General features: G+C 62.3%; 218 protein-coding genes, 3 tRNA genes and 4 pseudogenes (2 of these 225 running past the window's edge). 124 read left to right on the top strand and 101 right to left on the bottom strand.

Features of this window, described 5'->3' with window-relative positions:
• Positions 1-783 carry the final stretch of a TM0106 family RecB-like putative nuclease gene (locus QY049_RS28900; RefSeq protein ID WP_301270343.1) on the top strand. The gene continues 2,616 nt to the left of window position 1, outside the view, so 783 of the gene's 3,399 nt are visible here — the last part of the coding sequence; the start codon falls outside the window, past its left edge; its stop codon occupies positions 781-783.
• 97 nt (positions 784-880) lie between these two features.
• On the opposite strand, the gene QY049_RS28895 is transcribed toward QY049_RS28900, so the two are convergent.
• From QY049_RS28895 to QY049_RS28875, 5 genes are all read right to left on the bottom strand, one after another.
• Positions 881-1,420, bottom strand: a complete 540-nt coding sequence (locus QY049_RS28895) for a hypothetical protein (protein WP_301270342.1) — start codon at positions 1,418-1,420, stop codon at positions 881-883.
• Between the two features lie 153 nt (positions 1,421-1,573).
• Positions 1,574-1,900, bottom strand: coding sequence for a hypothetical protein (locus QY049_RS28890; RefSeq protein ID WP_301270341.1), 327 nt, complete (start codon positions 1,898-1,900; stop codon positions 1,574-1,576).
• Positions 1,897-2,226, bottom strand: coding sequence for a hypothetical protein (locus tag QY049_RS28885; protein ID WP_301270340.1), 330 nt, complete (start codon positions 2,224-2,226; stop codon positions 1,897-1,899). The genes QY049_RS28890 and QY049_RS28885 overlap by 4 nt, the downstream gene beginning before the upstream one ends.
• A complete protein-coding gene (locus QY049_RS28880; RefSeq protein WP_301270339.1) occupies positions 2,223-3,011 on the bottom strand; it encodes a hypothetical protein in 789 nt (262 codons plus the stop codon). The genes QY049_RS28885 and QY049_RS28880 overlap by 4 nt, the downstream gene beginning before the upstream one ends.
• The gene (locus QY049_RS28875) at positions 3,008-3,721 is read right to left on the bottom strand and encodes a hypothetical protein (RefSeq protein WP_301270338.1); all 714 of its coding nucleotides are present in this window, start codon (positions 3,719-3,721) and stop codon (positions 3,008-3,010) included. The genes QY049_RS28880 and QY049_RS28875 overlap by 4 nt, the downstream gene beginning before the upstream one ends.
• Positions 3,722-4,747: 1,026 nt before the next feature.
• Between QY049_RS28875 and QY049_RS28870 the strand changes: the two genes are divergently transcribed.
• Complete coding sequence (locus tag QY049_RS28870) at positions 4,748-5,548, top strand: hypothetical protein (protein ID WP_301270337.1); 801 nt, start codon at positions 4,748-4,750, stop codon at positions 5,546-5,548.
• Between the two features lie 5 nt (positions 5,549-5,553).
• Here QY049_RS28870 and QY049_RS28865 read toward each other — a convergent pair whose 3' ends face one another.
• Entirely contained in the window at positions 5,554-7,200 is a 1,647-nt protein-coding gene (locus tag QY049_RS28865; protein ID WP_301270336.1) for a hypothetical protein, read from the bottom strand.
• Between the two features lie 614 nt (positions 7,201-7,814).
• Here QY049_RS28865 and QY049_RS28860 point away from each other — a divergent pair.
• Positions 7,815-9,149, top strand: a complete 1,335-nt coding sequence (locus tag QY049_RS28860) for a hypothetical protein (RefSeq protein ID WP_301270335.1) — start codon at positions 7,815-7,817, stop codon at positions 9,147-9,149.
• Positions 9,150-9,340: 191 nt separating this feature from the next.
• Positions 9,341-9,925, top strand: a complete 585-nt coding sequence (locus QY049_RS28855; RefSeq protein ID WP_301270369.1) for a DNA-binding protein — start codon at positions 9,341-9,343, stop codon at positions 9,923-9,925.
• A gap of 382 nt (positions 9,926-10,307) precedes the next feature.
• Here the strand turns inward: QY049_RS28855 and QY049_RS28850 are convergent, their stop codons facing one another.
• Positions 10,308-10,877 (bottom strand): alpha-ketoglutarate-dependent dioxygenase AlkB, encoded by a 570-nt coding sequence (locus QY049_RS28850; RefSeq protein WP_301270334.1) that lies wholly within the window; start codon positions 10,875-10,877, stop codon positions 10,308-10,310.
• Between the two features lie 216 nt (positions 10,878-11,093).
• The gene (locus tag QY049_RS28845) at positions 11,094-12,032 is read right to left on the bottom strand and encodes a LysR family transcriptional regulator (protein WP_301270368.1); all 939 of its coding nucleotides are present in this window, start codon (positions 12,030-12,032) and stop codon (positions 11,094-11,096) included.
• A gap of 202 nt (positions 12,033-12,234) precedes the next feature.
• On the opposite strand from QY049_RS28845, the gene QY049_RS28840 reads away from it, so the two are divergent.
• From QY049_RS28840 to QY049_RS28825, 4 genes are all read left to right on the top strand, one after another.
• Entirely contained in the window at positions 12,235-12,945 is a 711-nt protein-coding gene (locus QY049_RS28840) for an SDR family NAD(P)-dependent oxidoreductase (RefSeq protein WP_301270333.1), read from the top strand.
• 16 nt (positions 12,946-12,961) lie between these two features.
• A complete protein-coding gene (locus QY049_RS28835; RefSeq protein ID WP_301270332.1) occupies positions 12,962-13,195 on the top strand; it encodes a 4-oxalocrotonate tautomerase family protein in 234 nt (77 codons plus the stop codon).
• Between the two features lie 32 nt (positions 13,196-13,227).
• Complete coding sequence (locus tag QY049_RS28830) at positions 13,228-14,475, top strand: YbfB/YjiJ family MFS transporter (protein WP_301270331.1); 1,248 nt, start codon at positions 13,228-13,230, stop codon at positions 14,473-14,475.
• 543 nt (positions 14,476-15,018) lie between these two features.
• Positions 15,019-16,653, top strand: coding sequence for an MASE4 domain-containing protein (locus tag QY049_RS28825; protein WP_301270330.1), 1,635 nt, complete (start codon positions 15,019-15,021; stop codon positions 16,651-16,653).
• 129 nt (positions 16,654-16,782) lie between these two features.
• Here QY049_RS28825 and QY049_RS28820 read toward each other — a convergent pair whose 3' ends face one another.
• From QY049_RS28820 to QY049_RS28795, 6 genes are all read right to left on the bottom strand, one after another.
• Entirely contained in the window at positions 16,783-17,619 is an 837-nt protein-coding gene (locus tag QY049_RS28820; protein ID WP_301270329.1) for a haloacid dehalogenase type II, read from the bottom strand.
• 103 nt (positions 17,620-17,722) lie between these two features.
• Positions 17,723-18,526 (bottom strand): SDR family oxidoreductase, encoded by an 804-nt coding sequence (locus QY049_RS28815; protein ID WP_301270328.1) that lies wholly within the window; start codon positions 18,524-18,526, stop codon positions 17,723-17,725.
• Positions 18,527-18,569: 43 nt separating this feature from the next.
• The gene (locus QY049_RS28810; RefSeq protein WP_301270327.1) at positions 18,570-19,559 is read right to left on the bottom strand and encodes an AEC family transporter; all 990 of its coding nucleotides are present in this window, start codon (positions 19,557-19,559) and stop codon (positions 18,570-18,572) included.
• 1,087 nt (positions 19,560-20,646) lie between these two features.
• Entirely contained in the window at positions 20,647-21,552 is a 906-nt protein-coding gene (locus QY049_RS28805; protein WP_301270326.1) for an alpha/beta fold hydrolase, read from the bottom strand.
• Between the two features lie 218 nt (positions 21,553-21,770).
• Positions 21,771-22,334 carry a VOC family protein gene (locus QY049_RS28800; protein WP_301270325.1) on the bottom strand — a complete coding sequence of 188 codons (564 nt, stop codon included), beginning with the start codon at positions 22,332-22,334 and terminating at the stop codon, positions 21,771-21,773.
• 70 nt (positions 22,335-22,404) lie between these two features.
• Positions 22,405-23,118: a type 1 glutamine amidotransferase domain-containing protein gene (locus QY049_RS28795; RefSeq protein ID WP_301270324.1), complete on the bottom strand. Its 714-nt coding sequence runs from the start codon at positions 23,116-23,118 to the stop codon at positions 22,405-22,407.
• Between the two features lie 298 nt (positions 23,119-23,416).
• On the opposite strand from QY049_RS28795, the gene QY049_RS28790 reads away from it, so the two are divergent.
• The 10 genes from QY049_RS28790 (at position 23,417) to QY049_RS28745 (ending at position 33,706) form a co-directional block, all read left to right on the top strand.
• Positions 23,417-24,466 (top strand): alpha/beta fold hydrolase, encoded by a 1,050-nt coding sequence (locus tag QY049_RS28790; protein ID WP_301270323.1) that lies wholly within the window; start codon positions 23,417-23,419, stop codon positions 24,464-24,466.
• Between the two features lie 31 nt (positions 24,467-24,497).
• A complete protein-coding gene (locus tag QY049_RS28785) occupies positions 24,498-25,841 on the top strand; it encodes an epoxide hydrolase family protein (RefSeq protein ID WP_301270322.1) in 1,344 nt (447 codons plus the stop codon).
• 54 nt (positions 25,842-25,895) lie between these two features.
• On the top strand, positions 25,896-26,744 hold the full coding sequence (locus QY049_RS28780) for an enoyl-CoA hydratase/isomerase family protein (protein WP_301270321.1): 849 nt from the start codon (positions 25,896-25,898) through the stop codon (positions 26,742-26,744).
• Positions 26,745-26,853: 109 nt separating this feature from the next.
• Positions 26,854-27,324, top strand: coding sequence for a (2Fe-2S)-binding protein (locus QY049_RS28775; protein WP_301270320.1), 471 nt, complete (start codon positions 26,854-26,856; stop codon positions 27,322-27,324).
• 2 nt (positions 27,325-27,326) lie between these two features.
• Positions 27,327-29,504: a xanthine dehydrogenase family protein molybdopterin-binding subunit gene (locus QY049_RS28770; protein ID WP_301270319.1), complete on the top strand. Its 2,178-nt coding sequence runs from the start codon at positions 27,327-27,329 to the stop codon at positions 29,502-29,504.
• Between the two features lie 37 nt (positions 29,505-29,541).
• Positions 29,542-29,967 carry an OsmC family protein gene (locus tag QY049_RS28765; RefSeq protein WP_301270318.1) on the top strand — a complete coding sequence of 142 codons (426 nt, stop codon included), beginning with the start codon at positions 29,542-29,544 and terminating at the stop codon, positions 29,965-29,967.
• Positions 29,968-30,002: 35 nt separating this feature from the next.
• Positions 30,003-30,431, top strand: a complete 429-nt coding sequence (locus QY049_RS28760; RefSeq protein WP_301270317.1) for a cupin domain-containing protein — start codon at positions 30,003-30,005, stop codon at positions 30,429-30,431.
• 32 nt (positions 30,432-30,463) lie between these two features.
• Positions 30,464-31,564, top strand: coding sequence for a mandelate racemase/muconate lactonizing enzyme family protein (locus tag QY049_RS28755; RefSeq protein ID WP_301270316.1), 1,101 nt, complete (start codon positions 30,464-30,466; stop codon positions 31,562-31,564).
• 3 nt (positions 31,565-31,567) lie between these two features.
• Positions 31,568-33,364, top strand: coding sequence for a succinate dehydrogenase flavoprotein subunit (gene sdhA, locus QY049_RS28750; RefSeq protein ID WP_301270315.1), 1,797 nt, complete (start codon positions 31,568-31,570; stop codon positions 33,362-33,364).
• 48 nt (positions 33,365-33,412) lie between these two features.
• The gene (locus QY049_RS28745) at positions 33,413-33,706 is read left to right on the top strand and encodes a DUF1330 domain-containing protein (protein ID WP_301270314.1); all 294 of its coding nucleotides are present in this window, start codon (positions 33,413-33,415) and stop codon (positions 33,704-33,706) included.
• Positions 33,707-33,713: 7 nt separating this feature from the next.
• Here QY049_RS28745 and QY049_RS28740 read toward each other — a convergent pair whose 3' ends face one another.
• Together QY049_RS28740 and QY049_RS28735 are read right to left on the bottom strand one after the other, a co-directional pair.
• Positions 33,714-34,355 carry a response regulator transcription factor gene (locus tag QY049_RS28740; RefSeq protein ID WP_301270313.1) on the bottom strand — a complete coding sequence of 214 codons (642 nt, stop codon included), beginning with the start codon at positions 34,353-34,355 and terminating at the stop codon, positions 33,714-33,716.
• 142 nt (positions 34,356-34,497) lie between these two features.
• Entirely contained in the window at positions 34,498-35,232 is a 735-nt protein-coding gene (locus QY049_RS28735) for a HAMP domain-containing sensor histidine kinase (protein ID WP_301270312.1), read from the bottom strand.
• 848 nt (positions 35,233-36,080) lie between these two features.
• On the opposite strand from QY049_RS28735, the gene QY049_RS28730 reads away from it, so the two are divergent.
• The gene (locus QY049_RS28730; RefSeq protein WP_301270311.1) at positions 36,081-36,461 is read left to right on the top strand and encodes a response regulator transcription factor; all 381 of its coding nucleotides are present in this window, start codon (positions 36,081-36,083) and stop codon (positions 36,459-36,461) included.
• A 273-nt stretch (positions 36,462-36,734) separates the two neighbouring features.
• On the opposite strand, the gene QY049_RS28725 is transcribed toward QY049_RS28730, so the two are convergent.
• Together QY049_RS28725 and QY049_RS28720 are read right to left on the bottom strand one after the other, a co-directional pair.
• A complete protein-coding gene (locus QY049_RS28725) occupies positions 36,735-42,335 on the bottom strand; it encodes an AAA family ATPase (protein WP_301270310.1) in 5,601 nt (1,866 codons plus the stop codon).
• Between the two features lie 186 nt (positions 42,336-42,521).
• Positions 42,522-42,821: a hypothetical protein gene (locus QY049_RS28720; RefSeq protein WP_301270309.1), complete on the bottom strand. Its 300-nt coding sequence runs from the start codon at positions 42,819-42,821 to the stop codon at positions 42,522-42,524.
• A gap of 514 nt (positions 42,822-43,335) precedes the next feature.
• Here QY049_RS28720 and QY049_RS28715 point away from each other — a divergent pair.
• Both QY049_RS28715 and QY049_RS28710 read left to right on the top strand, forming a co-directional pair.
• Positions 43,336-44,925, top strand: coding sequence for a PAS domain-containing sensor histidine kinase (locus tag QY049_RS28715; protein WP_301270308.1), 1,590 nt, complete (start codon positions 43,336-43,338; stop codon positions 44,923-44,925).
• Positions 44,926-45,642: 717 nt separating this feature from the next.
• Entirely contained in the window at positions 45,643-45,933 is a 291-nt protein-coding gene (locus QY049_RS28710; RefSeq protein WP_301270307.1) for a helix-turn-helix transcriptional regulator, read from the top strand.
• 304 nt (positions 45,934-46,237) lie between these two features.
• Here the strand turns inward: QY049_RS28710 and QY049_RS28705 are convergent.
• Together QY049_RS28705 and QY049_RS28700 are read right to left on the bottom strand one after the other, a co-directional pair.
• A pseudogene (locus QY049_RS28705) lies at positions 46,238-46,801 on the bottom strand (transporter); the annotation flags it as partial.
• Between the two features lie 539 nt (positions 46,802-47,340).
• A complete protein-coding gene (locus QY049_RS28700; RefSeq protein ID WP_301270306.1) occupies positions 47,341-47,541 on the bottom strand; it encodes a hypothetical protein in 201 nt (66 codons plus the stop codon).
• 307 nt (positions 47,542-47,848) lie between these two features.
• Between QY049_RS28700 and QY049_RS28695 the strand changes: the two genes are divergently transcribed.
• The 3 genes from QY049_RS28695 (at position 47,849) to QY049_RS28685 (ending at position 49,660) form a co-directional block, all read left to right on the top strand.
• Positions 47,849-48,049 carry a hypothetical protein gene (locus QY049_RS28695; protein ID WP_301270305.1) on the top strand — a complete coding sequence of 67 codons (201 nt, stop codon included), beginning with the start codon at positions 47,849-47,851 and terminating at the stop codon, positions 48,047-48,049.
• Positions 48,050-48,064: 15 nt separating this feature from the next.
• Entirely contained in the window at positions 48,065-48,484 is a 420-nt protein-coding gene (locus QY049_RS28690) for a hypothetical protein (protein ID WP_301270304.1), read from the top strand.
• Between the two features lie 351 nt (positions 48,485-48,835).
• A complete protein-coding gene (locus QY049_RS28685; RefSeq protein WP_301270303.1) occupies positions 48,836-49,660 on the top strand; it encodes a ribonuclease HII in 825 nt (274 codons plus the stop codon).
• Between the two features lie 26 nt (positions 49,661-49,686).
• Here the strand turns inward: QY049_RS28685 and ligD (QY049_RS28680) are convergent, their stop codons facing one another.
• Genes ligD (QY049_RS28680) through QY049_RS28665 form a run of 4 tightly spaced genes read right to left on the bottom strand, consistent with a single transcriptional unit; the run spans position 49,687 to position 53,107 of the window.
• Positions 49,687-50,634, bottom strand: a complete 948-nt coding sequence (gene ligD, locus QY049_RS28680; RefSeq protein WP_301270302.1) for a non-homologous end-joining DNA ligase — start codon at positions 50,632-50,634, stop codon at positions 49,687-49,689.
• 14 nt (positions 50,635-50,648) lie between these two features.
• Positions 50,649-51,212, bottom strand: a complete 564-nt coding sequence (locus QY049_RS28675) for an MOSC domain-containing protein (RefSeq protein WP_301270301.1) — start codon at positions 51,210-51,212, stop codon at positions 50,649-50,651.
• Positions 51,212-52,891: a DNA polymerase/3'-5' exonuclease PolX gene (locus QY049_RS28670; RefSeq protein ID WP_301270300.1), complete on the bottom strand. Its 1,680-nt coding sequence runs from the start codon at positions 52,889-52,891 to the stop codon at positions 51,212-51,214. The genes QY049_RS28675 and QY049_RS28670 overlap by 1 nt, the downstream gene beginning before the upstream one ends.
• Complete coding sequence (locus QY049_RS28665) at positions 52,892-53,107, bottom strand: hypothetical protein (RefSeq protein WP_301270299.1); 216 nt, start codon at positions 53,105-53,107, stop codon at positions 52,892-52,894.
• Positions 53,108-53,376: 269 nt separating this feature from the next.
• On the opposite strand from QY049_RS28665, the gene ligD (QY049_RS28660) reads away from it, so the two are divergent.
• Entirely contained in the window at positions 53,377-54,318 is a 942-nt protein-coding gene (gene ligD, locus QY049_RS28660) for a non-homologous end-joining DNA ligase (RefSeq protein ID WP_301270298.1), read from the top strand.
• A gap of 35 nt (positions 54,319-54,353) precedes the next feature.
• Entirely contained in the window at positions 54,354-54,659 is a 306-nt protein-coding gene (locus tag QY049_RS28655; RefSeq protein WP_301270297.1) for a hypothetical protein, read from the top strand.
• Positions 54,660-54,812: 153 nt separating this feature from the next.
• Here the strand turns inward: QY049_RS28655 and QY049_RS28650 are convergent, their stop codons facing one another.
• Positions 54,813-55,400, bottom strand: coding sequence for a TetR/AcrR family transcriptional regulator (locus QY049_RS28650; protein WP_301270296.1), 588 nt, complete (start codon positions 55,398-55,400; stop codon positions 54,813-54,815).
• A gap of 28 nt (positions 55,401-55,428) precedes the next feature.
• Positions 55,429-56,880: an amidase family protein gene (locus QY049_RS28645; RefSeq protein ID WP_301270295.1), complete on the bottom strand. Its 1,452-nt coding sequence runs from the start codon at positions 56,878-56,880 to the stop codon at positions 55,429-55,431.
• Between QY049_RS28645 and QY049_RS28640 the strand changes: the two genes are divergently transcribed.
• The 4 genes from QY049_RS28640 (at position 56,879) to QY049_RS28625 (ending at position 59,365) form a co-directional block, all read left to right on the top strand.
• Entirely contained in the window at positions 56,879-57,166 is a 288-nt protein-coding gene (locus tag QY049_RS28640) for a hypothetical protein (RefSeq protein ID WP_301270294.1), read from the top strand. The two genes, QY049_RS28645 and QY049_RS28640, sit on opposite strands and share 2 nt — an antisense overlap.
• A 163-nt stretch (positions 57,167-57,329) precedes the next feature.
• Entirely contained in the window at positions 57,330-57,515 is a 186-nt protein-coding gene (locus QY049_RS28635; protein WP_028133503.1) for a DUF3606 domain-containing protein, read from the top strand.
• 165 nt (positions 57,516-57,680) lie between these two features.
• Entirely contained in the window at positions 57,681-58,499 is an 819-nt protein-coding gene (locus QY049_RS28630) for a class I SAM-dependent methyltransferase (RefSeq protein ID WP_301270293.1), read from the top strand.
• Positions 58,500-58,576: 77 nt separating this feature from the next.
• A complete protein-coding gene (locus tag QY049_RS28625) occupies positions 58,577-59,365 on the top strand; it encodes a hypothetical protein (protein WP_301270292.1) in 789 nt (262 codons plus the stop codon).
• Positions 59,366-59,374: 9 nt separating this feature from the next.
• On the opposite strand, the gene QY049_RS28620 is transcribed toward QY049_RS28625, so the two are convergent.
• A complete protein-coding gene (locus QY049_RS28620) occupies positions 59,375-60,139 on the bottom strand; it encodes a 3'-5' exonuclease (protein WP_301270367.1) in 765 nt (254 codons plus the stop codon).
• Positions 60,140-60,493: 354 nt separating this feature from the next.
• Between QY049_RS28620 and QY049_RS28615 the strand changes: the two genes are divergently transcribed.
• From QY049_RS28615 to QY049_RS28590, 6 genes are all read left to right on the top strand, one after another.
• Entirely contained in the window at positions 60,494-61,420 is a 927-nt protein-coding gene (locus tag QY049_RS28615) for a Ku protein (RefSeq protein ID WP_301270291.1), read from the top strand.
• Between the two features lie 119 nt (positions 61,421-61,539).
• Positions 61,540-62,883, top strand: coding sequence for an adenylate/guanylate cyclase domain-containing protein (locus QY049_RS28610; protein WP_301270290.1), 1,344 nt, complete (start codon positions 61,540-61,542; stop codon positions 62,881-62,883).
• 191 nt (positions 62,884-63,074) lie between these two features.
• Positions 63,075-63,527, top strand: coding sequence for an Hsp20 family protein (locus QY049_RS28605; RefSeq protein WP_301270289.1), 453 nt, complete (start codon positions 63,075-63,077; stop codon positions 63,525-63,527).
• Positions 63,528-63,615: 88 nt separating this feature from the next.
• Positions 63,616-63,903: a hypothetical protein gene (locus QY049_RS28600; RefSeq protein ID WP_301270288.1), complete on the top strand. Its 288-nt coding sequence runs from the start codon at positions 63,616-63,618 to the stop codon at positions 63,901-63,903.
• Between the two features lie 55 nt (positions 63,904-63,958).
• Complete coding sequence (locus QY049_RS28595) at positions 63,959-64,255, top strand: hypothetical protein (RefSeq protein WP_301270287.1); 297 nt, start codon at positions 63,959-63,961, stop codon at positions 64,253-64,255.
• A gap of 78 nt (positions 64,256-64,333) precedes the next feature.
• Entirely contained in the window at positions 64,334-64,636 is a 303-nt protein-coding gene (locus QY049_RS28590; protein ID WP_367401204.1) for a hypothetical protein, read from the top strand.
• A gap of 34 nt (positions 64,637-64,670) precedes the next feature.
• Here the strand turns inward: QY049_RS28590 and QY049_RS28585 are convergent, their stop codons facing one another.
• Entirely contained in the window at positions 64,671-64,937 is a 267-nt protein-coding gene (locus QY049_RS28585) for a hypothetical protein (RefSeq protein WP_301270285.1), read from the bottom strand.
• 246 nt (positions 64,938-65,183) lie between these two features.
• Between QY049_RS28585 and QY049_RS28580 the strand changes: the two genes are divergently transcribed.
• From QY049_RS28580 to QY049_RS28540, 9 genes and pseudogenes are all read left to right on the top strand, one after another.
• The gene (locus QY049_RS28580; protein ID WP_301270284.1) at positions 65,184-66,872 is read left to right on the top strand and encodes a recombinase family protein; all 1,689 of its coding nucleotides are present in this window, start codon (positions 65,184-65,186) and stop codon (positions 66,870-66,872) included.
• 616 nt (positions 66,873-67,488) lie between these two features.
• Positions 67,489-68,478 (top strand): NADP-dependent oxidoreductase, encoded by a 990-nt coding sequence (locus QY049_RS28575; protein WP_301270283.1) that lies wholly within the window; start codon positions 67,489-67,491, stop codon positions 68,476-68,478.
• A 71-nt stretch (positions 68,479-68,549) separates the two neighbouring features.
• Positions 68,550-69,221, top strand: coding sequence for an HD domain-containing protein (locus tag QY049_RS28570; RefSeq protein WP_301270282.1), 672 nt, complete (start codon positions 68,550-68,552; stop codon positions 69,219-69,221).
• A 358-nt stretch (positions 69,222-69,579) separates the two neighbouring features.
• The gene (locus QY049_RS28565; RefSeq protein WP_301270366.1) at positions 69,580-70,002 is read left to right on the top strand and encodes a cupin domain-containing protein; all 423 of its coding nucleotides are present in this window, start codon (positions 69,580-69,582) and stop codon (positions 70,000-70,002) included.
• Positions 70,003-70,217: 215 nt separating this feature from the next.
• Positions 70,218-71,192 (top strand): GlxA family transcriptional regulator, encoded by a 975-nt coding sequence (locus QY049_RS28560; protein ID WP_279376746.1) that lies wholly within the window; start codon positions 70,218-70,220, stop codon positions 71,190-71,192.
• Between the two features lie 102 nt (positions 71,193-71,294).
• A protein-coding gene (locus tag QY049_RS28555) for an IS630 family transposase (protein ID WP_301270281.1) occupies positions 71,295-72,234 on the top strand; the annotation gives its coding sequence in 2 pieces (ribosomal slippage) (positions 71,295-71,641 and positions 71,640-72,234; 942 coding nt in all).
• A gap of 188 nt (positions 72,235-72,422) precedes the next feature.
• Positions 72,423-73,064, top strand: a complete 642-nt coding sequence (locus QY049_RS28550) for an HD domain-containing protein (protein WP_301270280.1) — start codon at positions 72,423-72,425, stop codon at positions 73,062-73,064.
• A gap of 31 nt (positions 73,065-73,095) precedes the next feature.
• Positions 73,096-73,845 (top strand): annotated as a pseudogene (locus tag QY049_RS28545) (nitroreductase).
• A 22-nt stretch (positions 73,846-73,867) separates the two neighbouring features.
• Entirely contained in the window at positions 73,868-74,410 is a 543-nt protein-coding gene (locus QY049_RS28540) for a DUF4863 family protein (protein ID WP_301270279.1), read from the top strand.
• Positions 74,411-74,587: 177 nt separating this feature from the next.
• Here the strand turns inward: QY049_RS28540 and QY049_RS28535 are convergent, their stop codons facing one another.
• On the bottom strand, positions 74,588-75,352 hold the full coding sequence (locus QY049_RS28535) for a hypothetical protein (protein WP_301270278.1): 765 nt from the start codon (positions 75,350-75,352) through the stop codon (positions 74,588-74,590).
• Between the two features lie 246 nt (positions 75,353-75,598).
• Here QY049_RS28535 and QY049_RS28530 point away from each other — a divergent pair, with 246 nt between their 5' ends.
• The 4 genes and pseudogenes from QY049_RS28530 (at position 75,599) to QY049_RS28515 (ending at position 78,909) form a co-directional block, all read left to right on the top strand.
• Entirely contained in the window at positions 75,599-76,555 is a 957-nt protein-coding gene (locus QY049_RS28530; RefSeq protein WP_301270277.1) for an AraC family transcriptional regulator, read from the top strand.
• Between the two features lie 121 nt (positions 76,556-76,676).
• A complete protein-coding gene (locus QY049_RS28525; protein ID WP_301270276.1) occupies positions 76,677-77,357 on the top strand; it encodes a nitroreductase family protein in 681 nt (226 codons plus the stop codon).
• 35 nt (positions 77,358-77,392) lie between these two features.
• Positions 77,393-77,938 carry a carboxymuconolactone decarboxylase family protein gene (locus tag QY049_RS28520; RefSeq protein WP_301270275.1) on the top strand — a complete coding sequence of 182 codons (546 nt, stop codon included), beginning with the start codon at positions 77,393-77,395 and terminating at the stop codon, positions 77,936-77,938.
• Positions 77,939-77,990: 52 nt separating this feature from the next.
• A pseudogene (locus QY049_RS28515) lies at positions 77,991-78,909 on the top strand (NADP-dependent oxidoreductase).
• Positions 78,910-79,157: 248 nt separating this feature from the next.
• Here QY049_RS28515 and QY049_RS28510 read toward each other — a convergent pair.
• From QY049_RS28510 to QY049_RS28460, 11 genes and pseudogenes are all read right to left on the bottom strand, one after another.
• Positions 79,158-79,420 (bottom strand): annotated as a pseudogene (locus tag QY049_RS28510) (hypothetical protein).
• A 127-nt stretch (positions 79,421-79,547) separates the two neighbouring features.
• Positions 79,548-80,270: an SOS response-associated peptidase gene (locus QY049_RS28505; protein WP_301270274.1), complete on the bottom strand. Its 723-nt coding sequence runs from the start codon at positions 80,268-80,270 to the stop codon at positions 79,548-79,550.
• Positions 80,271-80,720, bottom strand: a complete 450-nt coding sequence (locus tag QY049_RS28500; protein ID WP_301270273.1) for a hypothetical protein — start codon at positions 80,718-80,720, stop codon at positions 80,271-80,273.
• Between the two features lie 13 nt (positions 80,721-80,733).
• Positions 80,734-81,108, bottom strand: a complete 375-nt coding sequence (locus tag QY049_RS28495; protein ID WP_301270272.1) for a hypothetical protein — start codon at positions 81,106-81,108, stop codon at positions 80,734-80,736.
• 155 nt (positions 81,109-81,263) lie between these two features.
• Complete coding sequence (locus tag QY049_RS28490) at positions 81,264-82,172, bottom strand: 3'-5' exonuclease (protein WP_301270271.1); 909 nt, start codon at positions 82,170-82,172, stop codon at positions 81,264-81,266.
• Positions 82,172-84,277 carry an AAA family ATPase gene (locus QY049_RS28485; RefSeq protein ID WP_301270270.1) on the bottom strand — a complete coding sequence of 702 codons (2,106 nt, stop codon included), beginning with the start codon at positions 84,275-84,277 and terminating at the stop codon, positions 82,172-82,174. Before QY049_RS28485 ends, QY049_RS28490 begins: the two co-directional genes overlap by 1 nt.
• 47 nt (positions 84,278-84,324) lie before the next feature.
• Complete coding sequence (locus QY049_RS28480; RefSeq protein WP_301270269.1) at positions 84,325-85,107, bottom strand: metallophosphoesterase; 783 nt, start codon at positions 85,105-85,107, stop codon at positions 84,325-84,327.
• Position 85,108: 1 nt separating this feature from the next.
• Positions 85,109-85,558, bottom strand: coding sequence for a hypothetical protein (locus QY049_RS28475; RefSeq protein ID WP_301270268.1), 450 nt, complete (start codon positions 85,556-85,558; stop codon positions 85,109-85,111).
• A 171-nt stretch (positions 85,559-85,729) separates the two neighbouring features.
• Positions 85,730-86,176 (bottom strand): hypothetical protein, encoded by a 447-nt coding sequence (locus QY049_RS28470; RefSeq protein ID WP_301270267.1) that lies wholly within the window; start codon positions 86,174-86,176, stop codon positions 85,730-85,732.
• 179 nt (positions 86,177-86,355) lie between these two features.
• The gene (locus tag QY049_RS28465) at positions 86,356-86,928 is read right to left on the bottom strand and encodes a hypothetical protein (RefSeq protein WP_301270266.1); all 573 of its coding nucleotides are present in this window, start codon (positions 86,926-86,928) and stop codon (positions 86,356-86,358) included.
• 13 nt (positions 86,929-86,941) lie between these two features.
• Positions 86,942-87,262 carry a hypothetical protein gene (locus QY049_RS28460; RefSeq protein WP_301270265.1) on the bottom strand — a complete coding sequence of 107 codons (321 nt, stop codon included), beginning with the start codon at positions 87,260-87,262 and terminating at the stop codon, positions 86,942-86,944.
• Positions 87,263-87,345: 83 nt separating this feature from the next.
• Between QY049_RS28460 and QY049_RS28455 the strand changes: the two genes are divergently transcribed.
• A complete protein-coding gene (locus QY049_RS28455) occupies positions 87,346-87,633 on the top strand; it encodes a helix-turn-helix domain-containing protein (protein ID WP_301270264.1) in 288 nt (95 codons plus the stop codon).
• Positions 87,634-87,687: 54 nt separating this feature from the next.
• Here the strand turns inward: QY049_RS28455 and QY049_RS28450 are convergent, their stop codons facing one another.
• The 5 genes from QY049_RS28450 to QY049_RS28430 all read right to left on the bottom strand — a co-directional run bounded on the left by QY049_RS28450 (position 87,688) and on the right by QY049_RS28430 (position 92,214).
• Positions 87,688-88,611: a hypothetical protein gene (locus tag QY049_RS28450; RefSeq protein WP_301270263.1), complete on the bottom strand. Its 924-nt coding sequence runs from the start codon at positions 88,609-88,611 to the stop codon at positions 87,688-87,690.
• Between the two features lie 95 nt (positions 88,612-88,706).
• Entirely contained in the window at positions 88,707-88,922 is a 216-nt protein-coding gene (locus QY049_RS28445; protein ID WP_301270262.1) for a hypothetical protein, read from the bottom strand.
• A 22-nt stretch (positions 88,923-88,944) separates the two neighbouring features.
• On the bottom strand, positions 88,945-89,310 hold the full coding sequence (locus QY049_RS28440; RefSeq protein ID WP_301270261.1) for a hypothetical protein: 366 nt from the start codon (positions 89,308-89,310) through the stop codon (positions 88,945-88,947).
• A 265-nt stretch (positions 89,311-89,575) separates the two neighbouring features.
• A complete protein-coding gene (locus QY049_RS28435; protein WP_301270260.1) occupies positions 89,576-90,430 on the bottom strand; it encodes a hypothetical protein in 855 nt (284 codons plus the stop codon).
• A gap of 707 nt (positions 90,431-91,137) precedes the next feature.
• On the bottom strand, positions 91,138-92,214 hold the full coding sequence (locus QY049_RS28430) for an OpgC domain-containing protein (protein ID WP_301270259.1): 1,077 nt from the start codon (positions 92,212-92,214) through the stop codon (positions 91,138-91,140).
• A 351-nt stretch (positions 92,215-92,565) separates the two neighbouring features.
• Between QY049_RS28430 and QY049_RS28425 the strand changes: the two genes are divergently transcribed.
• The gene (locus QY049_RS28425) at positions 92,566-93,132 is read left to right on the top strand and encodes a cytochrome b (RefSeq protein ID WP_301270258.1); all 567 of its coding nucleotides are present in this window, start codon (positions 92,566-92,568) and stop codon (positions 93,130-93,132) included.
• A 60-nt stretch (positions 93,133-93,192) separates the two neighbouring features.
• Positions 93,193-93,681: a CDP-archaeol synthase gene (locus QY049_RS28420; RefSeq protein WP_301270257.1), complete on the top strand. Its 489-nt coding sequence runs from the start codon at positions 93,193-93,195 to the stop codon at positions 93,679-93,681.
• Here the strand turns inward: QY049_RS28420 and QY049_RS28415 are convergent.
• The 5 genes from QY049_RS28415 to QY049_RS28395 are packed head-to-tail and all read right to left on the bottom strand — an operon-like array spanning position 93,662 to position 99,019.
• The gene (locus tag QY049_RS28415) at positions 93,662-94,627 is read right to left on the bottom strand and encodes a metallophosphoesterase (RefSeq protein ID WP_301270256.1); all 966 of its coding nucleotides are present in this window, start codon (positions 94,625-94,627) and stop codon (positions 93,662-93,664) included. The two genes, QY049_RS28420 and QY049_RS28415, sit on opposite strands and share 20 nt — an antisense overlap.
• Positions 94,628-94,653: 26 nt before the next feature.
• Positions 94,654-95,766, bottom strand: a complete 1,113-nt coding sequence (locus QY049_RS28410) for an SbmA/BacA-like family transporter (RefSeq protein WP_301270255.1) — start codon at positions 95,764-95,766, stop codon at positions 94,654-94,656.
• Positions 95,759-96,709, bottom strand: coding sequence for a 1-phosphofructokinase family hexose kinase (locus QY049_RS28405; protein ID WP_301270254.1), 951 nt, complete (start codon positions 96,707-96,709; stop codon positions 95,759-95,761). Before QY049_RS28405 ends, QY049_RS28410 begins: the two co-directional genes overlap by 8 nt.
• A gap of 1 nt (position 96,710) precedes the next feature.
• Entirely contained in the window at positions 96,711-97,688 is a 978-nt protein-coding gene (gene glk, locus QY049_RS28400; RefSeq protein WP_301270253.1) for a glucokinase, read from the bottom strand.
• Complete coding sequence (locus QY049_RS28395) at positions 97,685-99,019, bottom strand: GH1 family beta-glucosidase (protein ID WP_301270252.1); 1,335 nt, start codon at positions 99,017-99,019, stop codon at positions 97,685-97,687. The genes glk and QY049_RS28395 overlap by 4 nt, the downstream gene beginning before the upstream one ends.
• On the opposite strand from QY049_RS28395, the gene QY049_RS28390 reads away from it, so the two are divergent.
• Positions 99,018-100,532 carry an agarase gene (locus tag QY049_RS28390; RefSeq protein ID WP_301270251.1) on the top strand — a complete coding sequence of 505 codons (1,515 nt, stop codon included), beginning with the start codon at positions 99,018-99,020 and terminating at the stop codon, positions 100,530-100,532. The two genes, QY049_RS28395 and QY049_RS28390, sit on opposite strands and share 2 nt — an antisense overlap.
• Positions 100,533-100,553: 21 nt before the next feature.
• Here the strand turns inward: QY049_RS28390 and ppsA are convergent, their stop codons facing one another.
• Both ppsA and QY049_RS28380 read right to left on the bottom strand, forming a co-directional pair.
• Positions 100,554-102,965, bottom strand: a complete 2,412-nt coding sequence (gene ppsA / locus QY049_RS28385; protein ID WP_301270250.1) for a phosphoenolpyruvate synthase — start codon at positions 102,963-102,965, stop codon at positions 100,554-100,556.
• 119 nt (positions 102,966-103,084) lie between these two features.
• Complete coding sequence (locus QY049_RS28380; protein WP_301270249.1) at positions 103,085-103,771, bottom strand: CBS domain-containing protein; 687 nt, start codon at positions 103,769-103,771, stop codon at positions 103,085-103,087.
• A 130-nt stretch (positions 103,772-103,901) separates the two neighbouring features.
• Here QY049_RS28380 and QY049_RS28375 point away from each other — a divergent pair, with 130 nt between their 5' ends.
• From QY049_RS28375 to QY049_RS28365, 3 genes are all read left to right on the top strand, one after another.
• The gene (locus QY049_RS28375; protein ID WP_301270248.1) at positions 103,902-104,351 is read left to right on the top strand and encodes a host attachment family protein; all 450 of its coding nucleotides are present in this window, start codon (positions 103,902-103,904) and stop codon (positions 104,349-104,351) included.
• Between the two features lie 110 nt (positions 104,352-104,461).
• Positions 104,462-105,283, top strand: a complete 822-nt coding sequence (locus QY049_RS28370; protein ID WP_301270247.1) for a universal stress protein — start codon at positions 104,462-104,464, stop codon at positions 105,281-105,283.
• A 25-nt stretch (positions 105,284-105,308) separates the two neighbouring features.
• Positions 105,309-105,491 carry a hypothetical protein gene (locus QY049_RS28365; protein ID WP_301270246.1) on the top strand — a complete coding sequence of 61 codons (183 nt, stop codon included), beginning with the start codon at positions 105,309-105,311 and terminating at the stop codon, positions 105,489-105,491.
• 108 nt (positions 105,492-105,599) lie between these two features.
• Here the strand turns inward: QY049_RS28365 and QY049_RS28360 are convergent, their stop codons facing one another.
• Together QY049_RS28360 and groL are read right to left on the bottom strand one after the other, a co-directional pair.
• A complete protein-coding gene (locus QY049_RS28360; protein WP_301270245.1) occupies positions 105,600-106,118 on the bottom strand; it encodes an Hsp20/alpha crystallin family protein in 519 nt (172 codons plus the stop codon).
• A gap of 180 nt (positions 106,119-106,298) precedes the next feature.
• The gene (gene groL, locus QY049_RS28355) at positions 106,299-107,921 is read right to left on the bottom strand and encodes a chaperonin GroEL (RefSeq protein ID WP_301270365.1); all 1,623 of its coding nucleotides are present in this window, start codon (positions 107,919-107,921) and stop codon (positions 106,299-106,301) included.
• 249 nt (positions 107,922-108,170) lie between these two features.
• Between groL and ftsH the strand changes: the two genes are divergently transcribed.
• Positions 108,171-109,973: an ATP-dependent zinc metalloprotease FtsH gene (ftsH, locus tag QY049_RS28350; protein WP_301270244.1), complete on the top strand. Its 1,803-nt coding sequence runs from the start codon at positions 108,171-108,173 to the stop codon at positions 109,971-109,973.
• Between the two features lie 76 nt (positions 109,974-110,049).
• Here ftsH and QY049_RS28345 read toward each other — a convergent pair whose 3' ends face one another.
• Entirely contained in the window at positions 110,050-110,388 is a 339-nt protein-coding gene (locus QY049_RS28345) for a hypothetical protein (RefSeq protein WP_301270243.1), read from the bottom strand.
• Between the two features lie 536 nt (positions 110,389-110,924).
• Here QY049_RS28345 and QY049_RS28340 point away from each other — a divergent pair.
• The gene (locus QY049_RS28340; protein WP_301270242.1) at positions 110,925-111,137 is read left to right on the top strand and encodes a hypothetical protein; all 213 of its coding nucleotides are present in this window, start codon (positions 110,925-110,927) and stop codon (positions 111,135-111,137) included.
• Positions 111,138-111,489: 352 nt separating this feature from the next.
• Here the strand turns inward: QY049_RS28340 and QY049_RS28335 are convergent, their stop codons facing one another.
• Positions 111,490-112,578: an AI-2E family transporter gene (locus QY049_RS28335; protein ID WP_301270364.1), complete on the bottom strand. Its 1,089-nt coding sequence runs from the start codon at positions 112,576-112,578 to the stop codon at positions 111,490-111,492.
• A gap of 476 nt (positions 112,579-113,054) precedes the next feature.
• Between QY049_RS28335 and QY049_RS28330 the strand changes: the two genes are divergently transcribed.
• The 7 genes from QY049_RS28330 to QY049_RS28300 all read left to right on the top strand — a co-directional run bounded on the left by QY049_RS28330 (position 113,055) and on the right by QY049_RS28300 (position 124,709).
• A complete protein-coding gene (locus QY049_RS28330; RefSeq protein WP_301270241.1) occupies positions 113,055-113,891 on the top strand; it encodes a universal stress protein in 837 nt (278 codons plus the stop codon).
• A 54-nt stretch (positions 113,892-113,945) separates the two neighbouring features.
• Positions 113,946-114,683, top strand: coding sequence for an ABC transporter ATP-binding protein (locus QY049_RS28325; protein ID WP_301270240.1), 738 nt, complete (start codon positions 113,946-113,948; stop codon positions 114,681-114,683).
• A complete protein-coding gene (locus tag QY049_RS28320) occupies positions 114,680-117,043 on the top strand; it encodes an ABC transporter permease (RefSeq protein ID WP_301270239.1) in 2,364 nt (787 codons plus the stop codon). Before QY049_RS28325 ends, QY049_RS28320 begins: the two co-directional genes overlap by 4 nt.
• The gene (locus QY049_RS28315; protein WP_301270238.1) at positions 117,040-118,245 is read left to right on the top strand and encodes an efflux RND transporter periplasmic adaptor subunit; all 1,206 of its coding nucleotides are present in this window, start codon (positions 117,040-117,042) and stop codon (positions 118,243-118,245) included. The genes QY049_RS28320 and QY049_RS28315 overlap by 4 nt, the downstream gene beginning before the upstream one ends.
• Before the next feature lie 373 nt (positions 118,246-118,618).
• Positions 118,619-119,194 (top strand): hypothetical protein, encoded by a 576-nt coding sequence (locus QY049_RS28310; RefSeq protein WP_301270237.1) that lies wholly within the window; start codon positions 118,619-118,621, stop codon positions 119,192-119,194.
• A gap of 500 nt (positions 119,195-119,694) precedes the next feature.
• On the top strand, positions 119,695-121,980 hold the full coding sequence (locus QY049_RS28305) for a heavy metal translocating P-type ATPase (protein WP_301270236.1): 2,286 nt from the start codon (positions 119,695-119,697) through the stop codon (positions 121,978-121,980).
• 110 nt (positions 121,981-122,090) lie between these two features.
• Positions 122,091-124,709, top strand: a complete 2,619-nt coding sequence (locus QY049_RS28300; protein ID WP_367401203.1) for a cation-translocating P-type ATPase — start codon at positions 122,091-122,093, stop codon at positions 124,707-124,709.
• Positions 124,710-125,024: 315 nt separating this feature from the next.
• Here QY049_RS28300 and QY049_RS28295 read toward each other — a convergent pair whose 3' ends face one another.
• Genes QY049_RS28295 through QY049_RS28285 form a run of 3 tightly spaced genes read right to left on the bottom strand, consistent with a single transcriptional unit; the run spans position 125,025 to position 126,611 of the window.
• Positions 125,025-125,720 carry a VIT1/CCC1 transporter family protein gene (locus QY049_RS28295; RefSeq protein ID WP_301270235.1) on the bottom strand — a complete coding sequence of 232 codons (696 nt, stop codon included), beginning with the start codon at positions 125,718-125,720 and terminating at the stop codon, positions 125,025-125,027.
• 41 nt (positions 125,721-125,761) lie between these two features.
• Positions 125,762-126,328: a cytochrome b/b6 domain-containing protein gene (locus QY049_RS28290; RefSeq protein WP_301270234.1), complete on the bottom strand. Its 567-nt coding sequence runs from the start codon at positions 126,326-126,328 to the stop codon at positions 125,762-125,764.
• Between the two features lie 10 nt (positions 126,329-126,338).
• Entirely contained in the window at positions 126,339-126,611 is a 273-nt protein-coding gene (locus QY049_RS28285; protein ID WP_301270233.1) for a PepSY domain-containing protein, read from the bottom strand.
• 149 nt (positions 126,612-126,760) lie between these two features.
• On the opposite strand from QY049_RS28285, the gene QY049_RS28280 reads away from it, so the two are divergent.
• From QY049_RS28280 to QY049_RS28255, 6 genes are all read left to right on the top strand, one after another.
• Complete coding sequence (locus QY049_RS28280; protein ID WP_301270362.1) at positions 126,761-127,075, top strand: PepSY domain-containing protein; 315 nt, start codon at positions 126,761-126,763, stop codon at positions 127,073-127,075.
• Positions 127,075-127,740: a response regulator transcription factor gene (locus tag QY049_RS28275; RefSeq protein ID WP_301270232.1), complete on the top strand. Its 666-nt coding sequence runs from the start codon at positions 127,075-127,077 to the stop codon at positions 127,738-127,740. The genes QY049_RS28280 and QY049_RS28275 overlap by 1 nt, the downstream gene beginning before the upstream one ends.
• Positions 127,737-129,311, top strand: a complete 1,575-nt coding sequence (locus tag QY049_RS28270; protein WP_301270231.1) for a sensor histidine kinase — start codon at positions 127,737-127,739, stop codon at positions 129,309-129,311. The genes QY049_RS28275 and QY049_RS28270 overlap by 4 nt, the downstream gene beginning before the upstream one ends.
• A gap of 330 nt (positions 129,312-129,641) precedes the next feature.
• Positions 129,642-130,715 carry an efflux RND transporter periplasmic adaptor subunit gene (locus QY049_RS28265; protein WP_301270361.1) on the top strand — a complete coding sequence of 358 codons (1,074 nt, stop codon included), beginning with the start codon at positions 129,642-129,644 and terminating at the stop codon, positions 130,713-130,715.
• Entirely contained in the window at positions 130,715-133,792 is a 3,078-nt protein-coding gene (locus QY049_RS28260; RefSeq protein ID WP_301270230.1) for an efflux RND transporter permease subunit, read from the top strand. Before QY049_RS28265 ends, QY049_RS28260 begins: the two co-directional genes overlap by 1 nt.
• Positions 133,789-134,112, top strand: coding sequence for a DUF3240 family protein (locus tag QY049_RS28255; RefSeq protein WP_301270229.1), 324 nt, complete (start codon positions 133,789-133,791; stop codon positions 134,110-134,112). The genes QY049_RS28260 and QY049_RS28255 overlap by 4 nt, the downstream gene beginning before the upstream one ends.
• A 44-nt stretch (positions 134,113-134,156) precedes the next feature.
• Here QY049_RS28255 and QY049_RS28250 read toward each other — a convergent pair whose 3' ends face one another.
• The 3 genes from QY049_RS28250 to QY049_RS28240 form a co-directional block, all read right to left on the bottom strand.
• Positions 134,157-134,810: a tetratricopeptide repeat protein gene (locus tag QY049_RS28250; RefSeq protein WP_301270228.1), complete on the bottom strand. Its 654-nt coding sequence runs from the start codon at positions 134,808-134,810 to the stop codon at positions 134,157-134,159.
• A 408-nt stretch (positions 134,811-135,218) separates the two neighbouring features.
• Complete coding sequence (locus QY049_RS28245; protein ID WP_301270227.1) at positions 135,219-136,340, bottom strand: tyrosine-type recombinase/integrase; 1,122 nt, start codon at positions 136,338-136,340, stop codon at positions 135,219-135,221.
• 265 nt (positions 136,341-136,605) lie between these two features.
• Positions 136,606-136,899 (bottom strand): hypothetical protein, encoded by a 294-nt coding sequence (locus QY049_RS28240; RefSeq protein ID WP_301270226.1) that lies wholly within the window; start codon positions 136,897-136,899, stop codon positions 136,606-136,608.
• Between the two features lie 258 nt (positions 136,900-137,157).
• Here QY049_RS28240 and QY049_RS28235 point away from each other — a divergent pair, with 258 nt between their 5' ends.
• Entirely contained in the window at positions 137,158-137,904 is a 747-nt protein-coding gene (locus tag QY049_RS28235) for a hypothetical protein (protein ID WP_301270225.1), read from the top strand.
• Between the two features lie 150 nt (positions 137,905-138,054).
• Positions 138,055-138,194: transfer RNA gene (locus QY049_RS28230), tRNA-Ser, on the top strand.
• Positions 138,195-138,205: 11 nt separating this feature from the next.
• Here QY049_RS28230 and QY049_RS28225 read toward each other — a convergent pair.
• The 5 genes from QY049_RS28225 to QY049_RS28205 form a co-directional block, all read right to left on the bottom strand.
• Positions 138,206-139,147, bottom strand: a complete 942-nt coding sequence (locus tag QY049_RS28225; protein ID WP_258764865.1) for a sensor domain-containing diguanylate cyclase — start codon at positions 139,145-139,147, stop codon at positions 138,206-138,208.
• A 130-nt stretch (positions 139,148-139,277) separates the two neighbouring features.
• On the bottom strand, positions 139,278-140,375 hold the full coding sequence (locus QY049_RS28220; protein WP_258764866.1) for a glycoside hydrolase family 3 N-terminal domain-containing protein: 1,098 nt from the start codon (positions 140,373-140,375) through the stop codon (positions 139,278-139,280).
• Between the two features lie 173 nt (positions 140,376-140,548).
• Complete coding sequence (locus QY049_RS28215) at positions 140,549-140,830, bottom strand: helix-turn-helix domain-containing protein (RefSeq protein ID WP_194479308.1); 282 nt, start codon at positions 140,828-140,830, stop codon at positions 140,549-140,551.
• A 55-nt stretch (positions 140,831-140,885) separates the two neighbouring features.
• Positions 140,886-141,095, bottom strand: coding sequence for a type II toxin-antitoxin system RelE/ParE family toxin (locus QY049_RS28210; RefSeq protein ID WP_258764867.1), 210 nt, complete (start codon positions 141,093-141,095; stop codon positions 140,886-140,888).
• 202 nt (positions 141,096-141,297) lie between these two features.
• Entirely contained in the window at positions 141,298-142,593 is a 1,296-nt protein-coding gene (locus QY049_RS28205; protein WP_258764868.1) for an MFS transporter, read from the bottom strand.
• Between the two features lie 88 nt (positions 142,594-142,681).
• Here QY049_RS28205 and QY049_RS28200 point away from each other — a divergent pair, with 88 nt between their 5' ends.
• From QY049_RS28200 to mddA, 4 genes are all read left to right on the top strand, one after another.
• A complete protein-coding gene (locus tag QY049_RS28200; RefSeq protein ID WP_194479311.1) occupies positions 142,682-143,278 on the top strand; it encodes a TetR/AcrR family transcriptional regulator in 597 nt (198 codons plus the stop codon).
• Between the two features lie 77 nt (positions 143,279-143,355).
• Positions 143,356-143,997 carry a TetR/AcrR family transcriptional regulator gene (locus tag QY049_RS28195; RefSeq protein WP_258764869.1) on the top strand — a complete coding sequence of 214 codons (642 nt, stop codon included), beginning with the start codon at positions 143,356-143,358 and terminating at the stop codon, positions 143,995-143,997.
• 33 nt (positions 143,998-144,030) lie between these two features.
• Positions 144,031-146,136: an alpha/beta hydrolase gene (locus QY049_RS28190; protein WP_258764870.1), complete on the top strand. Its 2,106-nt coding sequence runs from the start codon at positions 144,031-144,033 to the stop codon at positions 146,134-146,136.
• A 20-nt stretch (positions 146,137-146,156) separates the two neighbouring features.
• Positions 146,157-146,885 (top strand): methanethiol S-methyltransferase, encoded by a 729-nt coding sequence (gene mddA / locus QY049_RS28185; RefSeq protein ID WP_258764871.1) that lies wholly within the window; start codon positions 146,157-146,159, stop codon positions 146,883-146,885.
• A gap of 24 nt (positions 146,886-146,909) precedes the next feature.
• Here mddA and QY049_RS28180 read toward each other — a convergent pair whose 3' ends face one another.
• Complete coding sequence (locus tag QY049_RS28180; RefSeq protein WP_258764874.1) at positions 146,910-147,932, bottom strand: LLM class flavin-dependent oxidoreductase; 1,023 nt, start codon at positions 147,930-147,932, stop codon at positions 146,910-146,912.
• Positions 147,933-148,280: 348 nt separating this feature from the next.
• On the opposite strand from QY049_RS28180, the gene QY049_RS28175 reads away from it, so the two are divergent.
• Positions 148,281-148,574: a DUF718 domain-containing protein gene (locus QY049_RS28175; protein WP_258764875.1), complete on the top strand. Its 294-nt coding sequence runs from the start codon at positions 148,281-148,283 to the stop codon at positions 148,572-148,574.
• Positions 148,575-148,589: 15 nt separating this feature from the next.
• On the opposite strand, the gene QY049_RS28170 is transcribed toward QY049_RS28175, so the two are convergent.
• The gene (locus tag QY049_RS28170) at positions 148,590-150,611 is read right to left on the bottom strand and encodes a YgiQ family radical SAM protein (protein WP_258764876.1); all 2,022 of its coding nucleotides are present in this window, start codon (positions 150,609-150,611) and stop codon (positions 148,590-148,592) included.
• 280 nt (positions 150,612-150,891) lie between these two features.
• Here QY049_RS28170 and QY049_RS28165 point away from each other — a divergent pair, with 280 nt between their 5' ends.
• Complete coding sequence (locus tag QY049_RS28165; protein ID WP_194479315.1) at positions 150,892-151,056, top strand: hypothetical protein; 165 nt, start codon at positions 150,892-150,894, stop codon at positions 151,054-151,056.
• 5 nt (positions 151,057-151,061) lie between these two features.
• On the opposite strand, the gene QY049_RS28160 is transcribed toward QY049_RS28165, so the two are convergent.
• Entirely contained in the window at positions 151,062-151,742 is a 681-nt protein-coding gene (locus tag QY049_RS28160) for a GntR family transcriptional regulator (protein ID WP_194479316.1), read from the bottom strand.
• A gap of 8 nt (positions 151,743-151,750) precedes the next feature.
• Positions 151,751-153,163, bottom strand: a complete 1,413-nt coding sequence (locus tag QY049_RS28155; RefSeq protein ID WP_258764877.1) for an FAD-binding oxidoreductase — start codon at positions 153,161-153,163, stop codon at positions 151,751-151,753.
• Positions 153,164-153,340: 177 nt separating this feature from the next.
• Between QY049_RS28155 and QY049_RS28150 the strand changes: the two genes are divergently transcribed.
• Positions 153,341-154,225 carry a dihydrodipicolinate synthase family protein gene (locus tag QY049_RS28150; protein WP_194479318.1) on the top strand — a complete coding sequence of 295 codons (885 nt, stop codon included), beginning with the start codon at positions 153,341-153,343 and terminating at the stop codon, positions 154,223-154,225.
• 7 nt (positions 154,226-154,232) lie between these two features.
• Here QY049_RS28150 and QY049_RS28145 read toward each other — a convergent pair whose 3' ends face one another.
• The 3 genes from QY049_RS28145 to QY049_RS28135 are packed head-to-tail and all read right to left on the bottom strand — an operon-like array spanning position 154,233 to position 156,284.
• Positions 154,233-155,462: an MFS transporter gene (locus QY049_RS28145; RefSeq protein ID WP_194479319.1), complete on the bottom strand. Its 1,230-nt coding sequence runs from the start codon at positions 155,460-155,462 to the stop codon at positions 154,233-154,235.
• Complete coding sequence (locus tag QY049_RS28140; RefSeq protein WP_258764878.1) at positions 155,459-155,788, bottom strand: hypothetical protein; 330 nt, start codon at positions 155,786-155,788, stop codon at positions 155,459-155,461. Before QY049_RS28140 ends, QY049_RS28145 begins: the two co-directional genes overlap by 4 nt.
• A gap of 43 nt (positions 155,789-155,831) precedes the next feature.
• Positions 155,832-156,284, bottom strand: coding sequence for a MarR family winged helix-turn-helix transcriptional regulator (locus tag QY049_RS28135; protein WP_194479321.1), 453 nt, complete (start codon positions 156,282-156,284; stop codon positions 155,832-155,834).
• Between the two features lie 363 nt (positions 156,285-156,647).
• On the opposite strand from QY049_RS28135, the gene QY049_RS28130 reads away from it, so the two are divergent.
• The 4 genes from QY049_RS28130 (at position 156,648) to QY049_RS28115 (ending at position 162,761) form a co-directional block, all read left to right on the top strand.
• Complete coding sequence (locus tag QY049_RS28130; protein ID WP_258764881.1) at positions 156,648-158,972, top strand: TonB-dependent siderophore receptor; 2,325 nt, start codon at positions 156,648-156,650, stop codon at positions 158,970-158,972.
• Entirely contained in the window at positions 158,972-160,147 is a 1,176-nt protein-coding gene (locus QY049_RS28125) for a PepSY domain-containing protein (RefSeq protein ID WP_258764882.1), read from the top strand. The genes QY049_RS28130 and QY049_RS28125 overlap by 1 nt, the downstream gene beginning before the upstream one ends.
• Positions 160,148-160,224: 77 nt before the next feature.
• Positions 160,225-161,457 carry a rhodanese-like domain-containing protein gene (locus tag QY049_RS28120; protein ID WP_258764883.1) on the top strand — a complete coding sequence of 411 codons (1,233 nt, stop codon included), beginning with the start codon at positions 160,225-160,227 and terminating at the stop codon, positions 161,455-161,457.
• 245 nt (positions 161,458-161,702) lie between these two features.
• Positions 161,703-162,761, top strand: coding sequence for a radical SAM protein (locus tag QY049_RS28115; protein ID WP_258764884.1), 1,059 nt, complete (start codon positions 161,703-161,705; stop codon positions 162,759-162,761).
• Here QY049_RS28115 and QY049_RS28110 read toward each other — a convergent pair.
• The 11 genes from QY049_RS28110 to QY049_RS28060 all read right to left on the bottom strand — a co-directional run bounded on the left by QY049_RS28110 (position 162,758) and on the right by QY049_RS28060 (position 173,363).
• Positions 162,758-163,636, bottom strand: coding sequence for an NAD(P)-dependent oxidoreductase (locus QY049_RS28110; RefSeq protein WP_301270224.1), 879 nt, complete (start codon positions 163,634-163,636; stop codon positions 162,758-162,760). The genes QY049_RS28115 and QY049_RS28110 overlap by 4 nt on opposite strands.
• Positions 163,637-163,645: 9 nt before the next feature.
• Positions 163,646-164,557, bottom strand: a complete 912-nt coding sequence (locus tag QY049_RS28105) for a transketolase family protein (RefSeq protein WP_258764887.1) — start codon at positions 164,555-164,557, stop codon at positions 163,646-163,648.
• Positions 164,554-165,369 carry a transketolase gene (locus tag QY049_RS28100; RefSeq protein WP_194479328.1) on the bottom strand — a complete coding sequence of 272 codons (816 nt, stop codon included), beginning with the start codon at positions 165,367-165,369 and terminating at the stop codon, positions 164,554-164,556. Before QY049_RS28100 ends, QY049_RS28105 begins: the two co-directional genes overlap by 4 nt.
• A 15-nt stretch (positions 165,370-165,384) precedes the next feature.
• Complete coding sequence (locus QY049_RS28095) at positions 165,385-166,041, bottom strand: class I SAM-dependent methyltransferase (protein WP_258764889.1); 657 nt, start codon at positions 166,039-166,041, stop codon at positions 165,385-165,387.
• 19 nt (positions 166,042-166,060) lie between these two features.
• Positions 166,061-167,335, bottom strand: coding sequence for a nucleotide sugar dehydrogenase (locus QY049_RS28090; RefSeq protein ID WP_258764893.1), 1,275 nt, complete (start codon positions 167,333-167,335; stop codon positions 166,061-166,063).
• On the bottom strand, positions 167,332-168,261 hold the full coding sequence (locus QY049_RS28085; protein WP_258764894.1) for a Gfo/Idh/MocA family protein: 930 nt from the start codon (positions 168,259-168,261) through the stop codon (positions 167,332-167,334). The genes QY049_RS28090 and QY049_RS28085 overlap by 4 nt, the downstream gene beginning before the upstream one ends.
• A gap of 7 nt (positions 168,262-168,268) precedes the next feature.
• Positions 168,269-169,828, bottom strand: a complete 1,560-nt coding sequence (locus QY049_RS28080; RefSeq protein ID WP_194479332.1) for a PfkB family carbohydrate kinase — start codon at positions 169,826-169,828, stop codon at positions 168,269-168,271.
• The gene (locus tag QY049_RS28075; RefSeq protein ID WP_258764895.1) at positions 169,825-170,835 is read right to left on the bottom strand and encodes an NAD-dependent epimerase/dehydratase family protein; all 1,011 of its coding nucleotides are present in this window, start codon (positions 170,833-170,835) and stop codon (positions 169,825-169,827) included. The genes QY049_RS28080 and QY049_RS28075 overlap by 4 nt, the downstream gene beginning before the upstream one ends.
• Positions 170,832-171,824, bottom strand: a complete 993-nt coding sequence (locus QY049_RS28070; protein WP_194479334.1) for an NAD(P)-dependent oxidoreductase — start codon at positions 171,822-171,824, stop codon at positions 170,832-170,834. The genes QY049_RS28075 and QY049_RS28070 overlap by 4 nt, the downstream gene beginning before the upstream one ends.
• A 15-nt stretch (positions 171,825-171,839) precedes the next feature.
• Entirely contained in the window at positions 171,840-172,610 is a 771-nt protein-coding gene (locus QY049_RS28065; RefSeq protein ID WP_194479335.1) for a transaldolase, read from the bottom strand.
• Positions 172,611-172,778: 168 nt separating this feature from the next.
• Positions 172,779-173,363, bottom strand: coding sequence for an SIS domain-containing protein (locus QY049_RS28060; RefSeq protein ID WP_258764897.1), 585 nt, complete (start codon positions 173,361-173,363; stop codon positions 172,779-172,781).
• 381 nt (positions 173,364-173,744) lie between these two features.
• On the opposite strand from QY049_RS28060, the gene QY049_RS28055 reads away from it, so the two are divergent.
• Entirely contained in the window at positions 173,745-174,527 is a 783-nt protein-coding gene (locus QY049_RS28055; RefSeq protein ID WP_258764898.1) for a TylF/MycF family methyltransferase, read from the top strand.
• A 6-nt stretch (positions 174,528-174,533) separates the two neighbouring features.
• Here the strand turns inward: QY049_RS28055 and QY049_RS28050 are convergent, their stop codons facing one another.
• From QY049_RS28050 to QY049_RS28040, 3 genes are all read right to left on the bottom strand, one after another.
• A complete protein-coding gene (locus QY049_RS28050) occupies positions 174,534-175,745 on the bottom strand; it encodes a class I SAM-dependent methyltransferase (RefSeq protein WP_258764900.1) in 1,212 nt (403 codons plus the stop codon).
• Complete coding sequence (locus QY049_RS28045; RefSeq protein ID WP_194479338.1) at positions 175,746-176,897, bottom strand: UDP-galactopyranose mutase; 1,152 nt, start codon at positions 176,895-176,897, stop codon at positions 175,746-175,748. It lies immediately after the preceding gene.
• 78 nt (positions 176,898-176,975) lie between these two features.
• Positions 176,976-177,590, bottom strand: a complete 615-nt coding sequence (locus tag QY049_RS28040; protein WP_258764901.1) for an HAD-IIIA family hydrolase — start codon at positions 177,588-177,590, stop codon at positions 176,976-176,978.
• Positions 177,591-177,727: 137 nt separating this feature from the next.
• Between QY049_RS28040 and serA the strand changes: the two genes are divergently transcribed.
• Positions 177,728-178,972, top strand: a complete 1,245-nt coding sequence (gene serA, locus QY049_RS28035; RefSeq protein ID WP_194479340.1) for a phosphoglycerate dehydrogenase — start codon at positions 177,728-177,730, stop codon at positions 178,970-178,972.
• A gap of 1 nt (position 178,973) precedes the next feature.
• Here the strand turns inward: serA and QY049_RS28030 are convergent, their stop codons facing one another.
• The gene (locus QY049_RS28030) at positions 178,974-180,590 is read right to left on the bottom strand and encodes an MDR family MFS transporter (RefSeq protein WP_258764902.1); all 1,617 of its coding nucleotides are present in this window, start codon (positions 180,588-180,590) and stop codon (positions 178,974-178,976) included.
• On the bottom strand, positions 180,538-181,785 hold the full coding sequence (locus tag QY049_RS28025; RefSeq protein ID WP_258764903.1) for an HlyD family secretion protein: 1,248 nt from the start codon (positions 181,783-181,785) through the stop codon (positions 180,538-180,540). The genes QY049_RS28030 and QY049_RS28025 overlap by 53 nt, the downstream gene beginning before the upstream one ends.
• Before the next feature lie 91 nt (positions 181,786-181,876).
• Between QY049_RS28025 and QY049_RS28020 the strand changes: the two genes are divergently transcribed.
• The 5 genes from QY049_RS28020 to QY049_RS28000 all read left to right on the top strand — a co-directional run bounded on the left by QY049_RS28020 (position 181,877) and on the right by QY049_RS28000 (position 187,106).
• The gene (locus QY049_RS28020) at positions 181,877-182,548 is read left to right on the top strand and encodes a TetR/AcrR family transcriptional regulator (RefSeq protein WP_258764904.1); all 672 of its coding nucleotides are present in this window, start codon (positions 181,877-181,879) and stop codon (positions 182,546-182,548) included.
• 31 nt (positions 182,549-182,579) lie between these two features.
• On the top strand, positions 182,580-183,041 hold the full coding sequence (locus QY049_RS28015; RefSeq protein ID WP_258764905.1) for a MarR family winged helix-turn-helix transcriptional regulator: 462 nt from the start codon (positions 182,580-182,582) through the stop codon (positions 183,039-183,041).
• A 12-nt stretch (positions 183,042-183,053) separates the two neighbouring features.
• On the top strand, positions 183,054-183,824 hold the full coding sequence (locus QY049_RS28010) for an enoyl-CoA hydratase (protein WP_258764906.1): 771 nt from the start codon (positions 183,054-183,056) through the stop codon (positions 183,822-183,824).
• A gap of 123 nt (positions 183,825-183,947) precedes the next feature.
• Positions 183,948-186,029 carry a methyl-accepting chemotaxis protein gene (locus QY049_RS28005; protein ID WP_258764907.1) on the top strand — a complete coding sequence of 694 codons (2,082 nt, stop codon included), beginning with the start codon at positions 183,948-183,950 and terminating at the stop codon, positions 186,027-186,029.
• 138 nt (positions 186,030-186,167) lie between these two features.
• Positions 186,168-187,106 (top strand): dihydrodipicolinate synthase family protein, encoded by a 939-nt coding sequence (locus QY049_RS28000; RefSeq protein WP_258764908.1) that lies wholly within the window; start codon positions 186,168-186,170, stop codon positions 187,104-187,106.
• 79 nt (positions 187,107-187,185) lie between these two features.
• On the opposite strand, the gene QY049_RS27995 is transcribed toward QY049_RS28000, so the two are convergent.
• The 3 genes from QY049_RS27995 to QY049_RS27985 are packed head-to-tail and all read right to left on the bottom strand — an operon-like array spanning position 187,186 to position 189,749.
• Complete coding sequence (locus QY049_RS27995; protein WP_258764909.1) at positions 187,186-187,884, bottom strand: DUF1045 domain-containing protein; 699 nt, start codon at positions 187,882-187,884, stop codon at positions 187,186-187,188.
• An 18-nt stretch (positions 187,885-187,902) separates the two neighbouring features.
• The gene (locus QY049_RS27990; protein WP_258764910.1) at positions 187,903-189,096 is read right to left on the bottom strand and encodes an alpha-D-ribose 1-methylphosphonate 5-triphosphate diphosphatase; all 1,194 of its coding nucleotides are present in this window, start codon (positions 189,094-189,096) and stop codon (positions 187,903-187,905) included.
• Positions 189,093-189,749: a chloramphenicol acetyltransferase gene (locus QY049_RS27985; RefSeq protein ID WP_258764911.1), complete on the bottom strand. Its 657-nt coding sequence runs from the start codon at positions 189,747-189,749 to the stop codon at positions 189,093-189,095. The genes QY049_RS27990 and QY049_RS27985 overlap by 4 nt, the downstream gene beginning before the upstream one ends.
• A 174-nt stretch (positions 189,750-189,923) precedes the next feature.
• Here QY049_RS27985 and phnC point away from each other — a divergent pair, with 174 nt between their 5' ends.
• The 4 genes from phnC to phnE (QY049_RS27965) all read left to right on the top strand — a co-directional run bounded on the left by phnC (position 189,924) and on the right by phnE (QY049_RS27965) (position 193,527).
• Entirely contained in the window at positions 189,924-190,733 is an 810-nt protein-coding gene (phnC, locus tag QY049_RS27980; protein ID WP_194479350.1) for a phosphonate ABC transporter ATP-binding protein, read from the top strand.
• Positions 190,734-190,797: 64 nt separating this feature from the next.
• Positions 190,798-191,727 carry a phosphonate ABC transporter substrate-binding protein gene (phnD, locus tag QY049_RS27975; protein WP_258764912.1) on the top strand — a complete coding sequence of 310 codons (930 nt, stop codon included), beginning with the start codon at positions 190,798-190,800 and terminating at the stop codon, positions 191,725-191,727.
• 70 nt (positions 191,728-191,797) lie between these two features.
• Positions 191,798-192,682, top strand: a complete 885-nt coding sequence (phnE, locus tag QY049_RS27970) for a phosphonate ABC transporter, permease protein PhnE (protein ID WP_194479352.1) — start codon at positions 191,798-191,800, stop codon at positions 192,680-192,682.
• Positions 192,679-193,527, top strand: a complete 849-nt coding sequence (gene phnE / locus QY049_RS27965; protein ID WP_258764914.1) for a phosphonate ABC transporter, permease protein PhnE — start codon at positions 192,679-192,681, stop codon at positions 193,525-193,527. Before phnE (QY049_RS27970) ends, phnE (QY049_RS27965) begins: the two co-directional genes overlap by 4 nt.
• 79 nt (positions 193,528-193,606) lie before the next feature.
• Here the strand turns inward: phnE (QY049_RS27965) and phnF are convergent, their stop codons facing one another.
• Entirely contained in the window at positions 193,607-194,335 is a 729-nt protein-coding gene (gene phnF / locus QY049_RS27960; protein WP_258764916.1) for a phosphonate metabolism transcriptional regulator PhnF, read from the bottom strand.
• 107 nt (positions 194,336-194,442) lie between these two features.
• Here phnF and phnG point away from each other — a divergent pair, with 107 nt between their 5' ends.
• The 9 genes from phnG to QY049_RS27915 are packed head-to-tail and all read left to right on the top strand — an operon-like array spanning position 194,443 to position 201,422.
• Entirely contained in the window at positions 194,443-194,907 is a 465-nt protein-coding gene (gene phnG / locus QY049_RS27955) for a phosphonate C-P lyase system protein PhnG (RefSeq protein WP_258764918.1), read from the top strand.
• A gap of 4 nt (positions 194,908-194,911) precedes the next feature.
• Complete coding sequence (phnH, locus tag QY049_RS27950) at positions 194,912-195,520, top strand: phosphonate C-P lyase system protein PhnH (RefSeq protein WP_258764920.1); 609 nt, start codon at positions 194,912-194,914, stop codon at positions 195,518-195,520.
• 3 nt (positions 195,521-195,523) lie between these two features.
• Positions 195,524-196,639, top strand: a complete 1,116-nt coding sequence (locus tag QY049_RS27945) for a carbon-phosphorus lyase complex subunit PhnI (RefSeq protein WP_194479357.1) — start codon at positions 195,524-195,526, stop codon at positions 196,637-196,639.
• Positions 196,636-197,532: an alpha-D-ribose 1-methylphosphonate 5-phosphate C-P-lyase PhnJ gene (locus tag QY049_RS27940; RefSeq protein WP_258764921.1), complete on the top strand. Its 897-nt coding sequence runs from the start codon at positions 196,636-196,638 to the stop codon at positions 197,530-197,532. The genes QY049_RS27945 and QY049_RS27940 overlap by 4 nt, the downstream gene beginning before the upstream one ends.
• Entirely contained in the window at positions 197,525-198,316 is a 792-nt protein-coding gene (gene phnK / locus QY049_RS27935; protein WP_258764922.1) for a phosphonate C-P lyase system protein PhnK, read from the top strand. The genes QY049_RS27940 and phnK overlap by 8 nt, the downstream gene beginning before the upstream one ends.
• A gap of 8 nt (positions 198,317-198,324) precedes the next feature.
• Positions 198,325-199,023, top strand: coding sequence for a phosphonate C-P lyase system protein PhnL (gene phnL / locus QY049_RS27930; RefSeq protein WP_258764924.1), 699 nt, complete (start codon positions 198,325-198,327; stop codon positions 199,021-199,023).
• 11 nt (positions 199,024-199,034) lie between these two features.
• Complete coding sequence (locus QY049_RS27925; protein WP_301270223.1) at positions 199,035-200,192, top strand: alpha-D-ribose 1-methylphosphonate 5-triphosphate diphosphatase; 1,158 nt, start codon at positions 199,035-199,037, stop codon at positions 200,190-200,192.
• Complete coding sequence (phnN, locus tag QY049_RS27920; RefSeq protein WP_258764926.1) at positions 200,189-200,800, top strand: phosphonate metabolism protein/1,5-bisphosphokinase (PRPP-forming) PhnN; 612 nt, start codon at positions 200,189-200,191, stop codon at positions 200,798-200,800. The genes QY049_RS27925 and phnN overlap by 4 nt, the downstream gene beginning before the upstream one ends.
• A gap of 10 nt (positions 200,801-200,810) precedes the next feature.
• Positions 200,811-201,422 carry a pyridoxamine 5'-phosphate oxidase family protein gene (locus QY049_RS27915; protein WP_258764928.1) on the top strand — a complete coding sequence of 204 codons (612 nt, stop codon included), beginning with the start codon at positions 200,811-200,813 and terminating at the stop codon, positions 201,420-201,422.
• Between the two features lie 30 nt (positions 201,423-201,452).
• Here QY049_RS27915 and QY049_RS27910 read toward each other — a convergent pair whose 3' ends face one another.
• The 3 genes from QY049_RS27910 to QY049_RS27900 all read right to left on the bottom strand — a co-directional run bounded on the left by QY049_RS27910 (position 201,453) and on the right by QY049_RS27900 (position 204,675).
• The gene (locus tag QY049_RS27910; protein ID WP_258764930.1) at positions 201,453-202,235 is read right to left on the bottom strand and encodes an alpha/beta fold hydrolase; all 783 of its coding nucleotides are present in this window, start codon (positions 202,233-202,235) and stop codon (positions 201,453-201,455) included.
• A 4-nt stretch (positions 202,236-202,239) separates the two neighbouring features.
• Positions 202,240-203,535 (bottom strand): O-acetylhomoserine aminocarboxypropyltransferase, encoded by a 1,296-nt coding sequence (locus tag QY049_RS27905; RefSeq protein ID WP_258764932.1) that lies wholly within the window; start codon positions 203,533-203,535, stop codon positions 202,240-202,242.
• A 132-nt stretch (positions 203,536-203,667) separates the two neighbouring features.
• A complete protein-coding gene (locus tag QY049_RS27900; protein WP_258764933.1) occupies positions 203,668-204,675 on the bottom strand; it encodes an LLM class flavin-dependent oxidoreductase in 1,008 nt (335 codons plus the stop codon).
• Positions 204,676-204,860: 185 nt separating this feature from the next.
• On the opposite strand from QY049_RS27900, the gene QY049_RS27895 reads away from it, so the two are divergent.
• The 3 genes from QY049_RS27895 (at position 204,861) to QY049_RS27885 (ending at position 206,652) form a co-directional block, all read left to right on the top strand.
• Complete coding sequence (locus tag QY049_RS27895; protein ID WP_258764934.1) at positions 204,861-205,364, top strand: Twin-arginine translocation pathway signal; 504 nt, start codon at positions 204,861-204,863, stop codon at positions 205,362-205,364.
• A gap of 23 nt (positions 205,365-205,387) precedes the next feature.
• Entirely contained in the window at positions 205,388-206,035 is a 648-nt protein-coding gene (locus tag QY049_RS27890; RefSeq protein WP_258764942.1) for a ferric reductase-like transmembrane domain-containing protein, read from the top strand.
• Between the two features lie 137 nt (positions 206,036-206,172).
• On the top strand, positions 206,173-206,652 hold the full coding sequence (locus QY049_RS27885; protein ID WP_194479368.1) for a cyclic nucleotide-binding domain-containing protein: 480 nt from the start codon (positions 206,173-206,175) through the stop codon (positions 206,650-206,652).
• Between the two features lie 446 nt (positions 206,653-207,098).
• Here QY049_RS27885 and QY049_RS27880 read toward each other — a convergent pair whose 3' ends face one another.
• Together QY049_RS27880 and QY049_RS27875 are read right to left on the bottom strand one after the other, a co-directional pair.
• On the bottom strand, positions 207,099-208,046 hold the full coding sequence (locus tag QY049_RS27880) for a helix-turn-helix domain-containing protein (RefSeq protein ID WP_194479369.1): 948 nt from the start codon (positions 208,044-208,046) through the stop codon (positions 207,099-207,101).
• Between the two features lie 97 nt (positions 208,047-208,143).
• A complete protein-coding gene (locus QY049_RS27875) occupies positions 208,144-210,120 on the bottom strand; it encodes a cache domain-containing protein (RefSeq protein WP_258764943.1) in 1,977 nt (658 codons plus the stop codon).
• A 385-nt stretch (positions 210,121-210,505) separates the two neighbouring features.
• Here QY049_RS27875 and QY049_RS27870 point away from each other — a divergent pair, with 385 nt between their 5' ends.
• Complete coding sequence (locus QY049_RS27870) at positions 210,506-210,862, top strand: hypothetical protein (RefSeq protein ID WP_194479371.1); 357 nt, start codon at positions 210,506-210,508, stop codon at positions 210,860-210,862.
• Positions 210,863-211,518: 656 nt separating this feature from the next.
• On the opposite strand, the gene QY049_RS27865 is transcribed toward QY049_RS27870, so the two are convergent.
• Positions 211,519-211,593 (bottom strand) — tRNA-Thr (locus QY049_RS27865).
• Positions 211,594-211,908: 315 nt separating this feature from the next.
• On the opposite strand from QY049_RS27865, the gene QY049_RS27860 reads away from it, so the two are divergent.
• From QY049_RS27860 to QY049_RS27800, 13 genes are all read left to right on the top strand, one after another.
• Positions 211,909-212,097, top strand: a complete 189-nt coding sequence (locus tag QY049_RS27860; RefSeq protein ID WP_258764945.1) for a hypothetical protein — start codon at positions 211,909-211,911, stop codon at positions 212,095-212,097.
• Positions 212,066-213,829, top strand: a complete 1,764-nt coding sequence (locus QY049_RS27855; RefSeq protein ID WP_258764954.1) for an FAD-dependent oxidoreductase — start codon at positions 212,066-212,068, stop codon at positions 213,827-213,829. The genes QY049_RS27860 and QY049_RS27855 overlap by 32 nt, the downstream gene beginning before the upstream one ends.
• 181 nt (positions 213,830-214,010) lie before the next feature.
• Positions 214,011-214,319, top strand: a complete 309-nt coding sequence (locus QY049_RS27850) for an EthD family reductase (RefSeq protein WP_194479374.1) — start codon at positions 214,011-214,013, stop codon at positions 214,317-214,319.
• Positions 214,320-214,515: 196 nt separating this feature from the next.
• Positions 214,516-215,025 carry a hypothetical protein gene (locus tag QY049_RS27845; RefSeq protein WP_258764956.1) on the top strand — a complete coding sequence of 170 codons (510 nt, stop codon included), beginning with the start codon at positions 214,516-214,518 and terminating at the stop codon, positions 215,023-215,025.
• Positions 215,026-215,057: 32 nt separating this feature from the next.
• Positions 215,058-215,882: an alpha/beta fold hydrolase gene (locus QY049_RS27840; RefSeq protein ID WP_258764958.1), complete on the top strand. Its 825-nt coding sequence runs from the start codon at positions 215,058-215,060 to the stop codon at positions 215,880-215,882.
• Between the two features lie 71 nt (positions 215,883-215,953).
• The gene (locus QY049_RS27835; RefSeq protein ID WP_246755692.1) at positions 215,954-216,100 is read left to right on the top strand and encodes a hypothetical protein; all 147 of its coding nucleotides are present in this window, start codon (positions 215,954-215,956) and stop codon (positions 216,098-216,100) included.
• Positions 216,101-216,189: 89 nt separating this feature from the next.
• On the top strand, positions 216,190-216,639 hold the full coding sequence (locus QY049_RS27830; protein WP_194482586.1) for a DUF2948 family protein: 450 nt from the start codon (positions 216,190-216,192) through the stop codon (positions 216,637-216,639).
• A gap of 147 nt (positions 216,640-216,786) precedes the next feature.
• Positions 216,787-218,082, top strand: coding sequence for a histidinol dehydrogenase (gene hisD, locus QY049_RS27825; RefSeq protein WP_258764959.1), 1,296 nt, complete (start codon positions 216,787-216,789; stop codon positions 218,080-218,082).
• The gene (locus QY049_RS27820; protein ID WP_194479378.1) at positions 218,079-218,576 is read left to right on the top strand and encodes a UPF0262 family protein; all 498 of its coding nucleotides are present in this window, start codon (positions 218,079-218,081) and stop codon (positions 218,574-218,576) included. Before hisD ends, QY049_RS27820 begins: the two co-directional genes overlap by 4 nt.
• A 6-nt stretch (positions 218,577-218,582) precedes the next feature.
• Positions 218,583-219,050 carry a low molecular weight phosphatase family protein gene (locus tag QY049_RS27815; RefSeq protein ID WP_301270222.1) on the top strand — a complete coding sequence of 156 codons (468 nt, stop codon included), beginning with the start codon at positions 218,583-218,585 and terminating at the stop codon, positions 219,048-219,050.
• A 158-nt stretch (positions 219,051-219,208) separates the two neighbouring features.
• Complete coding sequence (locus QY049_RS27810; protein WP_194479380.1) at positions 219,209-219,838, top strand: Maf-like protein; 630 nt, start codon at positions 219,209-219,211, stop codon at positions 219,836-219,838.
• Positions 219,839-219,963: 125 nt separating this feature from the next.
• Entirely contained in the window at positions 219,964-220,146 is a 183-nt protein-coding gene (gene yacG / locus QY049_RS27805) for a DNA gyrase inhibitor YacG (RefSeq protein WP_258764960.1), read from the top strand.
• Positions 220,147-220,318: 172 nt separating this feature from the next.
• Positions 220,319-220,394: transfer RNA gene (locus QY049_RS27800), tRNA-Phe, on the top strand.
• A gap of 116 nt (positions 220,395-220,510) precedes the next feature.
• On the opposite strand, the gene QY049_RS27795 is transcribed toward QY049_RS27800, so the two are convergent.
• Positions 220,511-221,407 (bottom strand): LysR substrate-binding domain-containing protein, encoded by an 897-nt coding sequence (locus tag QY049_RS27795; RefSeq protein ID WP_258765004.1) that lies wholly within the window; start codon positions 221,405-221,407, stop codon positions 220,511-220,513.
• A 219-nt stretch (positions 221,408-221,626) separates the two neighbouring features.
• On the opposite strand from QY049_RS27795, the gene QY049_RS27790 reads away from it, so the two are divergent.
• The 3 genes in view from QY049_RS27790 to QY049_RS27780 are tightly spaced (at most 24 nt apart) and all read left to right on the top strand, a layout consistent with a single transcriptional unit that may run on beyond the window.
• Positions 221,627-222,961, top strand: a complete 1,335-nt coding sequence (locus QY049_RS27790) for a C4-dicarboxylate transporter DctA (protein WP_258766872.1) — start codon at positions 221,627-221,629, stop codon at positions 222,959-222,961.
• A 24-nt stretch (positions 222,962-222,985) separates the two neighbouring features.
• A complete protein-coding gene (locus QY049_RS27785) occupies positions 222,986-223,492 on the top strand; it encodes an ureidoglycolate lyase (protein WP_258765005.1) in 507 nt (168 codons plus the stop codon).
• A gap of 2 nt (positions 223,493-223,494) precedes the next feature.
• On the top strand, positions 223,495-223,591 hold the start of the coding sequence (locus QY049_RS27780; RefSeq protein WP_258765006.1) for a bifunctional allantoicase/(S)-ureidoglycine aminohydrolase. 743 nt of this gene lie beyond the right edge of the window; 97 of the gene's 840 nt are visible here — the first part of the coding sequence; the start codon lies at positions 223,495-223,497; its stop codon lies off the right edge, out of view.

Below are 223,591 nucleotides of genomic sequence, written 5' to 3'. Positions count from 1 at the left end.
CTCGCGAACGTGTTGGCCGTTGCGCAAGCCGCGCAAAGCGTAGTCTTACTGGGTGATCCGAGACAATTGGAGCAGCCAATTCAAGGGAGCCACCCGGATGGCGTTGGCGTGTCAGCTCTTGACCATGTCCTCGGGTCTCATGCGACCATTCCGGTCGATCGGGGTTTGTTCCTCGACGAGACGTGGCGGCTGCATCCGCTCATCTGCGCCTTCAATTCGGAACTATTCTATGAAGGTCGCCTGAGGTCGCGGCGGGGACTTGAGCGGCAGGAAATCAGAACCAAGTCCGGACTCAACGGTTCTGGCCTTCGCTACCTTCCGGTCCAGCACGACGGAAATCAGAGTTCGTCGCCGGAAGAAGCCGATGCGATCCGCGACCTAATTGCGGACATCCTGGGATCCGGTACGACCTGGGTCGATCGAAAAGGTAGTGAGTCCCCGATTTCGCTCGAAGATGTCCTGATCATCGCGCCATACAATGCGCAAGTCTTCGAACTTCAGGAGCGACTTCCCGGCGCTCGAATTGGCACCGTGGACAAATTTCAGGGCCAGGAGGCGCCCATCGTCATCTATTCCATGGCGACCTCAAGTCATGGGGATGCCCCGCGTGGAATGGAGTTTCTGTACAGCGCCAACCGGCTGAACGTCGCGGTTTCGCGAGCGAAGTGCGTTTGCATGGTAGTCGCTTCGCCGCGTTTGTTTGAAGCAGAGTGCCGCACGCCTCGCCAAATGCAATTGGCTAATGCGTTTTGTCGGTATGCCGAAATGGCGTCGGTATTGTAGGTGGTGTCCTCGATATGGACTGAGCAAATACTCCAATCATCAAATTGAAATGAACTTTCGTGCTCGAACGAAAAGCCTGTAGATTAAGGACGAGGTCCTACCGAGCCAAACCGCACGGCTCGGAATGCATCGAATGTTCGGCGCCGAGGCGGGATCTTTCGATTAGACTGCGTGCTTCCGTCAGAAGCACATTCCACAGCTTGCCCGTGTCTCGATTGAGCAACTCAAAGACCTGCTCCATCGCATCCCAGAATTGTTCGGATACCTCGCCAGGAGAACAGCCGGACATCTCCCAATCTGATTGCGACATCTGTTCAGGAGAATCCTCCAGCGTAGTGTACAGTTCGTCGAAGATCTCGTTGTGCCAGCAGGCCTCAGCCACCGCTCCTGCAACGGCCACCATGATGCGCGTGCTCGCATCGACGTCTAGCATCAGGCATCGGGTCGACCCCACCCACTCCTTGTCCGTGTAGTCTTGGGGGTCAATCTTTCGAATTTCCGCCTGAACGCCAAATAGCCCGAGATACCTCGCAACGACCACGTGCCCAGCCTCATGAACGGCCGCATAACGGCGGTCCTTTGCGGCGATCTTGGCGCGCCGCGCAGGAGAAAGCTGATCCAAGGAATGGTCGGTCATAACGATCCCTCTTTGATAGGCATTTGGACAAAACCTCACCGAGTTGATCCGCGGCCAGCGGTCCGCCTAGCGGTTCGTCTTGAGCGAGCCATCATTTGCGATTTTAGTCAGCGCAGAAATGCCTATCGAACGCCGATCCTGCTGAAATCTGCGTTAGTAGGCGCCGCGTTCCTGGAGAACGACGACAAGGACGCTGGCATAGGGCTCGGCCCTTGCCGGATCCGGATCGGCCGCTCCGTCCCAGCCTTCCTCGACCAGGGGAAATTCGACGACTTCGCATCCCGCCTCTCTCGCCACCATGTCGAACTCGACATACCCGCCGCCTTCGGTGCGGCAGGTATGCTCGATCGTACGATGGCTGCCGAGCGCGGGCTCGACGATGCGCCCCGAAACTTCCGGCATACGGACGGTGAATTTCTCGCCGACGTGCGCCCTAATGTAAGTCCCGGCGCAAGTGTTGGTGATGTCGTACTGCTTCATGAGCTGTCCTTTGCTTTTGCGGGTCCTCCGTGACGGGAGGGCCGCTTTCGGCTGCTGTGATCCTGACGCGCGCTAGACGTCCGGACGATGCCCTTTACGATGAGCACGTCGTCCCTGATCGCCTGGTCGGCGAGGAGACGGAGAACCTGGGCCGGAAGCCGCGGCGAGTGCGCCAGATCGTCCCGGCCGTTGGCGAAGCCGTGGCGGTAGGAGTGCGATCGGTTGGTCGATGGCTCCGGATTGTCTGGCTTGAGCCCGTCGAGATAACCCTCGGTCATTTCTTGATGGAAGCGCTCTTCCAGTCGCGCGTCGGCGTCGTCGGTCATTTCAGCATCTTCTCGATCTTGAGAACGTCGTCCGGCGAGTTCAGCGCGATCACGCGAATGCCATGGTCCCGGATGTCGGCGTCCGGCTGGTTCCACGGCAGGTACGGTTCGCAGATCGGTTCGATGATGCGCTCGAGGTCGACGGAGTAGTCGGCAACCACGTCCCAGCCGGCCTCGTCGAAGATCAGGTTGATCCAGCGGCGATCCTTGCCTTTATGGACATCCAGTTGCGCCGTCTCCACCTGCCTGAGGTAGGCCAAGATTCCGTCGCGGTCTGTCGACCGTTGGAATTCCGGCTCGTCCTCTAGCAGGTCGCAGGTGATGGTGTAGCCGTCGGCCAGCAGGGCGTCGACGAGCTTGGTCGTGATCTCGCCGTCGATCCGCCGCACCTCGCGCGCCTTCGCCACGCGGCTCAGCCGCTTGTCGAAGGCCTCGTCGCTTTCGACCCGGCCACCCCAATAGAGATGGTTGAAGCGGATGCACTGAGCGGCGATCATCTCCATCGCGGCCGCCTCGTCTTTCTCCGCATCGCCGCTACGGATCACCGTGGCGTGCAGGCGTTCGTTAAAAGTGTGCTCGGGCGGGCGCCTGTTTGGCCAGGCCGCGAGCACGTAGTGCGTGAAGGCGTCATAACCGTTTTCCTGCAGGCAGGTCGTCCAGCCGCTGCCGTGGCTGAAGACGACCTTCATGGCTTCGGTGGCCGACAGCCGCCGCGCGACTACCGTGTCGTCCTTGTCGATGTGATTTTCGGGAAAGTAAAGGGTGTATGTCTGCGTCTTGTTCATGATGCCTCGCCTTCGAAGTCGAAGCTCTGCAGAAACGCCTTCGTCTTCCTGTGGCGTAGGGCGGCCGCCTTCTCTTCGAACCGCTTCCAGTTGACCGAGTCCTCGAACGCGCTGCACGCGTCGTAGTCGGCGACGGCTTGATAGACCTCCTCGTCGATGTCGGTATCCACGAAGGCGGCGAGCAGGACGCAGAGCTCGTTCTTGTCCCACTTCTGGACGGGCTTCGCGAGCCAGTCGCTGACTTTGTCGCTGTAATAGGGAACGAAGCCGGGATAGGGCGTGAAGCAGTCGCTGATCTCGTCGGCGAGGCGTTCGTACTGGTCCCGCATGCTAAGACTGAACAGCCGCTTCGTCGCCCGCATGGGCATCGTGGCGATGATGCGGTCGGTCGTGAAATTGTACTCGTTCGGGCTCTTGAGCTTGACGAACTTCAGGTTCAGCCGGAAGCCGAGCCTCTCCGACATCTCCTCGTCGAAACGCTCGCAGAAGCACCTCGCGAGAGCGTTGCAGAGACGGGAAGCGCTCCTCGTCTCGGAAAAGATTGCGGCGAGATCCTCCCTCGACAGTCCGCCCTGCGCCCTCTCCGACTCGGCGTGCATAGTCGTATACATCTCTTCGACGTCGGTGAGCAGCTGCTCCCAGTGGGTCTGATAGAATCCGCCGAAGCTCGGGAGGTAGGTCTCGAGCGTCTTGTTGGTATTCCTCGTCATGCCTTTACACTGCAGCGTTGGTCTTCATGTTGGACGTTCTCGAAGCGGCTGCTGGCCTCTTGATCTCGATGCGAAAAGTATTCGGGGCGCCGAGGCAAATTTCAAACGAAATCAATTTTGTCAAAATGACAAAATGTGGAGAGCCGATTTTCGATTGTCGTCCATAGTGTTAGTTGTACCGAGATGCCATCATTGAAACCCGCGCGGGCTAGGCTTTCGTGCGATCGGGAGATAGCTCAGCGGCGATGTCACATTTGGCACGAGCGACGGCACTCACGGGCGATTGGAAACAAAGCGATCGACCGCATCTTTTAGCCAGACAACCTCCGTTCGTTTGCCGATAAGGCGTGCGGCAGTTGGCAGAGGAGCGTCTCCGCTGGTGATCGCTCGGCATAGTTCCTTCGTGTCCCGCAGGTCCAGATATGCGGCAACCATGTCCGCGCGCATCTGGAGAGGCCAAGTCGGTCCCTGGGGATAGCGAGCCTGTTCGTTCCGGATCCGCACAAGCTTATCGGAGCCTGCCGCGCTCAACTGGCGCCTGCTGGCAGTTGTGATGGGGGACGATACCTTTGCCATCATCGATGGCTGGGAAGTTTTCCCCGCGCGCGAGGCCCGCGTGAACACGTACATGGGCCGCCTCTTTTCATGAGAGGTGCCGGGCTTAGAATCGCTCTGGTCCATGTCGAGATCTAGCTGCAGAGTAGGAGGAGAAACGTGTCATGTGATAAATCACATACCACTTTGCGGCTGATTTCGGTAGCGTAAAGTTACCGACCTCGCCTGCCAATTCTCTGCATGGTTAAGAGACAGTTGAGAGATAGTGGCTATTCGTCAAAATTGGCCGCAAATCTAGCCACCATGGGAGGCACACCAGTGGGTCGTTGCCATGCCTCCATGTGGAGTGACTTAGCGAACTTCGATCCACGCTGGGGTGGTCGACCTAACCAAAGTAGCCAGGCAAAAATGGCGTTAGCGCCAGAGAAGAATTAAGAAGACCGTTCCAAACTCTGTACACGAGCAGCATGATTGCTCGAGGAGATGTTCACAGCGATGGCCTCTTCAGGCTCACTCATGAGCGTGATTGCGACCTCACTTGGTCTGCCCCAGGGAATGGGCGTCGCCACTCTGCAATCTTTGCGGAAAGCCGACATGATTACGAAGAAGGGGCGCGGAAGCAGCGCGGCGGATATGCTGCCGGAGGATGCCGCCACGATCCTCACTGCGCTTGTGAGCGGAGCGACCGTCGCTCAGGTCGCGCAAGTTACGACCCTACTTCTGGGCATGCCTCATGTCCTTTCCTTCAAGCAGGGAACGATCGCGAAAGGGTTCAATTCAGTGCGGACACCACCAAGTCCGTTCTACGGAACCTCGAACACATCGACGCTTCACAAAGGTCTAACGGCAGTACTCAAGGCGTCGTGGCACCAGGACGCGGAATTCGATGAGCATGGCGACGTGTGGTACCCGGGGTACAACACACTTCTTGATCTTGACTCTCTTAGCTTCACATTGGGTATGGATGGAGGGCGCTCGGGCGGCTTCGCATTAATTCGGGCTCGGGTGACCAAGGAAGTCGTCATGACGCGCTTCTACAGCACGTGGCCGCTTCGTAGCCGCATTGGCGCTGCGCTTGCAGAAGGTGATGCTCAGAAGCGCAGCGACCTCTTAGCGGATGTCGCATATGACCCGTGGCTTGTTTTCGAAAGCCAAGCCAAGTTGATGAACGCTTCAAGGGTTGAAGGTGCAGTTTTCCAAGAGGCGTTGGACTGTCTAAAGGACGAGGCGCCTAAGTCACGCCAGCGTGTCAAGCGCTTTGCGCAGTACTAGGCCTTTCATACGAGAACTGGATTGTATCGGTAGCGCCCCTCATCGATGCGCTCGAGTTCAGTAGACGACTTTTGCCTTTGGTTCATCGCCTTGCGAAAGGCATCGCGTTCAATGCCGCAGTTCGGCTCATATAGGTCGTCCAAATGAAGAGTCCTTCGCTGTTTCTCGAGGCGGTCGATGGCGGCATCAACAATTGCGGACGTTCGGGCCAATTTCCCGAGCCAGACACGTCGCTTTGCACGACCGTTGGGCGGCGTTTTGAGCCAAAGGGAGAGGGTGCCGTCGACGTCTCGGGCGAGGCCTCTACTGACCTTTTCGATATGCTCTTCAATGTTTGCTTCAGTGAAGTGCCTGGCAATCCACTCAGGAAGCTCGCGGAAAATTTTCCGTGGATGTAGCTTATACGTGCTTTTGGTCAGAATTTTTATGAGCTCCCTTCGGAGGGGGGCGTACATTTTTGTCGGACGGCGCTTGAATGGGTCACGATCACCATGCTGCGCTAGAAACCATCGGCCGTTATCGTTTTGCCTCAGGTCGCCCAATTCGAGATCGGCAGTCTTTAATGCTACGTCGAAGTACCCGAGTGTGATGTGGTATCGGATCTGTTCCGGCAGGCTAGAGTAAAGATCCTTGATGCCGACTGGACGCTTACGTTCGTTCAACTGCTTGACTGCCTCTTTGACCGCAGCGATCCGTATAGACATTGGCTGATCGTTTTCAGTCTGGATAGTCTGCGGAACGTTTGCCCAAAATTTCCCGCTGGCTGCTTCGTAGTCGAAATGCGTGGGACAGGCGCTCAAAAGTACCTCTTTGAGGCGCTTCATCGGAAACTTTAATTCTCCGCGCTTGCGCAACTCTTCACCGATAGCGAAGGCACCCAATGGCCCACCGGCGTCGCAAAGAATGTGAGCAGACGAGGCGGCGGTAGATCGGGCGTTCTCGTCCGATGTATCGGATTCAGTTTGAAGTAAATCCGACGCCATCGACGCCAAGTCTACCGCTTCGAGAGAGATTGATGAGACATTTTCGCCCGTCGAATGAAGCGCTGCTTGATCGGCCGATGGTGTGGTCGCGGGACCGTTAGGCGGCCATTCGAAGCCAAGCATCAACTGGCTTGGGTCCCCACTGCGTTTTCCGCGTCCCTTTCTTGGAGTTTGGGGGGTCGATAGAGCGTGGACAGCGGTCGCCAGGGGAGCCTCCACCGTGTCGACGAATGGGACCGGATTCTGTGGTGACGCTCCGTCGGCTTCATTCATTCGAGTCTCGGCGAGCGCGGCTTCCGCGCCGCCCGCAGCATCGGCAGTCAAGGGCTGCAAAGACATGCCGTTTCGTTGAGATACGGCGCCGTCCAGAATCTGGATAAGCTGCCCAACCTGGCCTTGAGCCACCGAGGCCAACTTTAGAAGTGCGGTTTGGAAACCATCGCGACCTTCCAATACCGGCGCGGTCGGTGCGCTGCTGGCAGGGATGGACGTCTGTTTACGACCCCTCTTGGTCACGCCCAGTTTCATGCGCCGGAACGGAGCGGCGTACGTGAGCGAACAAGCTGCCGCTTTCGCCAGCGCCGCGGTCGTGACTTTGGTGCCAGGATGGCTGGAGAGCGACGACCACGCTTGTTCAAGACGAGCGTCTCTATCCTCGTTGGCGGCCATTATATCGCGCTCCCTTTTTGGGGAGAGCTTCCCAGCAAAGCCTCTCAAATGTGGTAACGAACCAAAATTCTGGTGGGGTAGTATCGGTATTACCGCGCGTAATACTCAACGGATTACTACGTTCGGTGTGGCGCGCGGAGCGGTCTAAGACCGCGTTCACATCGAATGTTGAGTTCTTGGGTTCGTTCCGACAGCAAAGAACTCATTGGCGCCATTAAACGCGGTTCTGCCGCTTTCCAGTCGGAACGGATTTCGAGAATCGCCGAGATTTATAGGGTATTTTGCGCAGGGGGAGGGCCGCGAAAAAGGCCTACTTTACCTGTGCGCACGCGGATTCCTCGGGGATTTTGCAATCCTATTCCGACTGCGCCGCTTTCGTTCCGACGATTTCAGGGTCGAACGTCGGCTGAGATTTCGACTCAATTCGACGTGGTCCGCTCCGGTGTGAAGCGGTAATGCCGCTACCGGTACACGACCGATAATCAACCCTTAATTAACCATCGGCTCACTTAAGAAGCCGGGAGGGATTGCGAACAAATAACTACCATCAATATTATTATTCGATGATAGCGGCTGGTTGTCAGTCGCTGCTTTGGTGTGAAGGAGTTTTCTCCGTGAGTGTTTTGAGTGTCGCTCTGCCCCCCTACACCCGGGTCCACCTGTCGCGGACCGGGAAGCCCTACCTCCGGTGGGAGGTCTCTACCGCGATCAAGAGGGCCGGCTTCAGGCCGTCCTGCGTGGCGCTCGGGTCCGACATCCCGAAGGCCATCGCCAAGGTCAACAACGACCTGCTGCTGCGGCTGCGTGCGTTCCAGGACGGGGCCAGCGCGATCGACGTGCAGGTCGGGCCCGTCCCCGGCACCGTCGACGAGCTGGTGCACGTCTACAAGACTGACGAGACGTCGCTCTATCAGAACTGCAGCGACAAAACGAAGGCCGAGAACTCGGACCTGTTGTCTAAGGCCTGCGACCACGTGTACCGCGACGGCGAATTCAAGGGCATGCGCGTGGGGTCCGTGCCGGTCGCCATGCTGGAAGCCACCCACGCGCGCCGGCTGAAGATCGAGTACGAAAAGGTCGAGAAGACCGAAACTGATCCGGCTACCGGCGAGACCAATGTCACCTTGAAGACTCGCCCCCGCCGCGCCGAGAAGGTGTTCGGCGCGCTCAGGGCGGCATTCAACGGTGCGAGGGGCATCTACAAGCTCGCTCCGGCGAACAATCCGTTCGACAAACAGCGCTTCGCGACGCGGATGAAGCAGGTCAGGCACGCCGTCACCTTCGAAGATCTGATCGAGACCCTGATCGCGGCCGACAAGGTTGGGCTCTCCAACATGGCGACTATGGCCTTCGTTGCCTACGATCTGGAGATGCGGGTGCTGTCGATCCCCTCCAAGCTCCTGGTAGAGCACTACAAGCCCGCGGACCGCCCGCACCAGATGCTGATCGTGCACTGGAAGACCAAGCTCCAGACGTGGATCGATCTCTATGACGAGGACGGGTCGCCGCTCTATCCCGCTCTCGAGAAGCGTCTCGACGCCTGCAAGGGCGACCGGACGAGCGGGATCCTGATCCCCATGGACGGCACCGCGGACCAGGCCTGGAGCGAGGACGACCACAATTTGCCGACCTCCTTTCGTCAGGTCTTCCGCTCCCTCATGCAAATGGTCGGGCTCCCGGAGGTTTGCAAGTTCACCTCGTTCCGCCACGGCGGCATCACCGGCACGGCGGAGGCCGGCTGCACTGAGAACGAGATGATGATCCTCAGCGGCCATGCCACCGCCGCGACGGTCCAGCTCTACGTCAAGCGCAGCCGCCGCGCGCGCGCCACGGCGCGCAAGAAGGTCATGGCGTACCAGGCCGAGATCCTCGCCAAGATGGCGAAAGCTAGGGCCGAGGTGGCGACCTCGGCCCTGCAGACTCCGGCGCCGGCGATCAACAAGGCCTGACGTTACCCCGACGCACTCTGCCCGGTGCGTCGGGACCGACCTCAATCTGCTACGACGCTCGCCTAGAGCCGAACCGTCTATCAGACCTTATTCAAAACGGTGTTCGCCAATGCTTGGCCTTTCGCGTCCAGCTTTAGGCCCGGGTAACAGCCGAGCTGTTACGTAACATAACAAGGAGCAAGTAGGTGACGATGATCGAAAAAGTGCGGGCAGCCATGGAAAGGCTAGAGGCGAGCGGAAAGCACCCCTCGGTGCGCGCCGTGCGCGACGCGATCGGGGGTGGGTCCTTGACCGACGTCGGCAACGCGATCCGGCAGGTCAAGCAAGAGCGCGACCGGCTCAAGGCGGTGCACTCCGAACTGCCCCAGACCCTGAAGGACAAGGTGAGCCTCCTGGCGCTGGATCTCTGGTCGGAGGCGCAGGAGCGGGCCAGCCGGGCCATCGAAGACGTTCGTCTGGGTTGCGAATTGAGGGCCGTCGCCGCTGAGGATCAGGCTCGCGACGTTCTCCGCGACATCGACGAGGCCGAAAGGCGCATCACCGAACTGGTTGCCGATCTGGAGCGGGCGCGCCGCCACCACGCCGATCTCGAAGCTTCCGAAAAGGCCGCTTCGAACCGCGCGGCGGCGGCGGAGGCACGCGCCGCCGCGCTCGGAGCGGAGATCAAGCGCATGACCCATCTCCTCGTCGGCGCGAAGAAGCCCAAGGGGGCTGCGAAGCCCGCCGTAAACGATAAAACGGCGGCCAATCCGAAGCCGGCGGAGGCGACAGCATAGGCCCTCGCCAAGGGGCAGCGCGGCCTTCGCAATGGCTCCAGCCCGCGTTCAGTCTTGAACACCAAGAACTGTTGGGGTTCTTGCTTTACGGCGCGAAAACGGCCCAAGCAGTTACTAAGCTGTCACCTAGATGGTCGGAGGCGAACGGAGACAAGCCTCAGCGGACTTTCAAGCGGCTCCGGACGGGGCCGCCGGACCGCAAACGGGACCGATATTCCGGCAAATCTCAAAAGAGATGGCAATGCGAGAAGATCATCTAGATGTCTGGCACTACTTTGGCAGATTGCGCGCGGCCGCGGTATGTCACAATTGCGCGGAGCGACCTAGGATTATGGCGCGAACGGCGCCCTAGTATGCTGGGTTTGTTTTCTCGTTTACTTGGTCAGGGCCGCTTCATCGTCCGGAAGGTGATGGAATAGCGGCGCGCCTCGACGGGCGGAATGCTGTGCTCCCATTGTGATCGCGACTCTCCGTCCATGAGGTAGAGCGAGCGCGGTCGTGCCTCGAGCGTGTAACGCTGCCATGTATCGCCGCAACGGCGACGGAAACGGAATTTGCAGGACGAGCCGAGTGACAGTCCGAGGACCTTGTCGAAATGCGGCTTGTCCCGATGCCAACCGATGCCGACGCCTTGGTCATAGCAGGTGCACAGCACCTGCTGCACACTGCCGTGCGAGAGGCCGGCCCACGCCTCGGCCTGCCGCGCGATGGGCGCAACCCAGTCCGGGATCGGCTCGGCCGCGGTCAGCTGCTGCTGCGAATAGTCATATTGATAGCCGAACCACGCCACGCGCCGGTTGCCCTCGAAGGCGCCGAACTGGAAGCGTTGGAGTGGCAATGCTGCGATGTGGCCGATCAGCGCCTCCTCGGTAACGCTGTCGATAAAATTGTCCTGATGGCGAAGACCGGCCGGCCCCGCGCCCGGATCAGTGAACAAACCCAGTTGCGTCATTTCTCGCATTCCCGTGACGGAACCTCAAAGAGGCTGATTCGACTCATCTATGACGCGGGAAGTAATATGCGAGGCCGTCATGGCCCATCAGGGTCATGGAAGAATGAGCCCGGTCTGCGGCCCGCACTACAACGATAGTGATGTCCCGAGAGACCCGCGCAGCGTTTTTCAAAGAGCGGCTATTGATCGATTCGAACGTCCGATGGTCAGCCTGGTTCAGTTCGGCCAGCTTCGACGCGCTTTGATACTTCTCTTAAGGACTGCAAACTGTTTCTTTAACCGCGGCACGGCGAAATCGGTGAACGCCCGCACCTTCGGCACAGAGAGCCGGCCCTGCGGGCAGATCAGATGCGCCGGCATCTCCGGGTCTTCGTCCCCGGGCAGTACGACCTCGAGCTCGCCGCTGGCGATCTGCTCGGCCACCTGGTACGAATACATCCGCGCCACGCCGCGACCAGCGACGGCAGAGGCCACCGCTGCATAAGTACTGTTGACGACGAGGCGAGGCGTGAACTGTACCGTCCGCGGTGCCGACGCGCCGCCTTGCGGCGCAAACGTCCAGGAATTCGGCAGGTGCGCCATCGCCACGATCTGATGCTTGGCGAGATCGCTCGGCTCGGTGATGTTCGGGTGCTGCTTCAGATAACGCGGAGCAGCCACGACGACGCGGCTGATCGCGCCGACCCGCATTGCCACCATCGATGAATCTGCGAGAGGCCCAATGCGAAGTGCGAGATCGACGCCTTCTTCAATGAGGTTCACCGCACGGTCGAACAGCAGGAGCTTTGCCGAAACTGTGGGATAGACGTCTAGAAACGCATCGAGAATTGGCCGCAACACCATCTCGCCCGATACGACGGGCGCCGTCAGCGTGAGCAGGCCACGTGGCGTCGTGCGTGGTCCGGCGGCGATGTCGTCGGCCTCTTCCAGCTCGGTAAGCACTCGGCGGCAGATTGCAACGTAGCGCTCGCCTTCCTCGCTTAGCTTGATCGACCGGGTGGTCCGGTGCAGCAGCTCAGCGCCGACGCGCTCCTCCAGGAAGGCGATGGCGCGGCTCACGGCCGCCGGCGAGCGGCCGAGCTTGCGACCTGCGGCAGCCAAACTGCCCTCGTCGGCAGCAACGATGAACACCTTCATGGCATCCAAACGATCCATGCTTTCTAAGCCCCCATCACATTCGGGCGACAGGCTAGGCGTTCGCTCCCGCCGCGACAACCTCGCCCGGAGCCGGTCCGGCATTCGTTCGCGCCGCGTAAGAGTGTCTGCCGGACGACGTGTATTCGCAGGAGGGGTGCTGCGGCCTACCTTGGAGCTCAAGCCAGCCGCCGCTGGCGCTGGTTAACAACAGGAGCCCATCATGGGTATTGAGCAGAAAGTCGCCATCATCACCGGTGCGTCGCAGGGCATTGGCGCTGCCTTAGTCCAGGGTTTCCGCGATCGCAACTACCGTGTCGTCGCAACGGCGCGCTCCGTCAGGCCCTCGGACGACGATGATGTCCTTGCCGTTGCCGGCGACATCGCGGATCACAAGACTGCCGAGCGGGTCGTCTCGCAAGCCGTCGCCCGTTTCGGGCGAGTGGACACGCTGGTCAACAACGCCGGCATCTTCGTCGCAAAGCCCTTCACGCAGTACACGGCCGAGGATTATGCGGCTGTGATGGGCACCAACGTCGCCGGCTTCTTCAACATTACGCAGCTTGCCATCGCCGAGATGGAGAAGCAGGGGTCCGGCCACATCGTCCAGATCACGACCACGCTGGTCGATCAGGCGAACTCCAACGTGCCGTCGGTGCTGGCCTCCCTGAGCAAGGGTGGGCTGAGCGCCGCGACGAAGTCGCTCGCGATCGAATATGCGAGGCGCGGCGTTCGCGTGAACGCCGTGTCGCCCGGGATTATCAAGTCCCCGATGCATCCGGTCGCGACGCATGTCCAGCTTGGCGCACTGCATCCGGTCGGCCACATGGGTGAGATGTCCGACATCGTCGATGCCGTGCTTTATCTCGAGGGGGCTTCATTCGTCACGGGCGAGATCCTGCATGTCGATGGCGGCCAGAGCGCCGGCCACTGAGCAGGGGAGAGATGTGATGCCCATCGTCACCATTCAAGTGACCCGCGAAGGAACGACGTCGGGAACGGAGTCGCTCACCGCGAAGGAGAAGGCGGCGCTGATCAAGGGATCGAGCGAGCTCCTGCGCGACGTGCTCGGCAAGCCGCTAGAGTCCACCTTCGTGGTGATTGAGGAAGTCGATACCGACAATTGGGGCTGGGGCGGCCTGCCCGTGCAGGAATTCCGGCGCCGCGCGGCCCAGACAGGATGATCCGTGCGCCATCGTGCGCGCAGGAGGATGACATGACACATACGAAGCAACGCATCGAGACCCGGCTGCATATGCAGCCGGGATCGGCCTCACAAGGAGCTTGGCGCTACGCGATGGCGGGCTTGTCCGCATCGCTTGTCGGGCTTGGTCTCGCCCGGTTTTCTTACACGCCGCTGATCCCGGCCCTGATCGCGGCGAAATGGTTCAGCGCCTCCGACGTCGTCTATCTCGGTGCGGCGAACCTCGCCGGCTATCTAGCCGGCGCGCTTGCGGCGCGTACTTTGGCGGCACGCATGGGCGCAGTTTGGGCACTGCGCGCGATGATGCTACTCGCCACCCTCTCATTCTTTGCGAGCGCAACGCCGGTGTCGTTCACCTGGTTCTTCGCCTGGCGCTTCCTCTCCGGCCTCACCGGCGGCATAATCATGGTGCTGGCGGCGTCCGTCATTCTGCCGCACACCTCAGCCGCGCGCCGCGGCTTCGTGGGAGGCGTGATCTTCGCCGGCGTTGGGCTCGGCGTCGCCGCATCGGGCACGCTGGTGCCGCTACTCCTGCAACAAGGCTTGCAACAGACCTGGTATGGCCTTGGCGTGCTCTCGGCCGCGCTGACGCTCGCGAACTGGTGGAACTGGCCTCCGGAAGCCAATTCCGATGCCGCGCCCTCTCACCAAGGCAAGCGTCGCCGTACCTCGCCGCATGCCGGCGCGCTGCTGGTTCAATACGGCCTCAATGCGGTGGCTTTGGTGCCGCACATGGTCTTCGTCGTCGATTTCGTCGCGCGCGGGCTCGGCCAGGGCATTGCGCCAGGATCGCGCTACTGGGTTCTGTATGGCCTTGGCGCGATCGTCGGGCCCCTCGTCACCGGTCACCTTGGCGACCGCTCCGGCTTCGGTCCGGCCTTGCGGGCGGCATTCCTGATCGAAGCGGCCGCCGTCTTGCTGCCGACCGTCAGTACCGCGCCGGTTTCGCTGATCGTGTCGAGCCTCGTAGTCGGCGGCTTCACGCCCGGCATTGTGCCGCTGGTGCTCGGACGCATCCATGAGCTCGTGCCGCACTCCACCGAGCAGTTGCGTGCGACCTGGAGCCATGCAACCACCAGCTTTGCGCTTTCTCAGGCAGCCGCTGCCTATGGTTTCTCCTGGATCTACGCCCAGACCGGCGGCGATTATCTGCTGCTGTTTGCAGCAGGCGGCTGCGCCACGGTCCTGGCCCTGGTGATTGATATCATCGTAGGGCTCACCCACCCTGCGCAAGTCATAGCGGAAATTCGACGTGGGTAAATCCAACAGCAATGTTGTCTTCGGTTTGAAGGCGGACCGGTCAGCTTACGGCCCGCCAAGGTCGAAACCATATTGATTCGAACGTGCGCCCAATCAACGTGGACGGACTGTTGCGCCGCAAGTGAACTCACTGGGCGCTTCAGCTTTTTTAGTGCCGATCTCCGAAAGGTAAGCATCATTTGGATGCGCACCGGGCATGCATCCCGACGGTCGACGTTCGCGGACCAGCCGGGAGCGTGGCGTCCCGTCTGCGCGCTACATTAGGCCTCTTTTCTGGGGCTCGATCAAGTTCCAAGCTCTCAATCAAAGTCAGGGGCCCCTGCTCAGCCCGCCAAAGCGCCGCATTGGGCTTCTAACCGGCCAGGTGGGCGCCTCCGCAACTCTGGGGTAATTGAAGCTTCTTCGGCAGCCTGTTACACTAAAGCTAAAGTATCACTGGACCCTGCAATTTCAGGCGATGCGCGAAAGCGTCAGTTTGTGACATCAGTGCGAACTCATTGAGCTGGAGTTCGTGCCTGTCGTGCTCGCGTTGTGAAGATAATTATGGAAGCGACGGTCGAGACCCAAGTCGACGACGGTTTGCCAGATCTCACGAGCGCGTCGCCAAGCAAGATGCAGAGGCGGATTGCTCTTCGCTTCTTGCCAGCACTATTACTCGCTGCATTTGTGGTTTCGCGTCCGTTCGCTGGCGTGCAACTGCGCCCGGTTGAACCCTTTGTGCCATTTTACGCAACTGCGATGCTTTTGAACGGCCTGCTTACGGCCGTCATTATGTTTGCTCAGTTTTCCGCTTTGCGGGTTCGAGCGCTCCTGGTGATCGCAAGCGGCTATCTATTTCTGTCATTGATGACAATTCCATACACTCTTGCGTTCCCTGGCCTGTTCGAGCCCGGGCGCACCCTGCTTGGCGGCCCGCAAACCACCGCGTGGCTCTACATCCTACGACACTGCGGCTTTGCGGTCTTCGTGTCCTCCTATGCTCTCATCAAAACCTCGAGCTCTGTCGCGCAGCGTTGGAGAGGCCGAACGAGTTTTGCCATCTCCGTAAGCGTCGCGATGACATCGGCTGCAGTGCTGGCAGCAGCGTATCTGTGTATCGCTGGTGAGGCGTGGCTGCCTAAGATTGTAAACGATCGTTTTCGGTTTGACGCGTCATGGATTTATTTCGCTGGTGGGCCTATGGCGTCGCTGTACCTCATGGCGCTGTGTTTACTCTGGCGCCAACGGAAGACCGTTCTCGGTCTCTGGTTGATGGTAGTAACATGTGTTCATTTGATAGGTATACCGCTGGCGTTTTACCCTCCTTCACCCCGGTTCAGCGTTGGCTGGTATACCGTTGTCGCGCTGAATTTCTTCGCCAATAGTCTGGTGCTCATCGTCCTATTGTTTGAAATATCGGAACTTTACGCGCGCATTCTTCTAGCGGTTCGCGCTCAAAATCGGGAGCGTGAAGCACGACTGATAACGGGTGATGCCGTTTCAGCCATGATTGCGCATGAGGTCAAGCAACCAATCGCGGTTATGATATTACGAGCCGAAACGAGCCTCAGGTGGCTCGATCGTGTGGCACCGAATTTGGAGAAGGCGAAAGCGGCAGTTTTAGACATCGCCACCGAGGGGCATCGAGTGGGACGAGTGATCGAAAGCATACGGGCGAACTTCAAAAAGGATGCGAATGCGAGAAAGTCGTTCAACGTCGACGGCCTGATCAGAGAGACCATCGCGTTGGTCCAAAGCGATCTCAAGACACACCGCATATCCGTTAACCTGCATCCAAGCGCTTCCCCTGCAGTTGTTACGGGAGATCGGAGCCAGCTGCAGCAAGTGATCCTGAATCTGGTCAAAAACGCAATTGATGCAATGGCCGACGAGAATGAAACGCGGCTTCTGTCTATTCGGTCAGAAGTAGGAAGCGACGGCGAAGTCGTGATCTCGATCGCCGATTCGGGTGTCGGGATTGCTTCAGAGGATCGCCATCAGCTCTTCAAACCGTTTTTCACGACTAAATCTGGCGGCATGGGCATGGGCTTGTCGATCTGCCGCTCAATCATTGAAGCTCACGATGGTCAAATCTCGGTGGGTTCGAACGCCCCAAAAGGCGCCGTTTTTCGAGTGAGGTTGCCGCTTGCAATGGCAAACGAGCGTACCGAGCAGAGTGCATCGGCCCTGGAATCCTAGCGGATGAGGGCTGATTAGATATCGGGGAACAGCACCCCCGTGTCGGCCGCAATGCCATAACTGAGCGGAAACAACGAAAGTCATACGGCGCGACGCAAGTTTGGTACCAAGAATCTTCAGGTCCAATCCTTAATCGGTCTTCAGCTTGCGCGAAAGCTGGACAAGGTCGTCTGCGACGATGTCAATGAAGCTCTCCTTGGTGCGATCCGCAACATGTCCGGGTCCCAGCTCCCGTGGCCGCGGCACATAGGCCGTGTGGAAGCCGGCCTTTTTTGACGCCAGGAGATCCCACTTGTGGGCTGAAACCATCATGAGTTGGTCAGGCCGGAGGCCTACGTAGTCGACCGCAAGTTGGTACACTTTGGGATCAGGCTTAAAAGCGTGGTTGAGTTCTCCGGTCAGAACTTCGTCAAACGGCAGCCTGCTCTCTTTCACGAGGGAGGTCATTTGTGACATCGATGCATTCGTCAGGGTTGAGACCGTGTATTTTTGGCGGAGCCGGGTAATACCGGCGACCGCGTCTGGCCAGGGGACCATCTTTCCCCAACCAGCAAGCAACTGATCTCGGTCTCTCTCTGAGAGTCGATCGCTGACGCCTCGTTTTGCGAGGAGAGGGGTCAATGCCTCGCGGTAAACCTCGGTGTTAGGTACCCAAGGGCGCTGACCTGCCGAAATCGCGACGATAATGTCGTGGGCCGCCCCGCTCCAGTCGCCGGGCAACGTTACCGCCCAGTCTTCTGCAAGCCCATGGCTGCGGCCTATTGTGCGAGCCTCCTTCAATAGGGGGTCGTAGAAGTCGAAAACCGTTCCCTGCATGTCAAAGGTCAGCGCTTTGATCCCCGAGAGATCGGGAGTCAGAGCGGCCCATGCGCGCGGTGGTCGCGTGAGAGCCAGCGCGCTCGCTGCCGCCGCGCCCAACAAGAAGGAGCGACGTGTCGGATTCTTCAACTTTGCTTCCTGGCTCATGCCGTGTCTCCCTTCTCGATGCCCTGGGTGGCTTGCAGCCGCTGAACGGTGCTACGACGATGATCGGGCACCGACGTGAAAGCCGATGCCCGCCAATCCTCGCTCAGATGGTTCGCTCCCACATTTCTCGACCGGCTGAGATGGCCCAATCGGCCGTGTCCTTGGGGAAGATGTTCCGGAATGGACCTGAGTTCTCGGGGATCAGCTCGACCATTTTGGCGATCATGTCGTTTGGGTCGAGGCGCATCTCGGGCTTATCGAGGAAGCCATCGGTTGCGGATTTATACGATCCGCGCTTCGTGAAATTGACGTCGTCATCGAGCCACCGAAGGGCAGCCTCGACGGCCCGCTCGTTGAACCCGGTGAAGAATGGTCCGGGATTGATGGTCTGTACCTGGATGCCGAAGTCTTTCAGCTCCACTTGCATCGCTTCGGCAATCGCTTGGACGGCGTGTTTAGTGGCCGAGTAGCTGCCTACCATGCCTGGACTGACGAGACCGAGTATCGAGGATATGAACACCACCTTGCCATGAGTCTTGCTTCTCACCCAGCGGCGAACGACCCGCTGAGTCAGGTCGAGCAGGGCGAACACGTTGACCTCGAAATTCTGCTTCACGAGGGGTATCGGGATCTCTGCGATCGGGCCGCCCTCCGCGATGCCGGCGTTGTTCACCAGCACATCAAAATCGAGCTTTTCCGCATGTGCGATGTCATAAGGATCCAGCATGTTGAGTTTGGTGACGGAAAGCTTTTTCAGACCCATCGCGGCGGCCTTGTCACGCAAGGCCGTTACCTGCGGCCAGGACTCCGCCGTGGCGAGAACGGTATGCCCATTTTTCGCCAGGCCGATCGCCGCGCCTTCGCCGAGGCCCGAGCCTGAACCTGTAATAAGGATCGTCTTCGCCATTTTAAGCACTCCTTTTTTGAGACGGCAGGAAAGAAATGGTCCGTCAGCCACCATAGTCGTGCGTCCACGCGATCGCGGCCGCTAAAGTGAGCGTGGAAAAAATTGTGCTTGCGATGATGGTCGAGTTCGCTTCGCTCGATATGCGATCGTAACTGTTGCCAAAGAGGATGCCGAAAAATCCGGAGGGCAGAGCAGCCATGATGACGGAAAGCTCGGTGATCTCAGCCGGCGCATTCACTGCACGGCAGATGAGGAAGGCGAGTAGCGGCTGGGCAATATTTGAAACAGCAACCCCAAAGACCGTGTTGAGGGTTAGTCGAAACTTGCTCTCCGATAAAACGAGGCCCGTGACCAAGAGGCCCATGCCGCCAGCTGCGGTGCCGATTTGGCGGAGAGAAGCAGCCACTACGTCCGGCAGCTGCCAGCCACTCAGTGAGACAAGCATTCCGAGGAATGGCGCAAGCACGATGGGTTTGGATAAGGCGTGCCCGCACGCTTTGACGACCTGCGCGAGCGCACTTGTGTTGCTGCCAGCACCATTTCGTTCGTTTCCGGCTTTACTTCCGCTGCTAGTGGAACGGTCGAGCTCGAGAAGCGCCAATGTCAAAGGTGAAGGTAACGTTGACCCGATGGCGATGCCGACCGCCACGGTTGAGAGGTGTTCCGGGCCAAACAAGGCGGTGATGACAGGAAAGGCTGCGGCGGCGTAGTTCGGCTGACCGACAGCCAGAGACTGAAGAGCTGCCTCACTCGAATCCTGGCTGCGGCCCCAGCGCTGGTAGGCATACCAGATAAGATAGACTCCCATCATGGTGATGCCGAGAGACAGTAGAATCGGCCATTGGCGGGTCAGGTCGGACCACTTCGAAGTGGCGGTCGCGACCAGCAACGAGGCGGGAAGGCAGTAGCTCATCACGACAGTGTTGAGTTCCGTCACGTGCATGTTGTTGATGTGACCGGTTCTTCCAGCGCCATAGCCCAAAGACATGACGAAGAAGGTCGGTGCGAGGGATAGAGAAAGAACCGAAAGCATAGGAAATCACCGAGCTTGATAACGACCGTTCATTGGCTCGTTGTTCTTGTGATCACCGAGCGCTTTCAACGAACCTTCTATTCATGTGGGTGCAACTGGCGATCAGAAGGGCTTGGCGCCGCCGTCTCGGAGGCGGTTGGTCAGAGGCCAACAATCGTTACTCACCAATAGTCAAGCGAACCGGGAATGGCGGCGCGATCTCATTCGACCACCGCGCGAAAGCACGCGGTTCGGCGCACGGCCGAGCGCGGCCGAATTGTCATGTTCTTGCCCGTCACCCGGCGACGATCCATGAAGCATGAGCATCGGCTTGCCACAGCCGCATTTTCTGTAGGCGATGTGGTAACTGACGGTGGAGCAGAAAATTGCATTAGAGCCTCCGAACGCTGCGGTACGTCATCATCGAGCTATCGGAGTACACTCTCAATTATACGAGGCGTTGGTGCAGGTAGCACCTTAGGGTGAGGCGCATGTTCTGCTAAATAAAATTGCCGAACGGGAATCCTCAACTTCACGGTATAGGGTACCCGACCGGCGCCGCGGCTCATAAGAAAAAGGCTCGCCTTTGCGAGCGAGTCGACTCAGAAGAAGAACTCGCTAGGCCTAGCTATGCCTTCTCCGAGCCAAAATTGAACGGTTGTTTTACGTTCTGATACGCAGGAGATGAGTGGGCTCGTAATCCATCCGGTCGGCAAAGATGGCGCAGCTTTGTGTTCGAATCTCCCGCCCCAAAGGTTGGTCGCGCTGATGCATGCAGGCCCGACCGCGGTTACTGCCGATTGAAAGGAGGTGGTAAGCTCGGCACAAGGAGACCAGCCAAGATCGAAACATTCACGGAGGGTCTAGGTGGGCGGTTCTCCTGACGAAGATTAAAGGACGGGGCAGGCTCGCCCAAGGTAAGCTGTCCTATTCCTCGGTCAAACGAAGGAAGTGACCCCGTGTCCATTCAAGCTAACTCCGATCGTGCTGCGGAAATAGCGGATAAAAAGCTTCTTTGCTTTGGCCGATCGAGCAGAGAACGCGAACTTGTTGCGATCGATTTTGAGGAGCTGGCTTCGAGGCCTCTGGGCCGATCGCGCACCGCTGATCAATCTAATAAGAAGCCTCTCATCAGACCTGCAATCATGTTGCCCTCTGTCTCAAGCGCAAAGTGACCCGTATCCAAAAGAACGAGACGTGCAGTTGGAATATCGCGCCTGAACGCTTCGGCCCCCTCTGGAGCAAAGAACGGATCATTTTTTCCCCAGACGGCGAGTAGCTTCGGTTGCCGCTGCCGAAAGAATGACTGGTAGAGCGGGTAACGTTCGATGTTTCGGTTATAGTCGAGCTTAAGGTCGATCTGCAGGTCCGCATTTCCAGGCTGGGCGAGAATCGCGGCGTCAAGCGTATAAGACTCTGGTTCGATAGTGGACGGATCGGCGACGCCGTGGAAATAAGCCGCCTTGACGCCTTCGAGTGTCATGCGAGCGCGGATAGGCTCGCGCTTCTCCGGGCTTGGGCTGGCCCAATAGGCACGCAATGGATCCCAGGCTTCGTCCCTAAGGCCTTCGGCATATGCGTTCCCGTTCTGACTGATGATTCCGGCAACGCGGTCTGGATACGTCAACGCAAGGTCCCAGCCGATGGGCGCGCCATAGTCAAACACATAGAGGAAGTATCGCTTGAGCTCCAAGGCGTCGACGAACGCTGTGATCGTGCGCGAAAGTGATGCGAAATTGTAGCAATAGTCTCGCTCGGCCGGAATTCGTGTGAAGCCGAACGAAGGCAGATCAGGCGCGATCAACCGATACTGGTCGGCGAGCTTCGGCATCAGGTGCCGAAAGTAGAAAGACGAATTTGCAAATCCGTGCAAGAGGAGCAGTACGGGCGCATCGGTCGGGCCGGCCTCCCGATAGAAAACGTCGACTCCGTCGGCGCGAACCCATTTGTGCGTTATCCTCATCGACGCTTGCGGCATTGCTGCCTGGACAGGCAAATTGGTCGCTAGGCTCATGGCTGTAACACTCCCCGCCAGCACCGCTCGCCGGGTTGTTGCAATTGGTCGCCGGTGATCCGGTTGAAGTTGAAAGTTGGTCACTGCAGTCACCCTGCACTGAAGACGTTACTCAGCACGCCGGTTGCTCGAGATTGCGAGATTGCCGGTCTGCGAGATGCGGCGGCCCCCGAACGCATCCGAGTTGACGTTCCCGCGCCGCCCACCAGTGCATTATTTCACGGTTGCTCGGCCATTTCCGCTCGCCGAACAAAGTTCGTGAGCTCGGGGGTGAAATTGGTGTCGCCGGCCTCGATGTGGCCGGTCAACCGCGCGGTGACCTCCTGCAGCACCCAGCCGTTGCCGTCCGGATCGTTGAACGAAGCGTACGAGGCATAGCTTTTTCGCTGCGGGTTTGGACCGCTGATCAGCTGCTTCCCGGTCGCGTGGTGAAATATACCGCCAGAATCGTGAAATGGCGCGCTTACCTCGACGCCGCGACGTGCAAGTTCATCGCGCGTGGCCTGGATATCGGAGACAATGAGGTGCAATCCACGCATTGTGCCGGGCGCGGCGGTCGTAACATTCGTGCCAAAGATGACCGAGCAGCCGGAGCCTGGCGGCGTGAACTGGATCACACGGTAGTCGTCGCCCTCCGCGTAGTCGATGTCGAGCCGCCAACCCAGGCGGCTATAGAAAAGCTTGGCGCGGTCGACGTCCGAAACAGGGATGACGACGACCTCGAGCTTCATCTCCAGGGTGTTCAGAGTTGCGCGTTCGCCCCGGCTTTCAGTAATTGTCATATTCGCGTTTCCTTCTGTTCCAATGGTGTGTCCTTGCGAGCGGGCCGATCTGATCGGCGCGGCGCTCGACTTACGATGCCCGGGCGGAGATGGCCGGCTTTCCCTTCTGGCTTACCGCGGCCATCAGCGCTTTAGCGGCCGGTCCGGAGGAGTGCGGGTTCTGTCCCGTGATCAATAGGCCGTCAATAACGACGTGAGGCGTCCAGTTGGCTGTTTTTGAGAAGATGGCGCCGAGCCTCAGCATTTCGTCCTCGACCAGGAAGGGGACCACCTTGGTCAAACCAACCTCTTCTTCCTCACCGTTCGTGAAGCCGGTGACTTCCTTACCCTGCACCAGCAACTTGCCGTCCGGCGTCTTCACGTGGTGCAGCGCCCCCGTGGAATGGCAGACGATGCCGATGTGCTTGCCGGCGGCAATGAAGGACTCGATGAGCTTGATCGAGTTCTTGTCCTCGGCGAGATCCCACATCGGGCCGTGGCCACCAGGATAAAAGAGGGTGTCGTAGTCCTCCTGCCTGACGCTATCGAGGCGAATTGTCTTGCCGAGCTGCGTCTCGGCTTCCGGATCCTTCTCGAACCGGCGCGTGAGATCGGTACGGAATTCGGGCTCGTTGCTCTTGGGATCGAGCGGCGGGCGCCCTCCCTGTGGCGAAGCCAGCGTGATCTCGGCGCCAGCGTCCTTAAAAGTGTAGTAAGGGGCCGCGAGCTCCTCGAGCCAGAAGCCCGTCTTTCGCCCAGTGTCGCCCAGTTGATCGTGTGACGTGATCACCATCAGCACCTTCATGACTGTCTCCTTTGTTTGAAATCAGACGCTGCCAACCACTACGGAGATGCATCGGCACGATCTCGCGACATCCCGATTGTGTCACCGAGCAGCTCACGGATTGCAGAACTGACACAACGCTTAACGGATCAACGGCGCTGGCTTCACTCATACATTGAGCGCCAGTCACTCATACGTTGATATGAGCGTGGTCTTCCCATCGTTGAATGGCTCAGCGGGGAGCAGCCCGACATTGTGCGTCTGCATCCGATCGTCCTGCGAAGGCTCCGATCACAACAGTTTACAGCAGGTGCCGCAAATGAGCGGGTTCAATCGCCTAAATTGTCCTGGCCGCCGGCAGTTTCTCGCTGTCGCCGCGGGTGTGCTTACAACGACACAGTTCGAGGCAAGCCGACCTGCAGATGCGCGTCTGGACGGGACCATAAAGCTTGCACAATCGGATCTTCACGGCTCGTTCTCGCCCTTGAAGCAAATCGATGCCGGCGTACTCAATGTGAGTTATGTGGAAGCCGGTCCCGTCGATGGACCGACGGTCATTCTGCTGCACGGCTGGCCTTATGACATCCACAGCTTTGGCGATGTGACGCCGCGCCTGGCATCGGCCGGGTTTCGCGTCATTGTTCCCTATGCGCGAGGTTATGGCTCCACGAAGTTTCTGTCGGCTAAGACCGCTAGATCTGGTCAACCGTCAGCTCTGGCAATCGACACGATCGCATTGATGGACGCGCTTAATGTCGGGCAAGCGACCTTGGCCGGCTTCGATTGGGGGGCTCGCACGGCCGACATCGTCGCAGCCCTTTGGCCGGACCGCGTCGACGGTCTCGTCTCGGTCAGCGGCTATCTCATCGGAAGTCAGGAAGCGGGCAGAATGCCCTTGCTGCCGAAAGCCGAATTGCAGTGGTGGTACCAATACTATTTTGCAACGGAGCGCGGCCGCGAAGGATACAGCAGATACCGGCGTGAGTTCGCCGAGCTGATCTGGAGGCTCGCATCACCCAACTGGCGCTTCGACGATGCCACCTTCGCTCGTACTGCCGCGGCTTTCGACAATCCTGATCATGTCGACATCGTTGTTCACAATTATCGATGGCGACTCGGACTCGTCCAGGGTGATCCGGTGTTCGACGAGCTGGAAGCGAGGTTAACCGCCGCGCCGCAGATCAGCGTACCGACCATCACTCTCGAAGGCGACGCCAACGGCGCGCCGCATCCCGATCCGGCCGCGTATGCCAGGAAATTCTCGGGCAAGTATCTGCACCGTCTCGTGACGGGCGGGATCGGCCACAATCTGCCTCAGGAGGCGCCAGAGGCCTTCTCACAAGCCGTAATCGACGTCAGCCGAGGCTGACGCGCGTCTATCAACTTTTGGAGCAAGCACCATGACACATCCAATCGACCAGTCGGCCCAAGATGTAGCAGCCCTCGAACAGGACCGTCGCCAGTTTCTCACCAGTGCGGCGATCGGCATCGCATCCGCTAGTGCCGCCAGCCTTCTCTCTGCACATCCCGCCGCGGCAGCCAAAGAGGATGAAATTCGCTCCTTCCACGTCAATTTTCGCGACGATGAACTTGCCGATCTGCGTAGGCGCGTAATGGCGACGCGTTGGCCGGATCGCGAAACGGTTGCCGACGCTTCCCAGGGCGTCCAGCTGAAGACCATCCAGCAACTGGCCCGATACTGGTCGACGGACTACGACTGGCGGAAAGTCGCCGCTCGCCTGAACGCGTTGCCGCAATTCGTCACCAAGATTGACGGGCTCGACATCCACTTCATTCACGTTCGCTCGAAGCACGAGAATGCGTTGCCGATGATCGTGACTCACGGCTGGCCGGGTTCGATCGTCGAGCAGCTGAAGATCATCGATCCGTTGACCAACCCCACAGCGCACGGCGGCGCCGCGTCCGACGCATTCGATGTGGTTATTCCATCGCTGCCGGGGCACGGCTTTTCGGGCAAGCCGACTGCGCCCGGCTGGACCCCGGTCAGCATTGCGCGCGCGTGGGCGACGCTGATGCAACGCCTAGGTTATACCCGCTACGTGGCGCAGGGCGGAGATTGGGGGAACGCGGTGTCTGAGGTGATGGCGCTGCAACAGCCCGCGGGATTGCTCGGCATTCACACCAACATGGCAGCTACAGTTCCGGCCGATGTTTCAAAGGCGCTTTCGGCGGGCGGCCCGCCGCCGGACGGTCTCTCGGGCGATGAGAAGCATGCATGGGACCAACTCGACGACTTCTATAGGCACGGCCTGGCCTACGCCCAGGAAATGGGTAACCGTCCGCAGACTCTCTACGGAATTGCGGATTCGCCGGTCGGTCTGGCGGCCTGGATGCTGGATCATGATATTCGCAGCTACGGTATGATCTCCCGCGTGTTCGATGGGAAAACAGAAGGGCTGACGCGGGACGACGTGCTCGACAATGTCACGCTCTATTGGTTGACCAACACCGCGATCTCCTCGGCGCGACTTTACTGGGACACGACGCAAATCTCGACGGGAGGCGGCTTCTTCGACGTCAGAGGCGTCAAGATCCCGGTCGCGGTGAGCGCATTCCCCGACGAAATCTACGCGGCCCCGCGGAGCTGGGCCGAGCGGGCCTATCCAAAGCTCATCTACTACAACAAGCTCGACAAGGGCGGTCATTTCGCGGCTTGGGAACAGCCCAAGCTATTCACCGCGGAAATGCGCGCCGCGTTCCGCTCGCTGCGTCAATCGATTTGAGGCGGGCGTGCGTCCGTCACCGACGCGTGTTCCCAGGAGATTGAGGAGAAAACAATGAACCGTCCCGAACGAGCCTTTGCAAGACAGGAAATCCGCCTTGAGCGGCGCTTGCCGACGTACTGGCGAGTTACGTTCGATCTGCCACCGGTCAACATTTTCGGGCCTAAGGAGACGCTGCGCCTCAGCGAGATCATCACGGCTATCGAGCAAGACGACGAGGTGAAGGTCGTTGTGTTTGACAGCGCCGTCGAGGGCTTCTTCATCACGCACTATGATTTCCTGGCGCCTCTCGAAGAATCGGCGAAAATCCCACCGGGGCCGACCGGACTCCAGGCGCTGCCCGACATGTTCGTGCGCCTCAGCCGGGCGCCAGTCGTGTCCATCGCCTCTATTCGAGGACGTGCAACCGGTGTCGGCAGCGAGCTTGCGCTGGCAAGCGACATGCGCTTTGCCAGTCGCGAGAAGGCCATTCTATCGCAGTGGGAAGTCGGCGCGGGCCTGGTCCCGGGCGGTGGACCGATGGCCCGATTGCCACGGTTGATGGGCAGAGGCCGGGCGCTGGAGGTCTTGCTCAGCGCCGACGATATCGATGGCGATCTCGCCGAACGGTATGGCTACGTCAACCGATCGCTTCCCGACGCCGAGCTCGATGGCTTCGTCGAGGCGCTCGCGATGCGTATCGCATCGTTCGACAAGCAGGCGATCGCCGAGACAAAGCGCCTGGTCGATGTCGCCAGCCTGCCGCCGGATGCGGAAATCAAACCGGAGTGGGATGCGTTCATCGCGGCTCTCGGTCGGCCGGCCAGCCAGAAGCGCATCAAGGCGCTCATGGAGCGCGGCTTCCATCGTCCAGGAGATGTCGAGAACCGGCTCGGGTTCTACGTCGGTCAAATCGGCGGCTGACGACGGCAGTAAGCTGCCGGGCGGCGGGGGTACCGCCGTCTTCGGTAAGGGCGGACTATCGGCGTGGCCGTCACATCACGCGGTTTGGATTGCAGGAAAGGAGAGGCATATGGCCTTCACTATCACCATCAATGGAACCACACACAACGTCGATGTCGACGGCGATACGCCTTTGCTCTGGGTGTTGCGCGACGTGCTCGGCATGACCGGAACGAAATTCGGCTGCGGCATGGCACTGTGCGGCGCTTGCACGGTGCATGTCGACGGCGCTGCGACGCGTTCCTGCATCACAACAATCGACAGCATCGGCGACTCCAAGATCACCACGATCGAAGCGATCGAGACGACGCCGGCGGGAGCAAGGATCCAGAAGGCATGGCTCGATCATGAGGTGGTGCAGTGCGGCTATTGCCAGTCCGGCCAGATCATGTCGGCTTCGGCGCTGCTCGCCGGCAATCCGCATCCGACAGACAAGGACATCGACGATGCCATGAGCGGCAATATCTGCCGGTGCGGCACCTATGTGCGGATCCGCGAGGCGATCAAACTCGCCGGGCGAGTGAATGGAAGGGCAGGCTAATCATGGTCCGCGACGGCATCTCATCCTTGGCATCCAATGCCAATCTCTCCCGCCGAAATTTCCTTGTCAGCAGCGCCGCCGTCAGCGGGGGAATGATTCTAAGCTTGGCGCTTCCGTTCGGGAGTATTGAAGCGGCCGGCGCCGAAGACTTTGCGCCGAACGCCTTCATTCGCGTCGGCAGCGACGGCCAGGTCGCCCTGATCATGCCCTATGTCGAAATGGGGCAGGGGACCTATACCTCGATTCCGATGCTGATCGCTGAGGAGCTCGAGGTTGGCTTGAATCAGGTTCAGCTGGAGCACGCTCCTCCCAACGAAAAGCTCTACGCCAATCCGATGCTGGGCGTGCAGGCGACCGGGAACTCCAATGCACTGCGCGGCGGCTGGATGCCGCTGCGCCGAGCGGGTGCGACTGCCAAGGCGATGCTCATCGCAGCCGCAGCCAAGCGCTGGAGCGTCGATGCCCAATCCTGCCATGCGCAGGACGGTGAGGTGATCCACGGGGCGAGCAGAAAGCGCCTCAAGTATGGAGAGCTGGCCGCGGACGCTGCGCAGATGCCGGTTCCGAACAAGGTCGAGCTGAAGCGGCCGGAGGAATTCAGGCTGATCGGCACGCCTGCGAAACGGCTTGATGCGGCAGGCAAGGTGAATGGCAGAGCGACCTATGGCATCGATGTTCGCCCGCCCGGTGTGAAGATTGCGACGCTTGCGCAATCGCCCGTCTTCGGCGGGCGGCTGAAAAGTGTGGACGATAGCGCGGCGAAGGCCGTCAAGGGGGTGCGCCAGATCGTTCGTCTCGATGACGCTGTGGCCGTCGTGGCCGATCATATGGGGGCCGCTAAAAAGGGACTGGAAGCGCTCAAGATCGAGTGGGACGGCGGCCCGAACGCCGGGCTGTCGACGCAAGACGTGGCCCGCGAGCTGGAGCAGGCGACGCTTAAGCCGGGTGCGATTGCACAGAACATCGGTGATAGCGACACCGCCATCGCCAGTGCCGTGACGAAGGTCGAGGCAAGGTACGAGGTTCCCTTCCTGGCACATGCCACCATGGAGCCGATGAACTGCACGGTCCATTTCCGCGGCAGCGAGTGCGATATCTGGATTGGTACCCAGGCTATCGCGCGGGTGCAAGCCATGGCAGCCAAGGCCGCCGGTCTGCCGCCAGAGAAGGTCACCGTCCACAATCATTTGCTCGGCGGAGGCTTCGGCCGGCGGCTGGAAGCTGACGGCGCCGTACGTGCGGTCGAGATCGCCAAACAGGTCGATGGGCCGGTCAAGGTGGTGTGGACGCGTGAGGAAGACATCCAGCACGATCTCTACCGTCCCTATTGGTTCGATCGCCTCACCGCAGGGCTCGACAAGGATGGCAAGCCGATCGCCTGGAAGCACCGCTTTGCAGGATCCTCGGTCATTTCGCGCTGGCTCCCACCCGCATACGCAAACGGTCTCGATCCGGACTCGACGGAAGGGGCAATCAACCTCGTCTATGAATTCCCGAACTTCCATGTCGAATATGTCCGTGTTGAGCCGCCTGGCATTCCGACCGGCTTCTGGCGCAGCGTCGGTCCGTCGCACAACGTCTTCGTCACCGAGAGCTTTGTCGACGAACTGGCGGCAGCGGCCAAACAAGATGCCGTCGCCTTTCGGCGCGCGCTGCTCGAGCACAATCCACGGGCTAGAGCCGTGCTCGATCTTGCCGCCGAGAAAGCCGGCTGGGGCCAACCCTTGCCGAAGGGGCGCGGCCGCGGCGTGTCGCTCCAGAACGCGTTTGGCAGTCTCCTCGCACAAGTGGCGGAGGTCGAGGTGGCAAAGGACGGCTCCGTTCGCGTTCAACGCGTTACCTGCGCCATGGACTGCGGCACTGTGATCAATCCGAACACTGTGCAAGCGCAGCTCCAAAGCGGGATCATGTACGGCGTGACAGCCGCGCTATATGGCGAGGTCACGCTGAAGAACGGCCGTGTCGAACAGGCCAATTTCGATACGTACCAGATCCTGCGAATGAACGAGGCGCCGGCCGTCGAGGTGCACCTTATCAAGAGTGCCGAGCCGCCGGGCGGCATGGGCGAGACCGGAACGTCTGCGATCGTCCCCGCCATCGCCAATGCCGTGTTCGCCGCAACGGGAAAGCGTCTGCGCAAGATGCCGATCGACGTCAATATTCTGAAGCAGCCGGTGTGACGCCTCGAACAAGGATCGCACCAACCTGGAGGTCAACATGATCCGCAAGGCAAAAGCAATTTGGCACGGCACTGGCCGTACCGGCAGCGGTAGCCTTTCGAGCGATTCGGGCGTACTCGCCGACACGCCATATTCGTTCAGGACACGCTTCGAGAATGAGAAGGGCACTAATCCCGAGGAGTTGGTTGCCGCCGCCCATGCCGGCTGTTTCACCATGGCGCTCGCCTTTGGTCTGCAGGCGGCGGGCTTCATCCCGACAGAGCTCTCGACAGAAGCCGCAGTGACCCTGGAGCAGGAGGGGCAAGGATTCCGCATTAGCAAGTCGGCACTTACCTTGCGCGCCAAAGTGCCAAACCTGGATGAAGCGGGCTTTGCTCGCGCCGCTGGAGAAGCGGAGAAGAACTGCCCGGTATCCAAGGTTCTCAACGCGACCATCACCTTGGACGCGAAATTAGATATCTGACGGCAAACTGCATTGACCTAAAGGGACGGCCACCGATGCCACGCAATCATCAACCGGATCAGGCTGATTTCAGAGCGATTCTGCCTGAAGATATCGACTGGAAGCCGTTTCCGGCGTTTCCTTCTGGGGCTCGCCTGGCGGTCCTCGTCGGCCATCCGGCCGAACCAGGTCCATATGTGGTCAGAGTCAAGGTGCCCGACGGCACGAAGCTGATGCCGCACAAGCATCCGGAAGATCGCATCTATACGGTCATGTCTGGCGTCTTCTACATTGGGCTCGGCGAAAGTTTCGATGGCGACAAGGTCAAAGCCTATCCGCCGGGCAGCGTCATCGTTCTTCCAGGCGAGACTTGGCATTTCCACTGGGCGAAGTCCGGCGAGTACGTCACGCAAGTGAGCGCGATCGGTCCGCTTGGTCTCGAATATCACGACGCGCACGACGATCCACGTCATCAGCGTGCGTGAGCCCGCCTTGCCGGCATGCCAAGGTCTTTCAGATGATCATAGCAGGCGTCGAGTCCATTCCGCTGCGCATTCCGTTTAAGGCTGGAACCAAATCGGCCTCGTCTGCCTGGGGCGACAGCAATCTGCCAGCCGCGGATTCGCTTCTCGTCAAGGTGACGACCAATGAGGGGCTGGTGGGGTGGGGCGAGGCCTTTGGCTTTCGCGCGGTCGCCTCCGCGAAACTTGCTGTCGACCAACTGATCGCGCCGCTTTGCATCGGGCAAGATGCGAGCCGGATCGAGCCTCTTATGCTGGATGTTCAGAAGAAGCTGCACGTGTTTGGACGAGGCGGCGCGCTGGCCTTCGCCATTTCAGCAGTTGACATCGCTCTCTGGGATATCGCTGGCAAGGCCGCCAATGCGCCGCTGTGCAGCCTTTTGGGGGGCGGTGGCCCCGCGCTTGAATGCTATGCGAGCCTTGTCCGATATTCAGAACCGTCGCTCGTCCACACCGCCGTTCGACAAGCAATCGAGGCCGGATTTCGTACGCTAAAACTTCATGAGATCGAACTTGCGGCCATTCGCGCTGCTCGCGAGGAGGCCGGCCCCAACGTCGAACTGACACTAGATGTCAATTGTCCATGGACGCTCTATGAGGCGCGGCAAATGGCGGAAAAGCTCAAGGCGATCGACCTGAAATGGCTGGAGGAGCCGCTCTGGCCCCCGGAAAACTTCGATGGTCTCGCCACGCTGAGAAACGTAAGCGGTATTCCGATCGCGGCCGGCGAGAACGTCTACACGCTGATGGATTTCGAGCGACTGTTGGCCGCAGGCGCAGTGGACTTCGTTCAGCCAAGTCCTGCCAAGATGGGCGGGATCAGTGAGCTACGCAGAATCTTTTCGCTCGCCGCACTCCACAACGTCCCCGTGATGCCCCACTCCTTCTACGATGGTCCGGGGCTGCTGGCGGCAATCCATACGACCGCTGCGCTCGGAACAGCGGACTCCATGATCGAGTGGCGTTGGTTCGATCTCGAAGGCACGATTTACGGCGATGCGCTTAGCCCGAAAGGTGGCCGGATTTCGGTGCCCGCGGGGTCGGGCCTTGGTATCGACCCGGACCCGGATGTGATCAGGATTTACGGTTGGAAGTAGCGCATGACCGAAGCGTATGAAATCATTGATCATAGCTACGATGTCGTCATCGTCGGCGCAGGCGGTGCCGGATTGCGTGCAGCGTTAGGCATGGCAGCATCGGGATTGAGTACTGCCTGCGTCACCAAGGTGTTTCCGACGCGCAGCCATACCGTCGCCGCGCAGGGCGGAATGGCAGCCTCGCTGGGCAACATGGGGGACGGCGACGACTGGCGCTTCCACATGTACGACACCGTCAAAGGCTCTGATTGGCTCGGGGATCAGGATGCGATCGAATACATGTGCCGGGAGGCAGTGCCCGCCGTGCTGGAGCTGGAGCACTTCGGTGTACCGTTCTCTCGCACCGAGACGGGAAAGATCTATCAGCGGCCATTTGGCGGCCAGACGATTGGTTATGGCAAGCAGATGGCCCAGCGTACCTGCGCGGCGGCCGACCGCACCGGCCACGCGATTCTGCACACGCTGTATCAGCAGTGCCTGAAGCACAATACCAAGTTCTATGTTGAGTATTTCGCGCTCGATCTCCTGATCGACGACGACGGCGTCTGCCGCGGGCTGATCGCCTGGAATTTGGAAGGCGGGACACTCCATCGCTTTCGCGCTCATCGCACGGTCTTGGCGACCGGGGGCTACGGCCGCGTCTATTTCTCCTGCACTGCCGCGCATACCTGCACGGGCGACGGCAATGCCATGGTGCTGCGCGCCGGGCTGCCGCTGCAGGACATGGAATTTACGCAATTTCATCCGAGTGGCATCTATGGTTCGGGATGCCTGGTCACCGAAGGCGCGCGCGGCGAGGGCGGCTACTTCACCAATTCGGAAGGTGAGCGCTTTATGGAGCGTTATGCGCCAAGCGCGAAAGATCTGGCAGGTCGCGACGTGGTCTGCCGCGCCATGACGATCGAGATAAACGAGGGACGCGGCTGCGGCCCTCGCAAGGACTACATCGAGCTGCATCTGGAACATCTCGGAGCCAATATCTTGCATGAGCGCCTGCCCGGCATCAGCGAAACCGCGCGTGTCTTTGCCGGTGTCGATGTCACGCGCCAGCCGATCCCGGTGCTCCCAACGGTCCACTACAACATGGGCGGGGTGCCGACCAATCTGCATGGCGAGGTCAGGACCAAGCACAGAGGCAATGCCGAAACAGTGGTGCCTGGTCTGATGGCGATCGGCGAGGCCGCCTGCGTGTCCGTACATGGCGCCAACCGGCTTGGCTCCAACTCGCTGCTCGACATCGTCGTGTTCGGGCGCGCGGCGGCGCTCCGCGCAACCGAGATGCTGTGCCCGGACGAAGGGCATCCGCCCGTACCACAGGCCGCGAGCGACAGGGCGATCGCGCGGCTGGATCGCATTCGCTGGTCAAAGGGCCAGACCAGCGCCGGCGACATACGTCTTGCGATGCAACGAACCATGCAGAAGCATTGTGCAGTGTTTCGGACCGGATCGCTGCTAGACGAAGGCGTAGCGAAACTTGATGAGGTGCTTGCCATGATGCGCGACGACCTCGCGGTTGCCGACCGTTCGATGATGTTCAACACTGATCTCACCGAGGCGCTCGAGCTCGACAACATGCTGGCGCAGGCCAATGTCAGCGTGCGCTCAGCGATCGGCCGCACCGAAAGCCGCGGCGCCCATGCGCGCGAGGATTTTCCAAAACGGGATGATGAAAATTGGCTCAGGCACACGCTCTCGTGGCTCGACGATGGCCGCCGTGTTCGGCTCGACTACCGGCCGGTGCATCTGCAGCCACTTTCAAACGACGTCGCCACCATCCCCCCTAAGGAGCGGGTGTATTGAGCATGACGTCCACACCGTCAGTTCGTCAAAGGCAACGGGAGGGCTGAAATGGCAAACGGATATTGGATCACCTTTTATCGCTCAATTTCCGATCCGGCTGCGCTGGCCGCTTATGGAAAGCTGGCGGGGCCAGCCATCCTCGCTCACGGCGGGCGCTTTATTGCGCGTGGTGATGCCATCAAGGCCTATGAGCAAGGGATTGCTCTGCGAACTACCGTGACGGAGTTCGATAGCATCGAGCAGGCGATAGCCGCCCACGACAGTGCCGCCTATCAAGAGGCTCTCAAGGCACTCGGTAGCGCCTGCGAACGGGATGTTCGTATCGTCGAAGGGGTGGACTGATGCACGGTTATCGACCCAGCTTCCGGCGATTTGGCTTGAGGACGTCGGCCATCCGAACCAGCTCGGCATAGGTGCGCGCGCCCATCTTGTGCATGGCCGCGCCCCTATGAATCTTGACTGTGATCTCACTAATTCCGAGATCGCCGGCGACTTGCTTATTCATTTTCCCGGCTGTGACGTGCAACATCACTTCCTGCTCGCGCGGAGACAGTGTTTCGAACCGTTCTCTCAAATGGGAAATATCGCTTTCGATAAGACGTCTTTGGCGGTCTCGCTCGATGGCAGACATGACGGCATCGAGCATGTCCTGATCGCGAAAGGGCTTGGGTAGGAAATCTACAGCGCCGTGCTTCATGGCGTGAACTGACATCGGAATGTCCCCGAATCCCGTCATCATCACCACCGGGATTCCGAGGCCAATCTGGGTCAGGCGACCTTGAAACTCGAGACCGTTCACACCCGGCAGTCGGACATCAAGGACGATGCAGCCAGGTCTGTCCGAGAGGTTCGCTGAAAGGAAATCCTCGGCTGTGGCGTAGGTCTCGGTCTGAAGTCCGACCGAATCGAAGAGGCCTTCTAATGCACTGCGCATGGACGCGTCGTCGTCCACGACGTGTATGAGGGGTTTTTCGTTGTTGGCGGGCCGCATGCGATTAATCACACACCGTATTTTCGCGGATATGTCTAACATGAGCGGTGCTGGGGTGGGGATCACACCTGTGTATAGGTGACGCCGCGCGTGCCGGTTGCTTCCCAAAAAATCCAAACGGGACGGTGGTTTAGGCGGCATTTTAGATGGAAGTGGGCGCGTAGATCGAGAATCGTGATCCTTCCCCAACAACCGATCGGACTTCGATCCGGTGTCCGAGCACCTCGAGCGCACGACGAACAATAGACAGTCCAATGCCCAGGCCGTCGCCGCGTCCGGGCGCGAGGCGCGTGAAGGAATCGAAGATTCGAGGCAATTGGCTCTCCGGAATGCCGATCCCCGTATCATAGACGTCAATCCTGATTTCGGCGCCTTTGCGGCGGCAGCCAAGCAGGATGCGTCCTCCCGGCTCGGTATACTTGATGGCATTGGTTAGGAGATTGCGCAGGATGCTGTCGAGCAGCACCGGGTTGCTCGCCACACTGGCGCAGGTGTCGGCCGCCCGAAGGTCGATGCCCCTTTGCAGAGCTGCATCTTCACATTCGTGTCGCAGCCGCCAGAACAGCGGTCCTAGCCCGACCGAGGATGTCTCCAGCGCATTTGTGCGTTCGGCCAGGTAGAAGGCATCCACAAGACAATTAAGTTTCTCCGCGAGCTTCGCGACTGCCCGATCCCCGCGGTCGAGCCATTCCTGCTGTGGCGAGTCCTTCGTGCGTGAGCGAAGTAGCGCATGGGTTCCTTGAATAACGTGTAAGGATTGTCGAAGGTCATGGCCCATCATTCCCACCAGCGTCGTTTGAAACTCCTGCGCAGCAAGGAATTTCGGCTCGTGCCCCTGTCCGGCGGGCGTAGTGACAAAGCCTTCAACGGTCTTCATGTGAGTCCCCTGTTCGCCATATATTCCGCGTCATCATCAAAAGCCCGCCTTCCAGAATTCGCCATCGTACGTTCCGATATCTTGATCAGCCGATCGTATGATCATGGCGTCGGCCGCGATAGGAGGATTGAGCTGAACCTATCAAGGCACAGGCAGGGCAGAGCCGACCGCCAATGACCCTTCCGTATGACTAGCCCTACGCCGGTGTCTGATTCATTCGATCAGATATTCCAAGCAGTGTGAGCTGTCTGACAGGATAACGTTGGAGTGAGTCCGTGAGGTGAAGACGTATGGCCGGACCGATAGTTTCTGCCACAATCACAAATTCGCGGATGTCCTTATGCAATAGGAAATCTGCCGCATGCCATTTCCTCAAGCAGGCCACGCACAAGGTAGGCAATCTACGTCCGGCGGCCTTTTCGATGCCACGCTCGCCGATCACCGCACCGCATCCAGAGTCGTCGCTCAGGTGGCGGTCGTTCCTTGCTTTCAGGCCCGTTCCGGTCCCGTCCGAGCGGCAAAACCCGGCCCGCTATTGGACGGCACGCATGAACATACGCGGCGTGGCCGAAAACGCTCTGAAATTACTAAGTCCTTCGCCGATCAAGAGCGCCGAATATGTCCTCGGCGGACAACACCTGCCAACCGTGCAATAAATCGGAGGTACGTCCTATAAATGCGCAATCGATCCTGGCGGGAGCAGGAATGTGCTAAAGTTTGTTTTAAGACGATTGCCAACATCTAAGCCAGACCCCACCTGGAGGTTGAATATAACACCCTCGTATAATTCCTGGGCACCGGGGCGCGTGCAAAGGTTACGTCAGTCAATGACGGAGTAAGGATGCCGAGTGCCCACAAATCTCGAAATCGCGGTCGTCGACGATGACGAGTCGTTCCGAACGGCGCTAGTAGAAGCGCTATCTTCCCTCGGCTATCGATCCGACGGATACGCGTCTGGCGAGGACTACCTCGGTGGAGCACTGAACAAGCCGTTCGATTGCATTGTAACCGACATTCATATGCCCGGCATGAGCGGCCTCGAGCTGATGAAACGTCTGTCTGCCAGTAAGAGCACGGTGCCTGTCGTACTGATCACGGCGCGATCAGACCCGAACCTGCAGGCCAAGGCCACGGCCGCAGGCGCGGCGTGCCTCCTCAGAAAGCCATTTGAAATCGATGACCTGACGGAATGCATAGAGCGGGCCGTCGCGAACCGACTCCAGGAATGATGAGAGCGCCCGGCGATCTGCGCAGTTGATCTAGAGTGGCGTTTATGGGTAGTGCCGCAATTGCCTCACGATCAATCACGTTTGGTATGTACGCGGATCATAATTGCTGCCGGGCTTCGCCAAGGACCTATTTCGAAGTTTTGGTCACGAAGCTGTTTGGCTCTTTCGCCATCGACCCGATCGATGTCGACAAGATGCGTCATCAAACACAACTGTCCACCCTTCCTTTGCGGCGTCAGCCACAAGCCAATGGAACAAATACGCGGAAGAGAGTTAGCCGCTTATCGCACTCACCACCATGCGAGCCGGCAACGTGAACTGAAAAGTAGCGCCTCGAGTTATATTCGTCGTTGCCCACAGGCGTCCCCCATGTGCCTCGATGATCGAGCGACAAATCGGCAGGCCCATCCCCAAGCCGCTGGCCTTGGTTGTGTAAAAGGCTTCGAACAAGCGTTCGAGCTTGGCTGGGCTCAACCCTGGACCCGAGTCGGTCACGGTCACCAGGAGCCCCTGTGAATCAGCCGCGGTGGTGGTGATCAGCAATTCTCGCTTGTTTTCATCAACGTCCGTCATGGCCTCAATGGCATTGATGATCAAGTTCAGGACAACTTGCTGCAACTGGACCCTATCCCCCTCAACGTCCGGCAAGGCCTCTGCGAGCCGTGTACGCACCAGCACTCCATTCTTAATCGCTTCGCCGTGGGTCAAAGTTATGACCTCTCGGATGGCATCATTCATATCGATTCGATCAGTTCGCGCAGGCGCCTTCTTGATGAGCGCGCGAACACCGCCGATGACATCGCGGGCGCGATGGATATTGTCGACCAGGCGGCGCAGTGCCGCTCGCATCTTATCGAGGTTTGGCGGGTCCGTGCTAAGCCAACGCAGCGCCGTTTCCGTATTGGTGAGCGCAGCCGCGATCGGTTGGTTAACTTCGTGTGCGATCGATCCTGACAGGTAGCCCAAAGTCACGACACGGTTGGCGTGCTCCAACTCCATCTGCAATTCGCGATGTCGCCGCTCGTTTTCGCGTGCTTGCGCCTCCGCTTGTTTACGGTCGGTTAGATCGATGACGAAGGCGACCCCTCCATCCCGTTCTGCGCCGAAAGCTGCGGCGCCCACGAGCACTGGGGTCCGGCTACCGTCTCGACGGAAATACTCCTTTTCGAAGGGCTGAACGGTCCCTGAAGCCTGCAGCGCCAAGTTGGATCGCTCGTCATGGTCGCGCCATTCCGGGGGTGTGAGGTCCGTCCGGCGCAGGCCGGCGCCAATGTCCTCGCGGCGATACCCAACCATCTGAAGAAAGGCGTCATTGGCTTCGACGATCTCACCCTCGGAATTCCATATGAAGATACCTACGATATTGGCGTCTACCAGTCTTCGGATCTTGGCCTCGCGCTCCTCAAGTTCGGCGTATAGTCGTGTATTCTCCAAGGAAATCGCGGCCTGCGACGCGAGTAATTCGAGGAGTGCGACCCGCGCCGGGGTAAAGACGTGGGGTGCAAGATTGTTTTCGAGGTAAAGGACGCCGACCAGCATGGCCTGTTTGATCAGCGGCAAACAGAGGATCGAGCGGGTGCGATGCTGACCGACGAATGGATCGGCAGAAAACGGATTCTGCGCAGAGGCGTCGTCGAGAATCACGCTCTCCCGCGTGTGCGCGACGTAATATACGACCGACTCTGGCAGCACGCTCCCGACCACCGCCTGATCCTCCCGTCGCACGACGAGGGCGTCGCCGCGGGTTGTGGCTTCCGCAACTATCTGCAGCGCACTACCTCGCGAGAGGATCAATATGCCTCGCTGTGCCCCCGCATGCTCGACCGCCATCCGCATCAGCGTGTCCATCAGCTTGTCCGGGACGATCTCGCCTGACAGGGCCTGCGACAGTTTGACGATGGTCGCCAGATCGAGATGCTCAAGGGAAGCCCACATTGTGCTTGTCGGAACGAGCGCTGGCCCTTCTTTGCCAAGCTGCGGGAACATTTCGTCCAGCTGCCGCACCTTTCCATCGGCCCCCCACTTCAAGTAGCCGTAGCGAGCATTCCGCAGGTAGAGACGGGCAATTTCATCGAAGCCTCGGGCGCGATAGAAGCGCGCGGCCAGCTCGTAGGCGACGGCCTCGTTGTGTACGAAGCCGTTCGCCTTCGCCGAGCGGATAGCACGCTCATAAAGACGCTGAGCGTCGAGCTCTCGGCCTTCGATTCGTGCAATCTCGGCACCGACAAGGGCCGCCCGGTTCTCGAAATTCTCGGGGCAGCTTTCCGCCCAGACTTCGAGCTGCCTGTGATGGGTCATCAACGCGTTCAAACTATCCTTCGCTGGAGCACCTACAGCTAAGGTTTCGGCCGAAAGGTCGGAGGAGACGGGCGAAAAACCGTCAGGCCTCGAAAGCGCGGGATTGCAGCACGCTGCACGAGAAAGCGCTGCATAGTAATGATATTCTGCCACCTCAAACTGGGCGGCCGAGGTCCAAAGCAAGCTACTCGCTTTTTCTTCCGCCTCTAATGCAGACAAGTAGTCTCCGGCAAAAAAACGGGCTTGAAGCTTTCGGATCCAGTACCAACATTGGCGCTGTTTTGTTGCCGGATTGGGCGAGAAGCGCTGCTCGTGCTCAATCTCACTCATCTGTCCGTCGTCGAAACAGCCGAACCTATGAGTTAGACCCCGCAAACTCCGCATAAGCCCGAGCTGCGTTCTCATGATATCGATTACGTGGCTGAACTTCGCGCTCTCAGCGAGACGGATGCCATACTCGGCTTGCCGCTGGGTCTCTGCAAGCGGATCGCCCGCCGCCAAGAAGTTCGTATTCAGGTTGTCGCAGCTATACAGCGCAAGGGTCAGATCGCCGGCTTTTGTCGCCGCTTCGGATGCTTGCAGAATAAGCGCCCGACTCGCGCGGACATGCCTCGTCCAGGTCGACGAAAACTGTGCAAACCAGAGATAGGTCCGAGCCTGAAATCGCTTCAGGCCGCGTTTTTCGACCAGATCATAGCCGAGCTGACCAAATCGAAATCCAGCGTTGTAATCGCTGAACAGTGGCCCCGCTATTTTGCTGAAGAACACATACGCCACGCATGAGCCGTCGCCGTGACCTCGTTCCAGACTTAGATTGACCGCGTGGCAGATGGCCAGCGAAAGAAAATGTTCATCAGTGAAGAGCGCGGAGGGAAAGACTCTCGTGAGAACATCCAGAGTCGCGAGAGACTCCGGATCGCTCATCAACGGCAGATCGATAAGCTCCTCAATCGCGCGATCACCAAGTTGGTTCCAGACCTGCTCATATTCACGGACAACTTCGACTTGGGTCGGGTGTGGCGACCAGTCAACTCCCAAGTGACGAAGATAACCTATACAGACGCCAACGGCGTCATCGCTCCGGTCGAGAGTGGTATACAAATCGACGCGGAGCGACGCGACAGTTGCCTGCTCGACACTATTTGCGGCGCGGGACGAGAGCATAATCAAACGCTCTTCGGCAGCTGCCATCTCGCCCACAAGAAATTCGCATTCAGCACGGTAGAACTCAAGGGCAAAGGCGAGTTCATGACGGCGATCCCAGGAGTCCGCCGGCAATAGCGATGCGCCAGCTATGAAATACTTGAGTGCTGGAAAATAGGCCGTCGATGCTCTGGCTCGTTTGCCTGCGATGAGGTTCAGATTCGCCACTTGCTCGAGCTCTCGTTCCGAGATGATCAAGGCTGCGCCGCGATTGAGCTGATTGATGACGTCGAAGACGCTCTCCTCTCGTTCCACCGACGACATGTGCGAGGCCAGCAGCCGACCGATCCGTAGGTGGAACTTCGCGCGTTGGTCCTGCGGAATCAACGAATAGGCGGCCTCTTGCACTCTGTCATGGATGAACCTGTATGAGCCATGGTCCCACTCGATCAGGTCGTAACGTGCGGCCTCCCAGAAGGCTGCGTGGACGCGATCCTCAGATGTTTCGAGCACGGTCGATAGCATCGCGATGGTGGCAGTACTTCCGAGGCAGGCAAGTTGCTGCAGCGCGGTTTGCGTTTCAGCTGGTAACTGTCCGAGCCTGGCAACCATTAGCTCGGCGACGTTGTCTGTGTATCCCTTGCTGCGAATGCGATCGGAATCCCAAGACCAACCGCCAACGACCGGATCAAACGCGACGACGCCTTCGTTGACGAGCGCAATCAGGAATTGGATGACGAAGAACGGATTTCCGCCAGTCTTCTCATGGAGAATTTGCGAGAGCGGGATGGCGCGCATCCGCGTACAGCGCAACGCCTCCATGATGAACTCTTCAATATGGTGTCGGCCAAGGGGTGACAGCGCGATCTCGCTCATCCGTGCGCCCGCGCTTCGGATAATTTGCAGCTTGGACACGAGGGGATGGGTTGGGTCGACTTCATTGTCTCGATAGGCGCCGATCAGTAAAAGATGGTGCAGGTCTGACGTCGTCATCAGATCTTCGAGAAAATCGAGCGTCTCGGCGTCGGCCCACTGCATGTCGTCGAGGAAAAGTACCAGGGGATGGTCCGGCGCGGCGAATACGCCGACGAAACGCCGAAGGGCAATCTGAAATGCCTGGCGGGCTTGCTGGGGCGGGAGATCAGGAGTGGGCGGTTGCTCGCCGATGATCAGCTTGAGTTCGGGCACGAGCCCAATGACAAGCTGTCCCTGCGCGCCCAGCGCCTCGCTTAAAGCTCTGCGCCAGCCCGCCAGCTCGGCATCGCTCTTGCTCAAGAAGCCGCGTATCAGTCCTTGGAAGGCCTGAGCGAGTGTCGCGTATGGAGCATCCCGCTTCTGTTGGTCGAACTTGCCCGAAGCGAATAGACCGCGGGACGGCACGAGCGCCTTGTGCATCTCGCTTACAACTGCGGATTTTCCAATACCAGAGTATCCGCCGATCACCATCAACTCGGGCGTGCCCGTCGTAGCGACACGGTGGTACGCGTTCAACAGGGACGTGATCTCGGATTCTCGTCCGTATAATCTCTCAGGGATCAATAGGCGATCTGGTGTGTCGCGGTCACCCGTTGAGAACGCGTCGATCCGCTCCTTGGATTGCCATTGCGAGAGGCAACGTCTCAGATCGTGCTCAATTCCAGTAGCGGTCTGGTAACGCTCGTCGGCTGTCTTGGCGAGCAGCTTCATGACGATGTGCGAAACGGGAGTCGGAATGGTCGGTACCAGCTCATGCGGCGGCACTGGGGTCCGAGCAATGTGGCAATGAATCAACTCCATCGGGTCCGGTGTCGTGAACGGCAGACTGCCCGTCAGCATTTGGTAGAAGATCACGCCGAGCGCATAGAGATCGCTCCGCGAGTCAACCGATCGGTTCATCCGTCCAGTCTGCTCCGGCGCCATGTAAGCGAGCGTCCCTGCAATGATCTCAGGCGGAGCAAGAGGTTGACGTTCTCGGGGAAGGCGGGAGGCAAGGCCAAAGCCTGTCAGGCGCACCCGTCCGTCCGCGTTGTCCACGAGAATATGAGCCGGCTTCAAGTCCTTATGAACGAGACTTCGCAAGTGCACTTGGCCCAAAGCCGTGGTGATGTCTAAGGCGACGCGAAGGAATTGGAGGACTTCCATAGGCTCGCCAATTTGCCGGTCGAGTATTTTGCCCCCCGGATCGTCAAGGACGAGCACAGCTCGATCGTGATCGCGAAATAATTCCAACGGGCTCGCGGCCCAAGCGCCGTCCAAATGATCCTTCAATCCGTACTCATGGGTGAGCCGGTCGAAGCTGGCCGGCCGGGGCCGCGCGGCGGTCAAACGCAGTACCAGGACGCTACGTGTGCGCCCCTTTTCGTAGGTTAATTGTCCTCGATGGAGCGCATGCTCGCCGTCTTCCCACAGGAGTTGGGGACCGCTATCGAACGCAAGCGAGACGCGGGCATCCATCTATCGCGCTCCACAGCATTGCCAGAGTGAGCTCTACAGGGGAGAATTTATAGCGGAAAAGGCTTCGTTCGGTAGACGAAGATCATGGTCAACAAACTCGCATTTATCGCTAACTATGATGCGAGGATCAAGAAGGGAACGGTACGTCAAGAGAAGAAGCACCGGAGCATGGCTGTCGCAGCCGCTTCATTTGGCAAGGCCGAATTGACACAGAGCGCCAAACAGGATGCGACGAGCCTCAACCACACGCATATTAGAGGTTTTTGGAGTAAAAATGAGCGGGGCAGCCGGCCATAGCTGCGCTTTCTGTCGAGGGCCTTCTTTCTGCGACAGCTTTTCAACACTGACAATCGACAAGAATGACCAGGTCGTCGTAACGGCGAGTTGGCAGAGGTCGACGAATTCACTTGCGTTGCGGAAGTCGACCGCTTTCTGCGCGCCTGTTCCGATGACATAGGCGCCTGCCTCTCCTGCAAGTCGAGCCAACAGTGGAACCGGCTGGGTCCGCCGCACGATGGGTGAACATGATCCACCTCGCCTGAACGCGCCGCGCTAGAAAACGCCGTTACTCCGCAATGTGCAGACGCGCTCCCGCGTTGAAGAGTTTGCGCCGCGACATCTATGCGGCGCGAGATCCCGATGGTCGTCGCGCCTCGCGATGAGGTGCTGTCACGGACCCTGCGCTTTTTCGTGAAGAAACCTCGCGCCTCGAGGATGCGCGAGTGTTCGGAAGCGCCTCGAGTCGGCCGACGCTGATCGCGGCTTCTGCGATTCGGTTTACTAGCTCGATAGGAATTACGCTTGCGGGATCCCCCCTTTCGCGCAAAAATTCTTTTTGACCCATTTGCCGTCTTGACCGCCACACGCTAGTCGAGCCGCAAACTTTGGGCCTCGGTTGTGCTGTTATTGATGCTCGCGCCCCTGGAAAGCACAAGCAATCGCCCCTTTGCTCGAACGTATATAGTCCGTAACATGCATGATATGCGCTGAGCGAAATGCTATGAACTCTCCCCTCGATCCCCCGCGTGAGATTGCCGAGTTGCGAAATGCACTGGAGGCGGTGCGCAAGTCTGAAGAACAATTTCGTACAATGCTGGACGACATACCCACGCTGGTATGGCGTACTACAGCAGATGGCTCAGCAGAGTTCTTCAATGAGCGCTGGTTTGAGTATACTGGGCTTGCGCCGGACGTCGCGTATGGCAGTGGTTGGATGGCGGCATTCCATCCCGATGATTTGGAATCGTTAAGCAAAAAATGGACCGAGATCGTTGCTTCTCGAAAGGCCAGTGAAGTGGAAGCGCGCTTCAGACGGCATGACGGCCAGTACCGCTGGCATCTGATGCGCTCCGTTCCCCAATTCGACGAAAGCGGGCGGCTTGTTAGCTGGTGTGGAACAAACACGGATATCGAGGACCGGAAGGAGGCCGAAGAAAGGTTGTCCCAGGCGTTCGACAGAATCAAAAAATCTGAAGAGGAATTGAGGACGATCATCGACACGATTCCGGCTTTGGCTTGGTCGTCTCCAGAAGATGGCATTGGTGACTTTTTCAGCAAGCGATGGCTGAGCTACACCGGTCTTTCGCATGAGCAAGCGAGTGGGACGGGTTGGGTGAGCGCGATCCATCCGGACGATTTGGAAGGCCTCGCTGCGAGCTGGACTAGAATAAGGGCGTCAGGGCGCGAAGGAAGCTTGGAAGCTCGCCTTCGCCGTTATGACGGAGCTTATCGTTGGTTTTTATTTCAAGCGGCTCCTCTCAGGAATCCCGAGGGGAAGGACGTCGTGTGGTATGGAACAAATACAGATATTGAAGATCTTAAGCAGGCCGAGAGCGAATTGCGCCGGCGCGAGGCAGATCTTCGCAAGGCACAGGCTGAGTTGGCCCATGTTACTCGCACAACGACGATGGGCGAGCTGGTGGCGTCCATCGCGCATGAAGTCAATCAGCCAGTCGGCGCCATGACACTCAATGCCAATTCATGCGTCCGTTGGCTGTCACAGTTGAAGGACGAGTCTCCCGAACTTCAGGAGGCTCGAAAAGCCCTACAGCGTATCGTTCAGGACGGCATTCGTACCGGTAAGATCATAACCCGAATTAGAGCTCTCGTCGAGAAAGCGGAGTCAGTCAGGGAGCCGTTGGACATCAACTCAATCTTTCATGAGGTCATCGCACTTTCGAAAAACGAGATGGAGCAAAGACAAGTTCTCCTGAGACTCGATCTGGCCGTTGATCTGCCGCCCGTTCTCGGTGACCGCGTCCAATTGCAACAAGTGATGATCAATTTGATCTTGAACGGTATTGAGGCGATGACCGCTGTTGATGGTGCGGCTCGTGAACTCGTAATCGGAACGCAGCTTGATCGTGGAAACGTCTTGGCAAGCGTGCGCGATACCGGCGTCGGATTCGACGCCGACAAAGCGGAGCAGCTCTTTACAGCTTTTCACACGAGCAAGCGGGGCGGCCTAGGAATGGGGCTTTCCATTAGTCGTTCTATCATCGACGATCATGGTGGGAAGCTGTGGGCCACACTAAACGACGGGGTCGGGGCAACTTTCCATTTTAGTTTGCCCGTGCCAAGCGATCGCTGACCGCGTGCTTCCTCAGATCGAGCGTGAAGCGACCAAAGAGGGCTCGGGTTCAATTGCCAAGAGTTTACGCGCGCAATGCGAGGATTCGCCCACGTTTTTTCGGTCAAATCGACCCATCACTGACACTGCCGGTCAAAACTGCGCACGCTGTCAGAGCGGCGACTAAGCCCGCTTGTTGTTGCGCAGCAGTTCTACGGAGGTTGGGAAAGCATGGGCACAAGCGCCATTGCTGGCGAGCAAAAACAAGGACTTGAAGCGGAGCGGGGCACCTTTCGTCAGGGTCGCCTAACAGGTTCCGGTGCGAGCCTGTAGATCACGGGGGCAAGGACCTTGGCAGCCGCCGACGAGCTGCCGCCAGTCGATTAGTCCGAGGCAGAACGGTCAACGGGGACCACCCGTTGACCGTTGACCGCCGAGAAAGGGTGGATCTCCTGATTTCACGTCGGGCAGGGCAGGCCGAGAGTGCTGGCGGCCGACCCCTTGTGGCGCTAAATCTCACTGGCAGGCCCGACGCCTTTGGTGGTGCAATCGTGAGTGACCGCGTCTGCCGGGAGGACGAGCCGGTCCCAACGCCGCCACGAAGTAAGCGGTGGATGCCCTGGTCTTATGGCGTTCAACCAGTTGAGATCTCCGACGCGGGCAATCAATGTCTCCTGGTGGAGCGGGACGGCAGCCGCAAGATCGAAGCCATGCTGCCTTGGGATCAGGCACCTTCCGATGGCAAGAAAGAAAGAGCCGGATCAAAAGCCGTTCGCGGACCGTTTTCCAACGCGGGAGTCTGCAATACTTGAGCACTTGGCGAGCAATGTGCGTGAGCTACGCCAAGAGAATGGGCTGTCTCAGGAGGCCCTGGCCACCATGGTCGACGTCCAGCAGAATGAAATCAGCAAAATCGAGAACCGACGGTCAAACCCAACAATTCTTACTCTCGAACGCCTGGCCCAAGCATTCGGAGTCACGGTCCCGCGCCTTCTGCAGCCGAGTGTAGTGAATAAGCGCAAGTCCTAACGGCCGACAATTCTCGCGAATTGTTCTTTCTTCACTAGCAAGGACCGGAGCATCATCAGCTGTTTTTGAAAAATCGGGGCGCGCTTCAGGTTGATTGACGGCGTCAGGGGTCTCCTGAGGTAATCTAAGTGGCGGAGAAAGTGGGACTCTCTTCCTCCAAGCGCCGCACGCGCGAAAAACGCCGAAAAACAAGGATTCCCGGAAAGCCCGGCCGGATTCTGTGACCACCACTGTGTACCACCGCTTCGGCGATTCGGACCGTCAATCTCGCCCGATTTCGAGGCGGCTCGGGGATATCCAAGGATCAGAATTTACGCGAAAGCGGCTTCGCGGCCGTAGCCTCGGGCGCCGTCGGCGATATCGCGAACGTCAGCCAGGCGTTCCACCCTTCCGGCCTATTCTGGGCCGCGAACTCCTTGTAGGCCTTTACGTTCACGTAGCCCTGCATGTCGCCGATGGGAAACAGGAAACCAACCTGCGGGCCCACGCCGGCGATGCGAGACCGGAAGCCGCCCAGGGCGGGCGGTGCGCCGAAATCGTCCATCACCTGTTGTAGATAGTAGCCAACCACGCCGAGCTGCAGCTTGTTGTCAAAGAAGTGCGACGCCCCCCAGTCGATATGGAAGTCCATGCCGTTCTGATACTGCGTGTCGGTGTTCTTGAAATTGTAGGTCAGTCCAGCGACGGCGGAGAACTCGTTGCCGGACTTCGGGTCGAAGTAGGTGTAGCCGCCGCCGAAGTCGATGGCACCGTGGCCGATGCCCAGATTGGCCAAGCGGACCGGATCGTAGTCGCCGACCGGAATGTCGCCGGCGCCGTACACCATCAGATTATTGACGCCCGTATTCCACTTGAGCGTCACCTGTGGATCCGAGACGAAACGGTAAGCCCCCAGCTTCGCCGATGGCTAGGGCGCGCCTTGGGCGCGCGGGGTTTGACGGCGAACGCGCGTGCCGAGGCTGTGGACCAGTTCCTGAAGAAGCGCGCGACGCCGCCGGAATGACGCGAGCAGGCTTTCCGTGTGCTACGGCCGAAAAGCGGACAAAGGCGGCCAGCGTCTTCGCGTGATCGATTATGCGGCGCGGCCTTTGGGTGAGACCCAGGTCGAGCCAATCGACCCGCCTTACTCAGTCGAAAGCCTGTATACCCCGCCGGGTTGAAGGTGTACTTCCTCGAACATTTTTTGCTGCTTATCAGACAGGACGCTCGGCAAAACGCGTGCTGTCCAGCCTTCCGGCAGGGCCGCAAGGACTAGGGTTACAGCCTGGTTCGGCTTAGCGAGAGCGAGCCATATTTCAGTCGTTGATCCCGAGTCCGAGGTCGCCTCGACGATGGTGAACTCTTGGCCGAATGACTCTGCCATGGAGGGTCAACCAGCCCCGATGCAGCAGGTTCAACTGGAGCGGCTCACTCGGGCGGCTTCAATCCCGGCGAGCGCAGCCAGTCGCTCATGTGCGATCCGGTCTCACATTGCCGGGCCTTCCGAATGATCTGCTCCCGTAGGGTCCCATGCGGAAGCAGTTTCGCTTCTTCGCGCAAGCGCTGAGCCTCTTCGGCAAGGCGCTCTTCGAGAGATTTAGTCTGTTTGAAACGACGCCGCTTCGTCATGGCGCTGCTTCCTTGTTCGAGGGCGGGAGCGCTACCGGCGTTCTCATCACAGATAGCAGCCAAGGTCCGGGCTGTGACGGCCACAGCGTGCGCCTGTCCGCAGCCGCCGAGCAAGGAGTATCTTTCGCCGTCTCTCCGGAACTCTTCAGGAATGGCTCAAAGGGTGCAAGTGGCTCAAACAAAGTACGCACTTGACGCGAAAGCGTCGGGGCGTCCCAACACGACATTTCCGGGAACCTTAACTTGCCTGAATCCCAAAACCGGCCAAATCGGGTTACGATGGAGTTTTCCCGTATGGGGGCATCTCATGTTGGATACTGCGACCACCGCGCTATTGCGCGCGGTCCTCGACGAAGTTTGTGAAAGCATCTCGCAGCGCGAAATCGGAGCGCGTACCCACGTCGCCTCGAAAATCTTGGAAGCCGCGACCAGGGGCGAGGTTTCTCGGGAGGCTCTCAAGCAGGTCGGTCGCGATGCCCTCTCGCACGCGCCCACGATGTGGCGCTGATCCAGAGGGTGGGGCGTGAACTTCCACGTGACAGTCCTGAAAATCCTGGTTGCATATCCGGACGGATTCGCTGTGATGGAAGACCTCAAGAGGGATATGGCCATCCTGGCGACGAGCGGGCGTGATTGGGCCGATCGGACCAGGCGCCTTGCGGCGCGGGTCCCGGATCTCGACATCTGGTCACAAGGGTTGGTCGAACGCATCAGCGGCGGGTGGAGGCTGACTTCCAAGGGACGGGAGGTGCTCGAGTTCATGGAAGTCCGGCCATCGCCCGAGCCAATTGAGGCGGCTGCGGTCAACGAGATTACCCCACCGGTTGTCGAGCAAGTTCCGGTTCCTCCGCTGCGGCAGCCCGCGGACCGTGCGAAGCGGCGGCGAGAGCGCCGAGAACGCCGCCGCGAGGCCCGTGAGGGAGCCAGGGCGAACGCCTCCTAGTCAAAGAAAAAGCCGCCAGCGAAGCCGGACGGCTTGATAGTCCCGGACCGTCGATTGCCTCCCCAGCCCCAAGCGTACCGCCGTTACCTTGTTTGCGGCCATGCCAGCCCGATCTACCGAGCGCTTTTCGATTTGGCCATCGAAGGGCCGAGTTGTGCACTGGGCTTTTGCAGCGCCGAGTTCGTTACGCTCTGAGGTCGGTGGCAGCGCAAATTATCCGAACCTCGGATGAGAGCCGGCCCGGTTCCATTCAACAAGGTGCTGCGCAGCGGATGAGGCATGGCTTAACTTCAGACAATCGCCACAAAATTCACCGACATGCTCCCACAGTCAGTCTCCACGAAGGCCGCGATGTCCCAGTATTCACTCGATGTGTTGCGTCAACGCTATGTCGTCGAGAAAAGACCGCTCCAAGCCAGTGTGGAGCAGATCTTGCGCGCCGACAGCCGCGCTGGAGCGCGCGCCATCCTGGCCGCAATCGATAAACGCCGCTTTGAAAATCGGTCCGAAGGGCAGCGCCTCCGCAAGATGCTCCGCTTCGAGACCGCTCTCTGGGAAAGCGGTCATTACGCCGTGGCAGGGGTGGACGAGGCGGGAATGAGCCCTCTCGCCGGGCCGGTGAGCGCGGGCGCCGTGATCCTAAAACCCGGGACGCGGATCGCCGGGATCGACGACTCGAAAAAGCTTGACGCCACGGCTCGCGAAGAACTCGCGAAGGAGATCAAGGAAAAGGCAGAGAGTTGGTGTGTGGCGTTGGTCGAGGTCGAGGAGATCGACGCGATCAACATCTATTGGGCAGGCATCCAGGCTATGCAGCGCGCGGTCCGCGGCCTAGGGCTGACGCCGCATCATTTGCTGATCGATGCGAAGCGGTTAAAGGGAATCGACATCCCGCAGCAGGCGATCACCAAGGGTGATGCCAAGTCCGCCAGCATCGCCGCCGCCTCCATCCTCGCGAAAGTCGAGCGCGACGCCGTGATGCGGGCGCTCGACGTGCGACACCCCGGCTACGGCTTCGCGGATCACAAGGGCTACCCGGTGCCGGCTCATTACGAAGCTCTCGCCAGGCTTGGCGCATGCGCCGCTCATCGGCGGTCATTCGGGCCTGTACGCAAAGCTCTCGGGTTGCCGCCCCTCCCGCCGTGGCCTTCAGCAGCCGCGCGCGAAGCCTGCTGAACCCGGGTCTTTTGCTCCGCCTCCGCTTATTTTCGCGACCATCTCTTTTCGCGAACGACATCCTTGGCCTTTTTGTCGGACCGGAGGCCAAGATAGACCGGCTGGCGCAGCTCGCCCTTGCTGGTCCACTCCGCGAACTTCACCTCTGCGACGAGCGAAGGACGGACCCAGGTCGTGACCTGCTCATTCTTCACCTTGGCGGGAAAGGGCGACTTGGCCGTCTTGAGCTTCAGGAGCTTGCCGTGAAGCTCTCCGAGAACCTGGTGGCTGAAGCCGGTGCCAACGTGGCCAATGTACCGCCAAGCTTCGCCTTCGCGTACCGCCAGCGCAAGGGCGCCGAAGAAGGGCCGGGTCCGCCTCGGTGCCGTGAACCCGGCGATGACGACCTCCTGCCGCTGCGCGGTCTTCACCTTCAGCCAATCCGCTGTCCGGCGTCCGGACGCATACGGGCTGTCGGCGCGCTTGGCCATGATGCCTTCGAGATGCCTTCGCTCGGCTTCTGCGAAGAACGCCGTTCCATTGCCTTTGCGGTGGTTGCTGAACGCGATCAGCTTGTGGCGCGGCAGGATGGCCTTTAGCCGCTGCTTGCGCTCGAGGAGCGGCAGCGCGCGCAGATCCTTGCCCCCCGCGAACATGAGATCGAACGCGCAGTACAAGAGCTTGGCCTCATGGCGCAGGGCATTCTGGAGCAACTGGAAATGGGATGCGCCGTCCTTGCCGATCGCGACGAGCTCGCCATCGATCACGGCATCCGCCTTCACACCCTCTAGCGCTTTGGCGACCTCGACGTAGGAGTGGCTGATGATCTTCCCATTACGGCTGTAGAGCGCGACCCGACCACGCCGGATTTCGGCCACCATACGAAAACCGTCGAATTTGTCCTCGAACACCCAGTCGAGATCGTCGAACGGCGCATCCGTCAGCGTGGCCAGCATGGGCTGCAGGCGAAGAGGCAAGGTCGATTTTCGGGCCATGGCAGGGGCTCTCTCTACAGGGCCGGCAAAGGCCGAAACGAGCAGGATGGAAGGCGAACCCGCGCACTGTCGCCGGCCACGACCGGTCCCCCGGCCCGTACCACGCCCAGCACCCCGGATTTGAATGGAGGGCTCGTTTCCGCCGACGAGAGCACCTGCCGCTTGAGGCCGGCTCGGAAGCGGTCAATAAGGACGCATGGCGTCCGGAGGCCCGTCAGTTCGACGACCGCGGTCGGCCCGAACTTGATCAGGGTCCCGAGCGGCATCCGTTCGAGGTCCAATCCGGCGGTGGTGACATTCTCGCCGAGGTCGCCGGCGCCAACCTCGAAGCCAGCTTCGAGGAGAAACAGGAAGAGTTCGGACGGGATCAGGTGGACCTGCCGGAGATTGGGCAGGCGGGGCCGGCGGCGTGCCAAATAGCGGTGCCGGACGAACGGACCGGCGTGGGCGTCACCTTCGACCCCGTGATCTTTCATCAGGATGATGAGGGCCTGAGTTGGTTTGCTGAAGTGGTGGCCGCGATCGGCGGCGACCGCTACAACCTTCCCTTCGAGCGAGAGATCGTGCGCCTGCGGCATCAGGCGGCGCGGGCGAGCGAGCGCCGCTTCTGGCGGAAGTAGCGCGTGATCTCGGGAAGCTTCATTGCGTTCAGGACCCGATCGGCAGGGACGCCGCCCTTCCGGGCCATCTGGACGCCCCAGTGCATGTGGTCGAGTTCGGGGATCGAGTGCGCGTCGGGATTGATGCTCAGCATGCAGCCGAACTCGAGAGCAGCCTGGTGCCAGCGCCAGTCCAGGTCAAGCCGCCATGGATGAGCATTGATCTCGACTACCACGTCGTGCTTGGCGCAAGCCCGCAGCACCTTTTCAACGTCGATTTCGTAGCCGGGCCGCCGCTGCAACTGCCTGCCGGTCATATGGCCAATAATGGTGGTGTGAGGGTCGGAAATGGCCCGTAGCAGGCGCTGCGTTTGCGCCTTGCGATCCAGCTTGAAGCGCCCATGGATGCTGGCGACCACGAAATCGAAGCGCTCCAGCACCTCGTCGTCGTAGTCGAGCGACCCGTCCGCCAGGATGTCGGATTCAATCCCTTTGAGGATCCGGAAGTCCTTGCCGAAGCGCTTGTTCAGTCGATCCGCTTCCCGGTGCTGCTGCGCGATCTCCTCGACGGAGAGACCTCCGGCATAGTGGGCGGACTTGGAATGGTCCGCCACGCCGAAATACTCAAAGCCCCGCTGGCGCGTGGCCTTAGCCATGGTCTCCAGTGTCTCGGTGCCGTCAGACGCATCCGTGTGGCAGTGAAGGATCCCGCGCAGGTCCTGGTCGGAGACGAGCTTCGGGAGCTTGCCTTTCAGAGCCGCCTCGATCTCGCCGCGCCCCTCCCGAAGTTCCGGATCGATGAAGGGCAAGCCGAAAGCTTGATAGATGTCGGCCTCCTCGCCGGCGATCAGCGTGCGCCCCTTGTGGAGGCCGTCAGCGTCCAGCCGCATACCCGTCTCGGCGGCCAAGGCTTGAAGCTGCTCGATGTGGCCGGCGGAGCCGGTGGCGAAGAGAAGAGCGGCGCCGAAGTGCTTGCGGTCGGATACTCGGATTTGCAGCCCGTCGGCCGATGGAGTCGATGTCTTGTCCGGCTTGGCAGCCTCCGCAACGATCGCGAGATCGCCAACGAGTTCGCAGCCGCGGCGGAACTCCCCGGCGATCGTCACACGCTTGAGTTCGGGACGGGACTTGCGGATCGAGTCCTTCGCATGCGTGAGCAGCGCGGAAGCGCGGTGCAGGTGGAGGCGGCCTTCTCCGCTTTTGGCGATCGCGAGGTTCTGCAGGATCTTGGTCTGCAGCGCGGCGCCAAGTCCTTTCGCCTTCTTGATGCGGTCACCCTTGGCGGCGGCCTCCAACTCCGAGAGCGAGCCGATGCCAAGATCTTTGTACAGGCGCAGTACCTTCTCCGGACGAAGGCCGGGTATAGCGAGCATCTCGAGCACGCCCGGGGGAATCTCCTTCCGCAACTTTTCGAGGCTGGGATGACTGCCCGTTTTGTGAAGCTTGGTGATGATGTCGGCTATCGCGTCGCCGACCCCCGGGATCTCGGTAAGCCGGTCTTCGGCGATGAGCTCGTCCAGAGGGACGGCAAGGGCCGCCAGGCTGTCGGCGGCCCGAGAGTAGGCTTTCGCCCGGTAGGGATTGCCGCCTCGCAAGGCGGCGCGCTGCGCGTACTCCCGCAGGAGACTTGCCACACCGCGCGCGGCGAGCGAAGGCATTCAGCCAGCCTCCCGGTCCGAGCTTTGCGGCGCCGCCGGAGTAAGGCGACCGCCGGGGCGGTCGCTTGACCGGCGATCGAGAGAGGCCTCGAGCTTCTGGGCTGCGCGAAAGTCCTCAAGGTGCTGGACATTGGGGCCGTAGGCAGCCTCCTTCTTGAGAAGATTGTAGATCCGGCCCGCCACCAGTTGCAGATGCTTCATCTTGCCCTGCGGCATGGATCTCGCTTTGCAGAGAGCCCGGATTGCGTAGGCGCGGAAATAGTCGAATGCGTCTGACATGATGTCAGTAAACGCCGGCTCTCGCCGGGAGTTCGATGGCTCGGCTAAGACTGGATCGCCCGGTCGCGGGCTGGGGCAAATGCGGGAAGAGCGCAATCACTGGAACTCCTCGCCACCTTCGAAGTTGCGAGACTCGTTGATTAACGTAGGTAGACTGCCCGCCCTCGGCCCCAACCCGGCGGCGGGTTTTTTGTGAGTTGAGTAGCGTGGCAAAGCGTACGAAGGCGCCTCGGGCCGAAAAGACCGAAGGCCCTACAATGCCGGGGTTCATCGAACCCCAGTTGGCGACCCTGAAGATGAAGGCTCCTTCGGGATCTCTATGGATTCACGAAGTCAAATACGATGGCTACCGCATCCAGCTCCGGATCGACGGTGACAACCGGCGGGCCTACACCCGCAACGGTTACAACTGGGTCAACAAGTTCTCAAGGATTGCGGCTGCCTTCGATATCGAAGGACAGGCCATCGTCGACGGCGAGGCTGTCGTCATCCATGATGGACGCACGAACTTCTCCGAGCTGCAGGCAGACCTCGGCAGAGGCGATCAGGATCGACTGGTCTATTTCGCGTTCGACCTGCTGTGGCTCGACGGCAAGGATTTGCGCAAGATGCCGCAGATCGAACGGAAGAAGCTGCTCAAGAAGCTGATCGAAGATCATAAGATCGAGGAGCCCGTTTTCTTCAGCGAGCACCACGAAGGCGACGGGCAAGCCCTCTTCGTCGCGGCCGGCAAGCTGAACTATGAAGGCATCGTCTCCAAGCGCGTGGATGCGCCATATCGCTCGGATCGCGTTGAAGCCTGGCAGAAGATCAAGGTCGTTCAGAAGGGCACATTTCCCGTGGTCGGCTTCATCAAGGATCCTTCCGGCGTCGCCGCGCTGTATCTGGGCAGGAGGGAAGGCAAGGATCTCGTCTACATGGGCAAGGTCGGCACCGGGTGGGATCGAACCACCTCGGCGAAGATCCGCAAGGCGCTCGACACCGTCGTGAGCCCGAAGCAGAAGTTGACCAAGACCATCAGGAAACCGAAGGCGACGTGGGTCGAACCCAAGTTCCATGCCGACATCGAGTACCGTGACATCACCTCCGAAGGTCTACTGCGGGCCAGCTCGTTCAAGGGGCTGAGCAAAGGAACGCGCCGATCATAGCCGCGTTTTCGTGCGAAGTATGTGGAGTGCCGGTCATGGATCCGGAACAGCGAGTTGCGAAGGCCTTGGAAGACGCCCAAGGCATCTTGGCCCGGCATGTCGAGCCCGGCCCTAGAAATTGCGAGCAAACCATAAACAAGCTGCTGGATGTGCTCGACGACGAAGGCGTCGTGCAAGCGCTCAAGGATTCGAAGATGGAAAAGCCCACAACAGAACAACTCGACGAGCTCAAAAGGCTCAGTGCAATTGCGCGTGTGCCGGACGAATCGGAGATCGTGACTTCGAAGGAAGAAGCCGAAACCCGGATCCGCGATCTGAAAGACAAGGCTCGGATGGAATGATGCCTGAGAAGCTGATGAAAGGCGGGGAGCGTGAACGCTCAGAGGATGACTCCGGCGCAAAGAGCTCGGGCCCCGCGGATTGCACGGGCGACGAAAGTCCCGCGAAGATGCACGCCGCGGCGCGGCACCAGCGCGAGTAGCACGCTAACGTGCTCAATTTTCGGGATATGGAGCTCGCGCGAGTTGCAGCGCGGCGTCGATGCCCCCTTTCAGAATCTGCTCGGCATACGCAGCGTCTGGTACAGCGCGTGCGAGCTGGAGGGATCCGACCATAAGCCCGAAGACGGCCGTCGCGCGGCGGTGGCTGTTCTCGGTGTCCGTTATCGGAAGCAGCGCGGCCAGTGCCGAGACGTAGCTCCGCAGTCCCTTCTCATAGGCCTTTCGAGTGCGCAGCGGTTGACGGGCGATTTCCGGAAGCAAGGCCGCTGAGGGGCACCCTTCCGCCGGATTTTCGAGGTGGACGCGCTTGAGGTAGGCTCGGATCAAAGCTTCAAGGTCCCCGCCGCCCTGCTGATCCCCGCCGAGACGATCCTGCTGGTCGGCGAGTGCACTCGCCATCGCTTCCCGGACGAGCGCCTCCTTGGACTCGAAATGGGGAGAGAAGGCCCCTTTGGTCAGACCGGCCTCGCTCATGATCCCGCCGATGCCGGCGGCAGCGACACCGTCTCGGCGAATGCATTTAGAGGCTATATCGACAATATGCCGTCGCGTTGCTGCCTTGTGGCCTTTCTCGAAACGCATGGATGTTCCCGCTCTTCGCCCCTACGCGCTAGGCTTCCCAAAGGACTTCGACTCGGCTCGCGAGATTCAAGAGCGGACGGTCGCCTCCTAAGGGGGCATCCAACTCAAGGCCGATCGGCAGCCCACTGCTAGACAAGCCAACAGGAAGGCTAATACCGGGCAGCCCGACGCTGCTGGCCGACACAGTGTGGTTCGCTAAAGCCAGGTAGCTCACTTCCTGTCCCGCAATATGGACTGTCGCCTGGTTCTGGATCAAAGGTGCCGGGCACGGCGTCGTCGGCTGCAGGATTGCCTGCGCCCCCTGTTCGACGAACGCCCTTTGGAGGCGGCGCCGGATTTCCGGACGGCTCGCGTTGAGCGCGGTCTGGTAGGCTTCTGCCGATGTAGCACCCGCACCGCCAGGCAATACTATTTGACCCCATACTTGGTGAAGCTGAGGCTTTAGACCCTTGTAGATCTCCTCGAAAGTGGTCGGAAGGTCGTGCTGACGCAGGAATTCCGAAATGGCTTCCATCGTCTCGAAAGCGAAGATTCCCCATGTCGCGGTTTGGACGAGGACATTGAAATCGTCGCCCAGATCGACCTCGACGACTTCGGCGCCGGCGTCCTGCAGCCGCCGAACTACCTCGCGGAAGCGAGCCTCGACTTCCACGTCAACGAGATCGAGAAACTGACGCGGTGCGAAAGCCAGCCGGGCTCCCTTCAGGTCATAGCCGCCATTGGAGAGCTCCCCGGCCGACTCCTTGGTCACAACCTGATCGATGAGAGCGCAGTCCTCGACGCTACGCGCGAACACGCCCGTGGTGTCGAGCGTGTGGGAAATTGGCGCGACTCCGCCGCGCGGCCATCGCCCGGTCGTCGGTTTGAACCCCACCACGCCGCAGAATGATGCGGGCACCCGAATTGACCCTACCGTATCGCCCCCGAGGGATGCGGGTACAATGTTGGCGGCGACGGAGGAGGCGGAGCCGCCGGACGATCCACCCGACACGCGATCGCGGGCATGCGGATTCTTCACTTGGCCAAAGCGCGCGTTGTGGCCGGTGAGGCCATAGGACATCTCAACCAGGTTGTTCTTGCCGAACACAAGGGCGCCGCCGTCCTTGATGGCGAGAACGGCGTCCGCATCTTCGTAAGGCAAGAAGTTCGCGAGCCCTTCCAGACCAAGAGTTGTTGGAAGCCCTTTCGTTAAATAGCTGTCCTTTATGCCGATGGGCACACCAAGTAGCGGGGCTGTTGTCCCCGCGGCACGCGCCTTATCTGCTTCCCTGGCGGCCGCGAGTAAGGTTGGCTCATCGATGGTGATGAAGGCATTTAAGTCCGCAAGGACCTGGGCGCGCTGCATAAGTGCCGCGGTGTAGGCCTCCGACGTGATGTCGCCGTTTCGGATAGCCGCAGCCGCCGCTGCAAGCCCGAGTAGAGCCAGGTCACTGATTTCGCCGAGTGTGGGTCGGACTAAAGCGGCAGTGGTGTGGGCCATGGAAATCTCGAGAAGAGTTGAAGAAGGCATCCGTCGCCCCTCGGCCACGGATGTGATTACGGTCATAATATTAAATTACGATCGTACTTCAATAGAGGCCTGGACACATGACCGTGAGAGACAGCCGTTCTTCGCGCGCCTACAGATGATCTCCGATCCGAATCTCAGCCTTTCCGAGAACCGCGCCATCTGCTTCATGGGCGTCGGATGCATCGGCCTCGCGCCATGCTGGTCGCCGCGAGCGCTCGACGGGCCAAAGGTGATCGACGCCTTGACCAGTTTCTAGAGGCGCTGCGCACTGGCTGGCGAGCCGATGCAACTGCGCTCGAATCCGCCGCATCCGGGGCCGTGCCAACATGCGGGCTCAAGCGAGGACGATAGAATTCGTTTCCGGAACCCGCGAATCCTTGCGGCGTTGGATCGCCATCAGTTCGCAAGAGGAGGAGCCGATGGCGGCAGCGAAGAAGAAGACCGCGCGTGGACGCAAGCAGGACCGGGCACGCGTCGCTAAGGGACAGGACTACGAAGTCCGCTACGAAGCGAAGAAGACCGGCCGCTCCGCATCGGCCGTGAAGAAGGCCGTCAAGAAGGTCGGCAACAGCCGCAAGCGGGTCGAGAAGCGTCTCGGCCGCTAGGCCGGAGCGGTCTCCAGACGCGGCAGAAGCATCGCTCTTTTTCCGCCACGGGCGGAGCCGAGCTTACTTTCAGAAACCTTGTGTTGACCGTCCGGATCGGCCAACATGAGGTACTTTTTGCATTGATCTTACTTGCTTTCACCCTGCCATTTTCAAGAGGGTGTTATGGCCGCACACGAACATTGGCAGATGGATGCCAGCGCTCCCGAGCTGTACGAGCGTTATCTCGTGCCAGCGATCACCTCTGTCTGGGCCGATGACCTGCTGGATCGAATCGAGCCGGAACATGGAGAAAGCATCCTGGACGTGGCGTGCGGGACCGGCGTCGTGGCGCGACGGCTGGCCGCGCGCGGCTACGTCGGAAGACTTGTCGGCGTAGACCTGAACGGCGCGATGCTGGCCATCGCCCGGGCCAAATCCTGGGAGGTAGAGTGGATCGAGGGCAGCGCGCTGGGTTTGCCCTTCGCGCCGCGCAGCTTCGATGTCGTGCTCTGCCAACTCGGACTGCAATTCTTCCCTGATCGGCCGCAGGCCCTCAGAGAGATCGCTCGCGTCCTCAGGTCGTCCGGGCGACTGGGGCTGAGCGTGTACAGCTCCATCGAGCGCACGCCGGCCGCATACGCCTTCGTGCAGGCGCTGGACAAGTTTCTCGGAGCCGAGTCCTCGCGGACCAAACGCGCCGAGCATCTTTCCTGCGGCGCCGACGAGGTGGGGAATTGGGTGCGGCAGGCCGGATTCGACCGTGCCCAAGTCGAGACCGTGACCAAGCAGATCAGCTTTCCGTCGGCACTCGAATATGTTCGCTTCCAGCTCACCGCGACCCCGATGGCTGCGCTGTTGAAGGGGGAGGATGAGGCCGGCCGCGCGCGATTGATCGCAGAGATCGCCGACGACGTGGCCGCCCGTCTCGATCCCTCAACGCTGGCGAACGGCAGGCTGACGTTTCCCCAGGAATCCTTCGTCGTCGTCGCATCGCTTTGCTGACGCTCGACCGGGACTACTCGTTCAGGCGGCCTGCCGGCGTCCTGAAACTGGAAACGCCGATCGTAGGAGGACCACACGTGAACGAGCATTCGAAGCATTCCGAGACGCCGCCTTATGACCGGACATTGCTCCTCCACGGTTCGAAACGTAACGAGCTGCTGACTTTGGACGAAGTCCGTCGATACGGCAGCGACAGTTTCTCCGATCCCGACTTCATCCGGCTTTACGGCATGACGCCGGCCCAGTGGTACGCGCAAGGGGTACGCTTGCTCGGCCGCACAGCAGTCGAGTGCACCCGAGATGCCGTTGCCGACCGCATCGGGCAGGACGTCGCGGCTGTCGCGGCCACGCTTCCGGCAAGGGGGCGATGGGTCGTCGTGGATCCTTTCGCCGGCTCTTGCAATACCTTGTACTGGATATTGCGGCACGTGCCGCGATCGCGCGGGATCGCCTTCGAGTTCGATCCTCAGATCTTTCAGCTCACCAAGCAAAACCTCGCGGTCCTTGACCGGACCATCGATCTGAAGCACGGCGATTATCGCCTCATGATGGGGCAACTCCATACGGCGCCCGATGAGGCCATGATCGTCTTCGTGGCGCCGCCTTGGGGCACTGCGCTGAATGAGACGGAAGGACTAGATCTCCGCCGAACAGAACCTCCCATAACCGAGATCATTGCGAAGTTCGCCGAGGCATTTCCTGCCAGTCGGATCCTTTTCGCCGTTCAAGTGTATGAGAAGTTGGATAAGCGCGCCCTTGCCGAACTTCAAGGCAAGCTCGATTGGTCCGACCTCAAGATCTACGATTTCAACGTTGCCGGCAGGAATCACGGCATTCTCTTGGGAACGCGGGGATGGACGCCCTGAGGGCCCGCGTCACGCCCGGCAGGAAAATCGTGTGAAAGCGGTCAGCCTCTGCACAAGTGGGTCCACGTCCTGCAGGTAGATCTCGGTCCGGAGGAACTCGATCTCATCGTTGAGCGCGGTCTCGTCGACGTCTATGAACCAGGACTTGGGGCGCCCGTCGCTGCCGTCGTTCCAGCGATAGCCGCGTCGCTTCAGCGAGTCCTTGAGCTCGAACGCGGTCTGCTCCGCCCACACCCGCATCGTCGGCTTGCGGGCGGTCTCCAGCAGCAGGGCCAGCGCCGGCGAGCCCGTCGTCGGCAGTTCGAAAGCGAGCACCTCCAGCAGAGCGTGGCAATCGTCGACCGCCCGGTGCGCCTGGTGGAAGTAGCCAGCTCCGTTCAGGAGATAGCCGAGCTGCGAGCCCGCGAAGCCATGTTTGCGCCAGTCGATCTCGCTCATGCTGCAGCCCCAGGCCATCCGCTCGAAGACCGACCAGTAGCGCTCCGCGAACTTCCTGTCGAAACTACTGTTATGTGCGATCGTGATGAGCGCCCCGTCGACGAATGAGTTCACGGCGGCATCGTCGAATTTCTGACCGGCAACCCTTTCGTTGGTTATGCCGGTGAGCGCCGTAACTTCCGCGGAGATCGGCGCACTTGGTTCGTTGAAAGCGGAGAACGTATCTCTGATGCCGACGATGCGGCCGTCGGGCGTGTAGTCGAACTTGACCATCCCGAGCTCGATGATTTCGTCGGTCCGGTAATCCAGGCCGGTCGTCTCGGTGTCGAGAAGAATGCCCGTCCGGACCTCCTGCCCGGCGGCCGGCGTGTAGGGAGACCGGGGGGGTCAGGCGCCGAAGGACCCTGTAATCGGCCGATTTAGCCAACGCGTTGGCCATTGCGGCCAGGTCCGCCGGGTCCAGAGTTTGCCCGTCTTTGAGGGGCTGGGTCAGCGCGTCCATGGGGCCACAATACCGGCCAAAAGCTCCACGAGGTACCTGGAAAACAAGCGATTCACGACGTTTTCGGAGGTGCCCGGGGGCGCTGCGGGCAGATGGCCAATTTTCCTGTTGGCGGGCCCGGAGCATGTCGGAACCGGCAGGCTCCGTTCGTCTTGAATCCAGCACCGTCCCTCCGGAGTACCGCGTTCATGGCCCCCCGCGCCAACTGGAAAGGCTTCCTGCGTTTGTCACTGGTGACCTGTCCAGTGGCCCTCTATCCGGCGACGTCCGAGTCGGAGAAGATCTCGTTCAACCAGCTCAACCGCGCGACCGGCCATCGCATCAAGTACCTGAAGGTCGACGCGGACACGGGAGACGAGGTGCCGAACGAGGACATCGTGAAAGGCTATGAGCTCGACAAGGGCCAGTACATCGAGGTCTCGAAAGAGGAGCTCGAAGAGATCGCGCTCGAGTCGACGCGCACCATCGAGATCGACGAATTCGTCGACCGCAGCGACATCGATCCGCGCTACCTGATCCGTCCCTATTATCTGCGCCCGGACGGGAAAGTCGGGCACGACGCGTTCGCGGTGATCCGCGACACCATCCGCGAGATGGACAAGGTCGCTGTTGGCCGCGTGGTCCTGACCAACCGCGAGCACATCATCGCGATGGAGCCACTGGGCAAGGGCTTGATGGGGACGTTGCTGCGGTATCCCTACGAAGTACGGGACCCAAAGGAATATTTCGACGAGATCCAAGACGTCAAAGTCACCAAGGACATGCTCGATCTCGCCCGTCACATCGTGGACCAGAAGTCCGGCTCTTTCGAACCCGACAAGTTCGAAGACCAGTATGAGACGGCGCTGATCGACCTGATCAATCAAAAGCGGGCCGGCAAGCCGATCACTCCGAAGGAGCGCCCAGCATCGACCAACGTCGTCGACCTGATGGAGGCGCTGCGCCGATCCGTCGGCAAGGAGGCCGCGCCGGCGAAGGCCGCAAAGCCCGCCAAGAAGCCGCGAAAGGCGGCAGCCGGCCAGAAGGAAATGCTGATGTCGATCGAGGGGAAGAAGGCGGCGAAGGAAGCGACGGCGAAAAGGCCGGCGGCGGGAGCGCGGCGAAGATCGGCGTAGAACGCGGGGGCACCCGGCAGCAGTCCTTGACCATCCTCTGTGATCGCGCAGGGAGAGGCGACGGCTGCGTTGATCTTCAAGGCAATTTGCCCGATAGTTCCGCAGAGCGGAGCAGCGGGATGGCCATGGCTGAACTAGCATTGCCTGAGACGCAATATACCCAGAGTGGCGATTTCAGCATCGCCTACCAGGTGATGGGTAGCGGGCCGATCGACATAGTCATGGTCCCCGGCATCATCTCGCATATCGACTATCAACATGAGCTTCCGGGCTACACGCAGGTTCTGCGCCGGTTGGCCAAGTTCTCAAGGGTCATCACATTCGACAAAAGAGGGCAGGGCCTCTCGGATAGGCTGGCCGATGTACCCTCTCTTGACGAGCGCATCGACGATATTCGGGCGGTCATGGACGCGGCCGGATCGCGGCGTGCGGCGCTGGTGGGGTTCTCCGAAGGCGCTTCTATGAGCGTTCTGTTCGCGACGACCTATCCCGATCGCGTATCCCACTTGGTTCTCTTTGGCGGTCTGGCTCGCGTCGCCGATCTTTTTCCGCCGAACCTTACCCCGTCGGCCGCCGAAGAAAGACTGGCAAACCTTGTAAAGCGGTGGGGGAATGGAGCGTTTCTGGGGAACGTCTTCGCGAGCGACCTCTCCGACCCGGCGGCAGTCGCGCGCATCGCCAAGTTCGAGAAGCTGGCGAGCAGTCCGGGCGCCATCAAGTCCTACATCATTTCAAACCGCCGGATAGACGTCACCGGCATTCTTTCGTGTGTCCGGGCCCCCTCGCTGGTACTGCACAGGGCAACGGACAAGCAGGTGCCGGTCGCGCTGGGCCGACGTATGGCGGAGGAAATCCCAGGTGCGAAGTACATCGAATATCCCACGGGAGATCACGCATTCTGGACTGGCGACACCGAGACGGTGGTGGGCGACATCGAGGAGTTCGTGACGGGACATCGCGAAGCGGGCGACGCCGATCTTGAGCGCATCCTAGCCACTGTCATGTTCACGGACATCGTCGACTCAACGAGGCAAGCCGCCGAGATTGGCGACCAGCGATGGAGGAGCAGGCTGGACCAGCACGACGCGCTCGCTCGCCAGCTCATCCAGCGTCACCGCGGTAACCTGGTCAAGACCACCGGCGATGGGGTGCTCGCGACGTTCGACGGGCCGGGCCGCGCGATTCGGTGCGCGTTGAGCTTCAGCAATGCTGCCCGGCAGATCGGGCTACCGGTGCGGGCCGGTCTGCACACCGGAGAGATCGAGATGCGGGGCAGCGACATTGGCGGCATCGCGGTCCATGCCGCGGCCCGCGTCATGTCGCAGTCCGGCCCCGACGAGGTTCTGGTGTCGCGCGTAGTGACCGATCTCGTCGCGGGCGCAGGACTACGGTTCAGCGAACGCGGTTCGTATGAGCTGAAGGGGCTGCCGGGCAAGTGGGATCTTTTCGCGGCCGCCGGCTAGTTTTAGGCTGGCATCGAAGGATTAACCATCCCGATTTCGGCGGCAAAAAATCGAGCCGCGCCCCTTGAAATTTCCTCGTCGGTTCTAAATTTTTTTGCGACCGGGACGCCTGCGGGGTCTCGGCCGAGACGGGCGCCCGGACGGTGTCCGGAGCCTGCTCGTACCCATCTTGCTCCAAGGAGGATTTGGATATGAGGTATGATTGGACTCCCCTGTGGAGGTCGAGCATCGGATTCGACCGCCTTTTCGACGCCCTCGACGAGGTCCAGCGGACCGCCGAAGAGACCTATCCCCCCTACAACATCGAACGCATCGACGAGAACCGCTTCCAGATTTCGGTGGCGCTCGCCGGCTTCACGCCCGACGAGGTCGTGCTGACGTCCGAGCACAACGTCCTGACCTTGGAAGGCAAGAAGTCCGAGAAGGAAGGCAAGACCTTCCTGCATCGCGGCATCTCGACCCGCAACTTCAAGCGCCAGTTCACGCTCGCCGACTACATCGAGGTCAAGGGCGCCCACTTCGAGAACGGCCTGCTCGTCATCGACCTGCACAGGGAGATCCCCGAGGCGATGAAGCCGCGCCGCATCGAGATCAACGGCGCCGCACCGAGCAACGTGACCCAAATCGAATCCAGGGCTGCCTGACCGGATAGGGCAGCCGGGTTCGATCCGAAGCCGCGCGGGTTTTCCCGCGCGGCGATCCCTCAACTCGTCTTTAGAAATGGAGCAAGCGATGCGGCCGACGACCGCCCCCGCCGACAACGTCGTGGACGTCAATGCCCTGCTGCAGCCCGCCACGGCGACCGAACATCCGAGTTGCTACGATATCGTCTTGAATCCGCGCGGACGCGGCCGGTGGAAGTGGGCCGTGCGCCGGGCTGGCGGAGAAATTCTGATGTCAGGGTCAGAGTGCAGCCGCGCGGCGGCGAGGTACAAGGCCGAGCGGGCGCTGTTTCTGCTGCTGAGCGCCAGTGCATCGCGCGCGGCGTCTATCGGAGGAAAGGCGCCGGACTGGCTATAGGAACTCTCGACTTCACTGGCCGGTTGTCCGCCTTACATGGAGTCGGAGGACAACCTTGGAAAGCACGATCATCGGAGAGTTCGCCACGCGGCGCGAGGCCGAGCTGGCCGTCGAGCACGTCGTCCAGGAATGTGGCGTTGCGCGAGGCGACGTCTTCGTTCAGCCCGTGGGCGCCGGGAATTCGTCTGGAACGCGATCGGCCGGTGCGGACGTCAAGGCCGCACCAACGCCGGAAGGCCAGCAAAGGCTTGAAGGCGAGATCGAGGTGTCGGTAGATTTCCACGGCGACGAGCCGGACAAGATCGCCGAGGCGCTGAAGGACGCCGGAGCGAAGACCGTTCGTACCAAGTAGCTCTTCTGGATGGCAGGTCTCAGGCATCCCGTGACTCCGGACGGTCGCTACTTCGTCGCTCGGGGGAAACTCTGGCGGATGAGCGATCCGACCTTAGCTCCCGGCGACAAGGCGCGGCTGGTGAAGCAGTTGATGGATGCGCGCCGCGCAGTGAAGACGGCCAAAGCGGCCGGAGATCCGGAAGCTGAAGCTGCAGCGCATCGGCTCGTCGATCAGACCAAGTGTGGTTTGGGAGAGCGCGGGCCGGTGTGGTGGAAGGATGGCACGCCCGACTTCAATCGACACGCAGTCAGGAACACGCCGTACGCGGACTGGTACGCCGGGTTCAGGCGACAAGCCTCAGGCGATCGAAACGCTTGCTCCGAAAGGCCGGCACCGTGACTAAGCAGGGACTTGGCCGGGCATAAGGACGCGATCAATCGCTCGGCGGACACTCCGGGCAGGTATCACCGACGGAATCCAAGACGGCGCGGATTTCTGCGACAGCATCGTCGGCGGAGACGCCGTCGGGGTGATCGTGCCGAGCAAGCTCCAGTGCGCGTTCGCGGGCATGGGGGTCGGTCCGATCCTTTGCCCAGCCGTGCTCCTCGCATTCGTGAATCGCGCCGGCCTCCTGCAGCACGCTGATCGCCCAGCCGCGCAGCGACCGGATCGCCGGCCGTCGTTCCTTCGTCATCAGCATCGAGATGGCTCCTGCCCGGACGAATCCTTCCGCCCGCCTGCTCGTTCCGGGCGGTTAGCACGGGACAGGGATTCGCAATCGGCAGAGCTGGGCGTTGTCCCCGTGTTCCCGCGGCGCTGTGCACAACACCACGGGCGCAGCGCTCGTCCTAGGAAGCCGGTTTTCGTAGTTCGAATCGGCATTGCCATCCAGAACGCCGCGGGTGTATTTGCTGGCGCGGGTACCTCCAAGTAGCAGGAGGGGTGCATGGGTAACTGGCTCGTTGTTCCCAAAGGGACGAGCTTGGCGAGGCGGACCCGAGCGCGCCGGGCGGCGCAATACGTTCGAATGTCGAGGGAGCTTCAGCGCTACTCGATCAAGAACCAGATGACGGCCATCGCCGCCTATGCCGAGGCGAACAGTCTCACCATCGTCCGCACCTATGCGGACGAGGGCCGCAGCGGCCTTCGGATCAAAGGACGACCAGGTCTCATCGAACTGATCGAGGACGTCCAGTCGGGGCAAGCCGACTTCGATCACATCCTCGTCTACGACGTCACTCGGTGGGGGCGTTTCCAGGATGTCGACGAAAGCGCCTACTACGAATTCCTGTGCAAGCGGAGTGGCGTGCAGGTCGAATACTGCGCGGAGCTCTTCAAGAACGATGGCACCTTCGTTTCGGGGATCGCGAAGAATCTGAAGCGCGGCATGGCCGCAGAATGGAGCCGGGAACTCTCGGTCAAAGTGCACGCGGGACACTGCCGGGTCGCGAGCCTCGGATACCGGGTCGGCGCTCCTGTCGGTTACGGCCTTCGACGCTTGATGGTCGACGAAAGCGAGCAGCCAAAGGGCTTCCTCGCAAAGGGCCAGTTCAAGGCTCTGCAATCGGACCGCGTTCGTTTGCAGCACGGCTCCGCTGAGGAGGCAGCCGTGATCCGAACGATTTTCGATCAATTCGTCAACGGCCGAAGATCGTACAGCGACATCAGGCGACAACTGAACGACGCGGGCATTGCCAATCACAACGGCCGCCCCTGGACCGACGGCATGATCCCCACCATTCTCGCGAACGAGAACTACATCGGCAAGACCATCTACAATCGCACCTCGCGGCGCTTGGGGCAGAAGCTGGTCAAGAATCCGGATCACGCCTGGGTGCGGGGCGCTGCGGCGATCGAGCCAATTGTGGATCCCAGCATCTTCGCACGCGCCCAAAAGCTGCTTGCCGAGCGCCGCGTGGAGATTCCGGAAAATGAGATGCTGCTGCGCCTTCGTCTCACGCTCCGCAGGCGCGGTAAGCTCAATTCGCGCATCATCAACACGACTCTCGGCCTCAATCACGTCTCTTCGTACGTGAAGCACTTCGGTTCGCTGCGAAAGGCCTATGCGCTGATCGGATACGTGTCGCCCCGCGAGTGCGACTGGATCGACACCCGGGAGCTTTGGGCCGCCGAACAAGCGAGGCATGCCAACGAACTCGCGGAGGCGCTGCGAACCGACCTTGGTCTTCAGGTGGAGCTCGTTCTGGACGGCATAGGCCTTGATGTCGGAGGCAAACGCCTGGTTTCGTTTCTCGTCGCGCGACGCCTGGCGCGCCGCGGAGAGGATCACGCTCCGCAATGGAAAGCCTATCGAAGGCAGATCTCATCTGGTCTGCTCGCCGTGATGCGGCTGGACAGGGCAAATCGACAGATCGAGGACTACGTTCTATTGCCTGCCTCGTTGAGGTCAGGACGCTACGTGTGGCTCTCATCCGGCTCCCTTCGTCGCCATCGGAGTGCGCTTTATCGGGAAAGGGGGGCATTATACGGGGCCATCAAGGCAACGCTGGCAAAACCCAGCCGTGCCGCCCCAGCCAGCTCAGCAAAGTCGACAAACCGATCGAAAGCAGGCCAGCCCAAAGCCAAGGGCTCGGGCGGGCGGCGCTTACGGTGCGGAGATACAAAATCGCTCTGATGAGCGTGCCGTAATTCCTGCGGAAATCGCCGTTCAGCTTTGCGATCTTGGAAAGTTCCGACGAAGTGTCGACTTCGTTCGTCATAGGGGCTGGCTCCTCGCCTACTGGGACCAGCGCCTTATGAACCACTGTTTTGCCCAACAGAGCAAGCGATAATTCGCTTTACCAGAACGTCGTCCGGAATCATCGAAGCTCCTCACGTGGCGGCAGGTTCATCGCTCTCCCACGCCGAAGTCGAATAGTCGAGTGCAACCATGCGCCTGAACTTCCTCCGGGCGCGCCTGTCGATCGGCCTTCTCAAGCCGCGATGCCGTTGCCAAAGCCGAAGCGGTTGCTGGGGATCTCGCTCGCCTCGCTGCAGACAGAGTCGCAGTTCCCCACAACGACCAGCAGATCTCCGCGGCACAGAAAGTCTGAGATCGCTTAGAGATCCTGGATTCTCCAAGTCGCTTCGTCCGGCGCGATTCGATGGCACCGATAGAGGCTCGCCCGTTCCCAGCTTATTTTGTCAAGAAACGACGTGCGGCTGTCCCGATCCGTAGGATCGGATTTGTTGTTCAAAGCGGCGCTCCGTGGCCACATACGGACAAGCCAGCCAAGCAGTAGGAGTTTCAGATGATTTCGAGCAGCATCATCCGTGACGCAACTCAAGAACGAACTCTTTCGACAATGATGGCGTGGCGCGTTCGCGAGTTCGGGCCACCAGAGATCATGAAGTTCGAGCGCGTTCCACGGCCTGAGCCACACGCTGGCGAAGTCCTGGTCAAACTCAAAGCCGCTGGGGTCGGACCATGGGATGGCTGGATCAGGGGCGGCAAGAGCGCTTTGCCGCAACCGCTTCCTCTCACTTTGGGTTCGGATCTTTCCGGTGAAATCGTCGCGGTGGGCCCTGACGTCGCCGAGTTAGCCGTAGGAGATCAAGTGTACGGTGTTACGAACCCGCAGTTCGTCGGGGCCTACGCCGAATACGCTGTTGCTTCCGCAGGGATGGTTTCACCTAAGCCAACCACGCTAACCCACGTTGAAGCTGCTTCCCTTCCTGTCGTTTCGGTGACTGCATGGCAGGCGTTGTTCGATCAGGCCCAGCTCAAAGCAGGTCAAACGGTGGTCATTCACGGAGCAGCGGGCAATGTCGGATCCCATGCGATTCAACTGGCCCGCCACGCGGGCCTGCAAACCATCGCAACCGTATCGACGGACGATATTTCCGCCGTGCGCAACCTCGGCGCCAACACCATCATTGATTACCGGACCCAGCGCTTTGAGGAAGTAGTGCACGATGCGGACGCCGTCCTTGATCTGGTTGGGGGCGAAACCCAAACTCGTTCGTTCCAGGTCCTTCGTCGCGGCGGCAGGCTGGTCTCCGCAGTGTCCCGCCCGGATCAGGATCTAGCTACGCGCTATAGTGTCGACGCCAATTTCTTTCTGGTCAACGTCACGAATCAATATCTGAGGGAGATCGCCCGCCTCGTCGACGATGGAAAGCTACGGACAAGGGTGGGGGCAGTCTTACCCCTCGCGGATGCGCGCGAGGCTCATTTGATGCTGGAACGCGTGCGGCCTCAGCCCAAAGGAAAGATCGTGCTCGACGTCGGAGCAAGTTGATCGGCATCGTTTCATCGTTTCGCTCGCGCGCAACGCGCAGCTAAGCCCACACTAATTTGAAGGAAGAAACAATGACAACCCCAAATCTCGCCCAGACTCTCGTCATTCCCGATTCCTTGCTTGCCAAAGAGGCGACAGAAATCCTGCGCGAACATTCCACCGATCTGTTGTTTAATCATTCGATCCGAGTCTACCTGTTCGGTGCTGAGCAGGGTCGTCAGAGGAATCTGCGCTTCGACCGTGAGCTTCTGTACGTCGCCGCTGCATTTCACGATCTCGGCCTGATCAAGAAGTTCTCGAGCCCAGACGAACGCTTCGAGGTCGATGGCGCAAATGCCGCGCGGCAGTTTCTTAGCACCCATAACATCGCTGAAGATCAGGTGCAGACCGTCTGGGAAGCGATCGCGCTGCACACCACTCCCGGCATCCCGAAGTACATGGGTCCTGAAGTCGCACTCCTGAACTCCGGTGTGCTTCTCGATGTCATCGGGGTGGGGTTCGATCAGTTCCCGGCGGAGCTGCGCGAGGAAATCGTAGCCAAGTACCCGCGCACAAATTTCAAAGAAGGCTTCATTCAGGAATATTTCGCCGGTTTTGCGCACAAGCCGGCGACCACGTATGGCACCGTCAACGCCGCCGTCTGCGAACGTTTCATCCCAGGATTCAAGAGCCCCAACGCCTGCGACCTGATTGCTGCGTCGCCCTTCCCGGATTCCCCGCACAAGGGTCACCATCATGACTAGGGCCTATCCTCTGCTCCGGGAACTCAATCCCGGTCGCGCGCAAGCTGCCAGCGCCGATTCGCTGGCGTCTGTCATCTGGCTAACCCTCGGTGCTTGTAGCCGCGGGATTCGCTCTGGCAGCTCTGTTGTCGGTGTTGCTCAGCGGCAGCGGCGCATCAGGCCGAAGGTGATGGCGGCGGCGATGGCTTCTCATCGGAAGCTCACCATGATCATCGATTCGGCTCTGCGTTCTGGTTTCAAGCAGTTGAGTGAACTCGTTATAAGAGGAGATGCGATGATGTCGATCAGTGGCTTTGACTATGAGATTGGTGCTGTATCAAACCCTCAAGGCATGTTGGCAAAAGCAGCGAGAGGAGCCTTGCGGACGGCCACCGTCCCGCTGATAGCAGCAGCGATCGCCCTGGGAGCTTCACCAGCGATCGCGCATAACGGGGAGCAGGTGAAAGTCGCCTTCGCGCACGCACTGCCGAACCTCGAAGGAAAGAGGCTGGTTGCCGTGACGGTGACCTATCCTCCCGGTGCCAAGTCGCTGGCTCATCACCACGCAGCGTCGGCCTTTATCTACGCCTATGTGCTGTCCGGGACCATCCGCAGTCAAGTCGGCGAGGAACCCGCGAAGATCTATCACGCAGGCGAAAGCTTTTACGAAATGCCCGGTTCACATCACAGGGTTAGTGAGAACGCGAGTGACAACGAGTCCGCCAGCTTGCTGGCAGTCTTTGTCGTGGATTCGAAGGACGAGCCCTTGACCACGCCAGACAAGGCGCCGGGATCACAATAATGGCGCGACGAGTTCACCAATGGCCGTGACGGTCCTTTTGGGGAGCTGCAAGTACCTCTTGATTGGCGGCCACGCCAGCGAAATCACCCGCTGGAAGTCTATAGCCCTTGGTTAATCCCGGATGCGCGGATGTTCGTTCTGTTGCCTCGGATCGCGCCAGGCCTTTTACAGGTTCCGGACTACCTGCATAATAAGTCTCCTGAGCGGAGAGGCAGGTGCCGGTACAAGCTGTTGCGATCGTCGTCTGTGAGGGGGTCCAGGCCCTGGACGTGGCGGGTCCGATGGACGTGTTCAGTGAGGCGAACACGTTTCTCGGCAGCGCGGATCGCTACGAAACCGTGTTGGTTGCTGCTCATTGCGAACCGCTGCGCGCGTCGAACGGCATACGCATGGTCGCCGACCTGACCTTCGAGGAGGCGGCCGGCGGCTTCGACATCGTCCTGGTGGCCGGCACTCCGACGCCACCGGAAGCGGAACCGGAACCGGGCCTGCTTCGGTGGGTCAAGGAGCTGCCGTGGCGCTCGAGCGTTTATGGCTCGATCTGCACAGGAGCTTTTGTGCTGGGCTATGCCGGCCTTCTCGACGATCGGCGTGTCACGACCCATTGGCAGGATGCACAGGCACTGGCGGCGAGATTCCCGAAGGCGAAAGTCGAACCGGACTTGATATATGTGCGCGATGGACGGCTGATCACCGCGGCGGGTGTGACGGCTGGGATAGATCTGGGCTTGGCACTCGTCGGGCAGCGGCACGGCGCGGAAACGGCTCTCAAGGTTGCCAAGCGTCTGGTCGTGGTTGCCCAGCGCCAGGGCGGACAGTCGCAGTTCAGTCCCTATCTCACGGCACCTGCCGATCCGGAATCGCCCATCGCACGCATCCAGGACCACGTCATGGCGAACATTGGGGATCGCCATACGCTTGAGTCGCTTGCCGCTGTCGTCGGAATGAGCTCCCGGAATCTGGCCCGGCATTTCGGGCAGGTGACCGGGACCACACCGCACGAATTTATCGAGCGCGCCCGCGTTGATGCCGCGCGCATGATGCTGGAAGCGAGCGACCGACCGCTGAAGGCCATTGCCTTCGATTGCGGCTTCGGATCGGCGGACCGGATGAGGATCGTCTTCAGCACCCGTCTTGGCGTGACTCCCGTCCAATATCGCGCCAGCTTCCGCCGGGCGGAATCGGAATAGATCGCGAACTAAAGCGGGATGGGGTTAGGTTGAATCGATTTGGGATTCCCAAATCAGTGTGTTTCTGATTCACCATGCTGGCTGGATCGGAGGCCAGCATGGATGGGTAAGCCTTACTCTCTGGATCTTCGCAAGCGTGTCGTGGCTGCGATCGAGGGCGGGATGTCCCGCAATCAGGCGGCCAAGCAGTTTGGAGTAGCGATCAGCACGGCCATCGGTTGGATGCAGCGGGTCGAAGAGACCGGCAGCGTTGAGCCTGGCCAAATGGGCGGTCACAAGCCGAAGGCGGTTTCGGGAGACCACGCCGTCTGGCTGTCGCAGCGGATCAAGGACGGCGATTTCACCATACGTGGTCTCATTGCTGAGCTTGCCAGTCGCGGTCTGAAGGTCGACTACCACTCGGTGTGGGACTTCGTGCATGCCGAGAAGCTCAGCTTCAAAAAAAAGCGTGGCGGCTGGCGAACGCGATCGACCCGAGGTGGCGCGGCGGCGAGCTCAGTGGGCAAAGTATCAAAATCGCGTCGAAGCTGATCGCCTGGTCTTCATCGACGAGACTTGGACCAGGACCGATATGGCGCCCTTGCGGGGATGGGCGCCGCGCGGCCACAGATTTCACGCCAAGGTTCCCCATGGCCGCTGGAAGACCATGACCTTCCTGGCGGCCCTGCGCCATGACCGGATCGATGCACCGTGGTTCATCGAGGGGCCGATCGACGGCGTAAGCTTTCGCACCTATGTCGAGAAGGTTCTTCTGCCCGTCCTTCGACCCGGCGATATCGTCATCCTGGATAACCTCGGCAGCCACAGAAGCAAGGCAGTTCGCCAACTCATCCGTTCGGTCGGTGCCAAGCTCTTCTTCCTGCCAAAATACTCGCCCGACCTGAACCCGATCGAACAAGTCTTTGCCAAGCTCAAGCACCTGCTTCGCAAAGCTGCCGCGCGAACCGTCGACGCAGTCTGCGCCGCAATCGGCCACGCACTCGATGCCTTCACCTCCGAGGAATGCGCCAACTACCTCAAAAATTCAGGCTATCGAACTTAATGCCATCACGCTTTAACTGGCGATAGAGCAGTCGTCTCCTGCTGCCAAGAACGCTCCGACAGGCGTGCTGTCAGGAAACGACGTACCGCTGTCCTGATCCATAGCATCCCGAACGTTGTCCGGCGACGGGCTCTGTTGCCTAATACCGAAAAGCAAGGAGCCTGCTACTCAACCAAGGAAATTGTCCCATGTCCGAGATCATCGCCGGCATCCGCGTTCCCGACAGTGCTATCGCCCGCGCCGCTACGCAGCTTGTGCGCGATACCGAAGACGACCTGCTCTACAACCACAGTCGCCGGGTCTTCCTGTGGGGCGCTCTCACGGGCGAGCGCCGCCGGCTGAAATACGACCCGGAACTGCTTTACCTCGGCGCCATGTTCCACGACATGGGTCTGACCGAGAAATACTCGAGCCCGGATCTGCGATTCGAGGTCGACGGCGCCAATGCAGCGCGCGAATTCATGAAAAGCTACGGCGTGCCCGAGCGTGACATCGAGGACGTCTGGACTGCCATCGCGCTCCACACCACGCCGGGGATCCCCGAGCATATGCGCCCGACCATTTCGCTGGTGACCGCCGGTGTGGAGATGGACGTGCTCGGCATCGCCTATCACGACTTCTCGCAAGAACAGCGCGACCATGTCTGCGTCCATCACCCACGCGAGACAAATTTCAAGGAGAATATCATCGATCACTTCGCCAACGGTATCATCAAGAAGCCGCTGACGACGTTCGGAAATGTGAAGGCCGACGTCCTGGCCCTGAAGGACATGAACTTTGTCCGTCAGAACTTCTGCTCGATCATCCTTGGCTCAGCCTGGCCGCACTGAGCGCTCGTTGCTCCGAGCCGAGGAAGCCGAGATGGATACCAGCCGTACGACGACGTCCGGTCCTGAACAAGCCGCCATCGGCACGCGTGAAGGAGATGTCATTGTGCAGAGCCCAATCGATCAGATTTTGGTCGGCCGATTTGCGTGCCGCGAGTTTTGCAACGCTCCTGTCCCGCGACGCACAATCGAGCAGATCCTCCATATCGCAAGGTTCGCTCCCAGCGGTGCGAATATCCAGCCTTGGCACGTCTACGTGCTGGCAGGAGCGGCCAAGGACTGAGTTTCGACGGCGCTGTTGGACGCGCACGAAAATTCGCGCGACGAGCACGTCTCGGAATACAAATACTACGCCAACGATTTGCCGGACCCGTACCTCAAACGCCGGCAAGAATTTGGTCGGTTGTTCTACGGATCGCTCGGAATTGCTCAGATCGATCTCGAGGCGAGAAGCAAACAAACCGCGAAGAATTATACATTCTTCGGCGCGCCGGTGGGATTGATCGTGACCATCGACCGTCGCCTGGAAGTCGGAAGCTGGCTCGACCTCGGAATGTTCGTGCAGAACGTGATGCTCGCGGCGGCCGGACGCGGGCTTCAATCGTGCCCGCAGGAAACGTTCGCAAAATACCATCGAATTTTGCGCCCGCTGCTGTCAATTCCGGCGGAGCAGATGGTTGTGTGCGGCATCTCGGTCGGCAAGGCCAAGGTTGAGCGGCCGGATAGATTGATGCCGCGGGCGGACATTGATGAGTTCGCCACGTTCGTAGGGTTCGAAACGTAGTAGTCGAAGAGGAGAGATCGCAATGGGAAGCCGGGAAGAACTGATTCAGCGCAGCATTCCGTTTCTCCGGGAAGTCAAGGACAAGACGCCTGGCGCCGAGATGGAACGTTGGCTCAACGAGACATATGGCGAAAATAGCGCGCTCTACCAGGATCTGGCTCGCCTGATCAAAATCGGGGTCGAGGAGGGATGGGCGGCAAACCAGGAGGTGGACGGCCCGAATTACCGGCGCAGCCGCATCCTGGAGCCCACTCCCGAAACGTTCCAGTTCAGCATCACCGCCGTGTACATGGACAGCGCCGATCCGCGCCGCTTCAAGGACGAAGACGATCACGACGTGTTGCGCGGACAATACCATGGCCATCCCTATGGGGAGCTCAACCTAGTGGTGCCCTTGAACAAGGGAGCGGAGTTGAAGGGATTGCAGGGCTGGCAGGGCCCGGGCTGGACGGCGCCCGATCCGGGCAGCAGGCACTATCCCGAGGTCAGGGGCGGCGCGGTGATCGCGCTGTTCTATCTGCCGGCCGGACGCATCTCCTATGATTTCGAGCCTCCGACTGGATGAGCGAAACAAAATCCTTTTGAGAATTTGACGCGCAATCCGGATGTCGATAGTAGCCCTACGAAGCCCTAGCGAACACATGGATCCGCGCGACCTTGTCAGGCGCAGAAGGTGACGGCACTTCATCTCGCTCGTCCGCAAAATCGCGCGAGATGGTGCATCCCCCTGCCTGCTTTTTGGCTACTTCAGACTGATGAAACGCGACGGACCCGGCACCACTGTCTTCTTGAGATCTGCGAGCAGGGGCGCAGCATCAGACCGCGAAAGCTCGGCACTACTCGCGAGCAGGCGCACGATCTCCCAATCCTGCCTCGCAAGCGAATACCGGAGAGGCTCGATGCGCTCCATGTAGAACTGCAAGAACAGCGGTCGGGCTATCGGATCCTTGAGTCTATGGCCCGTTACATCGGCGTTGACATCGATGAGTCTCGCCGCAAGGGCCATTCGCAGGAGCTCCAGTGCTTGAGCGCTCGGAGGGTTAGGGCCATCGTTCCTGTCGCCGGCGCTGCTGACGGCATCGAGAAGGGCCCATGCTTGATCTGGTTCAAGCGGATGTGACGCAGCGATGCGCTTATCGATATCCTCGGCCCACCAGCGCAGTTCGCGCGCCAACACCTTATCGCGATGTTCTTCTCGCGCCTGGCTTGCAACGTACTCCGCGGTACGGCGCTGCTTCTGAAGTGTTTGCGGCACAAAGCCGCACACCGCACTCAACGCGACCATGAGAAACGCCAACGCCGCGCGCCGCGGCACTATGACAGGAACTCGCCAGCAGAGAGTGAGGACGGCAGCCGTGAGCACGGCGATTGCGACGAGAGCCGAAAGCGTAAGTCGATCGAGCTCGGTCGCCCCCTCTATGAGCAGGTTGTCCAACCTGAAACGGATGACATTGAACGCGCTCGCGAACGCGATGACGATTTGGAGGGCGGGAATGAGCCAGCGCATGGCGATCTGTCGTTGGAAACTACCTATTTGAAGCGTCGACGTGCTGCATCTGGCGAATTGGCCGCATAGAAGGCGCTGGTTCGAGTTTGACGCGGACCTTGCAAGAAAGGTTCATCCGGCTAGTCAAGCGGTTCTCCGCGCTCTGCGCTCGTTTGTCGAAGGCCGCGCTGACACGGAACGCCAAGCCTTTGGCCGAAGGAGCGGCTAAATTGAATGCTCCGTCGGCGATTCACGTCTTGAGGTCTTATGTCTCAAATCGACTGGTTGAGTCATCTCCTGCAAATCATCAGCGTTACTGGCCAACTTGAGGTTCGCTGCGCCTACGGCGCACCATGGCGTCTCACCTGGCCTAAGGCGGCGGCGAACGAGATCCCCTACCATGTCATAGTCAGGGGCAGTGCCATTTTCGAAGACCCGGATTCGAGAACGGTGCAGGAGCTTGGGAGCGGGGATATCGTGCTGCTTCCTCACGGTTCGTCGCACATGCTGCACGACGGCAGCGGCGAAACGCCGATCAGCACGCGCCAAAGCAGGGGCTCCGCGGGATGGATGTTGAGCGAGAACGATGGACCGGGTGAGCAACTCGATCTGCTTTGCGGACGGTTTTTCGTCGTGCCACCCCATGATCGATTGATCCGCAACTATCTGCCGGCAAATCTGGTCGTGCGGGCTGTGAAAAACCATGGAGAAGAGGACATCGCCTCGGCGTCGAGTCAACTTTCCGGACTGGTCGGCCTGATGCGAATGGAGTCCGCTGGTGACAGAGCGGGAGGACGCGCCATTCTTAACGCGCTTTCTTCGGTCCTGTTCACTCTGGTTCTCCGCGCCGCGAGCGAAGCAGGCAAATCCACCGAAGGCTTGTTGGCGCTTGCCGGCAATCCGAGATTGGCAGCGGCCATTGCGGCGATGTTCGCGGATCCGGCGCGACCTTGGAAACTTCCAGATCTGGCGGATCTATGCGGCATGTCACGCGCAACATTCATGCGCCAGTTTCAGGACAGGTTAGGCCGCTCCGCCCTCGACCTGTTGACCGATCTTCGTATGAGCATGGCCGCCAACGAGCTCAAGAAGCCGACGATCAGCACGGAAGCTGTGGCTGAAACGGTCGGCTATCAATCCGTTTCGGCATTCCGGCGTGTGTTTGCGGAGAGAATGGGGATGACGCCAGGGGAATGGCGCCGACTGGCGCATAACGGCGAGTAGGCTACCAGGGGGACCGATACATTGATCCTTTTGAGCATCATTATGAGCCAATAGAGGCTCGAAATTATCAATTCCATCAGTAGGTTGGGACTCCGTAATCACTTGATGAGGGAGTTACCCAATGCACAACACCGCTACAACCGCTGCCGATCGCGCAACCTCCCGCTGGCTCGTAGGGCCGCTGCCGACAAACGCCGTCATCGAAACCATTCTGAGCCGCAGTGCTGCGAAGTACTATGACTCGACCGCCACCTTAAGCGATGATCAGATCCGCGACCTGGTGCGAATCGGCACTTCAGCGCCGACGTCCTTCCATCTGCAGAACTGGCGCTTCATCGCCGTCCGCTCACCCGAAGTGAAGGCACGGCTGCTTCCGATCGCCTGGAATCAGCCCGCAATCACCGAAGCCGCCGTGACCTTCATCATCATCGGCCAGTTGGCCGATGCCAGCACCGTCCCTGACCGCTTGGCGCCGGTCGTGGAAGCCGGGATCATGCCGGCACATGTGGTGCCGGAATGGGAGGGGCCTGCTCGCGGCCTCTACGACGATCATCCGCAGCGTCAGCGCGACGAGGCCGTACGCTCCGCGACCTTCGGCGCCGCGGCCATCATCTATGCGGCCCGCTCGTTAGGCCTGGGTTCGACACCGATGATCGGTTTCGACGCAGAGGCGGTGCACAGAGAGTTCGCCCTCGCCGAAGACGAAATCCCCGTCATGCTGCTAACTGTTGGGCCGGAGCGGCCCGGCAACTGGCCGCGGAAGCCGCGCTTGCCCGCGGCCGATGTGCTGCACTTCGCATAATCGATCCCGAAGCCAATCGTTCAAGGAGAAATACCATGGCCAGAGCTGCTGCTCTGAAGCCGGAACACGTGCCGGCCGATTCGAAACCGACCCTCGATGCCTTCACCAAGAACGTCGGATTCACGCCAAATATGATGGCGACCTTCGCGCAAAGCCCGATCGCGTTCAACGCATGGGCCGCTTTGCTCGGCTCGTTGAGTAAGGCGCTCGACGTCAAGACGCGCGACAGCATCGGCCTTGCGGTCTCCGAGGTGAACGGCTGCAACTACTGCCTGACGGTGCACAGCTTCACGGCGGAGCGCATGGCCAAGCTGCCCGCCGAGGACATCATTCTCGCTCGAAAGGGTCCAGCGAGAGACCCGAAGCGGGATGCCGCTGTCCAGTTTGCACGCAAGGTCGCCGAGAGCCGTGGCCACGTCACGGATGTCGATCTGCAGATCGTCCGCGACGCGGGCTACACGGATGCGAACATCATGGAGATCGTCGCGCTTGTGGCCATGTACTCGCTGACCAACTTCTTCAACAACGTGTTCCAGCCCGACAGGGACTTCCCCGCGGTGGCACCTGCCGGAACGATCTGAGCACGGTCGGGAAGTTGGGAATCTGAAAATACCACAGATAATGGAGACGAAGATGAAAGCGCTTATTGTGACGGACCAAACTGCCGGCTTTGCCGGGATGAAGCTGGTGGAACGGCCCGAACCTCAAGCAGGGATAAACGACGTTGTCGTAGAGGTTCACGCTTCGGGATTCGTTCCGACGGAATTGGAATGGCCCTCGACGTGGACCGATCGCCGCGACCAGAACCGAACTCCGTCGATCCCTGGGCACGAATTCGCCGGGATCGTCACGGCGCTTGGCTACGGCACGACGGGACTGTCGGTGGGACAGCGCGTATTCGGCCTTGCCGATTGGTACCGCGATGGCTCGCTCGCTGAATATATTGCCATCGAAGCGCGCAATCTGGCGCCATTGCCGGGTAACGTCGATTTCAAGGTGGGCGCGAGTCTGCCGATCTCGGGCTTGACGGCATGGCAAGGGCTTTTCCAGCACGGCCGTCTTCAGGGAGGCCAGAGCGTGCTTGCGCATGGCGCGGCCGGCGCGGTCGGCTCTATGGTCGTTCAACTCGCGCGAGAGGCTGGTGCCTATGTCATTGGAACAGGACGTGCGGCCGACCGGCAGAAAGCGCTCGACTTCGGCGCGAATGAATTCGTCGACCTGGAGAACGAGGCGCTCAAAGATGTCGGTGGGGTCGATCTCGCATTCGACGTCATCGGCGGCGACATCCAGAAGCAGTCTGCAGCACTTGTTAGAGCCGGAGGCACGCTGGTGAGTGTCGTCGGCCCGGCGGAGGCCCGGCCGCGGGACGGGTTGGCCATCGACTTCGTCGTAGAGGCCGATCGTGGCCAGTTGAGCGAGATCGTCCAGCGGGTGCGGGACGGACGACTGCGGACAAACATCGGAAAGGTCTCCTCCCTGGACGAGGCGCTCGCCCACCTTCAACTCCGCCCAGCGACGTCAAGGTAAGACGATCATTCAGGTCCACCCCTAAGAGCTGGGTCAGGACAAGGCTTACGTTCTCCCAGCGAGCGTGGCTCCGCTTGGATCCTGGCGATTGTCTTGCCACGCATCCGGGCGAAGTATGTGAGTGTCATTTGGGTGGGCGTGGCCGGCGGACAGAGCTGCCAGGTGAGGTACGAATAGAATAGGACCGGCCGTTCTGCGTCGGCGACGAAGAAGGCGGTCAAGAAGGCCAACTTGCGCGAGCGTCAAAAAGGTCTCTGCAGTTGAAGGGACAGACTATTCGGGCGGGCACTCCGGGCAGTCGTCGCCGATCGAATCCAGAAATCGCGCACCTCGGCCGCGGCTTCGTCCGGAGAGACGCCGGGTGGTTGATCCTGCCGAGCGATCTCGAAGGCCCGCTCGCAAGCGTGCGGGTAGGTCCGATCCTTTGCCCAGCCGCTCTCCTCGCATTCGTGAATCGCGCCGGCTTCCTGCAGCACGCTGATCGCCCAGCCGCGCAGCGTGCGGATCGCCGGCCGTCGTTCCTTCGTCATCAGCATCGAGATCGCTCCTGCCTGGACGAATCCTCGGCCCGCCAGCTCGTTCCGGGCGGTTAGCACGGGTCAGGGATTCGCAATCGGCAGGGCTAGGGTTTGTCCACGTGTTCCGCAGCGCCTGTGCAGAACACTATGCGGCGGGCGCGGGGTCCTCCTTCACGCCGCGGGCCACGATCTTCAGCGTCCCGTCCGGCAAGGGCCTCTGCAGCCGCAGCGCCTCGTCTGGCGGCGCGGCCATCCAGGTCTCGACCTCCTCGGGCGTAGTCAGGATCACCGGCATCGCCTTCGAGTGGATGGCACCGACCTCCGCGTTCGGCTCCGTCGTCAGGAACGCGTAAAGGTCGTTGGTGCTCTCGCCTTCCTTGACCTTCCTGACCGAGGTCCAGTTGGTCCAAATGCCGGCGAAGCAGAGCAGCGGGCGGGTCTCGTCGAGCGCAAACCAGATGTCGCCGCCCTCGGCCTTATTGAACTCGCTGAAGCTGTTGAACGGGACCACGCAGCGGTGTTCCGGCCCCAGCCAGCGCGTCCAGTGCTTGCTCTTCACGTTGCGGATGTTGGTGGTGCCGCCGTCGGGCTCCATCCGGAGCAGCTCCTTGAAGTCGACGGTCTTGCCTTTTGCCTGCAGTTTCTCGGCGCGTTTCTTCGTGGCCTGCAGGAGGGCTTGGCTCGACGACGGCATGCCCCAGCGCGCGGTCGCGAGCTCCCGGCCATCGGCCCCATTGCGCACGATCGGCGCCTTGTAGTCGGGAAAGACGCCGGGCATCGGCGCCAGGTTGCCGACGTAGCGGTTGACGACGCGGAACAGCGCGCTGATGGCGGCTTGGTTGGTGGTGATCGAGTAGAGGTTACACATTCAGGCTTCCGGATCCGGATGGCGGGATCGCTGCGAGAGCTGTAGCAGCGTCGCCGGCGGTCTGCGACCGGCCTTCGCGCACTTGCTGCAGCGAAGTCGGCTCGCCAAGTCATGGACGAAGGTTGTCGGCGGATGGGACAGCGCGGCCAAGTCGACGTCCCGCTTGGTCTTGCAGCGCGAGCATTCGATTTCGATCCATGGGTAGCCGCCGTTGACGGCTTGGTCGATCGTCGGAGACGGATTTATCGGCTCGCCGTCCGCCCACATGCGCTCGTTCCAGCTTTCGCACAGCAGCTTGTCCGCGATGCGGATCAGCGCTTCTCCCCTTGCCCGGGCCTCGGCCGATTGGGCGGCGAGGATCGCCGTCATCGCGCGGGCCCTCCCCAATTCCTTGTTGAGCGCCTTTCGGTCGCCTCCGGAGAGTGGTGTCGGATGATGCTTGGGCCCCATGGCGGTCCGCCCGCTAGACGTCGTACGACGGCCAGCAGCCGTCCTCCTCATGGCGGCCCGTGCGCTGCGTGCACGTATTGTCCAGCAGGCGCTGGCCGACCTCTGCCCAGATCGCATCCGGACCGTACAGCCTGAGGGCGTCGACCTTCTGAACCTCAAGCGTTCGGCCACAGCGTCGGCAGGCCATGCGCAGCAGGTGCCGCTGGATGCCGGCCAGTCGCTGCGTCCGGACCGAAGGCTCTGGCGGGGCGTGGTCGGCGGAAACGTCAGCCAGGATGGCTTGCCAGTATTCCGGCGGCAGGTCGTCACATGGAGCCAAGGAGCGCGCCGGCGGGCCGTTCTTAGCGACGCGAGCGGCCATCTTTTCCATCTGCTTAGGGTTAGGCATTCGCCAGCTCGCGGGTCGATCCGTCATTCTCCTATAGAACATAACAAGAACAATAGAGTCGAGGACTCGCTGAAAATATTTCCATAAGATGGTTCGCGACTTGCCCATGTCCCGGAACATGGGGGCTGTTTGGGGGCGGTAACCTCAGTCGGCGTTCACTCAGCTCTCAGCGAGTAACGCTCGTACGCCGTGAGCAGCCGCGCGTGGATCGCGGGGGCCGGTTGACGGTAGATTTCGGCGCGGAGGAACTCGCATTCCGCCTCGAACGATTCTTCTTCGGTTTCCGTGCACCAAGCGCCTCGGGCGACGCCTTTGCCCCCTTCCCACCGATAGCCTCTCTCCTTGAGGGTTTCTTTCGAAACAAATGGGGTGCGTTCTGCGCGAATCCGCCAGCGTGGGCGGCGGGCCGACTCCAGAAGGACGCCGAGAGCAGTCCGTCCGGTCCGGGGCAGCGGCCTGGACAGCACATCCAGCACGGCCTCGCAATCGTGCAGCGCGCGATGGCCGTCGAAGAAGCGACCGTGGCCTGCGGCGAGAGCCGAGAGGCGCGCGCTTTCGAAACCCTCGGAAACCCAATCGATTTCGCGGACAGAGCAAGCCCATGGCTTTGTCGCGAACGACGGAACGATCCGTTCGCAGAAACGGCGATCGAACGCCGCATTGTGAGCAATCACCAGAGCAGCATCCGCGATAAATTCATCGACGGAGGAGCATTCGATGCTCCTCCCGGCGACCATTTCGTCGGTGATGCCAGTCAGCCTGGTGACGTCCGGCGAAATCGGTCGACCTGGATCGCGCAGTTGATCGAACGAATTGGCAGGTGAAACGAACGAGCCGTCGGTCGAATATTGGAAAGCGAGCATCGCCAATTCGATGATCTCGTCGCTCACAGAATCCAGACCGGTCGTCTCGACGTCCACGATCACGCCGCGCCGCATCGGCGTCCCTTCGGGTGGAAGGGCGGGTCTGCCTGGACGCAATCGCCTGAGGATCCGATACTCGCCGCTGCTCTCGAGAACCGCCGCGAGCTTCTCCAGGTCTTGGAGCTCTGCTGACTCCGGCATCACCAGGGGGGGCTCCCAGCGTCGTCCGCGTCGAGGATATCTCCCTCGTCGACGCCCGTGCGGGCAAGGATCTTCTCGATCTCTTCGCCCGAGAGGAAGGTCTTCTCGATGAGCGCATCGGCGACGGCCAAGACGTGGTTCCGACGCCGATCGACGATCTCACAGGCCCGCGCCTGGAGTCGCTGCAGCCTCTCGTCGACGCGGCGCCGGAGAGACGCATCGTGGCGTAGCTCTTCGACGGCAGCGTCGGCGTCGCCGACGAAGACCAAGCCGCCACTCGCGCCCAATCCAAGGGAGAGCTCCATGCTCGCGACGAGGCGCGTCGCGAGCGACAGATCGGACCGGCCGCTTCCGCCGGCACCTGCCGAGGGAGCGCCCAGCAGCACGATTTCGGCGGCACGCCCGGCCAGAATGCCGACAACCTCCATCTCGATCGACCGGCGCGTGGCGAGATCGCTCGTAGCCGGGTCGACCCTGGTCACGCCGCCGGCGCCGTGACGACCTCCGATCCTCACCCATCTGACCTTGCCGACGCCGGCATCGATGGCGACGACGACGTGCCCGGCCTCGTGAAAAGCGATGCGCCTGAGCTTTGTCGGGGGAATGGTGACGGGCGGCAGAATGGCGCGCATGAGATCCTCGGCAGAGAGATCGCGTGCGGCGCTCCTCGCCGTGCGGCGCGCGCTTCTCACCATCTCCATGATCTCCGCCGGCGTGGCACCATCCAGCTTTTCCGCCGCCTCACGCAGATCCCGTTCTGGCAGACCGTCGCGCACATGAAAGCGCAGGATGTTGAGGATGCCCTCCGGACCCGGGGCCGGGATCTCGATGGCGCGCTCAAGCCGGCCAGGCCGCAAGATGGCCGGATCCACCGCCTCGATCCGATTGGTCGCGCCTATCACGACCACGCCTTCGCGCCGCGCGCTAGTGGCATCGTCAAGGAGCAACATAAAGTCCTCGATGATGGGCATCCACCAATCGCGGTTTCGGGGGCTCAACGATTCTCTCGACGGCAGGCCGTCGATCTCATCGAGGAAAAGGATGCTCGGCGCCGCAGCGACCGCCTTGGCGAAAAGCTCGCGCTGGGCCTTGATCACACCGTCGAGATATCCGGAACTAGTGGCGAAAAGCTCGCCGACGCTACCGGCGATGAGCGTCGATTCGCATGCACGGGCGATGCTTCGTGCGAGAACGCTCTTGCCCATGCCGGGGCCCGAATGGAAAACCGCTCCCCGGTCCACTGCGCTCCACGGCAAGTTGCCGGCGCGGTACTCACGCATGTCGCGCGCCAGAGCCATGGCCCAGTCGCGTGCGGCGCCATATTCGACGGCCGTATCGAGCAGCGGCGCGTCCTCGGCGCCGGTTTGTCGGACGAGCGTCTTTGCCGCGGAGGACAAACGAACTTTGACGTCTTGCTCGGTGCTGCCGCGTCTCATGGCCGCGACCACGTCTTCGAGGTCGAGGCCAAGGAGATCCCGCTGCTCGACCGGCAGCGCGCGGCCATAGATCTTCCGGATCGCCTCCTCGACGACCTTGGGCTCGAACTTCAGGGCCAGGCGGAAATCTGCGGCGCCGATGAGCGTCGAAGGAAGAACCTTTTCGGGAGCGACCGCGATGCCGACCACCGACGCTCCAGCCGAGAGGGCGGTGGCGGCTTCCGTGTTGCCGGAGGATGGCTGGTGGCCTCTGCGGTCAGACCCGTCGCGGGCGAAGCACGTCCACTTCCGACCAAACGGACGCCTCGCGAAAAGATCGCGCAGTGGCGTAATCCAGGCCGTCGACGGAACCGAGATCACGAGGGCCCGAGAGGCCGGCGCCTTCAGGGCTTCTTCAATGGGCGACCTGAGCGCGGCGGCCAGCGCGGCGGCCACCAGCGTCTCGCGCGGCGTGAAAGATTCGGGAATGGTGTCTTCGACCGAAGGCGCGTCGTCATCGTCGCCAGGATGGTCGTCGGAATCGTGTTCGCTTTCCAGACGTTCACGCTCAGTCGCACTCGACTTAGCCAAGCCGGAGAAGCCTCCAACCTTGTTCGGCTCCTTTTGCTCGTCGTCCGCGCTCATTGCGGCGAGCTCATGCGTGGTCGGTTTATGCGGAAGGATGGTCATTAATCGGCTTTCGGGCGTGACTCTGCAGTGATGGATTTGAGTTCTGTCTACGGTGGCGGCAGATCGACGACGCAGGCCGGATTGAACGACCTGTTCTCGCCAGGGTAGCCCGCGGGATTGCTGAGGAGGCGCGTGCGGCCTCGCATGAGGTCCACGGCATGGTGGGTGTGGCCAGTCACGATCAGATCGGGCTGGAATCGATCGATCATCGGCGTCATATCGGACGCATAGGCAGCCGTGACGATGCTGTCGCGGAATGCCGGCGAGACAGCTTCCAACATCATCGCGTGGTGCGAGATGCAGACGGTGGGGCCGTCATGCGGCTTGGCCAGCTCCGTGTCGAGAAAGGATCGGGACTGGTGGTGGAGGATGCGCGCCTCAGCGGGACGAAACCGTTGCCAAGGATTCCGCGACCACCTGATACGGCGATGGTCGAGCATGGTGTCGGCTGCCGTATGCATGGCGGCTTGGCGCAGGCGGGCTCCGAACAGCTCGTAGTCGGTCCAGAGGGTGCAGCCGAGAAGGCGAACGCCCCTCCAGATCACGACGGAGTTCTCCAGCAGGTGGACGCCGTGACGTTCGGCCGCCACACGGCCCATCTCCCAATGCTCCTTGAATCCAAGGCGCTTCGACCAGAGTTCGTGGTTGCCCGCGACCATGACCACCTGCGTCGGCGCCGGATAGGCGCGACGCAGACACTCGACGGCCTCGGCCAGCCCCTCGCACGTGTCACCGGCGACAAGAACCATGTCGACGCCTTCCGCCAGCGGCGGCGCTCGGCCGCTACCGGGGTGGTCGAGGTGCAGATCGTTCATGATCTGGAGCCTCATCTCAGGCCTCCAGCCCGGCGCGCGCGAGGAGCGGCCGCATGGCGCGCACGGTCCAGGAGGTGGCGAGGCGCTTCTGACGGGTAGTCGCCTTCGGCAACCGCCTGAGCACCCAGGCGATCACGAGGCACGACGCGGCGTCGCCCTCGCACGCGCAGATGACCAAGGCGGTCATGCAGATGTCGAACTTCAGGGTGTGGGAGTTGTCGACCCCCATCGCCAGCACGATGGCGATGGCGGCGGAGGCGTCGCCCGAGACCGCCTCGCGCCAGCGGGGCTCGGCGAGCATCGCGACGTTGGTGACGGCGGCCTTCATCTGGCCCAGGGAGGGCGAGTGGAAGTTGTCGGCCCTCGTGCTGCGCCACCAGCGCAACGCCCTGAAGGACATCTCGTCCATCGAGCGGAAATCGGGGGTGGCGGTGTTCTCGTGGGAGGTCTTACGCTGCGTACTCACTCTACTCTCCTTCGATGATCATCGAGATTTCGATCGTCTCGATGTGATTTATCACATAGCACATTTCGACGAGATTGGTAGCAGGAAGTTACCGAAGTTGCGACCATGCTTGTTAGTTGGTTAAGGGAAACGTTCGAGCTTTAGCTGACGGCATCGGCAACGACGCACCGCTCAATCGGGTGCTTCAATCGCCGTGCGATCGGCCATCATGGCGGATGCGCGGAGCGCCCATGAATATGCCAGTTCCTCCTTCGCGCGGATCCCCTTCGTACGGTTGATTACGCTCGCGACGACAACGCACGCGGTGGGGTTACCCTCATGTGCGCAGATGACCAGCGCGGTCATCGCGAGGTTGAGTTTCGATTGTCCCAGTCCCGTGGGATCGATTGACAGCGCGAGATTGAACGCACTGGCGGCGTCGCCCGCGACGGCTTTCCGCCAGCGCGGTTCGTGGAGCATCTCGATGTTGGCGATCGTACCGCGCATGACGTCGATCGCCGAGGAGTGGAAGTCGGACGCCGGTACCGAACGCCACCAGATCAGCGGCAACGATTTCGGCACGCCGGTCTTGGGTTTGTTGCCGCGCGCGCTGCGACGTGGCGTGCTGCCAGCGTTCATGTCTTCTCTCTCCAGATGCTCATAAAGACGTTTGGCGTCTACGACGCCGAATTTAGGGTGGTGGAGAGCTCTACTGAGCTCTCCACCGGTCGGGAGAGGGGTCTCTGCTCTCCGCCTCGCCACGCCACGCCGGGCCGTGCCACTAGCTCGCCGGGCCACGCCCCACCCGTGGGTGTCCGCTACTCGATGATCTCCACCGAGAAGTTGCCGTTGATCGGGCGCCAGTCGCCCAGACCCTTCATGAAGCCAGCCACGACGAAGAGATCGTGGATCTCCTCGCGGTCGAAGATCGTCGGGAAGTACAGTGCCGTGAACTCGGCGCTCCAGTCGTTGAAGACCGGCCGTGTGCGCATCGTTCGCGAGCCCTTCACCCTTACGCCGACGCGCAGCCTGAACTTCTTGTTCTCCCAGAGCTCGTCGAGATCGGCGGGGCCGTCATAGACCAGCGGAGCGTGGTGCTCGACGATCATGCCGACCTTTGCATCGTCGCCGCGCCGCCGCGTCTTGGCCGCGGCGACGAAGGTGGCCATCAACGCCTCCGCCGGAATGCAGGGAGAGCCGTCGTCCAACCACAATCCGCCGTTCCATTCGACGCGCCCGATCTCTTCGTGATCGGCTTCGGTCTTGGACCGCTTCTTGGTGAGCCTCGTCAGGTCCTTCGTGATCGGATCGAGCGGATCGGCCAAGCGACCGCAATGCATGACGAGACGTTTCGTGCCGGTGATGCGAAGCCGGATGCTTTCGGCGTGCATGATTCCGGTTCTCCTACTTCCAGGTGGGATCGATAAGGGAAATGCGTGGGTCGCGAAGAGCGGGCACGTCGGCCCGACGGGGACGGCGCCGCCGGTAACCGCGCCGCCGAAGGAAGCTGGTCACCTCCTCATGGCACTCGCGGCAGATGGCCAGCAATTCGCCACGCTCTTCGCAGCCGAGATGGATGTACGTGGCGTGATGTGCCTCGATCGGCGACGCTTCCGTTCCCGGACGGAAACAGATGCGGCAGCGGTATTCGGCTTCCTCCAGTTCCGCCACGCGGACCGGCGAGGTCCGCCACTTCTCGCTCACAATGTAGTACCAGTAATTCATCCGTACGCATTCCTCATTATGTGATAAGTCACATAGCATACAGGGACGGGCTTTGGTAGCACCTTGTTACAGAAATATTCAGAATGGTTAACCGCGCCGCGAAGGACGAGTTGAGCGAAGAACTTCTCACCCCAACTCTCATCAGAGCGGCGCGGGCGCTGCTGGGATACGATCAGGAAGCGCTGGCCGAACGGCTCGGCATCTCCCGCAAGACGCTCGCGCTCATAGAAACGATGAAGGCCGGTCCTGTCGATCCGAGACGACGTCGGGTGCTCGAACAGATGAAGGCGACGATGGAAAACGAGATGCTCGTCGAGTTTATCTTCGCGAGCAAATCGACAGGCGAGGGGGTCAGATTGCGACGCCGGTAATATGCCCCGCGAGGAGACGGCGAGTTGCAGCACATCCTCCTGACCGCCACGTTCTCATGGCTGCATTCCCAGCTTTGCAAGCGCGGCATCCTCGGTCCATCGGTCGAGTACCTTGCGGGCGTCGGCCAAGGCTTCCTCATAGCGCTCGCGCAAAACTTCTTCATGAGAAACGAAAGCTCGCAGCATTCCCAGGTCCGACCGCAGCGTCGTTCGCGCTTTGGGCGCATCCCAAGAGAACTGTGGCATTAGCGCTTTGAAGCTGGTCCCCGCGATATAACGAAGATTCTGAGCGGCGGCTCTCACGCAGAATTTCGCAGCATTGCCCGGAACGTGGTCGGAGAGGGCGACGATCTTGGAGCAGACCTTGGAAAAATGTCCTAGCTCGTCGATCGCTTCCATCGCCAAGGAGAACTCGCCAAGCCCGAATGCCAGCGACTCGCGTCCGCAGGCGATTCGCTGATCGCGATCAGGACCGCAGGTGAGGAAGCCATTGCCGTGCGGCTGATCCTTGTATACGCGATCTAGGCACGAGTGGCCGACGACTAGGTCGAACTTGTAGCTATCGTCCCAGACGGCATACCAGATCGGATCCCCCGCGCTGACGAACACCCGATTCGCGCAGAAGATGATCGCTGCGGCATCGCGCTCGGCCTGTTTGGCTTGCCGTTCGCGATGGGAATCGTCAGTCTCTTTCGGGACATGCTCTTCCAGGAATTTCTGGAGCGACGGGGCATTGGATACGGAGTAGGTGCGCCGCATCGGATCCAGGAGCGCGCTTGCCCGTTTCCAATTCGCCTTCGCCATCGACACGAATGCCGCAGGCGTGAGCGGCTTATCGTTGTCGTAGACAGGCCACCACAGTGCGCCCCCGAACGATCTCACCTCGCAAGTGCGGAGGAGTCCAGGCAGCGTGGTGCGGATGCGGTACACGACCGGAGCTTCGGCCGGGCTAAGCTCGACGATCTCGACGGGCTGCATGTCCGAAACATACCCGCGCCACCAACGTCGCCTTCCGCGAGGTCGGTATCTGATGCGGTATGTGAAGTGATATTCGAGAGGCGGATATTTTTTGCTCAAGCGACGATCCCTCCGTTCGCCTGCGCAGCTTTCCGGCATACGGCCTTCGCCGCTTCCATCAGGCCGCGCGCGCGCCGGACGCGCCAGGGCGGCGCACCGGTTACCGCGATCATGTCTTTCGCCCTAAGCCGTCTTCGGGGCACGTAGAATTCCACACTAGGGACGCGAAATTCGATCTGCTCTTTCATGCCTCCACCTTCGCGGATGTTCATCCTGCCAAGCCCGTTGCCACCGTCAGTTCGGTTTGGTGCCGAACAAGGAGGGCGAGGCCGTTAGCTCAAGACGGTTCTCCAGCCACGCAATCGTGCGGCTCTTGACGCCCCGATTTTCCTCTTCGAACACTATCAGCGCGGAGATGGGGAACTTGATCCATCCGCCCACAGAATCTGCCTTGATCGAATAGCGCACCCTGGCGATCATGATTTCAGTCGACGCGAGCGTACCCACCGTGCTCTTCGGGGCTTCGACCAGGTCTCCGATGAGCCGCCTGAAAGCGGCGTCGAACAGCGGCGTGACGAGCTCATCGAAGCGCGGGTGATCGACATCGTGTCCGCACGCGATCATTTCCAAGGAGATCTTGTTGTGCTTGAGATCCTTCATCGTCGCCGGCTCGTAGCGAACGTCCGGGTGGCCGGTCGGGCCGCATCGCGCGTCGCGTTCGCGCTCCGTCGCGAAGGCCTCGAATCGGTAGTGGTCGAATGCGAGCGCCAGCCGATGCCGGGGGTTTCCAGCGTCAAGTCGGTTCGGGCCCTCAACTTCGCGAGATCCGGGCTGTCCGCCCGGAAGGTCGGCTGCGTGTAGAAGAGGTCGGGGTTCGGTCTTTCCATGTTATCCTCGTCGTTCCGTGCGATGCTGTAATGGCCGGTCATGCGTTGCGCTTTGCGCGCGCCGCTTTGCGCTTTTCCTTGGCTGCCTTCGCGACCGCGACGTCGAAGTTGGTGCGCCGACGGCGCTTGTGCGGCACCGGCGGCCCATCGAAGGCGGCAAGCTCGTAGCGCGGGTATTTCTCGATCTCCTTGGACATCGTCAGCATCCAGGGGTCGCCGTAGTCGTTGCCCGAATTGGCATCTTTCGGCCGATGGCCGGTGATGAAGCCTTCCACTTCGCGGTCCATTCCCACGTGGCGTGCCATGCTCTTGAAGACGTGTCGCCAGCCGTGATTCGGCTTGACGTCGTACGGAATGCCGAGGCCATGGACCCAATCCCCGATGCGCTCGGCGACCTTGTGGAATTGCGGATGCCTCACCGTTCCACCGCGACGACGTTCGGGGTCGTAGAACAAGGGCTTGTTCAGCTTCCGTCGTTCCTCCACGTATTCCAGGAATGTCTGACCGAACCGCTGGTCGATGACGTGGGAGTGGATCGGAACGGCGCGCCACTGGCTGGTCTTCTCCAATGACGGCTTGATGATCATGCACCAGATCCCGTAGCCGCGAGGGCGGATGTCATCCGGGTAGAGGCTGGTGAGTTCGTTGACACGTGCGCCGCTGTAGGCGCAGAGCCACGGCAACCAGCGGCGGGCCGCGGCCATCTCGACCGAAATGAAATCGCTGGGAGCGACGAGGGTGGCCGTCAGGATCTTCTTGGCTTCCTCCAGCGTGAAGCCCTTGCGCGGCGGCTCCTTTTGCTCCTTCTCCTTTTCGGCGTTCTCGGAGGCGTCCGCGTCGCGGACGCGGATACCGAGGAACGGATTCTGCTCGAGCTTCCGCCGCTCGACCATGAAGCCGGCGGTGGCGGAAAGAGCCGCGATGAAGACCTTGCGGATGCTCTCGCGGGGAACGTCTTTTCCGATCAGATGGTCGACCCAGTCGTAGCCGTGGGTCGTCTTGATCCGCTTCAGATCCCGATGGCCGATAAAATCGCAGAATTACTTCACCTTCTTCCGCCAGCCAACTGCTTTGGCGGTGCGCATCATTTGGGTACATTGTCGCAGGCGTCAAACGAGCCAAGGCGAACTCTGTCAAAATGCCAAGGACTCGTAGGGGTAATCGAAACTCAACCGATTGCATTCAATCGGTAATGTTTTTTTGCGGCGCCATGGTTAACCTGTCGTGCGGCCTGCAACATTATTGCGGACCGAATGACATCCTAGGCCTTGGTCAGAGGCCCGGCGGCCTCAGCGAGTTATCGGCCCATCGTTGGGCGACGGGTTTTTCAAGCGGATCGACATCGCAATTCGTGCAAATGTAGCGATCGCGGCCGAACCCAGCGTCGTCCGATACGCGCTCCACGGGCTTGCCACCCTCCGGACAATCCCTTCGTACTTCGTCGACATCTGAACCATCCCTGCGGTTCGAGGCGGCGTTCACGGCGCTCGCGCCTGCGCTTCGCACGATTGGCAAGCTGCCGCAGTGGAGGAACGTCCGTTGCGAACACCATTGCGGCTGTAGTCTCCTTTACCACTGGCGGAGCGGGCATCGAGGTTGACTAGAACAGCGGTGAACCCCGCCGGTCGAGCTTGGCCTCCCATGTGAGAAGGTTGGCAATCGTAATCATGAACGCGATACCAAACGCGCTGACTGCGGCCTGTATTGGCAGCCCGTCGGAGACCCGGTTCAATATGACGAATGCAATAAACGAAGCGAGTACGCTGAAACAAAAGACAGATAGCGAGTTTTCGCCACAGCGGATCAGCGCCTTCGTCCAGGGCCCCGGTGGACGGTGCCCGGCCGGCGGAACGAAACGCGTCAACAAAACCACGATTGCCAAGAAGTGGATGAGCCGAGCCGGATCCAAATGACTCTTATAGATTGGATAGAGCCAGTCTTCGATCATTTGCGGGATCAGCCACTTGAAGGCATCCACACGCCAACTCAAGACGACAATGAGGCTGAACAGAACGTAAGCGGCGGCGAGCGGTATCGCGGCTCGGTGTCGCACGAAGCCAGCGAACTGCGGGGCGCATGGGCCGGCGGAGCAAGCGCCGACGACAAACAAGATCTGCCAAGCGAATGGATTGAAATAGAGTTCACCAGTCGGCCAGGCAGGCATGTGCCAGTTATACAGCTGCACCATCAAGTAGAGCATGAATGATGCAGAGAGTGCGATTACTGCATTACGGGCAATAAGCCACAGCACGAGCGGAAATGCGAGATGCAGGATGACGAACGTGGGCAGGATATCAGTGTTGACGGGAGCGTACTGCAGAGCCAGGAGACGGATGAGAACTGTCCCTGGATCATCGAAAAAGTGCCTTGTGTTCGTTTCGTCCAGATAAGAGCCGCTTTGCCAGACCAGGGTGAGATAGATGATGACCAGTAGTAGAAACGCAACGTAAATTTCGAAGCTGCGTCGCAAGCTGCTTGCGATGACGGTTGGCCAACCTCGACTTCGCAGCGTGCTGCCATATGAGACCATGCACGTATAGCCCGACACGAAAACAAATACTTCGGATGCATCGCTAAATCCGTAGTTGCGAATGGTCAACCAGTCGAAGACGTTGCCAGGGATGTGGTCGATAAAAACAAACCAGAGCGCCAGCCCACGACAAGCGTCGAGCCGCACGTCACGATCGTCGCCAGATATCTCTGACCTCTCCGGAGGTTTTATCAAAGCAATCTGCAAAATTCGAAGCCGCCGCGCCGTGTACCTTGCTGTAGAGGGAACCGGTCCGCACGCGGTACGAAAGCGCTCGATGGCCGGACGAGTCTTGATCTAGAGCAAAGTGGCAGCCGCTCCAGGTCGTGCGGCATGTCACATACCGGGTTTTGCAGGCTGGAAAGCCGCCGCCTGCGGTCATTTAAGCAGGCGGCGCTTTTATGGGTGTGCCGATTTGTGAGCCCTGTGCTCGACCTGCTTGATTCACGTCAACGACCTGAAGTGCGCCTTGGAGGAGTATAGTCAAAAGGCTCCGACATGCAGCTACTCAATTCAGACAAGAACTATGGCGCTATTGCGCAGAGCTTGCACTGGCTGACGGTCATTCTTGTCATTGTTGCTTGGGCACTTGGCATTTTTGGCGATGACTTGCCGACGGGCGAACCCCGTCAGATCGGTCTTGCCGTTCATGTTGCGGCCGGACTCGCGGTTCTCGTCCTACTCGTGGCTCGCTTGGTGTGGCGATCGGTCAATCCGCCGCCTGTATCGGAAGCGACCGAATTTGGGGTCTGGCTCGGAAAGTGGGGCGATACTGCCGCCGCGATCGCCCACTATACTCTTTACGCATTGCTCGTCACGGTGCCCGTCGCCGGGATTGTGCTTCAGTTCGCGCGTGGTGATGCGTTGTCACTGTTCGGTCTATCTACCATTCCGTCGCCGTGGCTCAAGGATGCGGCGTTTGCCCACAATGTGAAAGAAGTACACGAAATTATGGCGCATGCGCTGGTGGTCATCGCAGCGTTTCATGCGATCGCCGCGCTCATTCATCATTGGGTATTTCGGGACCGCACGCTCATCCGGATGTTGCCTCACTCCAAAGATTGAGACGTAGATCCGCAGACGTGTCTGCTTGCTCATACCTCGGTGCTGTCCGCGAGATGCTTGATGGCCGGGCTGCCAATTTTCTATTCGATTGTTCTGCTGACGCTCGCGAATGGGTCGCCGGTCGTAGCCAAGAAGCTCTTCGGCTCTCGGTTCGCGTTCGCGCTGGATGGAGGGCTTCTGCTCTTCGATGGCCGACCTGTATTCGGGGCCTCGAAGACCGTCCGCGGCATCGTTGCGTCAATCATCGTGACCACGGTTGGGGGGACCCTTCTTGGATTAGGTTACGAATTGGGAGCTCTCGTGGCCATCGTCGCGATGGCGGGGGACTTGCTTTCGAGCTTCTTGAAGCGCCGTATGAACATGCCGCCAAGCAGCCAGGCGTTGGGTTTGGACCAGGTTCCGGAATCGCTGTTCCCACTTCTGTCTTGCCAGGAAAGCCTCGGGCTGAGCTATGAAGACATCTTCGTGGTTGTCTTGATGTTCTTTGTCGGCGAGCTCGCGATCTCCCGTGTGCTGTACAAGTTGCGCATCAGGGATCAGCCGTATTGAAGCGGTCCGTCGGCCGGCACAATCGATGCAGCGTAATTTCCGGAGAGCAGTTGAAGCGCACGGCAACGACGCTCGATCCTGCGCCCACGGAAGTGTAGCCGACCATATCGTGATAGCGCCAGGCACCGGCTCCCATCCGACGCGGCAGCACTGAGTCAAGGGTGATGGGGATCGAGCCGGGAAGGCAGATCTGTCCCCCGTGCGTGTGTCCACTCAGGAGCACATCAAAGCCCGCATGGGCTGCTTGCCGGTAGATTTCGGGTGTGTGGGACAACAGGATCGAGAAGGCGCCGTCCGGGATCTCTGACCCAACCTTCTCGATGTTGTCGACCCTGTAGTAGTGCGCGTCGTCGATCCCTGCGACGAATATCTTCTGACCGCCGCGTGCGATCGTCGTGCATTCGTTCTGGAGCATGCGTATGCCCATCGCCTCCAAACCGGGTAGCATCCTGATGGTGTCGTGATTGCCGAGCACCCCGAGAATGGGCCGCTTGAGGTTGGCGGTCACCCGTGCCATGCCTTCCAGCGCAGCGTCGAACGCTCCGAAAGTCTTGCCACGATAGTCGCCGGTCAGGACGCATAAATCATAGCTCAGGCCTGAGACCAGCTCGACCAGGCGCCGCATGGCGCGCTGGCTCATATCTACGTGGGTATCGCTGATGTGAAGAATCGTGAAGCCGTCGAACGAAGCTGGCAAATCAGCGCACTCGATACTGTTGTGTTTCAGGGTCACTCGCTCGGCATTTCGGCGCCCGCGCCAGTAAAGCCCGGACAACTTCAGAATATTTCGTATCAACGAATGAACAGAGTACCAGTTCTCGATATGGAAGAAGTTGAGGCCCTGGCCGAAGACCTGGGCGTCATGATCGGTTTCGATTCCGAGCCGCTGCCGGGCGTGGATACGCCCCAGGCGCTGCTCCAGTTTCGATACCACTTCGTCGTCCACCTGATAGACCTTCCGGCTTGGTAAAACTAATTACGCGTGAAGGTTGCCTTGTCATCTGCGCGGCATTGATCGACCTTGTCCAGAGCAAGAAGAAGCGAAGCGACGCGATTGGCCGAAGCAGCCCATTCAGCAAGCCGCGGATAGTTGTCCGTGAACCAGCTGCAGGCGCCCTGGACCACGGCAAACGCTGCCGCCGCCTGAACGACCTCGCCGAGGAGCATTGTACCTGCAACGTATTTCGGCGTGCAAAGCAGCAGGCCAATCACCGGCGCCAGCAGCGAATTCGTATGGGTTATGGTCGTGAGGCGCATGAGTTGCCAGCAATACTTCAGCCACGAGGCAATCACAGCCGTGAGAGCGGAGTTCATCTTGCGTTTTCCATCCTCGCCGCTCGCCTCGTGGGTGCTCTCTCCGCTTTCACGCAGATGGGTTCCGATGGCTCGCAACTGGGCTTCAGCCCGCTTGTTCTCCTCCATGACGTCGGTCAGCCGACGCCCGATCAACATCGTCGTTGCTGCCACAGCAATCGAGTAGACAATGACGGCGACCACCAGATAGCCGGGAATGGTCACAGACAGGCTGCCTGCGTCGATGGTGAGATTGCCTCCGACCACCCAGAGGATGCCGATAAAGGTGCCCGCTGTCAGAAGGGAGGCGACAAGCCCGAGAACGAGGTCGACGGGGAAGTCCGTCGCCACTCTGCCATCCTCTGCAATTCGGTATTCCGGGGCTTGATAATCTCCCGCCACGAGGTTCAGTCGTACCAATCGATCCCGCTCCAGCCAGTAACGATAAAGCTCGTCGCTGAGCCACGCCCTCCATGTGCGCTGCAGCGTCATCCGGCCCCAAACCGAGAAGACCGCGAGCGACAGGCTGGCCGCCGCAAGCGGTATGAATCGCAGCGCCTGGATTAGAAGCTGGTTCCCATCCTTGCGCTCCACCGCGTTGAAGAAGTCTCGGTTCCAGAAGTTCAGCGCGTACTGGGTCAGTAGTTGCAGAACAATCGTGACGAGGAGCAGCACGGTGAGGAGCCAGGCCCAGCGGGCCGATTTGCCCGTCCAAAATCCACGTGCGCTTCGCCAGAAGCGCAACAGCAGTTGGCGTTCCCCGGGCGATCGATATTTCGCGTTGCTAGGCATGATGGCCGGCGATAGCAGTCACTTTCACGCTGGAAGCGAGACGATGAATGTCCTCTCTTAAACACAACCCCGTGCCGGGACGCAGCAGCGCGGCCGAACCGCCGGCAACGCCATAGCGCAGAGCCGCTTCGAGATCGTTGCTGTGTGCAAAGCTCGACACCATCGCACCCAGGAAGCTGTCGCCTGCGCCCGAAACGCTGACGGGCTCGATCGGGAGGCCATTCGCACGCAAAGCGATGTCGCGCGCCAGGAGCAGGGCCCCCTGCGAGCCCAGCGAGAGCGCGATGATCTCGATGCGGTAGCGATCGAGCAGGCTGCGTCCCGCTTCAAGCAGCGAAGGCTCATCCTCGGTGCTGATCCCGGCGAGATCCTGAAACTCGCGAAGATTGGGCTTGATGAGATAAACGCCGGCCTCCAATGCAGCCTTGAGCGCATCGCCGGTCGTATCCACAATGACCTTGGCTACCCCTCTCGATGCCTTGACCACACGTCCGTAGAAGTCGGCCGGCACCCCGGGGGGCAGGCTGCCACTTGCGATGACGAACCCGGCTTGCGAACTGACGCGCGTGACTGCGTCGAGGCATTGCTGCCATTCAAATTCATTGAGCAAGGCGCCCGGAAAGACCAGACGAAACTGCTCGCGGGTCGTCTCGTCGAAGACGGTGATGTCCTCGCGAGTACTGTTAGCTGCCGGGATCACAATGCTGCGCACGGATTCGTGCTCGACCAGTGCCGCAAGGGTTTGCCCGGTGGCACCTCCGGCCGGGTAGATCGCGATCGCGTCGACGCCGAGCCGCGTCAGAACCCTGGCGACGTTGATACCGCCGCCGCCGGGATCGCGCTGAGCTTCCGCGCAGCGCATTTTGGTGAAGGGAAGCATCTTCCTGACCGAGGTCGAGACATCGACCGCCGGGTTGATGGTCAGCGTGACGATCGGCGGCATCTTAACCAAGGCCTTCGACCTCCATCAGCGCGCGGAGGCCGGTGAATGCGACATCGTCATCCAGGATGAGATAGGCCGGTATCGGCTCCAGGAATCTCCTGAGACGTCCCTTGGCCTCGAAGCGCATGCGAAACGGGGACGCGGCAAGACAGCCGGGCATGTGGCGCAAAATCCCTCCGCCGATGAACACGCCGCCCCTTGCCCCGATGGCGAGTGCAAAATTGCCTGCAACCGACCCCAGCATCGCGCAAAACATCTCGAGAGCAGCAGCGCTGACTGGACATGTCCCATCGATTGCGGCCCGCGTGATGTCGGCCGCGCGACGTTTCGGAGTGGTTAGGCCCTCGAGTGACGCAAGAGCGTCATGGAGGTTTTCCAGGCCGGCGCCAGACAGCAGGCGCTCTGACGAGACATGCCCGAATCGTTGCCGCAAATGCGCGATGACGGCGTCCTCGCGCAAGGAGCCGCCCGCCATCGTGGAATGGCCGCCTTCGCCGGAGAGGACGATCTGGCCGCTGGCGTGCGGTATGAGGGCCGCCATGCCGAGGCCGGTGCCGGGGCCGATCGCTGCAAGAGGCGCCCCCGCGACCCGTTCACGCCCGCCCAGTTGCAGAAGACTGCCCGGACAAAGATGGGGTAGCGCCAACGCGACTGCCTCGAAATCGTTGATCAGGCGCACCGACGAGAATCCATAGGCCTCGCGCAATTTCTCTGCATCGATCACCCAGGGATTGTTGGTGAGTGCGCAGCGGCCGTTCTGAACTGGGCCGGAGGCAGCAAGGATTGCGTGCTGGATTGTCCCGGCCTTCGCCTTGTCACCGAGATAGGCAGCGAGCGCCTCCGAAATGGTGCCGTGATCGCTGACGACCGTGTGCGCAATCGTGCTCAGCTTGCCATCCGCCAGGAGCGCGAAGCGGGCGTTGGTCCCTCCGATATCGGCCAGAAGGGTAGTTCCCGCTGGAAGGGGCGCCTTCATCATGCCCGCCCCGCCTTGATCAGCCCTGCATACCAATAGAACGAGGATTTGGGTGTTCGCCGCAGCGACGCATAATCCACATAGGTCAGTCCGAACCTGATGCTGTATCCGGAATCCCATTCGAAATTGTCGAGCAGCGACCAGACGAAATAGCCGCGAACGTCGACGCCGCGAGAGGCGGCGGCATTCATCGCGTCGATATAGTCCCTCAGAAACTCCACTCGGCCCGTGTCAATCACCGCGCCGGTCGCGTCAGGCTGGTCGAAATTGCCGTATCCATTCTCGAGAACGTAGATCGGCAGGCCGTAGCGATCCTGGACCGCCTGCAACGTATCCCCGAAAGCCTTGGGATCGACCGGCCAATCGATCGGCGTCAGTGCGGCGCCGACGGGCTTGTCGCCGAAGTCGTAGCCCAGCATCGAATTCGGATCCGCCCTCACATAGACCGGACTGTAGTGGTTCAGCCCGAACCAATCGACCGGACGGCAAATGCGCGAGAGGTCTCCCGCCTGCAGATGTGGTTCGATCGCTGACCGCATCTGTGCTGGATATGCGCCAAGACATTGCGGATCCGGGAAGGCGCTGTTCCAGTAGACGTCGAGGCGTGCCGCGGCGGCTGCATCGGCCTCGCTGCTACTGGACGGCCGGCACGGCTGCCTGTTGTGAATGCACCCGATCGAGGCGTCGGCCACTTTTGCGCGGACGACATCGACCGCCGCGCCGTGCGCAAGATTGACGTGGTGGATCATGCGATGCAGCTTGTCCTCGCTGCTGCGGTCCCGCTTGCCGAGCGATCGGCTGAACAGGCTGAACATCGATGGTTCGTTGAGCGTCGCGAAACGCTTGACCCGATCGCCGAAGCGGGTCGCGACCAGAGCCGCATAGTCGGCGAACCACGTCACAATTTCACGATTTTGCCAGCCACCGTGCTCCTCCAATGCCTGCGGCAGGTCCCAATGGTACAGGCACAGCCACGGCTCGATGCCGACGGCCAGGAGCTCGTCGATCAGACTGTCGTAGAATGAAAGACCGGCCTCGTTGGCTGCGCCGCGTCCCTGCGGCAGGATGCGCGGCCAGGCAATCGAGAACCGGTACGCCTGCACGCCGAGGATCTTCATCAAGGCCACATCCTCGCGGTGGCGATGATAGTGGTCACACGCGACGTCGCCGGTATCGCGATTTTTGATCATGCCGCTTTGGCAGTAGATGTCCCAAATGCTGGGTCCGCGGCCGTCCTCGCGCGTGGCCCCCTCGATCTGAAAGCTCGAGGTGGAAACTCCCCAGATGAAATCGGGGCGCAGATCGACGGTGTTCGGCAGTTGAATTGTCGACATGGACGACCTGCTTGGTCTTACTCCAGCTGTGCCCTGTTGCTGCCCTTGGATTGCAAGCATCCTCTCCCTGTCGTTGATAGTCGGGCAGCTGCTGGATGGTATTGAGATAGGTCAAGAGCCCTGGAGAGGACCATGCGATGAATTGACAAGCTTGGTCTGTTGCCGGGGTTCGCAGTTGCAAAGAACGAAGTGGGGAGGGGTCGTCGACGGCCGCAGCGGAAGCGGCTTCTTCCGCTTCGCCGAACACAACGGTGTTTTCTGGCTGGTCGATCCCGATGGTGGCCGCTTCCTCTCCAAAGGCGTCAACAACATCCGCTTCGATCAGGACCATGTCGGACAGACGGATCGCGTGCCCTACGCTACAGCTTGCATGGCCAAATACGGCAGCCCGTCCATCTGGCGCGCCGCGGCGTCCGACCGGCTGGCGAGCTGGAATTTCAATACGGTCGGCTGCTGGTCAGATGAACTTGTCGCCAGCGCAGGATCGCGATTGCTGGCGACCGCGCCAACGGCGGAGCTTGGCGCGTCTTTCCGCCTGCACCGCCGCGATCAGGTCTTTCCTGATGTCTACGATCCCGAATTCTCGGCGCATATCCGCATGAGCGCCGATCAACGCTGCAGGCCTCGACGCAATGATCCCGGCTTGCTCGGTACCTTCATCGACAACGAACTTTACTGGTCGCCCGACTGGCGCGGTACTGACGAGCTTCTGACGCTCTTTCTGAACCTGCCATCCCATCGTCCGGGCAAGATTGCCGCCATCACGGGTCTGCAAGCGCACTATCGAGAGTTTGCGCAATTCAATGCGGTCTGGCGTACACGGGCGCGATCCTGGGAAGAGCTCGGCAGGATCGAACACATCGTGGCGCCGTTTGTCAGACTGCGGCCCGGCGTCTTGAACGATGCGCTCGAGACCAAGGCCAACCTGGCAGATTCCGCTCGCGAGGCGTTTTCTGCCGATTGCGATGCCTTTGTCGCCGTCGTGGCCGACAAGTATTTCGAATTGTGTGTCTCGGCGATCAGGGCCGCCGATCCCAATCATCTCGTGCTCGGCTCCCGGTTCGGATACCAACCGCTCAGTGGCGTGATTGCCGCGGCCGGCCGTCACCTGGATGTGGTTTCCTTCAATTGCTACGACTTCGATCCTGGCCCTGTCATCGACGCTTACGCTGCCACCGGCAGGCCGTGCCTGATCTCGGAATTCTCGTTCCGCGGCGACGATGCGGGCCTGCCGAATTCCAGAGGGGCCGGACCGCGGCTGCCAACCCAGACTGAGCGAGCCCAGGCTTTCGAAGGCTACGTCGCGGCAGCCCTCAGCAAGCCGAATGTGGTCGGCTATCACTGGTTCGAGCATGCCGATCAGCCGGCCGAAGGCCGCTTTGACGGCGAGGATTCCAATTTCGGCGCGGTGACCATCGACGACGAAGTTTATGACGAGCTGACGCAGATGATGACCAAGGTCAATGCCGCGGCAGAGCGTATTCACGCTGCGGCCGTCCCGGCCGCGGTCTGATTGCGACAATGGGCGAAAGCGTCACGACGCGGACTTCGGGAGGGCGGCTTCGGCGTCCGACACGGCGGCCATGGTCCGAAACACGCTCGACGGATTGACGCTGATGGAGTCGATGCCGAGGCCCGTCAGATAGCGCGCGATCTCCGGGTAGTTCGCAGGCGCTTCGCCGCAGATGCCGATATGACGACCGTTGCGCTTGGCACCGACCACCGCCTGCCGGAACATCTCCAGCATTCCCGGATCACGCTCGTCGAAATCGAAGGCCACGATGTCGGAGTCCCGGTCGACCCCCAGCGTGAGCTGGGTGAGGTCGTTGGAGCCGATCGAGAAGCCATCGAACAGCTCCGCAAACGCATCGATCCGGATCACATTATTCGGAATCTCGCACATGACGTAGATCTCGAGACCGTCTTCGCCGCGCTTCAATCCATTGGCCGCCATCGTCGCGATCACGCGCCGGCCCTCTTCGACCGTGCGGCAGAACGGCACCATGACACGCAGATTGGAGAGGCCCATCGCCTTCCGCACCCGGCGAAGTGCGGCGCACTCCAGCGCAAATCCTTCCGCATAGGCAGGATGGCTGTAGCGAGAGGCGCCCCGGAAACCCAGCATCGGGTTCTCCTCCCTGGGCTCGAAGCCTTCGCCGCCGATCAGGCTGGCATATTCGTTGGTCTTGAAATCGGAAAGCCGCACAATCACAGGTTTCGGATAGAATGCCGCGGCGATGGTACCGACCCCTTCCGCCAGTCTTTGAACGAAGAAATCGGCGGGGCTCGTGAAGCCCTTCACCAGGCGCGCGATCGCGGCACGTGCCTTGGCTGACTTGACCTTGTCCGGCTTGAGCAATGCCATCGGGTGAACGCCGATATGCTCGCTGATGATGAACTCCATGCGGGCGAGGCCGACCCCGGCCTGCGGCTGCATCGCGGTGCGGAACGCCATCTCGGGAGTGCCGACATTCACCATGATGGCCGTGCGCGGCGGCCGCAGCTCGCTCAACGGCGTCCTGGTCACGTCGAAGCGGGCCTTGCCCTGATAGACGCTGCCGACATCGCCTTCGGCGCAGCAGATCGTGACTTCGGTCCCGGTCTTGATCCTTTCGGTCGCGAGAGTGGCCCCCACCACGGCGGGAATGCCCAGCTCGCGCGCGATGATGGCGGCATGGCAGGTGCGGCCGCCCTTGTCGGTGATGATGCCGGCCGCGATCTTCATGACCGGCTCCCAGTCCGGACTGGTCGCCGCGGCCACCAGGATCTCGCCGGGCTTGAAGGCGGCGAGGTCGCGCGCAGTAGCGACGCGGCGCGTACGCCCTGAAGCAATCTTCTCGCCCACCGCGCGACCGTTGACGATGACCGGGCCGTGCGCTTTCAGACTGTAGGTCTCGTAGACGTCCGCCGAGCGTCGCGAGGCTACCGTCTCGGGCCTGGCTTGAATGATATAGAGCTTCCCGTCAGCGCCGTCCTTGGCCCATTCGATGTCCATCGGCATCGCTGCACCGGCGTGTTGCGAGTAGTGGGCTTCGATCCGCATTGCGATCTCGGCAAGGCTCACCACCTCTGGGTCGGAGATGCAAAATCTCTGGCGTTCGGCTTCCGGAACTTTGCGGGTGAGCGTCGCATGTTCGCCGCCGCGCTTGCCATAGATCATGCGGATCTGCTTGGCTCCGAGCCGTCGCCGCAGCACGCAGCGATATCCCTGGCTCAGCGTGGGCTTGTGGACGTAGAACTCGTCGGGATCGACCTGGCCCTGAACGATGGTCTCGCCGAGACCATAGCAGCCTGTGACGAAGACGACGTCGCGAAAGCCGGATTCGGTGTCGAGCGTGAAGACGACGCCGCTGGCCGCCAGATCGGAACGCACCATTTTCATCACGGCGACGGAGAGTGCGACCTTGAAATGATCGAAGCCCTTGTCGATGCGATAGGAGATCGCGCGGTCGGTGAAGACGGACGCGAAGCAGCGCCGGCAGGCCTCGAACAGATCCTCGGGCCCGCGCACGTTGAGATAGCTTTCGTGTTGGCCCGCAAAGCTCGCGGTTGGCAGATCCTCGGCGGTCGCCGAGCTTCGCACGGCAACGGCAACGCCGGTTCCGGATTCGCGCTCGAGCTGCCGGTACGCTTCCACGATCTGCTCGCGGAGGAGGGGCGTGTCCATCGCCTGGTAGATGATCTCGCGAGCTTTCGCAGCCTTGCTGGCGAGCTGCTTGATCTTGCGTTTGTCCACCCCGTCGAGCAGCTGCTGAAGCGCGCACGCGACGCCGTCACGCGACAGCGCCTCGCGATAGGCATCGGCTGTGATCGCAAAACCGTTGGGAACCGCAATCCCTTGTGAGGCGAGGGCGGTGTAGAGTTCGCCCAGGGAGGCAGTCTTGCCTCCGACCAGGCTCACGTCCGCCAATCCGATCTCATCAAACGATCTAATATACCCGGTCATGAATACAGCAGAACAGGTTCATGACGTCCGGGCTTGAGCCAAGTCAAATTCTCCAGAGCTTATCAACGGTGCCGCCGGAAACAACCGCTCCTGGAGGCGAACCCAGTTGCTTCTTCAGGTCAATATACGAAGGCGGGAGTTTCCAGCAGGTGGTCATTCACCGCCATCACGCCGGGGATCGCTTCTGCGGCAACGCGAATGGCCGTACGTTCGGCGAGTGATGGCGCAAAGCCCCAGATATCGATCACACCATTCTGCACTGTCGCGTTCAGATTGAATGTATGAGCCCAGGGCTGCTTCCTGATTTCCTCGAAGAACCTCTTCCGAATGGCCGAATCGGGCAGCGATATCTCGAGTTTCGGCCTGGCGCTCGCGATGGCCTGGAGCAGGTTGGCTCGACTTACGATCCCGACGAGTTGGCCTTCCTTGTTGACGATAGGAACGCGTTTGATTTGACGCTCTTCGAACAGCATGGCGATTTCATGCAAGGGCGTCTCGGGTGCAGCGGTTGCAACATCTTGCGTCATGATGTCCTGCACCTTGATCGAGTGTGACCTGACGTACTCGGTTGCAAGCTCGGCGTCACCGGTCAACAGGCGTAACCACCACGGGGGCGAGCGTTCGGTCCCGCTCTCGGCCCTGTGCAGCAGATCGCCTTCGCTCACGATTCCGAGGACCCTGTTGTCAGCGTCGACGACCGGTACGGCGCTGATCCGATGCTCCAGCAGGATCTGTGCGACTTGCCGGATGGTTGCGGTGGGTCCAACGGTAACCACTGGTGACACCATCACGTCTCGTGCCTGCATGGCAACCCTCCATATCGCCTCGCGATTTTTCATAATCCTGCCGGATCGTCAGCTGCCCGATTTGATCGGGATCAAGCAATGCAGACTTTCAGGCGATAGGAATTGAAGGTTTGCAGCGAGGAGGTCGGAAATGATCAGGATACCACATCGGGCTATCGTGTTCGTTGGCGACGGACGGAAAGCGCTGTTCCTTCGCAACGAAGGCGACGAGAAGTTCCCGAACTTGAAAACGGAGGCGGTTTTCGAGACAGAGAATCCGTCCGCGAACTCCCAAGGCAGCGATCGACCCGGCCGTATCAGCAAGGGCGCGCATTCGGGGCAGCGAAGCGCGGTGGAAATGACCGATTGGCATGAGCTCGAGGAGGCGCGCTTTGCAAGGCAGGTCGCGGCCGCCGCAGAGCGCCTCCTTCGTGGCGAACATGCAACCGCCATCATCGTTGTTGCGCCGCCCCGCACCCTGGCGGAGCTTCGGTCGGCCTTTCATGACGACGTGAAGCGTCGGATCATCGCCGAGCTCGACAAGGACCTCACGAAACACCCTGTGGGCGACATCGAGAAGCATCTGCGAGACGCGGCTTGAGGAGAGATTGCCAGATCGCTAGGCAAGTTCCGCTTGTTTGATGTCGGTCAAGCGCTCGGCTGATTCGCCAAGCGATAAAGGGTTGTCGTGCACTTTGCCGGAGCAGCATCATGTCGGTCGCAAGCGTCATGGTTTACGTCGATTCCGAACAGCAGGAGGCAGGACAAGTCGCCGTTGCGGGGGGCGTCGCGAGGACCTTCGGAGCGGCTGTCCTGGGTGTTTCGGCGGTGGCTGTGGAGCCTCCCTTTGTGGCGGAAGGTGTCATCATCGAGCAAACCACCGAGGAAGACGTCAAGCGCATAAAAGCAACGCTTTCCGCGAAAAAAGCTTGGTTCAAGCGGGTGCTCGGCCTGGCGGGCGAGACGGCCGAATGGCGCTGGGGGCTCGATTCTCCGACCGACTTTCTGGTCGAGCAGGCTCGCGCGGCGGACCTTGTGATCGTCAAGCGCAGGCCGCACACGGCAAGCCACTCCCACTTCCTCGATCCGGCCGGAGCCATGCTGCGGATGGGGCGACCCACGTTATCAGTGCCGGAGCGTGTGACGGAGTTGTCCGGTGACCGCATCGTGGTCGGTTGGAAGGACACAAGGGAGGCGCGCCTTGCTGTTCGCGACGCGATGCCATTTCTGACCAGGGCCTCCCAGGTCACAATCGCGGAAATCTGCACGCCGAGCGATCAGGATGCGGCTCGCAGGCGCGTGCGCGACGTGGCCGGCTATCTTCAGCGGCACGGAGTGCAGTGCCAACACGAGATTCGTGTTCATACAGCGGAGCCGGACGGAGGCTATCTCGTTCGGTTGGCGTCCGAACTCGGCGCCGACCTTATTGTCACCGGTGGCTATGGACGTAGTCGGTTGGGAGAATGGATCTTTGGAGGCATGACACTGACCCTGTTGCAACAGGCTCCGGTCTGCCTGCTGATGTCGCACTGAGATCAGCGCTACAGGAGAGTGCGTGATGGACAGGAATGGTCAAGTGGCGCAGGAAAGCGCGACTAAGCAAAAACCAGAGTTGCCCGCATCCAATCGTGGTGAGCAGCTGATCGTAACCGGCCGGGAGGGTCGCGCGATCAAGGAGGCCCTGGAGGACGACGACGTGCGTGAAATGCTGAATCTGCATAATCGGGGCAAGCACCCCTAGGCCGCGATCTCAGCCCCAAGGGAACGCATCGAGAGTGCCTTCGAAGGCGGTCGTCGGCTTATTGTTGGCGAGGCTGCGACAGTCGCAGCCTCACCTCGACGGGGGCGCTCAGGCGGCCTTCACGTTGATGGTCTTGGCCGACTTCTGCGCTTCTTCGGTCTTCGGCAAGACGACCTTGAGCACGCCGTTCTTGAACGTTGCCTCGATCTTGTCGGAGTTGACATCGTCCGGCAGTGCGAAGTAACGCTCGAAGGAGCCATAGCGGCGCTCGGAGACGTAATAGTCCTTCTTCTTCTCCTCAGTCTCTTCCTTCTTCTCGCCGCGGATGGTGAGGCCGCCATTGGCGAGTTTGACGTCGATGTTCTTCTCATCGAGGCCAGGAAGCTCCGCCGTGATCTCGTAAGCCTTGTCGCTCTCGGCAACATCCACGGCTGGCGCATTGAAGTTCTTGGACAGATCACGCTCCAGCCGAGCGAGCGACGGGAATGGCCGCTTCCAGAAGCCGTTGCCGAAATCGTCGAAGATCTGATCGATTTCGTTCCTCAGGGCCTGAAACGGCTGCCATGCTGCGCCGACAGCGGGCGCGGTGGATGTCTTGGTGACGGGTAGTTTGGTCTCGGTTGTCATGATCATCTTCTCCTTAGAGGTTGACCATATCGGTCGCCGGAAAGAATAGTCATGGCTGTCGCGCGCTGGTTGATCTCCCTCAAATTCCCACGCCGGGTGTGTTAGAAGCGTAAGCAAGATCTGGATGATCGTATCGTCGGCCTTCTGGCGTTAAAAAAATCGGGGCAGTTGGGACGCGCCCTACATCGCCATGTCGTGCTCGGCCAAGCGCTCGCGCTTCGGCTCCGGAAGTTCCGTCATCGTCGCTTCCGTCAGAAGCAGGACGCTCGCCACCGAGACGGCGTTTTCAAGTGCGGTCCGTACGACTTTGACGGGGTCGACAATGCCGGATTCGACGAGATCGACATAGACCTTGCGGGCAGCATCGAAACCGAAATTGCCCTCGCTGCCGAGCATCCGCGCGACCACGACGCCGCCGTCGGTAGCGGAATTCTCGGCAATTTGACGGGCCGGCGCTTCGAGTGCTCGCCTCAGGATCTGCACACCAGTACGTTCGTCACCCTCGCAAGCGGCTTCTTCCTTGGCTACGGCCGCAACCGTTCGAAGCAGTGCAAGTCCGCCGCCGGGTACGATCCCTTCCGCAACCGCCGCCTTGGTGGAGCTGATCGCATCGTCGAGAGCTTCCTTCTTGGCCTTCATTTCGGCTTCGGTCGGTGCTCCGACCCGGATCACGGCCACGCCGCCGGACAGTTTGGCCAGACGTTCCTCGAGCTTCTCCCGGTCGTAGTCGCTGGTGGTCTTCTCGATTTCGACCCGGATCTGCGCGACCCGCGCGTCGATGCGCGAACGGTCGCCGCCGCTGCCGATCAGGGTGGTGTTCTCCTTGTCGGCAACTACGCGCGCGGCGCGGCCGAGCTGCTGCAGGGTAGCACTTTCGAGCTTCAAGCCGATCTCTTCCGAAATCACCTGAGCACCGGTCAGAATCGCGATGTCTTCCAGCATGGCCTTGCGCCGATCGCCGAATCCAGGTGCCTTAACCGCGCAGGCCTTGAGCACGCCGCGCAGCTGGTTGACGATGAGTGTCGCCAGGGCTTCGCCCTCGATATCTTCGGCGATGATCAGGAGCGACCGGCCACTCTTGGCGACTTGCTCGAGGACGGGTACGAGGTCGCGCAATGCACCGATCTTGTGGTCGCAGAGCAGGACGTACGGGTCCTGCAGCACCGATTCCATCCGGTCGGCATCCGTGACGAAGTAAGGGGACAGGAAGCCACGATCGAATTTCATCCCTTCGACGACGTCCAGGAGGGTCTCGGTCGTCTTGGATTCCTCGACCGAGATCACACCATCACCGCCGACCTTTTCGATCGCGTCAGCGACCAACTCACCGACAGACGTATCGTTGTGGGCCGAAATCGTTGCGACCTGAGCTTTCTCGGCTCTCGTCTTCACCGGCTTTGCCATCGCGCGCAGCGCCGCGATGGCGGCCTGCGTCCCTCGGTCCAGACCACGCTTCAGGTCGATCGCGCTTGCGCCGGCAACAACGTTGCGAACTCCGTCCGACAAGATGGCATGCGCAAGGATGGTGGAGGTGCTGGTGCCGTCTCCGACGACGTCGCCCGTCTTCTCGGCGGCCTGGCGAAGAACCTGGGCGCCGAGATTCTCTTCGGCGTCCTTGAGATCGAACTCCTTCGCTATGGTGACACCATCGTTGCAGACGATCGGCGCTCCCCATCCTTTCTGGATCAGAACGGATTTCGACTTCGGGCCGAGCGTAACGCGCACCGCGTCCGCGAGGAGGGAAGCGCCGCGCAGGACTTTCTCGCGAGCTGCTGAATGGAACAGAACTTGTTTGTGTGCCATTGAAATGCCTCGGCTGTGCTGCCGTGTGCCGAAATCTCGCCAAACATTGTGTACGACTGTGCTTGACGGAAATTGATCTTGGTCAAACAGGTGATCAATGCCGATGTCGCGGTCTGCAGCGGTGTTGGCCATCGAGTTGACCTGAATCAATCCGACGCAGCCGTCTCCCGCTACCAATTGAATGTGGGCTGATGCTGATGGGAGGAGCAGGTGGAGGCAGGTCAGGGGTCGCGGAAGCAGACCATCGTGATGGCTATCCTCTTCGCGGGCAGCATGTTGCTCGTTGCCCTGCAATTCCTTGTCGCAACCTATAATTCGATCGAGACCATCCCTTACAGCCAGTTTGAACAGCTGCTCGCCCAGGAAAAGATCGTAGAGGTCTCTGTGGGACCGGATAGCATCCAGGGGAAGCTGAAGGAACAGCTCCCGAGCGGAAAGTCCGCGTTCGTCACCGCGCGGGTTGATATGGCCCTGGCCGATAAGCTCGCGCAGAAGGGTGTGAGCGTCACAGGCGTTCCCGGGAGCGGCGCATTGCAAAGCCTGCTGTCCTGGATCTTCCCGATCGTCGTCTTTTTCCTGATCTGGTACTGGGTCGGGCGCGGCATGACCGGCCGGCAGGGGTTCGGCGGACTCATGGCGATCGGTAAATCGCGCGCCAAAGTCTATGTCGAGAAGGACATCAAGGTGACTTTCGCCGACGTCGCTGGGGTCGATGACGCGAAATTCGAGCTTCAGGAGGTGGTGTCGTTTCTAAAGGATCCCGGCAGCTACGGCCGACTGGGTGCACATGTGCCGAAGGGCATCCTATTGGTGGGACCGCCTGGAACCGGCAAGACGTTGCTGGCCCGCGCTGTCGCCGGCGAGGCTGGCGTTCCGTTCTTCTCGATTTCGGGTTCTGAGTTCGTCGAAATGTTCGTCGGCGTGGGCGCTGCGCGCGTGCGGGACCTGTTCGAGCAAGCCCGCAAGGCGGCCCCATGCATCATTTTCGTCGACGAGCTCGACGCGCTGGGACGTAGCCGCGGGCCGCTGTCATTCTCGAGTCACGATGAGAAAGAACAGACCCTCAATCAGCTCCTGTCCGAGCTTGACGGCTTCGATCCAAGCGTCGGCGTGATCCTGCTGGCAGCGACCAACCGTCCCGAAATCCTGGATCCCGCGCTGTTGCGGGCAGGACGGTTCGACCGGCAGGTCCTCGTTGACCGGCCGGACAAGACGGGGCGCATTGCCATTCTTAAGGTGCACGTCCGCAAGATCCGGATGGGTGAGGAAGTCGATCTGGAGAAGGTGGCTGGCCTCACAACCGGGTTTACGGGAGCTGATCTTGCCAATCTCGTCAATGAGGCCGCGATCGCCGCAACCAGGCGGGGCGCTGGCGAGGTCTCTTTCGCCGATTTCGTCGCCGCGATCGAGCGGATCGTCGCCGGAGTGGAAAAGAAGAGCAGGGTGCTCGGCAAGGAGGAGCGGCGTAGGGTCGCGTATCACGAGATGGGCCATGCGCTCGTGGCTGCGAGCCTGCCGGGGGTCGATCCGGTGCAGAAAGTATCGATCATCCCGCGTGGAATCGGCGCGCTGGGCTACACCATTCAGCGTCCGACCGAAGACAGGTTCCTGCTGACGGTTGAAGAGCTGAAGAACCGTATCGCGGTGCTGATGGGCGGACGTGCGTCGGAGCGCCTGATTTTCGATGGTGCGATTTCGACCGGGGCCGCCGACGATCTTCAGCGTGCGACCGAGGTGGCCATTGAGATGGTGACCCGATACGGCATGGACGAGACGGTCGGGCAGCGCACCTATGCCCCCAAGCCCCAGGCATTTCTCGCGGCCCAGGATGCGGTCGTTACTGCAGCCGAAGCCACCGGCCGCGAGATCGATCTTGCCGTGCGTAATCTGATCGAGGAGGGTGATCGCCGTGCCCGCGATATTCTGCAGGGACGCCATGCCGACCTTGACGCCGGTGTTGAACTGTTGATTGCAAATGAAACCGTGACCGCGGAGCAGTTTACGCCACTACTCGGCAAGAGCATTGAAAAGAACGAGTCCATCGCGGCCTGATGCTAACTGACCGACCATGACATCCTCAAGAGTTCGCAGCTTGGCGTCGCGTTACCAGCGCGACCTGCGCCATCTCTCAAGCGGGACCCGATCCGATTCTGTGACGAAGGCGGTGGCAGAAATCATCCAGTACCGTATGAACATTCTCAAGGTGGATCAGGTATCTTTCCGCGTCTTCCCGCTCTGACGTGCCGAGGACGAGAGAATCGCGGCGGGCGGCTGCTTGTGCGACCTGTTGACGGCTCCCTGAGACCTTGGTTTCCGCGAACTCCAGATGCTCGCTGTCCTCGCCGAGCTTGTCGAGCTCAGCAATAAGCAGTGCGATCGTGGTACTTCGGCGCTCCGTCGTGAGGCTCCTGTCCTTCAAAATCTCTATGTAGTGATCGATGTTTGCCCGGGCGACGTACCTGTCCATGGTGTGCTCCCCCCGCTGCGCGCAACTGTTAAATGTTACCACTAACGGCGGGGTCGGCTAAACGGATCAAGCACCGAAGAGGTGAATCAATTGAGGTATTCAGATACAGTTACGGCCCTTCCTGAGTTGATCTTCGGGCAGAGGAGAGACAGGTCTGTGTCACGGAGCTTCCATGTCCAACATACTGTTTCGCTGCCCCAACACAGGCATGAACGTTCAACATCCCATCTGCAAGCCTGCCTCAGAGACGTCCGCCGAGGCGGTCGTGGTCGTGCATTGCCCGGCTTGTGCGCGGATTCATTTGATCAATGTGGCGACAGGTGAATTGTCGCGCGATGTCCGGAGCAGATGATCCTCGAGATCTCCTTTGATCCCGATCAAGCCAAGCCAGGGAGAGGTGCCTAGTATATTCTGGCGTAACTGGCCCACCGTTACGCCCCCAAGCCGCCGCCGAGGCCCATCCCCCCAAAACCCTCGGCGGCCTTTTTGTGTCTGGCTGGATAACCCGTTTCGCCGTCAGCCGCAGGATCGATACGATGCGCATGTACTATTTCGACATAAAGGACGGCGTTCCCGTTCGCGACGGTGCCGGCCTGGAGCTAGTGAGCGATGGCGCGGCCATTGCACACAGCAAGCGCCTCGCGGATCAAGTGCGCAAGGAGAAACCCGTGGGTAATCCGGATCTCCGCATTATCGTTGTCGATGAAAGCGGCCGAGAGGTCCACCGCGAATTCGTCTATAGGCGTTGACAGATGCGACTGGTGCGGCCCTGGTGGCTCCTTACTATACCGAGAGTTGCTTCCAGAGAGAAAGAGTAACCTCCGCATCGGCCTTGCGTGCAGGCCGATCTCAACTTCGTCAGCCGATTTTGCATCTCCACCAGGAAAACGCATGTGCCGCAATCTGCGCAACTGACGCGCTTGCGGAAGTAGCTGAAGAGCTCGCGGCCAATACTGACATGCGCCGAACAGAGATGGGGCTTCCACATAGGCTCGCGGCCATTCGCTCCGGGCGACGAGCCTTTCCTTGAGCGGCCGCTTGACGTCGATTCCGTTTCGTAAATGTCGATATTGGGTATGCCTGTCATCTCGTTGAGGTACTTCAACAGAGATGTTGATCGGGCATATCCCGTCGCTGTGGCGTAACGTCCATCGCGGTTGCCGTCCTGTCCCGCCGGATTTGCAGCAGGGTCAGGGTGAGGGCGAGCAGCAGCGGACCGAGCACCACGCCCGGTGTCCCCATGAAGACAAGCCCGCCGACGACGGCGATGAAAGACAACATCGTGTTCATCCGGAGCCTGCTGCCGACCAGGATCGGGTATACTACGTTGTCGACGAGACCGACGACGAAAGTCCCCCAGACCGTCAGAATGATCGCCGATGTGTAGCCGCCGCTCAGCGCGAGATAGACAGCGGCCGGTGCCCAGATGACGAAGGCGCCCAGAAACGGAACGATGGCCAGAAGTGCCATCAATACGCCCCAGAACACCGGAGCCGGCAGGCCTAGCCACCAGAACATCAGGCCTCCCAGCCCGCCCTGCAGCGCGGCGACCGCGACGGTCCCGAGGACGGTCGCGAAGATGGTATCGGTGAAGCGCCCGGCGATCAGCGCTAGTTCCGGCTCCGAAACTGGCAGATGGAGCCGCGCGGCCTCGGCAATCGCCTCCCGGTCGCGCAAGAGATAGAAGAGAAAATAGAAAGTGAGCAGAAAGTTGGCCATTCCGGAAAAGGAGGCGCGGAGCACCGAGCCGCTCCACGTTGCCAGCGCAGAAGTCGCCGTTCGCATTAGATCAGGAAAATCTACCTTGTCATGGACCCATTGCAGCGCTGGAGCAAGCCAGCGATGGTCGTTCATGAAACGCGTCCAGTCGTCGGCGTCGAACATCGGCACGACAATGGCTGCGCTTCGGACGGCCTCGTTGAGCAACGTCCCTGTCACCAGGATGGCAGGAACGACCACGATAAGGGCGGTTACTATGGCCGTGATCAATGCCGAGAGGTTGCGAGACCTGACGCGTCCGCTTACAGCGCGGTCGAGTGGCGTGAACAGGACCGCGATCGTCGTCGACCAGACGAGAGCTCCCAGGAATGGCGCCGCCATCACAGCAGAGATGACAACGCCTAACACTAGGGCGACCGCAAGAGGGACCGAAACCGGCGCTCGATCGGGAGATTTTGGGCTTGGAAGCATTGATCTGGTCTGTCTCAATTTTCCATCTCATGCGCTATCGCGAGACAAGTTGCCTATCATCACGATGCATGTGATGAGGCCCAGCGAGGGTATCCGTAGCGGCTGCGATCGAACGCGAATGCGGGCGCGAACGTAGGCAGCCTCTCCGGCACTGACGCGATAGCGGGTGGCAAGTTCGGCATAGGCAGTCTTGAGAGCCCTGACCGTATGGCGTGCCGGAGGCGCGATTGGATATTCCGGTACGGCTTCCACTTTTAGCCGTTTTACGAAGAGGGGACTAACGATCGGAGCCTATATCAACCAATCCGAGGTATGGCCGCTTGATTTGGCTCAACTCTGGGGACCCTAGGTCCCGGCAGCGGGTCGGCGACCGGAATTTTGACGGGACGGTTTGGACCGGAGGCTTTCTGACCTAGATCAATCGATCCAAACTCGGCGCTGGTATCGTGTCAAAGTTGCAATTTCGGAGACACGCGATGGCAATCAGGGACGTTCTGCTCACCTTGACCAGCTATCCCGAACCGACCCCGGTGTCGGTGATTGACCGCGCCGTATCGCTGATCTCACCATTTGCCGCGCATATCGCGGCGATCTCTTGTGAAGTCCATGTGCAGGTACCCGGGACTTTCCTGTCCGGGGTCGGTAATCTCGGATCGATCGTGGCAAGTGAGGCTCACAAGAGCAGGAAAAATGCGCAGGATCTGCTGGCGACTTTTGAAGGGGCCACCGAGAAATCGGGGCTGCTGAACGAGATCATTCTCGAGCGTTGCCTGACGTCCGAGGTCCCGGACCTCTTGGTTGACTATGCTCGCCTGCGTGATCTCACCATCGTGCCTGTGCCGGAATCTTATGACCAATGGTACGCTGAAGCGATCATCTTCGGTTCGGGAAGACCGACGGTGGTGCTGCCGGAGGCCACCGCCTCCAAGGAAGCCGAGCTGAATAGAGTGATCGTTGCGTGGGACTTCAGCCGCGCGGCGGCACGTGCCGTCTCCGATGCGATCCCCATTCTGGAGAAGGCGCGAGAGGTGTTCATTCTCACGGTGACCAACGAGAAGGCGATTTCGAGCCGGCGCTCGTCGTCCGAACTTGCAAAGAATCTCTCGCGTCATGGCATTGATGTGGTCGTCGAGGAGGTCGACGCCGCGGGACGGGCCATCGGCGAAGTTCTCGCGGCTCAGATAGCTTCCCGCAGGGCGGATCTGCTCGTCATGGGGGCGTATGGTCATTCCCGCTTGCGAGAGTTCATATTGGGAGGCGCGACCCGCAGCATTCTGACGAGGCCGCCAGTTCCCGTGCTGCTGTCGCACTGAACTGATCAGTACCCGGCCAAATTACCGAAGGGTGGCCGTAAGCGGGCTATGCTGATGGATGTCCATCCGCCCAAGACGGATAGCACCGGATCGCCGGTGTTTCACGCCAGGGGGCTTTCGAAGACCTATCGAATGGGAGAGATCGACGTGCATGCGCTTCGAGACGTCGATCTCGACATCTTCGAAGGCGAGTTTGTCGTGCTCCTCGGGCCGTCTGGGTCGGGCAAGTCGACCCTGCTGAACATCCTGGGTGGTCTGGACAGCCCAACTTCGGGCGAGGCCCACTGGCGCGACCACAACCTGGTCGGCGCGACTGATGCGGAATTGACCCGGTACCGGCGCGAGCACGTCGGCTTCGTCTTTCAGTTCTACAATCTCATCCCCAGCCTCACAGTGCTGGAGAACGTCGCACTGGTGAACGAAATCGCGGACAAGCCGCTCGATCCGCTCGAGGTGCTCGCGCTCGTCGGGCTCGAAAAGCGGATCGACCACTTCCCCTCGCAACTGTCCGGCGGCGAGCAGCAGCGCGTCGCAGTCGCCCGCGCCATCGTGAAGTCGCCGGACGTGTTGCTGTGCGACGAGCCGACGGGGGCGCTGGATTACGAGACCGGCAAGGTAGTGCTGGCGGCGATCGCGCGCGCCAACGAGCGTCTCGGTACCACAACGATCATCATCACGCACAATGCCGCGATCGCGGGCATGGCAGACCGCGTGCTGCGGCTCGGTGGCGGGCGGATCGTCGGCGAGGAGCGCAATGCACACCGACTGTCGGCAGACGAGGTGCACTGGTGAGCCTGCTCGATCGAAAACTGCGGCGGGATATCGTCGCCATGCGGGGCCAAGTGCTCACCATTGCTTTGCTCGTTGCCGCCGGCGTTGCCGTTTTCGTCGGTTCGGTCTCGACTTACGATTCCCTCAACTCGGCCGTGGAGCACTTCTACGCGACCGCGCGATTCCCGAGGCTTTTCGTGACGCTCAAGCGTGCGCCGCTGTCGATCGTTCCGCAGCTCACCGCAATTCCCGGCGTTGCTACAGTGGAACCCCGGATCGTCCGCGAGGTCATCGTGGATTGGCCGGCCGCTTCGCAGCCGGTCTCGGCTCGCATGGTGTCGCTCAGCCATGCCGGCGACGAACGGCTTGCCCGACTGCATTTGCGCCGCGGCGCGGCGCCAGAGCCCGATTCCGCAAGAAGCGCGGCGGTCAACGAAGCGTTTGCCGAAGCCAACGGCGTGAATCCCGGTGACGACATCCGCGTGGTGCTCAACGGCAAGGTGGAAGCCTTTCACGTGTCCGGCGTCGCGCTCTCGCCGGAATATGTCTACGCTGTCAAGCCGGGCCTTCCGATTCCGGACGACCGGCTCTATGCAATTCTCTGGTTCGACCGCGGCGCAGCGGAGGCCGCCTTCGACATGAAGGGGGCTTTCAATGATGCCGTCATTTCGCTGGCGCCGGGCACCGATCCGAAACCGGTGATCGACGAGCTGGATCGAGTGCTCGAACCTTACGGGTCGGTCGGCGCTGTCGAGCGACGGGATCAGCCGTCCAACCGGTTTCTCGAAGACGAGCTGAACCAGCAGAAGGTGATGTCGACCACCATCCCATTCATCTTCTTCGGCATCGCAGCGTTCCTGCTAAACAGCGCACTGGGCAGGCTGGTGGCTGCCCAGCGCGAGCAGATCGCTGCGTTGAAGGCGTTGGGCTTTCCAACCGCGGCGCTGATCCTGCACTATCTGAAGCTGATACTCGTCATCGTGCTGATCGGGTCGGTGCTGGGAATTGCTGCAGGCTGGGGCTTTGGAAAAGCGATGATCGCAAGTTATCAGGGGTTCTTTCGTCTGCCTGAGCTGCCGTTCGGGCTCACCCCTTGGTCTGCAGTGCTGGGCATTGTGATCAGCCTGACCGCGGCTTCTCTCGGCGTCTTGACTGCATTACGGCAGGTCGTTCGCCTTGCGCCAGCAATCGCCATGCGGCCGGCCGCGCCGCTTGGCTTTCGCCGCTCGTGGATCGAAGCGCTCCTGCCACGCACCGCGACCAGGTCACGCCGGCTGATGATCCTGCGGAATACGGCCGGACGCCCATTTCGCTCGCTCATGACTGTGATCGGGGTAGCCTTTGCCGTTCCGATGATGGTGCTGGGGATCTTCTGGCGCGACGCCATCGACGAGATGATCGACCTCCAGTTCAACCTGGTCGAGCGCGGCAACGCGACGGTGACGTTTCCGCACCCGATGGAACGTTCGATCATGCGCGATCTGGCACGTGAGCCCGGCGTTCTCGTGGCGGAAGGGCTGCGCATCGTGCCGGTGCGCCTGCGCGCCCGGCAGCGCAGCTATCTGACGTCTGTGATCGGTCTGTCCGCCGGGGGCGAGTTGCGCCGGCCACATGATGCCGCGCTGCGCCCGATTGCGGCCGCGCCTGACGGGATTACGCTCACCCGGCGGCTTGCCGAACGGCTCGATGTGAAGGCCGGCGATGTCATTGCGGTCGAGGCAATGGAGGGCCGCCGGCGCAAGCGCGATCTCCCGGTCAGCGCCATCGTCGACGAGTCGATCGGAATGGCATCCTATATGGCGATCGAGACCCTTAACCGCTCCACCGACGAGGGGGCCGTGATCTCGGCTGCGAGCCTGTACGTCGAGCCGGCGGCGATGCCTGCATTGGGGCGGAGGTTCAAGAACCTCCCGACTATCGAATCGGTGTCGATGAAGGCGTATACGCTCTCCTCCTTCATGGAGAAGATCGCTGGTGTTGTTTTCGTAACCGCCGGCATCCTTGCCGCTTTCGCCACCATCATCACGGTGGGGGTGGTCTACAACAGTGCGCGCATCAGCCTGCAGGAGCGCGCATGGGAATTGGCCAGCCTGCGGGTGCTGGGCTTTACCCGCAGCGAGGTTGCGGGCATCCTGTTCTGCGAGTTTGCCATCGAGATCGCGCTGGGGATCCTGATCGGCCTGCCGCTGTCTCACGCCGTCATCGGCCTGATCGCCAGATTTCATTCCAACGAGAGCTTCCAGATACCCGCTGTGATCGCGCCGCAGACCTATTTCATCGCAGTGAGTGTCGTGCTGGCGGCGGCCGCCGCCAGCGCCTACATCGTCAAAGGCCGTGTCGATCGGCTCGATCTGGTCGCGGCTCTCAAGACCAGGGAATGAGCATGCGCATCACGGGCCGCCATTTCGGGATTGCCGGCGGGCTTCTGGCCACCGCCGGAATCACGGCCTGGCTCTTGATGCCGGCGCCGGTGCCGGTCGAGACTGCCGCGGTGACGAAGGGAAGGTTCGTCGCCACCGTAGACGAAGACGGCAAGACCCGTGTGCGTGAGCGATACGTGGTGGCCGCGCCGCTCGCGGGGCGGCTGAACCGAGTGCGCTTCAAGGTCGGCGACCAGATTCGGGTCGATGATGCTGTTGCGACGATCACCCCATCTCCGGCCCCGCTGATGGATTCCCGGACCCGGCGCGAGGTCGAGGAAATGCTCGGAACAGCCGAAGCCAACCTGGAGCGCGCCAAGGCAATTGTCGAGCGTGCGCAGGCCCAGAGGGAACAGGCCAACACCGACCTGATGCGGACGAAAACCTTGGCTCAACAAGGGGCCGCAACAGCGCAGGCACTCGAGCGTGCAGAACTCGCGATGCGTCTTGCCGATAGGGATTTGCGTGCGGCGGAGTTTCAGGATCACGCCGCTGAGCATGAGATCAGCCAACAGCGTGCATTGTTGGCGCGATACGGTAGTGACGGCGGCGGGCAGCCGGAAAGCTGGAACATCACATCGCCGGTTGCCGGCGTGGTGCTGAAGATCGCGCAGGAAAGCGAGACGATCGTCCAGCCGGGCGCTCCACTCCTGGATATCGGCGACGCCAGGGATATCGAAGTCGTCGTCGACGTCTTGAGCACCGATGCCGTCGAGATTCGACCAGGAGCTGAAGTCGTCATCGATCATTGGGGCGGGCAGGGAAAGCTGAAGGGTCGCGTTCGCCGGGTCGAGCCGGCGGCCTTTACCAAGATCTCGACGCTCGGCGTCGAGGAGCAGAGGGTGAATGTTCTCGTCGATATCCTCTCGCCGACGGAGCAGTGGGCGCGGCTCGGTGACGCCTATCAGGTGGATGTTCAGATCACCGTCTTCGCGCTGGACGATGCCACGATCATTCCGGCCGGTGCGCTCTTTCGTCGCGGGGAAGGCTGGAATGTCTATGTTGCGAGGGAAGGTCGCGCCGAGTTGCGCCAGATTGAGCTCGTACGCCGGTCCGGCCGCCTCGCAGCCGTGGCCGCCGGACTTACTCCCGGCGAGGAGGTCATCGTCTACCCTAACGACCGCGTTGCACCGGGTACGCGCGTCGCACCTCGACCGCGTTGAAGAGACCGCCCGCCATCTTGCTTGTTCCGGGTCGCTGCTGGTCCCAACCGCCACGCGACCATATCATTTACGGGCACTTCGATGACAGCGCACACAATTCTCGAAGTTTACTATGCGTTCCTTCATGTGTTCACGGCGCACGTTCTCCACGTTGTGGGCATGGCAGCCGTAGCACGTGTATTGCTTGAAATCGGTGCCGGGATGACAGGTTGCGCAATTTGCATTGTGGTTTGAATCCAGCTTGAAGAGCTCGGAATGATCGAAGGTAGCGGGCTTCCAGCGTTCCAGGCCATGGCATTGCATACAGTTTGCGGTACGCGGAAACGTTCAATGTTGCCCTGACGTGGATCAACAAGCGCTTAGGCAGAACGAAATGCGCAAAGAAGACCAAAACGCAGACAACATTATCGAAATGCGCGTCAGCACGGTCGAACAGCTCTTTCACACGCTTGATCCGTACCCCTTTCGCGACAAGGACCTCGATCGAGAAGTCGAGGACTACATCGTTGGATGGGCAAGAGAATTGCCGCGCAATCGTCCTTTCAGGATCATCGTCCACTTTCCGGGTGATCAAGGACAGACGCGACTGGCCCAGGAGCTGCCGGAAGCCTTCAGCCGGTACTTCGCGGGCCGGGCCGGCGCCATCCAAGGCGACCTGAACGAACTATTCCGGGTCGGCCGGAGGTCTCTCGCAATCGGCGTTACAATCCTGATCGCGTGCCTTTTCTCGGCACATTTTGTCGCTGGATACCTCATTGAAGCCCCTTTCCGAAGGCTGGTTGAGGAAAGCTTCCTGATCCTTGGGTGGGTCGCAAACTGGCGTCCGCTCGAGATATTTCTTTACGACTGGTGGCCTCTTGCGAGACGCCGAGATCTCTACGGGCGGCTTTCCACTGCGATTGTCGAGCGAAAGCAGTCTATCCCCGGCAGCACTGAGTCTGCGCGCTGATCGCATCCTTGCCAAAACTGGCGCCGATCAGAACACGCGATTGTCTTTCTCGTCTGCCATACGCGAGTTTTGTGAGCATGGACGCTCAATGGCTTGGATTCTTGTCGTTCCGCAGCCGCCACTCGCGGCCCGCTTTGCGGTGATCCCAGTCCCGCTGGTCCATCATTCGCTGCAGCCGATGAGTGTTATTTCGGGTTTGGTCCGTCGCTTCTGGCTGACGCTCCCCAGAGCGCTGTGATGACTTGGACGGCGAGTAACCCTCGGTCGTTCCAAGCTGACCGGCGGAGCAGGGCATGCCGACTGATAACACGGAAAACACCGCGAGAACGCGAGCTAGTGTACGCATGACAGCCTCCTCCACGAAAATATCGGACAAACGATCGGCCATGTTGATTCAGGTCATGGTCGCATGAGGCTTCCGGATACAATTACCCCAATTGTTGCTCAAATGGCGAAGCTGGTTTCGGATCAGAATCATTCGCAAGATATGAAACGGAGCCATGTTGTTGGAGCGAGTCCTTCGATGGACGCTGGTGGCAATCGCGATTGCAGGATTGATCGCGGGTATTCTTGCGCGAGCCGTTGGGCGGCCTGTTTGGGCCGATCTTGCATGGGAGCTGGGCACGGCTCCCGTCATCGGAGGGCTGGCGATCTCGATGATCCGAGATCTCCTGAACGGCCGCCTCGGGGTGGACGCGATTGCGCTGCTATCCATGAGCGCAGCGTTGGCGCTTGGCCAACCGCTGGCCGGAGCCGTGGTCGCCTTGATGTATTCCGGCGGCAACGTGCTGGAAGATATCGCGGTCGCACGCGCGGAGCGCGACCTGCGGTCGCTGGTCGATCGTGCGCCGCGCCAGGCTCACCGCAAGAGCGGCGAACGGATCGAAGAGGTTCCGGTCGATGCCGTCTCCGTCGGCGAGGAACTCCTGGTGCGAGCCGGCGAGATCGTGCCGGTCGACGGCATCGTTGCCTCGGCCTCGGCTACCATTGACGAGTCCGCCGTGACCGGCGAACCGATCCCGGCCGAAAAAGCGCGTGGCAGTGCCGTTCTGTCGGGTTCGCTGAATGCGGGCGAGACGTTCGAGTTGACGGTGACTGCGCCCGCCGGCGAGAGCACCTATGCTGGCATCGTGCGCATGGTGACGGCAGCGCAAACGGCAAAAGCTCCCTTTGTGCGGCTGGCCGATCGCTACGCGCTGATCCTTCTGCCAGTGACGATCGCGATCGCGTTAGTGGCGTGGCGGATCTCCGGTGATCTGACCCGCAGTCTTGCCGTACTGGTAGCGGCTACGCCTTGTCCGCTGATCCTGGCTGCACCGGTCGCTTTCATTGCCGGCGTCGCGCAAGCGGCGCGCCGCGGCATCCTGGCCAAGGGCAGTGGGGCGCTGGAGGCGCTGGCGCGCGCGCATACGGTGCTGTTCGATAAAACGGGTACCCTGACCGTCGGAGGGGCGCGTCTGCTTTCGATCGAGGTTGCGCCGGGAGGGGACCCGGATGAGGTTCTCAGGCTCGGGGCATCGCTTGAGCAGGCTTCGCATCACGTGCTTGCCAGGACCGTGGTAGCGGCGGCCGTCGAGCGCGGCCTCAAGCTGAAAGCGCCCGAACAGGTCAAGGAGGCGATGGGCTCGGGTCTGAGCGGCCTTATCGATGGACGGCACGTCACCGCAGGTTCGCGGCAGATGCTTCTCTCGAATACCGAGCTGTCGCCGTGGGAATTGCGGGCAATCCGGCGCGCCTCGTGGCGCTCGGCGCTGATCGTCTTTGTCGCCGTGGATGGGCGTACGATCGGTGCGTTGCTTCTGGCGGACGAGCTGCGGGCCGATACGCCGCGGGCGATCCGGCTGCTGCGCGACGCGGGCGTCGCGCGCATGGTGATGGTCACCGGTGATCGCGCCGCGGCGGCGCAGGCCATCGGTGCGGCGCTCGACCTCGATGCCGTGCTGGCCGACCGCGTCCCTTCCGACAAAGTCGAGGCGGTGAGGGGCGAGCAGCGGCTGCATCCGACCATCATGGTCGGCGATGGCATCAACGACGCCCCGGCGCTGGCCGTAGCCGACGTCGGGGTCGCGCTCGGGGCGCGGGGCGCCAGCGCTTCGTCTGAAGCGGCTGATGTGGTGATCCTGGCCGACCGCCTCGACCGTGTGGGCGAAGCGATCATCATTGCGCAGCGGGCGCGGCGGATTGCCCTGCAAAGTATTGTCGTCGGCATGGGGCTGTCGCTCGTCGCGATGGTCGCTGCCACTCTGGGTTGGCTCGCGCCGGTACCGGCGGCTATTGCGCAGGAGGTGATCGATGTCGCCGTCATCCTGAACGCGCTGCGCGCGCTCACTCCGGCCTTCGGCGCCGGTGGCCGGCGCTTCACCCAGGAGCAGGGGCTGACATTGCGTCACGATCATCAGACCTTGTTCCGGGATTTGGACCGCCTGCGCAAAATCGTTGATGCCCTGGACGACGTGACGCCGGAATCGGCCGGGACATTGATCGGCGAGGCCCAGCGGCTGGTTCAGAGCAGTGTCGTGAAACACGAGCGCGACGACGAAGACAGCGTCTATCCGAAGCTTGCGGAGGTGCTGCGCGAGCGCCATGGCCTCTCAGCCATGAGCCGCGCTCATCGGGAAATCCTGCATCTTGCCCGGCTGCTCACGAGGATCGTGGAGGACATGCCCTCTGAGAAAATCGACCGCTACGTCGTGCGCGACGCGCAACGGGTGATCGAGGCCATCGAGACGCTGGTGCGCATGCACACGGCTCAGGAAGAGGACATCTACGAAGCCGTGGCGGCTTAGGCCCGGCCTTAGCGACACAATATGTCCGTTCGGCGCAAAGGAGGATAGCCATCGCGAAGAAGGAAATCGTTGGCCCGCTGATACTCCCGAAATTTCCGCATGCTCTGTCCGTGGCGGAGCTGCTCGCGCAGTTACGCGTGTCCAGCGCCGAGGGGCTGTCCGAAGCCGAGGTCAGCGCACGGCGAAAGCATTTCGGCGCTAACACCATCGCCTCGCGGCGCCCTGCTGGCGTGCTGCGCCTGCTGGTGCACCAGTTCAAGAGTCCAGTCGTCTATCTGCTGAGCGGCGCAGCCGGCCTGGCGTTTTATTTCGGCGAACTCGAGGAGGGCAGCGCCATCTTTGCGGTGCTTGCCATCAACACACTGATCGGCTTCTTGACCGAGTTGAAAGCGGTCCGATCGATCGAGGCTTTGCGCGCGCTCGGCACGCGGACCGCCCGTGTCCGACGCGAGGGGCGGGTTCATGTGATCCCAGCCGAGGAACTGGTTCCGGGCGATGTCGTGGTCTTGGAAGCTGGTGATGCCGTTTCGGCCGACCTGCGCCTTATCGAGACATCTCGTCTTTCAACGGACGAGTCATCGCTGACCGGAGAATCCGTCGCCGTCGACAAGCAGGTCGAGCCGGTCAGCGCCGACACCCGTCTCGGCGATCGCGCCTCGATGGCGTTCAAGGGCGCCGCGATCACGCGCGGCACCGGCGCCGGTGTGGTGGTCGCGACCGGAATCGTCACAGAACTCGGCCGGGTGACGCGGCTAGTTCTCGAAGCCGATCCGGGTCGTTCGCCCATTGAGCGCAAGCTCGAGCGCCTGTCGGTGCAACTCGTCTGGGCGACTATCGCTGTCGCCGCCATCATCGGTGCCGTTGGTCTATTGAGTGGCAAAGACCCTCTCCTGATGATCGAGGCGGCCATCGCGCTCGCCGTAGCTGCGATTCCCGAAGGTCTCCCCATCGTCGCGACGCTTACGCTCGCCCGTGGCATGTGGCGGATGGCGCAGCAAAATGCACTGATCGAACGTCTCTCGGCGGTCGAGACGCTCGGGGCGACCACGGTCATTCTCACCGACAAGACCGGTACCCTGACCGAAAATCGGATGACGGTGCGACGGCTCTGTACATCCTCAGGCGAAATCGAGCTCGGCACCGGCGCTCCAGAGGGGAGCGAACGTCAGCAGGTCGCAGGCGATCCGCAGGCGGCCGAATTGCTCCGGATCGCGGTCCTCTGCAACGACGCGCATCTCGATGGTTCGGAGGAGCGCGGCAGCGGCGATCCCATGGAGATCGCGCTTCTGCGTGCCGGGCTACGCGCCGGCTTCAGGCGGACGACCTTGCTGGAAGGGCGCAGCGTCGTGCGCAAGCATGCTTTTGATCCCGTCGCCAAGATGATGGCGACCGTTCATGAGCATGGGAGGGGTGTACTGATCGCCGTGAAGGGGGCGCCCGAGGCGGTCCTAGCGGCGACGACGCGCGTAGCCGTCGGCGATGGCGAGGTCGCGCTTGATGACACCATGCGAGCGGAGTGGCTCAGCCGAGCCGATCGGCTCGGCCATGAGGGCCTGCGGGTGCTCGCCTGCGCGACGAGAATCGACCAGGTGGCTGATGCCGCACCCTATGACAGGTTGGTGCTTGCTGGTCTTGTCGGTTTGGAAGACCCCGCGCGGGCCGACGTGCCACCGGCCATCTATGACTGCCGGCAATCGGGAATTCGCGTTGTCATGGTCACTGGCGATCACGTGGTGACGGCGAAAAGTATCGGTCGAGCCGTCGGTCTTGGTGAGAACGTTGCGAACGTCGTGGAGGGCAAGAATATCAGGCAGATGATTGAAACCGGGCAGCCTGCGCTCCAAGACATCGGAATTTTCGCGAGAGTAACTCCAGATGAAAAACTCGCCCTCGTTCGGATGTATCAGGCTGCGGGCGAGATCGTTGCCATGACGGGGGATGGGGTGAATGACGCACCCGCTCTGCGGCAGGCCGATATCGGTGTGGCGATGGGCTTGCGCGGCACCGATGTCGCGCGCGAAGCGGCGGCCATGATCCTGCTCGACGACGCATTTCCAACCATTATCAAGGCGATCCACGAGGGGCGCGTGATTTTCGCCAATATCCGTCGTTTCGTCGCCTACCTCTTGTCCTGCAATCTTAGCGAGGTCTTGGCGGTCGGCCTTGCCGTGTCGCTGGCGCTTCCTTTGCCGCTCCTCCCGCTCCAAATTCTGTATCTCAATCTGGTGACGGACGTGTTCCCGGCTTTCGCGCTTGCCATGGGCGAGGGCGAGGAGGGCATCCTCAAGCGGCCGCCGCGGGACCCAAAGGAGCCGATTCTGGGCCGCTGGCAATGGATCACCATCGTCTTGCACGGGGCGGCGTTGACCGCAGGCACGTTCGGGGCGCTGGCTGCGTCGGCCTGGCTCGCTCTCGATGCCCGGTCAACAGTCACTATCACGTTCCTCACGCTCGCCTTTGCCCAGCTCTGGCACGCGTTCAACATGCGTGATCCGCGCTCGCCGTTCATCGTCAACGAGGTGACGCGGAACGCCTGGTTGTGGGGCGCGCTCTTGCTCTGTGCAACGCTGCTCGCTGTGCCACCCTACCTACCGCCGGCTGCGCATTTATTGCAGCTTGCGCCTCCAAGTTCTGAAATGTGGTTGATCGTGATTATCTTTAGCGTGGTGCCGCTAATCGTCACGCAAATTGGCAGCGCGGTCGTCCAACGGATTACGAGAGTGCGATAGCGACAAGGGAAGCGACTTTTCTCTTTGTTTTCAAAATATCTTCGGCCGTTTGGGAGCGTGAAATTGGTTGCCGAATGCGCGCAGACTGTGCCGGCGCTGCGCGGCTAAGGCCCTGATGAGGTCGCACCTTGAGATGCCTATACGTAGTCAAAACTGCAAGCACAGGCTGTCGGGAGGTTGGGGTGAGGACATTATTAAGCTACTTGCTGCCTTACATGATTGGCGTCATCTGCATCGGGGGCGTCATCTGGCTGATTAGTCGCGGATAACGTTTGGGCGCGCTACGTTACTGACCTTCGAGATCGGCAAAACGGCCTATCCGAACAGGTGCGCGAGCCAGTACGCCGCTCCGGCGGCCAATCCACCCACCAGCACCGTTTGCAGGGCAGACTTGATCTTGTTGACGCCGGTGAAGTGTCCTTTGATGGCGCCGAAGCAAAGCAGGGCGACGCCGGTCGCAGCGACCGAGATCTGCAGGGCCGTTCCGATGTTCTGGGTGAACATGTAGGGGACGAGGGGAATCAGGCCGCCGACCACGTATGAGCCTCCGATCGTGGCGGCGCTGATTGGGGCACGCTTCGGATCGGGACGCTCCAATCCCAATTCGAAGCGCATCATGAAGTCGACCCATCGCTGGCGATTCGCCGAGACCGCGCCGACGACCGACTTGAGCGCATCCCCTTCAAGGCCGTACTCCCGGAAGATCTGCTCCACCTCCTCGATCTCCCGCTCGCGAAGCTGATCGATCTCATGGTGCTCGCGCTGTTCCTCGGCAGCATAGTGTTCCGCGTCCGTCCGCGCAGCGAGATACCCACCAAGGCCCATCGCAATCGCGCCAGCGACGACCTCGGCCAATCCGGCAGTGACGATCACGTCGGTGCTGGCGACGGCCGCGGAAAGCCCGGCCGCCAGTGCGAACGGGACCGTCAGGCCGTCCGCCATCCCGATCACGACGTCGCGGACGCTTTCGGAAGCGGTGAAGTGCTTTTCTATGTGAGGGGTGGCTGGCACAGGGATGCTCTTGGTTGCGGTTTGGATTTGAGGATAGCTGCCTAGTCAGCAGCTCTCTTCCGACCGGAGATCATGGACGCTACTAGGTTCTCGCGATGCTCGAAGCTTGCAATCAAGACGCCGAGGACATGCGCCACGACCAGGCCCACGGTTAGGTTGGCCAGGAATTCGTGGACGTGTTCGATCAGCTTGGAGCCCCAGTAGGCGTCCGTAGTCATCATGTAGCCCGTCGCACACGTGCCGGCCAGCGCCACAAGGAGCGCGACGATCATGGCCCCGCCTGCCGGGTTGTGCCCGATGTAGCGCGGAGCCCTGAGCAGGGCGACGTCCCGCAAATAGGCGAGCACCTCGCGCGGCGGACGAAGGAAGTTGGAAAAGCGCGCATGTCGCGGGCCGACAAAGCCCCAGGCGATGCGGATCGCGAGGAGGCCGGCGATGGCGTAGCCGGCCGCGATGTGTACCCGCTCGATCTCGTCGCCAGTGGCGTAGGCCAGAACGAACAAGCTCACCAGGGACCAGTGGAAGATCCGGACGAACGGATCCCAAACCTTGACCGTGGCCGGCGGCATCGCGCCGCCGGCTCCGATCGTGTTGCTATCGGTTCTCATTCGCAAACCATCACATCTGGCCGATGATCTGGCCGTTGGTCGGATCCACGAACAGCTCGACGCGGTTGCCGTTCTTGTCGAGCGTATAGAGCTCGCCGCAGGCGTTCTTGACCTTGGCTTTCTGGACCTTGTAGCCCTGGGCCTCGACCTTGGCCTGCAACTGCGCCATCGGCAGCCATTGGGCCTCCGGGGCCGACGTGCACGGTTTGCCAAGGCTGCCGGCCTGGGCGGTGGCCGCTCCGAGCGTGACAGCGGCGACGGTAAGAATGGCGATCTTGCGCATAGGTATCTCCCTGACGGTGGCCGGCCGCACAATGCGGCGGCGATGCGAGGCAACCTGCCAGAAGCGGCCTGACCGGTGCCTGTTGAGCCAAGTCAGCGATTTGTCAGGTGATATCTGGCATCAATATCTTCCGGATGACGAGCTTCCTCATGGACTTAGGCCCGCACCGAGTTCGCGCCCTTACCCTTGCAGCCGCCCTTTTGCTCGCGGCCAGCGGGGCGCCGGCGTTCGCCCGCGATCATGACGACGCGCGACGGGCCGTGGAGGCCGGCGAGATACGTCCTCTTGCCGACGTTCTGAACATGGTCAAGGACAAGCTTCGAGGCGAGGTCGTCGGCGTTAAGCTCGAACGAGAGGCCGGCGCCTGGAAATACGAATTCCGGGTGGTCGACGAGAAGGGGCGTCTGCTCGAGATCCACGTTGACGCCCGCAGCGGCGAAGTCGAGCGAACGAAGGAGAAGTGATGCGCGTGCTTGTTGTCGAGGACGACCAGCGGATCGCGTCGGATATCTCGCACGCGCTCCAAGCATCCGGGTATGTGGTCGAGACCGTCGCGAGCGGAGAGGACGCCTGGTTCCTCGGCGATACCGAGGACTACGGTGCCGTCGTTCTCGACCTGGGTCTCCCCCGAATGGACGGCCTGGCCGTCCTGAAGCGTTGGCGTGCCAACGGCCGCCACATGCCCGTTCTCATCCTCACGGCACGAGGAAGCTGGGCCGAGCGCGTCGACGGCATCGACGCCGGCGCGGACGACTACCTGCCGAAGCCGTTCCGGATGGAGGAGCTTCTGGCCCGGCTGCGATCCATCGTTCGGCGCTCGGCTGGGCACGGCTCCTCGGTCATCACGGCGGGTGAGATCACACTCGACGAACGGCAGATGAAGGTGACCCGGCGCGGCGTGCCGATCACGCTCTCACCGCTCGAGTACAGGCTAGTTGCCTACCTCCTCCGCAATCGCGGGCGAGTCGTTTCGCAGCATGAGATTGACGAGAACGTCTACGGTCACGGCGAAGAGCACGACTCCAACACACTTGAGGTGCTGGTCGGGCGCGTGCGCAAGAAGCTTGGTCCCGACGCGATAGAGACGCGGCGGGGGTTCGGTTACATGATGCCTGATGCGCCCGCATGAAACGACACTCGCTCAGACTGCGACTCGTCGCCGGCGGAATCGTCGCAATCCTGATCGCGCTTGCGATTGCCGGTGGGGGGCTCGTCGTCCTCTTCGAACGCCATGTGTCACGCACCCTGGCGCAAGATCTCGACGTCCATTTGAAGCAGCTTCTCGCCAATATCGACGTCGACCCTCAGGGCAAGCTGGTGCTGTCGCAGACCCCGGTCGATCCGCGGTTCGCGGATCCTCTTTCCGGGCTCTACTGGCAAGTCGGTGATGATCACGGGCAACTGCTCCGCTCGCGCTCGCTGTGGGATTCGGCCATGGAGCTTCCGGCCGACCGTCCAAGCCCTGGCGAAACGCACCAGCACGAAGCTTCGGGTCCCGGTGGCCAGCGCGTGCTGGTCGCCGAGCGCGCCGTCACCCTTTCCGCGGGCGGGAGGCCGGTGACCGTCCGCCTCGCCGTCGCCGAAGACCTTGCGAGGGTGTCGGAGGCAAGCTCGGCGTTCGCCAAGGATCTCTCGATCGCACTTGTCCTTCTCGGCTGCGTACTGGCCCTTGCGACCTGGGTCCAGGTCGGCATCGGCTTGCATCCGCTGGTCGCGCTGCGCCGCGGAGTGGCCGATATCAGAGCGGGGCGAATTCGCCACCTGCCATCCTCGGTCCCGACCGAAGTCCAACCTCTCGTCGAGGAAGTCAACGCACTCATTGATGCGCAGGAACACGAAATCGAACGTTCCCGCGGTCGCGCCGCGGACCTGGCGCACGGTCTGAAGACGCCGCTTGCTGCTCTTGCGGCCGATGCTTCGCGGCTTCGGGAGAGGGGCGAGCGCGACATCGCTCGGGACATTGATGCCGTCGGCGAAGCCATGGGTCGTCACGTCGACCGTGAACTCGCGCGGGCGAGGATTCGCGGTAGCGCCAGGGGTAGCGCCGCAACATCCGCCTCTGCGAAGCCGCTCATAGGGTCGATCATCGCGACCGTCTCGCGCACTCTCGACGGCGCGCGAGTGACGTTCGAGAACCTTGTCGGCGACGATCTGTCCCTCCCGCTCGACAGGACCGACCTCGCGGAAGTACTAGGCAATCTGATCGAGAACGCCGCCCGCCATGCTACGGAACGTGTGCGCATCACCGCCGACGACGACGGGCTGTCCCTTGTCGTCGAAGATGATGGCGAAGGGATCGAGCCAAGTCAGCTTGAGCGGGTGATCGAGCGCGGTGCCCGCCTTGACGAGCGCGGAGGAACCGCGGGCCTGGGTCTTGCAATCGTCCAGGACGTCCTGGACGCTTATGAGTGGGGGCTGCACCTCTCGAAGTCGGAACTCGGCGGGCTAAAGGCGAGAATCGCTCCGCGATCTGCGATCTCCAAGCTCTCGAGTCCCCCCGCAACAGAATCGAATGCCCCACCTTCGCCGCTATTAGGTGCCGGCGCCAGTATTTTGATCAAGTCCGAGAAAGCCACTCAGAAAGTTCTCGCTTCGATCCAATCACTCGTTTTGGCTGAACGGGATTTATTGTCCCGGCGGAAATGCGATAGGCGCGCTCGAGGATCATCCGTGCGAATGCCTTGGCCTCCGCTTCCGTGAGAAAGGTTTTGGTCTCGCGCCGGTAAATGCGGTTTGTTCCGCGGTTCGCTGGTTCGAAGGAGATGTACCACTTCGGCTTCATAGCCGGTCTCTATCGCCGATTGGACCTGACAATTTGCTGACATGGCTCAACAGCTTCCGGTCAGTGAGGGTGCCTTATTGTTCAAACAGCGACCGGCGAGGCAGTTGATGAATATCAACCCTTTGACATGCAGATTGGAGAATAGTTGGTCCAACGGCCAAATCTCCGGTCTCGATCGCTGCAATGGGATCTTGGCAATGCATCGGAGTTTAACAGCGCGCTTATGGAGCATCGGCACCCGCACCCTGATGGTAGCGGCGTTTCTGGCTGTGCCTTCTATGTCGATGGCCGAGGATGGAGTGAAACTCAGCCCTGAGCAGGCAACAAGCTTGGGAGTTCGTGTCGTTCATCCTGTTGCGAGTCCAACCGACAAGACACTTCCTTATCCAGCCCAAATCGTCGTTCCCACACCGCAATTGTGGGTCGTTAGCGCTCCCGTGGCTGGCATGGTCACCAATCTTTCGGTGGCGCGAGGGGACCGCGTCGCCGCTGGGCAGCCGCTCGCCATCATGGAGAGCCAGGGCTTCGTGTCGCAGCAGCGCGACTATCTGCATGCCGTGGCGCAGGAAGTCCTGGTTACACAGCAACTCAACCGCAACACCCAGCTCTTCCAAGGCAATGCGGTAGCACAGCGTGTTCTTGAGGCGAGCCAGGCGGAGGCACGGCAGGCGAGCATTGCGGTCGCGGAGCGCCGTCAGATGCTTCGTCTCAGTGGCCTCTCAGATGAGACAATCTCAAGACTGACCAACGAAGCCGCGATCAGCGCGACCCTTACGGTTGCCGCTCCGCGGCCGGCGACGGTGATCGATATTGCCGTTTCTCCCGGCCAACGCGTGGAGCAGTCGGCGCCATTGATCAAGATCGCACAGCTTTCTCCACTATGGGTCGAGATCGCGGTTCCGGCATCGAACATCAAGGCCATTCGACAAGGCGCGAGGGTCGAGGTCGACGGCTACGAAACTCCAGGCCAGGTGGTGCTGGTTTCTGAAACGACCGATCCGGCTACGCAAACCGTGCTGGTCCGGGCGGAGTTACCAAATTCGGGCGATTTGCGGCCTGGTCAAACTGCTGCGGCTCGCATCTCCTTTGCCTCTAAACGGGAGAACGCTTGGGAACTCCCTTACAGCGCGCTATTCCGCCGCGGCGAGCAAGCTTCTGTATTCGTGGCAATGAAGGGCGGCTTCCGCCTGGTGCCGGTCACGCTGCTTGAGGAGGACCAAGATCATGTCGTGATCTCTGGCGCCATCACGGACAACGACGAAGTTGCCGTCAGCGGTATCTCCGCGCTCCGCGGTATCCTGCTGAAGCTGGGAGCAGGCTAGTGCTCGAACGACTTGTCGCCTTTGCGCTTTCTCAGCGGCTGTTCGTGGCTCTTGGCGTGCTCCTATTGATCGGCGCCGGACTGGTTATGTTGCCTAGCCTGCCCATCGACGCCTTTCCGGATGTTTCGCCCGTCCAAGTCAAGGTCATCATGAAGGCGCCGGGTCTCACCCCGGAGGAGGTGGAACAGCGGGTCACCGTGCCGATCGAACTTGAGCTGCTTGGGTTGCCAAACAAGAAGATCCTGCGCTCCACCACCAAATACGCGCTCGCCGACGTCACGGTCGATTTTGAGGATGGCACCGACATCTACTGGGCACGCAACCAAGTGTCCGAACGCTTGGCCAACATCACCCGTGACTTGCCAGATGGGGTAGCAGGTGGGCTCGCCCCGATCACCAGCCCGCTCGGCGAAATGTTCATGTTCACCATCGAAAGTGCGGAACTTTCGCTGGCCGAGCGGCGGAGTCTGCTCGATTGGGTGATCCGCCCGGCGCTACGGACTGTGCCAGGAGTGGCCGACGTCAATGCGCTCGGAGGTTATGTCCGGGCTTTTGACATCGTCCCGCTAAGCGATGCGCTTGCAGCCCGCGGCATTTCCTACGAGATGTTTCGGCGGGCGATCGAGACGAACAGCCGCAATGACGGCGCAGGCCGTGTCAATCAGGGCGAAGACAGCGCTCTTGTGCGTATCGAAGGCAGCATTCGGACCATCGACGACATCAGGCAAATCGTCGTCGATACCAAAGATGGGGTTCCGATCCGGGTCAAGGACATTGCCCGTGTCCAATTGGGCGCGCTGACACGGTACGGTGCTGTCACTGCGGATGGCCACGGTGAAACGGTAGAAGGCCTCGTGCTTGGTCTGCGAGGCGCCAATGCGCGTCAACTCGTGGCCGATGTGCAGGCTCGCCTCGACGAGATTAAGCAATCACTCCCTCAAAGTGTGAGTATCCAAGTATTTTACGACCGTGGCCGGCTGGTTGACCGCGCGGTTGGCACCGTTATCCGCGCACTTGGCGAAGCAACCGTCCTTGTCGTCGTCCTCCTCCTGCTATTTCTCGGCAACTGGCGCGCCTCCCTGGTGATCGCCCTAAGCCTGCCGCTCGCGATCGTGATCGCCCTTATTGTCATGCGAATGGTCGGCATGTCGGCAAACCTGATGAGCCTGGGCGGCCTTGCGATCGCCATCGGCATGCTGATCGACGCCCTGGTGGTGGTTGTCGAGAACGTCGTCGGAAATCTGAGTAAGGAACCGCAGGGAAAGGCCGCGCCGCTAGTTCATATCATCTACCGCTCTGTCTCCGAGGTACTCCAGCCGGTCGCCTCGGGCGTGCTGATTATCATGATGGTATTCGTGCCGCTGCTGACGCTGGAGGGGCTTGAAGGGAAGTTATTCATTCCTGTGGCGCTCGCGATCATCTTTGCGCTCGGCGGCTCGCTGCTCTTGGCGCTCACGGTCATTCCCGTAGCAACGTCATTTCTCCTCAAAGCGACGTCGCATCAAGAACCGTGGTTGATCCGACTTGCGTCTCGGCTCTATGCGCCCGCACTTGCGTGGGCGCTGAAAAACGAGCGCAAGGTAGTCATCGCGGCAGTCGCGGCCCTTGTCGCTGCCGGATATGCATATACCCAGCTCGGCAAGACGTTTATGCCGACGATGGACGAAGGTGACACGATCGTCAGCGTCGAGGCGCTGCCATCGATCAATCTCGATGAAATGATCGCGATCAATGCCAGACTTCAATCGGCCATTCTCGCGAAGGTCCCTGACGTCAAGAGTATCGTGGCCCGGACTGGGTCCGACGAGCTCGGGCTTGACCCGATGGGGCCCAATCAGACTGACACATTCCTGGTTCTGAAGCCGGCGGAAGAGCGGAAGACAATCGACAAATCTGCCCTGATTGAAGAGCTGCGGCAGGTGCTCGGCAATTTCCCGGGACTATCGCTCAGCTTTACACAGCCGATCGACATGCGCGTGCAGGAGATGATCAGCGGCGTGCGCGGCGATGTCGCGGTGAAGATCTTTGGACCTGATATCGCAAAGCTCAATGAGATTGCGAGCAAGCTGTCCGCCATCTTGTCCAGCATCGACGGCGCCGAGGATGTCTACACCACCATCAATGAGGGTGCCCAATATTACACGGTCGCCGTTAATCGGATGGAGGCGGGACGGCTCGGCCTGACGGTGGATGCCATCTCCAATTCGTTGCGCACCCAGATCGAGGGACGCACCGTCGGCACTGTGCTGGAAGAGGGGCGCCGTACCCCCATCCTCGTTCGCGGCAGTGAAACGACGCGCGAGGCGCCGACGTTGCTGGCCAGTCTGCCGCTAACCCTTGCCTCGGGTCAGCACGTGGCGCTCTCGCAAGTCGCCCGCATTCAACGGGTCGACGGTCCCGTTGTGGTCAATCGCGAGAACGGGAATAGGATGAGCGTTGTACGAGCCAACGTTCGCGGTCGCGACATGGTCGGCTTCGTTGAGGCTGCCCGGCAGAAGGTCGCCACGGAATTGCCCTTGCCTGGGGGGTACAGGCTAACCTGGGGCGGTCAGTTCGAGAATCAGCAACGTGCGGCCGCGCGCCTCTCGATCGTGGTGCCAGTGGCGATTGGGCTGATCTTTGTGCTGCTGTTCACGACCTTCGGCTCGATCCGGCAAGCGCTGTTAGTCCTGGTCAATATCCCGTTCGCCGTGATTGGCGGCGTCTTTGCCTTGGTGTTCGCCGGTGAGTATCTCTCGGTTCCGGCGTCGGTCGGGTTCATTGCGCTGCTCGGAATCGCGGTGCTCAACGGTGTCGTTCTGGTCTCCTATTTCAACCAACTGCGCGCTCACGGCGTGCCGGAAGGGCGCATTGTCATTGACGGCGCCCAGCGCAGGCTCAGGCCGGTCCTGATGACGGCGAGCATCACGGCCTTGGGCTTGATTCCGCTGCTGTTTGCGACTGGTCCGGGATCGGAGATCCAGCGCCCGCTCGCAATCGTGGTGATTGGCGGCCTGGTCTCCTCGACCGCTTTGACACTGATCCTTCTGCCGATCCTCTATCGCCGGTTTGGCGGCATCGTGAAGGGGGCCAAATGAGTGCCGGATTCGTCTGCCTGACGCTGATTGCTGCCCAATCGCTCCGCGACGAGTTGTTCGACTATCTCAGCGAACAGCGCGATCTCGTTTCCGGTTTCACCGCATCGGACGCTGCGGGACACGGTCCCGATGTTCGATTGCAGACATCAGCCGAGCGGGTCAAAGGACATGCGGACGAGTTGATGGTGCGAATGATCCTTGAGAGACAAGCCGCGGCTGAGTTGCTCGAACGACTGAAGGCAGCCTTCCTTGGATCAAGGATCGTCTATTGGATCGTGCCGGTCTCGGAATTTGGCGTGATCGACGTCCCCTATACGTGAAGCTTGCCGGTCTTTCGACCTTTCTTGTCAGATCCGGGCGGACGTCACTTCGGGCGAACTGGGGCGGTGGTGCCGGCGCCAAGGGCATCTGCTTGGCGAAAATCCGCTTCCGCACCGACCCCGTCGCCCATTTTCGACTTAACCGTACCGCGCTCGCGGATCAGAGCCTGATTTTTCGGATCTGCTTTGATCACGACGTCGAGATCGGCGATGGCACGGTCGAATAGGCCTTTGCGGCCATAAGCCGCTGCTCGAGCACCAAAGGCTGCGAGGTAGTCCGCTTTCAGTCGAATCGCGTGATCAAAATCGGTGATCGCGCGGTCTAACTCGCCCTTGGCCATCAACGCCACGCCCCGATTGTTGATGGCAACATAGTGGTCGGGCATGAGGCGAATGGCCTGATCGTAGTCCTCTATGGCACGGTCCAGATCTCCATTCGCCCTGAACGCAAGCCCCCGATTGTTGTAAGCCGCGACCAATTGGGCGAGAATCCTCTCGCCTGCGGCGATGACCGCTGTGCATCCCCGGATGGGGCGATCAGACGATAGCTCGGGACGTGCGCAGGTATCCCAGTCTTCGTCGCTCAGGGCTGAAGCTGGCGAGGTGCAGAACGCGACCAGCATCGCAGTCATCGCTGCGCCTATCAGACCTGCTCTGAGCGTTGCGCCGGTCGCAACTCTTGCCAGCGATTCCTTCATTGCCTGCACTCTTGCCAATTCGCGAACTCTGACGTTGGTCGCTCAGTCTCGCCGTTCTTGGTGCGCGCCAATATGGCGGTTGGTAGCTGACTTCTGACTGACATGGATCAACAGGATCTTGTCAGCCATCCTCTCAGGCGCACGCCGACGGTGGAGCAAATGGAAAGATGGCCGCTGTCGTCGGCAGAAACGCGCCTCAGAAGCCTGGATCGGCTTCGGACGGTGGATCGCCCGCGAAATACCGCGGGCGCTCCTAAATGGCCCGCGCGCCGACAAGGGCGGTCTGAGGCGAGGCACATTTGAACCCGCGCTGCGAGGGGAGCCGCGGCGAAGAAGCCCGCCACCGCCAACGGCGGAAGTCGGCCTAGGAGATCGATGTCCGGGGCACAGTCGGTGCTTCGGAAGGCCTCATCCGCTTGCCGTAGTCCTTAGGTCGTGCATGAACTGGGCGCTCGGCGAAGACTCGAATTTTTCGATAGCCTTCCGGGCCAGACCTTTGGTCCGCGCGAGATACTTCTCCAGAATATGATTCACGTACTTCAGCGAATGGCCCGTGATGGTCGCGATTTCCTGGGGAGTGCAGCCGGCCTCCGACAGCAGCGTGATGGCTGTGCCACGCAGATCGTTGAAGTGAAGCGAGACCGGCTCTTCCACGCCTTCGAGTTTGATCTTGTCGATTCCCGCCGCCACCATCGTCTCGTGCCAGAGTCGGCTGAAGTAACGGATCTTGAAGCGGCGATTGGTCCGTGTCGTCAGGATGTATTCTGACGTGCGCGGCATCTTGTCGAGCATCTGGCGAAGACTCTTAGTGCAAGGAATATCGACCAGACGGCCGTTGCCTCTGTTGCGACGCGACTTGCTAATTCTGACGACAAGGCAACCGTCGCGGTAGGCGGTCCATTTCAACCCGAGAAGGTCGCTTTCGCGCAGAGCAGTGTGAGCCGCGAGAATCAAGGCTGGCTGCAGTTCCGGCTCCGCCTTGTCCATGAACGCCAGGACGTGTTCGGGCAACCAGAGGATTTCGCTTCGATCGGCGTAGTGCAAACGCTTGAAGCCGCGCAGATGATTGAACCTGATGTATTTCCTGTCTTTTGCCCAAGTAAGCATCGCGCTCGTCGCGGCGAGACGATTGTCCGCCTCGCGAGCGCCGGAGGCCTTGGCAACAGCATCTTGGTATTCGAGAAAGTCACCCAAGACTTCGGGGTCGTTCAAGGCCGAGGAAGGCAGCGTTCCAAACTCGCCTTCGACCGCCTTGAGAAGACGCGCGTATTCGCTTTGCGTACGATCGGCGAGGAGCTTGAAGACTTCCGAGTCCTTGTATTTGACGACCATCGCCGCGAAGGTATCTGACGAGACACTTTGCGGTCGCTTTTGGCCTCGCGCCGCAGAGCCATATGACTCGATGAATTCCGGCGATCCAGGCTCACCCTGCAAGAGTTTACCGGTGGCCCGATGGTAACGGTAGGTCTTCGTCGAGCCGTCAGCGAGACGCTTCTTGACGGTGTTGATCCCTTTAAGTCTTACGCGCACGGCGGTTCGCCCTCCACGTTTCGAGGGCTGATGGCGATTGCCGATCCTGGTCCAATCCGCTGGCGCGGTTCATGGCCAAGTGCATCAATTCCACATCGTACCGGCCACCCGGCAACGTCGGTTGCGGGTAGAGACCGTCGCGCCTGGCCTTGTCGAAGGCGGCCGGCGACAACGCGGCCATTTCCGCCGCCTCGAGTCTGGTGAGAGCGCGTCGTTCAACCGTCCCGGTCCTAACCTTCCGCGTCACCGCGCATTCCTGCCTGGGTTAGGGAAAGCGGACCACGCCGCGAAGAGCGTCTGCCGACACTTTGGCGGGGGCAGCGTCGCCGTCGCGGGTCGCACCAATCACCAGCCCGCAGCCCGAGTAGCTGCGCTGCCCGCCAATGAGAAAGCGCTCGGGCCATTTGGCGAGGTCCGCCACGTACAGGACGTCCCGCCGATCGATGAAGGCAGCGAACTCGATGAATCCGCCGACCGCGGCCTGGTACGCGGAGAGGCTTTTCTCGATTTCGAACTCCCGGACTTCCTTCCTGAAGGGATCGATGATCAGCGCTCGCATTTAAAGCTCCAATATAACCTAATTTAGGTTACAAACAGGGCGCGATTTAAGGTCGGCCGGGGCCTCCAAAGAGCGTTAAGGAGTGGATTGTAACCTGTTCTAGGTTATACTGGCGGCCATGCCATCCTGCAAGGCCGCGGCGATGCCAATAGTTAACGACTGACCGAGGGCCCGAACTTGCGACGCGACTGGAAGGATGACGCCCGGGCGGCACTGGACAGCTTAAGCACCGTACCGCACGGAGAGAGGGAGAAGGAGATGCAGCGCATCGCCCTCCAGCTCAAAGAGCACAAGGATACTACGGCTCTTCGTCGCTCCATTTTTGCATACGAGTTTTGGCGGAGCTTGGCCGACCCCGAACCCGTGCTACACGCCCACTTGGCGGACGCGCCGCTGTCGATCGTTGAGGTGATAGCGAGATGGTATGCCTTCGACCGAACCGGTGCACGGGAGGCGGTCGAGAAGTGGTCCCGCGGAGTTGGCACCGTCCGCTCGATCACCGACGAAATGCAAGCCCGCCGGCCAAAGGGCTTTTATGGCCGAACTGGCTTGGCCTTTGAGCGAGAGTACGCAGCGGCTGCGGAGCCGGGCATCGTCGAGGCGGTTAAGCTTTTGATAGGCAGGCCCGTCTCCGTTGTCGGGAAAGGTCTCAAGTCGCCAGGTGGCGTTTCCGTCGACTTTGTCCTCGCCACCAAGGACGGAGAGCCGACAAGCATAGCAGTGTTGATTGTCGGGCCGTACACGAACGCAAAGAACTACATCACGAAGAGCGCCGACTGGGTTGGGCGCGCATATGGACTGGCTTGGCTATACGACGTGGTCGTACTGGCAGTTCCAAGTGAGACCGCCGTGGCCGATTTTGACGCGAAGAATTCGGCCATGCGTCGGGAAATCGCCGAGCTGAAAACGTCGGACCGCGACGTGCCTCAGGTGCTGGTCGTTTCGCTGTTCGTGGACCCGTTTTCAGAAGAGGACCACGAGGCGCTGGCGCGTTTGAGCCCCTAGAGCGCCGGCCGGACCACAGAGCGTTCGCCAGGGTGATGTGCGCCTCCCGAAAGCTCGCGATCGGCAGTAGCTTCCAATTCGGCGGCATGGTGCTGCCCGAGTTGTCCGGCGCCGGCGCGCGGGTCAACGGCGCCGAGCGGGCTCGCCCAAGCGGTTTGCAAAACGCTGGTAAACTATTGATATCGCGGAGCGCAAAACAACGTCGGTTTGCAAAAATGTGCAAGAAAATCAACGAGAAGATCAGACTACGAATCTGAGGGTCGGACGTTCGAATCGTTCCGGGCGCGCCATTTCAACCTGCTTAAGCCGCCAGGCCACGCTTCTCATCCCCGATCAGATGGACCCGGTTGCGGCCGGCGGCCTTGGCGTCATAGAGCGCGATGTCGGCTTCCGCGAACAATTCGACGATGCGCCGGCGGTGCGGGCGGCCGATCAGGGCAGCTCCGATCGAGGCGCTGACTTCGAGGCGAAGACCGTTCCAGAACAGCGGACGGCTCAGCATCATCACGGTCTTTTGCAGCACGCGTGCGATCCGCGCAGGGTCTGTCGGAGCGCGCAGGATGATCGCGAATTCGTCGCCGCCGAGCCGCCCGACCAGGCCGGCATTGTGGAAGGCTCGCCGCAAGCGCTGCGCGACCTCGCACAGGCATGCGTCCCCGGCCAGATGACCGGATGTATCGTTGAGCTCCTTGAAGCCGTCGAGGTCGATCAGAACGAGCGCCGACGCGAAGCCATGATTCAGGCTGTCGTTGACGACCTCGCGATAGTGGGCCTGAAAGACGGAACGATTGGCGAGCCCGGTCAATGGATCGGTCTCGGCTTGCTGCCGAAGGCTATCGAGGGCCTGTCGGTCGGACGTGATGTCCTGCTTGGAGCCGAAGATCCGCAGCGGCCTTCCGCCGTCTCGCACCGCGTTGATCGAGAGGCGCATCCAGCGCTTTTCGCCGCGCCAGGTTCTGATCTCGGTATCGAGCGTGACCGGCGAACCGCTCCGGATCACCTCGGCGCGCGCGAGTTCCATGCTGCGCCGGGATTCGTCGAGGTAGAGATCGACGATGTTCGCGCGCCGCAGCGGGTTGTTCGCGGGATAGCCGAAGATATCGTAGACGCCCTGAGTCCAGCTCAGGCGCTCCGTCTCGAGTTCACATTCCCAGGCGCCGATGCGGGCGGCATTGAGGGCCTGATCATAGAGTCGTACGCGAACCTCGTCCGGCAAAGCCGAGGCGGCATGGTCTTCTCTCATCGACGGTCCGGCAGCATGTCGCGATCTTGCCCTGGTGCTCAAAAGCTAGGGCTGCTGCGTTAACGAATTCTATATGTCCGATGCCGGGTGGCCGGCGGATCTCGAGGCCCGGGCCGGACCCGGGGCAGCTCTAGACGACTTCGACGGTCGCCGCGTCGAACTGGGTGCCGGCGCTACGATGACGGGCGAATACGTCGCCTGACAGCTCGGTCACCGCGTTCTGCGCGGTGCGATCGAGCATCGCGTGGACGCGCCCAGCTGATGCCTTCAGCACCGCAGGGTCGAGCTTGCCCGCGTCGACGCCGTTGATGATCGACCGGGCGAGGAAGCGGGCGCGTTCGGTGTCGGTCAGATGCGAGCAGATCATCAGCATGTCGTTGCCGGCCGCCATGAAGCGCGCGCCGGCGTCAGGTGCGTCGAGCCGGCCCGCCATGGCGCGCATGCCGACGTCGTCGGACACGATGACGCCGTCGAACTTCATCGCCTCGCGGAGCAGACCCTGCGTGATCGGCCGCGACAACGTCACGGGATCGTCAGGGTCGAGCTTCCGGTAGAGAATGTGGGACGTCATCATCATCCCGATCCCGCCATCGATCGCGGCGGCGAACGGCTTTAGCTCGCGCGACTTGATCTGGTCGAGGTCGAGATCGAGCACCGGCAGTTCGTGATGCGAATCCACCTGCGTGTCGCCATGCCCCGGAAAATGCTTGCCGCAGGCCCGGACGCCGCGGCGCTCCATCGCCTTGGCGAACGGCAGCATCGCCTTGATCACGTCGTCGGCGGTGCGGCCGAAGGCGCGCTCGCCGATCACGGGGTTGGCGGGGTTAGAGTGAATGTCGAGCACCGGTGCAAAGTTCAGATTGCAGCCGAGCGAGGCGAGCTCGACGCCCATGGCGTCGCCGACCTGCTCCGCGGTCGAAGCCCAGCGCGCCGCATAGGAAAAGCGCGTGATCGGCGGCGGCGTGCGGCACACGCGTCCGCCTTCGTGATCGATGGCGATGAACTGCCTGTCGCGCTGCGAGGCATCGCGGATCGCGGCGATCAGGTCGCGGTGAACAGACAGCCAGTCACGATAGGGCAGGTCGTGGCGGAAATTGCTCTTGTAGAGGATGACGCCGGCGGGCCGGAGATCCCGCAGCAGTGCGCGGTCACGGTCATCGAGGACGCTGGTCGGCCGCAGGCCAATGAAGAAATGGTCACCGACCGTTGCAAGAAGGGAATCGCTCATCCGCCGGGGCCGCCACAGATTGTTTCGGTTGGTCGAGATGGAGCTGGACGCAACGCGAACTCTCAGCTCCCGCGCAAGCCTTCGAACCGCTCGCGTCGCCACGACAATATTTCAAATTCCTTAACGGAATCAATCGCCAATTCGGCAGCGCTCCCGTCGATCCGGTGGCGGCATCAAGCCGCCGAGAGTCGTACCCGGAACTTGCTGCCGGTTGCCTCGGCATATCGCAGAAGTGTTTTTGTGCTCGGTAGCGTTTGCCCGCTTTCAAGCCGGGCGATCGTGGACTGGCTGGTGCCCATTCGCACAGCCAACTCGGACTGCGAGAACCCAGCCCGCAAGCGCGCTCTCAGCAATTCAGCGGCGATCTCGAATTCAGGAGCGAGCGCGTCATACTCGGCCTTGACCTTCGGGTTGGCCAGAAGGCGAGCCTTGAGCTTGTCGAATGGAATCGTCATGGGACTTTCTTTTCAATTGCGCAGGACAAGGTCGACAGTTACTCGAACACCATCGTCATGCGATCTCATTTGCTCTCCGTAGAGCGAGTTCGATCTCCGCGCGTGGGGTCTTTTGCGTCTTCTTCACAAGCGCGCGCACGACGACAACTCTCCGACCGATCGCGGTGACGTAGAGGGCACGGGCAATTCCGTCGCGCCCTGTTAGCCGTAGCTCCCACAGCTTCCCTTCAAGGTGCTTGACGTGCGGTTCGCCCAGGCTTTCCAAGCCGGTCGAGGCAATGCGCTCAGCAAGCCGCAGAAGCGCGCCTGCATGTCGGCCGGCAGGGCAGCTATCTCCGCGACAACCGTTTCGTTGAGGATGTCAACTCGCCAGGGCACAATACCGTAGATATCTCATTTTTGAGATATTTGCAAGGCGCGAGAGTCGCGTGGTGAGACCGGCGCATCCCCGCCGGTCTCACCCTCGTTCACGCCGTCGCGAGTTGTGGCTGCACCGGCCGCCGGCCGATCATCAGCGACAGCACGGCCGCGACGATGCCGGTCGCGCCTGCGATCATGAAGGCTTGCAGATAATTCCCCTGCGACGAGCGCATGAAGCCGGCGAAGAAGGCGGCGCTGGCCGCGCCCAGCTGATGGCCGGCGACCACCCAGCCGAAGATCAGCGGCGCGTTCTTGTCGCCGAAGGCTTCGTTGGCGATGCGCACGGTCGGCGGCACCGTCGCGATCCAGTCGAGACCGTAGAACACCGCGAAGACCGACAGGCTGACGAAGGAGAAGTCGGAGTAGGGCAGGTAGATCAGCGACAGCCCGCGCAGCCCGTAGTAGAAGAACAGCAACTTGCGCGGATCGAAGCGGTCGGTGAGCCAGCCCGACAGCGTGGTCCCGAACAGGTCGAAGAAGCCCATCAACGCCAGCAGGCTCGCGGCCTGCACCTCGAAGATGCCGTGGTCGCCGCAGAATGCGATCAGATGGGTGCCGACGAGGCCGTTGGTGGTGAAGCCGCAGATGAAGAAGGTCGCGAACAGGAACCAGAATGTCGGCGTCTTCGCCGCGCGCACTAAATTGCTGATCGCAGCAACGAACGGATTGCCCTGCGCCGGCACCGCCGGCTGATCGTCATGTGTGCTGCCATAGGAGCGCAGGCCGATCGCCGAGGGGCGCTCCGGCACCAGAAAATAAACCAGCGGGATCAGCGCCGCGCAGCAGGCGGCGACCGTCAGCACCACCGGTTTCCAGCCGCCATATTCGACCAGCGAGGCAAGCCCAGGCATGAAGATCAGCGTGCCGGTGGCGGTGCTCGCGGTCAAAAGTCCCATGACGAGGCCGCGATTGGTGGTGAACCAGCGATTGACGATGGTGGCTCCGAGCACGTTGGCGACCGCACCGGAGCCGATGCCCGAGAGCAGTCCCCAGGTCAGGAACAATTGCCACGGCGTCGTCATGAAATAGCTCGCCGCCGTCGAGGCCGACATCAGCGTCAAGGCGCCGAGCACGGTGCGACGGATGCCGAAGCGCTGCATCACCGCCGCCGCAAAGGGTCCGGCGAGGCCGTAGAGGAAGATGCCGACGGCGGCCGACGACGAGATCACGCTGACGTCCCAACCGAAGGCCTTCTGCAGCGGCAGCATCAGCACGCCGGGCGTCGCGCGCAGGCCGGCGGAGGCCAGCAGCGCCAGGAAGATCACGGCAATGACCACGAAGGCGTAGTTCGGGCCGAACGGCCGCCGCGAGACGGGGGAGGATTGAATCGAAGTTTGGGGCATGTTACTTACCGGTACGTATTGCGATGCGATACCAATACGTATCGGTCAGTAACATTGTCAAGCCGTGTCTGAGATCGGACCAAGCCAGATGACGAAAAAAGCCGAAAAGCCAGCAGCCGCGCCGCTCCGGGCGGCCGACCGGATCAGGGCCTCCGCCAGCGAGCTGTTCTACCGCGAGGGCATCCGCGCCGTCGGCGTCGACGAAGTGGTGGACCGCGCCGGCGTGACAAAGCCCAGCCTCTATCGCAGCTTCGCCTCCAAGGACGATCTCGCCGCGGCCTATCTGCGCGACTACGACCTGAACTTCTGGGACAATTTCGAGCGTCCCGGCGGCAAGACCTACGGCAATGCGCGCGATCACGTGCTCGCCTATATCGGCCAGCTCGCGCCGCGCGCCGTCGCCAGGGGCTACCGCGGGTGCGGCCTCAGCAACGCCGCGGTGGAATATCCCTCCCGCGACAATCCCGCGCGCCAGGTCGCCGAAGCGCACAAGAAGGTCTTCCGCAAGCGCCTGCGCGAGCTCGCCGCACAAATGGGCGCGCGCCAGCCCAACGTGCTCGGCGATGCGCTGCTGCTCCTGATCGAAGGCATCTACGTCACCGGCCAGCAATCCGAAGACGGCCCCGCGCAGTCGGCGCTGGCGGCCGCGAAGCTGCTGATCGACGCGAGCCTGAAGGCGGGGTGAGGTAGCACGGCCTTCCGATGGCGCCTCGCATGGTCGGGCTCTTGACTTCGGTCGGTCGACCGAATTAGAATTATCTTGTGAGCGGGCGCGTTGCAGAAGTGGTTTCAAGGAAGGCGGATCCCAGGACGGCGCTCCTGGAGGCTGCGAAAGCGGTGCTTCGCCAGAAAGGCTATGCTGGTCTCTCGACCCGCGATGTTGCGGAAGCGGCGGGCGTGCCGCTCAGTCAGATCCACTATCACTTCGGTTCGAAGCACGGGATGGTGGTGGCGCTGTTCGAGCATCTGAACGCCCAGTTGCTCGACCGGCAGCACGCGATGTTCAACGACCCTTCGCTCAAGCTTTCGGAGCAATGGGACCGCGCCTGCGACTATTTCGATGAGGACATCGCCTCGGGCTATGTGCGTGTCCTGCAAGAATTGATAGCTGCCAGTTGGGCGGACGCCCCGGTGGCCGAGGTCATCCGCGCCGGCATCATGGGATGGATCGGTCTCCTCACTGGCCTCGCGCAGCGGGCCGAACAGAGCTTTGGTGGCCTCGGCCCATTCACGCCCGAGGATATTGCGACGCTCGTGAGCCATGCCTTCATGGGCGGGGAGAGCTTGTATCTCCTGGGTCTCGAGTCGCAGGGCGTTCCAGTGCGCCGGGCGCTTCGCCGTTTCGGCGATCTCATTCGTATGGCCGAAGACGCTGCAACGAAGGGGCGCAAGCGGGTGATTTGATTTTTGATCGCGTAGCTCGGGAGGGGCAAGACCATGCGCGCAAAATTACCGGAGCAAGAAGGCATCGTTGAGCGTGATGGCGTGAAGCTCGCCTATGAGGTCTATGGCAGCGGTCCGCAAACGATGGTGTTCCTGCCAGCATGGCAGATCGTCCATTCGCGCGTTTACAAGGCGCAGCTGCCCTATTTCAGCGAACGCTTCCGCTGCATCGCCTATGATGGTCGTGGCAACGGCAAGTCGGACCGGCCCGATGAGGTGGCCGCCTACTCGCTCGACAATCAGGTTGCCGACGCCCTTGCCGTGCTGGATGCAACCGATACACGTGAAGCCATCGTGCTGGGTCTCTCCGCCTCGACGATCCTCGCATGTGTTCTGGCGGCCTACCATCACGCGCGGGTCAAGGCGGCCGTCCTCGCGGGGACCGCGGCGATTGTCGGTCCGGGCTATCCGTACATGAGCCCGCAGCACTTCCTGTCGAAGCAGGACAATTTCGAAGGCTGGAACAAATACAACAGGGACTATTGGCTCTCGGACTATCCGGACTTCGCCAGCCATTTCATCAATCACATCTTCTCCGAGCCTCATTCCACCAAGCAGATCGAGGACGGAATCGCATGGGCCGGCGACACGACCGGCGCGATTCTCGCCAAGACGGTCGAGGCGCGCATGATCCCGCCGAGCGTTGATATTGGCGAGGCGATGTATCGCAGCGTCCGGTGTCCGACGCTGATGATCCACGGTGACGACGATCGGATTCAGCCCTTGGCTCGTGCCAAGGTCGTTGCTGAACTCGCCCGGGCAGAGCTTCTCGTGCTGCCGGGGTGCGGCCACAACCCGCTCGTTCGTTACCCCGCCAAATGCAACACTGCGATCACGGACTTTCTCGACCGCGAACTTGGCGGTCGTGAGACCAGGCAACAATCACCTGCGCGAGGCAGGACAAAGCGGGTTCTCTATCTGTCTTCTCCCATCGGTCTTGGTCATGGACGGCGCGACATCGCGATTGCCCGAGAGCTCCGCAAGCTGCACCCCGATCTGCAGATCGATTGGCTGGCGCAAGACCCGGTCACGCGGTTGCTGGCGGCAAGCGGCGAGAACACCCATCCCCTGAGCTCGCGGCTCGCGAGCGAGACACGGCATATCGAGCTCGAATCAGGCGAGCACGACCTGAATGCGTTTCAGGCGATCCGCCGGATGGATGAAGTGCTGGCCGCAAATTTCATGGTGTTCCAGGATGCGGTCGGAGGTGGCGACTACGAGCTGGTCGTCGCCGACGAGGCATGGGACATCGATCATTACTGGCATGAGCATCCGGAGCTGAAGAAAGCAAAGCTGGCCTGGCTCACGGATTTCGTCGGCTTCCTGCCGATGCCGGATGGCGGCGAGCACGAGGCGTATCTCGCCAGCGACTACAACGCCGAGATGATCGGGCACGTAGAGCGCAATCCCGACGTTCGCGATCGCGCCATCTTCGTGGGTGACTGCGAGGACGTCATTGGCCGTTCCTTCGGTCGTGATCTTCCGGATATGAAGGACTGGGTGCCCAGGCATTTCGACTTCTCCGGATATGTCATCGGCGAGCATCCGCAAACCTTCGGAGCGCGTAGTGACCTGCGCGAAGGCCTCGGCTATCGGCAAGGTGAACGAGTTTGCATCGTCACCGTCGGTGGTTCCGGCGTCGGCACTCACCTGATCAAACGTATCCTTGAAAGCTACCATCTGGCGCAATCTCGAATTTCAGGCCTCCGGGTGATCGTCGTCGCCGGTCCGCGTATCGATCCAGCGTCCGTCAAAGCGCCGCCTGGCGTCGAGGTGCGTTCATTCGTGTCCGATCTCGATCGTCATCTCGCGGCTTGCGATCTGGCCATAGTGCAGGGCGGGCTGACCACCTGCATGGAGCTGACGGCAGCGGGCACGCCGTTCCTGTATTTTCCGCTGCGAAACCATTTTGAGCAGAATTTTCACGTCGCCCATCGCCTCGATCGTTACCAAGCCGGCCAACGCATGGACTATGCGACGTCGACACCTGATGTAATCGCCGATGCAATGGTCGGTGCCTTGACGGCACGTAGCCGCTTTCGGCCGGTCGAGGCCGACGGCGCCGCGCGCGCCGCGCGCATGTTGTCCGAACTCATCTAGTCGGGTGTAAGGAGGGTCTCATGGCTGCGCTGGTTTATGGAGTGGTCTGCTACGTCGTATTCTTGCTCGCCTTTCTCTATGCGATTGGGTTCGTCGGCAATTTCATCGTGCCAAAATCGATCGACGGCGCGGGGCCTTCGGGCCTCGCGGTGGATGCGCTGATTGTGAATACCGTGCTGCTGGGGCTGTTCGCGGTTCAGCACAGCGTCATGGCGAGACAAGGTTTCAAGCGTTGGTGGACGAGTATCATTCCTAAATCGATCGAACGCAGCACATACGTTCTTCTCTCGAGCCTCGCGCTCATGCTCCTCTACTGGCAATGGCGTCCACTGACAGACATCGTCTGGTCGGTGAGCAATCCTGCCGGCAAAGCAATTCTGGAATTCATCTTCTGGCTCGGGTGGGCGATCGTCTTGCTGAGTACGTTCATGATCAGCCATTTCGACCTGTTCGGGCTTCGGCAGGTCTTTGCGCATTGGCAGGGCAAGGTTGCGGACTCGCCGACCTTCCGGATGCCGCTGTTCTACAGATCGGTGCGTCACCCGATCTATCTCGGCTTCCTGCTGGCGTTCTGGGCTGCACCGGTCATGACGGCTGGACATTTGCTGTTTGCCATCGCGACGACCGGCTATATTTTCATCGGCATCTTGTTGGAAGAGCGTGATCTCGTCGCTTTCCACGGCGAAGCCTATATCGAGTACCGGAAGCGCGTATCGATGATCATTCCCCTGCCGCCGCGAAGGATCTGACGCGTGGCGGCGCCATCTTAACCGTTACCGCCACCCCAGCGCCGGCGCGACGTGCTTCAGGATCGCCTCGATCGCATGCGCGCAGTAGTCGACGCCGAGCTGGTTCGGGATCGTCAGCAACAGCGTATCCGCTTCCGCGATCGCCTCGTCCTGCTTGAGCTGCTCGATCAGCATGTCGGGCTCGGCGGCATAGGAGCGGCCGAAGATCGCGCGGGTGCGGGGATCGATGAATCCGATCTGGTCCTCGTCGCCGCGCTCGCCGCCGAAATAGGCGCGGTCGCGATCATCCATCAGCGCAAAAATGCTGCGGCTGACCGAGACGCGGGGCTCCCTGACGTGGCCGGCTTCTTTCCACGCCGCGCGATAGGCGCGGATCTGGGCGGCCTGCTGCACATGAAAGGCTTCGCCGGTCTCGTCGTTCTTCAGCGTCGAGCTCTGCAAATTCATGCCGAGCTTGGCGGCCCACACCGCCGTGGCATTCGAGCCGGCGCCCCACCAGATGCGTTCGCGCAAGCCCGCGGCGTGTGGCTCCAGGCGCAACAGCCCCGGCGGGTTCGGAAACATCGGCTGCGGATTGGGCTCGGCAAAGCCTTCGCCGCGGAGCAAATCGAGCAAGACTTCCGCGTGGCGCCGGCCCATGTCGGCGTCGGTCTGGCCTTCGGCCGGCCGGTGACCGAAATAGCGCCAGCCGTCGATCACCTGCTCGGGCGAGCCGCGGCTGATGCCGAGCTGAAGCCGCCCGCCGGCGATCAGGTCGGCGGAGCTCGCATCCTCCACCATGTAGAGCGGGTTCTCGTAGCGCATGTCGATCACGGCGGTGCCGATCTCGATCTTGCTCGTCCTCGCGCCGACCGCGGCGAGCAGCGGGAAGGGCGAAGCCAGCTGCCGCGCGAAATGATGCACGCGGTAGTAAGCGCCGTCGGCGCCAAGCTGCTCGGCCGCGACTGCAAGCTCGATCGATTGCAGCAGCGTGTCGGCCGCCGAGCGCGTCTGCGATTGCGGCGAGGGTGTCCAGTGCCCGAAGGACAGGAATCCGATTTTCTTCATGGGTTATCTATGGATGGTGGGGAGCGGTTCGTCTGCTGACATTCAGGTGAGACGGACGATGTGGCTGGGAAAGCCCGCGTGCTCCGATGATGTCATCTTGCACCTGTTTTGCTCGACGGGTCAAGCAAATTGCGGTTTTTCGGAAAATTGCGGTTTGGCGACCGGCTCGAGCGCGATGACGATTCATCCCTGGCCTCGCTGCGCTTCAAGCCCTTGATTTCGCTATTGCCGGCTACTGTGCATGGGGTTGTTTTCGACTTTTTGCCTGAGGGGTGCAAAAATATCAGGGCCGAACGGGACCCGGTCCGACGTTCGCCTTTTCATCAGTCCATTTTCAGGAGGCACCCCATGCAGGTTTACAATGTGGTGAAGTTCAAGGTGAAGTCCGGTGAGGAGGCCGCCTTCCTCGACGCGCACCGGGGCGGCAAGGCGAAATGGCCGGGCCTCGAGCATGGCGTCATCATCAAGACCGGCGAGCAGACCTTCTGCCTGATCGGCGCATGGGCCAGCCAGGACGCGATGGTCGCGGCACGACCCGCGATGATCAAGACACTCGACAGCTTCAGGTCGACGCTGGAGGACCAGGGCCAAGGGCGCGGCGTCACGGATGCCGTGTCAGGGGCGGTCGTGCTCGCGTTGTAGCAGACAAGCCGCCAGCTACTTCATCACCCGCAGACCCTTGGTCGTGAACTTCTGCGTCTTGCCGCCGGGGCGAATGGGACGCCTGGTGCCGGCGGCCTTGCCGGTGCCGGGCGGCTGGTGCGCTGGGACCAACTGGTGCGGCTGCGAGCCGATCAGGTCGCGGCGGCCCATCTCGATCAGGGCCTCGCGCAGAACAGGCCAATTATCAGGGTCGTGGTAGCGCAGGAACGCCTTGTGCAGGCGGCGCTGGCGCAGGCCCTTGATCGCCTCGACCTTGTCGCTGCCGCCGTGACGCACGCCCCGCAAGGGATTGACGCCGGTGTGGTACATCGCGGTCGCCGTCGCCATCGGCGAGGGCAGGAAGGTCTGCACTTGATCCGCGCGATAGCGGTTCTTCTTCAGCCACAGCGCGAGGTTCATCATGTCCTCGTCGGTCGTGCCCGGATGCGCCGCGATGAAATAGGGAATCAGATAGTATTTCTTGCCGGCGCGCTCGGCTGCTTCGTCGAACATCCGCTTGAACTTGTTGTACGCGCCGATGCCCGGCTTCATCATCTTGTCGAGCGGGCCGCGCTCCGTATGCTCTGGCGCGATCTTGAGGTAGCCGCCGACGTGATGGGTGACGAGCTCCTTGATGTATTCGGGGCTCTCGACCGCGAGGTCGTAGCGCACGCCCGAGGCGACCATCACCTTCTTGATGCCCTTGGTCTCGCGCACCTTGCGATAGAGCCTGATGAGATCGTCATGCGAGGTGTTCAGGTTCGGGCAGATTTCGGGGAAGACGCAGGACGGCCGCCGGCATGCCGCCTCGACCTTCGGGTCCTTGCATGCCATCCGGTACATGTTGGCGGTGGGACCGCCGATGTCGGAGATCACGCCGGTGAAGCCCGGCGTCTTGTCGCGGATCTTTTCGATCTCGCGCAGGATCGAGCCTTCCGAGCGGTTCTGGATGATGCGCCCCTCGTGCTCGGTGATCGAGCAGAAGGTGCAGCCGCCGAAGCAGCCGCGCATGATCGTCACCGAGAACTTGATCATGTCCCAGGCAGGGATTTTTGCCTCGCCATAGGACGGATGCGGCGCGCGTGCGTAAGGCAGATCGTAGACCGCGTCCATCTCCTCGCTGGTGAGCGGGATCGGCGGCGGGTTGAGCCAGAGGTCGCGGTCGCCATGGCGCTGCACCAGCGGGCGCGCATTGCCGGGATTGCTCTCACGATGCAGCACGCGTGACGCACGCGCATAGGCTTCCTTGTCCTGCTCGACCTGCTCCAGCGCCGGCAGGCGGATCACGGTCGGGCCCTTCTGGCGCGTTGCGCCCTCGTCGGCGGAATCGAGATCGTCGGCGTGCAGCTCCGCATAGTCTTCGGGCACGCGGCGGAACAGCGCGACGCCCCTGATGTCGTCGAGCTCGCGCGGCGCTTCGCCGGCGGCGAGACGATGCGCGACCTCGACGACGGCGCGTTCGGCATTGCCGTAGAGCAGCAGGTCCGCCTTGGCGTCGGCCAGCACCGAGCGGCGCACCTTGTCCGACCAGTAGTCGTAATGCGCGATCCGGCGCAGCGAGGCCTCGATGCCGCCGAGCACGATCGGCACGTCCTTGAACGCCTCGCGGCAGCGCTGGGCGTAGACGACGGTCGAGCGGTCCGGGCGCTTCCCGCCTTCGCCGCCGGCCGTGTAGGCGTCGTCGCTGCGGATGCGCCGGTCGGCGGTGTAGCGGTTCACCATGGAGTCCATGTTGCCGCCGGTGACGCCGAAGAACACCTTCGGCTTGCCCAGCGCCTTGAACGGCTCGGCAGATTGCCAGTCCGGCTGCGCGATGATGCCGACCCGGAAGCCCTGCGCCTCCAGCAGCCGGCCGATGATGGCCATGCCGAAGCTCGGATGGTCGACATAGGCGTCCCCGGTCACCAGCACGATGTCGCATGCATCCCAGCCGAGCGCATCCATCTCGGCGCGGCTCATCGGGAGAAACGGCGCCGGCTTGCGCGGGCGCGCCTGGGCCATCAGGGGCTTTTCGGCGGTGATGATCTGGGTGTCCATGGGGCCAAGGCATAGGACTCCGGCCGCTCGAATTCAACCAACGGGCGCGTGAAAGATCGATGTTCCGTAGTCGTTCGGGCGCATCTGGGTCCGCAAACGCCTACCGGACCTCGGCCCCCTGCTTCCCGGCTTCTTCCGTCGGAGGTGCCGCTGTGCAATTCCAGGAACCATCCGCAACGGCGCACATTCTGACCTCAGGGATCGTGGCGGACCGGCTTGCGCGCGCCGGTGCCCAGGATCCGGATGGCCTCGATATTCGCCTCGGGCGATTGGGGGAGCGGTGAGTACAGTCATTGAGAATCTGCTGCTGCGAAAGCAGAAGCTGGTGCAAGAGCTCGAGAGGGCGCAGTCTGTCGAGGACCGCGACAAGATCGAGCACCAGCTCGAGCAGATCAATACCGCGCTGGATTTTCTGGACAGGCCGGGATCGAGAGACGCGCGGTAGAGCCGCTAGTCGACCTTCAGCGTGTCCACCTTCAAGGCCTTGGCGTACACAACGCCTGAATTGGTGATGTGTGTGGTCATCGCCGCTTCGAATGCCGCAAACTCGCCGCGCGCAAACAAATCGAGCAGCTTGCGATGCTCGTCGAACGACGAACGGGTACGCACGTCGATCGGGGAGGTCAGATTGGTACGCAGTGCCGCCACGCGCCCCGAGACGAGCTGGTAGGATTCGGCGAGATAGCGATTGCCGCAATGCGCGAACAGGCCCTCGTGAAAGGCTGCGTCGGCACGGCCGTAGGCGATGTTGTCCTTGGCCTCGACCGCCGGCTCCATCGCCGCGATCGCTCCGCTCAGCGTCGCGATCGTGCCGTCGCGGTCGTGGCGAAAGGCGAGCTCCGCCGCCTTGGGTTCGAGCGCAATACGAAACGTACACAGCGCGGCGATGTCCTCGGCGCTGGGCGTGAACACGAAACTGCCGACCTGCGGCCGGATCACCACGAGCCCCTGTGCCTGCAATTGGCCCATCGCCTCGCGCACGGGCGTGCGGCTGACGCCGAAGGAATTGGCCACCATCTCCTCGGAGATGGCGGCGCCCAGCGCGAACTCGCCGTCGATGATGGCCTGCCGCAGCCGCAGCATCACCCGCTGCGACAGCGATTTCGGCGCATCGAGCTTCAGCGATCGCATGGATGCCCTCAGATCACCTTGCCGGGGTTGAGCAGATGGTCGGGATCGAGCGCGGCCTTCAACGTCCGCATCAAGGCGATCTCGGGCTCGCTGCGGGCATGTCCAAGCCACTTCTTCTTCAGTGTGCCGATGCCGTGCTCGGCCGAGACGCTGCCGCCCAGCTCGCGCACGAGGCCATAGATGATCGCGTCCATCTCCTCCTTGGGCTGCTGCTCGACCGATAGGCCCGTGACCCAGGAGACGAGGTGCAGATTGCCGTCGCCGATATGGCCGTAATAGACGCTCTCGCAGCCCTTGATGCCATCAGCGAGCGCCGCCTTGCAGCGCGTGGCGAACTCGTCCATCCGCGCCACCGCAAGGCCGATGTCATAGGAAATGTGCGGTCCCAGCACCTGGCCGAACTCGGCGCAGATGTCACGCACGCGCCAGAACGCCTGCGCCTGCGCCAGCGATTGCGCCACCGCGGCGTCAGCGAGCAGCCCGCGCTCCATCAGCTCTTCGAGCCAGGCCTGGAAACGCGGCGCATCGACGCTCTCGTCGGTGCCCTGTGCCTCGACCAGCACGTAGAGACCCTGGCCGGCGGCGACCGGCGGCTTCACGCCGGCGCGCGCGGTGATCACGTCCCAATAGTCCGGCCACATCACCTCGAACGCCGACAGCAGCGGACCCAGCCCGCTGCGGGCGGCACCGAGCAGGTCGATCACCGCCGCATAATCCTTCAGCGCGCAGAGCGCGGCCATGGTCGAGCGCGGCTTCGGAAACAGTTTTAGCACCACGCGGGTGATGATGCCGAGCGTGCCTTCCGAACCGATGAAGAGATGCTTCAGATCGTAGCCGGCGTTGTTCTTCATCAGCTTGTTGAGGGCGGTGATGATGGTGCCGTCAGGCAGTACGACTTCGAGGCCGAGCACCAGCTCGCGCGTCATGCCGTAGCGGATCACGCGGTTGCCGCCGGCATTGGTGGAGAGATTGCCGCCGATCGCGCAGGAGCCGCGCGAGCCGAGATCGAGCGGAAAGAAGAAGCCGGCTTCGTCCGCGGCCTTCTGGATCGTCTCCAGCGGCGTACCGGCTTTGACCGTCATCGTCATCGAGGCGCGATCGATCTCCTCGATGCCGGTCATGCGCTCCAGCGAGATCGCGACCCAGCCCGCCTCGGGCGCGGCGCCGCGGCAGAGCCCGGTCAGGCCGCCCTGCGGCACGAAGGGCAAGCGCGCCTCCCGGCAGGTCAGGACCGCATCGGCAACGCCCTGCGCGTCGAGCGGTCGGATCACCGCGAGCGGCGTCTGCGGCAGGCTCGCACTCCAGTCGTTGCAATTGCGTGCGGGCACGTCGCCGCCGGTCAGCACGGCCGCAGTGCCGAGCTTGTCCCGCAAGGCGACGAGCAATGGTTCCGGATGCCCGACGGGGGTCACCATGTTCATGCAAGACCTCCTCGAAATTCGGCTGCGCTCCATGCGCGCAATGACGGCGGAAAGGATTTGCGTCGATCTTGTATGTAAGGTACAAGATGAAAAGTAAAGCAAAAAACAAGGCTCGATAGGCTGTCTCGGTTCGCTGGAGACCGGGGCTTATTCGTGAGCCGCAACATGGGTGGTGCTATGACGGAGGCGATTCGCGGGTTCTGGGTGGCGTCGGCGACGCCGCTGGCGACGGATGGCAGCGTGGACGCCGCCAAGCTGGCTGGTCACGCGAAACACCTCTTCGGCAAGGGCGTCGATGGCGTCGTGCTGTTCGGCACCACCGGCGAGGGGACCTCCTTCAATGTCGCCGAACGCGTCGCGACCACCGAAGCCGTGCTCAAGGCCGGCGTGCCGGCGGAGCGCATCGGCATTGGCGGCGGTTTCCCTGCTGTCAGCGACAGCATCGCGCTGACGCGCGCCGTGCTCGGCCTAGGTCTGCGCCACGTGCTGGCTCTGCCGCCCTACTTCGATCGCGGCGTCACGCCTGAAGGCATCGAGGATGCATTCGCGGCGATCATCGACGGTGTCGCCGACGATCGTCTGCGCGCCTATCTCTATCATATCCCGCAAGTCTCGGGCGTCGCGATCCCGACGGCGGTCGCCGCGAACTTGCGCAAGCGATACGGCAAGGTGGTCGCGGGCCTGAAGGACTCCAGCGGCGACTTCAAGCAATTCCAGGCGTTCCGCGCGGCGGCTCCCGAACTCGCGATCACCGTCGGCAACGAAACCGACATTGCGCGCGCGATCGCCGGCGGCGGTGCCGGCACCATCTGCGGCATGGCCAACATCACGCCGGAACTGGTCAAGGCGATGATCGACGGCAAGGATGTCGAAGCACGCATGCAGGCTGCGGTCGACATCGTGGTGAAGTCACCGTCCTTCCTCGCGACGCTCAAGGCCATTCTCGCCGCGCAGACCGGCGACGCCGGCTGGTTACGCGTACGGCCGCCGCTGCGCGCGTTGGCTGACGGAGCTGCGCTCAAGGCGAAGCTGGACGAACTGACCAGCCCTGCGATCGCCTAGACGCGTTTCATTCGCCGTGAACCTCCGCGCTGCGCGCCGACATGGCGCGGATTGCGACGAGCGCAGCCGCAAAGCCGGCCGCCGCACCCACGCCGAGCGCCCAGCGCGGGCCCAGATTGTCCGCCACCCATCCGACGATCGGTGCGCCGATCGGCGTCCCGCCCAGGGCGACGCCGAGTCGCAATGCCATCACGCGTCCTCTCATGCGAGCTTCGGTGGAGAGTTGCATCATGGCGTTGGAGGTGTTGGTGACCGTTAGCGCGGCGACGCCGATCAGGACCAGGGTGCCTGCAAACAGCCAATAGCTGGGCGCGAGCGCGGCCAGTGTGCATCCGGCGCCAAAGGTTGCGGCTCCCATCAACAACGAGATGAACCGCGGCTGGGCGCGCCCTGCGGCCAACAGCGCGCCCGAGATCGTCCCGACCGCCATCGTCGAGGACAAGAGGCCGAAGCCGCGCGCGTCGGTGTGGAAGACGCTGACTGCCATGGTCGAGATGAAGATCGGAAAATTCAGCCCGAACGTGCCGATCAGGAACAGCATGATCATGATTGCCCTGAGATCGCTGCGCGACCAGACGTAACGAAAGCCCTCGGTCATGCCGCCCGGTGCCCGGTGCGCCCGTGCGTTGGGGCGAAGCTCCGAGGTGCGCAGCAAGGCGAGCGAGCAGAGCACGGCCATGAAGGATGCGGCGTTGAGCAGGAAAGCCCAGCCCGTACCGATCGAGGCGATGACCATCCCTGCGATCGCTGGTCCGACCATCCGCGCGGCATTGAACGACGTTGAGTTCAGCGCGATCGCATTGGAAAGCTCGCCGTCGCCTACGAGTTCGGCCACGAAGGTCTGGCGTACCGGGGCATCGAAGGCTGCAGCGCAGCCGAACAGGAAGGCGAATGCATAGACGTGCCAGAGCTGCACAATTCCGCTGACCGTGAGGAGGCCGAGGACAAGCGCGAGCACGCCCATCGTCGCCTGGGTCGCGACCAGAAGCCGTCGCTGGTTGAAATGATCGGCCGCAAAACCGGTCCATGGCATCAGCAGGAGCTGCGGCCCGAACTGGAGCGCCATCACGATGCCCACGGCTGAAGCGTTGTGCCGGGTCAGCTCGGTGAGAACGAGCCAGTCCTGCGCGGCACGCTGCATCCAAGTCCCGGTGTTGGACACCAGCGCGCCCGCAGCCCAGACACGGTAATTGTAGTTCCGCAGTGAGCGAAATGTGCCGGGTGTCGCCACGCTCACGACCCCGCCGGCGAGTTGCCGCCGTGGAATTGGCCGAATCGCCGCGCGAGAAAGAGGCTCAAGAGCATCGCGCCGAGCCCGAACGCAACGACATCCTCGGTGTTCAGCAAGGCGAACTCTCCGACACGGCAGACGAGGAGATAGGCAACGATCACGTTGAGGGAGCCCCACAGCACGTTGATCGTCGACGAGGATAACCCTTCGCCCCGCGGCGTTGCGAACGGGGTCTGGAACGGCTCCCCGCGCTGGCCGCTCACGAGATGTGGAATGGCGTTCGCAAGAAATGCGCCGCCCCAAAAATAGGAAACGAGATGAAGCAAGTGCATGCCTGCGCGCTCCGTGTTGCCAGTGGATCGACGATCGCCCGAGTCAGTCGTCGACGAGCCGCTTGAGCAGCGAGACGGCGGCGGTCAATTCGTCCTGTTCCCGTGGTGACAGCCGCGCCGAAATGGTGCGGGAGAGCCAGTCCTGACGGGCGGCGCGACCCACGCGAATCCGCTCACGGCACGCTTTGGTCAGCGAGAGAATGGTCTGGCGACCGTCCTCCGGATCGGGGGCGCCACTGACCAGGCCCGCAGTCAGAAGCGCGGCCACCGCGCTGCTCATCGATTGCGGACGCATCTTTTCGGATCGCGCCAGGCTCGACACCGTGGCTGGGCCACCCTTTTCCAGCCGCAGCAAGATCGACACCTGGGATGGCGTCAAATCCGAAGGGCCGGCCTGCTCGCGCAACCGGCGCTTGAGTTTGCCGACCAGCGAACGGAGCTCTTCCGCGAGCGTGCCAGCGCGCGTGGACGGGCGATGGTCCGACGAATTGATCATGGCGGACCGAATGACATATATGAAGGTAATCTGTAAAGGCTATCTGCGTAGGTGGCCTGAACAAAATGACGTGAGCGCCGCGGCGGTGAAGGTATGGAGCTCGCGCGCGGCGGAGCCGTCGTGCGGCATGGCGTCGCGCCGATGCCGTATGGTCAGCATCGACAATGAGCAGATGCGCTTATTGTCGGGCGTGTTCCGACGACGACGTTGCTGTTCCTGTTCACGAAAGCGTCGCAACTCGATCGCGCCTGCTCTTAGAACGATTCAACACTAGAGCTATTCAAGTCCACACACGGTTCTCTTTACTCGCAGCCGCTGGTAGATGCGCCAACGTCGATACTGTGACTTGGAAGTGAATCGAAAGTGCGTGCCCTTGTGGATGGCCCTCGCGCCAGAGGTCATCGAAATCGCGCCGGCAGGAGCCGTGCAAGTCTTCTCATCGGGGCGGCCGTGCTGCTCGCCGAATACCCACTGAGCATCACCGTCGCGCAGGCGCAAACGGCGCTGCCGCCGGTGAATGTGGATGCACCGACCCAGCGGCCGAAACCGTCGCGCGCTTCGCGGCAGTCTCAACGAAGGACACAGGCGGTTCTGCGCCGCAGCCCAACGGCTGTTCCACCCGCAGCCCCGACACTGTCCGAACGGGCTGCGGCAGACGCGGTGGCACAACAGGCAGCAAGGCTCGGCTATCGCGCGATGCCGAGCGCGTCCACGCTGCGTTCGGGCGCATCGCCGCTCGATACCTCGCAATCCGTCAACGTCGTGCCGGCGCAGGTCCTCAAGGACCAGTTGCCGCGCAACATCGACGATGCACTGGTCAACATCAGCGGCATCACCCAAACCAATACGCTCGCAGGCACTCAGGACGCGGTGATCCGCCGCGGCTTCGGCGACAACCGCGACGGCTCGATCATGCGCAACGGCATGCCTTTGGTGCAAGGGCGCAGCCTGAACGCCGCGGTCGACAGCGTGGAGGTGCTGAAAGGGCCGGCTTCGCTGCTCTACGGCATCATGGACCCCGGCGGCATCGTCAACACCATCAGCAAGCGTCCCGAGCTTTACCAGCATGGCTCGGTCACGCTGCTCGGCTCGAGCTACGCGAATAACCGTAACGGCGCCGACGGCACACTTGACGTCACCGGTCCGATCGGCGACGGCGGTCTCGCCTATCGCTTCATCGGCTACGGCGTAAGCGAGGATTATTGGCGCGATTTCGGCCGCCATCGCGAAATGCTGGTGAACCCGTCGCTCGCCTGGTACGGCGAGACCACGACGGTCCAGCTCACCTATGAGCACCGCGAGTTCATCTATCCGTTCGACCGCGGCACGGCCTTCGTGAACGGCGCGCCGTTGGCGATCCCGAAGACACGGCGGCTCGACGAGCCCTTCAACAATATGTGGGGCACGTCCGACCTGGTGCAGGGCTCGGTCGAGCAGAAGCTCGATGACACCTGGAAGGTCACGGCGGCCTACAGCTACAACACCGAGACCTATAGCGCCAACCAGCTCCGGATCACCGGCGTCAATGCCGCGACCGGTGTCGAGACCCGCAGCAACGACGGCACCCACAATTCGCTGAGCAACGTCAGCTACGGCACTTCCTATATGCAGGGCGACGTCTGGACCGGCGGCTTCCGCAACGAGATCCTGTTCGGCGGCGAGGCGATGTATCGCACGATCGATCGCCGCGATCTCATCCGCCAGGCGACGGCGAGCTTCAACTTCTACAATCCGGTCTACGGGCTAGTTACGCCGGGCACGACCGTCTCGGCAACCGACAGCGAGCAGACCGACAAGCTCGGCACCCGCGGCTTCTTCGCCCAGGACACGTTCCATTTGACCAGCTGGCTGTCGGCGGTCGGCGGCGTGCGCTGGATGGAATACGAGCAACTCGCCGGAAAAGGCCGGCCTGTCTTCGTCACCAATACCAACTTGTCGGGCGACAAGGTGCTGCCGCTCGGCGGCGTCATCGTCAAGCTGAACGAAGAACTCTCCTATTACGTAAGCTATACGCAGTCGTTGAAGCCGACCTCGACCATCGCGGCATTCACCAGCGGCTTTGTCGTCGACTCCACTATCGCACCCGAGGAGGGAACGCAGTGGGAGACCGGCTTGAAGTTCGACGTCAACAAGCGGCTGTCGGGCACGTTGGCGATCTACGACATCCAGAAGAAGAACGTGCTGGTACTGGATGATGTGGGCGGCGGCAAGTCAATGGGTCGGGCCTCGGGCGCGGCGCGATCGCGCGGTGTCGAGCTGGACGTCACAGGACGGCTGACTGACGAATGGAGCATGATCGGCAGCTATGGCTATACCGATGCGCGGCTGATCAACGATCCCGCATACGGCAACGCAAAGCTGCTGAACGCCGCGATGAACACGGCGTCGCTCTACCTCGTCTACGATTTCGGCGAGCGGCTTCCTGGTCGCCTACGGCTCGGCGGCGGCGCACACTATGTCGGCGACCGGCCGGGCGACTCCGCCAACACGTTCTTCCTGCCGGCCTATACTGTCGCGGATATCTTCGCGACCTACGACACCAAGGTCGACAAGGTGCCCGTGACCTATCAGTTCAACGTCAAGAACCTGTTCGACAAGGTCTACTACACGTCCACGACTGGCAACGCCCTGAACGTCGCGATGGGCGATGGTCGGCGTATCTCCTTGTCGGCAACGGTGAAGTTCTAGTGTCCGGGCCAACGATCAAGTCGGCCCTGCTCCAGGTCCATTCCATTGCGGGCCTCGTGCTCGCACTGCTGCTCTGCCTGATCGCGCTGACCGGCGTGATCATGAGCTTTGAGGACGAGATCGTCGATCATCTGAATGCCGCCATCGTGCAGGTCGCGCCACGGACGACGGCGGCGCTCTTGCCGGACGAACTGGTGTCGCGCCTAAAGGCCGTGCCGGATGCCGGCAAGGTCGCGGCCATCATGCTGTCGAGCGATCCGTCAGCCGCCGTGCACGTCCGCTTCGCGCGTGACGAGCAAGGCGGGCGGCCGTCGTCGGTCTATGTCGACCCCTATGACGGCCACGTGCTTGGTGTCCCGCGCGGCGAGGAGTTTTTTACGACCGTGCGCAGGCTGCATCGCTGGCTGCTCATCCCCGGCGATGCCAAAGGTTGGGGCCGCCAGATCACAGGCGTCGCCGCGCTGGGCCTGATCGTGATGTTCATCTCGGGTCTCGTGCTACGCTGGCCGCGCCGGGCGAGCAGCGCGAAGATGTGGCTGAAGCCGAATCTCGCGCTCAGCGGCCGTGGCCTGCATCGTTCGTTGCATGCCGTCATCGGCACCTGGGTGTTGCCGATCTATCTGGTCATGACGCTCACCGGGCTCTGGTACTCGTTCGACTGGTACAAGGACGGCGTGGTCTGGCTGCTGGCACGGCCCCACGTTGCGGCCGCGAAGATGCAGCCGAAGCAGCCGCGTCCGTCTGGCCGCGTCGAGCCGGCTCAACCGGTCGGGTTCGATCGCGCGTGGTCGACCCTGTTGCGCGAGGAGAGCGGCGGCTTTGCCAGGGCGCAGCTGATGCTCCCGGCCGGCCTGGGCACTGTGATGCGGATCCGGTCGTGGCCGAAGGATTCCACGCTGGAAAGCGTACGCGACGAATTCCGCATCGATGCCGCGACCGGCCAGGTGATCTCCGCGGAGCGCTATGCCGACAAGACGCTGGGCGAGAAAGTCATCGCGAGCGTGCTCGACATCCACCGCGGCGCGGTTCTGGGCTTTCCCGGCAAACTAGCGTTCATGATTGCCGCGGCGCTGATGCCGCTGTTCGCGATCACCGGGGTGTTCTTGTATCTGTCCCGTCGCAAGCTGCAGCGTCCAGCGCCGCCGACGCTTGGGAGGCTGGTTCCGGGTGAGTGATCCTCAACCGGAGTGGCTAGCCAAGTGCGCCACAATCGTTCAAAAGCCCATGGCCTGTCCTCACCAGGATTGATGCCATGAAGCTTTCGACCGTCACCCCCGCCGATATCCGCCGTGCGCTGCTGCTCGGCGAGGAAATTGCACTGCTCGACCTTCGGCACGAGGCGGCCTTCGCCACCGGCCATCCGCTGTTTGCGGCCAACATGGCCGCGGAGCGGATCGCGATCGAGGCAGCGGTGAGGCTGCCCCGCAGCGACGTGCCGGTCGTGCTCTTTGATGACGGCGAGGGGCTGGTGGGAGTGGGCGCCGAACGCCTGGCAGCGCTCGGCTACGGCAATGTCCGTGCGCTCGACGGCGGGCTGAAGGCCTGGCGCGCGGCCGGTTACGAGGTGTTCGAGGACGTCAATTCCTACTCGAAGGCGTTCGGCGAACTGGTCGAGGCACGTCGCCACACTCCGTCGTTCAGTGCCGACGAAGTGGCAAAGCTGATCGCGGACAAGGCCAACATCGCCATCCTCGATGTCCGCCGCTTCGACGAATACGCGACCATGAACATTCCGGGCTCGGTCAGCGTGCCCGGTGCGGAGCTGGTGCTGCGGGCCGGCCAGGCCGCGCCAGATCCAGACACCACCATCATCGTCAATTGCGCCGGCCGCACCCGCTCGATCATCGGGACCCAGTCGCTGATCAATGCCGGCGTGCCCAACAAGGTGCGGGCGCTCCGCAATGGCACGATCGGCTGGACGCTGGCGCGGCACACGCTCGATCACGGTGCTGACACGCGCGGCGCGATCGGCTCGTTCGAAGGCGGTCCGGCCAATGCCCGCGACGTCGCCTATCGCGCCGGCGTCCGCCATATCGGCGCGAACGAGATGGCGGCGCTGGTCGGCGAGACCAGCCGCACGCTCTATCGCTTCGATGTACGCGACGCCGAGGAATATACGGCCGGCCATCTCCCGGGCTTCCGCCACTATCCCGGCGGCCAGCTCGTGCAGGAGACCGACATGGCCGCCCCGGTGCGCGGCGCGCGCATTGTCCTGACCGACGACAAGGGCGTGCGCGCCGACATGACGGCGTCCTGGCTCGCGCAGATGGGCTGGGAGGTCTATGTGCTCGAAGGCGGCTATGCCGGCACGCTCGATGTCGGCCCGCCCCTCGTGCTGCCGAAGCCGGACCCCGCGCATCGCTACCGCCGGCCCTATGAAGGAACCGATATCGCCGAGCGTGCGATGCAGGCCTATCTCGACTGGGAATATGGCCTGGTCGACCAACTCCGCCGCGACGGCACACACGGGTTCTATGTGATCTGAAGTGGCGGTGCTGATCCACCGGAGTTGTACGGAGCAGCCGGGCCAGGCCTTGCCACGCCGGACGAATGATGGTCGATTTTAAGTGCGAATCAGTTTTGCGTTCTGCCCAGACATCCCGGGCCCCGGGATCCTCGCCGCGACGGACGCAAATGGCTCACGACGCCGAAACGATCGAACGACCAGCCTCGATACAGGGGGCCGCAAACGCCGCTTTCCTGCGCAACCTGCCGGCGCCGGAGCCGTCAATGGGGTCGGCCGCCTACGCCGCCCAGCGCGAGCGCGCACTCGCCTTCGATCCGCGCCGGCGCGCCAACTACGAGAAATATCTGCGCGCGCGGGCGGATCGCAAGATCGTCGACTATCTGCCGATCAAGCTCGACATCGAGAATGTCAGCCGCTGCAATTTCCGCTGCACCATGTGCCAGGTCAGCGACTGGCACAAAGGCCAGCGTGCCGCCGACATGTCGCTCGAGAGCTTCAAGGCGCTGCTCGACCGGCAATACGGCCTGATCGAGATCAAGCTGCAGGGCATGGGCGAGCCTCTGATGCAGGGCGATGCCTATCTCGCCATGCTGCGCCATGCGCGCGAGCGCGAGATCTGGGTGCGCACCACGACGAATGCGTCGCTGCTGCATTTGCGCGAGAACTATCGCCGGTTGATCGACGCCGATCCGAACGAGGTGCAGATCTCGATCGACGGCGCCGACGAGGCCACGTTCGAGAGCATCCGCCGTGGTTCGGTGTTCTCGCGCGTCATCGCCAATTGCAAGCTGATCAACGCCTATTCCCGCGAGCGCGGCGTCGATCGCACCAAGATGTGGGTGGTGGTGCAGCAGTCGAACCGGCACCAGCTGCCTGATTTCGTCGAGCTTGCGGCCGAGGCCGGCTTCACAAGTCTCGCCTTCTCGCTCGACCTCACCAATTGGGGCCAGGACAAATGGGGTGAGGCGCTGCGCGACATCGTCGCGGAGGATGCCTTCACCGAAGAGCTCTGTAACAGGTTGATGGCGCGCGGCCGCGAACTCGGCGTGCGCGTGGCGTTCTGGAACGTGACCGACAAATATAGCTGGCGCAAGACCGACAAGCTCTGCCCTTGGCCGTTCGAGCGGCTCTATGTCTCCTCCGATATGCGCACCGTTCCATGCTGCACCATCGCCAATCCTGAAGTTGTCGATCTCGGCAACGCCGAGGATCTCGTCGCGATCTGGCATGGCGAGACCTATGAGACCTTCCGCAGGGATCATCGCGAGGGCCGCATTCCCGAAGTCTGCAAGGGATGTTATCGCGAGGATGATCGCGCCTAGCCGGCGATCTCGCGGCCGTAGCGATTGATCATTGCGCCGATCTCCATCGGCTGGTAGCCGTAGCGCGCGATCGCATGCGCGCTCGAGAGCGTGAACGACGTGTTGGTCGGGGTGATCCCTTCGATTTTGGCTGACACCCCCAGCGCCAATGCAAGGCGCTCGATGGCTTCGTGGACCGTCAGCGATCCCGCGGCGCCGAGCACCGCTGAGTCGAAGCCACTCCAGGGCTCGCGGGTCAGTGCGGCCTGGACCAGTGCTGCAATGTCGTCGATATGAGCTGCGTTGTTGTAGAGCCGGTCGAGATGGAAGGCGCGTATCGGTTCGCCCGCTCGCAGCCGCGACGCCACGCCAGAGAGCCAGTTCCGATGCGCGCCCGGGCCAACGATTCCCGGCAGGCGCAGTGCCAGCGTGGAAAATTCGGCCGAGAGTTCGGCGAGCCGTTGCTCGACGATGAGCTTCGTTGCGCCATAGACGTCCGGATCGCGCACCGGTGTGGTTTCGTCGACGACGTCCTGCTCGATCCGGCCGTAGTAGGAGAGCGACGAGAAGAAAATGCAGCGATTGGTACCCCAGCGTTGGGCGGCCTCGATCAACGCAAAGCTCGCATCAATGTTGTCTCGAACCAGCGTTGCGACGCCGATGCCCGGGGCCGGCGATGTAGCAGCAATGTGCACGATGGCGTCGAACGGACCGACGAGCCGGCCCGCGTCGATTAGGTCGGTCTGGACTAGTTCCAGGCGCTTGACGTCACGCAAAGGGGCCAAAAAGCCGGTGTCGCGGCGATAAGTGCCGACGACATCGTGGCCGTTGCTCGCGAGCCGGCGCGCCACCGTGCCGCCCGAGAAACCGGAGACGCCGGTGACGAGCACGCGCATCGTCCGCCCTCAGCCGATCTTGGCCAGGATCCGTTCGGGCGACAGGCCGTGTGCCGCGAGCAGATCACTGGTCGAGCCGTAATTGTGGATGAAAGCATCTTGCAGCGTGAATGTATCGAGCCGGCAGGTGGCGCGGACGTCCCACGCGATCTGCTTCACCTGGGATGCGAGTCCGCCCTGGGGCGCGTGCTCCTCAATGACAACGACATGGCGGTGCTGCTGCAAGGACGCCGTGACGCCGTCGCGATCGAGCGGCTTGAGTGTATGCGCGGAGACCAGTGAGACCGAGCGTCCCTGCGCCGCCAGCTTGTCGGCGATCTCAACCGCCATTGCCGTGATCACGCCATAGGTGAGGATGCAGACGTCGCTGCCGCGTCGCAGGTAACGCAATTTGCCGAACTGCCAGCGCTCCGCGTTCGCCGTCAGCACGGGCTCGCCGGCCTTGCCGATGCGCAGGTAGACCGGACCGTTCTTCTGCTGCGCACACCAGCGCGTGGCCTCGATGCATTCGAGGGGATCGCAGGGCGCGAGCACCTGCATGTTGGGCAGCGCGGAGGCAATCGCGATGTCCTCCTGGGTGTGATGCGTGCCGCCCAGGGTCGAATAGATCACGCCCGCGCCCATGCCGACCACGGTGACCGGCAGGTTCTGGTAGCAGAGATCGTCACGGATCATCTCGAATGGACGATAGAGGCTGAAGGTCGCAATCGTGTAGGCGAAGGGCTGGCAGCCCTTTAGCGCCAGGCCGGCGGCGATGCCGATCATCGACTGCTCGGCGACGCCGACATTGATGAAGCGTTCAGGGTACTCGCTGGAGAATTTCCCCATGCTGCCGGCCGGCGAGATGTCGGCGACGACGATATAGACGTCGGGATTGGCGGTCGCTTCCGCGTACAGCGTCTCGGAAAAGGTGTTTCTCACGCCTGTGTCTCCAACTCGCGGATCGCCTGGGCATATTCGTCCTTGTTGGGCGCGCGGTAATGCCAGATCGGCGCGTTCTCCATGTAGCTGACGCCCTTGCCCTTGGTCGTGCGCGCCACCACCATCAGCGGCCGGTCGCCCTTGCGCAATGATACGGCCCGGAAGATCGCTGCAGAATCGTGGCCATCTATCTCGGCAGTCTCCCAGCCGAACGCGTCAAACTTCGCAGTCAACGGGTAAAGCGAGGGATGGGTCTCGGAGGTGCGTCCGAGGCTTTGAAAGTCGTTGTTGTCGATGAAGGCGACGATGTTGGTCAGCTTCAGCGAGGACGCCATCAGCACGGCCTCCCAGGTCGATCCCTCCTGGGTCTCGCCGTCGCTGAGCACCGTGTAGATCATCCCGTCGCGACGCTTGCCGCGTTCGGCCAGCGCCATGCCCACCACCATCGACAGCCCGTGGCCGAGCGAACCGGTCGAGGCCTCGATGCCGGGATTGCCGTAATCCGGATGCACGCCGAGGCGGCCGTGCGGCGTGCAATAGGCGTCGAGGTCGGCCCGCGAGAGGACGCCGAGCTCCTCCAGCACGACATACTGGATCATGCAGCCATGGCCTTTCGACATCAGGAATGTGTCGGGCGAGGACAGGCCGGGCTTGCGCATCAGCGCGTTGTAGATGGCATCGACGATCTCGGTGCAGGAGAAGGCGCCGCCGATGTGGAGCGCCGAGACGCGCTGCGAAATATCGAGGATGCGCCGGCGGTAGCGCTGGCAGCGCGTACGCGCCGCTCTTGCATCGAAGCTGGCTTGGGTCATGACAGCGTCCTCGTCCTACTCGATGATCGTCCAGAAATAATCGCCGGTATAGCCGGCTTCATTGAACAGCGCGATCCAGCCTTCGGGATAGTCGTGGAAGCGGGCAGTGAGCACCCACTCCTCGAGGACCGCCTTCTGCTCAGGCGTGCGATAGGAATCGACCTGCACGAACGCACGTCCGCCCGAGACGCGCTGGATTTCCTGCAGCGCCTGGATACATCCGGTGCGGTCGAGATTGTGAATGGTGTTGAGCGAGATCGCACACTTGAAGCTGTTGTCGGGGAACGGCAGTTCCAGCGCGTTGCCGAGATGCAGGCGGCCGATCGTCTCCGCCTCGCAATGCATCAGCGCGTAGCGGGAAATGTCGAGGCCGAACGCTTCCAGCCCCGGACAGGCGATCATGAAATCCTTGACCAGAAAACCCTTGGCGCAGCCGATGTCGAGCACGCGGTCCCCGGGCTTCAGCGAGAAGTGCTCGATGAAATCGCGCGCCACCGGCACCCAGCGTCCGTCATAGCGATAGCCGCCATAGCCATACTCGCGCGGACCGTCGAAATAGGTCTCGCCATATTCACGGGAAATGCGGATGTGCTCCTCGGTCTTGGCGGTGGCGCGCGCGGAGAGATTGCGCTTGCCGCGCGGCAGTTTGGAGAGGAGATTCACTTCAGGCATAGGCATCATCCAGTTCGTGTCACGACGCTCGCGCGCCGAGCGTGCGATAATCAAGCCCGGCCGCGCGCGCGGCCGTGGCATCGAGCACGCGATAGGGATCGAGGACCAGCCGACCACGCATGAGGAGCGCTAGATCGGCGGGCGCGAGGTCACGGAATTCCGGCCAGGGTGTCATGATCGCGAGCGCATCGACGTCGCGCGCCGCTTCGAGCGCGTTCGATGCGGCCGTCAGGTTCGGGTGCCGCGCGGCGGAGGCGGGCACCGCGGGGTCGAACGCGCGCATGGGACACACCGCGAGCTGTGCGATCAGCGCCAGCGCCGCCGAGTTCTTCACCGAATGCGTGTTTTCCTTGTAGGCGAGGCCAAGCACGCCGATCCGGGCCTGCGGCGACGTTGCCAGCAGCGCTTCGTTCAGCTCGCGCAGCGCCCAGTCCTTGCGATGGATGCTGTTGGCGACGATGGCGCGGATCATGCCGGCATCAGTGCCGTGCTGGTCCGACAGCCGCATCACGGTGGCGAGATCGCGCTCGATATTGCCGCCGGCGAGCCCAAGACCCGGCGCGAGATAGGCATAGGGGCCGATGCGCGCGTCGAGCTTCAACGCAGGCCCAATCTCGGACCAGTCCGCGCCGACGCGTTCGCAAAGTTCGGCGAGCGTGTTGGCGGTGGTGACGGACGCCGCCAGCGCGCAGTTGATGGAGATCTTTGCAAGCTCGGCGCTCTCCAGCCGCATCGACAGCAGCGGGCAGCCGAAGGATTCGAGAAAGGTTTGCCAGGCGGGCGGCAATGGGGCGTCCGGATCGAGGCAGCCGAGAATGAAGCGCTCAGGCTTTGTGGCGCGCTCGACCGCGCGGGCGAACACCAGCGTCTCGACCTGGTACAGGATAGTCCGGCCGGGACGCTGTCTTGCCCGTGTAAAACCCGGCGGCACCTGGCTGAGGATGACGATAGTGGCATCGTCGCGCGTATTCGCGAGCACGATGTCGAGCAGAGTGTCGATGCCGCTGAGATCGCTGACGCCGAAGCCATCGGTCGGCACATCAGGTGCGACATAGACGAGATCGCAGGCGCGCAGCGCTGCCGCATCCGCAGAGAAATTGATGCGGTCACGATGAGAACGCAGGAGATCGTCGAGGCCGGGCTCGCGGACCGGCAGTTCGCCGGCGGTGATGCGAGCAATCAGGGATGCATCTGCATCGACGCCGAGCGTCGCAAAACCCTGGGCGGCTGCTGCGATCGCCGAGCAAAGGCCCAGATGGGTCATTCCGGCATAAGCGATGCGGGGACGGGTCATGCAGCGTTCCCCGCCTGAATCTCGCGGCCGAGCCGAGTTAGCGCGCGATGCAGCCAGATGTCATTCGAGAGATCGGTTTCCGTGCGTGCCTCGCAGAGCTGCTTGAAATGCGCATATTCCAGTGCCCAGGTTGGATCGTCCTGCACCAGGATCTGGCTCTCCTCCGGCGGCCGGCCACTCGGCAGCACGCGGGTGCGGTGAATAAAACTGCTCGGACCCCATTTGCACAGCGATTCGATATGCGCGGAGCCATGCTCGGCGAAGACGTCACAGGTGAAATAGTTGCGCCAGGACAGCAGCGTCATTTCGAGCTCGATCTGCGGGCGCCCCTCGGCGGCGATCACCACGTGATCCGGCGCGCGGTTCTCGAACCGTTCAGCCGAGACGATGCGAAAGCCGTCGGCGACGTCGCCGAACCAGAAGCGTACAGTGTCGAGCAGATGCGAGCCGAGATCGCCGAGCACGCCGTCGCCGGTGTCGCGCCAGGCCGAGTTGCGCACCAGGCGCGCGGTGCCGTTACCGTAGAACATGCGGCAGCGATAGACCGAGCCGAGCCGGCCGGATAGCAGCAGGTCGCGCATCCGCACGAAATGCGGCTCGAAGCGGTGATTGTAGGCGGTGACGCACAGCGCACCGGTCCGGCGGGCGAGCGCTTCGAGCGCGCGAAAATCGTCGCCGTTTGCGGCAAACAGCGGCTTCTCCACCAGCACGTGCTTGCCGCGCTCGAGCAGATGGCGCAGCAGCCCGATTTTGGGGGAATCAGGTGTGCAGACGATGGCCGCATCGAAGCGATCGATGGGGACGTCTTCGAGGCGGCGCCAATTGGCCTCCGGCGCAACCGGATCGACGATCCCGACCGCGTCCTCGCCCGCCACCTTGAAGCGCTTGTGGCCCTGAATCCCGTACCCGACAACGATGACTTTCATCGCGGCCTCAGCGGTACTGCGCCTGCCGCTCAAGACGGTCGATCTTGTCGAGGATGTCGTTCGGGGCGGTCGGGACGTTGCCCTGGTGCTCGCAGGCAACTGCGGCCGAGAGCGAGCCGAGCACGGCGGCGATCACGGCGTTGCCGGTGAGGTACATCGCGGGTGCGGCATAGGCGAGCAGCGCGTCGCCGGAGCCGACGGCATCGACGACGTTGTCGGCGAAGCTGTCGACGGCGAAGAAGGAGCGGACGTCCTCGTCGCTCTTGGGCTCGCCGCGGAAGGCCATCAGGCCGCGCGGACCCAGCTTGAGCAGCAGCGTCTTGCAGTGCGCCTGGCGGTACAACTCGGTGCCGAGCGGGCGCACCACCGAGTCCTGGTCGCCGAGCGCGAACCGCGCCTCGCGCTCGTTCGGCGTGATCAGGTCGAACCCCTGGAACTCGAGGATGTTGCCCCAGCGGCTCGCGACCTGCGAGTCGGCAACCCGGAAGGCGGTCTTCGGGATCGCCTTGACCAGATGCGGAATGGTCTCGCGGTTGAAGATGCCGTGGCGAAAATCCGTGAACACGACGATGTCGGCCGGCACCGACGCGATGCGATCGATCAACGTGCGGCGAATGCGCTCGGGGATCGGGCTGTTGTCGACGCGGTCGACCTTGAGCAGGTGGTGGCCGGCCGCGACGATGACGTCCTTGTTGGTCGTCGGCCGGTTCGGGTCGACGACTGCGTGGAAATCGATGTTGGTGGCCCCGAGGTCCTGCTTGACGAACTCCGCGGTTGCGTCATCGCCGAGCACGGTAGAGAAGGTCACTTGCGTGCCGGCGCTGGCGAGATGCTTGGCGACGATGCCGGCGCCGCCGACGAAATCCTGTTTCTCCTCGAAGCGCACGCTCATGGTCGGCGTCTTGGTGCCGCCGCCGATCACGGCGCAGCGCGTATAGGTGTCGACGATGGTGTCGCCGATCACGTGGACGCGCAGATCGTGGAAGCGGTCGAGCACGCCGCGCAGGCTGTCGAAATCGAGATGCTCGGCATAGAGCAGCGTCAGCAGCTTCTCGGTCGCGATCGAGGGCGGCGCCGTCTCGATGATGTGCGAGGACGAGAACACGATGTCGCCTGGCGTGAAGATCAGCTCGCCGCCATAGGCCTCGACCGCCTCCTTCTCTTCGGCGGTGCGCGGATGCAGCCCGGCCGCGGTGTATTCGTAACCCTTGGCGAAGATGTCGGGCTCGATCAGGCGGATGTTGTCGATCGGCGTCGGCTTCGGATCGATCATCACGTAGTCGACCGCTTCGAGCGCGGCGAGGTTGAAGGCGCGGAGCTCCTGCGGCACGAAGGGGCGGAAATTCGCCTTCAGGATATGCGCGTCCGCCGTCAGGCTCGCGATCAGGATGTCGCCCTTGCTCTTGGCGTAGAGCAGGTGGCGGACATGGCCGGGATGGACGACGTCGAACGTGCCGTGGCACATGATGACTTTGCGGACGCGCGGGCGGCGGCCGATCAGCGCGGCGATCTCGGCCGCGCTCTTCAGCTTGTGGCTCACCATGCGATGCGTCGCATCGTCCATCATGCCGGCGCTCCCTTGGTCGCCAGGGCGTTGAACCACGCCGAGGTCGCCGCGGCAATGCTATCAGGGTTCCACAGCGGCGCATCGCGCCAATAGTCGATCTCGGCGAGGATACGGCGGACGCCTTCCTCGAAGCTCACCTTTGGCTCCCAGCCGAGCTCGCGGCGGATCTTTGCAATGTTGGCGAAGGTGCTATCAGGTTCGCCCGGGCGCTTGGGGATATGGATCACGGGGCCGCCGAGCAAGGCGACCAGATGGTTGACCGATTGCGGATTGCCGGCGCCAAGGTTCCAGATCTCACCCGTCAGCCCGGTCTCGCCGGCGCGCAGGAACGCCTCGGCGACGTCGCTGGCATAGACGAAATCACGCGTCTGGGTGCCGTCGCCGACCACGGTGAAAGGCTTGCCGGCGAGCTTCTGCCGCAAGAATACGCCGAACACCGCGCCATAGGCGCCCGAGGTGCGCGAGCGCGTGCCATAGGCGTTGAAGATGCGGATGACGTTGACCGGCAGCTTGTACACGGTGTGCCAGTGCAGCACCGCCTGCTCACCCTGGTATTTGCTCAGTGCGTACGGATATTGCGGCGAGATCGGATGGTCCTCGCGGGTCGGCGTCGCCGCCAATCCATAGCAGGAGGACGATGCCGCATAGACGAACTTGCGCACCTGGGCCTGGCGTGCGCATTCCAGCACCTGCGCGGTGCCCTGCACATTCACCGACATGTAGTCGAGCGGGGACTCGATCGACGGCACGATGTCGCCGATGCCGGCGAAGTGAAACACGCTGACAACATCGCGAAACAGCGCGCCGCCCGGTTGTGCATCACGGATGTCGCCGCGCTCGAAGGCGAGATCGGTATTGCCGGCATGCGCGGCGAGGTTGGCCTCGCGGCCGCCGATGAGATTGTCGATCACGCGCACCCGGTAGCCACGCGCCAGCAACAGCTCGACCATGTGGCTGCCGATGAAGCCGGCGCCACCTGTCACCAGTGCAGTCGGACGCGCACTCATCGGGCCCCGAGCTTCTTCATTGTGCGGACGTTGTAATACCAGTCGTCGTCAAAGCTGTTCGGTAGGAGGTGATTGACGAAGGCGCGGGCGAGGTCGCGCATCGCGTCCTCGATCGACCGTGCCGGCGCGTAGCCGAGCACGCGGCGGATCTTGTCGGAATTGACGTGGTAGGAGCGGTTATCGTCCGACGGCGTGGTGACGATGCCGATGTCGCGGCGGCCGTTCGTCTCGACGACGGATTTCACCATGCTGGCAAGATCGGCGATCGAGTGGTTCTCGAAGCCGATATTGAAGGTCTCGCCGTGGATCTTGTCGTGCGGCGCGGTCAGCATCAGCCTGTAAGCGTCGACCATGTCCTCGATATGCAGGTTGGGCCGCATCTGCTTGCCGCCGAACACGGTGATGACGCCCTTGTTCACGGCGTGGTTGGTCAGGATGTTGACGGAGAGATCGAGCCGGGTTCGCGGGCTGTAGCCGCAGATCGTCGCCGGGCGCACCGTCACGCAGGTGAAATCATCGGCCTTGTGCTTCCACAGTAGCGGCTCGCACATGCCCTTGAACTTGTTGTAGAGCGTCAGCGGCACCAGGGGGTGTTCTTCGGTCACGTCGGGCGCGTCGCTGACACCATAGACCGAGCTGGTCGAGCAATAGACGAAGCGCTTCACGCCGGCCTTGCGCGCCGCGACCACCAGCGGCTCGAAGCAATCGTAGTTGATGGTCTTGGAGAGGTTCTCGTCGAGCTCGAAGCTGGCATCGTTGGAGATGCAGGCGAGATGCAACACGGCATCCTGGCCCTTGAGATACGTAGCGAGCTTGGTGGTGTCTCGGATGTCGCCCTGCTCGACGCGCAGGTTCGGATGGTTCGGCAGCCGCGAGCCGAAGAACAGGAGGTCGTAGACGGTGACGTTGTAGCCGTCGGCGAGCAGGCGCGGGACCAGGACATGGCCGACATATCCGGCGCCGCCGGTGACGAGGACGTTCTTGAGCATTGCAATCCGGTGTCGTTAACGATCGATACGACCGACCACGCGCTTTCGGGCCGGCTTGCGCGGCGACAGCTCGTAGCCGGCTGCCAGCGCGTCATTGCGGAACATCGCGACGGTCTCGCGCGAATAGATGTCGAGATCCTTGCCGACCAGGTCGAATTTCTTGAGGAGGTCGGCGGAGAGCGTGATGATGTGGCAGCCGATGGCGTCGGCCTGGAACAGATTGAGCAACTCGCGCGGGCTTGCCCAGAGCAGTTGCGCGGCCGGGCGGTCCGACAGGATGTCCAGCGCCTCCGACATCATCGCGACGGGATCGCGTCCGGTGTCGGCGATGCGGCCGGCGAACACCGAGACGATCGCCGGCGTGTCGGCATCGAGCACGTCGCGGACGCGCTCGACTTGGCTCAGCGTGAGAATGGCAGTAACATTGACCTTCACGCCTTCGCGTGCGAGCTCGGCGATGGCAGGGCCGCAAAATTCGCCGCGGGTGGTCGTCACCGGAAGCTTCACATAGACATTCGGTCCCCACGAGGCGATCTCGCGGGCTTCGTGGGTGATGGTGGCGAGGTCGTCGCCCAGCACCTCGAAGCAGATCGGCCGGTCGCGCACCATCTGCAATGCCGCGCAGCCGAAGGTGCGGTAGTCGCCGACGCCTGCCGCACGCATCAGCGAAGGGTTTGTGGTGAAACCCTTGATCCGCGGATCGAGCGACGTGCGCTGGATCGTTGCGAGATCCGCGCCGTCGCCGAATATCTCGATATTGAGCGCGTCGATGCTCGGTGCGTTCATGTTGCGTAAGCCCCCTTCAGCCTGTTGCCCGCCGGATCCATCTCACGCGGCCCAGCGCGGCCAAGTCACACCCCTCCGCATTTGCGCCGGACGCGTTTCGCGCCGTGCAAACAGGACGACTCACGCACGACGCAACATTACGCCTCCAGGAGTCCCCGAACCAGCGCCTCACCATTTGGTGGCGCTGCGCTGCAGCTTCGGATGCGAGACCAGGCAATGCCAAACTACCGCCTGGAACGCTTCGGCATGCGGCGTGACACGTTGCTCTGCCGCGGTGGGAATCACGACGACGACGTCACCGGCCTGCTTTGCATAGCCGCCGTCCCGTCCGACGATGCCGAGCACGCGCGCCTCGTTCGCCTTTGCCGCCTTCACTGCAGAGACGATGTTGGGGCTGACATTGCGTTCGAGATTCCCGCCGCCGACCGAGAGAACCAGGATAGCGTCGCGAGATCCGATGCGGCTGATCCGCAGCCATTCCACAAACACGCTCGGCCAGCCCTCGTCATTGGTGCGGGCGGAGAGTTCCGAGACGTTGTCGGTCGGTGCGTAGGCCTCGATGCCGCACAGCTTGCGGAAGTCGTTGACGGCGTGGCTCGCATTCGCCGCACTGCCGCCGACGCCGAGGATGAACAGCCGGCCGCCGCGCTCGCGCAAAGCCACGAGCTCGTCGCAGAGCGCCTCGATCTCGCCTGCCGGCAGGGCCTGCGCGATATCGCGGACCTCTCGCAGGTATTGGGCGACGTGTTCCACCTTCGCAACCGGCCTCGTTTGTGCTTCGTCGAGCCCGGTGTGCGGGCCAGCCGGCGAATCACCGCTGATCTGGTTATCCCGCTGCGAATCCCGACACACGTTCAAAACCGCCGCAATTCGCGTCACCGTAGTCTTACTGTGTCCGCGTATTGCTGATCCATGTCCGTGTTCTGAGTCGATTCGGGGCTGCCTAACGATAGGCCGAGGGCAGTTATCAACAGGTCATGCGCAGGAACGGCCCCGTTCTGCGCCAATTGGCTGCTGCGAACGGCTGCTGGCCTTGATCGGTGGCTTGCTTAAGCTATCAGGCGCTGATTCCATCCCGGCGCGGCAGAGGCGGGCAGGGGTGGAACGCGAATGACCTCCAGCCGGTGAAGCGCCATGAGCAGCGATCGTGCCGACGATTTTCCCGCAGGTCCTGCGACCGGGATCAGGACGCTCGCCCGCGAGCCCTGGGTCGAGATCGCCGACGGTGCCGCGCTTGCGACTTGGTCGGCGGAGGACGAGATCCGCTACAACCAGCAAAACCGGCAGAGCGAGAAACTGAAATTCTTCCGCCAGGTGTTCGATTTCCTGAAGGAGAACGAGATCGCGGGCGACTATCACGAATATGGCTGTCACCGCGCACGCACCTTCCGCATGGCCCTGACGGAGGCGCGGCGCAAGAATCTCCACGACATGGCGTTCTGGGCGTTCGACAGCTTTGCCGGCCTGCCTGCGCCGGAAACCGAGACCAGCGTCGGCAAATGGACGCAAGGCGCGCTCGCGACCTCCGAACAGGAGTTTCTGCGCCTGATCGGCGAGCACGGCATCTACATGGACAAGGTGCACACGGTGAAAGGCCTCTACGGCGTTTCACTTACGCCTGCGCTGAAGCAGCAATTCGCCAGCAGCGGGCGCAAGATCGCGCTCGCGAACATCGACTGCGACCTGTATGAATCCGCTGTCCCCGTGTTCGACTTCATCGAGCCGCTGCTTCAGGCCGGGTCCGTGCTCTACATCGACGACCTCTTCGTCGGCAATCGCGGCAATCCCGGCACAGGTCTGGCGAAAGCCTTTGTCGAGTACCGCCAGCGCTCACGCTGGCGCTTCGTGCGCCATCTCGACATCGGCTGGTGGGGGAGGTCCTACATCGCATCCGACGCCGAGTCGGATCTGATCTGATCTGCCTTACGGATCGAACAGGCTGACGATCAGACCAGGTGCGTCCGGGCCCGGCGCGCGCAGCGTGTAGACGGGGCCGTGAAATCCCATCGCTGCGATTTTTCGTGCGATCTCGGCGTCATGCAGATAGGCAGCGACTACGATGGCCGCCATGCCGGCGAAGCGTTCGGCGCGCGGCGGCTCGATGGTGATCTCGCCGGCAGGGCCGTAAACGCAGCGTCCTGCATAGGCGGCGGTGTCGTCGAAAACTGCGGCGAACGGCGTGTTCTCCTGGTAGAGGCCGAGCAGTGCCTGCGCATAGGCATTGGCGCCGTAAAGTGCGATCGGACCGTCGATCGCGGCGAGGCGCTGAGCTCCCCGCACGCGCCGTTTGGCCAGCGCCGCGGCGAATGCTGCAGGCGAAATATAGGATGATGCGCGGGCCTCACGCGCGAGCGGTTCTGCCGCGCGCAGCAGGAAACCCATGTCGTGGCCCTGCTTGATGTCAAAGACCTCCGCGACTGCAAAGCCGGCGCGTGCAAGCAGCAATTCCATCTCGGCACGGCGATAGTAGTGCACGTGCGGGTAATGGAAATCGACGATCGAATGGCGCAGCAGGATGTCGTCGGCACTGGGCATCTCGAGGTAGGCGGTGCCGTCATCCGCAAGGCTTGCGCGCAACGCGGTGAGAAACGGCGCGGGATCCGGAACGTGCTCGATGACCTGGCGGCAGACCACCGCATCGAAGCGGCGGCCGGCCAGCGCCGTGATTGGAAACATCGCGCGATGTAGCGTCACGCCGGTGCCGACAAAGCGCTCCGGCTGAAGCGCGCGGCTCGGTTCGACCAGATCGACGCGCGCCGATCGACGCGCGAGCGCCAGCGACAGTGCGCCGCCGCCGCCGCCGACCTCGAGCACGGCGGGTGATGGTTTCAGATGCCGCATGATCAGCGCAGCGGTCTCATCCACGGCGGCGATCATGCCCGGGCTCACGGGTTCGTTGGTCAGGACCAGCGCGCCATAGAGCTCGTCGGCCGCTTCGGTGTCGAAGGCGAGGTTGAAGAGATGTCCGCAGCCACTGCACGCGGCAACGTCCAGATTGCCGAAGCCACTTGCAATGTCGGCCATGCCGGCCGGGCGGACCGCATGCATCGGCGTGCGTGCCACCGACCAAATCGTGTCCGCATCGCCCGATCCGCAGACGACGCAGCGATGCGGCGTGGCGGCGGGCTTATTCATCTAGCGCCAGGCCTCGATCGGCACCGGATGGTCGCGGCCGCCCTCGGCGATCTGGCGCGCCATCACCATCGACTGCTCGAGGCAGTCGTCGATGTCGAGGCCGTAGCGATAGCTGCCGGCGCGGCCGATCGAATAGACGTGGTCGGGCATCAGCGCATAATACTTGCGCGCGAGTTCCTGCTCGGACTTGAACGGCAGCGGATAGTGCTTGCCGTTGTGCGAGGGGATCTCCATGCCGACGAGGCTGGTCGGCGATTTGTGATGCGTGAACTTCTTGTATTCGACAAGCCGCGTGAACGCCTCGTCATTGGCGTAGTAGAGGAAGTAGACGTGCTCGGGGAAGACGTGCTCTGTCGGCAGCACGATCTTGTGGAAGTCGCGGCCGATGAAGGCAAGCTCGCCATGGCAGCGGCCGAACGGCTCGTCCGGCGAGATGGTCGAGATGATGACGTCGTAGCTGTGCTTCTCGCCGCCGAACCAGACCGCGCGCCCCGGCAGATCGTACTGCTCGATGCGTGTCGACAGCAGCACGCGTGCGCCTTCGGTCGCGACGTCGAAGTAGCGGTTGTAGCCGTCCTCCGCGTGCGGATAGGCCGACCATGCAGTGTCCCATGCGGCGCGCGAGCCGCTCTTGATGGTGACGCCCTTCGGCGACCAGTTGAACGTGTCGATGCGCTTGTTGTCGTCGACCAGCCACATCTTCTTGTTGTACTTGTCGATCAGCTTGTCATAGAGCGTCTGGCCGACCGAGCCGACCCAATATTCCTCGAGGTTCTTGGCTTCCGCGACGCCGCGTGCCGACTGCCGCTCCGTGGCGATCTTCGCGCTATCAGGCATCCGCGCGATGTCGTCCTCGTGGATCGGATAGTTGTAGAAGGCGTTGTCGCGCTCGACATAGGTGATGAACTGGTGGTCGGCGCAGGAGCGCAGCGGCACGATCGCATCCATGTAGTCGTAGACGGCGCGGTTCTGGGTCAGGAAGTGGCGCGGGCCGAACGTGTAGGGGTGGCCGCCATACCAGAAGGTGCGCACGCCGGCGCCGAGGAACGGCGCGGCCTCGACGATCGTGACGTCCCAGCCGCCCAGCTTCATGAGCTGATGCGTCGCCGCGCAGCCGGCGATGCCGCCGCCGATCACCAGAGCTGTCTTCATCCGTCCGGTCCAGTCCCCATATGAATCGACAAGGTGCGAATCGAGATCATGCCGGTATCGGCGAACGGCCGGACCGCGTCAATCGGGCTGGCCGGCTTGTCCGTGTTTCGCCGGATGAGCCACACAGAATGCGACGGCTTCGCCGACGTCGGCGAACATCCGGTCGGGCACCGGCGGCGCGCGGTCCGGATAGCGCTCGACATCACGGCAGGCGTATCCTGTCCGCACGCCATAGCTCGTCAGCCCCATCGCGTGCCCCGCGCCAATATCGCGCAGGCTGTCGCCGATCAGCGGAGAGCGGCCGAGATCGATGCCGAAATCGGCAATTGCCCGGCGCAACAGCAATGTTCCGGGCTTGCGGCACTCACAGGCGATTTGGAATTCGGGCGCGCCGCCCGGCGTCTGCTCCGGATGATGCGGGCAGAAATAGATGGCATCGACGATACCCCCGTCCTGGGCCAGCAATTCACGGAGCCTTGCGAAAATCGTCTCTAGGCCGGTGAGCGTGACAAAACCCTTCGCCACCTGGGCGCGGTTGGTGACGATGATTGCGAGGTAACCTGCCTCTCGTGCGGCCCGCACGGCCCGGCCTGCGCCCGGGATCAGCCTGATATCGTCCGGTCCCAGCACGCCATGGCCGCCGGGCTCCTCGTTCAGCACGCCGTCGCAGTCGAAGAAGATGGCTGGGCGCATGGGCGTTCCGGTGGGTTTGCTATGCTTGTAGTGCGTAGTGCTGAAGGAGCGAAGCGAAATCCGGGTTTCATGCCTATTGTGCTGTGCATCGTCCGCGGTCTATGTGCTCAGGCAAAGCCGCCATTCCAGGAGATTGTATGCCAGCCCCAGGCCAAAGCCCTGAGCGGAGCGCGAAGGCGCTGCTGCTTGAAGGTGTCAACGACAGCGCCGTGGATCTGTTCAAAAGTGCGGGCTTCGCCAATGTCGAGCGCCTGACCAAGGCGCTGGATGGCGAGGCGCTGCGCCAGGCGCTGAAGGGCGTGTCGCTGCTCGGTATCCGATCGCGCACCCAGATCACCGACGAGGTGCTGGCGGCCGCCGACGGGTTGCTCGCGGTCGGTTGCTTCAGCGTCGGCACCAACCAGGTGGATCTGCTGGCGGCGCGCAAGCGCGGCATCCCCGTCTTCAACGCGCCGTTCTCCAACACGCGCAGCGTTGCCGAACTCGTGATCGGCGAGATCGTGATGCTGCTGCGGCAGATCTTTCCGCGCTCGGTGTCGGCCCATGAGGGCGGCTGGGACAAGTCCGCGGCCGGCAGCCGCGAGGTGCGCGGCCGCACGCTCGGCATCATCGGCTATGGCAATATCGGCTCGCAGCTCTCGACGCTTGCCGAGGCGATGGGCATGCGCGTGATCTATTACGACCGCACCGACAAGCTCCGTCACGGCAACACCGAGCCGGTTGAGAAGCTGAACGAGCTGCTGGCGCAGAGCGACGTTGTCAGCCTGCACGTCCCGGAGACGCCGGAGACCGCGGGCATGATCGGCGAGAATGAGCTGCGCGCGATGAAGCCGGGCTCGTTCCTGATCAACAACAGCCGCGGTACCGTGGTCGATCTCGATGCGCTCGCGGGCGCGCTGCGCGACGGCCACATTGCGGGTGCTGCCATCGACGTGTTTCCGGTCGAGCCGTCGTCGAACTCGGAGCGCTTCAAGAGCCCGGTGCAGGGCCTCAACAACGTCATCCTGACCCCGCATGTCGGCGGCTCGACCGAAGAAGCACAGGAGCGTATCGGCGGCGAGGTGGCGCGCAAGCTGGTCGACTATTTCATCACGGGTTCGACAATGGGCGCGGTGAATTTCCCGGAGGTGCAGTTGCATTTGCGACCCTCCGGTGCGCGCTTCAGTCACGTCCATCGCAACGTGCCGGGCATGCTGCGCCGGCTGAACGAGGTCTTCCTCCAACGCGACATCAACATCGCCGCGCAATACCTGGAGACCGCCGGCGACCTCGGCTACGTCGTGCTCGATGCCGATCTTAACGGTGCGGATTCGGGCGCCTTGCTCGCGCAGATCCGCGCGCTCGAAGGCACCGTCGGCGCGCGGCTGGTGTTCGAGCACTAGTCTAGTGCGTGCCGCCACCGGTGGCCGCCTTCACCCGCCGCGTCAGCGCCACCGCGATCGCGGCGAGCACCAGCACCGCGCCGATGACGGCGAACGCGTCGGAATAGCCCATCACCAGCGCCTGGCGCTTCACGGTCTTGCCCAGCGCGATGATGGCCTGCTCGCGCGCGGCGTTGGGGTCGGGCACGCCATGGGCGACGAAGTAGTCCGTCATCTGCGCGAGGCGGGTGCGGACTTCCTCGCGGCCGAGCATGACCGATTGGCCGATGATGTTGGAGTGGAATTGCTCGCGCTTGGTGATGATGGTGGCGAGCGTTGCGGTGCCGATCGCGCCGCCGAGATTGCGGAACATGTTGCTGATGCCGGAGGCCGCGGCCGCGTCCTGCGGCGCGATGCCGCCCGTCAGCACCGAGGTCAGCGGCGTCAGCACCATGGCCTGGCCGACGGCGCGCACGATGTTCGGGATCCAGAGCTGGTCGCCGGCATAGTCGGGCGACATCGCCGTGTTCATGAAGCAACTATAGGCGAAGATGAGGAGCCCGGTGATCGCGATGTAACGCGTGTCGAAACGCTGCATCAGTTTCGGGATCAGCGGGATCAGCACGAGTTGCGGCAGGCCGGTCCAGGCCAGCACATTGCCGATCTGCTCGGCATTGTAGCCCTGCGCCTGGCCGAGATAGGCGGGCAGGATATAGACCGAGCCGAACAGCGCGAAGCCGACCATGGTCATCGCGATCGTGCCGAAGCCGAAATTGCGCTGTTTCAGCAGGCGCAGGCGGATCAGCGGCTTCTCGATGTTGAGCTCGATTGCAACGAACAGCGTCAGGCTGACGGCCGCAATGACCGCCAGCTTGACGATGAAGGGCGAGGAAAACCAGTCGTCCTTGTTGCCTTCCTCGAGCACGGCTTGCAGCGCCGAGAGGCCGATCGCCATGGTGAGGATGCCGGCCCAGTCGCCGTCCTTCAAAAGGTCAAGCTGCATCTTCTGCCGTTCCAGCGTCAGATAGAGCGCGGTGACCATCACGGCGGTCGGGACCACGTTGACGAAGAAGATGGTGCGCCAGCCATAGGTTTCGGTGAGATAGCCGCCGATGGTCGGGCCGATCGCCGGGGCAAAGGTCACGGACAGCGCGAAGATCGCGAGCCCCACGGGCTGCTGCGGCTTTGGCAGCTTGGTCAGCACCAGCGTGAACGCCATCGGGATCAGCACGCCACCGGCAAACCCTTGCAGGCCGCGCATCGCGATCATGGACGGCAGGTCGTGGGTGAAGGCGCAGGCGACCGAGAAGGCCGCAAACAACGTCGCACTCGCCAGCATGTAGCGGCGGAACGTGAAGACGCGGCTCAGATAGTCGGTCAGCGGGATCACGATGATCTCGCCGATCAGATACGAGGTCGAGATCCAGGAGCCGTTGTCGGCGCCGGTGCCGATGCCGCCCTCGATGTTGGCCAGCGAGGCGTTGGTGATCTGGATGTTCAGGATCGCCATGAACGAGCCGATCATCGCGGCGAGCACGGCGACCCAGACCGCGGCGCTCGCGCGGTTGGGATCAGCGGCGACGTGATTAGACGTCGCGCCCGGTGTTGCTTGCGTCGAAAGTGAGAGGCTGTTTGACATGGCACGACCCTCCGGAAACGAGTTTTGCCCTTGACGCATCGGCCGCCTTCGCGGTCGGCGCGGTCGAACGTGTTGCAATGGTGGGGATGACGGACATGCCCGGTCGCAGCGCGATGGCAGGCCCGTGTTCGTGATCGAGCGCGATCCTGACGGGGATGCGCTGCACCACCTTGGTGAAATTACCGGTGGCGTTATCAGGCGGCAGCAGCGCGAATTCCTGGCCGCTGGCCGGCGCGATGGAATCGACGTGGCCGTGCACGATCTGGCCCGGAAACATGTCGACCTCGATATCGACGGCCTGGCCGGACTTCACGTTGGTGAGCTGTGTTTCCTTGAAGTTGGCGACGACGTAGGCGCCCTCGGTCGGCACGATCGACATCAACTGCGTGCCCGCCTGGACGAACTGGCCGACGCGCAAGGAGCGATTGCCGACCACACCGTCGATCGGCGAGACGACATTGGTGTAGCCGAGGTTCAGTTCGGCCTGGTGCTGCACGGCTTCCGCGCGCGCTGCGGTGGCCTTGGCCTGTACGATCTCGGCCTTAAGCAAGTCGACCTGCTTGAGCGCCGAGGCGAGATTGGCGGTGTCGCGCTGGATCGCGGCCTCGGCGCCGGCGTTGCGCGACTGCGCCTGCTGCGCATTCTGCACGCTGCCTGAGCCGGTCGCGGCTAGATCGGTGTAGCGCTTGTTGTCTTGCGCGGCGAAAGTGAGGTTGGCCTGGTCGACGTCGAGCGTGGCGCGCGCGGCCTTGATCGCCGCCTGCTGCACCTCGATCTGCGCTTCCTTGCTGGAGATGGTGGCGTTCGCCGCCAACACGTCTGCCTTGGCCTGATCGAGTGTGACCTTGAAATCGCGATCGTCGATCCTGGCCAGCACCTGGCCGGCCTTCACATGCTCGTTATCGGCGACCAGGACACGGTCGAGATAGCCGCTGACCTTCGGCGCGATGGTGGTGTTGTCGGCCTTCACGTAGGCGTCATCGGTGGAGACCAGGTACTGGCCGACGGTCCAGTAATCGTAGCCGTACCAGCTCGCTCCGGCGAGGGCCACGACCGCAGCCCCCATTAGCAACAGCTTGCGGACATTGATCTTTTTCCCGACGGCGACGGCTGGTGTGCCGGGCAGGACGCCCTCCAGCACGGACGCGGGAAGGGCAGTCTGGGCGGCAGCAGATGGGGTGGTGTGGACGGTCATGGCCGGCTCCCCTGAATTAGGAAACTTGACGATTTCCAAAATGAGATTAGCTTTGGAATTGTCAATGGAATGACAGGCATCATGTAAAGACATGGCTCGGGCAAAACCTTCGGACGAGAGCCGCCCGCGCGGACGGCCGCCGGTGCGCAGCGACGAGGAGACGACGAGAATCGTCCTCGAAGCCGCGCGGCATGCGTTTGCCGTCGAAGGCTATGCCGCCACCAGCACCGAAGAGCTGGCGCGCCTCGCCGGCATCTCGACCAAGACGCTGTATCGTCTGTTTCCGGGCAAGGCTGCGCTGTTCGAGGCGATGTGCGCCGACCGGCTCGAGCGGCTGCTCTCTGCCGTCGATCTCCAGGCGAGCGACGACGTCGATATCGAAACCGGCTTGCGCGCCGCATTGATGGCTTGCGCCGATCTCGCACTCGATCCCGAAGTCGTGGCGTTGCAGCGCATGGTGCTCCAGCAGTCCACCACATTCCCCGAGCTTGCAGCAAATTTCTACACCAACGGCATTGCCCGCACCGCCAAGGCGCTGGCCGGCTGGCTGCGCCTTCAGGTCCAGCGCAAGCGCATCGTCCTCGACGACGCCGAGGAAGTGGCCGGCATGCTGATCGGCATGGTCGCATCGGCGCCGCAGCGCGCAGCGATCTATGGCGGGGCGGCCCTGCCGTCACGCAGGCAGATCGAGCGCCGCGTGGAGACCTGCGCGGCCCTGTTCCTCGACGGCTGCCGCGCCAAATCGCCCCGGCGGTCCCTTTGACAATCCGGTTAGCGTCAATTATATATTTCGTATGCGAAATAAATCGCCTGGGGCGAGGCACCACCGGCTGATCTATCTGCTGAGCGTCGCGCAACGCCGCTTGCAGCGCTGGATGGCGGCACAACCGCAGAATGAAGTGACACCGGCGCAGGCGGGGCTGCTGTTCATCCTCGGCAAGCAGGATGGGGTTCTCATGGGCGAGGCCGGTGCGGCGCTCGACATGGGACCAGCCGGCATTTCGGGCCTCGTCGATCGCAGCGCGGCGGCAAAACTGGTCGAGCGGCGCGCCGATCGCGAGGATGGCCGCGCCTGGCGCGTATGGCTCACGCCGAAGGGCCGCAATGTGCTGGCGCAGGCGAAGACCGACGCGGCCGCGGTGAACGCCGCGCTGACGGAGGGATTTACCAGTGCGGAGATCGAGATCGTCGCGCGCTGGCTGACGAGCATTCAGGACAAGTTTCCAAGAGACACCGCAAGATATCCAGAGGAATAAGAGGAGACACTCATGACCGAGCATGTGCGGGTTGAAACCAACGGCGGAATTCTCACGATCACGCTGGCGCGCCCCGACAAGAAGAACGCGCTGACGGATGCGATGTATGGCAAGCTCGCCGACACCATCGAATCCGCCGAATTCGATCCGTCCGCGCGCGTGCTGCTGATCCGCGGCGAGGGCGACATGTTCACCGCGGGCAACGATGTCGGCGAGTTCGCGGCCGTGGCGAGCGGCAGGTCAGAAGGCAGCCGTCACGTCGGCCGCTTCATCCAGTCGCTGGCGCGCTGCACCCGTCCGCTGGTCGCGGCGGTGCAGGGCCGCGCCGTCGGCGTCGGCACCACGATGTTGTTACATTGCGATCTCGTCGTGCTCGCCGAGAATACTCAATTGTCGACTCCCTTCGTCAGCCTCGCATTGGTGCCGGAGGCCGCGTCGAGCCTGCTGATGCCGGCGCGGATCGGCTATGCCCGCGCCTACGAGATGTTTGCGCTCGGCGAGACCGTGCCGGCGAAGGCCGCTCTGGACTGGGGGCTCGCCAACCGCGTGGTGCCGCTCGACAAGCTCGATGCCGAGGCGCTTGCACTGGCCCAGCGCCTGGCCCGGCAGCCGGCCGGTGCGCTCACCGCGACCAAGAAGCTGATGCGCAATGGCGAGGCGCTGGTCGCGCAGATGCTGGCCGAGGGCGAACAGTTCGCGCAACGCCTGCGCACCGCCGAGGCGCGCGAGGCGTTCACGGCGTTCGCCGAGCGGCGTCCGCCCGATTTCACGAAGGTTTCGTGACGATGCGGGCCTGATTAAAGGTTTGGCAAAGCGGAATTCCCGGCATTTGACTAAAACCTTAACGGAACATTGGCATGTCGCGGTGCAAGGTGGCCACTCCTGGAAGTAGGCCCCTTGTGACTCATGGCATTGTTCAAGAAATCGGTAAGCTCGCTCCTCCTGACCCTGATGGCCCTGCTGGCGATCGGCGCGCTGGCCTCGACGGCGATGCAGATGGTCGGGGCTTTCGGTCGCTACAATGACAGTCTCGAGACCGCGCGGCTTGCCGCGGCCGACAAGGCGATCTTCCACGGTGTGCTGTCCCTGCGCAACAATCGCGGCGACGCCCAGAGCGCGCTGCTCGGCGACGACGATCCTCACGCAAAGCTAGCCGAGGCCGAGAAGGCAGAACAAGGTGGCTACGACGGCATCAACGCAGCGCTCGCCACGGTCGATTTCGCCCGCCGCGATGAGCTCGCCAGCACGCTGAAGCAGCGCTGGGGCGGGGCCTCACCGCAATTCCAGCTGTTCTACGACGAGGCCAAGCGTCCGCGCGCCGAGCGCAAGATCGAGCGGACCAATTCCTGGTACGATGCGGTCACCAAGGTCATCGACACCGCAAACCTCGCCTCTACGGCGGTGTCGAATCGCGCCTGGATGAACGATCCCTACATCGCGCGCATGATACAGGTCCGCCGGCTCGCCTGGCAGGTGCGAGACCGTTATGGAATCCATTGTTCGGCATTGCGCTCGAACGTCAACAGCAGCAAGCCGCTCGACGACACCCAGAAGCGCTCGCTGGCGCAGTGGGACGGCACCATCGCTTCCGGCTGGTCCGGCATGGCCGAACTGCTGGCCGCGCCCGACGTGACGGCGGACCTGGTCACCGCGGCCACTGATGCAAAGGCCAAGACCGACGGCGTGCTCAAGCAGATCGGCGATCTGACCAGGAATTTCGACGGCAGCGGCAAGCCCGCGATGGCGGCGGCGGATTGGAATAAGCTCTGTCAGTCGCCGTTCCCGCTCATCGTCGGGGTCGCGACCAAGGCGCTCGACCAGTCGATCGCGCGTGCGGAGGCGGTGCAAGCCAAGGCGCTGACCAACCTCGTCGTGCAGTCGCTTGCGTTCCTGATCGCACTGGCCGTGACCTTGGCCGGCGTCTACGTCGTGCGCAATCGCCTGATGCGCCCGGTGCGCGCGATTCTCGATGCGATCGCCCGTATCGGCGCCCGCGATTATGCGACGCCGGTGCCGCAATCCCGCTATCCCGACGAGTTCGGCACCATGGCTGCCGCGCTCGAAAGCCTGCGCGAGAGCGCGGCCACCGCAGAGCGCCTCGGACAGGAGCGCGAATCGCAGCAGGCACTGCAGCTCGCCCGCTCAGGCACCGTGGACGCCGCCTGCCGCAGCTTCGACGACACGGTGCAAGCCGTGATCCAGAGCGTCGCGGCGTCGACCAGGGAGCTCGACGCCACGGCGACCGACGTGCGCACGCTGGTCTCGGAATCGAGCAGCCAGACCGCTGCGGTCTCGTCTGCCGCCGAGCAGGCCACCAACAATCTCGAAAGCATCGCGGCTGCGACCGAGGAGCTCTCGGCCTCCGTCGGCGAGATCTCCGCGCAGGTGCAGTCCAGCGCACGCGATGCGCGCGAAGCGGTGTCGCAGGTGGAACAGACCAACGCCACCGTCGAAATCCTCGACCAGACCGCCGGCCGCATCAGCGAAGTCGTGAAGATGATCCACGCCATCGCCGGCCAGACCAATCTGCTCGCCTTGAACGCCACCATCGAGGCGGCCCGCGCCGGCGAAGCCGGCCGCGGCTTTGCGGTGGTTGCCGGCGAAGTCAAGAGCCTCGCGGCGCAGACCGCGACCGCGACCGAGGAGATCTCGCGCCAGGTCGAGGAGATCCAGGGCGCGACCGGGCAGGCGGTCGCTGCGATCCGCTCGATCGGCGGGGCCATCAGCGGCATCGACGAGAAGATGACCGCGATTGCGGCCGCGGTCGAGCAGCAGCGCGCGGCCACCACCGAGATCTCGCGCAACTTCCAACATGCCGCCCAAGGCACGCGCGAGGTCACCGACACCATCGGCAGCGTCGCCAAGCTCAACCGGGAGACCGGCAACGCCGGCACGGGACTGTCCCAGTCGGTGACAAAGATGTCGGCCGACGCGGACCGCCTCCGCGTCGCAGTCGAGGGTTTCCTCGGCGCGGTGAAGTCCGCCTAAGCCTTCATTCCCTGCTCAACGGCGCGCGGATGGGCATTGCCGCGCGTGCGTGTGCCCTGTAAATGGTAGCGGTACCATACTCCGACCTGCCCGCAGGCGGATCAAAACTAACGGCAGGACGACAGGGAGATAATTTCGATGCCGGTCACCCCACACAACGCCCAGCGCCCCTATCGCGGCGTGTTCCCGGTCGCACCCACCATTTTCGACGAGCGCGGCGAGCTCGATCTCGAGGGCCAGCGCCGCTGCATCGATTTCATGATCGATGCGGGCTCGAACGGCATCTGCATCCTCGCCAATTTCTCCGAGCAGTTCGTGCTGACCGATGCCGAGCGCGAGAGCGTGATGCATGCGGTGCTGGAGCACGTCGCGGGCCGCGTGCCCGTGATCGTCACCACCACGCATTTCAGCTCGGCGGTGTGCGCGGCGCGCAGCAAGCAGGCCGAGGCCGCCGGTGCGGCCATGGTGATGGTGATGCCGCCCTATCATGGCGCCACCTTCCGCGTGCCGGAGAAGGGCATCGTCGAATTCTTCAGGGTGCTGTCGGGCGCGATCAACATTCCGATCATGATCCAGGACGCGCCGGTCGCGGGCACGCCGCTATCGGTCGAGCTGCTGGCGCGGCTGGCGCGCGACTTCTCCAACATTCGCTATTTCAAGATCGAGGTGGCGGGCGCGGCGTCAAAGCTCCGCAGCCTGATCGAGGCGGGCGGCAAGGACATCGAGGGCCCATGGGATGGCGAAGAAGCGATCACCCTGATGGCCGATCTCGATGCCGGCGCGACCGGCGCGATGACCGGCGGCGGCTATCCCGACGGTATCCGCCAGATCATCGATCCCTATTTCGCGGGCGACCGGGAGAAGGCGAAGGCCGCCTATGAGCGCTGGTTGCCGCTGATCAACTACGAGAACCGCCAGTGCGGCCTGATCGCCTGCAAGGCCATGATGCAGGCCGGCGGCGTGATCAAGTCGGACGCCGTGCGCCATCCGCTGCAACCGCTGCATCCGGCGACGAAGGCAGGGCTGCTGGAACTCGCCAAGGAGCGCGACGCGCTGGCACTGCGGTGGGGGAAGTAGGGGCAAAGCAGTCGGCCACAACCTCCGCTCTCGTCCCGGCCTGCGCCGGGTCGACGCTGAGATTGCTGCGCGACTTCGGTTAATTGGCCAACATCCACTCGCCAATGATGCGGAATCTCGCCTCGGCATCATCCTGCCTGAACAGCGTGATGCGATCGATCACGAGAATATCGAGCTTCAGCCGCGCAAACCGCGCCCGCAGCATCTCAAGAATCGGCCCGCGCCGTTCCGTATCGAGCCGCCCTGTCAGCGTCATGTGGAAGCGAAACTCTTCCATCACGTAGGGATAACCCCAGCGATCGAGATAGTCGCGCTGGCGCTCAGTGAGCCTCTCCGGCCTACGCCGCGCGCGGTCTTCGGCCGTCAGGCGCGGACGGAAGGAATCGAAATCGCGGACGCAATCGGCGGCCAGTTGCTGGAGCGCCTCGACCGGCTCGGTCGGAATGACGGCGATGAAGCCGCTGATAGAGTCGACCACGGGCCGGATCACCGGAATCGGCCGTGCCTTCCCGGCGAATGCCGCGCTCGCCGCCACCAGCTCGGCCTCGGTCTTGTCGGACGCCAGCGCCATCGGCGCCTTCAGCGTACCGTGAAAGCCGTATTTGCGCGGATCAGTCGTGATGTCGTGCCAGTCCGGCGCGACATGCAGCGCTTCCTGCGGAAACGAAACTTCGTCGCCGGTATAAGCCTCGTAGCCGAGCAACTCGGCACCGAAGCGGGAGAGTGCGTTGTCGGTGCCGGCGGCAAAATAGATCGCGTAGCGGGGGAAACCTGTCATTGCCCGAGCATAACCAATTTATGCCGCAACGACAGTCTCGCGCGGCATCGCTGCCGCGCCGCGCAGCCGCGTTGCATCGGTGAGATGCGCGAGCTTGCCGGCCGCGAGCACTGCGACGAGCCGTGGCCGCAGCGGCATGCTGTCGTCCACGAGCAGGATATCGGCACGATGGCCGGCAGCGAGCGTGCCGCGATCGGTCAGGCCGGTCGCTTGCGCGGGCGCCGACGAGACCAGCTTCCAGGCCTCGCTCAGCGGCAGCACGCCGTCTGCGGCAAGGCGGAAGGCGGCGAGCAGCGGCGCCGGGTAATAATAGTCCGAGGCCAGCACCGAGCAGAGACCCTTGGCGATCATGTCCGAGGCCCTGGTCCAGCCGGTGTGGCTGCCGCCGCGCACGACGTTCGGCGCACCGTAGACGATGGCATCACCGGCCGTCGCGGCCTCGCGCGCCGTCTCCTCGTTGGTCGGAAATTCGGCGAGCATCACGCCCATGTCGCGAAACGACTTGCGCATCGCCGGCGTCGCGTCGTCGTGCGACAGCATCCGCACTCCGGCCGCGCGCGCCGCCGCTGCGAGCCGGGTGATCGAGGCCGGAACATCGGCAGAGCGCGAGACGATATGCGCGACGAGCCTGTCGAAGTCGTCGCTCGACAGGCCGGTCCGCTCCACCATGCGGTTGCGCTTGCGCGGATTGGAGATGTCGGCAACGACCCCGTCCATGTGGTCGTTGAAGGCGAACAGGTCGACGCGGCCCGCGGCGAGCCATTGGCCGATCTCGGCCTCGGCATCGAGATTGTAGGTCTCGTGCCGCAGGTGGAAGCGGGTGTCGGCGGCGAAGTGCGGGCGTTGCCGCTCGATCGCCTCGAGCAGGCGCCGTGCATTGTCGCCGCTGCGCAGGCCCGGCTCCCACGACCATGTCGTGGCGTGGAACACCGTGGTGATGCCGTTGCTGATCACCTGGCGGTCGGTGTCAGCCAGCGCGACGTCGATCGGGAAGTCGACACCGGCCCGCGGCATCATCTGGCGCTCGAAAGCGTCGCCATGAATGTCAACGATGCCGGGCAGCACCAGCAGGTTGCGCGCGTCGATCGCCAGCCGCGCGCGGCCGCGCGGCGCATCGATCTGCGCGATGTCGATTCCGGATACGGAGAGTGAAACTTCGGCGAGCTCGGAGCCGATCAGGGTCCGGCCACCTTCGATGAAAATGTCTGTCACGCGACCGCGCTTCGTTTGCTGGACGGGGAATGCGCCCCTGCTTCGTATGTCGTCAGGAAATCTTCAATTGCGAGCTTGCGGAAATCGGGCAGCGCTGCACGCAATTTGTCGTGATCCCAGTCCCACCATGCCAGCTTGGCCAGCCGCCCGGCAACCTCCTCCGAGAACCGCCGCCGCACGATCCGCGCCGGGTTGCCGGCGACGATGGTGTAGGCCGGCACGTCCTTGGTGACGATGGCGCCGGCCGCGATCACGGCGCCGGTGCCGATGTTGCGGCCCGGCAGCACCACCGCGCCATGGCCGATCCAGACGTCGTGTCCGATATGGACGCGATGCTGGCGCCGCCAGTCGAAGAACTCGTGATCGTCGCTCTCGCCGGGGAAGTAGGCGCTGGAGCGGTAAGTGAAATGCGCCTGCGTGGCGCGATGCATCGGATGATTGCCGGGATTGATCCGCGTCATCGCCGCGATCGAGCAGAATTTTCCGATGGTGGTGTAGGTGATCTGCGCGTCGTTCACGACGTAGGAGTAGTCGCCCATCGCGACTTCGTGGAGGATCGTGCGGGCGCCGACTTCGGTATAAGCGCCGAGACTGGTCTCGTGCAGCTTCGCCGAAGGATCGATGGTCGGCTCGACCGATAGCGCCTTGGCCATGTTGCATCCTAAAATTAGAGGGCGGGGGCTCGTCATCGAGTCGCTCGATGACATCATCATGACGTCGCGATGACAGGGGATGAGGTGTGTAGGATCGCCGCACCGCAATCGCCGTGTCACACAAACGTTAAAGGCCGGCGATAGCGGTGGGCTCCAGCTACTCTGGAGCCCTGCATGCTGGTGGTTGAAGGTCTGACGTGCCGCTTCGGCGCAAAAGCCGCGGTGGACGACGCCTCGTTTCAAATCTCCCCCGGCGGGTTCGTCGGCGTGATCGGGCGCTCGGGCGCCGGCAAGTCGACCTTGCTGCGAACGATCAATCGCCTGGTGACGCCGACGCAGGGCCGTATCGTATTCGATGGCCTCGACGTCACCGCACTGCGCGGCAAGGAGCTGCGGCAGTGGCGGGCGCGCTCGGCGATGATTTTTCAGCAGTTCAACCTGGTCGGCCGGCTCGATGTCCTGACAAACGTGCTGATGGGGCGTCTCGCCACTATGCCCGCCTGGCGCTCGCTGTCGCAGATCTGGCCCGAGCAGGACAAGGCGCTGGCCATGTCCGCGCTCGAACAGTTCGACATCGCTGCGCTCGCCGCCCAGCGTGCAGACCAGCTCTCCGGCGGCCAGCAGCAGCGCGTCGCGATCGCGCGGGCGCTGGTGCAGCAGCCCGACATCATCCTTGCCGACGAGCCGATCGCCTCGCTCGATCCGCGCAACACCAAGATCGTCATGGATGCGCTTCTGCGCATCAATAAGCATTTCGGCATCACCGTGCTGTGCAACCTGCATTCGCTCGACCTGGCGCGCAGCTATTGCGATCGCCTGATCGGCATGGCGGCGGGCCGCGTCGTGTTCGACGGCGCGCCGTCCGCGCTGACCGACCTCGTCGCGCGTGAGCTCTACGATCTCGAAGCCGCCGACGTCATGGGCGGCACACCTGCCCCGGCGCCCGAGGGCGTTCCGGCACTCGGAACGGCCGCCGCGGCCTGAGCCGCGTCGCATCCGTCGTTACCAGTTTTTCCGTCAACCAATCCTGTCAGATGAAGAGGGCATCATGATCACTCGCAGATTAGTTCTTGCCGGCGCTGCCGCGCTGACCTTTGCCGGATCCGCTTGCGCCGAAGACTGGAAGTCGAAATATCCGGAGATCACCTTTGCCGTGATCCCGGCCGAGAACGGTTCGGGCGTCACCGAACGTTACGGCCCCTTCGTCGATTATCTGTCGAAGGAACTCGGCGTGAAGGTCACGCTGCGCGTCGCCAACGACTATGCCGCCGTCATCGAAGGCCAGCGCGCCGGCAACATCCACATCGGCTATTATGGCCCGGCGTCCTTCTCGCGCGCACGTCTGACCGGCGTCAAGACCGATGCGTTCGTCATCGACGTCAATTCCGACGGCTCGAAGGGTTATTACTCGGTGTTCTACGTGCTGGCGAAATCGCCGTACCAGAAGATCGAGGACCTCAAGGGCAAGAATCTGGGGCTTGTTGATCCGAATTCCACTTCTGGCAACAACATGCCCCGCTTCAAGCTGAACGCGATGGGCATCGATCCCGACGCCTATTTCTCCAAGGTCGTCTTCACCGGCAGCCACGAGAATGCGGTGCTGGCGCTGGCCCAGGGCACCGTCGACGTCGCCGCCAACTGGTGGAACGCCGACGACGATTCCAACCTGACCCGCATGCTCAACAAGGGCATGGTCAAGTCGGCCGACGGCACCGTGATGAAGAAGGAGGACTTCCGCATCATCGTGAAGTCCGACCTCATCATCAACTCGCCCTACGCCTATCTCAGCAGCCTCCCGGACGACATGAAAGCCGCGATCAAGAAGGCCTTCCTCGATGCGGCCCAGAAGGACCCCGAGGCTTTCAAGAAGCTCTCCGACGGCAAGAACAAGCCCTGGGAACCGATCGCCAACGAGGATTACAACAAGACCATCGAGCTGATTAAGTTCGTCGACAATCTGCGTAAGAAGGCGTCCTGAGCTCGTCGGGACGACGTACTGGAGCCGGGTCGATGGACCCGGCTCTTTTCTTGATGGATCTGTTCCTTCGATGACGATTGCGGTTTCGATCCTGCCCGAGCAGCAGCTCGCCGCCCTCAACGCCGCCTATGGCAAGGCGGTCGCGCGCAAGCGCCTGCGGGTGCTGGGGGGGCTTGTCGTGTTCGTCGCCGCGCTGATCGTGGCCTCGATCGGCGCCGAAGTGAACTTGCACACCCTCTTCACCTATTTCGGCAACTTCGTCAGCTATTTCGACCGCATCCTCACCCTCGACAGCGGGCAGCGGGTCTGGACCAATTTCGGCGAATGGTTCTGGGGCTTGCGCAACTGGCTCAAACTGCTCGGCGAGACGCTGCTGATCAGCTATGTCGGCACGATGATCGGTGCGGTACTTGCCTTTGGGCTCAACTTCCTCGCGGCCGAGAACACCGCGCCCGCGGCTTGGCTGCGCTTCACGGTCCGTCGCCTGCTCGAATTCGCCCGCACTGTTCCCGGCATAGTCTTTGCGCTGATCTTCGTCATTGCGTTCGGCCTCGGGCCGATGGCGGGCGTGCTCGCGATCGCGATCCACTCCACCGGCGCGCTCGGCAAGCTGTTTTCGGAGATCGTCGAGAACGCCGACATGAAGCCGGTCGAAGGCATTCGCTCCACCGGCGCGAGCTGGATCTCCTGCATGCGCTTCGCGATCCTGCCGCAGGTCTCGGCTGGCTATGCCAGCTACGCGCTGCTGCGCTTCGAGATCAACGTGCGCGAGGCCTCGGTGATGGGCTTCGTCGGCGCCGGCGGCATCGGGCAGGAATTCATCGTCGCGATCCGCAAGTTCTACTACTCCGACGTCAGCGCGATCCTCGTGACCATCATCGTCACGGTCTTCCTGATCGACATCACGACCGGCTGGGTACGCGGTCGCCTGTTCGGCAAGGAGGCGCGGAATTGAGCAAGCCGCAGGACATCGATACCGCAGAGATCCGCGCGCGCTATCCCGGTGTCTTCAATCGTCCCGCATCGGCGCGCCTGGCGACGCCGGCGATGCTCATCGCCGCAATGGCCATTTTCGGCTATGGCCTGGTCGATCTCGAGTTCTCGCCGTCGCGCTTCATCTCGGGGCTGAGCCAGCTCGGCTGGATCAGCGTGATGATGATGCCGCCGGATCCCGGTTCGTCGCTGCCGCTCTATCTGAAGGCGTTGGGCGAGACCCTGTCGATCGCGCTGCTCGGCACCACGCTCGCCGCAGTGCTCGCGCTGCCGGTCAGCCTGTTCGCGGCGCGCAATGTCGTGCCGTCGATCTTTCTGCGCTTTCCGGTGCGGCGCTTCCTCGATTCGATTCGCGGCGTCGATACGTTGATCTGGGCGCTGGTCTGGATCAACGTGGTCGGGCTCGGCCCGTTCGCCGGCGTGCTCGCCATCGCGGTGTCGGATTTCGGCGCGTTCGGCAAGCTGTTCTCGGAGGCAATCGAAGGCGCCGACCAGAAGCAGGTCGAGGGCATCCGCGCCTCCGGCGGCAGCGCGCTGCACGAGATCCGCTTCGGCCTCTTGCCGCAGGTGTTGCCCGTCATCGCCGGCCAGGTGCTCTATTTCATCGAATCAAACACGCGCTCGGCCACCATCATCGGCATCGTCGGCGCCGGCGGCATCGGCCTCGAGCTCGCCGAACAGATCCGCGTGCTGGAATGGCAGAAGGTGTCGTTCCTGATCCTGATGATCCTGGTCGCCGTCGCCGCGATCGATTTCGTCTCGGGCAAGCTGCGCTTTGCGATTATCGGAAAACGGGCGGTGGCCTGATTCCTCGCCTCGCCCCGCTTGCGGGGACTCTCCGCGAGTCCATCTCTCAAGTGATTGCGTGGGAGAGTAGGCGACCCGCCTACGGCTCCACCACAAACTCCACCCGCTCCGCCGCAAAGCGCGAATGCTTGGTCACCAGCGGCTTGCCCTGGAGATCGAGGTCCGTCGCGTCAACCACCAGGATCGGCCGTCCCAGCGGCAGGTCGAGCCGTACGGCATCGGTGGCATCGACGATGCCGGCAGTGATCCTCGTAGCGCCGCGGCGGTAGTCGCTGATGCCGTAATGCTCGAGCATCTTCGTCATCGAGCGCGTGGCCGAAAACACCGTGCCTGCGCCCGGAAACCGCTCCGCCGAGAGCCATGTGGTGGAGACGCAGATCGGCGTGCGGTCGGCCAGGCGAATGGCCTCGATCCGCACCAGCGGTGCGCCGGTCTTCAAGCCCAGCTCGCGAGCGAGCTCGCGGGTTGCGACGTCCTCTGACGCCTCGATCATCCGACCGTGCGGCTCGCGGCCTTCGGCTCCGACGATCTCGGAGAAGCGCGTGCGCGAGCGCAAGGGATAAGCGAGTTTCTGCGCTTCGACATAGGTTCCGCTGCCGCGTTCGGCGCGCACGATGCCGCGTTCCGCAAGCGCCGCCAACGCGCGCCGCACGGTGTGCCTGTTGACGCGATAGGTTTCGGCGATCTCCATCTCGCCTGGTAATTTGTCGCCGGCGGCGAAGCGGCCATCGGCAATGCCGCGCTCGATGCCGTCGGCAACGAGGCGCCACAGCGCGACGCCCGAGGAGGCGGTGTCCTGCATGCTCATGTCGGCGGCCAGCCTAGCCCAGAAATCATGCGTTTGTCACGAAACAGTCATGGCGCTTCCGTATCAAGTTGTCTATTATCATAGACAACTTTAATTCGGCAAGTTCGGTGGATTCGTTGAGCCAACACAGCAATCAGCAAGCGCAGCGTCAGGCCGCCATGGCCGTGCTGGCGCACGCGGAGGCGGGCGAGATCGCCGCCCGTCTCCGCACGATTCCCTTGCCCGGCCATCAGGATCTGCGCGAACCGGAGAACGGTCTGGTCATGCTGCGCGGCCGGGTCGGCGGCGACGGCGCGCCGTTCAATCTCGGCGAAGCCACGGTGTCGCGCGCAGCCGTGCGCCTTGCCAGCGGTGAGGTCGGGTTCGGCTATGCGCTCGGACGCGATGGCGAGAAGGCGCGGCTGATCGCCCTGTGCGACGCGCTGGTGCAGTCGCGTGATTTTGGCGCGGCGATCGAGCGCGAGGTAATCGCACCGTTGCGCGAGCAGCTTATGGTCCGGCGCAACCGCGTGGCGGAAGAGACCGCGGCGACGAAGGTTGATTTCTACACCATGGTGCGCGGTGAGGGGTGAGGCCATGACCACGATTGCGGAACTGCCGCCGGGATTCGCCGACAAGGTGTTGTCGGCGCAATCGACCTTTCGCTCGGTCATGGACGCGATGGCGCGGCCGGGCTCGGTCCAGCGTATCGTGCCGATGGCGGGAACACCTGGTACGATGATGCGCGGCACCGCCGCGATCGCGTTGACGCTGTTCGATCACGATACGCCTCTCTGGCTCGATCCGCGGATGGCTGAAAGCACCGACGTCTTGAAGTGGCTCAAGTTCCACACCGGTGCGCCCGTGATTCAGGATTCCTCGATCGCGGCCTTCGCGCTGATCAGCGATGGTGTGTTGCTGCCCGATCTCGAGCGTTTCGCGCTCGGCACCAACGAATATCCTGATCGTTCCACCACCGTGATCGTTCAGGTCGAGAGCCTGGACTCAGGGTCGACCTTCGAGCTCCGCGGTCCCGGCATTGATGGTGTCGCGACGCTCCAGGCCTCGATCAAGCCCTTCGACTTGTTCGAGCAGCTCAGCTTCAACGAAACCCTGTTTCCGCGGGGCATCGACCTGGTGCTGGTCGCCGATGATGCCGTGGTAGCGATCCCGCGCACCACCCGCGTCGTGAGCAAGGGAGGCTGACGCATGTATGTCGCAGTCAAAGGCGGCGAACGCGCCATCGAGAACGCCCATCGTCTGCTCGCCAATGCGCGCCGTGGCGATCAAGCCGTTGCGGAAGTCTCCCTCGACCAGATCTCAGAGCAGCTCGGGCTCGCCGTCGACCGGGTCATGAGCGAAGGCTCGCTCTATGACCGCGAACTCGCGGCGCTCGCGATCAAGCAGGCGCGCGGCGATCTGATCGAGGCGATCTTCCTGGTCCGCGCCTTCCGCGCCACCCTGCCGCGCTTCGGCGCCAGCGAGCCCGTCAACACCGGTGCGATGCGCGTGCAACGGCGGGTGTCCGCGACCTTCAAGGACATTCCGGGTGGCCAGATCCTCGGGCCGACCTTCGACTACACGCACCGCCTGCTGGATCCGTCGCTTAGCGAAGGCTTTGTGCCGGAAACGCCGGCGACATCAGAGGCGTCAACCGCGGCGACGCCGCGCGTGACCGACATTCTGGGCCGCGACGGGCTGATCGAACCCTCGCCGCAGGCCGAGGAGGGCGCCAGCGTCGGCGATCTCACCCGCGAGCCGCTGAATTTCCCGGCCGACCGCGATCTGCGCCTGCAAAATCTCGCACGCGGCGACGAGGGCTTCCTGCTGGCAATGGGCTATTCCACCCAGCGCGGCTATGGCCGCAATCACCCCTTCGTCGGCGAGATACGCTTTGGCGAGGTCGAGGTCGAATTCGCTGCCGAAGACGTCGGCTTTGCCGTGCCGCTCGGCGCGATCGAGCTCACTGAGTGCCAGATGGTCAACCAGTTCAAGGGCTCCGCAACGGAGGCTCCGTGCTTCACCCGCGGCTATGGCCTCGCCTTCGGCCAGAGCGAGCGCAAGGCCATGTCGATGGCGCTGGTCGACCGGGCGCTGCGTGCCCGTGAGCTCGGAGAAGAGGCCTTGGCCCCGGCGCAAGATGAAGAATTCGTATTGTCGCATTCGGACAATGTCCAGGCGACCGGCTTCGTCGAGCATCTGAAGCTGCCGCATTATGTCGACTTCCAGTCCGAGCTCGGTCTGCTCCGCAAGCTCCGCAAGGAATTTGCCGAAGCCTCTCCTGAAGCCAATGCGACCGACGCCATGAAGGAGGCCGCGGAATGAACGCGCCCGCCTACAATTTCGCCTATCTGGACGAACAGACCAAGCGGATGATCCGCCGCGCGATCCTGAAGGCGATCGCGATCCCCGGCTATCAGGTGCCGTTCGCCAGCCGCGAAATGCCGATGCCCTATGGCTGGGGCACCGGCGGCGTGCAGGTAACGGCCGCGATCCTCGGACCGCAGGACGTGCTGAAGGTGATCGACCAGGGTTCGGACGACACCACCAACGCGATCTCGATCCGCAAATTCTTCGCCAAGACCGCCGGTGTCGCCACCACGACCTCGACCGACGAGGCGACCGTCATCCAGACCCGCCACCGCATCCCCGAGACGTCGTTGCACGCGAATCAGGTGCTGGTCTACCAGGTGCCGATCCCCGAGCCGCTACGCTTCCTCGAACCGCGCGAGACCGAGACGCGGCGCATGCATGCGCTCGCCGAATACGGCCTGATGCACGTGAAGCTGTACGAGGACATCGCCCGCTTCGGCCACATCGCGACCGCCTACGCCTATCCGGTGAAGGTGAACGCGCGCTACGTGATGGATCCGTCGCCGACGCCGAAATTCGACAACCCCAAGATGGACAATTCCCCGGCGCTGCAATTGTTCGGCGCCGGTCGCGAGAAGCGCATCTATGCGATCCCCCCCTATACCAAGGTGGTGTCGCTCGATTTCGAGGATCACCCGTTCGAGCCGTATCGTTTCAACGCGCCATGCGCGCTGTGCGGCGCCGAAAATTCCTACCTCGACGAGATCGTCACCGACGACAAGGGCAGCCGCATGTTCGTCTGCTCCGACACCGACTATTGCGAAGGCCGTCAGGCCGACGGTCATCATGGTGCCCTGAGTGCTGCGCCCTACAAGGACAAGGCGCAGGGAGAAGCAAATGGCTGATCTTCTGGAAACCGATCAGCCGCTGCTGATCGCTGAGACCCTCGGCAAGTCCTACGGCCGCATCGCTGCCTGCCGTGACGTGTCGTTCTCGCTCTATCCAGGCGAGGTGCTGGCGATCGTCGGCGAATCCGGCTCCGGCAAATCGACGCTGCTGCAGCTGCTGTCGGGCCAGCTCGCCGCGAGCGGTGGACACGTGCGTTACCGGATGCGCGACGGCGTCACTCGTGATCTTGCCGCACTCGGCGAGGCCGAGCGGCGGCTGCTGTTCCGCACCGATTGGGGTTTCGTGCACCAGGATCCGGCGCAAGGCCTGCGCATGGCGGTCTCGGCCGGCGCCAATGTCGGCGAGCGGTTGATGGCTGTGGGCTGGAACCACTATGGCCGCATTCGTGAGTCGGCGTCCGACTGGCTGACGCGCGTCGAGATCGATGTCGCCCGCATCGACGATGCGCCGCGGACCTATTCGGGCGGCATGCGCCAACGTCTCCAGATCGCGCGCAACCTCGTCACTGGACCTCGACTGGTGTTCATGGACGAGCCGACCGGCGGGCTTGATGTTTCGGTCCAGGCCCGTCTGCTCGATCTCCTGCGCAATCTCGTCGCCGAACTGCATCTCGCCGTCGTCATCGTCACCCACGATCTCGCGGTTGCACGCCTCTTGTCGCATCGCGTGATGGTGATGAAGGGCGGTCGCGTCATCGAGGCGGGTCTCACCGACCAGGTGCTGGACGATCCGCGCGAGCCCTATACCCAGCTCCTCGTCTCCTCGATTCTGCCGCCATGAGCCGACCAATGACCGCCATGATCGACATCGCCGACGCCAACAAGACCTTCACGATGCACCTGCAGGGCGGCATCGAGCTGCCGGTGGTGCGCGGCGTGACCTTTCACGTTCAGCCGGGCGAGTGTGTCGTGCTCTCGGGGCCGTCGGGCGCTGGCAAGTCGTCGATCCTGAAGATGATCTTCGGCAACTACCGCTGCGATTCCGGCCGGATCGGGATCCGCCATCGCGGCGTGCTGATCGATCTCGCCGCCGCCGAGCCGCGGCAGGTCCTCAACGTCCGCCGTGCGACCATCGGCTATGTCAGCCAATTTCTGCGAGCGGTGCCGCGGGTTGCGACCATCGACGTCGTTGCCGAGCCGCTGATCGCTGGCGGCCTCAGCCGGGCTGACGCGCAGGCGCGTGCCGGCGAGCTGTTGCATCGCCTCAACATCCCCGATCGGCTCTGGCAGCTTCCGCCTGCGACGTTCTCCGGCGGCGAGCAGCAGCGGGTCAACATTGCGCGCGGCTTCATCTCGGACCTCCCGATCCTGCTGCTGGACGAGCCGACCGCCTCGCTCGATGCCGCCAACCGCACCGTCGTGGTCGAGCTGGTCGCCGAGAAGAAGCGCCAGGGCGTTGCCATGGTCGCGATTGTGCATGACGACGAAATCCGCCATTTGATTGCCGACCGCATCGTCGACGTCACCAGCTTCGCCGCCGCGGCCTGAAGGAAGAGAATATGAACGCCAAGCCGAAGGTAACAGTGATCGCCAACGCCAGGCTCGTGCTGGCCGACCGGGTGATCGAACAGGGCTGGCTGGCTCTCGCGGACGGACGCATTACCGAGATCGGCGAGGGCAGGGCGCCTGCCGGCGCGGAGGATGCCGGCGGCGATCTGATCATGCCCGGCCTGATCGAGCTCCACACTGACCACCTCGAAGCGCATTACGTGCCGCGCCCAAAGGTGTTCTGGAATCCGGTCGCGGCTGTCATCTCCTATGACGGCCAGCTCGCGACCTCAGGCATCACCACCGTGTTCGACTCGCTCCGGGTCTGGCGCGAGGACGGCGCCGAGGAGGTCGATGGCCGCGCCGGCGTGCTTGCCGCGGCGATCACCACCGCACGTGACTCGAATCTGCTGCGCGCCGACCACTTCCTGCACCTGCGCTGCGAAATCCCGATGCCGAGCGTGGTCGAAGAGGCCAAGGAGCTGATCGACCGCCCCGACGTCAAGCTGATGTCGCTGATGGACCACACCCCCGGTCAGCGCCAGTTCCGCGACGAAGTGAAGCTGCGCGACTACTACCGCGGCAAGGGCGGCGGCAAGACCGACGCCGAACTCGACGAGCTGTTCGCGAAGCGCTTCGAGTATCAGAAGGCCTATGCCGCGACCAACATGCGCGAGATCGTTTCGCTGGCGCATCAGTACGGGATTCCGCTGGCAAGCCATGACGACACCACGGAAGAGAACGTCGCTGATGCCGTGCGTGATGGCGTTGCAGTGGCGGAATTCCCGACCACGATCGAGGCCGCGCGCGGCCTGCACCAGGCCGGCATCGACATCCTGATGGGTGCGCCCAACGTCGTGCGCGGCGGCTCGCATTCCGGCAACATCGCCGCGGTCGATCTCGCCCGCGAAGGCCTGCTCGACATCCTGTCGTCTGACTACATCCCGTCCAGCCTGCTGATGGGCGCGCTGCAATTGCCTGAGCACGCACCGGCGATCAGCCTGCCGGCGGCCGTTCGCACCGTGACGAAGGCGCCGGCCGATGCGGTCGGCCTCACCGACCGCGGCGAGATCGCAATCGGCAAGCGCGCCGACTTGATCCGCGTCCACGTCGCCGGCAGCGTCCCGGTGGTGCGCAGCGTCTGGCGCGAAGGGGGCCGTGTCGCATGAGCGAGACGGCCGCGCCAGCGAAAGATGCGGCGGGCGCCATTGGGCCCGGGCGGCTCGTGCTCGTGGTCGGTCCCAGCGGCGCCGGCAAGGACACGCTGCTGCGGCTGGCGCGGGCGGCCTGCTCCGACGATCGCGACGTCGTCTTTCCGCGCCGAGTCGTGACGCGCGCGGCCTCCGCCGACGAGGACAATATTGCGGTCAGCCCGGATGAGTTCGCCCGCGCGCGCGAACACGGCGATTTCGCCGTTCATTGGGACGCGCATGGGCATTTCTATGCCCTGCCGCTGGAGATCAACGACGACATCCGCGCCGGGCGCGCCGTCGTCGTCAATGTCTCGCGCACCGTGATCGCCGCGCTGCGCGAAAGATATGCCAACGTCGTCGTGGTCGCGATCACGGCGCCGCCGGACATGTTGGCGCAGCGGCTCGCGGCACGCGCGCGTCACAGCGACGGCAATATCGCCGACCGGCTCGCGCGCAGCGTCGATGACGCCTCGGCCATTGCCGATGTCACCATCCTCAATGCGGGGAGCGCCGACTACCATAGCCGCCATCTTCTGCGCGTGATCAAAAATGAATGCTGGCACGAGGAGCGGCCAGTACAATAAGGAGACTGGAATGTCGGTGATTGAGACGGTCGAGCAGCTCGAAGCCATCTACGGCGCCACTAATGACGCCTCGACCGTGAAAGTCGCCGACCACGTCACGCCACTCTATCGCATCTTCATCGAGAAGGCGCCGTTTGCGGCGCTCGCGACCATCGGACCCGAGGGCATCGACTGCTCGCCGCGCGGCGATCTGCCCGGCTTCGTGCGCATCCACGATCCCAAGACGCTCATGCTGCCGGATCGACGCGGCAACAACCGGGTCGATTCCCTGCGCAACATCGTGCGCGACCCCAGGGTGTCGCTGATGTTCCTGATCCCGGGCTCCGGAAACGCCGTTCGCGCCAACGGCCGCGCGCATCTTTCCGTCGATCCCGACCTGCTGGCGTCGTTCAAGGTCGAAGGCAAGGCCCCGCGCAGCGTCATGGTGATGAACGTCGACGAGATCTACTTCCAGTGTGCCCGCGCCATCGTCCGCTCCGACCTCTGGAATCCCGACAAGCGCATCGACCCGAAGACGCTGCCGACACCCGGCCAGATCCTGGCGGAGATGAGCCAGAACAAGGTCGGCGGCGCGGAGTATGATCGGATCTGGCCAGAGCGCGCGGCGGCGACGATGTGGTGACCGCTCCGTCTGGACGTGGACGCCGGATTCCTAACCACGTAGCGCTGCCAGCAATTCGTCCGGGCGTTCGGCCATGACCATGTGGCCCGCGCCCGGCACCACGACGGCCCTGGCATGCGGGATCGCCGCCGCGAGCGCCTTGCCCGCCTTCGCCGGTGTCATCATGTCCCGTTCGCCGAGGATGAGGGTCGTCGGCACCTTGACGGTCGCGGCTGCCGTCAGCGCATTCGCGTAGGCGTTGCAGGCCGACAGATCCCTGAACAGCACGCCCGGCTTGCAAGCTTTCAGCACCGCCTGCGCGCCACCGTGCATCCACAGCCCCGGCGCAAGGCTGCCGCCGAGCTCGGCGTTGAAGCCGAGACCCCAGATCGAGACCATGTCGTTGGCGTCCTGCGAGTTGGCCTCGGCGGCCTTGAGCAGATCGGGGCCGACCGTCATGGTCGCGGCGGTGCCGATCAGGCTCAGCGCCGAGACCTTGTCGGGGTGACGTGCAGCGGTCTCCAGCGAGATCAGCGATCCCATGGAATGGCCGATCAGGTGCGCCTTGGCACTGCCGGCAGCATCGAGCAATGCCGCCGTCCAGTCGGCCAAGTCGGCGATGCTTCCCAGTGACGGCCCGGCCGAGCGGCCGTGACCGGGCAGGTCGGGCGCCAGCACGCCAAAGCCGTGGTGGGCGAACCAGCGCGTATGCAGCGCCCAGGTCGAATGATCGAAGCCGGCGCCGTGGATGAAGACGACGGTGGGCAGGGATTTGTCGAACTCGCGGCCGCCGGTTGCGACAAACACATCGGTGCCGTTGACGGAAAGCTTCATCGTCTCAAACCTTCTGCGAGATGCGCAGCGCCTGCGCGAGATCGTCGATGATGTCGCTGGCCGTCTCGATGCCGACCGAGAGCCGCACCAGCTCCTCGCCGATGCCGGCGGCCTTCAGCTGCTCGGCGTCCATCTGCTGATGTGTGGTCGAGGCCGGGTGGATCACCAGCGTCTTGGCGTCGCCGACATTGGCGAGATGGCTGATCATGCGCAGCGATTCGATGAACTTGCGCCCGGCGGGCCGTCCGCCCTTGATGCCGAAGGAGACGATCGAGCCGGCACCGCGCGGCAGCAGCGTCTTCGCAAGCTGATGGTCGGGATGGTTCTCCAGCGAGGGATGCAGCACCCAGTCGACGGCCTTGTTGGTCTTCAGCGCTTCCAGCACCAGATGCGTGTTCTGCATATGCCGGTCCATGCGCACGCCGAGCGTCTCGACGCCCTGCAGGAGCTGGAACGCGTTGGTCGGCGACAGGCAGGCGCCGAAATCGCGCAAACCTTCCGTGCGGGCACGCATGATGAAGGCCGCCGTGCCGAACTGTTCGTCGAAGACGATGCCGTGATAGCCGCCATAGGGCTCGGTCAGCACGCCGAATTTGCCTGATGCGCGCCAGTCGAAGCGGCCGCCGTCGACGAGGGCGCCACCGATCGCGATGCCGTGGCCGCCGATCCACTTCGTCGCCGAATGCATCACGATGTCGGCGCCAAGCTCGATCGGCCGGCTGAGATAGGGCGTGGCAAACGTATTGTCGATCAGCAGGGGAATCTTTGCGTCATGCGCGATCTGTGCGACCTTCGGGATGTCCAGGACTTCGAGGCCGGGATTGCCGATGGTCTCGCCGATCACGAGCTTTGTGTTCGGCTTGATCGCTTTCCGGAAGGCATCATGATCGCGCGGCTTCACGAAGGTCGTGGTGATGCCGAAGCGCGGCAGCGTGTGCGCCAGCAGATTGATGGTGCCGCCATAGAGCGAACTCGACGCCACGATGTGGTCGCCGGCATTGAGCAGCGTCGCAATGGCGAGATGCAGCGCGGCCATGCCGCTTGCGGTGCAGATCGCTCCGACGCCGCCCTCGAGCGCCGCAAGCCGCTCTTCCAGCACGCCCGTAGTCGGGTTGGAGATGCGCGTATAGATGTGGCCGGCGCGCTCCAGATTGAATAGCGCGGCGGCGTGATCGGAATCCTGGAACACGTAGGACGTGGTCTGGTAGATCGGCACCGCCCGGGCACCGGTCACGGGATCCGGATGCTGGCCCGCATGCAGGCTCAGGGTCTCGAAGGCGGGCGGTTTTGGCGCGGGCATGCGTGGCCTCGTTGGTCGGTCGGTGATGGCGGATCTTGTGCCACAAAAACACTGAGGACGTCAGCCCATTGACAGAGCTGCACGGGCGGACGCAGCGCCAGGCACGAGCACGAAGAGTCTGTTCGATCCGGCTTACAACCCCGTCCGCCCCGCCAGCCGGTCCCGCACGTCGGCGGCGATCTCGAACGAGCGCAGCCGCGCGGCGTGATCGTAGATCTGCCCTGTCGTCATCAGCTCGTCCGCCGCGGTGTCGGCGATCAGCGCCCTCAGCTTCTCCTCGATCACGGCAGGGCTGCCGACGGCGGAGCAGGCGAGCGATTGCGCGACACCGGCCTTCTCGGCCGGCGACCACAGCGCGTCCATGTCGTCGACCGGCGGCGGCAACTGGCCGGGCGTGCCGCGGCGCAGATTGATGAACTGCTGCTGCAGCGAGGTGAACAAGCGCAGCGCCTCGACGTCGCTGTCGGCGGCGAACACGTTGACGCCAATCATCGCATAGGGCTTGTCGAGCTGCGCCGAGGGCTCGAACCGCGCGCGATATTCGCGCAGCGCCGGCATCATCATCTGCGGCGCGAAATGCGAGGCGAAGGCGAAGGGCAGCCCCAGCATGGCCGCGAGCTGAGCGCCGAACATGCTCGAGCCGAGAATCCACAGCGGCACCTTCGTGCCCATGCCGGGTACGGCGCGGATGGCCTGGTTCGGTTTGACGTCGCCGAGCAGCGCCTGCAATTCCAGAACGTCATGCGGAAAGTTTTCGGCGGCCGTGGCAAGGTCGCGCCGCATGGCCCGCGCGGTGAGCTGGTCGGTACCGGGGGCGCGGCCGAGGCCGAGATCGATCCGGCCGGGATAGAGCGCCTCCAGCGTGCCGAACTGCTCGGCGATCACGAGCGGCGAATGGTTCGGCAGCATCACCCCGCCGGAGCCGACGCGGATCGTCCTGGTCCCGCCCGCGACATGCCCGATCACCACCGACGTCGCCGCGCTCGCGATCCCCGTCATGTTGTGATGCTCGGCCAGCCAGAACCGCTTGAAGCCCCAGGCCTCCGCGTGCCGGGCGAGATCGAGCGAATTGCGGAACGCCTGCGACGCATCGGATCCCTGCTTGATGGGTGCGAGGTCGAGCACGGAAAACGGGATCATGTGTGGCTGCCGAAATGGGGAATCTGCGCGTCCGGGAGAGGCTCATGTAGTGTCACCGCGCAGGATGGGTAGAGCACCCTTCGCAACCCTGTTATGGCGCTCCGCGGCGCCCGTCGTCTCGGCTGGGCGTTTCGTGCCTGTTGTTGTACGCTCCATGTCGCGCCACCGTTGTCAGGAGGAATGACATGACCCCTGTCGTACTCAACCGCCGCAACCTCCTCGTTGCCGGCGGCTCCGTTCTTGCATCGGGCGTCCTGGCGACGGGAGCTTCCGGATTTCTGCTGCCGGCGCGCGCGGAAGGCCTCGCGCCGACTGAATCGATGACCGGCGGCGCCAACAACTACCGCAAGGGCGCACCGATCGTGGAGCGGATCGGCAAGGGCGGCTTCTGGATGAGCGGCACCGTTCGCCGCGTCGGCGACGGGGCCCCGCTGGCCGGGCAGCGCATCCAGATATGGGCGCACACGGTCGAAGGGCAGGAGCACGAGCCGCAGAGCCATGGCGCAACGCTGACCGACAGGGACGGCGCGTTCCGGCTCGAGATGCCGCAGATCATTCCCATCTTCGGCCAGCCGCATGGTCACCTCGCCTATGACAGCGGGGAATTCAAGACAGTCTTTCTGCGGCCGATCATGCGCAGCCCGAAAGAAACCAGCCTCGAGGCGCACTTCGTGCTTCAGCCGGCCTGATCGCGTTGCAAGGGCAAGGCCAAGTGAAAGGCCAAGTGATAGACCACGCGCAAGGGTGGAGATCCCTGATCTGGGTCGCCCTCGCTGCGGCCATTGGCGCACCGATCGCGCTCGCAGCGACAAGCGAGCAGCTCGCATGGCGCGGTCCGGTCTACGTCCTCGCCGGTTTCGCGGGGATCATTGCCCTCGCTCTGGTGCTGGTTCAGCCGCTGCTGATCGGCGGATATCTGCCGGGACTATCGGCCTATCGCGGGCGGCGGGCCCATCACTGGATCGGCGGCGCGCTGGCGCTGGCCGTTGTGATCCATGTCGCCGGTCTCTGGTTCACCAGCCCGCCCGACATGATCGACGCGCTGACCTTCTCCTCTCCGACACCGTTCTCCCCCTTCGGCGTGATCGCGATGTGGGCCATCTTCGCCGTCGCGCTTCTGGCCGCGCTGCGCCGGCGGCTGCGACTGCGCACGTGGCGCATCGTCCATGTCCCCCTTGCGATCGTCATCGTCGCCTGCAGCGTGGTTCATTGCCTGCTGATCGAGGGGACGATGGAGACGATTTCGAAAGCGGCGCTGTGCGTGCTCGTGCTTGCGGCAACGATCAAGGTAATGACCGATCTCTGGCGCAAGCGGATGGTTCGGAACGAAAATGTTGCGCGGCCGATCCCAGGTCAATGACCTGGAATGTCGCCATGGATCATCCTGTCGAATGGTGGGCACGCAGGTTCAGTCGAGCACGTGCGAACCCCGTCGAGCCGCGTGAGCCGTCCCGCGCGCTGCTTGCCGCATCCGGCGTTGGCGCGTATCCTCGTGCCATGACCGACAGCACGCCCGATCTGAAAGCGTTCCTGCTCGCGACGCCGTTCTTCGGCGGTCTCGCCGACCCAAGTCTCGACCTCCTGATCTCGATGCTGGTCGAGCGCCGCTTCGATGTCGGCGCGACGATCGTGGCGGAAGGCGAGCCGGGACGCTCGATGTTCATCGTCAAGTCCGGCCGGCTGGCGGTCGGCAAACGGACGAATGCGGGGAGTGTGCTCCCGATCTCCGTTCTGGAGCCCGGCGACTTCTTCGGCGAGATGACGCTGATCGAAATGCAGAACCGCTCCGCCACGGTGGTCGCGGAGAGTGAGACGGCGCTCTACGAGCTGACCGCCCAAAAGCTCTATGCCTGCTACAAGGCCGACATCCATGCCTATGTGATCGTCCTGCAGAACATCAATCGCGAGCTGTGCCGGCGGCTGCGCCGCGCCGACGACCGGTTCACGGGACAGCATGTGAGCGAAGAGGACCACTAGAGACGCATTCTGGGTCGAGCGCAGCGAAACGGATCGTGCCTGCCGGCCAACCAGCTCTCGATCGATTTCGCTTTCGCCCTTCGAGCGACGGCGGACAAATCGCTGCCGTCCAGCGAGCCCGCTATCCGATGTGGTTACAGCAACGCCAGCGAATGCAGTGAGTTTCTGTGAAAGCCGAAGGCGATCAAGCCGGAGAGCAGCAACGCAGTCCCAGTCACGATCAGGCAGCACGCAAGCACTATCGGAGCCTCTGGTTCGTCAGGAATGACCAGGACGATAATGGATAAAATTTTACCGACAATCGAAAGGAAGAATTAACCTTACCTGCGCGGCCCGGCAGGTCTTCTGTGGGATGGGCAGAGCAACTTGTCCGCCGGCGCGCTCGAAGAGCGAAGGCGAAACCCGTCACCGTCCCGAAGTTGGAAGAGATCTGGCCGCGATGGCGATCACGTCAGCAGGCGCCTCGCGTTTGCGAGCGTCTGCGACGGAAGTTCTCCGATCGTGTTGCGGTAGAGCTTGGAGAAATCGCCCATGTGCCAGAAGCCGTGAGCGCAGGCGCTGGCCTTGACGGTGAGGCCGGGAACTCCGTTGCGGAGCTGCCGGCGGACGGCCCAGAGCCGCTTGAGCTGGCTGTAGCGCAGCGGACTGGTGCCGCAGACGGCGTGAACGGCACTGTTCATCGTTCGCGTTGAAATTCCGATCTCTTCCGCGAGAGTGTCGCAGTAGATGTCGGTGGTGTGGTTGGCGTGGATCGCACGCTCGATGTGATCCACGATTGTCTTGTAACGCGCACGCCCGTCGCGGCGGTCGATATACCCCGCGCACATGGCTTCGTCGAACGAGGAGAACAGTGCCGCTTCGATCGTCTCCGGTGTACCGTTTGCCTCAATGGCTTGGGGCTGTGCGGCAGCCGTCTCGAGAACGCCGCGCAGGTGCATTTGCAGACGTGCCAATTCGGCGTCAGGCAATCGCAGCAGCGCATGGCCGTCTTCGAACGTCAGCCAGCTGTCGGCCAAGGCATCGCGGCGGATCGACAGGATGGCGACCAGGCGCCCCTCCGGCTCGTAGACCGTGCAGTTGGCTGCCCCCTTCAGGATGATCAGCGACCGGTCGATTTCCCTGCCGTTCATCCGCGTCGAGGAGACGTCGTCCATGGGAACGACGATGATGAGCCGGCCGGAAAAGTCGTAACCCCTGATGATGCGCGGAAAGGTCCGCACCAGCGACAGGGAGCATGAGGGCAGCGTCACGCTGGCCCGCAGCACGGCGAAATTTCCGGTCCTGAGCGGAATGCTTTCGGCACTGGCATACCGTTCACTCTCGCGAAACTGGTCGATGTCCGCGTAGCGCACCAGCTCGAGCGATGTCGAGGCATGAAGGTTTCTGAAAAGCATCGGAAATTCGAATCAGCTGCAATGATATGAGTTCCATCATATTAACGCAGTCGTGGGTTGGGAAAAAGCGGCATTCGCGGTCATGCTGACCGGATACCTAAGCGGCCTCCTGAAGCAGCTTCGCGAGCGCGGCGGCCTGCGCGCTCGCCGATGAGAACTTCACCAACGCCGAGCGTCCGTCGATCCGCGCGATGGTTCCGGCAAGGTCTGCCGAACTGCCCTCGATCCGCAGCCGAACCTGGGTGCCGATCGGCCAATTCGCCGGGATATCGTCGATCCTCGCGCCGCCGCCCGAAATGTCCCGGACGACGACGCCAAAGGGGTTTCCGGCCACCAGCAGCGTGCCGGGACGGCTGACCTCCAGCCGCGTTGCCGTGCGGCGGTCGACATCCGACGTCGAGGTGCGGATGACGCGAACCAGCGTCAGTCGCAGTTCGTCGACCTTCTGGGCGATATCGACCGAACCATGTCGGATTTCGGCAGCACGACGTCCCGTCTCGACGGCCTCGCGCGAGACCGAGGCGATCTGAGCGGCAACCTCGCGGGCGGCGAGCGACGTTTCCTCGACGGTACGCGAGATCTCGAGCGTGACGGTATTCTGCTGCTCTATGGCGTCGGCGATGGTCGTCGAGACGGTTTCGACGTTGCGAATGACCTCGCCGATCGCGCTGATCGACTGCACCGAGGCGCGTGTCGATTCCTGGATCTCGGCAATCTGCTGCGAGATTTCGCTGGTCGCCTTGGCGGTCTGCTCGGCGAGCGACTTCACCTCGGATGCGACCACGGCAAAGCCGCGTCCGGCCTCGCCGGCGCGGGCCGCCTCGATCGTGGCGTTGAGCGCCAGCAGGTTGGTCTGCCCGGCGATCTCGCTGATCAGGTTGGTCACGGCGCCGACTTTGCCGGCTGCCTCTTCCAGCCGCGCAATGGTCGATTGTGCCTCGGCGGACGCGGTGACCGCCCGCTGTGTCAGGTCGCGGGAGGAGGAGACCTGCTGGGCGATCGCTGTAATCGACGCCGCCATGTGCGAGGAGGCCTTCGCCATCGTCTGCGCATTGGTGAGCGCTTCTTCGGCTGCGGCCGCGACACTGCTGGAGTTCTGGCCGAGCGTGCGTGCGGTGTCGTTCATCTGGGTCGCGTTGTCGGCCATCCGGGTGGTGCCGTTCGCGACCTCGGTGACGGCTGCGTTGGTCTCGCGCTCGACCGTCTCGGCCATCTCCTGAAGTGCGGCCGCCTTGGCCTCCTCGGCCTGCAGGCGTCGTTGCTCTTCCGCAGCAGCTTCCTCGCGTACCTTCTCGGCAGCCTTGATCTTGAATTGCTCGATCGAGCGCGCCATGTCGCCGATCTCGTCGGCGCGATTGAGGCCCGGCAGCTTCACGTCGAATTGCCCTGCGCCGAGCGAAATCAGCGCCGAGGTCATCGAAGAGAGCGCCGACGACATCCCGCGGGCGATGACCAGCGTGATTGCGCCGAGAACGAGGACGATGCAGAGCCCGGCGATGATCAGGGTTTTCACGCTCGACCAGACCTGCGCGTCCAGATCGTCGATGTAGACGCCGCTGCCGATCACCCATCCCCACGGCGCGAAGCCCGCGACATAGGACAGTTTCGGTTGCGGCGCGTCCTTGCCGGGCTTCGGCCATTGATATTCGACCACGCCGGCCCCCTGGCGCTTGACCGTGTCGACGAACTCCATGAACAGACGCTTCCCGGTCGGATCCTCGATGTTGCCGAGATCCTGTCCGTTGAGCTCCGGCTTGATCGGGTGAATGATCATGCGCGGTTCCAGATCGTTGATCCAGAAATAGTCTCCGTTGCCGTAGCGAAGCTTGCCGATCTCTTCGGCCGCGCGCTGACGGGCGACGTCATCCGGCGTCTTGTCGCGCTGCGATTTGTCGTACTCGCTCCTGGCGATGCCGAGCGCTGATTGAACGAGATGGCTCAGCTCGTTCTGGCGCTGCTCACGGAGCGAGACGGCAAGATTGTGGATCTGTACGGCGGCGAGGCCCAACAGGCCGCAGAAGCTCAACCCGATGATACCGTAGATGCGCAGCTTGATCGAAAGGCGCGGCTTCATTCGCCAGATCTCCGTAAGTTTGCGGAATGCTTTGCGTCTCGCGGCCCGGCACGAGCTTCGTACGCGCTGTCGGCAGCCTAGCGAAGTGAAGTGTCGATGCGATTAAGCGGCCTATCGAAATTTGGAGAGATTCGAGTCGGAGATGAACTATCCTGCCGAGAAAGACGCGCAACTCGCCGGATCTCGATAGGAACATCATCGGTGCGTGAATCACGCGCAGGTATCGTGATGGGGAATCCGGGCATGGTGCCGGGAGCGATCGCTGCGATGACGAATCTGCTGCTGAAAGCGCTTACTGAATTCCGATAGGGAAGTTTGTTGCGCTTTAGATGATTAACGACATACTAAACGCGAAAGTTCAAGAAAATCGAGACAAGGAACGCTGATGTCGAATGTCGTGGCATTCCCGGCGCAAGCAAGCGCGTCTGCCTCAAAGGCGGTCAGTCGGTTGAATGAGATCTGGAAGGCCGTCGAAGCATTCACGCTCGAGATGCAGTACGAACGCGTGACGCCCGCCGAGATGATGCGGGTGCTCAGGATCTTCAACACGGCAAACAGCTGCATCAGAATCGTTCTGTCGGAGTTCAAGAATGACCCTGCCATCGATGAGCTGGTCGGCCATTCACGTGAAATCGCACGGATGATCGAAGAGGCGCGTCGAACGGTCGCGAGCCTCATGAAGGCGAGCGATGATCGGGCCTCGAGGCCCGAGCCTTCCGCTGCCAAGCGCCTCGGAGACTGAGGCTCGCGCGTTGTTGAAGAGGTGGCCTGTCGGGCAAAACACCCGCCTCCCGCCGAAGTCCGTCAACCCTCCTGCGCGAAAATATTCCACTTTACCGAAATTCGGAATTTTGGCATTCTCTGCGTCATCCCGGCCCGAGGAGAGGGGCGATCGTACGTCGTCGCGAACGTGGGCCGGGGATGCGGTGGACGCAGCGGCGCCGGCGCGGATGTGAGGGCAGGGCGGGCAGAGGATTGAGCCGAACCCCGTGAGCCCGGCACAAGCCGTGTCGTACGAACGGCGCCTATGCGTACGGCAAAACCGTGTGGTCCCGGCCGTCGTCGCTACGGTCAAGCACTTGCGGATGCGGCATTGCGCCAACCGGCGCGGTGCCGGTGACTTCCGTCGGGCGAGGGAGGCCAGAAGGAATTCGGCTCCCGGGAGAGCACGGCATAAGCCGTCCAACCATCGCGCAGGGAAGGCCGAGTGTTCGGCGTCACCTGTATGCTGCTGTGCGGTTTCCTTGCGCTACACTTTCGCGCAGCGGACCGCGGGTGCCCGTCGGCACCCGGTCTTCCCTGCGCCCTCTTCACAAGAGGAGGGCAACGGCAACGGGCAAAACTCGGGCGTTCGATGCCGCGAGAATGCCGATCCGTGCTTGTTTCCAGAAGATGAAATGGTGCTGCCAGACAGGATTGAACTGTCGACCTCTCCATTACCAATGGAGTGCTCTACCACTGAGCTACGGCAGCATGTGCTGGGATCAGAATCGGCCGCCCGAGGGGCCTACCAAGCGGGCCGATATCTGCCACAGGCCTCCACGCTGTGCAAGCTTGCAAGGGCGGCCAAAGCGAGAAAATCGGGGCGATATCGGGGGTATTACGGCTGTTTCGGCTCGAAACGACCGACTTTGCGTCGATTTTGGTTCCGCTTCCCCCACCAACTGGCCAGTTGGCCAATGGAGCGGATTCGACCCATTTTGGATTTCGCACGATCGGGACCATCAGGGCCTCTTGAGCTGCCGCAATCCCTGGGCATGTTACTGCCGACCGCTGTATGGACCCGTGATGGCTGACCAGAACGACAAGACCACGAGACAAGACCGCACATCGCGGGACGACCGCCTGAAATCGGCGCTGCGGGAGAATCTGAAGCGGCGCAAGGCGCAGGCGCGCGAACGCTCCGCAAGTGTCGATCCCTCGCAAAACGAAGATGGTTCCCTAAATGATGGGGCCGCCGGCGAGGCCGGCAAATAGAAATTTGGAGTGCATTGACGTGGCCATCGGGCAGACCGAGCAGGACCAGACCGACAGGAACGCGCAGATGTCGCGTTTCACCCGCCCCGAGCAGACGTTTCCGACGCTGACCTCAGCCGAGATCGAGCGTCTCAGGCATTTCGGCGAGTTCCGCACCTATCATCATGGTGAGCTGCTGTTCGAGACCGGCAAGCCGGGGCCGGGCATGTTCGTCGTGCTCAAGGGCCATGTCGCCATCACCCAGCGCGACGGGCTCGGTCATGTCACCCCGCTGATTGACCAGGGGCCGGGGCAATTTCTGGCCGAGCTCAGCCAGCTCTCCGGCCGGCCGGCCCTGGTCGATGGCCGCGCCGAAGGCGACGTCGAGACGCTGCTGCTGCCGCCCGAGCGCCTGCGCGCGCTGCTGGTCGCCGAGGCCGAGCTTGGCGAGCGCATCATGCGCGCGCTGATTCTGCGGCGGGTCAATCTGCTCCAGGCGGGCGTCGGCGGCATCGTGCTGATCGGCTCCTCGCATTCCGCCGGCGTGGTGCGCTTGCAGGGGTTCCTCACCCGCAACGGCCAGCCGCATCATCTGCTCGATCCCGAGCGCGATCGCGACGCCGCCGAATTGATCGCGCGCTATTCGCCGAAGCCGGAGGACTGGCCGCTGGTGGTCACGTCGGACGGCGCGGTGCTGCGCAATCCCAGCGAGACCGAGGTCGCGCGCGCGATCGGCATGATCGGCGGCCCGCGCAATGACCGCATCTACGACGTCGCGATCGTCGGCTGCGGACCGGCGGGGCTCGCCACCGCCGTGTATGCGGCCTCCGAAGGGCTGTCGGTCGCGGTGCTCGATATCAGAGCCTTCGGCGGCCAGGCCGGCGCCAGCGCGCGCATCGAAAACTATCTGGGCTTCCCGACCGGCATTTCCGGCCAGGCGCTGACCGCGCGCGCCTTCAACCAGGCGCAGAAATTCGGCGCCGACATCATGATCCCCGTCACGGTGAAGTCGCTCGACTGCACGCGCAAGGACGGCGCGTTTGCAGTTGCGCTCGACGGCAGCGATCCCTTGCGCTCGCGCGCGGTGGTGGTCGCCAGCGGTGCGCGCTATCGCCGGCCTGAGATCGCCAATCTCGACAAGTTCGAGGGCCGCGGCGTCTGGTACTGGGCCTCCCCGGTCGAGGCCAAGCTGTGCGCCGGCGAGGAAGTGGCGCTGGTCGGCGCCGGCAATTCGGCGGGGCAGGCCGCAGTGTTCCTCTCGGGACACGCCAAGAAGGTCTTGATGATCATCCGCGGCGGCGGCCTTGGCGCCAGCATGTCGCGCTATCTCATCGAGCGCATCGAGGCGACCCCGAACATCGAATTGCTGTTCAACACCGAGATCACGGCGCTCGAAGGCGACGAGGCCTCGCTGCTGCGGCGGATACACTGGAAGAGCAGGCTGTCCGATGACGAGGATTTTGCCGACATCAAGAATCTCTTTCTGTTCGTCGGCGCCGATCCCGCCACCGGCTGGCTCGACGGGTGCGGCGTCACGCTCGATCGCGGCGGCTTCGTCGTTACGGGTGCGCAATCCGAGCTGAACCAGGGCAGGCTGGTGGCGCCGCTCGAGACCTCCGTACCCGGCGTCTACGCCGTCGGCGACGTCCGCTCCGGCTCGGTCAAGCGCGTCGGCGGCGCCATCGGCGAAGGCGCGCAGGTCGTGGCTTCGCTGCACGGCTATCTCGGCGACGCCGCAAAACCGGCGCTTTAGAGCACGATCCGGATAAGTGTGAAGCGGTTTTCCGGCAAGATCGTGCTCAAAAAAATAAGTCAAGGACAAGACAAGCAGACGGCAAGCCGATTGTGACTTGCCATCTTGTCGTGTCCCACGGACTATTGCCGCGTCGCGCGACCAATCGCGTGGAAGAACAAAGATTCAACGGGAGGACTAAATGGCCGAACTCGTCGTGCTCTACAAGACGCCCAAGGACGCCGCCGCCTTCGACAAGCATTACGCCGAGACTCACATTCCTCTTGCGAAGAAACTTCCGGGCCTGAAGAAATACGCCGTCAGCACCGGCGCAGTCGGCTCGCCAGCGGGTCCCTCAGGCGTTCACCTCGTCGCCATTCTCTCCTTCGACAGCGTGGGCGACATCCAGAAGGCCTTCGGCAGCGAAGCTGGCAAGGCGGCCGCCGGCGACGTGCCGAAATTCGCAAGCGGCGGCGCCGATCTCTTGATCTTCGACACCAAGGACGTGTGAGCGCGTCGACCGATTCAACTTTCGTCGAAAGCTGCCGTCGTTTGTGACAGCGCTGCAAAAGATTCAGTCATGCATTTGTCGATTCGCACGATGATGCATGGCTGGACGCGCATGTGTGATCGTGCCGCATGTGGCAATCCGATGAGGACCGTAATATCAATCCTCCGATCTCAACGCAGAGAGTAGGAGAGATGCCATGGTTCTCGGGATGAGCCTGCAAGCCTTCACACTGGTCCATGTCGTCATCAGCCTGATCGCCATCGCCGCGGGCCTGATCGTGATGTTCGGTCTGCTCGGCTCGAAGTCGATGCCGGGCCTCACCGCGGTCTTCCTCCTCTTCACCATCCTGACCAACGCGACGGGCTTTCTGTTTCCGTTCAAGGAACTGCTGCCCTCCTACATCATAGCCGGCATCTCGCTGGTGCTGCTCGCGATCGCCTGCCTCGCGCTCTACGGCATGAAGCTCAAAGGCGCCTGGCGCCCGGTCTACATCGTGACCGCGATGATCTCGCTCTACTTCAACGTCTTCGTGCTGATCATCCAGTCGTTCCTGAAGATTCCGGCGCTCGCCGCACTGGCGCCGGCCGTGCCGCCGGCGCCGCCGTCCGGCCCGGTGTTCGCGGCAGTGCAGGGCATCGTGCTGGTGTTCTTCGTCGTGGTGACGATCGGCGCCTGGCGCCGCTACAAGCCGGTGGCGTTCGCCTGATCGTTTCTGACCACGACGAAAGGAACTCCCCAATGCCTACCATCACCACCAAGGACGGCGTCGAGATCTTCTACAAGGATTGGGGCTCGGGCCAGCCGATCGTGTTCAGCCATGGCTGGCCGCTGTCGTCCGACGACTGGGACGCGCAGATGATGTTCTTCGTCACCCGCGGCTATCGCGTGATCGCCCATGACCGTCGCGGCCATGGCCGCTCGGCGCAGGTCGCCGACGGCCACGACATGGATCATTATGCCGACGATCTCGCGGCGGTCACCGCGCATCTCGACCTCAAGAACGCGCTCCATGTCGGACATTCCACCGGCGGCGGCGAGGTCGTGCACTACATCGCGCGCCACGGCGAGTCCCGCGTCGCGAAGGCCGCGATCCTCTCCGCGGTGCCGCCGCTGATGGTGAAGACGGACGCCAATCCCGGCGGTTTGCCGAAGAGCGTGTTCGACGGCTTCCAGGCCGCGCTCGCCGCCGGCCGTTCGGCGTTCTATCGCGACATCGCCGCCGGCCCGTTCTACGGCTACAACCGTCCCGGCGCAAAACCGTCGGAAGCGGTGATCCAGAACTGGTGGCGCCAGGGCATGATGGGCGGCGCGAAAGCGCATTACGACGGCATCGTCGCGTTCTCGCAGACCGATTTCACCGAGGATTTGAAGAAGATCAACGTGCCGGTGCTGGTGATGCATGGCGACGACGACCAGATCGTGCCCTACGCCGATTCCGCGCCGCTGTCGGCCAAGCTGCTCAAGAACGGCACACTGAAGACCTACAAGGGCTTTCCGCACGGCATGCCGACCACGGAAGCCGAAACCATCAACGCGGATCTGCTGGCGTTCTTCAAGAGCTGAGCGTTGGCTCTGACCCTCTCCTGTTTGCGGGAGAGGGTGGCTACGCCGCACTGGCGGCGAGACAGGGTTGTTTGACCTCGCCGCTGTGGTCCGTGCTGCGCCGGATCTCGCCCGGGCTCGTCACATCGACCGAGCAGATGGGCCGCGCCATGCTTCATGTCGCCCGGGTCGGCTATCCCAGCAAGGTGCTGGAGATGAAGGATATCAATAGCCTCTAGTCCGTTGTCCGAAGGCCCGCTAGTTTGCGGGGAAATTTCGGCTACCCCGCGCGTTGAGCCGTATCAGCCATCGAGGAGAAGTGTCGGTGATGTCTCCCCAGCTCAAACTGATCGCGCTCGATGCCGACGATCTCGCCGTGATCTCGACCCATGTGCAGGATGCCCGCGTGCAGCCGTCGGACATCGTCTGGCGACAGGGCGAGAAGCGTCTGGTGGTCGGCATGAGCCGGCTGGATTGGGAGCAGACGCTGGCGGGCGAGACAGAGCCGCGCCGGCTGGTGTCAGCGCTTCGCTTCGACCGGGTGCTTGCCTGCAAATCGCGCAACATCGATCTCGCCGCCCCTGAAGCGGTCCTGGATCTCGTCGGCATCGAGTTTCATCCCCAGGACGGCCGCGACGATGAGCCTGGCGGCAGCGCGCTGCTGCTGTTCGCCCAGGGCGGCGCCATCCGCCTCGATGTCGAATGCCTGGAATGCCAGCTCACCGATCTCGGGGCGGACGAATTGGGGACGGGAGTCGGGATCGAGGGGGAGGGGTGAGGTGGCCTGTATACCAGCCGAGCCGGCTCAGGCGCTCGTCCGGAACGGTCGCTCCCAAGGGTTGACGCAGCTTCCCCGCCGCGCCATTGAGCAGGGGGGCCTGTGAGCCGCACTGCGCCCCGCAAACCAGCAGAAGCCAAGCCCAAAATGCCCGTTCGTCTCGACCGCAGCAGCGCCGATTTTGACCAGCGATTCGCGGCCTTCCTCGCCGCCAAGCGCGAGGTCTCGGCCGACGTCGAGGCCGCCGCGCGCGCCATCGTCGATGACGTGGCCAGGCGGGGCGATGCCGCCCTGCTCGAGGCCACCGCAAAATTCGACCGGCTCAAGCTGGATGCCTCCGGCCTGCGCGTCTCGGCCGCCGAGATCGAAGCCGCGAAAGAAGCCTGCGAAGCCGGGACGCTGGATGCGCTCGAGCTCGCGCGCGATCGCATCGAGGTTTACCACCGCCGGCAGTTGCCGAAGGACGAGCGCTTCACCGACCCGCTCGGCGTCGAGCTCGGCTGGCGCTACACCGCAATCGAATCCGCCGGCCTCTACGTGCCCGGCGGCACCGCCGCCTATCCGTCCTCGGTGCTGATGAACGCGGTGCCGGCCAAGGTCGCGGGGGTGACGCGCCTCGTGATGGTGGTGCCCTCGCCGGACGGCAAGCTCAATCCGCTGGTGCTGGCGGCGGCTTCGCTCGGCGGCGTCACCGAGATCTACCGCGTCGGCGGCGCGCAGGCCGTCGCCGCGCTCGCCTACGGCACCGCGACGATCGCGCCGGTCGCCAAGATCGTCGGCCCCGGCAACGCCTACGTCGCTGCCGCAAAACGGCTGGTGTTCGGCAAGGTCGGCATCGACATGATTGCCGGTCCCTCCGAGGTGCTGGTGATTGCCGACGACACCGGCAATGCCGACTGGATCGCCGCCGATCTCCTGGCGCAGGCCGAGCACGATGCCAGCGCGCAGTCGATCCTGGTCACGGACTCGGCGCGTCTCGCCGCCGATGTCGAGAAGGCCGTCGAGGCGCAGCTGAAGACGCTGCCGCGCGCCGCGATTGCCGGTAAGTCCTGGGCCGATTTCGGCGCGATCATCATGGTGAAGAACCTCACTGAGGCCATCCCGCTTGCGGATGCGATCGCCGCCGAGCATCTCGAGATCATGACCGCAGATCCCGACGCGCTCGCTGCAAAAATCCGCAACGCCGGCGCCGTGTTCCTCGGCGCGCATACGCCCGAGGCGATCGGCGATTATGTCGGCGGCTCCAACCACGTGCTGCCGACGGCGCGCTCGGCGAGATTCTCCTCAGGACTCGGGGTCGCCGATTTCATGAAGCGCACCTCGATCCTGAAATGCGGCCCGGACCAGCTGCGTGCGCTGGGGCCGGCCGCGATGACGCTCGGACAAGCGGAGGGGCTGGACGCCCATTCGCGCTCGATTGGATTGCGCCTCAATCTGTCATGACAAAGCCGCCCGAACAGGACGACTCGACCAATCGCATCGTCGCGGTCACCCTCGACGAGGACTCGATCGGCCGTTCCGGCCCCGACATCGAGCATGAGCGTGCGATCGCGATCTACGACCTGATCGAGCAGAATCTGTTCGCGCCCGATGGCGCCGACGGCAAGGGCCCGTTCACGCTGCATATCGGCATCACCGGCAGCCGGCTGATGTTCGACATCCGCCAGGAGGACGGCACGCCCGTGGTCGCGCATCTGTTGTCGCTGACGCCGTTCCGGCGGATCGTGAAGGACTATTTCATGATCTGCGACAGCTACTACCAGGCGATCCGTACTGCGACCCCGGACAAGATCGAGGCCATCGACATGGGGCGCCGCGGCATCCATGACGAGGGATCGCGCACGCTGCAGGAGCGGCTGAAGGGCAAGGTGCGGGTCGACTTCGAGACCTCGCGCCGGCTGTTCACGCTCATCACTGTTCTTCACTGGAAGGGCTAAACGCGGATGGCTGCGCCCCCACGCGCAAGCAATCCGCAATCGGTGCTGTTCGCCTGCGCGATGAACAGCGTGCGCTCGCCGATGGCCGCGAGCCTGTTGCAGCACATGTTTCCGCAAGGCCTCTACGTGAAGTCGGCCGGCGCCAGGAAAGGCGAGCTCGATCCGTTCGCGGTGGCCGTGATGGCCGAGCTCGACCAGGACATCTCGACCCACAAGCCGCAGACCTTCGAGGAGCTGGAGGATTGGGAGGGGCTGAATTTCGATCTCATCATCACGCTGTCGCCCGAGGCGCACCACAAGGCGCTGGAGCTGACGCGGACGCTTGCTGCCGACGTCGAATACTGGCCGACGCAGGATCCCACCATCATCGAAGGCAGTCGCGACCAGAAGCTCGCCGCCTATCGCGAGGTCTGCGACCAGCTCCTGATGCGCATCCGCCGGCGCTTCGCCAAGGTCGGCGCTGCGAGCGGGTAGGATGCGGTGTCCGTAACACCCGCGTCACAGATTGAGGGCACAGCCATGTCGGACTCCTCGAATCAGCAAAGTCCGGGTTCCGGGTTGTGAAATCAGCCCCCTTCCGATAGGTTCCGCGCGCAATTCATCCCCTGCCAAATCTCCCAAAAAATCACCTGATGCTCGGCCGCCCCAAATTCGTTCTTGCCTCCGGTTCGCCGCGGCGCCTGTCGCTGCTCAACCAGGCCGGCATCGACCCGGACGCGCTCCGGCCGGCCGATGTCGACGAGACGCCGAAGCGGGGCGAGCTGCCGCGCGCCTGCGCCAACCGCCTCGCGCGAGCCAAGGCCGATGCGGCGCTCAAATCAGTCCAGCTCGACGACGAGCTGCGCGGTGCCTTCATCCTGTCCGCCGACACGGTGGTAGCCGTCGGCCGCCGCATCCTGCCCAAGGCCAACCTCGTGGACGAGGCCGCGCAGTGCCTGCGGCTGCTGTCGGGCCGCAACCACCGGGTCTATACCGCGATCTGTCTGGTGACGCCGCGCGAGGCGTTCCGCCAGCGCCTAGTGGAGACCCGCGTCCGCTTCAAGCGCCTCTCGGAAGACGACATCCAGGCCTATATCGGCTCCGGCGAATGGCGCGGCAAGGCCGGCGGCTATGCCGTGCAGGGCATCGCCGGATCGTTCGTGGTGAAGATGGTGGGCTCCTACACCAACGTGGTCGGCCTGCCGCTGTACGAGACCACGACGCTGCTCGGCGGCGAGGGCTTTCCGATCCGCTTCGGCTGGCTCAACGCCACGGCGGTCTGACCAGGATCTCGAAAACAACCCCATGCACAGTAGGATCGGCCGGCGCGGCGCACGCGCCTCCGCCGAAGGAACCCGTTTGCCGAGGGGCGCTTGAACCCTCTCATCTCGTGTAGACTGCCGCCATCATGGACGACCACGTCAAAAAGCCCGCCTCGCCCCTCAAGACCTGCCCGATCTGCGGCAAGCCGCAGGCGCAGGCCACCCGCCCGTTCTGCTCCTCGCGCTGCCGTGACGTCGACCTGAACCGCTGGCTCAAAGGCTCCTACGTCATCCCCGGCCGGGACGACGAGGTGGATGACGTAGAATAGCAAGTAATATCAATGCCTTGAACGGATGTCCGGCTTGCCGCGGCAAACCCGGGCCGCCTTGTGCACAGCCGGGCCGCGCCTCGCGAAGCCGAAGGCGAAGCGTGGGTAGACAGGCCGCTGCGAGCCCACTATAAACCGCCCGCTCGATGGGCCTTGGTCCTTCGCACAGCAAGCCCAGGTAGCTCAGTTGGTAGAGCATGCGACTGAAAATCGCAGTGTCGGTGGTTCGATTCCGCCCCTGGGCACCACGGCTCTTCTGAGAGCCTAACCACCCAGCCAGCTCCACAAATTCGACCGCCTTTGTGCTCCCGCAGCCTGCTCAAGGCGCGCGTGGTCTCGCCAGGCACTCTCGTGCCCCTACGATTTACGCCACCCTCTTCCCTCGCCCCAGATACCGCAGCGCGAGCTTGATGAAATTGTGCACCACCATCGACGTCTCGTCCTGTCTAAACACCAGGAACACGTCGGCCGCGGGCGGTGAGGGTCTGATCGGGCGAAACGCGATGTCGGCTGTGGTGAAACGCGCGATCGACTGCGGCACGAGGGCGACGCCGAAGCCGGCCGCGATCAGGCTCGGGATCGACTGCGCGTCGACGACCTGCTGGGACACTTTCGGCAGGAAGCCGGCATCGACGCAGCATGTCTGCACATAGCGCGCGAAGTCGGAGCTGTCGGGGTCGAGGACGACGTGATCCTCCGAGGCCAGTTCGGCAAGGGCGACGCGCTTGCGCTTGGCCAGGCGGTGGGTGCGGGGTACGGCGAGAACGACCTCTTCCCGCCACGCCAGCTTGCTGCTCAGCTCGCGTTCGGTCGGAACGCCGCGAATGAGCGAGATGTTGGTCGTGCGATTGAGGAGCGCCGCGATCTGCCGCGCCGGCGCCTGCTCGTGCACCGTCATCCTGACCAACGGCGCGACCTCCCGGTAGGCCGCCAGCAGCTCCGCGAGACGGCCGCGCAGGATCGAGCCGGTCGCGCCGAGATCCAGCGTTCCGACCAGGCCGGCGCCGATCGAGCGCACCTCGTCTTCCGCGGACTTGACCTGCTGCAGGATGGCGCGCCCGCGCAGCAGCATCGCTTCGCCGGCCTGCGTCAGCTCCACCTTGCGGCTGGTCCTGTAGAGCAGCTGGGTGCCGAGCTCGGCCTCGAGCGCCTGGATGTGCTGGCTGAGCGGCGGCTGCGACAAGTTCAGCCGCCGCGCGGCGAGGGTGAAGCTGCGCTCCTCGGCGACCGCGATGAAGTACCTGACCTGGCGGAGGTCCATAGCGAAAACCTATCAATCGTGTCGTTCTATATATTGGACTTGATGTCGCACCTGGTCAACGAATGACCGATGGCGCCTTCGTCCGCGTGCAAGCGGCTGACGGCCCTGCACGCAGCGGCGTCGCGCCGCTGCCAATGACAAGAATGGCGAAAGGCTCGAGCCGACCAAGCCAGACAGACACCAGCCCCGCGAGCGAGGAAAGCCATGTCCAAGACTTTCATGCCCAGGATTTTCAAGTCCCTCTTCTTCCAGGTCGTCGTCGCACTCGCACTCGGCATCGCGCTGGGCGTGGCCTATCCGGATACGGCCTTGCAGATGAAGCCGCTCGGCGACGGCTTCATCAAGCTGATCAAGATGCTGGTGCCCGTCATCGTGTTCTGCGTCGTGGTGCAGGGCATCTCGGCGGCCGGGGACCTTTCGAAGGTCGGACGAGTCGGGATTCGCTCGCTGCTCTATTTCGAGATCGTCACGACGATCGCCTTGGTGTTCGGCATCGCGCTCGCCTACTACTTCCAGCCCGGCGCCGGCATGAACATCGATCCCAGCACGCTCGATGCCAAGGCGCTCAGCGGCTTCAGCCAGACCGCGGCCCAGGTCGCCGGCGGCGGCGTCTCCGAGTTCCTGATGAAGCTGATCCCGTCCACCATCGTCGGCGCGTTCAGCTCCGGCGACGTCCTGCAAGTCCTGATCGTCTCGATCATGTTCGGCTGCGCAGTGTCATTGTGCGGCGAGCGCGCAAGGCCGGTGGTCGATTTCATCGAGCGCGTCAACGAGATCATCTTCAAGATGATGAACTTCGTCGTCCGGCTCGCCCCGATCGGCGTGTTCGGCGCGATCGCCTTCACCGTCGGCAAGTACGGCATCGGCTCGCTCAAGCAGCTCGGTGGCCTCGTCGGCCTGTTCTACCTGGCGGTGGTGCTGTTCGTGGTGATCGTCCTCGGATCGATCATGCGGCTGTCCGGCTTCAGCCTGTTCAAGCTACTCGCATACTTGCGCGAGGAACTGATGATCGTGCTCGGCACGGCCGCGGGCGACAGCGTGCTGCCGCAGACCATGCGCAAGCTCGAGCTGCTCGGCATCAAGCGATCGACCGTCGGCCTCGTCATTCCGACCGGGTACTCGTTCAACCTGGATGCGTTCTCGATCTACCTGACCCTGGCGGCGGTCTTCATCGCGCAGGCGACCAACACGCCGCTGGCCCTGAGCGATCTTCTGGCGATCCTCGGCGTCGCGCTGCTCACCTCCAAGGGCGCCCATGGCGTTCCGGGCTCGGCCATCGTCGTGCTCGCCGCGACGCTGTCGGCGATCCCGGCCATCCCGGCGATCGGCCTCGTGCTGATCTTGTCGGTGGACTGGTTCATCGGTATCGCTCGCGCGCTCGGCAATTATGTCGGAAACTGCGTTGCGACGGTCGTCGTTGCCGCATGGGAGGGCGATCTCGACCACGCCAAGGCGCATCGCATCCTGAACGGCGAGATCGATCCCTTGCGCGAGACTTTGCAGGCCGAGCCTGATGGTGCGGTTGCTCCCCTCGCGGGCCTGCAAACGCTTTGAGCGCGGAAACAAGCGAGGTTGACGATGGCGACCCTTTCGATCGAGCCCCTGACGAAGCCGGCGTTCGCGCCGTTCGGCGAGGTCATCGAAACGGAGGGGGTGATCCCCCTGTCGATCAACCAGGGTTTTGCCAGGCGCTTCAACGACCTCGCCAATATCGACGTCGCCGCGGAAGGCGGACAGACCAACATCAGCTGGTTTGTCGCCTCCTTGCGTCCTGCGCCGATCGCGATTCGCCTGATGGAACGCCATCCGCTCGGCAGCCAGTTGTTCATGCCGCTTGGTCGCGTGAGCTGGCTGGTCGTGGTTTGCACCGATCCGCGCCATGCCGCGAGCTATCGGGCATTCGCGGCGACGGGGCATCAGGGCGTGAACTATGCACGCAACTGCTGGCACCATCCACTGCTGGTGCTCGAGGATTCAAGCCCGTTCCTCGTCGTCGACCGCAAGGGCGATGGCAACAATCTCGAAGAATATTGGCTGGACGAGACCATGCAGCTCGATCTCATGCCTGAACACCACGAGGCCTGACGATGTCGTCGCGAACCTATCACGTCCCGCAGGGCGGCCTGCCGCCGCAAACGGATCTCCTGAGCGGCCGCGCGGTCTTCACGACCGCTTACGCCGTCA

The sequence above is a fragment of the Bradyrhizobium sp. WYCCWR 13022 genome (genome assembly GCF_030435535.1).
Lineage (GTDB): Bacteria > Pseudomonadota > Alphaproteobacteria > Rhizobiales > Xanthobacteraceae > Bradyrhizobium.
This window is presented reverse-complemented; position numbering and strand designations above follow the sequence as displayed.

What these genes read in the sequence shown, in the direction of transcription:
- QY049_RS28895 (WP_301270342.1), bottom strand. Translation starts at nt 1,420, where the DNA reads ATGACCGACCATTCCTTGGATCAGCTTTCTCCTGCGCGGCGCGCCAAG.
- QY049_RS28890 (WP_301270341.1), bottom strand. Translation starts at nt 1,900, where the DNA reads ATGAAGCAGTACGACATCACCAACACTTGCGCCGGGACTTACATTAGG.
- QY049_RS28885 (WP_301270340.1), bottom strand. Translation starts at nt 2,226, where the DNA reads ATGACCGACGACGCCGACGCGCGACTGGAAGAGCGCTTCCATCAAGAA.
- QY049_RS28880 (WP_301270339.1), bottom strand. Translation starts at nt 3,011, where the DNA reads ATGAACAAGACGCAGACATACACCCTTTACTTTCCCGAAAATCACATC.
- QY049_RS28875 (WP_301270338.1), bottom strand. Translation starts at nt 3,721, where the DNA reads ATGACGAGGAATACCAACAAGACGCTCGAGACCTACCTCCCGAGCTTC.
- QY049_RS28865 (WP_301270336.1), bottom strand. Translation starts at nt 7,200, where the DNA reads ATGGCCGCCAACGAGGATAGAGACGCTCGTCTTGAACAAGCGTGGTCG.
- QY049_RS28855 (WP_301270369.1), top strand. Translation starts at nt 9,341, where the DNA reads ATGATCGAAAAAGTGCGGGCAGCCATGGAAAGGCTAGAGGCGAGCGGA.
- QY049_RS28850 (WP_301270334.1), bottom strand. Translation starts at nt 10,877, where the DNA reads ATGACGCAACTGGGTTTGTTCACTGATCCGGGCGCGGGGCCGGCCGGT.
- QY049_RS28845 (WP_301270368.1), bottom strand. Translation starts at nt 12,032, where the DNA reads ATGGATCGTTTGGATGCCATGAAGGTGTTCATCGTTGCTGCCGACGAG.
- QY049_RS28840 (WP_301270333.1), top strand. Translation starts at nt 12,235, where the DNA reads ATGGGTATTGAGCAGAAAGTCGCCATCATCACCGGTGCGTCGCAGGGC.
- QY049_RS28835 (WP_301270332.1), top strand. Translation starts at nt 12,962, where the DNA reads ATGCCCATCGTCACCATTCAAGTGACCCGCGAAGGAACGACGTCGGGA.
- QY049_RS28830 (WP_301270331.1), top strand. Translation starts at nt 13,228, where the DNA reads ATGACACATACGAAGCAACGCATCGAGACCCGGCTGCATATGCAGCCG.
- QY049_RS28825 (WP_301270330.1), top strand. Translation starts at nt 15,019, where the DNA reads ATGGAAGCGACGGTCGAGACCCAAGTCGACGACGGTTTGCCAGATCTC.
- QY049_RS28820 (WP_301270329.1), bottom strand. Translation starts at nt 17,619, where the DNA reads ATGAGCCAGGAAGCAAAGTTGAAGAATCCGACACGTCGCTCCTTCTTG.
- QY049_RS28815 (WP_301270328.1), bottom strand. Translation starts at nt 18,526, where the DNA reads ATGGCGAAGACGATCCTTATTACAGGTTCAGGCTCGGGCCTCGGCGAA.
- QY049_RS28810 (WP_301270327.1), bottom strand. Translation starts at nt 19,559, where the DNA reads ATGCTTTCGGTTCTTTCTCTATCCCTCGCACCGACCTTCTTCGTCATG.
- QY049_RS28805 (WP_301270326.1), bottom strand. Translation starts at nt 21,552, where the DNA reads ATGAGCCTAGCGACCAATTTGCCTGTCCAGGCAGCAATGCCGCAAGCG.
- QY049_RS28800 (WP_301270325.1), bottom strand. Translation starts at nt 22,334, where the DNA reads ATGACAATTACTGAAAGCCGGGGCGAACGCGCAACTCTGAACACCCTG.
- QY049_RS28795 (WP_301270324.1), bottom strand. Translation starts at nt 23,118, where the DNA reads ATGAAGGTGCTGATGGTGATCACGTCACACGATCAACTGGGCGACACT.
- QY049_RS28790 (WP_301270323.1), top strand. Translation starts at nt 23,417, where the DNA reads ATGAGCGGGTTCAATCGCCTAAATTGTCCTGGCCGCCGGCAGTTTCTC.
- QY049_RS28785 (WP_301270322.1), top strand. Translation starts at nt 24,498, where the DNA reads ATGACACATCCAATCGACCAGTCGGCCCAAGATGTAGCAGCCCTCGAA.
- QY049_RS28780 (WP_301270321.1), top strand. Translation starts at nt 25,896, where the DNA reads ATGAACCGTCCCGAACGAGCCTTTGCAAGACAGGAAATCCGCCTTGAG.
- QY049_RS28775 (WP_301270320.1), top strand. Translation starts at nt 26,854, where the DNA reads ATGGCCTTCACTATCACCATCAATGGAACCACACACAACGTCGATGTC.
- QY049_RS28770 (WP_301270319.1), top strand. Translation starts at nt 27,327, where the DNA reads ATGGTCCGCGACGGCATCTCATCCTTGGCATCCAATGCCAATCTCTCC.
- QY049_RS28765 (WP_301270318.1), top strand. Translation starts at nt 29,542, where the DNA reads ATGATCCGCAAGGCAAAAGCAATTTGGCACGGCACTGGCCGTACCGGC.
- QY049_RS28760 (WP_301270317.1), top strand. Translation starts at nt 30,003, where the DNA reads ATGCCACGCAATCATCAACCGGATCAGGCTGATTTCAGAGCGATTCTG.
- QY049_RS28755 (WP_301270316.1), top strand. Translation starts at nt 30,464, where the DNA reads ATGATCATAGCAGGCGTCGAGTCCATTCCGCTGCGCATTCCGTTTAAG.
- sdhA (WP_301270315.1), top strand. Translation starts at nt 31,568, where the DNA reads ATGACCGAAGCGTATGAAATCATTGATCATAGCTACGATGTCGTCATC.
- QY049_RS28745 (WP_301270314.1), top strand. Translation starts at nt 33,413, where the DNA reads ATGGCAAACGGATATTGGATCACCTTTTATCGCTCAATTTCCGATCCG.
- QY049_RS28740 (WP_301270313.1), bottom strand. Translation starts at nt 34,355, where the DNA reads ATGCGGCCCGCCAACAACGAAAAACCCCTCATACACGTCGTGGACGAC.
- QY049_RS28735 (WP_301270312.1), bottom strand. Translation starts at nt 35,232, where the DNA reads ATGAAGACCGTTGAAGGCTTTGTCACTACGCCCGCCGGACAGGGGCAC.
- QY049_RS28725 (WP_301270310.1), bottom strand. Translation starts at nt 42,335, where the DNA reads ATGGATGCCCGCGTCTCGCTTGCGTTCGATAGCGGTCCCCAACTCCTG.
- QY049_RS28715 (WP_301270308.1), top strand. Translation starts at nt 43,336, where the DNA reads ATGAACTCTCCCCTCGATCCCCCGCGTGAGATTGCCGAGTTGCGAAAT.
- QY049_RS28710 (WP_301270307.1), top strand. Translation starts at nt 45,643, where the DNA reads ATGGCAAGAAAGAAAGAGCCGGATCAAAAGCCGTTCGCGGACCGTTTT.
- QY049_RS28700 (WP_301270306.1), bottom strand. Translation starts at nt 47,541, where the DNA reads ATGACGAAGCGGCGTCGTTTCAAACAGACTAAATCTCTCGAAGAGCGC.
- QY049_RS28695 (WP_301270305.1), top strand. Translation starts at nt 47,849, where the DNA reads ATGTTGGATACTGCGACCACCGCGCTATTGCGCGCGGTCCTCGACGAA.
- QY049_RS28685 (WP_301270303.1), top strand. Translation starts at nt 48,836, where the DNA reads ATGTCCCAGTATTCACTCGATGTGTTGCGTCAACGCTATGTCGTCGAG.
- ligD (WP_301270302.1), bottom strand. Translation starts at nt 50,634, where the DNA reads ATGGCCCGAAAATCGACCTTGCCTCTTCGCCTGCAGCCCATGCTGGCC.
- QY049_RS28675 (WP_301270301.1), bottom strand. Translation starts at nt 51,212, where the DNA reads ATGCCGCAGGCGCACGATCTCTCGCTCGAAGGGAAGGTTGTAGCGGTC.
- QY049_RS28670 (WP_301270300.1), bottom strand. Translation starts at nt 52,891, where the DNA reads ATGCCTTCGCTCGCCGCGCGCGGTGTGGCAAGTCTCCTGCGGGAGTAC.
- QY049_RS28665 (WP_301270299.1), bottom strand. Translation starts at nt 53,107, where the DNA reads ATGCCGCAGGGCAAGATGAAGCATCTGCAACTGGTGGCGGGCCGGATC.
- QY049_RS28655 (WP_301270297.1), top strand. Translation starts at nt 54,354, where the DNA reads ATGGATCCGGAACAGCGAGTTGCGAAGGCCTTGGAAGACGCCCAAGGC.
- QY049_RS28650 (WP_301270296.1), bottom strand. Translation starts at nt 55,400, where the DNA reads ATGCGTTTCGAGAAAGGCCACAAGGCAGCAACGCGACGGCATATTGTC.
- QY049_RS28640 (WP_301270294.1), top strand. Translation starts at nt 56,879, where the DNA reads ATGGAAATCTCGAGAAGAGTTGAAGAAGGCATCCGTCGCCCCTCGGCC.
- QY049_RS28645 (WP_301270295.1), bottom strand. Translation starts at nt 56,880, where the DNA reads ATGGCCCACACCACTGCCGCTTTAGTCCGACCCACACTCGGCGAAATC.
- QY049_RS28635 (WP_028133503.1), top strand. Translation starts at nt 57,330, where the DNA reads ATGGCGGCAGCGAAGAAGAAGACCGCGCGTGGACGCAAGCAGGACCGG.
- QY049_RS28630 (WP_301270293.1), top strand. Translation starts at nt 57,681, where the DNA reads ATGGCCGCACACGAACATTGGCAGATGGATGCCAGCGCTCCCGAGCTG.
- QY049_RS28615 (WP_301270291.1), top strand. Translation starts at nt 60,494, where the DNA reads ATGGCCCCCCGCGCCAACTGGAAAGGCTTCCTGCGTTTGTCACTGGTG.
- QY049_RS28610 (WP_301270290.1), top strand. Translation starts at nt 61,540, where the DNA reads ATGGCCATGGCTGAACTAGCATTGCCTGAGACGCAATATACCCAGAGT.
- QY049_RS28605 (WP_301270289.1), top strand. Translation starts at nt 63,075, where the DNA reads ATGAGGTATGATTGGACTCCCCTGTGGAGGTCGAGCATCGGATTCGAC.
- QY049_RS28600 (WP_301270288.1), top strand. Translation starts at nt 63,616, where the DNA reads ATGCGGCCGACGACCGCCCCCGCCGACAACGTCGTGGACGTCAATGCC.
- QY049_RS28590 (WP_367401204.1), top strand. Translation starts at nt 64,334, where the DNA reads ATGAGCGATCCGACCTTAGCTCCCGGCGACAAGGCGCGGCTGGTGAAG.
- QY049_RS28585 (WP_301270285.1), bottom strand. Translation starts at nt 64,937, where the DNA reads ATGCTGATGACGAAGGAACGACGGCCGGCGATCCGGTCGCTGCGCGGC.
- QY049_RS28580 (WP_301270284.1), top strand. Translation starts at nt 65,184, where the DNA reads ATGGGTAACTGGCTCGTTGTTCCCAAAGGGACGAGCTTGGCGAGGCGG.
- QY049_RS28575 (WP_301270283.1), top strand. Translation starts at nt 67,489, where the DNA reads ATGATTTCGAGCAGCATCATCCGTGACGCAACTCAAGAACGAACTCTT.
- QY049_RS28570 (WP_301270282.1), top strand. Translation starts at nt 68,550, where the DNA reads ATGACAACCCCAAATCTCGCCCAGACTCTCGTCATTCCCGATTCCTTG.
- QY049_RS28550 (WP_301270280.1), top strand. Translation starts at nt 72,423, where the DNA reads ATGTCCGAGATCATCGCCGGCATCCGCGTTCCCGACAGTGCTATCGCC.
- QY049_RS28540 (WP_301270279.1), top strand. Translation starts at nt 73,868, where the DNA reads ATGGGAAGCCGGGAAGAACTGATTCAGCGCAGCATTCCGTTTCTCCGG.
- QY049_RS28535 (WP_301270278.1), bottom strand. Translation starts at nt 75,352, where the DNA reads ATGCGCTGGCTCATTCCCGCCCTCCAAATCGTCATCGCGTTCGCGAGC.
- QY049_RS28530 (WP_301270277.1), top strand. Translation starts at nt 75,599, where the DNA reads ATGTCTCAAATCGACTGGTTGAGTCATCTCCTGCAAATCATCAGCGTT.
- QY049_RS28525 (WP_301270276.1), top strand. Translation starts at nt 76,677, where the DNA reads ATGCACAACACCGCTACAACCGCTGCCGATCGCGCAACCTCCCGCTGG.
- QY049_RS28520 (WP_301270275.1), top strand. Translation starts at nt 77,393, where the DNA reads ATGGCCAGAGCTGCTGCTCTGAAGCCGGAACACGTGCCGGCCGATTCG.
- QY049_RS28505 (WP_301270274.1), bottom strand. Translation starts at nt 80,270, where the DNA reads ATGTGTAACCTCTACTCGATCACCACCAACCAAGCCGCCATCAGCGCG.
- QY049_RS28500 (WP_301270273.1), bottom strand. Translation starts at nt 80,720, where the DNA reads ATGGGGCCCAAGCATCATCCGACACCACTCTCCGGAGGCGACCGAAAG.
- QY049_RS28495 (WP_301270272.1), bottom strand. Translation starts at nt 81,108, where the DNA reads ATGCCTAACCCTAAGCAGATGGAAAAGATGGCCGCTCGCGTCGCTAAG.
- QY049_RS28490 (WP_301270271.1), bottom strand. Translation starts at nt 82,172, where the DNA reads ATGCCGGAGTCAGCAGAGCTCCAAGACCTGGAGAAGCTCGCGGCGGTT.
- QY049_RS28485 (WP_301270270.1), bottom strand. Translation starts at nt 84,277, where the DNA reads ATGACCATCCTTCCGCATAAACCGACCACGCATGAGCTCGCCGCAATG.
- QY049_RS28480 (WP_301270269.1), bottom strand. Translation starts at nt 85,107, where the DNA reads ATGAGGCTCCAGATCATGAACGATCTGCACCTCGACCACCCCGGTAGC.
- QY049_RS28470 (WP_301270267.1), bottom strand. Translation starts at nt 86,176, where the DNA reads ATGAACGCTGGCAGCACGCCACGTCGCAGCGCGCGCGGCAACAAACCC.
- QY049_RS28465 (WP_301270266.1), bottom strand. Translation starts at nt 86,928, where the DNA reads ATGCACGCCGAAAGCATCCGGCTTCGCATCACCGGCACGAAACGTCTC.
- QY049_RS28460 (WP_301270265.1), bottom strand. Translation starts at nt 87,262, where the DNA reads ATGAATTACTGGTACTACATTGTGAGCGAGAAGTGGCGGACCTCGCCG.
- QY049_RS28455 (WP_301270264.1), top strand. Translation starts at nt 87,346, where the DNA reads ATGGTTAACCGCGCCGCGAAGGACGAGTTGAGCGAAGAACTTCTCACC.
- QY049_RS28450 (WP_301270263.1), bottom strand. Translation starts at nt 88,611, where the DNA reads ATGCAGCCCGTCGAGATCGTCGAGCTTAGCCCGGCCGAAGCTCCGGTC.
- QY049_RS28445 (WP_301270262.1), bottom strand. Translation starts at nt 88,922, where the DNA reads ATGAACATCCGCGAAGGTGGAGGCATGAAAGAGCAGATCGAATTTCGC.
- QY049_RS28440 (WP_301270261.1), bottom strand. Translation starts at nt 89,310, where the DNA reads ATGAAGGATCTCAAGCACAACAAGATCTCCTTGGAAATGATCGCGTGC.
- QY049_RS28435 (WP_301270260.1), bottom strand. Translation starts at nt 90,430, where the DNA reads ATGGTCGAGCGGCGGAAGCTCGAGCAGAATCCGTTCCTCGGTATCCGC.
- QY049_RS28425 (WP_301270258.1), top strand. Translation starts at nt 92,566, where the DNA reads ATGCAGCTACTCAATTCAGACAAGAACTATGGCGCTATTGCGCAGAGC.
- QY049_RS28420 (WP_301270257.1), top strand. Translation starts at nt 93,193, where the DNA reads ATGGCCGGGCTGCCAATTTTCTATTCGATTGTTCTGCTGACGCTCGCG.
- QY049_RS28410 (WP_301270255.1), bottom strand. Translation starts at nt 95,766, where the DNA reads ATGCCTAGCAACGCGAAATATCGATCGCCCGGGGAACGCCAACTGCTG.
- QY049_RS28405 (WP_301270254.1), bottom strand. Translation starts at nt 96,709, where the DNA reads ATGCCGCCGATCGTCACGCTGACCATCAACCCGGCGGTCGATGTCTCG.
- glk (WP_301270253.1), bottom strand. Translation starts at nt 97,688, where the DNA reads ATGATGAAGGCGCCCCTTCCAGCGGGAACTACCCTTCTGGCCGATATC.
- QY049_RS28390 (WP_301270251.1), top strand. Translation starts at nt 99,018, where the DNA reads ATGGACGACCTGCTTGGTCTTACTCCAGCTGTGCCCTGTTGCTGCCCT.
- QY049_RS28395 (WP_301270252.1), bottom strand. Translation starts at nt 99,019, where the DNA reads ATGTCGACAATTCAACTGCCGAACACCGTCGATCTGCGCCCCGATTTC.
- ppsA (WP_301270250.1), bottom strand. Translation starts at nt 102,965, where the DNA reads ATGACCGGGTATATTAGATCGTTTGATGAGATCGGATTGGCGGACGTG.
- QY049_RS28380 (WP_301270249.1), bottom strand. Translation starts at nt 103,771, where the DNA reads ATGCAGGCACGAGACGTGATGGTGTCACCAGTGGTTACCGTTGGACCC.
- QY049_RS28375 (WP_301270248.1), top strand. Translation starts at nt 103,902, where the DNA reads ATGATCAGGATACCACATCGGGCTATCGTGTTCGTTGGCGACGGACGG.
- QY049_RS28370 (WP_301270247.1), top strand. Translation starts at nt 104,462, where the DNA reads ATGTCGGTCGCAAGCGTCATGGTTTACGTCGATTCCGAACAGCAGGAG.
- QY049_RS28365 (WP_301270246.1), top strand. Translation starts at nt 105,309, where the DNA reads ATGGACAGGAATGGTCAAGTGGCGCAGGAAAGCGCGACTAAGCAAAAA.
- QY049_RS28360 (WP_301270245.1), bottom strand. Translation starts at nt 106,118, where the DNA reads ATGACAACCGAGACCAAACTACCCGTCACCAAGACATCCACCGCGCCC.
- groL (WP_301270365.1), bottom strand. Translation starts at nt 107,921, where the DNA reads ATGGCACACAAACAAGTTCTGTTCCATTCAGCAGCTCGCGAGAAAGTC.
- ftsH (WP_301270244.1), top strand. Translation starts at nt 108,171, where the DNA reads ATGGCTATCCTCTTCGCGGGCAGCATGTTGCTCGTTGCCCTGCAATTC.
- QY049_RS28345 (WP_301270243.1), bottom strand. Translation starts at nt 110,388, where the DNA reads ATGGACAGGTACGTCGCCCGGGCAAACATCGATCACTACATAGAGATT.
- QY049_RS28340 (WP_301270242.1), top strand. Translation starts at nt 110,925, where the DNA reads ATGCGCATGTACTATTTCGACATAAAGGACGGCGTTCCCGTTCGCGAC.
- QY049_RS28335 (WP_301270364.1), bottom strand. Translation starts at nt 112,578, where the DNA reads ATGCTTCCAAGCCCAAAATCTCCCGATCGAGCGCCGGTTTCGGTCCCT.
- QY049_RS28330 (WP_301270241.1), top strand. Translation starts at nt 113,055, where the DNA reads ATGGCAATCAGGGACGTTCTGCTCACCTTGACCAGCTATCCCGAACCG.
- QY049_RS28325 (WP_301270240.1), top strand. Translation starts at nt 113,946, where the DNA reads ATGGATGTCCATCCGCCCAAGACGGATAGCACCGGATCGCCGGTGTTT.
- QY049_RS28315 (WP_301270238.1), top strand. Translation starts at nt 117,040, where the DNA reads ATGAGCATGCGCATCACGGGCCGCCATTTCGGGATTGCCGGCGGGCTT.
- QY049_RS28310 (WP_301270237.1), top strand. Translation starts at nt 118,619, where the DNA reads ATGCGCAAAGAAGACCAAAACGCAGACAACATTATCGAAATGCGCGTC.
- QY049_RS28305 (WP_301270236.1), top strand. Translation starts at nt 119,695, where the DNA reads ATGTTGTTGGAGCGAGTCCTTCGATGGACGCTGGTGGCAATCGCGATT.
- QY049_RS28290 (WP_301270234.1), bottom strand. Translation starts at nt 126,328, where the DNA reads ATGAGAACCGATAGCAACACGATCGGAGCCGGCGGCGCGATGCCGCCG.
- QY049_RS28285 (WP_301270233.1), bottom strand. Translation starts at nt 126,611, where the DNA reads ATGCGCAAGATCGCCATTCTTACCGTCGCCGCTGTCACGCTCGGAGCG.
- QY049_RS28280 (WP_301270362.1), top strand. Translation starts at nt 126,761, where the DNA reads ATGGACTTAGGCCCGCACCGAGTTCGCGCCCTTACCCTTGCAGCCGCC.
- QY049_RS28275 (WP_301270232.1), top strand. Translation starts at nt 127,075, where the DNA reads ATGCGCGTGCTTGTTGTCGAGGACGACCAGCGGATCGCGTCGGATATC.
- QY049_RS28270 (WP_301270231.1), top strand. Translation starts at nt 127,737, where the DNA reads ATGAAACGACACTCGCTCAGACTGCGACTCGTCGCCGGCGGAATCGTC.
- QY049_RS28265 (WP_301270361.1), top strand. Translation starts at nt 129,642, where the DNA reads ATGGTAGCGGCGTTTCTGGCTGTGCCTTCTATGTCGATGGCCGAGGAT.
- QY049_RS28255 (WP_301270229.1), top strand. Translation starts at nt 133,789, where the DNA reads ATGAGTGCCGGATTCGTCTGCCTGACGCTGATTGCTGCCCAATCGCTC.
- QY049_RS28250 (WP_301270228.1), bottom strand. Translation starts at nt 134,810, where the DNA reads ATGAAGGAATCGCTGGCAAGAGTTGCGACCGGCGCAACGCTCAGAGCA.
- QY049_RS28240 (WP_301270226.1), bottom strand. Translation starts at nt 136,899, where the DNA reads ATGCGAGCGCTGATCATCGATCCCTTCAGGAAGGAAGTCCGGGAGTTC.
- QY049_RS28235 (WP_301270225.1), top strand. Translation starts at nt 137,158, where the DNA reads ATGCAGCGCATCGCCCTCCAGCTCAAAGAGCACAAGGATACTACGGCT.
- QY049_RS28225 (WP_258764865.1), bottom strand. Translation starts at nt 139,147, where the DNA reads ATGAGAGAAGACCATGCCGCCTCGGCTTTGCCGGACGAGGTTCGCGTA.
- QY049_RS28220 (WP_258764866.1), bottom strand. Translation starts at nt 140,375, where the DNA reads ATGAGCGATTCCCTTCTTGCAACGGTCGGTGACCATTTCTTCATTGGC.
- QY049_RS28215 (WP_194479308.1), bottom strand. Translation starts at nt 140,830, where the DNA reads ATGACGATTCCATTCGACAAGCTCAAGGCTCGCCTTCTGGCCAACCCG.
- QY049_RS28205 (WP_258764868.1), bottom strand. Translation starts at nt 142,593, where the DNA reads ATGCCCCAAACTTCGATTCAATCCTCCCCCGTCTCGCGGCGGCCGTTC.
- QY049_RS28200 (WP_194479311.1), top strand. Translation starts at nt 142,682, where the DNA reads ATGACGAAAAAAGCCGAAAAGCCAGCAGCCGCGCCGCTCCGGGCGGCC.
- QY049_RS28190 (WP_258764870.1), top strand. Translation starts at nt 144,031, where the DNA reads ATGCGCGCAAAATTACCGGAGCAAGAAGGCATCGTTGAGCGTGATGGC.
- mddA (WP_258764871.1), top strand. Translation starts at nt 146,157, where the DNA reads ATGGCTGCGCTGGTTTATGGAGTGGTCTGCTACGTCGTATTCTTGCTC.
- QY049_RS28180 (WP_258764874.1), bottom strand. Translation starts at nt 147,932, where the DNA reads ATGAAGAAAATCGGATTCCTGTCCTTCGGGCACTGGACACCCTCGCCG.
- QY049_RS28175 (WP_258764875.1), top strand. Translation starts at nt 148,281, where the DNA reads ATGCAGGTTTACAATGTGGTGAAGTTCAAGGTGAAGTCCGGTGAGGAG.
- QY049_RS28170 (WP_258764876.1), bottom strand. Translation starts at nt 150,611, where the DNA reads ATGGACACCCAGATCATCACCGCCGAAAAGCCCCTGATGGCCCAGGCG.
- QY049_RS28160 (WP_194479316.1), bottom strand. Translation starts at nt 151,742, where the DNA reads ATGCGATCGCTGAAGCTCGATGCGCCGAAATCGCTGTCGCAGCGGGTG.
- QY049_RS28155 (WP_258764877.1), bottom strand. Translation starts at nt 153,163, where the DNA reads ATGAACATGGTGACCCCCGTCGGGCATCCGGAACCATTGCTCGTCGCC.
- QY049_RS28150 (WP_194479318.1), top strand. Translation starts at nt 153,341, where the DNA reads ATGACGGAGGCGATTCGCGGGTTCTGGGTGGCGTCGGCGACGCCGCTG.
- QY049_RS28140 (WP_258764878.1), bottom strand. Translation starts at nt 155,788, where the DNA reads ATGCACTTGCTTCATCTCGTTTCCTATTTTTGGGGCGGCGCATTTCTT.
- QY049_RS28135 (WP_194479321.1), bottom strand. Translation starts at nt 156,284, where the DNA reads ATGATCAATTCGTCGGACCATCGCCCGTCCACGCGCGCTGGCACGCTC.
- QY049_RS28120 (WP_258764883.1), top strand. Translation starts at nt 160,225, where the DNA reads ATGAAGCTTTCGACCGTCACCCCCGCCGATATCCGCCGTGCGCTGCTG.
- QY049_RS28115 (WP_258764884.1), top strand. Translation starts at nt 161,703, where the DNA reads ATGGGGTCGGCCGCCTACGCCGCCCAGCGCGAGCGCGCACTCGCCTTC.
- QY049_RS28110 (WP_301270224.1), bottom strand. Translation starts at nt 163,636, where the DNA reads ATGCGCGTGCTCGTCACCGGCGTCTCCGGTTTCTCGGGCGGCACGGTG.
- QY049_RS28100 (WP_194479328.1), bottom strand. Translation starts at nt 165,369, where the DNA reads ATGACCCAAGCCAGCTTCGATGCAAGAGCGGCGCGTACGCGCTGCCAG.
- QY049_RS28095 (WP_258764889.1), bottom strand. Translation starts at nt 166,041, where the DNA reads ATGCCTGAAGTGAATCTCCTCTCCAAACTGCCGCGCGGCAAGCGCAAT.
- QY049_RS28090 (WP_258764893.1), bottom strand. Translation starts at nt 167,335, where the DNA reads ATGACCCGTCCCCGCATCGCTTATGCCGGAATGACCCATCTGGGCCTT.
- QY049_RS28085 (WP_258764894.1), bottom strand. Translation starts at nt 168,261, where the DNA reads ATGAAAGTCATCGTTGTCGGGTACGGGATTCAGGGCCACAAGCGCTTC.
- QY049_RS28080 (WP_194479332.1), bottom strand. Translation starts at nt 169,828, where the DNA reads ATGATGGACGATGCGACGCATCGCATGGTGAGCCACAAGCTGAAGAGC.
- QY049_RS28075 (WP_258764895.1), bottom strand. Translation starts at nt 170,835, where the DNA reads ATGAGTGCGCGTCCGACTGCACTGGTGACAGGTGGCGCCGGCTTCATC.
- QY049_RS28070 (WP_194479334.1), bottom strand. Translation starts at nt 171,824, where the DNA reads ATGCTCAAGAACGTCCTCGTCACCGGCGGCGCCGGATATGTCGGCCAT.
- QY049_RS28065 (WP_194479335.1), bottom strand. Translation starts at nt 172,610, where the DNA reads ATGAACGCACCGAGCATCGACGCGCTCAATATCGAGATATTCGGCGAC.
- QY049_RS28055 (WP_258764898.1), top strand. Translation starts at nt 173,745, where the DNA reads ATGAGCAGCGATCGTGCCGACGATTTTCCCGCAGGTCCTGCGACCGGG.
- QY049_RS28050 (WP_258764900.1), bottom strand. Translation starts at nt 175,745, where the DNA reads ATGAATAAGCCCGCCGCCACGCCGCATCGCTGCGTCGTCTGCGGATCG.
- QY049_RS28045 (WP_194479338.1), bottom strand. Translation starts at nt 176,897, where the DNA reads ATGAAGACAGCTCTGGTGATCGGCGGCGGCATCGCCGGCTGCGCGGCG.
- QY049_RS28040 (WP_258764901.1), bottom strand. Translation starts at nt 177,590, where the DNA reads ATGCGCCCAGCCATCTTCTTCGACTGCGACGGCGTGCTGAACGAGGAG.
- serA (WP_194479340.1), top strand. Translation starts at nt 177,728, where the DNA reads ATGCCAGCCCCAGGCCAAAGCCCTGAGCGGAGCGCGAAGGCGCTGCTG.
- QY049_RS28030 (WP_258764902.1), bottom strand. Translation starts at nt 180,590, where the DNA reads ATGTCAAACAGCCTCTCACTTTCGACGCAAGCAACACCGGGCGCGACG.
- QY049_RS28025 (WP_258764903.1), bottom strand. Translation starts at nt 181,785, where the DNA reads ATGACCGTCCACACCACCCCATCTGCTGCCGCCCAGACTGCCCTTCCC.
- QY049_RS28020 (WP_258764904.1), top strand. Translation starts at nt 181,877, where the DNA reads ATGGCTCGGGCAAAACCTTCGGACGAGAGCCGCCCGCGCGGACGGCCG.
- QY049_RS28015 (WP_258764905.1), top strand. Translation starts at nt 182,580, where the DNA reads ATGCGAAATAAATCGCCTGGGGCGAGGCACCACCGGCTGATCTATCTG.
- QY049_RS28010 (WP_258764906.1), top strand. Translation starts at nt 183,054, where the DNA reads ATGACCGAGCATGTGCGGGTTGAAACCAACGGCGGAATTCTCACGATC.
- QY049_RS28005 (WP_258764907.1), top strand. Translation starts at nt 183,948, where the DNA reads ATGGCATTGTTCAAGAAATCGGTAAGCTCGCTCCTCCTGACCCTGATG.
- QY049_RS28000 (WP_258764908.1), top strand. Translation starts at nt 186,168, where the DNA reads ATGCCGGTCACCCCACACAACGCCCAGCGCCCCTATCGCGGCGTGTTC.
- QY049_RS27995 (WP_258764909.1), bottom strand. Translation starts at nt 187,884, where the DNA reads ATGACAGGTTTCCCCCGCTACGCGATCTATTTTGCCGCCGGCACCGAC.
- QY049_RS27985 (WP_258764911.1), bottom strand. Translation starts at nt 189,749, where the DNA reads ATGGCCAAGGCGCTATCGGTCGAGCCGACCATCGATCCTTCGGCGAAG.
- phnC (WP_194479350.1), top strand. Translation starts at nt 189,924, where the DNA reads ATGCTGGTGGTTGAAGGTCTGACGTGCCGCTTCGGCGCAAAAGCCGCG.
- phnD (WP_258764912.1), top strand. Translation starts at nt 190,798, where the DNA reads ATGATCACTCGCAGATTAGTTCTTGCCGGCGCTGCCGCGCTGACCTTT.
- phnE (WP_194479352.1), top strand. Translation starts at nt 191,798, where the DNA reads ATGACGATTGCGGTTTCGATCCTGCCCGAGCAGCAGCTCGCCGCCCTC.
- phnF (WP_258764916.1), bottom strand. Translation starts at nt 194,335, where the DNA reads ATGAGCATGCAGGACACCGCCTCCTCGGGCGTCGCGCTGTGGCGCCTC.
- phnH (WP_258764920.1), top strand. Translation starts at nt 194,912, where the DNA reads ATGACCACGATTGCGGAACTGCCGCCGGGATTCGCCGACAAGGTGTTG.
- QY049_RS27945 (WP_194479357.1), top strand. Translation starts at nt 195,524, where the DNA reads ATGTATGTCGCAGTCAAAGGCGGCGAACGCGCCATCGAGAACGCCCAT.
- QY049_RS27940 (WP_258764921.1), top strand. Translation starts at nt 196,636, where the DNA reads ATGAACGCGCCCGCCTACAATTTCGCCTATCTGGACGAACAGACCAAG.
- phnK (WP_258764922.1), top strand. Translation starts at nt 197,525, where the DNA reads ATGGCTGATCTTCTGGAAACCGATCAGCCGCTGCTGATCGCTGAGACC.
- phnL (WP_258764924.1), top strand. Translation starts at nt 198,325, where the DNA reads ATGACCGCCATGATCGACATCGCCGACGCCAACAAGACCTTCACGATG.
- QY049_RS27925 (WP_301270223.1), top strand. Translation starts at nt 199,035, where the DNA reads ATGAACGCCAAGCCGAAGGTAACAGTGATCGCCAACGCCAGGCTCGTG.
- phnN (WP_258764926.1), top strand. Translation starts at nt 200,189, where the DNA reads ATGAGCGAGACGGCCGCGCCAGCGAAAGATGCGGCGGGCGCCATTGGG.
- QY049_RS27915 (WP_258764928.1), top strand. Translation starts at nt 200,811, where the DNA reads ATGTCGGTGATTGAGACGGTCGAGCAGCTCGAAGCCATCTACGGCGCC.
- QY049_RS27910 (WP_258764930.1), bottom strand. Translation starts at nt 202,235, where the DNA reads ATGAAGCTTTCCGTCAACGGCACCGATGTGTTTGTCGCAACCGGCGGC.
- QY049_RS27905 (WP_258764932.1), bottom strand. Translation starts at nt 203,535, where the DNA reads ATGCCCGCGCCAAAACCGCCCGCCTTCGAGACCCTGAGCCTGCATGCG.
- QY049_RS27900 (WP_258764933.1), bottom strand. Translation starts at nt 204,675, where the DNA reads ATGATCCCGTTTTCCGTGCTCGACCTCGCACCCATCAAGCAGGGATCC.
- QY049_RS27895 (WP_258764934.1), top strand. Translation starts at nt 204,861, where the DNA reads ATGACCCCTGTCGTACTCAACCGCCGCAACCTCCTCGTTGCCGGCGGC.
- QY049_RS27885 (WP_194479368.1), top strand. Translation starts at nt 206,173, where the DNA reads ATGACCGACAGCACGCCCGATCTGAAAGCGTTCCTGCTCGCGACGCCG.
- QY049_RS27880 (WP_194479369.1), bottom strand. Translation starts at nt 208,046, where the DNA reads ATGCTTTTCAGAAACCTTCATGCCTCGACATCGCTCGAGCTGGTGCGC.
- QY049_RS27875 (WP_258764943.1), bottom strand. Translation starts at nt 210,120, where the DNA reads ATGAAGCCGCGCCTTTCGATCAAGCTGCGCATCTACGGTATCATCGGG.
- QY049_RS27870 (WP_194479371.1), top strand. Translation starts at nt 210,506, where the DNA reads ATGTCGAATGTCGTGGCATTCCCGGCGCAAGCAAGCGCGTCTGCCTCA.
- QY049_RS27860 (WP_258764945.1), top strand. Translation starts at nt 211,909, where the DNA reads ATGGCTGACCAGAACGACAAGACCACGAGACAAGACCGCACATCGCGG.
- QY049_RS27855 (WP_258764954.1), top strand. Translation starts at nt 212,066, where the DNA reads ATGATGGGGCCGCCGGCGAGGCCGGCAAATAGAAATTTGGAGTGCATT.
- QY049_RS27850 (WP_194479374.1), top strand. Translation starts at nt 214,011, where the DNA reads ATGGCCGAACTCGTCGTGCTCTACAAGACGCCCAAGGACGCCGCCGCC.
- QY049_RS27845 (WP_258764956.1), top strand. Translation starts at nt 214,516, where the DNA reads ATGGTTCTCGGGATGAGCCTGCAAGCCTTCACACTGGTCCATGTCGTC.
- QY049_RS27840 (WP_258764958.1), top strand. Translation starts at nt 215,058, where the DNA reads ATGCCTACCATCACCACCAAGGACGGCGTCGAGATCTTCTACAAGGAT.
- QY049_RS27830 (WP_194482586.1), top strand. Translation starts at nt 216,190, where the DNA reads ATGTCTCCCCAGCTCAAACTGATCGCGCTCGATGCCGACGATCTCGCC.
- hisD (WP_258764959.1), top strand. Translation starts at nt 216,787, where the DNA reads ATGCCCGTTCGTCTCGACCGCAGCAGCGCCGATTTTGACCAGCGATTC.
- QY049_RS27820 (WP_194479378.1), top strand. Translation starts at nt 218,079, where the DNA reads ATGACAAAGCCGCCCGAACAGGACGACTCGACCAATCGCATCGTCGCG.
- QY049_RS27815 (WP_301270222.1), top strand. Translation starts at nt 218,583, where the DNA reads ATGGCTGCGCCCCCACGCGCAAGCAATCCGCAATCGGTGCTGTTCGCC.
- QY049_RS27810 (WP_194479380.1), top strand. Translation starts at nt 219,209, where the DNA reads ATGCTCGGCCGCCCCAAATTCGTTCTTGCCTCCGGTTCGCCGCGGCGC.
- yacG (WP_258764960.1), top strand. Translation starts at nt 219,964, where the DNA reads ATGGACGACCACGTCAAAAAGCCCGCCTCGCCCCTCAAGACCTGCCCG.
- QY049_RS27795 (WP_258765004.1), bottom strand. Translation starts at nt 221,407, where the DNA reads ATGGACCTCCGCCAGGTCAGGTACTTCATCGCGGTCGCCGAGGAGCGC.
- QY049_RS27790 (WP_258766872.1), top strand. Translation starts at nt 221,627, where the DNA reads ATGCCCAGGATTTTCAAGTCCCTCTTCTTCCAGGTCGTCGTCGCACTC.
- QY049_RS27785 (WP_258765005.1), top strand. Translation starts at nt 222,986, where the DNA reads ATGGCGACCCTTTCGATCGAGCCCCTGACGAAGCCGGCGTTCGCGCCG.